Origin of the sequence: Henriciella litoralis, from assembly GCF_002088935.1 — a bacterium.
Lineage (GTDB): Bacteria > Pseudomonadota > Alphaproteobacteria > Caulobacterales > Hyphomonadaceae > Henriciella > Henriciella litoralis.
The window spans coordinates 1,625,073-1,849,581 of sequence record NZ_NCSS01000006.1; the positions used below are offsets into that span (position 1 = coordinate 1,625,073).

Annotated in this window: 223 protein-coding genes and 1 other RNA gene (2 of these 224 only partly in view); 97 read left to right on the forward strand and 127 right to left on the reverse strand. The window is 57.6% G+C overall.

Features of this window, described 5'->3' with window-relative positions; translation table 11 throughout:
* A protein-coding gene (ald, locus tag B8783_RS11335; RefSeq protein WP_084420233.1) for an alanine dehydrogenase crosses the window boundary here: on the forward strand, positions 1 to 182 show its 3' portion. Its footprint begins 940 nt before the window's first position; 182 of the gene's 1,122 nt are visible here — the last part of the coding sequence; its start codon lies beyond the left edge, outside the window; the stop codon is at positions 180 to 182.
* On the opposite strand, the gene B8783_RS11340 is transcribed toward ald, so the two are convergent.
* Positions 179 to 1,192, reverse strand: a complete 1,014-nt coding sequence (locus B8783_RS11340) for an RluA family pseudouridine synthase (protein WP_084420234.1) — start codon at positions 1,190 to 1,192, stop codon at positions 179 to 181. The two genes, ald and B8783_RS11340, sit on opposite strands and share 4 nt — an antisense overlap.
* An 84-nt stretch (positions 1,193 to 1,276) precedes the next feature.
* On the opposite strand from B8783_RS11340, the gene B8783_RS11345 reads away from it, so the two are divergent.
* Complete coding sequence (locus tag B8783_RS11345; protein ID WP_084420235.1) at positions 1,277 to 2,992, forward strand: alkaline phosphatase D family protein; 1,716 nt, start codon at positions 1,277 to 1,279, stop codon at positions 2,990 to 2,992.
* 3 nt (positions 2,993 to 2,995) lie between these two features.
* On the opposite strand, the gene queF is transcribed toward B8783_RS11345, so the two are convergent.
* Positions 2,996 to 3,460 (reverse strand): preQ(1) synthase, encoded by a 465-nt coding sequence (gene queF / locus B8783_RS11350; protein ID WP_084420236.1) that lies wholly within the window; start codon positions 3,458 to 3,460, stop codon positions 2,996 to 2,998.
* 2 nt (positions 3,461 to 3,462) lie between these two features.
* Entirely contained in the window at positions 3,463 to 4,500 is a 1,038-nt protein-coding gene (locus B8783_RS11355) for a calcium/sodium antiporter (RefSeq protein ID WP_084422068.1), read from the reverse strand.
* Between the two features lie 120 nt (positions 4,501 to 4,620).
* Between B8783_RS11355 and B8783_RS11360 the strand changes: the two genes are divergently transcribed.
* From B8783_RS11360 to B8783_RS11375, 4 genes are all read left to right on the forward strand, one after another.
* Positions 4,621 to 5,091, forward strand: coding sequence for a YybH family protein (locus B8783_RS11360; RefSeq protein WP_084420237.1), 471 nt, complete (start codon positions 4,621 to 4,623; stop codon positions 5,089 to 5,091).
* Positions 5,092 to 5,149: 58 nt separating this feature from the next.
* Positions 5,150 to 6,028 (forward strand): ion transporter, encoded by an 879-nt coding sequence (locus B8783_RS11365; RefSeq protein ID WP_084420238.1) that lies wholly within the window; start codon positions 5,150 to 5,152, stop codon positions 6,026 to 6,028.
* 117 nt (positions 6,029 to 6,145) lie between these two features.
* Positions 6,146 to 6,832: a molecular chaperone DjiA gene (locus B8783_RS11370; protein ID WP_084422069.1), complete on the forward strand. Its 687-nt coding sequence runs from the start codon at positions 6,146 to 6,148 to the stop codon at positions 6,830 to 6,832.
* A gap of 70 nt (positions 6,833 to 6,902) precedes the next feature.
* Positions 6,903 to 7,202 (forward strand): hypothetical protein, encoded by a 300-nt coding sequence (locus tag B8783_RS11375; protein ID WP_084420239.1) that lies wholly within the window; start codon positions 6,903 to 6,905, stop codon positions 7,200 to 7,202.
* A gap of 24 nt (positions 7,203 to 7,226) precedes the next feature.
* Here B8783_RS11375 and B8783_RS11380 read toward each other — a convergent pair whose 3' ends face one another.
* Complete coding sequence (locus B8783_RS11380) at positions 7,227 to 8,228, reverse strand: NAD(P)-dependent oxidoreductase (RefSeq protein WP_084420240.1); 1,002 nt, start codon at positions 8,226 to 8,228, stop codon at positions 7,227 to 7,229.
* Here B8783_RS11380 and B8783_RS11385 point away from each other — a divergent pair.
* The gene (locus tag B8783_RS11385) at positions 8,208 to 8,675 is read left to right on the forward strand and encodes a TIGR02301 family protein (RefSeq protein WP_084422070.1); all 468 of its coding nucleotides are present in this window, start codon (positions 8,208 to 8,210) and stop codon (positions 8,673 to 8,675) included. The genes B8783_RS11380 and B8783_RS11385 overlap by 21 nt on opposite strands.
* A 10-nt stretch (positions 8,676 to 8,685) precedes the next feature.
* Here B8783_RS11385 and B8783_RS11390 read toward each other — a convergent pair whose 3' ends face one another.
* Positions 8,686 to 9,411 carry a glutathione S-transferase family protein gene (locus B8783_RS11390; RefSeq protein WP_084420241.1) on the reverse strand — a complete coding sequence of 242 codons (726 nt, stop codon included), beginning with the start codon at positions 9,409 to 9,411 and terminating at the stop codon, positions 8,686 to 8,688.
* 94 nt (positions 9,412 to 9,505) lie between these two features.
* Between B8783_RS11390 and B8783_RS11395 the strand changes: the two genes are divergently transcribed.
* Complete coding sequence (locus tag B8783_RS11395) at positions 9,506 to 10,216, forward strand: helix-turn-helix transcriptional regulator (RefSeq protein ID WP_084420242.1); 711 nt, start codon at positions 9,506 to 9,508, stop codon at positions 10,214 to 10,216.
* A gap of 44 nt (positions 10,217 to 10,260) precedes the next feature.
* Here B8783_RS11395 and B8783_RS11400 read toward each other — a convergent pair whose 3' ends face one another.
* Both B8783_RS11400 and B8783_RS11405 read right to left on the reverse strand, forming a co-directional pair.
* The gene (locus tag B8783_RS11400) at positions 10,261 to 11,010 is read right to left on the reverse strand and encodes an RNA methyltransferase (protein WP_139792343.1); all 750 of its coding nucleotides are present in this window, start codon (positions 11,008 to 11,010) and stop codon (positions 10,261 to 10,263) included.
* Between the two features lie 73 nt (positions 11,011 to 11,083).
* The gene (locus tag B8783_RS11405; protein WP_139792344.1) at positions 11,084 to 12,535 is read right to left on the reverse strand and encodes a hypothetical protein; all 1,452 of its coding nucleotides are present in this window, start codon (positions 12,533 to 12,535) and stop codon (positions 11,084 to 11,086) included.
* A gap of 107 nt (positions 12,536 to 12,642) precedes the next feature.
* Here B8783_RS11405 and B8783_RS11410 point away from each other — a divergent pair, with 107 nt between their 5' ends.
* The 4 genes from B8783_RS11410 to B8783_RS11425 all read left to right on the forward strand — a co-directional run bounded on the left by B8783_RS11410 (position 12,643) and on the right by B8783_RS11425 (position 15,317).
* Entirely contained in the window at positions 12,643 to 13,857 is a 1,215-nt protein-coding gene (locus B8783_RS11410) for an NADP-dependent isocitrate dehydrogenase (protein ID WP_084420244.1), read from the forward strand.
* 125 nt (positions 13,858 to 13,982) lie between these two features.
* Positions 13,983 to 14,381 carry a hypothetical protein gene (locus tag B8783_RS11415; RefSeq protein ID WP_084420245.1) on the forward strand — a complete coding sequence of 133 codons (399 nt, stop codon included), beginning with the start codon at positions 13,983 to 13,985 and terminating at the stop codon, positions 14,379 to 14,381.
* Positions 14,382 to 14,460: 79 nt separating this feature from the next.
* On the forward strand, positions 14,461 to 14,892 hold the full coding sequence (locus B8783_RS11420) for a hypothetical protein (protein WP_139792345.1): 432 nt from the start codon (positions 14,461 to 14,463) through the stop codon (positions 14,890 to 14,892).
* On the forward strand, positions 14,889 to 15,317 hold the full coding sequence (locus tag B8783_RS11425) for a hypothetical protein (protein ID WP_084420247.1): 429 nt from the start codon (positions 14,889 to 14,891) through the stop codon (positions 15,315 to 15,317). Before B8783_RS11420 ends, B8783_RS11425 begins: the two co-directional genes overlap by 4 nt.
* 34 nt (positions 15,318 to 15,351) lie before the next feature.
* On the opposite strand, the gene B8783_RS11430 is transcribed toward B8783_RS11425, so the two are convergent.
* The 3 genes from B8783_RS11430 to purC all read right to left on the reverse strand — a co-directional run bounded on the left by B8783_RS11430 (position 15,352) and on the right by purC (position 16,837).
* Entirely contained in the window at positions 15,352 to 15,693 is a 342-nt protein-coding gene (locus B8783_RS11430; RefSeq protein ID WP_084420248.1) for a hypothetical protein, read from the reverse strand.
* Positions 15,694 to 15,748: 55 nt separating this feature from the next.
* Positions 15,749 to 15,991 carry a phosphoribosylformylglycinamidine synthase subunit PurS gene (purS, locus tag B8783_RS11435; protein ID WP_084420249.1) on the reverse strand — a complete coding sequence of 81 codons (243 nt, stop codon included), beginning with the start codon at positions 15,989 to 15,991 and terminating at the stop codon, positions 15,749 to 15,751.
* A 75-nt stretch (positions 15,992 to 16,066) separates the two neighbouring features.
* A complete protein-coding gene (purC, locus tag B8783_RS11440; RefSeq protein WP_084420250.1) occupies positions 16,067 to 16,837 on the reverse strand; it encodes a phosphoribosylaminoimidazolesuccinocarboxamide synthase in 771 nt (256 codons plus the stop codon).
* Between the two features lie 220 nt (positions 16,838 to 17,057).
* Between purC and B8783_RS11445 the strand changes: the two genes are divergently transcribed.
* On the forward strand, positions 17,058 to 17,387 hold the full coding sequence (locus B8783_RS11445) for a DUF1476 domain-containing protein (RefSeq protein WP_084422072.1): 330 nt from the start codon (positions 17,058 to 17,060) through the stop codon (positions 17,385 to 17,387).
* An 80-nt stretch (positions 17,388 to 17,467) separates the two neighbouring features.
* Positions 17,468 to 17,803, forward strand: a complete 336-nt coding sequence (gene grxD / locus B8783_RS11450; RefSeq protein WP_084420251.1) for a Grx4 family monothiol glutaredoxin — start codon at positions 17,468 to 17,470, stop codon at positions 17,801 to 17,803.
* A gap of 29 nt (positions 17,804 to 17,832) precedes the next feature.
* Here the strand turns inward: grxD and B8783_RS11455 are convergent, their stop codons facing one another.
* On the reverse strand, positions 17,833 to 18,285 hold the full coding sequence (locus tag B8783_RS11455; RefSeq protein WP_084420252.1) for a hypothetical protein: 453 nt from the start codon (positions 18,283 to 18,285) through the stop codon (positions 17,833 to 17,835).
* A 355-nt stretch (positions 18,286 to 18,640) separates the two neighbouring features.
* Between B8783_RS11455 and B8783_RS11460 the strand changes: the two genes are divergently transcribed.
* A complete protein-coding gene (locus tag B8783_RS11460; RefSeq protein ID WP_084420253.1) occupies positions 18,641 to 20,071 on the forward strand; it encodes an amidase in 1,431 nt (476 codons plus the stop codon).
* A 26-nt stretch (positions 20,072 to 20,097) separates the two neighbouring features.
* Here the strand turns inward: B8783_RS11460 and B8783_RS11465 are convergent, their stop codons facing one another.
* Complete coding sequence (locus B8783_RS11465; protein WP_084420254.1) at positions 20,098 to 21,186, reverse strand: hypothetical protein; 1,089 nt, start codon at positions 21,184 to 21,186, stop codon at positions 20,098 to 20,100.
* 230 nt (positions 21,187 to 21,416) lie between these two features.
* On the opposite strand from B8783_RS11465, the gene rimO reads away from it, so the two are divergent.
* Positions 21,417 to 22,772 carry a 30S ribosomal protein S12 methylthiotransferase RimO gene (rimO, locus tag B8783_RS11470; RefSeq protein WP_084420255.1) on the forward strand — a complete coding sequence of 452 codons (1,356 nt, stop codon included), beginning with the start codon at positions 21,417 to 21,419 and terminating at the stop codon, positions 22,770 to 22,772.
* Here rimO and B8783_RS11475 read toward each other — a convergent pair.
* Entirely contained in the window at positions 22,769 to 23,155 is a 387-nt protein-coding gene (locus B8783_RS11475) for a hypothetical protein (protein ID WP_084420256.1), read from the reverse strand. The two genes, rimO and B8783_RS11475, sit on opposite strands and share 4 nt — an antisense overlap.
* Before the next feature lie 85 nt (positions 23,156 to 23,240).
* Here B8783_RS11475 and B8783_RS11480 point away from each other — a divergent pair, with 85 nt between their 5' ends.
* A complete protein-coding gene (locus B8783_RS11480) occupies positions 23,241 to 23,936 on the forward strand; it encodes a head GIN domain-containing protein (RefSeq protein ID WP_139792346.1) in 696 nt (231 codons plus the stop codon).
* Between the two features lie 21 nt (positions 23,937 to 23,957).
* Here B8783_RS11480 and B8783_RS11485 read toward each other — a convergent pair whose 3' ends face one another.
* The 5 genes from B8783_RS11485 to B8783_RS11505 all read right to left on the reverse strand — a co-directional run bounded on the left by B8783_RS11485 (position 23,958) and on the right by B8783_RS11505 (position 28,416).
* Complete coding sequence (locus B8783_RS11485) at positions 23,958 to 24,425, reverse strand: hypothetical protein (RefSeq protein WP_084420258.1); 468 nt, start codon at positions 24,423 to 24,425, stop codon at positions 23,958 to 23,960.
* A gap of 67 nt (positions 24,426 to 24,492) precedes the next feature.
* Positions 24,493 to 25,320 carry a PPK2 family polyphosphate kinase gene (locus B8783_RS11490; protein ID WP_084420259.1) on the reverse strand — a complete coding sequence of 276 codons (828 nt, stop codon included), beginning with the start codon at positions 25,318 to 25,320 and terminating at the stop codon, positions 24,493 to 24,495.
* A 90-nt stretch (positions 25,321 to 25,410) separates the two neighbouring features.
* Entirely contained in the window at positions 25,411 to 26,028 is a 618-nt protein-coding gene (gene rpsD, locus B8783_RS11495) for a 30S ribosomal protein S4 (protein WP_084420260.1), read from the reverse strand.
* A gap of 119 nt (positions 26,029 to 26,147) precedes the next feature.
* Complete coding sequence (locus B8783_RS11500) at positions 26,148 to 27,425, reverse strand: DEAD/DEAH box helicase (RefSeq protein WP_084420261.1); 1,278 nt, start codon at positions 27,423 to 27,425, stop codon at positions 26,148 to 26,150.
* Between the two features lie 259 nt (positions 27,426 to 27,684).
* A complete protein-coding gene (locus tag B8783_RS11505; RefSeq protein WP_233355760.1) occupies positions 27,685 to 28,416 on the reverse strand; it encodes a DUF2270 domain-containing protein in 732 nt (243 codons plus the stop codon).
* A gap of 102 nt (positions 28,417 to 28,518) precedes the next feature.
* On the opposite strand from B8783_RS11505, the gene B8783_RS11510 reads away from it, so the two are divergent.
* Both B8783_RS11510 and B8783_RS11515 read left to right on the forward strand, forming a co-directional pair.
* On the forward strand, positions 28,519 to 28,881 hold the full coding sequence (locus B8783_RS11510) for a BlaI/MecI/CopY family transcriptional regulator (RefSeq protein ID WP_084420262.1): 363 nt from the start codon (positions 28,519 to 28,521) through the stop codon (positions 28,879 to 28,881).
* Positions 28,878 to 30,941: a M56 family metallopeptidase gene (locus B8783_RS11515; RefSeq protein ID WP_084420263.1), complete on the forward strand. Its 2,064-nt coding sequence runs from the start codon at positions 28,878 to 28,880 to the stop codon at positions 30,939 to 30,941. Before B8783_RS11510 ends, B8783_RS11515 begins: the two co-directional genes overlap by 4 nt.
* A 76-nt stretch (positions 30,942 to 31,017) precedes the next feature.
* Here the strand turns inward: B8783_RS11515 and B8783_RS11520 are convergent, their stop codons facing one another.
* Entirely contained in the window at positions 31,018 to 31,701 is a 684-nt protein-coding gene (locus tag B8783_RS11520) for a hypothetical protein (RefSeq protein ID WP_084420264.1), read from the reverse strand.
* Positions 31,702 to 31,725: 24 nt separating this feature from the next.
* Complete coding sequence (locus B8783_RS11525) at positions 31,726 to 32,325, reverse strand: NUDIX domain-containing protein (RefSeq protein WP_084420265.1); 600 nt, start codon at positions 32,323 to 32,325, stop codon at positions 31,726 to 31,728.
* Between the two features lie 71 nt (positions 32,326 to 32,396).
* Here B8783_RS11525 and B8783_RS11530 point away from each other — a divergent pair, with 71 nt between their 5' ends.
* A complete protein-coding gene (locus B8783_RS11530) occupies positions 32,397 to 33,200 on the forward strand; it encodes a TSUP family transporter (protein WP_084422074.1) in 804 nt (267 codons plus the stop codon).
* 64 nt (positions 33,201 to 33,264) lie between these two features.
* Here the strand turns inward: B8783_RS11530 and B8783_RS11535 are convergent, their stop codons facing one another.
* From B8783_RS11535 to tadA, 3 genes are all read right to left on the reverse strand, one after another.
* On the reverse strand, positions 33,265 to 33,906 hold the full coding sequence (locus B8783_RS11535) for a porin family protein (RefSeq protein WP_084420266.1): 642 nt from the start codon (positions 33,904 to 33,906) through the stop codon (positions 33,265 to 33,267).
* A gap of 209 nt (positions 33,907 to 34,115) precedes the next feature.
* Positions 34,116 to 34,433, reverse strand: a complete 318-nt coding sequence (locus B8783_RS11540; RefSeq protein WP_084420267.1) for a hypothetical protein — start codon at positions 34,431 to 34,433, stop codon at positions 34,116 to 34,118.
* 55 nt (positions 34,434 to 34,488) lie between these two features.
* Complete coding sequence (gene tadA, locus B8783_RS11545; protein ID WP_084422075.1) at positions 34,489 to 34,926, reverse strand: tRNA adenosine(34) deaminase TadA; 438 nt, start codon at positions 34,924 to 34,926, stop codon at positions 34,489 to 34,491.
* Positions 34,927 to 35,009: 83 nt separating this feature from the next.
* Between tadA and rsmD the strand changes: the two genes are divergently transcribed.
* Positions 35,010 to 35,579: a 16S rRNA (guanine(966)-N(2))-methyltransferase RsmD gene (gene rsmD, locus B8783_RS11550; RefSeq protein ID WP_084420268.1), complete on the forward strand. Its 570-nt coding sequence runs from the start codon at positions 35,010 to 35,012 to the stop codon at positions 35,577 to 35,579.
* Here rsmD and B8783_RS11555 read toward each other — a convergent pair.
* Positions 35,576 to 36,622 carry a patatin-like phospholipase family protein gene (locus B8783_RS11555; protein WP_084420269.1) on the reverse strand — a complete coding sequence of 349 codons (1,047 nt, stop codon included), beginning with the start codon at positions 36,620 to 36,622 and terminating at the stop codon, positions 35,576 to 35,578. The two genes, rsmD and B8783_RS11555, sit on opposite strands and share 4 nt — an antisense overlap.
* A 39-nt stretch (positions 36,623 to 36,661) precedes the next feature.
* Between B8783_RS11555 and B8783_RS11560 the strand changes: the two genes are divergently transcribed.
* Both B8783_RS11560 and B8783_RS11565 read left to right on the forward strand, forming a co-directional pair.
* Positions 36,662 to 37,147: an NUDIX hydrolase gene (locus tag B8783_RS11560; protein ID WP_084420270.1), complete on the forward strand. Its 486-nt coding sequence runs from the start codon at positions 36,662 to 36,664 to the stop codon at positions 37,145 to 37,147.
* A 127-nt stretch (positions 37,148 to 37,274) separates the two neighbouring features.
* A complete protein-coding gene (locus B8783_RS11565; protein ID WP_084420271.1) occupies positions 37,275 to 38,060 on the forward strand; it encodes an SDR family NAD(P)-dependent oxidoreductase in 786 nt (261 codons plus the stop codon).
* A gap of 6 nt (positions 38,061 to 38,066) precedes the next feature.
* Here B8783_RS11565 and B8783_RS11570 read toward each other — a convergent pair whose 3' ends face one another.
* Positions 38,067 to 38,399, reverse strand: coding sequence for a hypothetical protein (locus tag B8783_RS11570; protein WP_139792347.1), 333 nt, complete (start codon positions 38,397 to 38,399; stop codon positions 38,067 to 38,069).
* Between the two features lie 168 nt (positions 38,400 to 38,567).
* Here B8783_RS11570 and B8783_RS11575 point away from each other — a divergent pair, with 168 nt between their 5' ends.
* Entirely contained in the window at positions 38,568 to 39,551 is a 984-nt protein-coding gene (locus B8783_RS11575; protein ID WP_084420273.1) for an NAD(P)H-dependent flavin oxidoreductase, read from the forward strand.
* Here the strand turns inward: B8783_RS11575 and B8783_RS11580 are convergent.
* The 3 genes from B8783_RS11580 to B8783_RS11590 are packed head-to-tail and all read right to left on the reverse strand — an operon-like array spanning position 39,529 to position 41,679.
* The gene (locus B8783_RS11580; protein ID WP_084420274.1) at positions 39,529 to 40,071 is read right to left on the reverse strand and encodes a CDP-alcohol phosphatidyltransferase family protein; all 543 of its coding nucleotides are present in this window, start codon (positions 40,069 to 40,071) and stop codon (positions 39,529 to 39,531) included. The genes B8783_RS11575 and B8783_RS11580 overlap by 23 nt on opposite strands.
* A gap of 15 nt (positions 40,072 to 40,086) precedes the next feature.
* Positions 40,087 to 40,728: a lysophospholipid acyltransferase family protein gene (locus B8783_RS11585; protein WP_084420275.1), complete on the reverse strand. Its 642-nt coding sequence runs from the start codon at positions 40,726 to 40,728 to the stop codon at positions 40,087 to 40,089.
* A complete protein-coding gene (locus B8783_RS11590; RefSeq protein ID WP_084420276.1) occupies positions 40,729 to 41,679 on the reverse strand; it encodes a phosphatidate cytidylyltransferase in 951 nt (316 codons plus the stop codon).
* 51 nt (positions 41,680 to 41,730) lie between these two features.
* Here B8783_RS11590 and B8783_RS11595 point away from each other — a divergent pair, with 51 nt between their 5' ends.
* The 7 genes from B8783_RS11595 (at position 41,731) to B8783_RS11625 (ending at position 47,362) form a co-directional block, all read left to right on the forward strand.
* Complete coding sequence (locus B8783_RS11595) at positions 41,731 to 42,156, forward strand: hypothetical protein (protein WP_084420277.1); 426 nt, start codon at positions 41,731 to 41,733, stop codon at positions 42,154 to 42,156.
* Positions 42,153 to 42,800, forward strand: a complete 648-nt coding sequence (locus B8783_RS11600; RefSeq protein WP_084420278.1) for a CDP-alcohol phosphatidyltransferase family protein — start codon at positions 42,153 to 42,155, stop codon at positions 42,798 to 42,800. Before B8783_RS11595 ends, B8783_RS11600 begins: the two co-directional genes overlap by 4 nt.
* Positions 42,801 to 43,004: 204 nt before the next feature.
* The gene (locus B8783_RS11605) at positions 43,005 to 43,439 is read left to right on the forward strand and encodes a DM9 repeat-containing protein (RefSeq protein WP_139792348.1); all 435 of its coding nucleotides are present in this window, start codon (positions 43,005 to 43,007) and stop codon (positions 43,437 to 43,439) included.
* 168 nt (positions 43,440 to 43,607) lie between these two features.
* Positions 43,608 to 44,525: an SDR family NAD(P)-dependent oxidoreductase gene (locus B8783_RS11610; protein WP_084420280.1), complete on the forward strand. Its 918-nt coding sequence runs from the start codon at positions 43,608 to 43,610 to the stop codon at positions 44,523 to 44,525.
* Positions 44,526 to 44,537: 12 nt separating this feature from the next.
* On the forward strand, positions 44,538 to 45,995 hold the full coding sequence (locus B8783_RS11615) for a mechanosensitive ion channel family protein (protein WP_084420281.1): 1,458 nt from the start codon (positions 44,538 to 44,540) through the stop codon (positions 45,993 to 45,995).
* A gap of 97 nt (positions 45,996 to 46,092) precedes the next feature.
* The gene (locus B8783_RS11620) at positions 46,093 to 46,788 is read left to right on the forward strand and encodes a pirin family protein (RefSeq protein ID WP_084420282.1); all 696 of its coding nucleotides are present in this window, start codon (positions 46,093 to 46,095) and stop codon (positions 46,786 to 46,788) included.
* Positions 46,789 to 46,888: 100 nt separating this feature from the next.
* Positions 46,889 to 47,362: a hypothetical protein gene (locus tag B8783_RS11625; RefSeq protein ID WP_084420283.1), complete on the forward strand. Its 474-nt coding sequence runs from the start codon at positions 46,889 to 46,891 to the stop codon at positions 47,360 to 47,362.
* 22 nt (positions 47,363 to 47,384) lie between these two features.
* On the opposite strand, the gene B8783_RS11630 is transcribed toward B8783_RS11625, so the two are convergent.
* Genes B8783_RS11630 through queC form a run of 3 tightly spaced genes read right to left on the reverse strand, consistent with a single transcriptional unit; the run spans position 47,385 to position 49,125 of the window.
* Complete coding sequence (locus B8783_RS11630; RefSeq protein ID WP_084420284.1) at positions 47,385 to 47,813, reverse strand: 6-carboxytetrahydropterin synthase; 429 nt, start codon at positions 47,811 to 47,813, stop codon at positions 47,385 to 47,387.
* Complete coding sequence (queE, locus tag B8783_RS11635) at positions 47,768 to 48,421, reverse strand: 7-carboxy-7-deazaguanine synthase (RefSeq protein WP_233355761.1); 654 nt, start codon at positions 48,419 to 48,421, stop codon at positions 47,768 to 47,770. Before queE ends, B8783_RS11630 begins: the two co-directional genes overlap by 46 nt.
* Positions 48,418 to 49,125: a 7-cyano-7-deazaguanine synthase QueC gene (queC, locus tag B8783_RS11640; protein WP_084420286.1), complete on the reverse strand. Its 708-nt coding sequence runs from the start codon at positions 49,123 to 49,125 to the stop codon at positions 48,418 to 48,420. Before queC ends, queE begins: the two co-directional genes overlap by 4 nt.
* A 243-nt stretch (positions 49,126 to 49,368) precedes the next feature.
* On the opposite strand from queC, the gene B8783_RS11645 reads away from it, so the two are divergent.
* The 3 genes from B8783_RS11645 (at position 49,369) to B8783_RS11655 (ending at position 54,251) form a co-directional block, all read left to right on the forward strand.
* Positions 49,369 to 52,275 carry a TonB-dependent receptor gene (locus B8783_RS11645; RefSeq protein ID WP_233355762.1) on the forward strand — a complete coding sequence of 969 codons (2,907 nt, stop codon included), beginning with the start codon at positions 49,369 to 49,371 and terminating at the stop codon, positions 52,273 to 52,275.
* Between the two features lie 122 nt (positions 52,276 to 52,397).
* Positions 52,398 to 53,600, forward strand: a complete 1,203-nt coding sequence (locus tag B8783_RS11650) for a PQQ-dependent sugar dehydrogenase (RefSeq protein ID WP_084420287.1) — start codon at positions 52,398 to 52,400, stop codon at positions 53,598 to 53,600.
* 30 nt (positions 53,601 to 53,630) lie between these two features.
* Entirely contained in the window at positions 53,631 to 54,251 is a 621-nt protein-coding gene (locus tag B8783_RS11655) for a glutathione S-transferase family protein (protein WP_084420288.1), read from the forward strand.
* A 133-nt stretch (positions 54,252 to 54,384) separates the two neighbouring features.
* On the opposite strand, the gene recR is transcribed toward B8783_RS11655, so the two are convergent.
* From recR to B8783_RS11670, 3 genes are read right to left on the reverse strand one after another with little or no spacing between them, the layout of a single operon-like run.
* Complete coding sequence (gene recR, locus B8783_RS11660) at positions 54,385 to 54,984, reverse strand: recombination mediator RecR (RefSeq protein WP_084420289.1); 600 nt, start codon at positions 54,982 to 54,984, stop codon at positions 54,385 to 54,387.
* Between the two features lie 12 nt (positions 54,985 to 54,996).
* A complete protein-coding gene (locus B8783_RS11665) occupies positions 54,997 to 55,320 on the reverse strand; it encodes a YbaB/EbfC family nucleoid-associated protein (protein ID WP_199288173.1) in 324 nt (107 codons plus the stop codon).
* Positions 55,321 to 55,331: 11 nt separating this feature from the next.
* Complete coding sequence (locus B8783_RS11670) at positions 55,332 to 57,071, reverse strand: DNA polymerase III subunit gamma/tau (RefSeq protein WP_084420291.1); 1,740 nt, start codon at positions 57,069 to 57,071, stop codon at positions 55,332 to 55,334.
* Positions 57,072 to 57,172: 101 nt separating this feature from the next.
* Here B8783_RS11670 and B8783_RS11675 point away from each other — a divergent pair, with 101 nt between their 5' ends.
* The 4 genes from B8783_RS11675 (at position 57,173) to B8783_RS11690 (ending at position 61,526) form a co-directional block, all read left to right on the forward strand.
* On the forward strand, positions 57,173 to 58,666 hold the full coding sequence (locus B8783_RS11675; RefSeq protein ID WP_084420292.1) for a cryptochrome/photolyase family protein: 1,494 nt from the start codon (positions 57,173 to 57,175) through the stop codon (positions 58,664 to 58,666).
* 141 nt (positions 58,667 to 58,807) lie between these two features.
* Positions 58,808 to 60,115 (forward strand): dihydrodipicolinate synthase family protein, encoded by a 1,308-nt coding sequence (locus tag B8783_RS11680; RefSeq protein ID WP_233355763.1) that lies wholly within the window; start codon positions 58,808 to 58,810, stop codon positions 60,113 to 60,115.
* A gap of 66 nt (positions 60,116 to 60,181) precedes the next feature.
* A complete protein-coding gene (locus tag B8783_RS11685) occupies positions 60,182 to 60,958 on the forward strand; it encodes a glutathione S-transferase family protein (protein WP_084420293.1) in 777 nt (258 codons plus the stop codon).
* 4 nt (positions 60,959 to 60,962) lie between these two features.
* Complete coding sequence (locus B8783_RS11690; protein WP_084420294.1) at positions 60,963 to 61,526, forward strand: hypothetical protein; 564 nt, start codon at positions 60,963 to 60,965, stop codon at positions 61,524 to 61,526.
* Positions 61,527 to 62,555: 1,029 nt separating this feature from the next.
* On the opposite strand, the gene ffs is transcribed toward B8783_RS11690, so the two are convergent.
* Positions 62,556 to 62,652, reverse strand: an RNA gene (gene ffs, locus B8783_RS11700) — signal recognition particle sRNA small type.
* Positions 62,653 to 62,716: 64 nt separating this feature from the next.
* Here ffs and nudC point away from each other — a divergent pair.
* Positions 62,717 to 63,652 (forward strand): NAD(+) diphosphatase, encoded by a 936-nt coding sequence (gene nudC, locus B8783_RS11705; protein WP_084420296.1) that lies wholly within the window; start codon positions 62,717 to 62,719, stop codon positions 63,650 to 63,652.
* A gap of 147 nt (positions 63,653 to 63,799) precedes the next feature.
* Here the strand turns inward: nudC and B8783_RS11710 are convergent, their stop codons facing one another.
* From B8783_RS11710 to B8783_RS18510, 3 genes are all read right to left on the reverse strand, one after another.
* Positions 63,800 to 64,303, reverse strand: coding sequence for a YHS domain-containing (seleno)protein (locus B8783_RS11710; protein ID WP_084420297.1), 504 nt, complete (start codon positions 64,301 to 64,303; stop codon positions 63,800 to 63,802).
* A 120-nt stretch (positions 64,304 to 64,423) separates the two neighbouring features.
* Positions 64,424 to 64,582: a YqaE/Pmp3 family membrane protein gene (locus B8783_RS11715; protein WP_084420298.1), complete on the reverse strand. Its 159-nt coding sequence runs from the start codon at positions 64,580 to 64,582 to the stop codon at positions 64,424 to 64,426.
* A 16-nt stretch (positions 64,583 to 64,598) separates the two neighbouring features.
* Entirely contained in the window at positions 64,599 to 64,775 is a 177-nt protein-coding gene (locus B8783_RS18510) for a hypothetical protein (protein ID WP_169711783.1), read from the reverse strand.
* A gap of 184 nt (positions 64,776 to 64,959) precedes the next feature.
* Between B8783_RS18510 and B8783_RS11720 the strand changes: the two genes are divergently transcribed.
* Positions 64,960 to 65,874 carry a LysR family transcriptional regulator gene (locus B8783_RS11720; RefSeq protein WP_084420299.1) on the forward strand — a complete coding sequence of 305 codons (915 nt, stop codon included), beginning with the start codon at positions 64,960 to 64,962 and terminating at the stop codon, positions 65,872 to 65,874.
* Positions 65,875 to 65,991: 117 nt separating this feature from the next.
* On the opposite strand, the gene B8783_RS11725 is transcribed toward B8783_RS11720, so the two are convergent.
* A complete protein-coding gene (locus tag B8783_RS11725; protein ID WP_084420300.1) occupies positions 65,992 to 67,953 on the reverse strand; it encodes a DUF885 domain-containing protein in 1,962 nt (653 codons plus the stop codon).
* Positions 67,954 to 68,048: 95 nt separating this feature from the next.
* Positions 68,049 to 69,413: a leucyl aminopeptidase family protein gene (locus B8783_RS11730; protein ID WP_084420301.1), complete on the reverse strand. Its 1,365-nt coding sequence runs from the start codon at positions 69,411 to 69,413 to the stop codon at positions 68,049 to 68,051.
* Positions 69,414 to 69,528: 115 nt separating this feature from the next.
* Here B8783_RS11730 and B8783_RS11735 point away from each other — a divergent pair, with 115 nt between their 5' ends.
* Positions 69,529 to 70,482 (forward strand): tetratricopeptide repeat protein, encoded by a 954-nt coding sequence (locus tag B8783_RS11735; protein WP_084420302.1) that lies wholly within the window; start codon positions 69,529 to 69,531, stop codon positions 70,480 to 70,482.
* Positions 70,483 to 70,570: 88 nt separating this feature from the next.
* On the opposite strand, the gene B8783_RS11740 is transcribed toward B8783_RS11735, so the two are convergent.
* The 9 genes from B8783_RS11740 to B8783_RS11780 form a co-directional block, all read right to left on the reverse strand.
* Positions 70,571 to 71,542, reverse strand: a complete 972-nt coding sequence (locus B8783_RS11740; protein WP_084420303.1) for a type II secretion system F family protein — start codon at positions 71,540 to 71,542, stop codon at positions 70,571 to 70,573.
* A gap of 12 nt (positions 71,543 to 71,554) precedes the next feature.
* On the reverse strand, positions 71,555 to 72,580 hold the full coding sequence (locus B8783_RS11745) for a type II secretion system F family protein (protein WP_233355764.1): 1,026 nt from the start codon (positions 72,578 to 72,580) through the stop codon (positions 71,555 to 71,557).
* Between the two features lie 2 nt (positions 72,581 to 72,582).
* Positions 72,583 to 74,091, reverse strand: coding sequence for a CpaF family protein (locus B8783_RS11750; protein WP_084420305.1), 1,509 nt, complete (start codon positions 74,089 to 74,091; stop codon positions 72,583 to 72,585).
* A 20-nt stretch (positions 74,092 to 74,111) separates the two neighbouring features.
* Positions 74,112 to 75,455: an AAA family ATPase gene (locus tag B8783_RS11755; protein ID WP_084420306.1), complete on the reverse strand. Its 1,344-nt coding sequence runs from the start codon at positions 75,453 to 75,455 to the stop codon at positions 74,112 to 74,114.
* Positions 75,456 to 75,483: 28 nt separating this feature from the next.
* Positions 75,484 to 76,194: a CpaD family pilus assembly protein gene (locus B8783_RS11760; RefSeq protein ID WP_084420307.1), complete on the reverse strand. Its 711-nt coding sequence runs from the start codon at positions 76,192 to 76,194 to the stop codon at positions 75,484 to 75,486.
* Between the two features lie 6 nt (positions 76,195 to 76,200).
* Positions 76,201 to 77,670, reverse strand: coding sequence for a type II and III secretion system protein family protein (locus B8783_RS11765; protein ID WP_084420308.1), 1,470 nt, complete (start codon positions 77,668 to 77,670; stop codon positions 76,201 to 76,203).
* Positions 77,670 to 78,500, reverse strand: coding sequence for a Flp pilus assembly protein CpaB (gene cpaB, locus B8783_RS11770; RefSeq protein WP_084420309.1), 831 nt, complete (start codon positions 78,498 to 78,500; stop codon positions 77,670 to 77,672). The genes B8783_RS11765 and cpaB overlap by 1 nt, the downstream gene beginning before the upstream one ends.
* 99 nt (positions 78,501 to 78,599) lie before the next feature.
* The gene (locus B8783_RS11775) at positions 78,600 to 79,097 is read right to left on the reverse strand and encodes an A24 family peptidase (RefSeq protein ID WP_084420310.1); all 498 of its coding nucleotides are present in this window, start codon (positions 79,095 to 79,097) and stop codon (positions 78,600 to 78,602) included.
* Positions 79,098 to 79,242: 145 nt separating this feature from the next.
* A complete protein-coding gene (locus tag B8783_RS11780; RefSeq protein ID WP_084422078.1) occupies positions 79,243 to 79,401 on the reverse strand; it encodes a Flp family type IVb pilin in 159 nt (52 codons plus the stop codon).
* Positions 79,402 to 79,721: 320 nt separating this feature from the next.
* Here B8783_RS11780 and B8783_RS11785 point away from each other — a divergent pair, with 320 nt between their 5' ends.
* Entirely contained in the window at positions 79,722 to 80,162 is a 441-nt protein-coding gene (locus tag B8783_RS11785; protein WP_084420311.1) for a pilus assembly protein N-terminal domain-containing protein, read from the forward strand.
* 88 nt (positions 80,163 to 80,250) lie between these two features.
* On the opposite strand, the gene B8783_RS11790 is transcribed toward B8783_RS11785, so the two are convergent.
* The 3 genes from B8783_RS11790 to B8783_RS11800 all read right to left on the reverse strand — a co-directional run bounded on the left by B8783_RS11790 (position 80,251) and on the right by B8783_RS11800 (position 84,823).
* Positions 80,251 to 81,189 (reverse strand): helix-turn-helix domain-containing protein, encoded by a 939-nt coding sequence (locus B8783_RS11790; protein WP_084420312.1) that lies wholly within the window; start codon positions 81,187 to 81,189, stop codon positions 80,251 to 80,253.
* Between the two features lie 89 nt (positions 81,190 to 81,278).
* Positions 81,279 to 83,549: a phosphoenolpyruvate--protein phosphotransferase gene (gene ptsP, locus B8783_RS11795; protein WP_084420313.1), complete on the reverse strand. Its 2,271-nt coding sequence runs from the start codon at positions 83,547 to 83,549 to the stop codon at positions 81,279 to 81,281.
* A 26-nt stretch (positions 83,550 to 83,575) separates the two neighbouring features.
* Entirely contained in the window at positions 83,576 to 84,823 is a 1,248-nt protein-coding gene (locus tag B8783_RS11800; RefSeq protein WP_084420314.1) for an aspartate kinase, read from the reverse strand.
* 96 nt (positions 84,824 to 84,919) lie between these two features.
* Here B8783_RS11800 and ubiG point away from each other — a divergent pair, with 96 nt between their 5' ends.
* A complete protein-coding gene (gene ubiG, locus B8783_RS11805; RefSeq protein WP_084420315.1) occupies positions 84,920 to 85,702 on the forward strand; it encodes a bifunctional 2-polyprenyl-6-hydroxyphenol methylase/3-demethylubiquinol 3-O-methyltransferase UbiG in 783 nt (260 codons plus the stop codon).
* Positions 85,699 to 86,310, forward strand: a complete 612-nt coding sequence (locus tag B8783_RS11810; RefSeq protein ID WP_084420316.1) for a DUF924 family protein — start codon at positions 85,699 to 85,701, stop codon at positions 86,308 to 86,310. Before ubiG ends, B8783_RS11810 begins: the two co-directional genes overlap by 4 nt.
* Here the strand turns inward: B8783_RS11810 and B8783_RS11815 are convergent, their stop codons facing one another.
* On the reverse strand, positions 86,311 to 88,062 hold the full coding sequence (locus B8783_RS11815) for an alpha/beta fold hydrolase (protein WP_169711784.1): 1,752 nt from the start codon (positions 88,060 to 88,062) through the stop codon (positions 86,311 to 86,313).
* 256 nt (positions 88,063 to 88,318) lie between these two features.
* Between B8783_RS11815 and B8783_RS11825 the strand changes: the two genes are divergently transcribed.
* The 4 genes from B8783_RS11825 (at position 88,319) to B8783_RS11840 (ending at position 91,981) form a co-directional block, all read left to right on the forward strand.
* Positions 88,319 to 89,587 carry a multidrug effflux MFS transporter gene (locus B8783_RS11825; RefSeq protein WP_084420319.1) on the forward strand — a complete coding sequence of 423 codons (1,269 nt, stop codon included), beginning with the start codon at positions 88,319 to 88,321 and terminating at the stop codon, positions 89,585 to 89,587.
* 141 nt (positions 89,588 to 89,728) lie between these two features.
* Positions 89,729 to 91,111, forward strand: coding sequence for a membrane-bound lytic murein transglycosylase MltF (gene mltF, locus B8783_RS11830; RefSeq protein WP_084420320.1), 1,383 nt, complete (start codon positions 89,729 to 89,731; stop codon positions 91,109 to 91,111).
* 92 nt (positions 91,112 to 91,203) lie between these two features.
* On the forward strand, positions 91,204 to 91,647 hold the full coding sequence (locus tag B8783_RS11835) for an SRPBCC family protein (RefSeq protein WP_084420321.1): 444 nt from the start codon (positions 91,204 to 91,206) through the stop codon (positions 91,645 to 91,647).
* A complete protein-coding gene (locus B8783_RS11840) occupies positions 91,640 to 91,981 on the forward strand; it encodes an ArsR/SmtB family transcription factor (RefSeq protein WP_084420322.1) in 342 nt (113 codons plus the stop codon). Before B8783_RS11835 ends, B8783_RS11840 begins: the two co-directional genes overlap by 8 nt.
* A gap of 38 nt (positions 91,982 to 92,019) precedes the next feature.
* On the opposite strand, the gene B8783_RS11845 is transcribed toward B8783_RS11840, so the two are convergent.
* Positions 92,020 to 94,008: a protein meaA gene (locus tag B8783_RS11845; protein ID WP_084420323.1), complete on the reverse strand. Its 1,989-nt coding sequence runs from the start codon at positions 94,006 to 94,008 to the stop codon at positions 92,020 to 92,022.
* 173 nt (positions 94,009 to 94,181) lie between these two features.
* Between B8783_RS11845 and B8783_RS11850 the strand changes: the two genes are divergently transcribed.
* Entirely contained in the window at positions 94,182 to 94,466 is a 285-nt protein-coding gene (locus B8783_RS11850; RefSeq protein WP_084420324.1) for a SemiSWEET transporter, read from the forward strand.
* On the opposite strand, the gene B8783_RS11855 is transcribed toward B8783_RS11850, so the two are convergent.
* A complete protein-coding gene (locus B8783_RS11855) occupies positions 94,411 to 95,340 on the reverse strand; it encodes an aminotransferase class IV (protein WP_084420325.1) in 930 nt (309 codons plus the stop codon). The genes B8783_RS11850 and B8783_RS11855 overlap by 56 nt on opposite strands.
* A 148-nt stretch (positions 95,341 to 95,488) precedes the next feature.
* Here B8783_RS11855 and ccrA point away from each other — a divergent pair, with 148 nt between their 5' ends.
* A complete protein-coding gene (ccrA, locus tag B8783_RS11860) occupies positions 95,489 to 96,760 on the forward strand; it encodes a crotonyl-CoA carboxylase/reductase (RefSeq protein ID WP_084420326.1) in 1,272 nt (423 codons plus the stop codon).
* A 207-nt stretch (positions 96,761 to 96,967) separates the two neighbouring features.
* Entirely contained in the window at positions 96,968 to 98,464 is a 1,497-nt protein-coding gene (locus B8783_RS11870; RefSeq protein ID WP_084420328.1) for a M20 family peptidase, read from the forward strand.
* Positions 98,465 to 98,471: 7 nt separating this feature from the next.
* Here the strand turns inward: B8783_RS11870 and B8783_RS11875 are convergent, their stop codons facing one another.
* The 6 genes from B8783_RS11875 to rpmI all read right to left on the reverse strand — a co-directional run bounded on the left by B8783_RS11875 (position 98,472) and on the right by rpmI (position 104,211).
* Positions 98,472 to 99,353 (reverse strand): ion transporter, encoded by an 882-nt coding sequence (locus B8783_RS11875; RefSeq protein ID WP_324612779.1) that lies wholly within the window; start codon positions 99,351 to 99,353, stop codon positions 98,472 to 98,474.
* Positions 99,354 to 99,392: 39 nt separating this feature from the next.
* On the reverse strand, positions 99,393 to 101,789 hold the full coding sequence (gene pheT / locus B8783_RS11880) for a phenylalanine--tRNA ligase subunit beta (protein WP_084420329.1): 2,397 nt from the start codon (positions 101,787 to 101,789) through the stop codon (positions 99,393 to 99,395).
* Positions 101,790 to 101,792: 3 nt separating this feature from the next.
* Positions 101,793 to 102,413 (reverse strand): hypothetical protein, encoded by a 621-nt coding sequence (locus tag B8783_RS11885; protein ID WP_084420330.1) that lies wholly within the window; start codon positions 102,411 to 102,413, stop codon positions 101,793 to 101,795.
* Positions 102,414 to 102,425: 12 nt separating this feature from the next.
* Entirely contained in the window at positions 102,426 to 103,499 is a 1,074-nt protein-coding gene (pheS, locus tag B8783_RS11890) for a phenylalanine--tRNA ligase subunit alpha (RefSeq protein WP_084420331.1), read from the reverse strand.
* 94 nt (positions 103,500 to 103,593) lie between these two features.
* The gene (gene rplT / locus B8783_RS11895; RefSeq protein WP_084420332.1) at positions 103,594 to 103,956 is read right to left on the reverse strand and encodes a 50S ribosomal protein L20; all 363 of its coding nucleotides are present in this window, start codon (positions 103,954 to 103,956) and stop codon (positions 103,594 to 103,596) included.
* Positions 103,957 to 104,010: 54 nt separating this feature from the next.
* Positions 104,011 to 104,211 (reverse strand): 50S ribosomal protein L35, encoded by a 201-nt coding sequence (gene rpmI, locus B8783_RS11900; RefSeq protein ID WP_084420333.1) that lies wholly within the window; start codon positions 104,209 to 104,211, stop codon positions 104,011 to 104,013.
* 243 nt (positions 104,212 to 104,454) lie between these two features.
* Between rpmI and B8783_RS11905 the strand changes: the two genes are divergently transcribed.
* On the forward strand, positions 104,455 to 104,787 hold the full coding sequence (locus tag B8783_RS11905) for a hypothetical protein (protein WP_084420334.1): 333 nt from the start codon (positions 104,455 to 104,457) through the stop codon (positions 104,785 to 104,787).
* A 69-nt stretch (positions 104,788 to 104,856) separates the two neighbouring features.
* Here the strand turns inward: B8783_RS11905 and infC are convergent, their stop codons facing one another.
* From infC to B8783_RS11920, 3 genes are all read right to left on the reverse strand, one after another.
* Positions 104,857 to 105,399, reverse strand: a complete 543-nt coding sequence (gene infC, locus B8783_RS11910; RefSeq protein WP_084420335.1) for a translation initiation factor IF-3 — start codon at positions 105,397 to 105,399, stop codon at positions 104,857 to 104,859.
* Between the two features lie 66 nt (positions 105,400 to 105,465).
* Positions 105,466 to 106,494, reverse strand: coding sequence for a glycosyltransferase family 9 protein (locus B8783_RS11915; protein WP_084420336.1), 1,029 nt, complete (start codon positions 106,492 to 106,494; stop codon positions 105,466 to 105,468).
* 1 nt (position 106,495) lies between these two features.
* Positions 106,496 to 107,680, reverse strand: a complete 1,185-nt coding sequence (locus B8783_RS11920; protein ID WP_084420337.1) for a glycosyltransferase family 4 protein — start codon at positions 107,678 to 107,680, stop codon at positions 106,496 to 106,498.
* Positions 107,681 to 107,818: 138 nt separating this feature from the next.
* On the opposite strand from B8783_RS11920, the gene B8783_RS11925 reads away from it, so the two are divergent.
* Positions 107,819 to 108,574 carry an alpha/beta hydrolase gene (locus B8783_RS11925; RefSeq protein ID WP_084420338.1) on the forward strand — a complete coding sequence of 252 codons (756 nt, stop codon included), beginning with the start codon at positions 107,819 to 107,821 and terminating at the stop codon, positions 108,572 to 108,574.
* Here B8783_RS11925 and dnaJ read toward each other — a convergent pair.
* From dnaJ to B8783_RS11940, 3 genes are all read right to left on the reverse strand, one after another.
* Positions 108,571 to 109,737 (reverse strand): molecular chaperone DnaJ, encoded by a 1,167-nt coding sequence (gene dnaJ, locus B8783_RS11930; RefSeq protein WP_084420339.1) that lies wholly within the window; start codon positions 109,735 to 109,737, stop codon positions 108,571 to 108,573. The two genes, B8783_RS11925 and dnaJ, sit on opposite strands and share 4 nt — an antisense overlap.
* Before the next feature lie 98 nt (positions 109,738 to 109,835).
* Positions 109,836 to 114,362: a glutamate synthase large subunit gene (gene gltB, locus B8783_RS11935; protein ID WP_084420340.1), complete on the reverse strand. Its 4,527-nt coding sequence runs from the start codon at positions 114,360 to 114,362 to the stop codon at positions 109,836 to 109,838.
* Positions 114,363 to 114,400: 38 nt separating this feature from the next.
* Positions 114,401 to 115,855, reverse strand: a complete 1,455-nt coding sequence (locus B8783_RS11940) for an NAD(P)-dependent oxidoreductase (protein WP_084420341.1) — start codon at positions 115,853 to 115,855, stop codon at positions 114,401 to 114,403.
* Between the two features lie 242 nt (positions 115,856 to 116,097).
* Here B8783_RS11940 and B8783_RS11945 point away from each other — a divergent pair, with 242 nt between their 5' ends.
* Complete coding sequence (locus B8783_RS11945; protein WP_084420342.1) at positions 116,098 to 116,937, forward strand: undecaprenyl-diphosphate phosphatase; 840 nt, start codon at positions 116,098 to 116,100, stop codon at positions 116,935 to 116,937.
* A 77-nt stretch (positions 116,938 to 117,014) separates the two neighbouring features.
* On the forward strand, positions 117,015 to 117,596 hold the full coding sequence (locus B8783_RS11950; protein ID WP_084420343.1) for a DUF2383 domain-containing protein: 582 nt from the start codon (positions 117,015 to 117,017) through the stop codon (positions 117,594 to 117,596).
* A gap of 79 nt (positions 117,597 to 117,675) precedes the next feature.
* Here B8783_RS11950 and B8783_RS11955 read toward each other — a convergent pair whose 3' ends face one another.
* Positions 117,676 to 118,677, reverse strand: a complete 1,002-nt coding sequence (locus tag B8783_RS11955) for a complex I NDUFA9 subunit family protein (RefSeq protein WP_084420344.1) — start codon at positions 118,675 to 118,677, stop codon at positions 117,676 to 117,678.
* A 237-nt stretch (positions 118,678 to 118,914) separates the two neighbouring features.
* Here B8783_RS11955 and B8783_RS11960 point away from each other — a divergent pair, with 237 nt between their 5' ends.
* Positions 118,915 to 119,982 (forward strand): GGDEF domain-containing protein, encoded by a 1,068-nt coding sequence (locus tag B8783_RS11960; RefSeq protein ID WP_169711785.1) that lies wholly within the window; start codon positions 118,915 to 118,917, stop codon positions 119,980 to 119,982.
* A gap of 4 nt (positions 119,983 to 119,986) precedes the next feature.
* On the opposite strand, the gene B8783_RS11965 is transcribed toward B8783_RS11960, so the two are convergent.
* Genes B8783_RS11965 through B8783_RS12000 form a run of 8 tightly spaced genes read right to left on the reverse strand, consistent with a single transcriptional unit; the run spans position 119,987 to position 125,579 of the window.
* The gene (locus B8783_RS11965) at positions 119,987 to 120,328 is read right to left on the reverse strand and encodes a hypothetical protein (protein WP_084420346.1); all 342 of its coding nucleotides are present in this window, start codon (positions 120,326 to 120,328) and stop codon (positions 119,987 to 119,989) included.
* A 9-nt stretch (positions 120,329 to 120,337) separates the two neighbouring features.
* Positions 120,338 to 121,411: an EscU/YscU/HrcU family type III secretion system export apparatus switch protein gene (locus B8783_RS11970; protein ID WP_084420347.1), complete on the reverse strand. Its 1,074-nt coding sequence runs from the start codon at positions 121,409 to 121,411 to the stop codon at positions 120,338 to 120,340.
* Between the two features lie 9 nt (positions 121,412 to 121,420).
* Positions 121,421 to 122,176 carry a flagellar biosynthetic protein FliR gene (locus B8783_RS11975; protein WP_084420348.1) on the reverse strand — a complete coding sequence of 252 codons (756 nt, stop codon included), beginning with the start codon at positions 122,174 to 122,176 and terminating at the stop codon, positions 121,421 to 121,423.
* Positions 122,176 to 124,251: a flagellar biosynthesis protein FlhA gene (locus tag B8783_RS11980; RefSeq protein WP_084420349.1), complete on the reverse strand. Its 2,076-nt coding sequence runs from the start codon at positions 124,249 to 124,251 to the stop codon at positions 122,176 to 122,178. Before B8783_RS11980 ends, B8783_RS11975 begins: the two co-directional genes overlap by 1 nt.
* Positions 124,252 to 124,258: 7 nt before the next feature.
* Entirely contained in the window at positions 124,259 to 124,522 is a 264-nt protein-coding gene (locus B8783_RS11985) for a flagellar biosynthetic protein FliQ (protein WP_084420350.1), read from the reverse strand.
* 13 nt (positions 124,523 to 124,535) lie between these two features.
* Positions 124,536 to 124,832, reverse strand: a complete 297-nt coding sequence (locus B8783_RS11990; protein ID WP_084420351.1) for a flagellar hook-basal body complex protein FliE — start codon at positions 124,830 to 124,832, stop codon at positions 124,536 to 124,538.
* Between the two features lie 14 nt (positions 124,833 to 124,846).
* Positions 124,847 to 125,221 (reverse strand): flagellar basal body rod C-terminal domain-containing protein, encoded by a 375-nt coding sequence (locus tag B8783_RS11995; RefSeq protein WP_084420352.1) that lies wholly within the window; start codon positions 125,219 to 125,221, stop codon positions 124,847 to 124,849.
* A 7-nt stretch (positions 125,222 to 125,228) separates the two neighbouring features.
* The gene (locus B8783_RS12000) at positions 125,229 to 125,579 is read right to left on the reverse strand and encodes a flagellar biosynthesis protein FlgB (protein WP_233355765.1); all 351 of its coding nucleotides are present in this window, start codon (positions 125,577 to 125,579) and stop codon (positions 125,229 to 125,231) included.
* Positions 125,580 to 125,663: 84 nt separating this feature from the next.
* Here B8783_RS12000 and B8783_RS12005 point away from each other — a divergent pair, with 84 nt between their 5' ends.
* Positions 125,664 to 127,004 carry a FliI/YscN family ATPase gene (locus B8783_RS12005; RefSeq protein WP_084420353.1) on the forward strand — a complete coding sequence of 447 codons (1,341 nt, stop codon included), beginning with the start codon at positions 125,664 to 125,666 and terminating at the stop codon, positions 127,002 to 127,004.
* Here the strand turns inward: B8783_RS12005 and B8783_RS12010 are convergent.
* The 6 genes from B8783_RS12010 to B8783_RS12035 form a co-directional block, all read right to left on the reverse strand.
* Positions 127,001 to 127,816 (reverse strand): DUF1217 domain-containing protein, encoded by an 816-nt coding sequence (locus tag B8783_RS12010; RefSeq protein ID WP_233355766.1) that lies wholly within the window; start codon positions 127,814 to 127,816, stop codon positions 127,001 to 127,003. The two genes, B8783_RS12005 and B8783_RS12010, sit on opposite strands and share 4 nt — an antisense overlap.
* Before the next feature lie 25 nt (positions 127,817 to 127,841).
* Positions 127,842 to 128,276, reverse strand: coding sequence for a flagellar biosynthesis repressor FlbT (locus B8783_RS12015; RefSeq protein WP_084420355.1), 435 nt, complete (start codon positions 128,274 to 128,276; stop codon positions 127,842 to 127,844).
* Positions 128,276 to 128,665 (reverse strand): flagellar biosynthesis regulator FlaF, encoded by a 390-nt coding sequence (flaF, locus tag B8783_RS12020; protein WP_084420356.1) that lies wholly within the window; start codon positions 128,663 to 128,665, stop codon positions 128,276 to 128,278. Before flaF ends, B8783_RS12015 begins: the two co-directional genes overlap by 1 nt.
* A 70-nt stretch (positions 128,666 to 128,735) precedes the next feature.
* Positions 128,736 to 130,298 (reverse strand): flagellin, encoded by a 1,563-nt coding sequence (locus B8783_RS12025; RefSeq protein ID WP_084420357.1) that lies wholly within the window; start codon positions 130,296 to 130,298, stop codon positions 128,736 to 128,738.
* Between the two features lie 146 nt (positions 130,299 to 130,444).
* Positions 130,445 to 130,828 (reverse strand): hypothetical protein, encoded by a 384-nt coding sequence (locus tag B8783_RS12030; protein ID WP_084420358.1) that lies wholly within the window; start codon positions 130,826 to 130,828, stop codon positions 130,445 to 130,447.
* Positions 130,828 to 131,154, reverse strand: a complete 327-nt coding sequence (locus B8783_RS12035; RefSeq protein WP_084420359.1) for a hypothetical protein — start codon at positions 131,152 to 131,154, stop codon at positions 130,828 to 130,830. Before B8783_RS12035 ends, B8783_RS12030 begins: the two co-directional genes overlap by 1 nt.
* 115 nt (positions 131,155 to 131,269) lie before the next feature.
* On the opposite strand from B8783_RS12035, the gene fliK reads away from it, so the two are divergent.
* On the forward strand, positions 131,270 to 132,586 hold the full coding sequence (fliK, locus tag B8783_RS12040; RefSeq protein ID WP_084420360.1) for a flagellar hook-length control protein FliK: 1,317 nt from the start codon (positions 131,270 to 131,272) through the stop codon (positions 132,584 to 132,586).
* 10 nt (positions 132,587 to 132,596) lie between these two features.
* Positions 132,597 to 133,256 (forward strand): flagellar hook assembly protein FlgD, encoded by a 660-nt coding sequence (locus B8783_RS12045; protein WP_084420361.1) that lies wholly within the window; start codon positions 132,597 to 132,599, stop codon positions 133,254 to 133,256.
* Positions 133,257 to 133,306: 50 nt separating this feature from the next.
* Here the strand turns inward: B8783_RS12045 and B8783_RS12050 are convergent, their stop codons facing one another.
* Genes B8783_RS12050 through B8783_RS12085 form a run of 8 tightly spaced genes read right to left on the reverse strand, consistent with a single transcriptional unit; the run spans position 133,307 to position 140,121 of the window.
* The gene (locus tag B8783_RS12050) at positions 133,307 to 133,870 is read right to left on the reverse strand and encodes a flagellar basal body-associated FliL family protein (protein WP_084420362.1); all 564 of its coding nucleotides are present in this window, start codon (positions 133,868 to 133,870) and stop codon (positions 133,307 to 133,309) included.
* 9 nt (positions 133,871 to 133,879) lie between these two features.
* Positions 133,880 to 134,584 carry a flagellar basal body L-ring protein FlgH gene (locus tag B8783_RS12055; RefSeq protein WP_233355767.1) on the reverse strand — a complete coding sequence of 235 codons (705 nt, stop codon included), beginning with the start codon at positions 134,582 to 134,584 and terminating at the stop codon, positions 133,880 to 133,882.
* Positions 134,581 to 134,988: a flagellar basal body P-ring formation chaperone FlgA gene (gene flgA, locus B8783_RS12060; protein WP_084420364.1), complete on the reverse strand. Its 408-nt coding sequence runs from the start codon at positions 134,986 to 134,988 to the stop codon at positions 134,581 to 134,583. Before flgA ends, B8783_RS12055 begins: the two co-directional genes overlap by 4 nt.
* 3 nt (positions 134,989 to 134,991) lie before the next feature.
* A complete protein-coding gene (gene flgG, locus B8783_RS12065) occupies positions 134,992 to 135,777 on the reverse strand; it encodes a flagellar basal-body rod protein FlgG (RefSeq protein WP_084420365.1) in 786 nt (261 codons plus the stop codon).
* A 27-nt stretch (positions 135,778 to 135,804) separates the two neighbouring features.
* Positions 135,805 to 136,518 (reverse strand): flagellar hook-basal body complex protein, encoded by a 714-nt coding sequence (locus tag B8783_RS12070; protein WP_084420366.1) that lies wholly within the window; start codon positions 136,516 to 136,518, stop codon positions 135,805 to 135,807.
* Entirely contained in the window at positions 136,518 to 138,323 is a 1,806-nt protein-coding gene (locus tag B8783_RS12075) for a hypothetical protein (RefSeq protein WP_084420367.1), read from the reverse strand. Before B8783_RS12075 ends, B8783_RS12070 begins: the two co-directional genes overlap by 1 nt.
* Positions 138,320 to 139,186: a flagellar motor stator protein MotA gene (motA, locus tag B8783_RS12080; protein WP_084420368.1), complete on the reverse strand. Its 867-nt coding sequence runs from the start codon at positions 139,184 to 139,186 to the stop codon at positions 138,320 to 138,322. The genes B8783_RS12075 and motA overlap by 4 nt, the downstream gene beginning before the upstream one ends.
* A 44-nt stretch (positions 139,187 to 139,230) precedes the next feature.
* Entirely contained in the window at positions 139,231 to 140,121 is an 891-nt protein-coding gene (locus tag B8783_RS12085; protein ID WP_233355768.1) for a FliM/FliN family flagellar motor switch protein, read from the reverse strand.
* A gap of 201 nt (positions 140,122 to 140,322) precedes the next feature.
* Here B8783_RS12085 and B8783_RS12090 point away from each other — a divergent pair, with 201 nt between their 5' ends.
* The 5 genes from B8783_RS12090 (at position 140,323) to B8783_RS12110 (ending at position 146,095) form a co-directional block, all read left to right on the forward strand.
* The gene (locus B8783_RS12090) at positions 140,323 to 141,144 is read left to right on the forward strand and encodes a flagellar motor protein MotB (RefSeq protein WP_084420370.1); all 822 of its coding nucleotides are present in this window, start codon (positions 140,323 to 140,325) and stop codon (positions 141,142 to 141,144) included.
* Positions 141,145 to 141,210: 66 nt separating this feature from the next.
* Positions 141,211 to 142,518, forward strand: coding sequence for a flagellar hook protein FlgE (locus tag B8783_RS12095; protein WP_084420371.1), 1,308 nt, complete (start codon positions 141,211 to 141,213; stop codon positions 142,516 to 142,518).
* 29 nt (positions 142,519 to 142,547) lie between these two features.
* Positions 142,548 to 143,996, forward strand: coding sequence for a flagellar hook-associated protein FlgK (gene flgK, locus B8783_RS12100; protein WP_084420372.1), 1,449 nt, complete (start codon positions 142,548 to 142,550; stop codon positions 143,994 to 143,996).
* A 1-nt stretch (position 143,997) separates the two neighbouring features.
* Positions 143,998 to 144,978: a flagellin gene (locus B8783_RS12105; protein WP_084420373.1), complete on the forward strand. Its 981-nt coding sequence runs from the start codon at positions 143,998 to 144,000 to the stop codon at positions 144,976 to 144,978.
* A gap of 4 nt (positions 144,979 to 144,982) precedes the next feature.
* Complete coding sequence (locus B8783_RS12110; protein WP_084420374.1) at positions 144,983 to 146,095, forward strand: flagellar basal body P-ring protein FlgI; 1,113 nt, start codon at positions 144,983 to 144,985, stop codon at positions 146,093 to 146,095.
* Positions 146,096 to 146,154: 59 nt separating this feature from the next.
* Here the strand turns inward: B8783_RS12110 and B8783_RS12115 are convergent, their stop codons facing one another.
* From B8783_RS12115 to fliF, 5 genes are read right to left on the reverse strand one after another with little or no spacing between them, the layout of a single operon-like run.
* Positions 146,155 to 147,255, reverse strand: coding sequence for a FliG C-terminal domain-containing protein (locus B8783_RS12115; protein WP_084420375.1), 1,101 nt, complete (start codon positions 147,253 to 147,255; stop codon positions 146,155 to 146,157).
* Positions 147,252 to 148,034 (reverse strand): flagellar type III secretion system pore protein FliP, encoded by a 783-nt coding sequence (gene fliP, locus B8783_RS12120; RefSeq protein WP_084420376.1) that lies wholly within the window; start codon positions 148,032 to 148,034, stop codon positions 147,252 to 147,254. The genes B8783_RS12115 and fliP overlap by 4 nt, the downstream gene beginning before the upstream one ends.
* Positions 148,018 to 148,341: a FliM/FliN family flagellar motor switch protein gene (locus B8783_RS12125; RefSeq protein WP_084420377.1), complete on the reverse strand. Its 324-nt coding sequence runs from the start codon at positions 148,339 to 148,341 to the stop codon at positions 148,018 to 148,020. The genes fliP and B8783_RS12125 overlap by 17 nt, the downstream gene beginning before the upstream one ends.
* Complete coding sequence (locus B8783_RS12130) at positions 148,341 to 148,919, reverse strand: FliH/SctL family protein (protein ID WP_084420378.1); 579 nt, start codon at positions 148,917 to 148,919, stop codon at positions 148,341 to 148,343. The genes B8783_RS12125 and B8783_RS12130 overlap by 1 nt, the downstream gene beginning before the upstream one ends.
* On the reverse strand, positions 148,912 to 150,432 hold the full coding sequence (gene fliF, locus B8783_RS12135) for a flagellar basal-body MS-ring/collar protein FliF (RefSeq protein ID WP_084420379.1): 1,521 nt from the start codon (positions 150,430 to 150,432) through the stop codon (positions 148,912 to 148,914). Before fliF ends, B8783_RS12130 begins: the two co-directional genes overlap by 8 nt.
* A gap of 131 nt (positions 150,433 to 150,563) precedes the next feature.
* On the opposite strand from fliF, the gene B8783_RS12140 reads away from it, so the two are divergent.
* The 11 genes from B8783_RS12140 (at position 150,564) to B8783_RS12190 (ending at position 158,834) form a co-directional block, all read left to right on the forward strand.
* A complete protein-coding gene (locus tag B8783_RS12140) occupies positions 150,564 to 151,070 on the forward strand; it encodes a flagellar basal body-associated FliL family protein (protein WP_084420380.1) in 507 nt (168 codons plus the stop codon).
* 6 nt (positions 151,071 to 151,076) lie between these two features.
* On the forward strand, positions 151,077 to 151,577 hold the full coding sequence (locus tag B8783_RS12145) for a CAMP factor family pore-forming toxin (RefSeq protein ID WP_084420381.1): 501 nt from the start codon (positions 151,077 to 151,079) through the stop codon (positions 151,575 to 151,577).
* Between the two features lie 4 nt (positions 151,578 to 151,581).
* Positions 151,582 to 152,217, forward strand: coding sequence for a MotE family protein (locus tag B8783_RS12150; RefSeq protein ID WP_084420382.1), 636 nt, complete (start codon positions 151,582 to 151,584; stop codon positions 152,215 to 152,217).
* Between the two features lie 59 nt (positions 152,218 to 152,276).
* A complete protein-coding gene (locus tag B8783_RS12155) occupies positions 152,277 to 152,891 on the forward strand; it encodes a ribonuclease D (RefSeq protein WP_084420383.1) in 615 nt (204 codons plus the stop codon).
* 144 nt (positions 152,892 to 153,035) lie between these two features.
* On the forward strand, positions 153,036 to 153,644 hold the full coding sequence (gene lptC / locus B8783_RS12160) for an LPS export ABC transporter periplasmic protein LptC (protein WP_084420384.1): 609 nt from the start codon (positions 153,036 to 153,038) through the stop codon (positions 153,642 to 153,644).
* Entirely contained in the window at positions 153,637 to 154,173 is a 537-nt protein-coding gene (locus B8783_RS12165; RefSeq protein WP_084422081.1) for an LptA/OstA family protein, read from the forward strand. Before lptC ends, B8783_RS12165 begins: the two co-directional genes overlap by 8 nt.
* A 94-nt stretch (positions 154,174 to 154,267) precedes the next feature.
* A complete protein-coding gene (gene lptB, locus B8783_RS12170; protein WP_084420385.1) occupies positions 154,268 to 155,002 on the forward strand; it encodes an LPS export ABC transporter ATP-binding protein in 735 nt (244 codons plus the stop codon).
* A 5-nt stretch (positions 155,003 to 155,007) separates the two neighbouring features.
* Positions 155,008 to 156,519, forward strand: coding sequence for an RNA polymerase factor sigma-54 (gene rpoN / locus B8783_RS12175; protein ID WP_084420386.1), 1,512 nt, complete (start codon positions 155,008 to 155,010; stop codon positions 156,517 to 156,519).
* Between the two features lie 113 nt (positions 156,520 to 156,632).
* Complete coding sequence (gene hpf / locus B8783_RS12180) at positions 156,633 to 157,226, forward strand: ribosome hibernation-promoting factor, HPF/YfiA family (protein WP_084420387.1); 594 nt, start codon at positions 156,633 to 156,635, stop codon at positions 157,224 to 157,226.
* A gap of 17 nt (positions 157,227 to 157,243) precedes the next feature.
* Positions 157,244 to 157,717 (forward strand): PTS sugar transporter subunit IIA, encoded by a 474-nt coding sequence (locus B8783_RS12185; RefSeq protein ID WP_084420388.1) that lies wholly within the window; start codon positions 157,244 to 157,246, stop codon positions 157,715 to 157,717.
* Positions 157,718 to 157,817: 100 nt separating this feature from the next.
* Positions 157,818 to 158,834 (forward strand): MBL fold metallo-hydrolase, encoded by a 1,017-nt coding sequence (locus tag B8783_RS12190; protein WP_084420389.1) that lies wholly within the window; start codon positions 157,818 to 157,820, stop codon positions 158,832 to 158,834.
* Positions 158,835 to 158,845: 11 nt separating this feature from the next.
* On the opposite strand, the gene B8783_RS12195 is transcribed toward B8783_RS12190, so the two are convergent.
* Entirely contained in the window at positions 158,846 to 159,592 is a 747-nt protein-coding gene (locus B8783_RS12195) for a HesA/MoeB/ThiF family protein (RefSeq protein ID WP_084420390.1), read from the reverse strand.
* A 41-nt stretch (positions 159,593 to 159,633) separates the two neighbouring features.
* Between B8783_RS12195 and B8783_RS12200 the strand changes: the two genes are divergently transcribed.
* Positions 159,634 to 160,983: an ATP-dependent DNA helicase gene (locus B8783_RS12200; protein ID WP_084420391.1), complete on the forward strand. Its 1,350-nt coding sequence runs from the start codon at positions 159,634 to 159,636 to the stop codon at positions 160,981 to 160,983.
* On the opposite strand, the gene B8783_RS12205 is transcribed toward B8783_RS12200, so the two are convergent.
* From B8783_RS12205 to ubiB, 6 genes are all read right to left on the reverse strand, one after another.
* Positions 160,980 to 161,219: a hypothetical protein gene (locus B8783_RS12205; protein WP_233355769.1), complete on the reverse strand. Its 240-nt coding sequence runs from the start codon at positions 161,217 to 161,219 to the stop codon at positions 160,980 to 160,982. The genes B8783_RS12200 and B8783_RS12205 overlap by 4 nt on opposite strands.
* A 71-nt stretch (positions 161,220 to 161,290) precedes the next feature.
* Positions 161,291 to 161,746 carry a dUTP diphosphatase gene (gene dut / locus B8783_RS12210; protein ID WP_084420392.1) on the reverse strand — a complete coding sequence of 152 codons (456 nt, stop codon included), beginning with the start codon at positions 161,744 to 161,746 and terminating at the stop codon, positions 161,291 to 161,293.
* Positions 161,747 to 161,815: 69 nt separating this feature from the next.
* Positions 161,816 to 162,007 carry a hypothetical protein gene (locus tag B8783_RS12215; protein ID WP_084420393.1) on the reverse strand — a complete coding sequence of 64 codons (192 nt, stop codon included), beginning with the start codon at positions 162,005 to 162,007 and terminating at the stop codon, positions 161,816 to 161,818.
* 195 nt (positions 162,008 to 162,202) lie between these two features.
* Entirely contained in the window at positions 162,203 to 163,435 is a 1,233-nt protein-coding gene (coaBC, locus tag B8783_RS12220; RefSeq protein ID WP_084420394.1) for a bifunctional phosphopantothenoylcysteine decarboxylase/phosphopantothenate--cysteine ligase CoaBC, read from the reverse strand.
* A 139-nt stretch (positions 163,436 to 163,574) separates the two neighbouring features.
* Complete coding sequence (locus B8783_RS12225) at positions 163,575 to 164,648, reverse strand: hypothetical protein (RefSeq protein WP_084420395.1); 1,074 nt, start codon at positions 164,646 to 164,648, stop codon at positions 163,575 to 163,577.
* Between the two features lie 88 nt (positions 164,649 to 164,736).
* On the reverse strand, positions 164,737 to 166,266 hold the full coding sequence (gene ubiB, locus B8783_RS12230; RefSeq protein ID WP_233355770.1) for a 2-polyprenylphenol 6-hydroxylase: 1,530 nt from the start codon (positions 166,264 to 166,266) through the stop codon (positions 164,737 to 164,739).
* A gap of 74 nt (positions 166,267 to 166,340) precedes the next feature.
* On the opposite strand from ubiB, the gene B8783_RS12235 reads away from it, so the two are divergent.
* The gene (locus B8783_RS12235) at positions 166,341 to 166,529 is read left to right on the forward strand and encodes a hypothetical protein (protein WP_084420397.1); all 189 of its coding nucleotides are present in this window, start codon (positions 166,341 to 166,343) and stop codon (positions 166,527 to 166,529) included.
* A gap of 5 nt (positions 166,530 to 166,534) precedes the next feature.
* Here the strand turns inward: B8783_RS12235 and ubiE are convergent, their stop codons facing one another.
* Positions 166,535 to 167,323, reverse strand: coding sequence for a bifunctional demethylmenaquinone methyltransferase/2-methoxy-6-polyprenyl-1,4-benzoquinol methylase UbiE (ubiE, locus tag B8783_RS12240; protein ID WP_084420398.1), 789 nt, complete (start codon positions 167,321 to 167,323; stop codon positions 166,535 to 166,537).
* Between the two features lie 48 nt (positions 167,324 to 167,371).
* On the opposite strand from ubiE, the gene mutM reads away from it, so the two are divergent.
* Positions 167,372 to 168,220, forward strand: a complete 849-nt coding sequence (gene mutM, locus B8783_RS12245) for a bifunctional DNA-formamidopyrimidine glycosylase/DNA-(apurinic or apyrimidinic site) lyase (protein WP_084420399.1) — start codon at positions 167,372 to 167,374, stop codon at positions 168,218 to 168,220.
* Between the two features lie 6 nt (positions 168,221 to 168,226).
* On the opposite strand, the gene B8783_RS12250 is transcribed toward mutM, so the two are convergent.
* The 4 genes from B8783_RS12250 to B8783_RS12265 form a co-directional block, all read right to left on the reverse strand.
* A complete protein-coding gene (locus B8783_RS12250; protein ID WP_084420400.1) occupies positions 168,227 to 169,624 on the reverse strand; it encodes a DUF2330 domain-containing protein in 1,398 nt (465 codons plus the stop codon).
* Positions 169,566 to 170,309, reverse strand: a complete 744-nt coding sequence (locus B8783_RS12255) for an RnfABCDGE type electron transport complex subunit D (RefSeq protein WP_233355771.1) — start codon at positions 170,307 to 170,309, stop codon at positions 169,566 to 169,568. The genes B8783_RS12250 and B8783_RS12255 overlap by 59 nt, the downstream gene beginning before the upstream one ends.
* Before the next feature lie 377 nt (positions 170,310 to 170,686).
* Positions 170,687 to 172,864 (reverse strand): AGE family epimerase/isomerase, encoded by a 2,178-nt coding sequence (locus tag B8783_RS12260; RefSeq protein WP_084420402.1) that lies wholly within the window; start codon positions 172,862 to 172,864, stop codon positions 170,687 to 170,689.
* 554 nt (positions 172,865 to 173,418) lie between these two features.
* Positions 173,419 to 174,552, reverse strand: a complete 1,134-nt coding sequence (locus B8783_RS12265; RefSeq protein WP_233355772.1) for an iron-containing alcohol dehydrogenase — start codon at positions 174,550 to 174,552, stop codon at positions 173,419 to 173,421.
* Between the two features lie 220 nt (positions 174,553 to 174,772).
* Here B8783_RS12265 and B8783_RS12270 point away from each other — a divergent pair, with 220 nt between their 5' ends.
* Positions 174,773 to 176,629 carry an ABC transporter ATP-binding protein gene (locus tag B8783_RS12270; RefSeq protein WP_084420404.1) on the forward strand — a complete coding sequence of 619 codons (1,857 nt, stop codon included), beginning with the start codon at positions 174,773 to 174,775 and terminating at the stop codon, positions 176,627 to 176,629.
* A 12-nt stretch (positions 176,630 to 176,641) separates the two neighbouring features.
* Here the strand turns inward: B8783_RS12270 and B8783_RS12275 are convergent, their stop codons facing one another.
* The 3 genes from B8783_RS12275 to kdsA form a co-directional block, all read right to left on the reverse strand.
* The gene (locus B8783_RS12275; RefSeq protein ID WP_084420405.1) at positions 176,642 to 179,008 is read right to left on the reverse strand and encodes a bifunctional diguanylate cyclase/phosphodiesterase; all 2,367 of its coding nucleotides are present in this window, start codon (positions 179,006 to 179,008) and stop codon (positions 176,642 to 176,644) included.
* A gap of 98 nt (positions 179,009 to 179,106) precedes the next feature.
* A complete protein-coding gene (locus B8783_RS12280; protein ID WP_139792352.1) occupies positions 179,107 to 179,613 on the reverse strand; it encodes a hypothetical protein in 507 nt (168 codons plus the stop codon).
* A gap of 122 nt (positions 179,614 to 179,735) precedes the next feature.
* Entirely contained in the window at positions 179,736 to 180,590 is an 855-nt protein-coding gene (kdsA, locus tag B8783_RS12285) for a 3-deoxy-8-phosphooctulonate synthase (RefSeq protein WP_084420407.1), read from the reverse strand.
* Positions 180,591 to 180,776: 186 nt separating this feature from the next.
* On the opposite strand from kdsA, the gene B8783_RS12290 reads away from it, so the two are divergent.
* The 3 genes from B8783_RS12290 (at position 180,777) to B8783_RS18515 (ending at position 184,038) form a co-directional block, all read left to right on the forward strand.
* Positions 180,777 to 181,991 (forward strand): threonine ammonia-lyase, encoded by a 1,215-nt coding sequence (locus B8783_RS12290; RefSeq protein WP_139792353.1) that lies wholly within the window; start codon positions 180,777 to 180,779, stop codon positions 181,989 to 181,991.
* Positions 181,992 to 182,089: 98 nt separating this feature from the next.
* Positions 182,090 to 182,953, forward strand: coding sequence for an FKBP-type peptidyl-prolyl cis-trans isomerase (locus B8783_RS12295; protein WP_084420408.1), 864 nt, complete (start codon positions 182,090 to 182,092; stop codon positions 182,951 to 182,953).
* Between the two features lie 44 nt (positions 182,954 to 182,997).
* Positions 182,998 to 184,038 (forward strand): FKBP-type peptidyl-prolyl cis-trans isomerase, encoded by a 1,041-nt coding sequence (locus B8783_RS18515; RefSeq protein WP_084420409.1) that lies wholly within the window; start codon positions 182,998 to 183,000, stop codon positions 184,036 to 184,038.
* Between the two features lie 96 nt (positions 184,039 to 184,134).
* On the opposite strand, the gene B8783_RS12305 is transcribed toward B8783_RS18515, so the two are convergent.
* Positions 184,135 to 186,717 carry a glycosyltransferase family 4 protein gene (locus B8783_RS12305; RefSeq protein ID WP_084420410.1) on the reverse strand — a complete coding sequence of 861 codons (2,583 nt, stop codon included), beginning with the start codon at positions 186,715 to 186,717 and terminating at the stop codon, positions 184,135 to 184,137.
* A gap of 306 nt (positions 186,718 to 187,023) precedes the next feature.
* Between B8783_RS12305 and B8783_RS12310 the strand changes: the two genes are divergently transcribed.
* Positions 187,024 to 188,310 (forward strand): DUF2793 domain-containing protein, encoded by a 1,287-nt coding sequence (locus B8783_RS12310; protein WP_169711787.1) that lies wholly within the window; start codon positions 187,024 to 187,026, stop codon positions 188,308 to 188,310.
* 37 nt (positions 188,311 to 188,347) lie between these two features.
* Here the strand turns inward: B8783_RS12310 and B8783_RS12315 are convergent, their stop codons facing one another.
* The 3 genes from B8783_RS12315 to B8783_RS12325 all read right to left on the reverse strand — a co-directional run bounded on the left by B8783_RS12315 (position 188,348) and on the right by B8783_RS12325 (position 190,848).
* The gene (locus B8783_RS12315) at positions 188,348 to 189,034 is read right to left on the reverse strand and encodes an ABC transporter ATP-binding protein (protein ID WP_233355773.1); all 687 of its coding nucleotides are present in this window, start codon (positions 189,032 to 189,034) and stop codon (positions 188,348 to 188,350) included.
* 102 nt (positions 189,035 to 189,136) lie between these two features.
* A complete protein-coding gene (locus tag B8783_RS12320; RefSeq protein ID WP_084420413.1) occupies positions 189,137 to 190,021 on the reverse strand; it encodes an ABC transporter permease in 885 nt (294 codons plus the stop codon).
* Positions 190,018 to 190,848: a sulfotransferase family 2 domain-containing protein gene (locus tag B8783_RS12325; protein WP_084420414.1), complete on the reverse strand. Its 831-nt coding sequence runs from the start codon at positions 190,846 to 190,848 to the stop codon at positions 190,018 to 190,020. Before B8783_RS12325 ends, B8783_RS12320 begins: the two co-directional genes overlap by 4 nt.
* A 231-nt stretch (positions 190,849 to 191,079) precedes the next feature.
* Between B8783_RS12325 and B8783_RS12330 the strand changes: the two genes are divergently transcribed.
* The 5 genes from B8783_RS12330 (at position 191,080) to B8783_RS12350 (ending at position 199,167) form a co-directional block, all read left to right on the forward strand.
* On the forward strand, positions 191,080 to 193,653 hold the full coding sequence (locus tag B8783_RS12330) for a glycosyltransferase (protein ID WP_084420415.1): 2,574 nt from the start codon (positions 191,080 to 191,082) through the stop codon (positions 193,651 to 193,653).
* Between the two features lie 3 nt (positions 193,654 to 193,656).
* Entirely contained in the window at positions 193,657 to 194,856 is a 1,200-nt protein-coding gene (locus B8783_RS12335; RefSeq protein ID WP_084420416.1) for a glycosyltransferase family 4 protein, read from the forward strand.
* The gene (locus B8783_RS12340) at positions 194,856 to 196,916 is read left to right on the forward strand and encodes an acyltransferase family protein (protein WP_084420417.1); all 2,061 of its coding nucleotides are present in this window, start codon (positions 194,856 to 194,858) and stop codon (positions 196,914 to 196,916) included. The genes B8783_RS12335 and B8783_RS12340 overlap by 1 nt, the downstream gene beginning before the upstream one ends.
* Positions 196,917 to 197,206: 290 nt before the next feature.
* Positions 197,207 to 198,070, forward strand: coding sequence for a hypothetical protein (locus B8783_RS12345; RefSeq protein ID WP_139792354.1), 864 nt, complete (start codon positions 197,207 to 197,209; stop codon positions 198,068 to 198,070).
* Between the two features lie 317 nt (positions 198,071 to 198,387).
* Complete coding sequence (locus tag B8783_RS12350) at positions 198,388 to 199,167, forward strand: FkbM family methyltransferase (protein ID WP_084420419.1); 780 nt, start codon at positions 198,388 to 198,390, stop codon at positions 199,165 to 199,167.
* 267 nt (positions 199,168 to 199,434) lie between these two features.
* On the opposite strand, the gene B8783_RS12355 is transcribed toward B8783_RS12350, so the two are convergent.
* Both B8783_RS12355 and B8783_RS12360 read right to left on the reverse strand, forming a co-directional pair.
* Positions 199,435 to 200,091, reverse strand: coding sequence for a sulfotransferase family protein (locus B8783_RS12355; protein WP_084420420.1), 657 nt, complete (start codon positions 200,089 to 200,091; stop codon positions 199,435 to 199,437).
* A gap of 176 nt (positions 200,092 to 200,267) precedes the next feature.
* Positions 200,268 to 201,452: a glycosyltransferase family protein gene (locus tag B8783_RS12360; protein ID WP_139792355.1), complete on the reverse strand. Its 1,185-nt coding sequence runs from the start codon at positions 201,450 to 201,452 to the stop codon at positions 200,268 to 200,270.
* A gap of 290 nt (positions 201,453 to 201,742) precedes the next feature.
* Here B8783_RS12360 and gmd point away from each other — a divergent pair, with 290 nt between their 5' ends.
* Both gmd and B8783_RS12370 read left to right on the forward strand, forming a co-directional pair.
* Positions 201,743 to 202,777 carry a GDP-mannose 4,6-dehydratase gene (gmd, locus tag B8783_RS12365; RefSeq protein ID WP_084422084.1) on the forward strand — a complete coding sequence of 345 codons (1,035 nt, stop codon included), beginning with the start codon at positions 201,743 to 201,745 and terminating at the stop codon, positions 202,775 to 202,777.
* Positions 202,777 to 203,664: an NAD-dependent epimerase/dehydratase family protein gene (locus tag B8783_RS12370; RefSeq protein ID WP_084420422.1), complete on the forward strand. Its 888-nt coding sequence runs from the start codon at positions 202,777 to 202,779 to the stop codon at positions 203,662 to 203,664. The genes gmd and B8783_RS12370 overlap by 1 nt, the downstream gene beginning before the upstream one ends.
* Here B8783_RS12370 and B8783_RS12375 read toward each other — a convergent pair.
* From B8783_RS12375 to rfbC, 6 genes are all read right to left on the reverse strand, one after another.
* On the reverse strand, positions 203,661 to 204,416 hold the full coding sequence (locus tag B8783_RS12375) for a sulfotransferase family protein (RefSeq protein ID WP_084420423.1): 756 nt from the start codon (positions 204,414 to 204,416) through the stop codon (positions 203,661 to 203,663). The genes B8783_RS12370 and B8783_RS12375 overlap by 4 nt on opposite strands.
* Positions 204,417 to 204,495: 79 nt before the next feature.
* On the reverse strand, positions 204,496 to 205,365 hold the full coding sequence (locus B8783_RS12380) for a sulfotransferase (protein WP_084420424.1): 870 nt from the start codon (positions 205,363 to 205,365) through the stop codon (positions 204,496 to 204,498).
* 14 nt (positions 205,366 to 205,379) lie between these two features.
* A complete protein-coding gene (rfbA, locus tag B8783_RS12385; protein ID WP_084420425.1) occupies positions 205,380 to 206,243 on the reverse strand; it encodes a glucose-1-phosphate thymidylyltransferase RfbA in 864 nt (287 codons plus the stop codon).
* On the reverse strand, positions 206,240 to 207,124 hold the full coding sequence (rfbD, locus tag B8783_RS12390) for a dTDP-4-dehydrorhamnose reductase (protein WP_084420426.1): 885 nt from the start codon (positions 207,122 to 207,124) through the stop codon (positions 206,240 to 206,242). Before rfbD ends, rfbA begins: the two co-directional genes overlap by 4 nt.
* A 27-nt stretch (positions 207,125 to 207,151) precedes the next feature.
* Positions 207,152 to 208,207 carry a dTDP-glucose 4,6-dehydratase gene (gene rfbB, locus B8783_RS12395; protein WP_084420427.1) on the reverse strand — a complete coding sequence of 352 codons (1,056 nt, stop codon included), beginning with the start codon at positions 208,205 to 208,207 and terminating at the stop codon, positions 207,152 to 207,154.
* Positions 208,204 to 208,791 (reverse strand): dTDP-4-dehydrorhamnose 3,5-epimerase, encoded by a 588-nt coding sequence (gene rfbC / locus B8783_RS12400; protein ID WP_084420428.1) that lies wholly within the window; start codon positions 208,789 to 208,791, stop codon positions 208,204 to 208,206. Before rfbC ends, rfbB begins: the two co-directional genes overlap by 4 nt.
* Positions 208,792 to 208,954: 163 nt before the next feature.
* On the opposite strand from rfbC, the gene B8783_RS12405 reads away from it, so the two are divergent.
* Positions 208,955 to 209,953, forward strand: a complete 999-nt coding sequence (locus tag B8783_RS12405; protein ID WP_233355878.1) for a glycosyltransferase family 2 protein — start codon at positions 208,955 to 208,957, stop codon at positions 209,951 to 209,953.
* A 31-nt stretch (positions 209,954 to 209,984) separates the two neighbouring features.
* Here the strand turns inward: B8783_RS12405 and B8783_RS12410 are convergent, their stop codons facing one another.
* Genes B8783_RS12410 through cysD form a run of 3 tightly spaced genes read right to left on the reverse strand, consistent with a single transcriptional unit; the run spans position 209,985 to position 213,427 of the window.
* The gene (locus B8783_RS12410) at positions 209,985 to 210,569 is read right to left on the reverse strand and encodes a hypothetical protein (RefSeq protein WP_084420430.1); all 585 of its coding nucleotides are present in this window, start codon (positions 210,567 to 210,569) and stop codon (positions 209,985 to 209,987) included.
* Between the two features lie 51 nt (positions 210,570 to 210,620).
* Entirely contained in the window at positions 210,621 to 212,525 is a 1,905-nt protein-coding gene (gene cysN / locus B8783_RS12415) for a sulfate adenylyltransferase subunit CysN (protein ID WP_084420431.1), read from the reverse strand.
* Positions 212,525 to 213,427, reverse strand: a complete 903-nt coding sequence (gene cysD / locus B8783_RS12420) for a sulfate adenylyltransferase subunit CysD (protein ID WP_084422085.1) — start codon at positions 213,425 to 213,427, stop codon at positions 212,525 to 212,527. The genes cysN and cysD overlap by 1 nt, the downstream gene beginning before the upstream one ends.
* A 243-nt stretch (positions 213,428 to 213,670) precedes the next feature.
* On the opposite strand from cysD, the gene B8783_RS12425 reads away from it, so the two are divergent.
* Both B8783_RS12425 and cysQ read left to right on the forward strand, forming a co-directional pair.
* Positions 213,671 to 214,633 carry a Gfo/Idh/MocA family protein gene (locus B8783_RS12425; RefSeq protein ID WP_084420432.1) on the forward strand — a complete coding sequence of 321 codons (963 nt, stop codon included), beginning with the start codon at positions 213,671 to 213,673 and terminating at the stop codon, positions 214,631 to 214,633.
* A 44-nt stretch (positions 214,634 to 214,677) separates the two neighbouring features.
* A complete protein-coding gene (gene cysQ, locus B8783_RS12430; RefSeq protein ID WP_084420433.1) occupies positions 214,678 to 215,478 on the forward strand; it encodes a 3'(2'),5'-bisphosphate nucleotidase CysQ in 801 nt (266 codons plus the stop codon).
* A gap of 3 nt (positions 215,479 to 215,481) precedes the next feature.
* On the opposite strand, the gene galE is transcribed toward cysQ, so the two are convergent.
* Both galE and B8783_RS12440 read right to left on the reverse strand, forming a co-directional pair.
* Positions 215,482 to 216,480 carry a UDP-glucose 4-epimerase GalE gene (gene galE / locus B8783_RS12435; RefSeq protein WP_084420434.1) on the reverse strand — a complete coding sequence of 333 codons (999 nt, stop codon included), beginning with the start codon at positions 216,478 to 216,480 and terminating at the stop codon, positions 215,482 to 215,484.
* A 173-nt stretch (positions 216,481 to 216,653) separates the two neighbouring features.
* Positions 216,654 to 219,533, reverse strand: a complete 2,880-nt coding sequence (locus tag B8783_RS12440; RefSeq protein ID WP_084420435.1) for a TonB-dependent receptor domain-containing protein — start codon at positions 219,531 to 219,533, stop codon at positions 216,654 to 216,656.
* A gap of 265 nt (positions 219,534 to 219,798) precedes the next feature.
* Between B8783_RS12440 and B8783_RS12445 the strand changes: the two genes are divergently transcribed.
* From B8783_RS12445 to B8783_RS12460, 4 genes are all read left to right on the forward strand, one after another.
* A complete protein-coding gene (locus tag B8783_RS12445; protein ID WP_084420436.1) occupies positions 219,799 to 221,232 on the forward strand; it encodes a protein adenylyltransferase SelO family protein in 1,434 nt (477 codons plus the stop codon).
* A gap of 107 nt (positions 221,233 to 221,339) precedes the next feature.
* Positions 221,340 to 223,025: an acyl-CoA dehydrogenase family protein gene (locus tag B8783_RS12450; protein WP_084420437.1), complete on the forward strand. Its 1,686-nt coding sequence runs from the start codon at positions 221,340 to 221,342 to the stop codon at positions 223,023 to 223,025.
* Between the two features lie 67 nt (positions 223,026 to 223,092).
* On the forward strand, positions 223,093 to 224,136 hold the full coding sequence (locus B8783_RS12455; RefSeq protein WP_084422086.1) for a type I restriction endonuclease: 1,044 nt from the start codon (positions 223,093 to 223,095) through the stop codon (positions 224,134 to 224,136).
* A 146-nt stretch (positions 224,137 to 224,282) separates the two neighbouring features.
* On the forward strand, positions 224,283 to 224,509 hold the 5' portion of the coding sequence (locus B8783_RS12460) for a hypothetical protein (RefSeq protein WP_139792357.1). The gene runs 16 nt beyond the window's last position; the window shows 227 of its 243 coding nt (coding positions 1–227); it begins with the start codon at positions 224,283 to 224,285; its stop codon lies beyond the right edge, outside the window.

Here is a 224,509-nt window from a genome sequence, read left to right on the forward strand (position 1 = left end):
ACAATGCCACCCTGCCCTTCGTCCTGCAGATTGCGAACAAAGGCACTCATGCCGCGCTGAACACGAATGCCCACCTTGCGAACGGCCTGACCGTCGCAGAGGGCCATATCACGCATGAACAGGTCGCCGACGATCTCGGCATGGCGTTCAAGCTGCCAGACTGGTTCAAGCCGAACGCCTAGGTCGGCATCGCTTTCAAGGCGGCTTTCAGATTTGCCAGGTCTTCCGGCAAAGGCGCTTCGGCGTGGATATCCTCGCCAGTGACCGGATGCACAAAACCGAGGCTCGCCGCGTGAAGGGCCTGACGGTCTAACTGCCGGGCCAGCGTTGTGGCGGCGATGAACTCATCGCCGCTACCATACGCCTTGATACCGCGATGGCGGCCATAGGTCGGGTCGCCGATCAGCGGCGCGTTGATGTGCGCCATGTGAACTCGGATCTGGTGTGTGCGGCCGGTTTCCAACTGGCAGCGGATCAGCGCGGCGGCCGGTAGACCGGTGCCATTCTCAAGCTCACCATAAAGCTCCAGCGCCTTGAAATGCGTGACGGCGTGGCGGCCTTCCTCGCTCTCTTCATCGCGGATAACCGCCATTTTCTTTCGGTCCTGGGTCGAGCGCCCGATCCGGATGTCGACCGTGCCGACCAATGGCCGGGGCGCGCCGCGCGTGAAGGCAAGATAGGTGCGCTCAATATCGTGTTGCTTGAAGAGGGCCGAGAGGCCCGCATGGGCCGCTTCGGTCTTCGCCGCGACCAGCACGCCTGTCGTGCCCTTGTCGATGCGGTGAACGATACCCGGCCGCTCAACGCCGCCAATACCAGACAGCTCACCCCGGCAATGATGCAGCAGCGCGTTGACCAGCGTGCCTTGCCAACTTCCAGGTGCGGGATGAACCGCCATGCCCGACGGCTTGTTGATCATGATGAGGTGTTCGTCCTCGAACAGGACGTCGAGCGGAATGTCCTCCGGCTCAGGTGTGGCTCGCACGGGCGCTGGCTTGTCCAGACTATAGGTCGACCCCGGCACCACGCCAGCGCGCGGATCATCGATGGGTCGGCCATCCACGTCGACCGCCCCCTCCTTGACCAGGGTCTTCGCCCGGGACCGGGAAAGGTCCTCGAACTGTTCGGAGAGGAACCGGTCGAGCCGGGTTCCTCTATCATTCTCGTCGGCAGTCGCTGAAATCTTGCTCATTGAACAGGCTTATAGACCTTGTTTCGCTTAACCGTCATGATGTTGCGGTACTGAGAGGTGCGTTTTTTAAGGAGGGCCTCGGCCGTGAGCACAATTTCGAGACGACATTTTCTGGGGTTTGGGGCTGGCGCGGCAGGACTAGCGGCCTGCGCCACGAGCGGTGATCCGCTTGCTGACAACCGCGCGGCATTTCCCGGTTCGGTGTCTTTCGATCATGGTGTGGCTTCTGGCGACCCTTTGAGCGACCGGGTCATCCTCTGGTCGCGTGTCACGCCTGCGGATGAAGCGACAACCGCGCCCATACCCGTCAGTGTTATTGTTGCACGAGATGAGGCGATGACAGACATCGTCTCGCAGGCAATGACAGAGACTTCGGCCAGCCGCGATTTCACCGTCAAATTTGATATTGACGGTCTGGCGCCAGCGACCACCTATTTCTATCAGTTCACGGCCAAGACGAGCAGCGGCGATGTCACCTCTCCCATCGCCCGCACGAAGACCTCCGCAGCCTCCGGCACCACACCCGTCAAATTCGCAGTGGTGTCCTGCTCGAATTTCCCATTTGGCTATTTCAATGTCTATGAAGCCATCGGCAAGCGCAGCGACCTCGATGCCGTTCTCCACCTTGGCGACTATATCTATGAATACGGCGTGGACGGTTATGGCGGCAGCGAAGGCAAGGCACTGGGCCGAAATCATGAGCCAGTGATGGAGATCGTCACGCTTGGCGACTACCGGATGCGTCACGCCCAGTACAAGCGCGACCCGAAACTGCAGGCGGCTCATGCCGTTGCGCCCTGGATCTGCACCTGGGACGACCATGAGAGTGCGAACAACTCCTACCGCACCGGCGCCGAGAACCACCAGCCGGAGACCGAAGGCAATTGGACCGACCGCAAACAGGCCGCCATTCAGGCCTATATGGAGTGGATGCCGGTTCGTGATCCGGAAGCCGGACGAGCAATGGGCGGCATCTATCGCAAATTCGAATTCGGCGATGTCGCCTCTGTCTTCTGTCTTGAATCGCGGCTGACCGGCCGCTCTGATGAGATCTCCTGGGGGGCAGAACTGGCAGGCGTTCCGGCGGAAGATATCCCCGCAAAAGCCGCTGATGTCATGGGCCGGGTGAGCGACCCTTCGCGCACCATGCTCGGCAAGGTGCAGGAGGCGTGGCTGGACGATGGCCTCAAAGCTTCCAAGGATGCCGGCAAGACGTGGCAGGTGCTCGCCAATCAGGTGATCATGGCCAGTGTGAAACCGCCAAATCTGATGGAGACCCTGACGCCGGAACAGCGCGCCGCGCAGACAGGTTATGTCGCGACGATGATCCCGTTCAGCCAGCTTGGCCTGCCGTTCAATCTCGACGCATGGGATGGCTTCCCCGCAGCGCGAGAACGTCTCTACGCCTCAGCCGAAGCGGCCGGTGCGCGGCTCGTCACACTGACCGGTGACACGCATACCGCCTGGGCCAACACGCTACATGATGCGGGTGGAAACCAGCGCGGCGTCGAGTTCGGCTGCACGTCAATCAGCTCGCCCGGCATGGGCAAATACGTCAACGATGTGCCTGATCTCGGTGAACAGTTCGCGGACGCCAATCGTGATGTCGACTGGTATGATCCGGACGGCCATGGCTACACGCTCGTTACGCTGACCGAGGATGAGGTCGCCTCCGATTACTATAAGGTTTCGACCATCACCGAGCCGACATACACGACGAAGAAGGTTGCGAGCTTCGTGTCAGTGCGACAGGGCGATGGCATGAGTAATCTGGCGCCAAGCGTCCCAAGCGCGGGCTAATCCCTAGCCCCGCCCGCGATAGGACGGCACGCCGGTGTCGGGGACGTACAGTCCCTCCGGCACCGGGCCTGTCTGCCAGAACACGTCGATCGGGATGCCGCCCCGCGGATACCAGTAGCCATAGATGCGCAGCCATTTCGGCTCGAGCAGGTCTGCCAGCCGTTTTCCAATCGCGACCGTGCAGTCCTCATGGAAAGCACCATGATTGCGAAACGAGGTCAGATAGAGCTTGAGGCTCTTGCTCTCGACCAGCCACTCACCCGGCGCATAGTCGATGACGAGGTGGGCAAAGTCGGGCTGGCCCGTGACGGGACAGAGCGATGTAAATTCAGGCGCCGTGAACCGCGCGAGATAAAGCGTGTCGGCATGCGGGTTCTTTACCCGCTCGAGCTTCGCCTCTTCCGGCGAGGCAGGTATGGCATTTAACCCGCCAAGCTGATCCAGTCCTGCATAGATATCTTCTGACATGATCAGACACCTCCAAAACGCGGCAATAGATTAAAACTGAGTGCCATATAGAGCGCGTAACCCGTGAGCAGGACGGCACCTTCCCAGCGCGCCAGCTTGCGGCCCGTATAGGCAAAGAGAAGCAGAAGGAAAACAGACAGGCCCAGCGCAGTCATATCCTGCATCGTCACAAGACTGGTCACCTGATCATAATCCATGGCCTGAACATCCATCGGCTGGGTCCGTTCCGCTTCATTGCCCGTCATGACACTGAACGGGAAGATCGCCGCTGAGACCCCCATAATGCCAAGCAGGTTGAAGATATTCGACCCGATAACATTGCCGAGCGCGACATCTGCCTTGCCTTTCAGCGCCGACATGACCGACGTTACCAACTCCGGCAGGCTGGTCCCGACAGCCACGATCGAAAGCCCGATAACGGTCTCGGAAATGCCGAACATGCGCGCCAGATCAGATCCGCCTGACACCAGCATTTTCGCACCGATCACGACGCCAACAATGCCCCCGACCGCCAACACAAGTGACAGCCAGAGCGGGCCATGCGTTTCAACGATTTCGGCCTCGCCCGTATGGACATCGGCCACCGGATTGCCCTTGCGCCGGTCAAGGACCACGGAAACTCCAAGATAAGCCGCAAGCAGGACGAGAAACATGATGCCCATCAGCCGCGTGAACATGTCGAACCACAACACGGCCGCAAACAGGATGGTCACGGCCAGCATGACAAGCCCGTCTCGGGCAAGCGCGCGGGGATTGGTCACAATCGGCGCGATGACACAGGCGGCCCCGATGACGAGCAATACATTGGCGATATTCGAGCCAATCACATTGCCGACCGATATGCCGACGGCCCCATCCGAGAGCGCCTGAAGGCTGGTCACCATTTCCGGCATGGACGTGCCGAAGCCAACCAGCGTCAGGCCGATCAAGAGCTCGGACATGCCCAGACGCCGCGCAACGCCCACCGATCCGCGAACGAGGATTTCCCCGCCAGCAAACAGCAGAACGAGCCCCCCAATAATCAGCAATGTCATAATCATCGGCATTCAGCTCCCGAATGGCCCTTACCGCCTACTGCCTGACAAATGGCGCGCAATAAAGCGAGTTTTCATTACACGCAGATACCATAAACTCGCCGTGTGAAATGGAAGGAAAATATCATGCGCCTCATCCTCACCTGCATCGCCCTGTCGGCCCTGCCACTGTTGCCAGCCTGTCAGTCGACATCGACAATGCAGGTAGCCGATATCGATGATGCGGCGACGGCCACGCAGATCAAGCAAGTCGTTATGCAACAGTCAGAGGCCTGGAATGAGGGCGACATCGTCGCCTTCATGGATGGCTATTGGCGCTCGGAAAATCTGAGGTTCGCTTCAGGCGGCACGGTGACCCGTGGCTTCGACCAGACGCTCGCGCGCTATCAGCAACGCTATAGCGACAGGTCGGCCATGGGAACGCTGACCTTCGACCAGCTCGAACTCGTCACGCTTTCGCCGGATGCGGCGGTCCTGCATGGCCGGTGGATGCTGACGAGAGCAGATGACGCGCCATCAGGTCTTTTCACGCTCATCTTCCGCAAATTTGACACAGGCTGGAAAATAGTGAGCGACACAACCACGTCGGCTGATTGATCGCTTTCTGATCGACGCTATGACAGTTCCTGGACTGGCTGCGTAAGCTGGAGGGGACATGGCACGCGCAACTCTCGACGAGAGAACGAGCAATTCCGGCTTTGAAGCCGCGATTGAAAGTAGCTGGTTTCGCAATTGCGTCACCACGCTGATCATTATCAATGCCATCGTGCTTGGCGTGCTCACCTATCGGGAAAACATCAACCCGCTCATAGTGACCGTCCTAGAGGTATTGGACCGGGCCATCACCTATGCGTTCGTGTTCGAGATCGCGTTGAAGCTGGTCGTGTTCCGCACACAGTTTTTCCGCTCTGGCTGGAACTGGTTCGACTTCACCGTGGTCGGCATTTCCCTCGTGCCGGGCAGCCAGGCTTTCTCCGTCCTCAGGGCGATGCGCGTCCTGCGTGTTTTGCGTCTTCTGCATGTTGTGCCGATGATGAAGCGCATCACTGAAGCGCTTCTCAAGGCCCTGCCCGGCATGGGCGCAATCGTCGCTGTGCTCGCCCTGCTGACCTATGTCTACGCGGTGATGGCGACAAATATGTACGGCAACACCGAGACTGAGGAAGTTCTTCAGCTGTTTGGAGATTTGCCAAGCTCGGCCTTTTCCCTTTTCCAGGTGATGACCATGGATGGCTGGCGGTTTGAGGTCGTGCAGAAAGTCATCGATGATGGCCATCCATGGGCGTGGCTCTTCTTCATGAGCTTCATCTTCATCGCAAGTTTTGCGGTCTTAAATCTCTTTATTGCACTCGTTGTCGATGCACTGGCGGCTGAGCAGAAAGCCGCGACCGAGGAGTTGATCGAGGATATCGAGGAAGACGCCGAAGCTGCAGAAGAGGAGCGCGATGAAATCATTCGGCTGCTCAGCGATATGAAAAAGGACATTGAGGCCTTGAAACGCGCTGCGGAGGGCCGCTCAGCCAGCACGCCCTGACGCGAATTTTCACGTGCTGAACTATCGCGGAAGCGTCCATTACAGGAAGTTGTACTTTTCAGGCGCTGCTTTTCTTCAGAATTAGTCTATACTTACCCCAAGATGAGCCTTTGGCAGATGCTGATTGATGGCGGAAAACGCCTCTTTGACTCCGATGCGCCGGAAGACCCGGTGAGCGGAGAGTATGGCTGCGCGCCTGATCCACATGATGTTGGCTTCACCGCAGCCGTCATCGGCCTCAGCGCCAAGATGGCCGCTGCAGATGGCCGCGTCAGCGATTCCGAAGTCATGATGTTCTCGCGGATTTTCAGGGCCGCCCCGGAAGACGCCATCAATGTTCGCCGCGTCTTCAACATCGCCCGCCAGACAGTGCGAGGCTATCAGGCCTATGCCCGCAAGATCGGCCGCAAGTATAAGGCCCGGCCCTGCCTTCTGGAGGGCGTCCTGGATGGATTGTTCATGATCGCCGGTGCTGATGGCGTGGTAACCGATGACGAGCTGCAATACCTGCGGACGGTGTCAGACAATTTCGGATTTGATGACGCAACGTTCCGGCGGATCCGCGCCAGCCATCTCGGTCATGAGCGCAACGACCCCTATCACATTCTGGGGGTCGCGCCCGATGCGAACTTTGCCGATATCCGGCGCGCTTACCGCCGCCTGATGGCGGACAATCACCCCGACCGGGTGGTCGGCAATGGCGCCCCGCGCCAGTTTGAGATTGCCGCACATGACAAAGCTGCCGCGATTACGGGCGCATATGCGCGAATTCGGGCCGAACGCGGCATGATCGCGGCAAATTAGCGGCGATTGCGGCTGAGAGATTGATTCTCGATACGCATGACCGCATCTTAAGAGACTGGAGGCCCACACAATGACAGCTGCGCGCACAAATATTTCCCCTGAGATGATCATTTCCCGCCTCGGGAACGGCTTGAGAGGGATTGCCCGCTGGGGCCTGCGCGGCGTGCTCGCGCTCGCGATTGTCTTCATGGCAGGCGTCATTGCGGTTATCACGGCTGCCGTCGGACTGATCGTGGCGGCTGTTGCCGTGATGCTGAGGCTTACAGGCGGGCGCAATAAGCCACAGGTTCGCCCGCAGCATGCCCAAACAGACGAAGGCGGCGTAACACTGGAAGCCCATCGCACTGCGCGCGGTTGGACGGTCGAATAGTCAGGCTGCCACCGGGCGCCGAACCTAGTCGGTTTTAACCGATTGCTCCTGAAATGCCGTGGCATCCACGATGTCCAGCATCGGCTCGTTCGAGAGAAACCGCCCAAGATTGTCCAGAAACTGCTCGTCATTGCGTCTGATCGTTCCGTCGGTCAGCGTTGAGCTGTGCGGCGTTAGCGTGATGCATCGATGAGCCCAGAGCTGGCTTTCCTTTGGCAACGGTTCCTCGCGTGTCACGTCGAGCGTCGCATGCGCAGGCTTGCCGCTCTCAAGCGCCCCCAGCAGCGCACCTTCATCAACGAGCGCCCCGCGACCCACATTCAGGAATAGGCTGTCAGCGCGCATCGCAGCGAAGAAGTCTGCATTCGCCATGCTCTCTGTTTCAGGCGTATGAGGGCAGCAAAGAAGCACAGCGTCCACGCTTCCAAGATCATCGCCGCTCACATCTTTTGGATGGATGATCCGGTCGGCGAAAGGTGACACCGCTGAGGACCGACGAACGCCAGTCACATGTGCCCCGAGCCCTCTCAGGCGCCGGCCAACTGCTTCACCGATATGACCAAATCCGTAAATCAGCCATCTGGTAGACCCGACTTCCCGGAATTCTATTCGGGGCCACGCCCTGGAGGCTTGCGCATCCCTGCGTTCTTGTCCGCAGCCAAAGAAATCAAAGGCTGCCCAGAGGACCCACTCGGCAATGGCTTCGGCCTGCACATGACAGGAGGTGTATATCTCTGCCTTGCGGCCAACTTTCTGCAGAAACGGGTTCTCCAGCCCCGCCGCGACCGACTGGAACCATCTGACACGGTCTGCGCTGTAAATTGACTTCGAGAAACTTCTGGCGGCTGGGCTGAAAAACGCATCCTGACTGCCATAGACCAGCATCGCATCAGTTTCAGCTTTGCCCCATGGCCGCCTGAATTCATCGCTATCAGATAGCACCAGAGGTGATATGTGTTCAGCAAACGGCTTGAGGCGAGGCTCAAGACGGGAGAATGTCTTTTCATGAATCAGAAGATCATACATTTGCTGGTCCTTCCGGCGCTCGCCTGCCTGACTTTAGTGCCAGCCCTGCCGGCGTATGGCCAGTATCAGGCTGAAGGCGATTACTCCGACACGCGCAGCCAGGACTATCTCCGCGATGTGATCGCCTTGTCGTCAACGCTTGGATCGGCCCACGCCATCCGGCTCACCTGCAATGGACGTGATGACCAGTACTGGCGCAGCTATATGCAGGAGCTTCTCGGCATCGAAGCGCCTTATCGTAGCCGTCTGCGCACCTCTATGGTCGACGCTTTCAACAGCGCCTTCTCGGCAGAAAGCTCCCGGCGCTCATCCTGTGATGAAGGGGCGGTCTCAGCCGAGAAAGTCTATGCCTCGACAGGCGAGCGCCTTGCCAATTCGCTGGCGCAGGCCAATTTGCCCAGCGGCGTCCGCGACGACGAGGCCGACGGGACATCTGCTGAGCAGTAAGCCTTCTGGATTAGGCCGCGATGAGCGAGGGCCAGCCCTGATGCTCAAGGTATTTTTCGGACATCCGCTGCATATAGCCCGCCAGATTGCCGTGCTCCTTGACGATCCCGCCCAACGGCGTGTCGAAATATGGCGTTGCGGTCGAGATGAGCATTGCCGATACGGATGCGTCTGCCACAGTTGGCCCATCACCGAAGAGAAAAAGCTGATCGTCAAGCTGGGCGGCGATGGCGGCAATGTCCCAGGCGGCAAGCTGTAGCTGCTCATCGCGCGAATACCGCCCGATGCCCGAGCCATAGCGGCTGGCCCGAATGCCGTCGCGCGTCTCTTTCATGATTTGCTCGCGCATCGCTTCAGGTGCGCCCATGAAGAACATGGCGGGGCCCTTTTTGAAGTTCTCGTCAATCATCCAGCGCTCGCCGGCCATGACGGCGCCGAGATGGCCCTCCGCCATGCGCTCGAAGGCCCAGGACTGTGCCTGTTGCTGTGGGGTAAGGCCATCCATCAGCGACTTGCCGAGCTTTTTCTCAAAGTGCGCGCGGATGAAATTGCTGTCCTGGATGATCTCGCCATCATCCTCGACATAGGGCGCCTTGTGCTTGGAAACGCTGTCGAGATCGGCGATGGCGCGATCAAATTCGATGCCAAGCATTTGCAGCTGGATATCACTCTTCATCACATAGGGGCTGGGCGACGGGCAGTCGAACATCGGGCCCCATCCATAAAGTGTCGTCATCTCTCTTGTCCTTCTCTGTTTGAGATGAAGGCTTGATATCTGCCCCCTGCTGACAGCATTATGTCAGCAGAGTGTCAGGAGGCTTTGATTTACGATGAGACGCACCGAACGGCTCTTCCAGATCATCCAGATCCTTCGCCGGGCGCGCCGCCCGGTAACCGGTCAGCATCTTGCCGAAGAGCTGGAGGTCTCGCTGCGCACGCTCTACCGCGACATGGCCGAACTGATTGCGCAGCGTGTGCCGATCCGGGGTGAGGCGGGCACCGGCTATGTCCTCGAACGCGGCTATGACCTGCCCCCGCTAATGCTCACCGCCGATGAGCTGGAGGCCGCTGTGCTTGGCGCGAAATGGGTGGCCGCACGCGGCGATGACGCGCTGGCGCGGGGCGCCGAAGACCTGATCGCGAAACTCTCGAGTGTCGTCCCACCAGAGCTGGAGCCGGTGATCGTCGATGCGGGGCTGCGACCCATCACACGCACCGATGTCCGCACCCTCGACAGTTTTGACGTCGGGTTGGCTCGCACGGCAATTCGCACTCAGTGTAAGCTCGTCATAGACTATAAGGATGAGCACGGCGGAGAAACGTCGCGCACAATCTGGCCGTTCCTGATTGCTTATTGGGAAACCGTCCGTCTGATCTGTGCCTGGTGTGAGCTTCGCCAAGGGTTCAGGCACTTCCGGACCGACCGGGTGACCCGCGCAGAACTACTCGACGAGAAATACCCCGAACGTCTTGCCGTCCTGCGCTCGCGCTGGGCCGAACATCGCCGCCGCAACGATGCCGAGCGTGGGAGCCAATCATAAAGAGCTTAGGGGGCGGATGCGGTACACGTGGAAACGTGTGTCGCTTAGTCCTCGCGCGTAATCCGCGCCTTACCGCGCCCAAGCGCAAGCGCCTTGATCGCCCCGCGAAAGGTCCGCACTTCCTGCGTCGTCCACTGTCCCCGCACAAAAGCATTGCGCAGATTGCGAGACATGAGCGGGGTCTTGTCCGGCGGGTAGAAGTAGCCAGCGCGATCAAGCTCATATTCGAAATGCTCAAACATGCCGATCAGGTCTTCGCGGCTTGCAGGCTCCCCAACGCCCGCATTGGCGCCTTCAAACCGGCCCGCCTGTCCCTGCATCTCACCCCAGGCATGCGCGAAGACGATGACCGCTTGCGCTAGATTGAGGGACGCGAAGTCCTTGTTGACGGGATAGGTCATGATCGCGTCGCAGAGGGCCACATGATTGTTGGAGAGGCCCTGCGCTTCATTTCCGAACATGACGGCGGTCTTGCGCGCCTGTCCCTGCAACCACTCGACGGCACCTGAGGCATTGGTGACTGGCTTTTCCATGCCACGCGGCCGAGCGGTCGCGGCGACGAGATAGCCGATATCGGCGCAGGCCGCTTCGACGCTCTCGAAGGCCGTCACCTCCACGCCTTCGTCAAAGGCGCCAGCTGCCAGCGGCTCGGCCGCCGGATTGGGCCAGCCATCCCGCGGTGCTGCGATCCGCAGCTCGGTCAGCCCAAAATTGAGCATGGCCCGTGCTGCAGATCCGATATTTTCACCAAGCTGAGGCTCAGCCAGGATGATGACAGGGGCTTGCGCGCTCATGGTCTGGTCTCGCATTTCAAATTTGCGCTTGGGCATTGCGTTGAAGTTTGGATCGTTAAAGCTGTCGTCAGCATCAGCCTGGCTGCAAAGCAGACAAATCGAGCGCTATCAACTTGCCAGACGCATCAAACTTCGGCGACAGCCCTGCAGACGCCAGCATGCGGGTCAGGTTCTGGCGTGGGTTGGACAATTCATCTTCCACAATGGCCCGGACCATGTCCCGTTGGCCCGGCGTTGCGCCAAGCAATTGGAGCGTCGTGAAATACACCGCCTTGTCGATCGTCCGGTCGCCGCTGCGCGCGGCCCATTCGGTTAGCGCATTCCAGAAGCCATACAGATCTCGCCGGCGCAGAAAGCCATCCGTAGCCAGCGCGATCAGGCTGCCGCACGCATAGTCGGCGTCGCTTGCGCCGCGCTGCCAGGCCGTTTCCAGCGGCCCGCTCTGGAGACCATGGGCACATTCCTCAAACGCACCCGCATAAACAGATGTCAGGAACTGGGTCCCAGTGTCCATTTTGCTCGCGACCAGCTGATACGCCATGGTATTGGCGCCGCCTTTGTGGATCCAGCCGCTCGACGGCCCGCCCAGTCTGGCGCCGTTTTCTGTCTGATAAAGCGGCATCAGGGAGCGCGCGATAAACCAGTGAAGATAGGCCAGCGTATCGCTGTTCGGTTGCGATAGCCCTGCCCCACCGAGCTCAAGCATCAAACTCGCACCGCTGGCACTGCTTTCTGCCGAAAGGCCCCGCCCATCACCGCCTTTGTAAGCGGCCATAAGCGTAAGCGGCTCGCTCAGCGCAAAGCCCCACCGCTCGCTTAGCTCCGCCGTGAGGTCTCTAACATCCTTGGCGAGGCGCGCTGCAAGCCAGTCAGGCATCGTGCCATCAATGACGGCGGACAGACCATGCGTCGCCGCGATATCGCCCTTACCGAGATAGATGTAATCGCCATCGCCGGTGATGGGATGCACCGCGACGCCATTCGTCGCTTCGCCGCGCACGATGATCGAATTTTCGGAAGAGACGCGCACCGCCAGCGGCAAGGGAGAACGCTGCGCCGCCAGCAAGTCGCCTTTCAGCCCCTGTACGGCCGATAGAGAGGCAAACGGCACGACACGGAGCTGACCTTCATGCACGGCAATGCCGCCATCCCGAAAGGGCACGAAAGGCGTAGGCTCGCCCTGCAATTTGCTCGTCAGAGGGATGATACTAAAACTGACCTTGGTCGCCGGGCGGTCGAATACGATAACGTCAATGCCATCGACACGCCCGAAACGGGCGTCATTGGTCTGTAATGACCAGGTGGCGGTCCGATAATCATTAGCCGACTGCACAAAAGCCAGCACTGACTGCGGGTTCTTGAACTCATAGGAAACGGTCCAGTTTCCGCTGCCATCCGGCCCGACAGACACGATTGATCGCGCGGGTTCTTCACTGGGCTGCTGGGCGTCCATATGATAACCGGTCAGCCAGAAGCTGCAGGCAATGATTGCCGTTAAAATTGCGCTTCGGACGGAAAAACTCATGGGCCGGGCCTGATTTGCTGCATTGCGATTGAAAGTCGCTTTTGACCAATCCACCCCTTCTGCTATAGCCGCCCGGGTTACAGTGCAACTGAAAGGACTTCCCCACGATGGCAAAGATCAAGGTCGAAAATCCCGTCGTCGAGCTCGATGGCGATGAAATGACCCGCATCATCTGGCAGATGATCAAGGACCGTCTCATCCACCCTTATCTCGATATTGACCTCAAATATTACGATCTCAGCATTGAGAGCCGTGACGCAACCGATGACCAGATCACCATCGATTCTGCAGAAGCGATCAAGAAGTACGGCGTCGGCGTCAAATGCGCGACCATCACGCCGGACGAAGCCCGCGTCGAGGAATTTGGCCTCAAGAAGATGTGGCGCAGCCCGAACGGCACGATCCGCAACATCCTTGGCGGCGTTGTTTTCCGTGAGCCGATCGTGATCTCCAACGTCCCACGCCTGGTGCCGGGCTGGACCCAACCTGTCGTCATTGGCCGCCACGCTTTCGGCGACCAGTATCGCGCCACTGACTTCCTCGTACCGGGTGCCGGCAAGCTGACCATGAAATGGGAAGCGTCTGACGGCTCCGACTCCAAGGAATTCGAAGTGTTCGATTTCCCTGAGGCCGGCATCGCCATGGGCATGTACAACCTCGACGATTCGATCCGCGACTTCGCACGCGCCTCGTTCAATTTCGGCCTGACCCGCAAATGGCCGGTCTACCTGTCGACCAAGAACACGATCCTGAAAGCCTATGATGGCCGCTTCAAGGACCTGTTCCAGGAAGTGTTCGACAATGAGTTCGCCGACGCCTTCAAGGAATTCGGTGGCACCTATGAGCACCGCCTGATCGATGACATGGTCGCAGCGGCCATGAAATGGTCCGGTGGCTATGTCTGGGCCTGTAAGAACTATGATGGTGACGTGCAGTCCGACACGGTTGCGCAGGGCTTCGGCTCGCTCGGCCTGATGACGTCGGTTCTGATGTCACCAGATGGCAAGACGGTTGAAGCCGAAGCCGCCCACGGCACGGTGACCCGTCACTACCGCAACCACCAGAAGGGCGAAGCGACCTCGACCAACTCGATCGCTTCGATCTACGCCTGGACACGTGGCCTGGCGCATCGTGGCCGTCTCGACAACACGCCGGAAGTCACCAAATTCGCTGAAGACCTCGAACAGGTCGTCATCGAGACGGTTGAAAGCGGCAAGATGACCAAGGACCTCGCGCTGCTCATCGGTCCAGATCAGGACTGGCTGACGACCGAAGGCTTCCTCGAAGCGGTTGCCGAGAACCTCGAAAAGAAGATGGCTTAAGCAGCCAGGCCTTCGGGCTAAACCAACTTTAGAGCTCCCGTCCGACGTCCCGGCCTAGAAATAGGTGGACTGTCGGGCGGGAGTTTTTTTATATTCGTGGCTGTAGCGAGGGGACGCGGCGAACAATGAAACCAAGAGGTTCAGGCTGCCTTTGGGGCGTTGGCGCTTTTATCGGTCTGCTCATTGTCGGTTACGTCACGACTCTGATGTTTCAGCCCGAACGACTATCCCGGTCCATGAGCTGCGTCGGCCCTTACGGTGAGACCGGACCGGCCTACCCGAACACGTGTAAGAAAGACATCAATGCCCGCCTCTGCCTGTTTGGCAAAGATGGCAGCGACATTTGCCGGACCGTTGAGCTGGCCCCCGGTGAAGGGTTCGACCGCTACCAGATCGCAGCCGATCTAGCCGACCTGAACGGTCTGCTACGTGTAGAGATAAACGCCTGCGACACCCCCTATCTGCCGGACAAGGTCGTAGATATGAATACCAAGCGTCTGAAGGACGGTTGCACCAGGCCTTGAGGGCCGGCGGGGGTGACAAGTGCCGCGCGAAGCGGCAGTCTCTATGTCTAGCTTTGGGACAGCTTAACCGGGGACGACCGTGAAATCATTTTTCGCAAGAATACCGCACAGCATTCGCGTGATCGGCTTTTTCGTGATCTTCTCTGTTGGTGCCTGGTGGCTGTCGACTTTCACCAATCCGACGGCCCATGCCGACCGAAATCAGTGCCTGAAGCGCGAAGGAAACACCGGTCCTTACACCAATGGCTGCGATTACGACATCAATGCGCGTTACTGCTTCCGCAATGACGGCCAGGAGAAAACCTGCGGTGTTGTTGCTCTCAAGCCGGGTGAAAAGATGTCAGATTTGCGCGAGGAGTTCGATGCGGCGAGCGCGAAACATCTCGTCCTGCGTACAACCGTTCATGCCTGCAAGGCGCCATTTATTCCAGACGACGTCGCCAGCCAGCAGAGCACAATCCGCAAGGTCGATGGCTGCCGAAAGCCTGATAAGAGTGGCGGTGCGCAATGAAGCGCATCTGGTCAGCCCTTCTTGTCGTCGTCCTTGTCGTCGGCGGTTTTTTCGCCTCTCAGATTCTCCAGCCACAGCGGTTCGCGGACCGCTCCAGTTGTCTTTATCTCAGCAAGGACTCGCTCTCGCTTCGAAACACCTGCGATGAGGCACTTTCCGCGCGGCTTTGTCTTGGCCAGCGCGAAACACCTCTTAGCTGTCGGTATCTTAGTCTCGCACCCGGCGAAAAATCACCGGCGGCGATCAATCTTGCTGCAGGTGAGGTCGCGCCGCCGAGCATACGCTATGGCGCTTGCAAAGTGCCCTACGTGCCCTCCACCGTTCGTGATCCGAATAATGTTTCCCTGACCAAGTTCGGATGCAGGAAAGAAGGGAGCGAACAGCAGAAAACTGCGCCCTTTAGTAACTTTCGTGCCCTGCAGTGACCGGGAGGCCCTGCTCGTCACATTCTTAAGCCGATCAGTTTACGATATAGATTTCCTGCCGTTCCGGCTTGGGGTCGGTCGAGGGGCCGTGACAGGTCTCCAGAAGACGCTCTGCCTGCCGGGCTGAAGGTGGCGGGCTGAACTGGCCTTCCATGCCATCGATGACGAGATCGCAATTGCAATCGACGCCTTCGGTTTCAACATCGTTTACGCTCTGGAAGATCAGTTTGCAGCCATCGCGCGCCTGCGTCGAAATACGGGTCTGAAGCTGCTGGCCATCTTCCTGCCAGCTGGACGAGACGGACCGGCAGATCTCGCTCGCCTGAGCGGTCAGGGTGAGGGATGCGGCAAAGAGGAAAATCACGACATGTTTCATGCCTGACCTCAAAGCATATTTCGGGCCAGTTTCAGTCTGACCAGACGCGCCGCTGCTACTCGACCAGCTCATAGCGGTAGGACTCGATCACCGTGTTGGCGAGCAGCTTCTCACACATCTCTTTCACACGGCCATCTGCCTTGTCTGCAGCGACGCCTGTCAGGTCCAGCTCGATCACCTTGCCGATGCGCGCGCCCTGCACTTCATCATAGCCCATACGGCCAAGCGTATCGGCAACCGCCTTGCCCTGAGGGTCAAGAACGCCCGGCTTAAGACCAACATGGACAATGGCTTTCATGGCGCACGCCTTTCGCAAACTTCGAGTCGCCCCCCTCTAGCGCATTTGCGCCGGAGTTGGAACGCATCGAAAGACCTATTTACCAGCGGTATTGAAGTCTACGACTTCGCCGCCCTGAGCGCTTTCCTTGATAATGCCGAGGCGGCGCGCAACTTCAGCGTAGGCTTCGGTCACACCGCCAAGGTCACGGCGAAAGCGGTCCTTGTCGAGCTTTTCATTCGTCTCGATATCCCAGAGCCGGCAGCTATCGGGGCTGATCTCGTCTGCAAGGATCGTGCGGACCATCTCGCCCTCGAAATGGCGGCCAAACTCGAGCTTGAAATCGATGAGGCGAATGCCCGCGCCGGCAAAAAGACCGGACATGAAATCATTCACGCGCAGTGACATGGAAATGATGTCGTCGAGCTCCTGTGGGCTGGCCCAGCCGAACGCAGCGATGTGCTCTTCGGAGACAAGCGGGTCGCCCAGCTCGTCTTTCTTGTAGCAAAATTCGACAATCGCCCGCGGCAACACTTCGCCTTCAGGGATACCAAGACGTTTGGACATGGTGCCAGCCGCAACATTGCGCACGATGACTTCCAGCGGGATGATCTCAACCTTGCGGATCAACTGCTCGCGCATATTGAGACGCTTGATGAAATGGTTGGGGATGCCGACCGCAGCGAGCCGCGTCATGATAAATTCACTGATACGGTTGTTCAGAACGCCCTTGCCATCCAGCACGGCTTTCTTTTCAGCGTTGAAGGCTGTCGCATCGTCCTTGAAGTACTGGATCAGAGTGCCCGGCTCGGGCCCCTCATACAGTATCTTGGCCTTGCCTTCGTAAATCATGCGCCTGCGTGACATAGCCATCTCCTCGTGGAGCCTGACTGGCAGTTGGCCCCACTTCCCCTTGAACAAGCCCGAATTGATACCCCGAAGCTGAAGGTGAAACAAATGCTGATTCAGTGGCCATCACAACGGCCAAGCGCTGTTGACCAGCCAAGATGGTCTTGCGCTAAACCCGTTCGAGCCTCTATATCGCGCCAGACATTCAGAAGCCATGCAAGACAGGAAGGCTTTCTCCATGAGCACATTTGAAGATCGCGAACGCGGTGAAGAAGCAAAATACGCGCACGACGCTGCATTCCAGTTCAAGGTCACGAACCGCCGTAACAAGCTGCTGGGCCTCTGGGCCGCAGACCTGATGAACCTGTCCGGCAACGACGCCGAAGAGTACGCCAAGTCTGTTGTGCGCTCTGATCTGGAAGAGCCGGGCGACGAAGACGTGTTCCGCAAGGTGCGCGGCGACTTCGACGCCAAGGGCGTTGACCGTTCCGATGCCCGCATTCGCGAGCACATGGCCGAGCTGACCGCCGTGGCGCGTGAGCAGGTCATGAAAGAGGTCAAGGAGTAGGCGAACAGCCCCTCCCCTTGAACGTGTCTGCCCTGCGCCTCACATCTGGGGTCGCAGGTGCAAATCTATCGGAGACCGAAATGAGCGACGACGTCCAGACCCAGATCGACCAAGCCGTCAAAGGCAATGATGTGCTGCTCTTCATGAAGGGCACACCAACCTTCCCGCAATGCGGCTTCTCTTCGGTCGTCGTTCAGGTGCTCGACTATCTCGGCGTCGACTATGTCGCGACCAATGTTCTGGAAGACCAGGCCGTGCGCGAAGGCATCAAGACCTATTCAGACTGGCCAACCATCCCTCAGCTCTATGTGAAGGGTGAGTTTGTCGGCGGCTGCGACATCATCAAGGAAATGTTCGAAAGCGGTGAGCTGAAAACGTATATGGCCGATAAGGGCATTGAAATGGAAGCGGCGTAACCGCCTTGCGTTAGAAAAGGCCGCGCCGTCTACCGGGCGCGCTTTCTCTTGCTTCGAACTGACTCCACCAGTGATGCCAGCTCCGCCGCGATGAGGCGGTCATATTCATTCTGGTTCATTTCGATCCCGGCCCGCGGTGTCTCGACCAGTCTTTCACGGTCGGCAAGTAGGCGCTCGAAGACGTCGATATACTCCGGATACGATCTGAGGCTGGCCATGGCAGCGACCTGGATCTGCAGGTTGCTGTAGTGCGATCCGCCTTTCGGACAGAGCGCATCTCCACCCCCTGCCGCTGCAATCATCAACCGGTATGACAGCTCCAGCCGCTTGGTCTCATTTTCTGTCCGCTTGGCCTGGTATTGCGCCCAGGCCGCAACTGCGATCGCGGTTGCTGATAGGAAGAGCGCGATTGCAGTCAGCAGGAATGACGCTGAACCTATGGCATTTGTCAGCGACGCGTTTGTGGCTTCGAAATCAGGCATCGCCCCTCCCCCTGGATCGCACAGTCTTACAAATACGCGTAATTTTCAGAAATTGCGAGGGCACTGTTGATTGATATGCTTCAGGGTTGGTCCTGCGAACAGGCATATGAGCCAACCGCGCCTTCCTGCAAAATTCACCGCATGAGTTACGATTTCGGCATCAGTTTTTCCAGGTATAAAACGCGCTTCCGGCTCTTACCCAAACCGAAGAAGCGAACGGTGGCCCGCGAAGTCTCCGCGCCGAAGGACGTGGACCAGGTTTGGCCACCTCGCCCTTGCCCCTGTCTGTCTGTTCGGCGAAGCTTTCTCTGACAGACCCGCTCCATCGTGAAGAGCGGGCATCCGGAGGACACACATGGCCATCGACAATTACTCAGACCTGGACGCCACCGCGCTCGCAGAGCTGGTCCGCAAGGGCGAGACGACGCCCACCGAAGTGCTGGAAGAGGCGATCAGCCGGGCCGAGCGGCATAATCCCAAACTGAACGCCATCACCTACAAGGCTTTTGACGAAGCACGCGCGGCGGCCAAGGGCGACTTGCCCGACGGCCCATTCAAGGGCGTCCCGTTCCTGATCAAGGACATTGCAAGCCCGGTGAAAGGCTGGCCGCAGACGAGCGGCTCGCGCTTTCTGAGGGACGTCGTCGCGGCTGAAGATGGCGCGCTGACCAGGCGGTTCCGCGAGGCAGGGCTTAACCTCTTCGGCAAGACCAACACGCCTGAATTCGGCATTACCGGCACGACCGAAGGCGCCTTTCATGGCGCCTGCCACAATCCGTGGAACACCGATTACATCACTGGCGGCTCTTCAGGCGGTGCGGCCGCCATGGTTGCCGCCGGTGTTTTGCCCATGGCGCATGCGAGCGACGGGCTCGGCTCGATCCGTATCCCCGCAGCCTGTTGCGGCCTCTTCGGCATGAAGACCACGCGCGATCGCAACCCAAACTCTGCCTATGACGATGCCGCCGCAATCGGCCTCACCGTGGAGCATGCGGTGACGCGCAGCGTGCGCGACAGCGCCGCCCTGCTGGATGCGACGGCCTATCCTGAACCCGGCGCGCCTTTCGCCTATCCCGCCAAGTCGCGCCCCTTCGCTGAAGAGGTTGGCGCGGCGCCCGGCAAGCTGCGCATTGCCTTTCACTCCGAGACGCCAAGCGGCAAGCCCGTCCATCCGGAAATCCGCGCGGCGCTCGAACAGGCCGCAAAGCTGCTGGAGTCGCTTGGTCACCATGTCGAGGAGCATGGGCTCGGCATTGATTACCGCCGGCTCTACACCGCCCAGCGCGCTGTCTCCGGTAGCAATTTTGCCGCGACGGTCGATGCCGCGATCAAGGCGCAGGGCCGCGAACCGCGCGAGGATGAGTTGGAGCCGCTAACCTGGCGCAATTATCGCGGCTCGAAACATCTCACAGGCTCAGAGGCCATGGCAGGCTGGTCGACGCTCCGGAAGATGAGCCGCCAAATTCTTGGTCTGCACGAGACGTATGACATTATCCTGTCGCCGGTCTTGGGCGAGCCGGTCCCAAAGATTGGTGAGATTGACCCGGTCAATATGGACCCGCGCGATGTTGACCGCCGGCAGGCGCAGGTCTTCCCGTTCACCCCGCCGCAGAACATTACCGGCCAGCCGTCCATGTCCGTGCCTATGGGGCGCGACAGCAACGGCCTGCCAATCGGCATGATGTTCTCTGGCCGCTATGGCGACGAGGCGACGCTGTTCAGGCTCGCCGCGCAGCTTGAAGAAACAAGCCCGTGGCAAAACTTGAGGCCGCCGGTCTGGGGGTAGCCCCAGCAGCACATCGAGCGCCCCGCTCAACCACCTGCATTGATTGTCAGGAGCGGTGAAGCCCCATCGCTGGCGGCAGATTGCAGGGCCAGGAGGAACGTGACGAGGTTGAACGTGGTCTTGGAATCCAGATCGCTGTCATCGATCCAGAACCAGTGGTCGCGGTAGAAAATCTTCACCGCTGTGCCTGATGGCTCACTCGCACCCGATCGGACCTTGAAGACACCGCCGAGATAGGTCGGCCAGTCGGGCGTGCGCGAAGAGCTGCTGGTGCTCTGGGTCGTCAGGCCCGCCTGCTTATGCGCGGCAGGCACTTCCACGGCATGCGATAGCGCGTACAGCGCGCCGAGCACGGTGCGGGTCTGGGCGTAGTGAGGGTCTACCTGGCGGCCGGAATCCTTAGCGACAAGGCCGATTTCCACATCGCAGTCGCTCGTCTTGAGAAGCTCGAGCAGCGCGGCGCAGGACCTGCCCTCATCATCGTCTATGACGAGATATGTGCCGACCCCCTCATCCCCCTTCAGTCGGTCGACCCATACGCGCTCCTGCTGTTGCAGGCTACGCAGCAGGCCCGCCAATTGCCGAAACTCGTAATTGTCAGGAATGACGGCAGGCGTCGGTCCTGACACGCTCGCAGCATTGGAGAGCGGGCCGATGCGCTCGATGCAGCAGGAGATGATCCGCTCAACGCTCCAGCCGGAATTGGCAAGCAGGACGATGGTTTCAGGCGTGATCGGGGCGAGCAGGTCCTGCGCGAACTGGCTGCTGTCGAGGGGTTTGTAGACCGTTGTCGGCGTCTCGCTGACACTGGCACCGGGGATCACTGTGGAGCCGCCCTGCGAAACATTCTGAAAGGGAAGAAAATTCTCCGCCGACAGGGCAAACACATATTGGTGCTGCGTCGTGATGCCATCGATATCCATGAAAACGATGGGGTCGCGGTACTTCAGACGGACGAGGTTGAGCAAGAGTTGCTCGCTCTTGGTCGTCGCGATGGCCTCATTATAGGCATAACCGGACGGGCTGATTGTTGTCGCGCCGCGATGGCTGGTGCAGGCGGCGAGCAAGCTCGCGCATGTCAGAATGGACGCCAGAAGGCGCGTTATTTGTCCCACGGTAGTGTCTCCCCAAAGTCCCTTGGGGAAGTTTAGACAATGTCCGCGCAGGGTGCAAAGCACTTCCATTAAGGCGCGCTTGCTCACCCTCGAAGCAATTGCCGTTCTCGCCTGCAAGGCAAGGTGCTGTTATGCCGAGGAGGTCACGCAGTCCCAGCAAGCATACAGCGCGCTTGAGTGGTGAAGCTCACGGCTTCCGTCTGCCCGCGCAATCCTGTAAAGGCCGCCCCATGAGCACACTGATTGAGACCCCGGCAAAAGCGACCACGAAATCCCAGCCAAAGGTGGGCATTGTGTCACTTGGCTGCCCTAAGGCGCTGGTTGATTCCGAGCGGATCATTACGCGGTTGCGCGCTGAGGGCTACGCCATCGCGCCGGACTATCAGGGCGCTGACCTTGTGCTGGTCAATACGTGCGGCTTCATCGACAGCGCGCGCAATGAGAGCCTCGAAGCCATTGGCGAGGCGATTGAGGCAAATGGCAAAGTGATTGTCACCGGGTGCCTTGGCGCAGAGCCGGATGTCATTCAGAAGGCGTACCCCAAAGTGCTCGCCGTGACCGGGCCGCATCAGTATGAGCAGGTGATGGACGCGGTGCACACGCATCTGACGCCGCCGCCGAACGCCTTCACCGATCTTGTTCCGGAAGCGGGCCTGCGCCTGACGCCCCGCCACTATGCCTATTTGAAGATTTCAGAAGGCTGCAACAATCGCTGCAGCTTCTGCATCATCCCGAAACTGCGCGGAGACCTCGTGTCCCGTCCAATCCATCACGTGCTGACCGAAGCCGAACGCCTGGTCAAAGCCGGGGTGAATGAGCTTCTCGTGATCAGCCAGGATACGTCCGCCTACGGTCTCGATGTGAAATACGCCCCGCAGACCTGGCGCGGCGAGGAATATGAGACGCGCTTCCTTGATCTTGCACGCGGGCTCGGCGAACTCGGCGCATGGGTGCGGATGCATTACGTCTATCCCTACCCGCATGTCGACAAGGTCATTCCGCTGATGACGGAGGGAAAAATCCTCCCCTATCTCGACATCCCGTTCCAGCATGCCTCGACCAATGTGCTGAAACAGATGAAGCGCCCGGCCAAACAGGACCGCGTGCTGGAACGCATCCAGCAATGGCGCCGCGATGTGCCGGACATGACCATCCGCTCAACCTTCATTGTCGGCTTTCCGGGCGAGACCGAGGAGGATTTCGAGGTCCTGCTCGACTTTATCCGCGAAGCGAAAATCGACCGGGCCGGCTGTTTCAAATACGAAAATGTCGAGCACGCTGATAGCCGACTGCTGGGCGACCACCTCCCCGAAGAGGTGAAAGAGGAACGCTGGCACCGCTTCATGGCCGTGCAGGCCGCCGTCTCCGCCGAGCGCGCCGAAGCCCAGATCGGCACCGTGCAAGACGTCATTATTGATGGGCCAGGCGAAGCTGATGGCGAAATGCTTGGCCGGTCCAAGGCAGATGCGCCTGAGATTGACGGGGTGGTTTACCTCGCCAATGCAGGGCACTTGAAGCAAGGCGATATCGTCAGCGCCCGTATCGAGGACGCTGACGAATATGACCTCTACGGTGAGCCGGCCTAACCGCCGACGCGATTGCGAACTGAAACGTCCGCCCCGTTCGGAATACCGAGCTCCTCAAAGCTCCAGCTCAGCTCGACTCCGTCGGGCAGATTGGCGCGGCAATAGTCCTGCTTCTCGCGGAAGAAGCCGACCGTGAAGCTGTCGTCACCGGATTTGCGGACGTCTGTACCGATGAAATCCTTCGTTGTGCATCCATTGGACGATACGCGCGCCGTGATCTGATTGGCGGAAACTTCAGCGCCTTTGAGAGATCCATAATCACGGTCGAGATCCCAGCTGGCAGCGGTATGCTCATCTGCATCGACAATGACGCAGGCGCCCAGAACAACGGGTGACGCGGCCATCAAGCCGACAATGGCAAGTTTGGTAAAACGGTGGGTCATAGAGAAATTCCTTATTGACTTACGATAATTGTTGGTATTGTTATTCGATAATCATCTGTCAATCGAATTCTTCATTGGAGCCAAAATGAAACTCAAATCACTCCTCGCCGCAACGACGACACTTGCCGTTTTCGCCGCCCCTGCCATTGCTGAAACGCAGACCTATTCCGTTGCTACTTTCGACGAAATCGACGTGTCGAGCGGCATCAATGTCATCTTTGAAATCGGTGATACGCAATCTGTCGAAGTCGAGAACGACAAAGGCGATTTCAGCGATATCGTGGTCGACGTCGATGAGGGCGCGCTCGTTCTGAAACGCCCGAAAAAGTTCAAGATGGGCTTTGGAAAACGTCGTACGGACTACACTGTGCGCGTCGTCGCCACGTCCTTGAACGGCATTGAAGCCTCATCCGGCGCGAGCGCTGAAGGAAGCGGCCTCACAGGTGACGTCGACGTGGGTGTCTCTTCAGGCGCCTCTGCTGCGATATCTGACATTCGCGCTGACGAACTGGAAGTCGAAGCCTCCAGCGGCTCAGACGTTGAACTGTCCGGCACCTGCGTAGAAATCGACGCAGATGCCAGCTCCGGCGCCGATCTTGATGCCTCAGGCGTACAGTGTGAGCGCCTGACAGCGGACGTGTCCTCTGGCGCCTCAATCCGCGCCTATGCCAGCAAAAGCGTCAATGCAGACGCCTCAAGCGGCGGCAGTGTCCGCGTCTCCGGCGGCGCGACAGACGTTACCATCGACAAGTCCAGTGGCGGTTCTGTAACCGTCAACTAACGAGAACTGAGACAGGCCTGCCTAGTCAGCCTGCAACTGGATAAGGCGGACACCGTAGTAACAGGTGTCCGCCGCACAGTTGTAAAGATTGGCGGTCACCGTGTACGTCGCGGCCTCTTCACTATCGAACAGGATCACTGGCACATCCGACTCCGTTTCGTCAGCGGCAACTGTTTCGCCCGCCGCGTTCGTGATGATGATATCGAGATCCCCGCAATCGGTGTCGCACGCGCCGACCACGGCATAGCTGCTCTCGGCTTCAGTGCTGACCTCATAGCTATGGCCTGTATCGGAGGCCAGCAGGTCTTCAAACGTTTCAAGCGAGATGGCCGTTGCGTCCGCCTCCTCTGCACTCGACTCGAGCTGCGCGAGCATGGCATCGAGTTGGTCGTGCACGACCTCCACATAAGGCTCAGCCGCGCTTGAAACCGGCAATATTAGCGCCAGCGCCGCCGTGCTCGTTGCGATATATTTCAACAGTCGGGCCATTTTGACGTCTCCCCAGATCAAATGAACGTCCAGCCTTAGGCAACAGGCGTCCTCACCGCAATCCCGCCTAGCCGATATCAAAGTCGTCCGGGTGATGTAGCTGGAGGGGCCATTCGAGATCGAGCTCTTCCAGTGCACCGCGCACAATCCGGGCAATGGCAGCATTGCGGCGCTTCCGGCTGTCTGAAGGTATGACGTACCATGGTGCATGCTCGGTTGAGCATCGCTGGACCATGGTTTCATAGGCGGACATGAATTGTGGCCAGAGCTTTCGGTCTTCCAGGTCCTGGGGATTGAACTTCCAGTATTTGTGACCTTCCATCAGGCGCTGACGCAAGCGGATGCCCTGCTCTTCATATCCAACATGCAGCATGAATTTCAGCACCACGGTTCCGTTCTCGACCAGATGCTTCTCGAACTGGTTGATCTGCTCATAGCGCTGCTCGATGTCTTCGGCGGGCGCGAATTCGCGGACCTTCACAACGAGAACATCCTCATAGTGAGAGCGATCAAAGATGCCGATTTTTCCGCGCTTTGGTACGGCCTGATGCACGCGCCATAGATAGTCATGCGCAAGCTCTTCTTTGGACGGAGCTTTGAACGCCTTCACCTGCATGCCGAGCGGCGTGGTGTAGGCAAATACGCTCTTGATCGTGCCGCTTTTGCCGGCCGTATCCATGCCCTGAAGCACAACGAGCACAGACCGCTTGCCATTGGCGTAGAGCAGGTTCTGTAGCTGGTCGATGGCCTTGCCATCCTCTGTCAGCCCATCCTTTGTATCGTCCTTATCCTCAAACAGGGCGCGGTCACCGCTGTCGCGAGCGGAAAGATCGAAGGGCTCGCCCGGCTGCGCAATAAATCGTGCGCGGACCTCGGTAATAGACGGTTGTGACATGAAAAACTCCGGCAGGATTTGATTTGGTCAAAAGAAAAGGCCGCGCCCAATGGAGCGCGGCCTGATCGTAGCTGCAAGTCCGGTAAGAACTTACGAAGAATAGAATTCGACGACTTGGGCCGGTTCCATCTTGACGGCGTAAGGCACGTCAATCAGCTCTGGCACGCGCACATAAGTCGCGGTCATCGCTTTTGGGTCCACTTCGATATATTCTGGAAGGTCACGCTCTGGCGAGCCGAGAGCTTCGAGAACGAGGGCGAGGTTACGCGACTTTTCGCGGATTTCGACAACGTCGCCAGCTTTCAGACGGAAAGAGCCGATATTGGTCTTCACGCCGTTCACTTTGACGTGGCCGTGGTTCACGAACTGACGGGCCGCAAAGATTGTAGGCACGAATTTCGAACGATAGACAAATGCGTCCAGACGGCTTTCGAGCAGGCCGATCAGGTTCTCGGCCGTGTTGCCCTTCATCCGGTTGGCTTCATCGAAGGTCTTGCGGAACTGTTTCTCGGTGATGTCACCGTAGTGAAACTTGAGCTTCTGCTTCGCCATGAGCTGCATGCCATAGTCAGAAACCTTCTGACGACGGCCCTGGCCGTGCTGGCCTGGCTTGGTTGGGCGCTTGTTAACCGGGGACTTCGGGCGACCCCAGATATTCTCACCGACGCGACGGTCGATCTTGTACTTCGTCGAATGACGACGTGACATGGCATACTTCCTTTTACGACGCGGGCCGGTGGAACGCCTTCATGGGTCCCACGATTACAACGGCGGCTCCGCACCACCCGTCCTGAAGCGGCGCTTTCAACAGGAAAAGCGCCAATTGGTCAAGAGGCGTGACTGCGCTGTTTCGGGCGTTTCGGGCTTTGATGCCCACCCGAATTGCCGGCACGGTTTCCAGAGCGCGGTTTGCGGCGCCGCTGGCCATCCTTGGATGGATGGAAATTCTTGCTTTCCTTGTCATTGATCGGCTCTTCAGCCGCGCCAGCCTCGTTGCCGGGCAGTCGATTGCCGATCAGCTTTTCGATGTCGCGAAGCAGCTTGCGTTCCTCGCCATCACAGAGCGTGATCGCGGTACCGCTTTCGCCGGCGCGGGCCGTACGGCCAATCCGGTGGACATAGGATTCCGGCACATTCGGCAGCTCATAGTTCACGACATGGCTGACCTGATCGATATCGATACCGCGTGCAGCAATATCCGTCGCGACCAGCACGGTGAGCTTCTTCGCCTTGAAGAGGTCAAGCGCCTTGGTCCGCTGGTTCTGGCTCTTGTTGCCATGGATCGCAGCAGCGGTGAGGCCAGCCTGTTCCAGATGGCGGCAGACGCGATCAGCGCCGCGCTTGGTGCGCGTGAACACAATGGCGCTATCGACTTTCGGGCCTTTGAGGATCTCGGTCAGCACATCGCGCTTCTGCGCGTGCGGCACAAAGCGGACGCTCTGGTCGATACGCTCAACCGGTTTGGACTCCTGAGAGACAGCAACATTGACCGGGTTCTTGAGGAACTGGTCGGCCAGCTTGCGGATGTCGGTTGGCATTGTTGCCGAAAGCAGGGCTGTCTGGCGCTGCTTTGGAAGCTGGACCAGAACCTTCTTGATCTGAGGCAGGAAGCCCATGTCCATCATGTGGTCGGCCTCATCCAGCACAACCATCTTCACGTCATCAAAGCGGATGGCGCGTTGCTGCGCGAGGTCCAGCAGTCGACCCGGTGTGGCGACAACAATATCAACGCCGCGTTCCATAGCCTTGATCTGCTTGTTGATCTTGAGGCCGCCGACAACCAGCGTCACGGAGATGCGTGAGCCTTCGCCATAGGTGCGAACGCTGTCGACAATCTGCATGGCGAGTTCACGGGTCGGCGCCATGATCAGCGCACGGCATCCTTTTGAGGATACGCGGGTCTTCTCAGTGCTCAATGCATGAAGGATCGGCAGCACGAAGGCTGCGGTTTTGCCGGTACCGGTCTGTGCGGTGCCCAGGACGTCCTTGCCCGCGAGCATGGCCGGAATGACCTGCTGCTGGATTGGCGTCGGGCTGTCATAGCCCTGCGATGAAACGGCACGCAGGATTGGCTCGGCGAGGCCGAGATCAGAAAAATGGGTCAATTATAGTCTTTCAGTTTGCCTGACAGGCGAGCATGTCCCGCACAAAGGCGCTATTGGGCCAGACCGGCAGACCATTCTGCTGGCTGGTTGGTTGCGCGTTCAGGACTTGGTTCGCAAGGCAACGATCGTTTTAGGAAAGTCGCTAGACCGGTTGGGCGTAAACCCGCGCGGATCACTTGATCGATGCCTGAGGCGTCTGGGACTGACATAAGGTTTGCTGCACGAAACGCAAATGGTTTCTGCTGCGCCGCACAAGGGATCACTCGTCCGTCGCCTCTTCCAGATAGTCTGACATCTTCGATTTGTCCTTGCGCTCGACCCACCAGGTCCAGACGGAAATCGAGATAAAGACAAGTAGCAAGCCGGTGCCACCTATGACGGCCAGCCAGCCCGGGATTGCCCCGACATGAGCCCGCTCCAGAGCCTGACTCACTGAACTGGCCTCGATCGGATGAATCCAGATTTTCGCCAGATAGGATGCGTATTGAATAGTGAAGATCCAGAGATAGTTGCGCCGTAAGCGGTGACCGACAGCCCGCATCGCTGAGATACGTTGCCTCGGTCTCAGATAATCATCCGAGAGCGCTGTGCCGCGGTCCAGTGGAATGCTTGCCCCCTCACCCCGCAAAATCGGCACCATGACGGCAAGTTCAAGCAGACGGGCCCGGAACTTCCAGACCGCGAAATAGCGATACCGGCGCGCTTCAAGGAACAGGAACATGACTGAAAGCATGCCGACCAGCGCAATGGGCAGAGGCGAGGCTGTTGCGCTCGCAAAGCTGACAGAAAGGGCGATACCCGTCGACACAACGGCCCAGTTTGTCGTCATGTCGAGGCGCTGGCGCCAGATTGTCGAGCGATACACCTCAGCCCGGTAGAGATGCGCCAATGCGCCGATCTCTTTCGAGCCAGCGACAGGCGCATCGATATCCATGTCACGATCTTCCATAACATGAACATAGGCCGCTTCGGCGCTTCGGTCATGTGCCAATCAGACCTAGCAGAGCCTGCCTCGAAAATTTCACAATTGCGCTATTGACCACAACTGTAATCGGAACTATCGACTACAAACGTAATCACCAGGGACCGGATCATGCAGATCACGCCAGCCGAACTCGAAATCATGAATGTGCTCTGGGAGGAGCCCGGTCTCGGCGCCACCGAAATTGCCGAAGCGCTGAAAGACGATAAAAGCTGGAATATCCGTACCATCAAAACGCTGGTCGGGCGGCTCGTGGAGAAAGGGGCCCTCAGCACCGAGCCGGATGGCCGCCGCTACCTCTACAAGCCAGAAATCAAGCGTGGTGAGTATCAAAAGAAAGAAGCCAAACAGTTCGTAGATCGGATGTTTGGCGGTCGGGCAGCTCCACTGGTTGCACATCTTGCCGATGCCGAGGGGCTGACAGCGCAGGACATTGCCGAACTGGAAGCTCTGTTGGGGAAACTGAAGAAATGAACATCTTGCTCAATGTAAATCCGCTTGTCCTGAACAGCCTCCAGACCAGCCTGGCCGTCGCCGTGCTGTTCGGCATTGTTCTCCTGGTGCGGCGACGCTTTGCCCGCCACTTCGGCGCGAAAGCAGCTTACGCGCTTTGGCTCGTGCCATTGGTCAGGCTATTCATGCCGCCACTTCCAGCGAACATGTCGCTTTTTGGCGCGCTCGCCCCCACCGAAGCGGCGCCAGCGGATCCATTGCCGGTCGCAGAGCCCGTTTTTATTCAAGCACCCGCCGTGACACACGCACCGGCTAGCAGCGTGCCAACGCCTCCAGCTATCGAGTGGACGTCAGCCACGACGGCCGTGTCAGAGCCTTCATTGCTGGATTCCATGCTCGCAAGCGTTCCCAGCCTGCTCATGCCAGTCTGGATTGCAGGCATCGTGCTTATTCTTGGATTTGCCTGGTGGCGCCAATCTGTCTTCCACCGTCTGATCGAAGGCGATTCCGACGACGCCTCCCCTACCGTGCATGAAATGGCGAGCGAGATCGCGCTCAGCCTCAAACTACGCCGTGACTTCGATGTGCGTACCAGCCTTCTGAATGGCAGCCCCCTCGTAACAGGCCTCAAGCGCCCGGTGGTGCTCCTGCCGGCCTGGTTCGAATCTGATTATTCCCCGCGAGAACAGCGTGACGCGCTCACCCATGAGCTCATGCACGTCAAGCGCGGTGACCTCTTTGCCTTGCAACTGGCCCAGCTTGTTCTGGCCCTGCAATGGTTCAACCCACTGGCTCACCTGGCCTTGCGGGCATTCCGCATCGATCAGGAAGCAGCCTGTGACGCTGATGTGCTTCGGGCGGGAACATCATCAGCGTTTGCCTACGGCCAGACCCTCGTCAAGGCAGCACGCCTTGCTGGACCGGCCGACGGTGCCTTTCGCGGCGCCAATCTGACCCTGACGCATCCTATAAAAGAAAGACTAATCCTGATGCAGAACACCGCTCCCACACTCCGCAAGCGCCTTCTTGGCACCACCCTGGCCGTCACGCTTGGCTCCGCTGCCCTGCTGGCAACAGCCTCCTGCGCCGCCTCTGCAACGCCCCGGGATCAAGGCTCCAGCGAACTTGCTGGCGGCGACAGCGTCACGCGTAAGTCGAAAACCACCTATTACCGGATCTCCTCCAGCAATGAGGGCGAAGATCGTCAGTTTGTCCTGCTGAGCGACCCGTTCGAAGCCCTCGAGCCTCGCCTGAAAGAAGTTGAGAACCTGGACCTGTCTGATCTCGAAGAAGAAATGCAGAAACTTTCAATAGAGATTCAACGGGCCGTCGACATTGACGGTTTGGAACTTGGGAATCTTGAAGGTCTGTCAGGACTTGCAGGCCTCGCTGAGCTGGAAGGCCTGTCCGAACTTGAAGGCCTGGCCGCGCTCGGTGACATGAATATCGAATTTGATCTCGATATCGACGGCCTCGAAGATTTCGATGTGCAAACCATCGAAACCGAAAACGGCGTGAAGATCATCTTTCCAGATCAGGAAATCTTCATTTCGAAGTTTGATGAAGACGCTTTTGAAATTGAGATGGAAAAGGTCGAGGCCGCTGCAGAGGCTTATGCGGAGCGTGCCGAAGCTCTGGCTGAAGCTCATGCCGAACGCGCCGAAGCGATGGCAGAAGCCCATGCTGACCGCGCTGAAAAGATGGCTATGATCATTGAAAGCCGCGTCGAAGAAAAAGCGGATAGAATGGAGATGCTGAGCGAGAAGATGGAAGCCCGCATCGAGGCAGCTTTCTCCGATGGTCTCGAAGATGATCTCGAAGACGCGGGCGAAGTCATCGAAGACCTGGCAGACCAGTGCAACGATCGCGATGAGAGCCTGACCACGCCGGTTATTCTCAGCACCCGCGCCAAGGACGGAACGACCCACCGCGCCCTGTGCGTGATCGGCGCTCAAGATCAGCTGGATGCGCCAAACGTCAGAGCCTTCGTGCTCGACAACCCGACCCTGTCGGACGCCGAAAAAGAGCGCTTCGAAGAAAATGCAGACTACGAATACGAGTTTTCCTGGACCGAGGACTAATCCCTTCGAACCGGACTAAACCAAGGTCCACATGGAAAAGCGAAAGTCCCTGCACCGACCCTGCAGGGGCTTTCTGCTATTTCAAAAGTCGGCCCTTCATCGCCCGTTGGATCAAAAGGCCAATGCCAAGCATCACCGATGTAAGCCCCAGAAACGCAGCGATCTTGAGCCACCAGCTATCGAACCGGTCGTCACCAGTGACATCCATGATGTGAAATCGCCAGAGCACATCGAACACCCGCCATTTCGCCGTCCGAACGGCGGTGACCCGCGCCTCCTCAGCGTCCACCCAGAACGTCGCATTGTCTGCGCCCTCAAACTGGACCCGCCAGAGCGGCTTGGTGCTGAAAGCTTCGCGCGGCGGCGAGGTGACCCGCTGGACCGACGCAATATCTCCGTCCCCCGCCCACGCAGACAGTGCAATCTGGCGCACAGCTGCCTCGCCGAGCGGCGATAGCTGCTCGCCTGTCTCCACATTATAAAGGGCTGACCAGCCGTCGCCTTTGACCAGCCAGACGGGACGATCAAGGACTTGCCTGAGCTCCACACGCTGCGCGGCAAGCTCAACGTCAGGCCGCGCGAGAGTCTCCAGCGAGGTGAGATCGACAGGCACTGGTTCACGTCGCAAATGTTCTCCGCGAATTTGTTCGATCGGAAACAGCGTGAAAAACAACCCGCTTGCGGTCCAGAACAGGAGTTGCAGCCCGATAACAAGACCGACAAGTTTGTGGGCGCGGGAGAGCGTTCGAACGTTTAGCATGGCTGCAGCCTGTTACAGCTCCGCTCAGCCCGCGTCGAGCAGCAGTTGAGCGACCTCATCGGGATACGCCCCGGCCTCTGCCTTAGCGCGGGCTGTGAATGCCATCAAACATGTGAAAGCGTCGGTCACCTCACCCGACAGGCACATCGCCAGAAGGTCCGCGAATTTGATCCGCTTGATCGCTAGTTCTTCAGACGATTCAGGCGCCGACTGCCCAGCCGACAGGCCCCAGGCGAGATAGCCGAAGGCCCGCTCATCGGTGACCGAGTTGGAAAGATGCCAATGGCCAATCTCAAGCCAGTTGGCCGCCAGCAGACCGGTTTCCTCTTCCAGCTCACGCGCCGCTGAAATTTGCGGTGACGTATCCTTGCGTCCGCCGCCCTCCGGCAATTCCCAGCTATAGGCATCAAAGGCAAACCGGTGCTGGCCTACCAGCCAGGTGAAGCCCTCTTCATCCAGCGGCAGGACCCCGGTTGCAAAATTTGCGAAACGCACGACGCCATAAATGCCATCCTTACCATCTGGATGAATGACATCACTGGATTCGACCCTGATCCACGGATTGCGAAACGAAGTCTCGGTGGACTTCACGGTCCAAGGGCCATTCCGGGTCTGGTCTGACATTATCAAATCTCTGCGGCGAAAAAGTAAGGGCCATCTGGCTAAACATTTTGATTGCCCTTAAAGCAACCATCATGTCCTGGCTGAGCGCAATAATCATTCTGATCGCGACGCTCGTCACCGCTTTCATATCAGGCATTTTCGGGATGGCGGGCGGCCTCATCCTGATGGGTGTCCTGACGGCGCTCTTGCCGGTGGCATCTGCGATGGTGCTGCACGGGTGCATCCAGCTCGTGTCAAATGGCTGGCGCGCATGGCTGCTTCGAGGTCATGTCGACTGGAAGGTTTTCGGGCGGTATGTACTGGGGACTGTGGTCGCGATTGGCATACTGTTCCTCGTTGCGTGGCGACCCGACAAGACGATGGTTTACCTGATGCTCGGCCTTGTGCCGTTCCTTGTCTGGGTGCCGCGGTCCATGATCGATCTCGATATCCAGAAGCCGTATCAGGCTGAAGGCGCAGCTGTGGCGGTTCAGTGTCTGAACACGCTGGCGGGGGTCTCGGGGCCGCTGCTCGACCTCATGTTCGTCAGGACCGACATGACACGGCAGGCTATCGTGGCGACCAAGTCGGCGACGCAGGTGCTCGCCCATATCGTGAAGATCGCGTTCTGGATCACGCCCATCCTTCTAGCGACGGGCTTCTCGCTCGAGGGGCTGCTTGGCCTTGGAGTGGCCGGCGCGTCGGCGGCGGGCAATGTTGGCAGCTGGCCGCCGCTCGGCCTGCTCGTTTTTGCCATACCGCTGTCGATGACCGGCACATGGCTCGGCGGGCTGGTGCTGGACCGGATGGATGACGTCAATTTCAAACGCTGGATGCGCTGGCTCGTGACGGTGATCGGCGCGGTCTATCTGGCGCGCGCGGCAGGGCTGCTCTAACAACAAAAAGCCGGCACCCCGTTCTGGAGTGCCGGCCTTTTTCCATCCCCTTGTGATGGTCTGGCTAGAACTTGTAGCCAGCCGAAATCATCGCGGCGTGCGTGTCGGTCTCGCCGAAGCCATACCATGTATAGTCGCCGCGAAGCTCCCAGCTCTCGGTCAGGTCATAATTGAGACCGGCGCCCAAAGCTGCACCGTCTTCAGAGTCTTCAACCGTGGCAATCGTTGTGCCGCCCGGCGTCTGAATATCAGCGTCAAGATCGATGAAGGCATAACCGGCGCGGCCAAACACATCGAGCTTGTCAGTGACCGGCATGGAGGCCCGAGCATAAACGCCAACAAGATAGTTCAGGCCAATATCGCCAGAGCCAGCGATAAGGTCATTGAAGTCGCCGTCATTATTGTCATCGAGATCGAAGTCGTCTTCGTCGACATTGTAGTCGAACTCACCATCATCGATGCCGGTCGTGATATCGCCTTCGAGGCTGAAATATGGGTTGAACTGATAGCCTGCGCGCCCGGTGATCGCGTTCGTATCAACGCCGGATTCTGCGCCATCCGGCTGAATGTCGAGATAGCTGTAGCCACCTTGCAGATAGAAGCCGGTGTCTTCTGCTCCATTGCCATAGTCCTGGGCCTGTGCGCTGGCACCAGCGAACGTCAGAGCGCTTGCTGCAGTGGCGCCGATAAGAAAGGTCTTCAACATGGGAGGATTCCTTGATTTGTTGTTACTCTACTCTTCGATCATTACCGAAGATGAGACAGAAACGAGACGGAATCAGACCTCGTTCCAGGCCAGCAGTGCAGCTTGTGCATGTGTGGCTAATCAGCATCACTTTCTGTAATTTAATTTATTAATTACAATAGGTTAACAGCGCCCGATCTGCCCGTGAGCGCTCTGAAAACACAGGGTTTTCAGCCTTCATTGCCATCTACGCAATTCGCTTCGCCTACGGAGAGACCAAACTGCCGCGGTCCTGCCCAGCCAGAGGGGCGCAGGGTTTTGCTGTCGACAATCTCCACAACAACGGAACATGTCCCCGCCGTCACAACATAAACGTCATCACCCTTTGTTGCGACGCTGTCGATCGGGCGTCCATCAAGCGCGTCTTCAACTTCCGGGCTTTCAATGATCTGCGTCAACTCTCGCTGGCGCTGATATTGCGGCGGCAAAGCTGCAGACGCTGCCAGCGGCAAAAGCAGCAAGCCGAGTGTCACGATACCTGTTTTCATGAATGCCCCCCAAAAACGCTGAAGAATCTTATTCAGCCGCCGAAATAGGGCGATTTCAAGTTCGCCGGGCGCGAAAAAAGGCTTTCAGCATCGCGGCCACTTCGTCTTGCCGGCCTTCGTCATGCTCGACGGCCGGCCGCCAGTGGCAAGTTGGCTGCTCGAAGAAGCGAGGCCCATTGATCACAGCCCCGCCTTTCGTGTCGCTCGCGGCAAAGACGAGGCGTGACACGCGCGCCAGCGAAATTGCCCCGGCACACATCGCGCAAGGCTCAAGGGTTACATACATCGTCGTGCCAGACAGACGGTAATTACCCGCCCGGCCCGCCGCGTCCCGAAGCGCCACAATCTCAGCATGGGCTGTCGGGTCATGTGAACCGATCGGCCGGTTATGTCCTTCACCGATAAACTCGCCATCTTGGTTGACGATCACCGCGCCCACTGGCACCTCGCCCAGCTGCTCGGCATGACGCGCCAGTTCGATTGCGCGTGACATGGGATCAATCATCTCACTCATGCAAACGGGACATACACGTTTCGCGTCTTTTCGCCACCAGCAGAGGGTGCTAACGCCTCAACATGCGAATAATATCAGGCAAATTTAAGGGTCAGTCGCTCACCGCGCCTCCGGGAAAGAATACCCGCCCGACCTCTGACCGGGCGCGCGAGAGCCTGTTCAACGTCCTCTCACACGCCAGTTGGGCGCCAGAGCTGGAAGGCGCCCGGGTCATCGACCTGTTTGCAGGCTCCGGCGCGCTGGGCTTTGAGGCAATGTCGCGCGGCGCCAGTTTCTGCCTGTTCGTCGAAACCGATAGCGGCGCGCGCGGTACGATCCGCAACAATATCGAAAGCTTTCAGCTGTTTGGAAACACGCGCATCCACCGGCGCAGCGCCACAGACCTCGGCCCGAAGCCCGCCGGCGTCGGCGCGCCGTTCACGCTCGCCTTCCTCGATCCGCCCTATCACAAGGGCCTGGTTGAGCCGTGTCTGAAAACCCTGCTCGATGGCAACTGGCTGGCCGCTGACGCCATTTGCGTCGTTGAAACGGACGGGTCCGAGACATTCGAACATGATGGATTTGAAGTCGTCGATGAGCGCAGCGCCGGCAAAGCAAAGCTGACGACACTACACCTCGCCGGAGCGAGCTAGTTTCCGAGAAACGCTTCGTGAATATCGAGGCTTGAGGTCTTGCCGATGCTGTCATGGCACTCTTCAAGCCATTTTTCGGCGTGTCCCCTGCCCTTCTCGCGCAGCTCATTCAAAAAGCGCCAACTGGTATCGTACTTGGACTCCAGTCTCAGCCCGCTCAGTACTTCGCCGCCTCGGATCGCGTGAATGTTCAGGTTTCTATAATGACTGCGCACAGCCTTGTTCAGAAGGCCATCATTCAGCAGTTTCTGGACGAAGGCGATTGAACGCAATTCCCCCAGTAGCGACGCATTGAAGGTAATCTCGTTCAGCCTGTCCTGGATTTCGCCAGCACTGCGCGGTGTGCCCTTGCGCTCAATCGGGTTCAGCGTGACCAGAACAATGTCCTTTGGCGCTTCGGAATAGAAGAGCGGGAACAGCGAGGGATTGCCGAGAAATCCGCCATCCCAATAAGGCGTTCCATCAATCTTGACGGCCTTGAAGGTCTGCGGAAGGCAAGCGGATGCCAGGACCGCATCCATCGTGATTTCCTCATCCTTGAAGATCCGCACGCGGCCCGTCTCGACATTGGTCGCGGCGATGAAAAGCTGCACGCTTGATTGGCGCACCGCGTCAAAATCAATCGTGGACTGAACGGCTTCCTTCAAAGGATTGAGATTAAAGGGGTTGAGGTCATACGGGCTTAAAAAAGATGTCATCGCAGTCGCGAAATTGTGCGGTGTCCAGGTCGTGAAAGGGTTCGACGCCATGAAATCGCCGGCGGCACTCGATGCGCCCATCGCATCCATCACACTTCCCTTTCGAGACACGGTTTGCCAGAAGGTCTCCAGCGCCTCTCGGGCGCCGGCCGGGCCACCCGTTTGCAGGCCGCTGAGATAGGCGGCAGCATTCATCGCGCCCGCCGAGGTCGCGGTAATCGCCTGAATGTCCAGCGTTTCGCACTCGCTCAGGCGCTCCAGAACGCCCCAAGTGAAAGCCCCATGTGCCCCTCCGCCTTGAAGGGCAAGGCTGATGGGCTTTGGTTTGGAAGCTGATCGCGCCATAAGGGCTCCTTCTAGAAGACTGGCTACGGGACAGATGGCATGAGCGCAAATGAAGCCAACACGCAAGGCAGGAAAGTGGCTGATGGCCTCAGGCCACAGGCAGCCGCTGGCGTCGTCTGCCTGAAGGAAGGGCACGTCCTGTTGATCCGGCGCGGGACACCGCCCATGACCGGCGAATGGTCCTTGCCCGGCGGCCGGATCGAGCCCGGCGAGCGCGCTATCGACGCGGCAGCACGGGAACTGCGCGAGGAAACAGGCGTCGAGGCTGACATTGTCGGCCTTATCGACGTCGTTGATGCGATTGTCGAAAATCGCGCCGGGACACTGATTACACGTCACTACGTCTTGTGTGATTATGCTGCCATCTGGCGACGCGGCACGCCCATCGCGGGCGACGACGCTGCCGAAGCCCGCTTTTTTGCGAAAGAAGAGCTGCCCTCGCTTCAACTCTGGTCAGAGACCCTGCGAATTATTTCTGCAGGCTTTGATCTTGTGGATCAGATTCCAGGAACGCGCTCTTTGTAAGGGAGCCACTTTGACGATGTTCCGACACGTCTGTAAGGCGTAAAAATCTACTTTCCCCATCGTCACAGTTGATGCGAAGGCCTCACCTGGACTTTATGGGCTCAAACAATGTCTGGAGGACGTCATCATGGCTTACGCACCCTTTGATCTCAGCGGAAAAGTTGCCCTCGTAACGGGCGGCAATCGCGGCATCGGATATGGAATGGCAGAGGCGCTTGCCGCATCCAATGCGCATGTCGCAATCTGGGGCCGCAAGGACGCCGCCAACAAGGAGGCAGTGGAAGCGCTATCGAAGCTTGGGACCGGCGACGTCAAGGCCTGGAGCGTTGACGTGGCAGATGAGAAAGCTGTCGTCGACGGCATGGCCGAGACCATCAAGGCATTTGGCCGCGTCGATTCCTGCTTTGCAAATGCAGGTGTGGGCTTCGGGGCCTCCAGCTTCGCAGAGATGGACACTGAGACCTGGAACAAGAACATGGCCGTCAATCTGGATGGGGCGTTCTGGACGCTTCGCGAAGCGGTCAAGCACATCACTGAACGCGCCAAAGCTGGCGATCCAGGTGGTTCGCTTGTCGGGGTCGCATCACTTGCAGCCATCGAGGGCGCCGCACGTAACCAGGCTTATGCGGCGACGAAAGGCGGCCTCATATCAATGCTGAAAGCCATCGCTGTCGAAACGGCGCGCTATGGTATTCGCGCCAACGCCATTCTTCCCGGCTGGATCGCGACCGACATGACGCAGAACGCACAGGACAATGACGTCTTCCAGACCAAGGTGATTTCCCGTGTGCCTGTGCGTCGATGGGGTGAACCCAAGGATTTTGGCGGGGCGGCAGTTTATCTCGCTTCGGATGCGTCGGCCTACCATACCGGCGGCACGTTCGTCATCGATGGCGGCTACTCGATCTTTTAGGCCAATTTACTGCGGAGAGCTGCCGGACGTGGTGACTTCGGGCATGCCGTCTTCCGGAGTCTGAAGCGTATCGGCAGCCTCTGCACCTGACGCATTGAGATCATTGTCGACATTTCCCTGCTCGACGACGCCCTCATAAGGTTCGCGGGCATCGGTCTCGAGAGTGACAGTTGAGTCCGGCGTCGACACGGTGACATCCGTTCCGCTGTCCTCGGAATTGACGTATGCTGGCGCTGCTGATCCTTCAGGGGCGGTCTGGCTCTTGATATCCTGATCATTGGAGCCGCAGGCCCCCATCATGAGCGCGGATACTGCGAGTAGGACAATCCTGAATTTCATCATCTGCTCCTGCGTAGATGCGCAGTCGATCCTGCGCGTCACATTCGCGTAAACAATTGATGAACGCCCGGTATGGTTCCAAAATATTGCGGATTGCCCCAGCGAGACGGGTTGGCAACTGGCCGATAAACCGAAAGGTTTGCCGAAAGAATTATCAGGAGGAACACCATGGCCATCCACACCCCACTCTGCGATTTTCTCGGCGTGAAATACCCGATCATGCTGGCCGGCATGGGCGGGGTTTCCTATGCCGAGGTCTGCGCCGCAATGTCGAACGCGGGCGGCTATGGCGTGCTCGGGATGGCCGGGACCACGCCGGACTTCATCGAAAGCCAGATGAAGAAAGTCCGCGAGTTAACCGATAAACCCTTTGGTGTGGACCTTCTCGCAGCTTCCCCCGAAAGCCTCGAAGCCTCGGTTGAAGTCATCATCAATAATGGCGCAGACAGCTTCGTTGCAGGTCTCGGCGTACCGATGCCCATCATGGAACGGCTGAAGAAAGCTGGCGTAAAAGTCATGGTCGTCGGGGGCGCGGTCAAACATGCCGTAAAAGCTGAACAGGCCGGCTGTGATGCCGTCATCCTGCAAGGCGGTGAAGGCGGTGGCCATACCGGCCTCGTTGGCACAATGCCGCTCGTGGCGCAGGCTGTCGAAGCTGTCGATATTCCCGTCATCGCGGCAGGCGGCATCTATGATGGGCGCGGTCTGGCCGCCTCCCTTGCTCTTGGCGCCGTCGGCGTCTGGATGGGCACACGCTTTATTGCCTCCGAGGAGGCCCACGCCGCGCAGCTCTATAAGAACACCGTTGTCGGTGCGGGCGACACCGATACGACACGGACCCGCTGCTATTCTGGCAAGCCGATGCGCTGTCGCACCAACGAGTACATCCAGGACTGGGAAAGCCGCCCGGAAGACATCCAACCCTTCCCGCAGCAAGCCATTCACTCAACTCGAACCGGCGTGATCGGCGGCATTGGCGGCATTACCGATGAAGCCAAGCTCAATGAGGACACATCCTGCTTCGCGATGGGGCAATCGGCTGGCGGCGTGAAGTCTGTTGAGCCGGTGGCAACCATCGTCGAACGCATCATGAGCGAAGCCGAGGCCTCGATCGCGCGCATGCAGGGCTTCAGGCAGTCTGTAACGAGTTGACCGTCTGGCGGGTATAGTCGGCAAGGGTCAGCAGGCAGAGCGCGGCTGCAAGCAACAGGAAAACGTAGGCTATCATCGCTTGATCGACGGGCAAGTCGGCCAGGAATTGTGGCGCCATCGCCAGGCTAAGCCCGGCGAAAGACGACGCGATCTTCAAATGTTCAAGCTTTGATGCGGCGAGCCTGTCCGGTCCGCCGAGCGCTTCTCCTGCTGACGCCACGATTGCGCATCTCGCCACAAGGATAATTGCAGCGGATGCCCCAAGTGCTGACAGGCTTTGGCTGGCAAGCAGACCAGCGACCGCCGACAGCGTCAGGAGGCGATCACCGACCAAATCCATCAACCCGCCAAGACGCGAAGTCTGGTTCAGCGCTCGCGCCAGCTTGCCGTCGAGAATATCGAGCAAACCGGCCAGCAGGAACAGACCGAGGGGCCAAATCCCGGGTCCGGACAGCATTAGCATTACGAAAAGTGGCACAGTCAGGCCTGTGCGAAACAGGGTGACGATGTTCGAGATCATGGCTGTTGCTTCCTTTTAAAGCCAGCGAAGCGGCGGGGCATCTGCCCGCAGGGTTTCGATGGTGGCGCGCAACCGGTCCATAAATTCGGCCTTCTGTCCGCACCATTTGAATGGCGCGCCGACGATGGCGCTACAATTAAACGGCACGATGATGCGTTTGCCGCGCGGCAGGACGCGCCCTGCGCCCTGAATGTAAACCGGCACGATGGGCGCTTCGGGAAAGGTTTCAGCGAGGCGGGCAATTCCTGATTTGAATGCGCCCATTTCTTCGGCTTCGCCGCGGCTACCTTCAGGAAAGATCACGAGGATCTCATTATTGGCAAGCGCCGCCTTGCAACCTGCCAGGACGTCTTCGCCCTTCTCGGCACCTTTACGATTGACCGGGATAATGCCGATCACGTTGCGCGAGAACCAGCTTGAAAGCCGCGTCTTGAGGAAATGATCAGCCGCCGCCACCGGACGGACCTGCTTGAGGCTGCGCGATGGGAAGAGGCAGAGCAGAAGCAGCGTGTCGATATGGCTGTTGTGATTGGCAGCAATGATCGCGGGACCTTTGGTCGGCAGGTTCTGCCGTCCGCGAACATCAAGGCCAATAACAAGCATGGCATATGGCTTGGCGATGAAGACGAGAATGAACCGTCGGATGAGCTGCCACATTTAAAAACGCTCCAGTGAGAAATAGGCCAGCGCATGCAAGAAGAGCGGCGCGGTGAACATCAGGCTGTCGAGGCGATCAAGCGCGCCGCCATGCCCAGGCAAGAGGCCGCTTGTGTCTTTGACCCCAAGGTCGCGCTTTATTGCCGACATGGTGATATCGCCGAAGAAGCCAGCCACTGGCAGCAAAAGTCCAACCAAGACGCTCGGCCAGAAAGTGAGCGGTGTGAAGTATGGCGCGAGCAGCACGAAGATCACAGTCGTCGTCAGGAAGCCGCCAATCGCGCCCTCCCATGTCTTGTTGGGCGAGACCTTGGGGCTGATCTTGTGGCGCCCGAAAAGCTTGCCCCAGCAATACTGGGCGACATCGTTGAACTGGGTCACAAAGATCAGGAAGAAGACAAGGCCAGCCGGGCCGGCCTCAGGCACTTCCGCGAGCGGGGTGCGCATCAGAAAAGCGACGTGGCCGAGATTGAAGACGCAGACGATGACGCCCCACTGCATGATTCCGGCTGTCGCGAGGAAGCCGTCGGTGCGACCAACAAAGGCCATCAGCATGGCCGTCGCGATGAAGACGTAGACCGGCGGAATGACCAGAAAATAGGCGAAATTGTCGATCCAGACGGCCCAATAGACAATCAGCACGCTGAAATAGACAAAAAGGACGACCAGACGGTCTTCCTTCCGTGTCGGCGCGAGCGTCAGGAATTCGCGTAGCGCGATGAAGCTGATGAAGGCGAAGAGGATGGTGAACGCCTGCCAGCCGAGCAGGAGCGCGCCGCCAACCAGGCCGCAAATGATCCACCAGCTTTTCATGCGTGGGCCGAGATCGTCGGCCACACCCGGCTTCAGCTTTGGCAGGACTAGCGCCGCGAGCGAGCCCAACACCAGCAGGCCAAGCAGGCCCGCAAATCCGAAAACTAGCGGAAGAGGTTGCGCAGATATCCATTCCATGGTTTAAGCCTCAATAGTTTGTGAGCGTTTACTCACGTTGGAGGCCTTCTTATGCAGAAGCGTTCTGGTGTCAACAAATTTCTCAATCACAGCGCGGCGCATGTCGCGGGAGCTTTCCTTGCCATGGGAAGCTGGGCGGTGTTCGCCAATAGCGGCCACCCCCTTCCCGACATGCTTCTGGCTGGACTTGTCCAGGGCACGCTGTCGGGATTGATCACGCTCGTCATGAAGAAGTGTCTGGAGGCACTGTCGGCGCAGTTTGCAGGTGGGCCCGCACCCGTTTCGATCATGGCGCCGCCGCTAATGGTCTGCTCGGTTTCGACTGCGGTGCTGGTCGGCGTGCATGCCCTCGCGGGCACACCCGAAATCCTTGCGACCATTGCCGTTCCGGCCAGCGTCGCTCTCACTTATGCCATCATTTATTCCTATAGCCTCTGGCATCAGAGAAAGGGATCTGAGGGAAAGGTTCCAGCATGACCAACGAGCTTCTCGACATCCGTCGCCCGATTAAATCACGCAATTCCGGCTGGGCCGTGCAGGCCGCCAAGTGGCTGGCCGCTAGACGCGTGACGCCAAACCAGATTTCGGTGGCAAGCATGGGCTTCGCTGCGCTCGGCGGTCTCGCCTTCTGCCTGGTGCCGCACATTGACGGTGCGCTACGCGTCTTTCTCCTCCTGGTTGCAATCGCCGGTGTTCAGGGGCGGCTTCTTTGCAACCTCTTCGATGGCATGGTCGCTGTTGAGCATGGCGCAGGCGGCAAGGACGGTCCGTTCTGGAACGAATTTCCGGACCGGGTGTCGGATTTCCTTCTGCTCACCGGCGCAGGGATCGCCTGCGGTCTGCCCTGGCTTGGCCTGGTAGCGGCAGCACTTGCGATCTTCGTGGCCTATGTCCGCGAGCTTGGCCGCGCCAACGCCCTGCCCGCCGACTTTGGCGGGCCGATGGCCAAGCAACACCGGATGGGTGTCCTGACCGGAGCCTGCGCCCTCGCGATCTTCGAACCGCTCTGGTCAAGCCACGACATTCTACTTCCCGCCGCGCTTGGCGTGATCAGTCTCGGCGCCGTGCTGACCATCTTCCTACGCTCCAGACGCCTCGTCGCCGGGCTGAAATCGCAATAGGTCGGCAAAGGCAAGTGTTTGATCCCGCCAGTTGACCTCAGCTAGCGTTCGGTAAAAGAATGCGTCATTCGCAATGTCTTTTACAGTGAGGACGCAGGCGCGGCCACTGCCGCGCAAGTGAGGTGAGGGCGCGCAATGGGTTTGTTCGGGCATAAATTGATCGTCTTGGGCGCGTTTGCCGCCGCGATAGTCTCGGCGGCGGCCATGGCTGACGCGGGCTGGACTGACTTCGAGGGCACGATCCCGGACGACGCCATTTCGGGCGGCCTGGAAAATGAACATGCACTTCCCGTCTGCCGGGTTGAAATCGAAGGCAAGATGCATCCTGGAAAAGTGCACGTCTTCATGTGTCACTTTGCTTTTGACGGCGCGGAATATCTGTCGGACGAATTTGAGGTTCTGACCAAGGCCGAGAGCGACATCGAAGTCTGGTCAGCGCTTGCGGTGACCGACGAAGCTGATGTCGTACGAAGCGACAACAATACGGACGAGACGCTACAGTTTCCCGTGTGCCGCGCCGCCTGGAAGGACGGCTTGCATCCCGGCAAGCTCGAAGGCGCAAAATGCCACTTCGGCTATGGCGGCCGTGAACTGGTGGCCGAAACCTACGAGGTGCTCCAGCTGGTCGCCTCTGAATAGCAATTGAGCTGGCATTCAAGAGGCGCTAGCCCGCACACCGGTCTGATCTGCCGCGTCAGACGTTTTTTTGACCGGACATTAGGAAAGCTACTCGCGACTGCACTTGCCTTTCGGCGTGCAACGGTGTTGGAAATAGCCCGGTACAATCAAGTCAATCTGGAGGATAATATGGGCGTACTCGACGGAAAAGTGGTGCTTGTCACAGGCGGCGGCAACGGGATCGGCAAGGAATGCGCGCTACTGGCCGCGCGTCAGGGCGCAAAGGTTGTCGTCAACGATCTCGGCGGCAGCCTGACCGGCGCTGACGAAGGTGACGCAGGCCCGGCCGAAAAAGTCGCCGCCGAAATTCGCGCCGCTGGCGGCGAGGCGGTCTCGAACTCCGATAGCGTGACAGACTACAAGGCCGTCGAAGGCATGGTCGAGCAGGCCAAGGATGAGTTTGGCGGCCTTCATGCCATCATGAACCCAGCCGGTATCCTGCGGGACGGCATGTTCCACAAAATGTCGGAAGCCGACTGGAAAGCCGTCATCGATGTGCATCTGCACGGCACGTTCAACGTCACCCGCGCCTCGATCAACGAGTTCCGCGATCAGGAGGACGGCTCCTACGTTCTGTTCACGTCCACGACGGGCCTGATCGGCAATATCGGTCAGGCGAACTATGGCGCCGCCAAGCTTGGTATCGCCAGCCTGTCCCACATCATCGCCATGGAAGGCGAGCGCAAGAACGTTCGCTCCAACGTCATTGCACCGTTTGCCTGGACGCGCATGATTGCCTCCATCCCGGTCAAGGATGAAGCGGGCGCAGAGCGCGTCGAGCGGATGAAAAACGGCATGCGGGCCGATCAGGTCGCCAACTTCGCGGTCGCCCTCTGCGCTGATGGCGCAAAGGATGTATCGGGCCAGATTTTCTCGGTTCGTGGCAATGAAGTCATCCTGTTCAGCCAGCCGCGGCCGGTCAAATCCGTCGCCCGGATCGAAGGCTGGACCCCGGAATCCCTGATCGAGCAAGGTCTGCCAAGTATGCAGGGGAGCTTTACGGATCTCGGTCCAACGACCACAGTGTTCCCGTACGAACCAATCTAGGGGACTGACCACATGCAGGGGGAGGCATCGTCTGGCGACGGCAACGCAATCCTGAAGGAATGCGTTGTCCGTGACGGGACCGAATATTGCCGAACGGTACCAGCCGATGGCATTGCCTCCCCCGATGTGTCGCCCGTGGTCCAGACCGACTATCTGGCCTGGGCGCGCCCATTTCTGGATGACCCGGTCGGCTGGTCGAAGACTTATGTCCTGAACGTCGACATTCTCATTCCGATCCTGTCGCAAGTCGGCTTGATCCTAGCAGCCATTTTCTTCGGTATCATTCTGGCCCCGGCCGCACGCAAACAAGTGTCTTCGCTTGTCCAGCGCCTGCCCGTAGCCATCGCCCGAAACATTGACGAAACGACGCCGCGACTGGTGCGTCCGGCGCTGTGGGCGACGGCCCTCTATATCGGCCTTATCGCGTTCAATGCCATTGGTCTTGAAAGCACGCTCGTTCGCATCGCCGCATCACTTGGCCTCGCCTGGCTGCTGATCCGGCTCGTCACGACCTTTCTCCCGGATTTCGTCCGCAAGCCGCTGGCCTGGACCATCTGGGGGCTCGCCATCTTTTACGCGTTTGGCGTGCTTGATGATCTTATTGCCTGGCTTTCGAATATCGGGCCGCCCTTTGCCGGCGGCAGGATCAGCCCGATCTTTGTCTTGCAGGCGATCGCGACAGCGGCCTTCTTCCTGTTTGTCGCGAGCTGGCTTTCGAAACGACTGAAAACGCGGGTTCATGCGCTGCCGAAGGTTGAACCCTCGCTTCGCATTCTAATGTCGAACGCGCTCCAGATCGGCCTGTTCTTCGGGGCGGCCATTCTGACCCTCGCAGGTCTGGGCATTCCCCTGTCCGGCCTCGCTGTCATCGGCGGCGCGGTTGGTGTTGGCCTCGGTTTTGGCATGCAGCAAATCGTCGCCAATTTTGTCTCCGGCGTCATCCTGCTGACCGACCGCTCCATCAAGCCAAATGACGTGATCGAGGTCGATGATACCTATGGCGTGGTGAAATCCCTCGGTCTGCGCTACGCGTCGGTCATCACGCGCGATGGCAAGGAGCACCTCATCCCGAATGAGATGCTGATCACCGACAAGGTCGTGAACTGGAGCTATACGAACAAGGAAGTGCGCGTAAAGAAACGCCTGCGCGTCGAATACGAGTCGGATTTGCGCCAGGCGGTCGAACTTGTTGTTGAAGGCGCCAAGGCGACCGCCCGCGTCCTGCATTCGCCGGCGCCCAAGTGTCTCGTCATGGAGTTTGGCGACGAGGCGATTGAACTGGAAGTGCGTTTCTGGATCGATGACCCTGAAAACGGGGTCTCGAATATCGCGTCCGAGGTGCTGCTTAATATCTGGGACAAATTCAAGGAAGCGGGCATCGATATCCCACTGCGCCATGAAGACATTCTCATCAGCCCCGGTTCCACGCTGCAGGTCGAGATGGTGCGCGCCAAGAAAACAACCGATTGATGCGCTCCACGCATAAGTGATCTTTGCCCATCGCTCTTGGAGCAAAGACCTCTCCTGTCCATTTCTCTGACAGACAAATGCTTTCAGGAGACTGGACATGATTGATATCAGACGATTTGAAAACCTTGGCACCTTCGAGAATGAATGGCTCGACGCCCATTATCACTTCTCATTCTCCCACTATTTTGACCCTGCCCGCATGGGACACGGCAAATTGCGCGTCTGGAATGATGACCGCATCCGCGCGCAAACCGGCTTTCCGCCACATGGTCACCGCGACATGGAAATCATCACCTATGTCCGCAGCGGCGCGATCACGCACCGCGACTCACTTGGCAATGAGGGCCGGACGGAAGCGGGCGACGTGCAGGTGATGAGCGCAGGAAACGGCGTGCAACATTCAGAGTGGAATGCCGAAAACCAGGACACGACCCTGTTCCAGATCTGGATTGAACCCTCCGAAGCAGGCGGCCAGCCGGGTTGGGGCGCGCGTAAATTCCCGAAAGCCGACCGGTCTGGCCAATGGGCTGTCCTGGCGAGCGGCAATGAGGAGGACGGCGCCCTTCCCATCCGACAGGATGCACGCATTCTGGGCGCAACGCTGAAGGAAGGTGAAGACCTGGAATACGTCGTCCCGGCCAGCCGCTATGGCTATTTCGTTGTCGCGGACGGCTCGGTGAGCCTTAATGGCGAGACGCTGAACGCACGAGACGGTGCAGCCGTCACAGGTGCGGAGACGCTTGTTTTTAAAGGCGTGAAAGCGGCTGAGATCGTCTTCGTGGACACAGTCTGACCCTTGCCTCGCCTTTGCAATCAACAGCCATAGAGCAGCAACCGGCTTTGTTATCGAGCGTTGCATACATTATATTTACTGCATCCGCAGGAGAACCATCATGAAAATTGCACTTGTATCCTTGTTCGCACTCGCAACCGCACCAGCAGCCCTGGCAGCGACAATTGACGTCAACTACTCACCTGAGTTCCAGGAAAAACTGCAAGATGATTATGGCGTCAAAGAAGGTGATCGCCTCGCCGATGATATCCGGGGCGACATCGAGCGTGAGCTGAAGAAAGCCAATGTAGACGCTGATCGTGTTGCCGTGACTATTCTCGACGCAACACCCAACCGGCCGACGATGAAACAGCTGTCAGACCGTCCCGGCCTCGACATGCTTCGTTCAAAATCGCTTGGCGGGATGGACCTGAAAGGAACCGTGTTCGACGCCTCCGGAACGCCGGTCGCTGAACTCGAATATGACTGGTATGAAACCAGCATCGAGAATGTGGTCACAGCAAGCGTTTGGAGCGATGCCAACCGGGCATCTTCAAAGTTTGCTCGCAAACTGGCTGAAGAGCTGACCGACTAGGCCGCCAAACCTGTTTCGCCGATCAATCAGGCGACAGAACCAGCCTGCAGCTTTCATTGAGTGATGGCCGCGACAGACAAACGGCCGAAACACTCGGCAAGGTCGTCTTGAGGTCCCGCGCCACCCAGAGGCAGATCCGTTCCAGGGTCGGGACCGAAAGGCCATCGATCTCGTTGAGAAGTCTGTGGTCAAGTTTTGCAGCAACCTCGTTGAGGGCTTCCGTCAGCAGACTGAAGTCCTCAACCCATTCCTCGCCAGGCTTGACCCGGCCGCGTACGGTCGCTTCCAGCCGGAAGGAGTGGCCATGCATATTTCTGTAAGGATGGCCTTCAGGCTTGCCGCCCATGAAATGCGCAGCCTCGAAGGTCACCGCCTTCGAGATTTCGAACACTTCGCCGGACGGGCTCAGGGCAGCCCGATCAGTTTGTGGGTTTGTAAGCTCAGTCGCCATTTTGGATGCTTCATGCAGTAGGCCGCCGCAGCGGCAATGTTTTCGGACTGCCTGCTATCATCTTTGGGCTGCAGGAAAAAGTGTTTGAACTGCAGCATTGCAAACTGTTCGGGCTGCGCTTCTGGCTCATCCTGGGGAAAGACGAGCTTCAGCTCGTCGCCTTTTGTCTGAACAATCGGGGCATTTGCTTTCGGCGAAACGCAAACCCAGTCCAGCGACGGCGGCGCAACTTGCGTCCCGTTCGTCTCTACGCCGACCTCAAATCCGGCAGTTTGCAGCGCCTCAATCAGCCTCTCATCCAGTTGCAAAAGCGGCTCGCCACCCGTGCAGACAATGTAGGCATCCTTGCTCATTGATCGGCCGTCGGCCTGCCATAGGCCCACAGCGTGTTCGACGAGCGCCGCTATGCCACGAAACTTTCCACCATTCTCACCGTCGGTGCCAACGAAATTGGTATCGCAGAAGCTGCAGACGGCCAAAGCACGATCGCGCTCAAGTCCCGTCCAGAGATTGCAGCCGGCAAAGCGTAGAAACAATGCCGCACGGCCCGCTTGGGCGCCCTCGCCTTGCAGCGTGACGTAAGCCTCTTTGACGGAATAGGTTTTCACCCTTGGCGCTCCTGCCACTTGCGATAGCCAGAGGCGCGCAATTCGCAGGCCGGACATTTGCCACAGCCATATCCCCAGTCATGCTTGCGGCCCCGCTCACCGAGATAGCATGTGTGCGTCGCATCAACGATGATCTGGACCAGCGCCGGTCCGCCGAGATCATAGGCCAGCTGCCAGGTCTCGGCCTTGTCGAGCCACATCAGCGGCGTCTCGAGCGTGAAGTTGCGATCCATGCCCAGCGACATGGCTTTCTGCTGGGCGTCGATCGTTTCACGACGGCAATCGGGATAACCGGAATAATCGGTTTCGCACATGCCGCCGACAATCACGTTGATCCCACGACGCCACGCGAGGGCGCCCGCCAGCGTCAGAAAGATAAGGTTTCGCCCCGGCACAAACGTCGATGGCAGACCACCCTCGGGTGTTTCGATATCAACGTCCCGCGTCAACGCGGTCTCGCTGATCTCTCCCAGCACGCTGAGGTCGACAAGATGATCCTCGCCAAGCCTATCGGACCATTGCGGGAACGTCGCGCGCATCGCCGCAAACACGTTCTTTCGACAATCCAGTTCCACACGGTGACGCTGCCCATAGTCGAACCCGAGGGTCTCGACGTGCCGGAAACGCTTGAGCGCCGACGCAAGACAGGTCGTGGAGTCCTGTCCACCAGAAAAAAGAACAAGGGCTGAAGTCGGCTTGGACATAAGCGCGCCATTAGCAGAGCTACACAACGCGTCCAAGCTAAACGTTCCGTTAGGGGAAGTATCCGTGCCCAAAAAAACACGCCGCGACGACAAGTAAACGAAAGCGCAGGAACAGGTTGACAAAATGTCACACAAGGCCCTGAGATGAGAGTCGAGGCACTTCCACACATAAAGGAAGGCCCGTGAGGAAACGCAAGTATTGAGCACATGCCAAAGGCTGGCTCATCAGGGAGGAGTAATTCAATGACTCAAAAAACACTCGGAAAGTATCTGATGTTGACGGGTGCGTCAGCGATCGCGCTCGGATGGCTAACGCCAGCCGCCATCGCTCAGGAAGATACGGACGTGCAGCGCAAACTCGGCACGGTTCTCGTCACCACGCAGAAAACAGAAGAATCAATTCAGGACGTTCCTATTGCCGTCTCGGCCTTTGACGAGGACGCGCTGGAAAAGCTGCAATTGGCCGGCGGGCCGGACCTGGTCAAATCGATCCCGAACGTAAACTTCACCAAGGGCAACTTCTCCGGATACAACTTCCGGATCCGCGGTATCGGCGTTGACGCCGTTTCAACGTCCGCCGACGCTGGCGTCGGTGTACACCAGAACGATGTGCCGCTGACCTCCAACGCGCTGTTCGAAGCAGAGTTCTATGATGTCGAGCGGGTCGAAGTCCTGCGCGGCCCACAAGGTACACTTTACGGCCGGAACGCCACGGGCGGCGTGTTCAACCTGATCACAGCCAAGCCAGTGCTCGAAGAATTCCAGGCCGACGCGAAACTGACCTATGGCAACTACAATACGGTCAAGGCCAAGGGCATGATCAACGTGCCGCTGGGTGACAAGGCCGCCTTCCGTCTTGCAGGCTCCATGCTTCAGCGCGATGGCTATGTCGACAACGTCACGACCGGTAATGATGTCGACGACCGCGATCTCTATTCAATCCGAGCATCGCTTGCATTTGAACCGACCGACCGTCTTCGGACCTTCCTGAGCTATGAGCACTTCGAAGAAGACGATAACCGCATCCGGTCCGGTAAGCAGTTCTGCGCCAAGGACCCGAACAAAACGAGCTTTGCTGGCATTTCGATCTCGGCATTTGACCAGCTGATCACCTCACAGGGTTGCGTCGAGGCCCGCCTCAGCGATCCGGCTTCACTTGGCGGCGTCAATACAGCCGGTACGCTTGGTGGCCAGTATGGCTTTATCTCTGGCACGGTAGGCGGCATCGATCCGCTGACCGGCAATGCCATCAATATTGATGCCAATACGAGCGGCATCATTCCCGACCTGAGAAAGACCGAAAGCTATTTCGACCCGACCTATGAAGGCTCGCAGGACCTGTTCACCTGGAAGGCCGAATTCGATATCACTGACAGCCTGCTGCTGACCTATCTTGGCAGCTATAATGAGAACGAGGTCATCTCCCAGGAAGACTATAACGAGTACGCCGCTGACGTGCCGTTCAACACGACGGTCGGCCCATTCATCGGGCTTGTGGATCCGGCGCTCGCGCCGCTCTATGGGCTGCTATTCCCCGGCGGCGTGGTGCAAGACCCGCAGCTCGGCGCCTTCAACTTCCCGGTCGCAGCCGACCTTTCCGGTGCGTATTCAGAGCAGACGACCCACGAAATTCGCCTTCAGTCGGATTTTGACGGGCCATTCAACTTCAATCTCGGTGCGATTTCCGTCGATTTCGAGACCAATACCGGTCCGAAGATCCAGGAGAGCTATTACGTCTTCTTCAACGCTTCGTCCGCTTTCAACCAGATCCTGAACGCGGCACAGGGTGCTGAAGTCTTCCCGATTGAAGATATCAATGGGGCTGGTGCGACGCCGATCGAGAATCTGGATGGCGTGTCGCGTCAATACTTCCGCTCCCTGACGCCATACTGGCTGGAGAGCTTCGCTGTGTTTGGCGAAGGCTATTATGACATCAATGACGATCTCAAAGCGACGCTCGGCCTTCGTTACACCAAGGATGACAAGGAAGTTCTGCGTGTTCCAACCTTCCTGTCGGAATCGATTGCCGACATTCCAGACCCACTCGCCGGCACAGGCAAAGCCCAGGCCAGCTTCGAAGAAGTCACTGGCCGCGTTGGTCTGGACTGGTCACCGGAGCTGAGCTGGTCGGAAGACTCATTGTTCTACGCCTTCTACTCGCGCGGCTATAAGGGCGGCGGCATCAACCCGCCACAACCTGCCGGGTCAGTGAGCGCCTTCCCTGAACTCTTCGACCCGGAATTCATCAACTCCTACGAAGTCGGGACAAAGAACACGCTGGCGGGCGGTGCCCTTCAGCTCAACGCGACCGGTTTCTACTATGACTATACCGGCTATCAGATCACCCAGATCATCAACCGTACCTCGGCGAACTTCAACGTCGACGCAGAGATCAAGGGTCTCGAAATCGAGACGATCTGGAACCCGGCCTCTACCTTCATCATCAACGCCAATCTCGGCCTTCTCGACGCACAGGTGAAGGATACATACGGCGTTGACGTCCTCGACCGCACCAACGGCCGCAGTGACCTGGTGGTGCTCAAACAGTTCCCTGGGGCGGCCAACTGCGTGGTGTCTGCCGAGGGGTATGCAACCATTCTCGGTGCGATCCAGGCCGGAACCGTGCCGGGCGTCGGCCCTGGTGCAACGCTCGGTCTCTGCTCCGGCGCATTTGCCGGCGCTGAAACAGCTTTCGGTGTAGGCACTGTGACCTACACGGACAGCAGTGGTCAGACCCAGACGATTGGTGGTCTCACACCATTCGAGGGCGATGCGAAGGACCTGGATGGCAACAACCTGCCAGGCACGCCTGACACCACGCTGAACATTGGCGCAGAGTACACGTTCGAAGCCCTTGGCGGCGGCAGCTGGGACATGCGTCTACGTGGCGACTACTACTACCAGGCCGACGCTTTCAGCCGCGTCTGGAACACGGGCCGCGACGAGCTGGAGAGCTGGGACAACCTCAACCTGTCCATTCAGTTCATCAACAATGATAACGGCCTCGAATTCGAGATCTTCGGCAAGAACATCACGGATGAGGAAGTCATCACCGGGTCTTACCTGACCGATGACTCGTCAGGCCTGTTCTCCAACGTGTTCCTGAACGAGCCTGCCCTTTACGGCGTCTCGGTCACCAAGCGCTGGTAACCACCAGGATAACGACTGGAACGGGGCGGCCTTCGCGGGCCGCCCTTTTTCTTTGGCCGCCACACACGTTTGCGCCATCTACTATTATCATTACAGTCAGCGATTATCTTACAGGAGTTCACATGAGACACGCGATCGCCCTCGCCTCCCTTCTCGCGCTCACGGTCGCCTGCTCAGGCGCCACCGATGAACCCGCCGCCGATAAGTCGAATGGATCGCAAGCCGCTGACACCCAGGATGCGGCTGCCGAAACCGCCGAGAATGTGCTCGTCAGCAAGGATGGTTTTCAGCTGACCCCTGTCGCAGAGGGGCTGGACTTTCCATGGGACATGATATTCCTGCCGAGCGGCGATATGCTGGTAACCGAACGTGGCGGCCAGATCCGCATCATTCGTGATGGCCAATTGCTGCCTTCGCCCGTCGCCGGAACACCTGACACGCTGGTCAACGGCCAGGGCGGCTATTTCGGCATGGCACTCGATCCCGATTTTGCCTCCAATCGACGGCTCTATCTCTCCTTCGCGAAGGGCACGCCGGAACAGAATACGACAACCGTCATTTCCGGCACTCTGTCAGAAGACGCCTCGCAACTGACCGAGGTTCAGGAAATCTTCTCCGGCACGCCGCGCGAAACCTCGCACCATTTTGGCGGCCGTCTCGTCTTTATCGATGATGGCACCCTCATCGTGAGTATGGGTGAAGGCTTCCGCTATATGGACGAAGCCCAGAACCCGATGAATTATCACGGCACCATCGCCCGTATTAACAGCGATGGCTCTACACCAGAAGACAACCCGTTCGCCGATGGCTCCGACGGTGCGCCAGCTGTCTGGACCTATGGCCACCGCAATGTGCAGGGCCTTGTCTGGGATGAGGCCCGCGGCATTCTCTGGGCACATGAACATGGCCCCAAAGGCGGCGATGAACTCAACATCATCGAGCCGGGCAATAATTATGGCTGGCCGGCCATCACCTATGGCGTCAATTATGACGGCACGATCATCACCGAGGAGACTAGCGCACCCGGTATGGAACAGCCCGTTACGAAATGGGTCCCCTCCATCGCCCCATCCGGTATGGCGCTGGTCTCCGGCGATGAATTCAGCGACTGGTCTGGTGATCTCCTCATTGGCGCGATGAACGGCCCCAAAGGCCAGAAGATCGTCCATGTCGACCTTGATGAAGCCGGGCAAGTCCTCGGAACCACAGACCTGATGGCCGATCTCAAAATCCCATTCCGCGATGTCGCCATGGGGCCAGACGGCGAGCTCTTTGTCGCGACCGCAAATGCCGATGGCGTGATTTACCGCGTCACAAAACAATAGAGCCGACGAAACGGCCTCGGAGGAAACACAATGATTACGCTTCACCACCTGCGCGTCGGGCGCTCGATCTTTACGGTCTGGCTATTGGAAGAGATGGAGCTGGACTACGAGCTGAAGGTCTATCACCGCCATCCGGAAACCTTCCGCTCACAGGATGATATCAAGAAGGCAACGCCGCTCGGCAAGTCACCTACCCTCGAGGATGGCGACATCATGCTCACCGAATCCGGTGCGATTGCGGCCTATCTCGTGGATCGCTACGATACTGATGGCAAATTCGCGCCAGCCCGTACAGATTATGCGGCTCACGCTGAATATCTGCGCTGGCTACACTATCCTGAAGGGTCAGCCTTCCTGCCGCTTTTCCTCAAGATGCTGCTCGCCCGCGAAGGTGACACTCCATCGGCCGTGTTCAGCGCGTTTGCGGCAGGTGAAGTGCCGCTACACCTCGGCATCCTGAATGACAGACTGGCCGACCGCGAATTCATCCTAGGCGATAAGTTTCAGGCGCCGGACATTGGCGTCAGCTATATCGGGAATATGGCCGAGCGTCTGGGCGAGCTTGCCCCTTACGAACATCTCAAAGCCTATCTTGAAAGGAACATGCAGCGCCCGGCCTGGAAGCGGGCGAAAGAGCGGGCTGTAGAGTAGATTGCGCCTCGGTCGCCCCGTTTCTCAACAAAGCGCTTGCCGAACCACATTGAAGATGAGCGCTTGAATGAAAGCTCTCGGAAGGCCTCATCCTGAGCGAAGTCGAAGGGCGAGGCCGTCAGAGGCCGGAGGTCTAACGCCGGGAGCGCATGGCGGCAGCGAGCGTACCTTCATCGAGATGGTCCAGCTCACCGCCATGCGGAACGCCCTGCGCAAGCCGGGTGGTCTGCACGTCGATGCCTTCAAGCTGGTCACGCACATAATCGACCGTGATCTGCCCATCGAGCGTGGCGCTCAATGCAAAGATCACTTCCTTGACCTCGCCCCCTTTAAGCCTGTCGACCAGCATGCCAATTGTCAGGTCTTCAGGCTCAATCCCGTCCAGCGGTGACAGCACGCCGCCAAGCACATGGTAGCGCCCGCGAAACGCGCTTGCCCGTTCCAGCGCCCAGAGATCGGGCACATCCTCAACGACGCAGATGACACTGTCATCGCGACCGGGCGACTGGCAAACCGCGCAGGGCTGTAGCGTATCGAAATTGCCGCAAATATTGCACCGCTCGATCCGGTTGCCAGCTTCGGCCAAGGCTTCGGCGAGCGGGAGAAGCAGCTGGTCCTTGCGCTTTAGCAAATGGAGCGCGGCGCGGCGCGCAGAGCGCGGCCCAAGACCGGGAAGCTTCCCGATCAATTCGATCATTTTCAGAATTTCAGGGCCGGCGCTTTTCTGGCTCATGAGGCGGGCAGCCTAAAACGGCATCTTGAAGCCGGGCATCATGCCGCTCATGCCGGAGGTCGCTTCCTTCATCGCCTTTTCCATCGCCTCTTCAAGGCGCTTGCGGGCATCCGAATGGGCCGCCTTCACAAGGTCCTCGATGATTTCGGCATCATCTTCGAGCAGGGACGGATCGATTTCAAGGCCGATCATCTCGCCCTTGCCCTTCAGGCGCACTTTCACCAGTCCGGCCCCGGCAATGCCGTCAGCTTCGGTGGCTTCGACCTTTTCCTGTGCTTCCTGCATCTTGGCCTGCATCTGCTGGGCCTGCTGCATGATCTTTGAGAGATCCTTCATCCCCATTGGGACTACCCTTTCTTCTGATTTGCGACGCGCAAAGGCACCACATTGTCCCCGGCGGGGCTCTGTTCAAGGGCTGGTGCGACCGTTACGTCAATAACTTCCAGTCCGTCTATGGCGGCGAGCGCTGCCTTAATATCAGGGTGCGCCTTCACAGCTTCAATGCGCTCGGCCTTTACACGTTCCTCGCGCTCATTGATCGTCTCGCGGCTGGTGCGCGCGCGCTGCACGTCCCATTCATGGCCTGTCGAGATTTCCAGGAAGTCTGTGAGGCGGCGCAGCAGGTCGACAGGGGCGCCGTCTTTCAGGTCGCAGCTGATGGTACCTTCAGCGAACAGGGCTGGACGGATATAGGATTTCGCCTCGCCCCAGAGGCGCGGTTCACGCTCTTTCTCCAGCAGGTCCAGCACATCCTCGAACTTCGAAAGACGCGCGCTCGGCTCGCCGCCGACCGGCACGACATTCGGGTCAGACTTGCCGCCCCTGCCCTGCTGATTAGATGGGCCGCCACCGCCCGCAATCATTCTGGCTGCGTCCTCTGGCGAAGGCAGACCCGCCGCCGACACCAGGCGCAGCATCACCATACGCAGCGCGACGTCACCTTCGGGCGCGCTTTGGGTGTCACGATAGCCTGAGAGCAGGATTTGCCAGTTGCGCTGCGCCTGTGCCGGCGAAATGCTTTCGGCGATCTGGCGCGTACGCTTGGTCCAGTCGGCCGGGCCCGGCAGCGTGTAATTATCCCCCATCGCCTGAACCGTGGCGACATCGGCGGCAATCTCTAGCAGATCCTTCATCAGCACCAGCGGATCTGCGCCAATCTGGACCTGCTCGGTGATCTCATTGACCGCTTCACGCGCCTTGCCCGTGACAGCGTATTCGAACGCATCCAGCAGGCGTAGCCGGTCACCAAGGCCGAGCATGTCGCGGATGCCCTCTCCGGAGATCTCGCCGCCATCAAGGCCCTGCACAATCGCCTGATCGAGAATGGACAGCCCATCGCGCACTGAGCCTTCAGCGGCGCGGGCAATCAGCGTGATGCCTTCTTCTGAGATGTTGGCGCCCTCACGTCCGGCAATACGGGCGAGGTGTCCGGCCAGCTCCGCCGTGTCGAGCCGCTTCAGGTCAAAGCGCTGACAGCGCGACAGCACTGTCACCGGCACTTTGCGGATTTCCGTGGTGGCGAAGATAAACTTCACATGCGGCGGCGGCTCTTCCAGCGTTTTCAGCAACGCATTGAAGGATGCGGTCGACAGCATGTGCACTTCGTCGATGATGTAGACTTTGTAGCGGGCCGACTGGGGCGAATAGCGCACCCCGTCGAGCAGGTCCCGCATATCCGCAACGCCCGTACGAGAGGCTGCATCGAGCTCCAGCACATCGGGGTGCCGGCTTTCCATGATCGCCTTGCAATGCTCTCCTGGCGGGTCGAGCTTGAGGCTCGGGCCGGGATGGTCACCCTCATAATTGAAGGCGCGCGCAAGAAGGCGGGCCGTGGTCGTCTTGCCGACACCGCGCACGCCGGTCAGCATGAATGCATGAGCGATACGGTTCAGCTCAAACGCATTGCGCAGTGTGCGCACCATCGCTTCCTGGCCAATCAGATCAGAGAAAAGTTTCGGGCGGTATTTGCGGGCGAGGACCTGATAGGACGCCTTTGCATCGGGCGCGGCCATTTCTTCTTCTCCGAACATAGAGAAGGTGGCGTCATCGCGCTCGGTTTCTTCGGGGGGGCTGGTCTCGTCAGTCATTGCGAATTTATTAATGGCAGGGACTCGGGGGGCTCCGCAATGGCCCGCACGCGGTTTTGCAGTCTTTGCCTGTGGGCGCGGCGGCCCTAGCTCATCCTGTTATGACCAAGACGCTGATCATCTTCCCGCACCAGTTGTTCGATCACCATCCCGGTCTCGACAAGCGACCTGACCGGATCGTGCTGATTGAGGACAATCTGTTCTTTGGCGATCGGCAGTACCCGATGCGCTTCCACAAGCAGAAACTTTGGCTGCACCGGGCGAGCATGGCGCGGTATATGAAAAAGCTGGAGCCGCTCAAGCCGGAGGTTGAGCTTGTTCGCTACCAGAAGGGGGAGGCACTGCTGCGCCCGACGATTGAGCGGCTCGCGAAAGATGGCGCCAAGGAGATCATCTGCTGTGATCCTGTCGATTTTATCCTTGAAAGGCGCCTTAAAAAATACTGCGAAGACAATGGCCTGACGTTGACGCTCCTCAATACGCCCATGTTTCTCAACACGCCGGGCGAGAACAAGGCCTGGCGGGAAGACAATAAGTCCTGGTTCATGGCAGAATTTTACAAACGCCAGCGCCGGCAGCTGGACGTGATGATGGACGGGGAAAACCCGGTTGGCGGCCAATGGAGCTTTGATGAGGACAATCGCAAGAAAGTCCCCAAGAAACTGAGAGATAGCGTCCCGCAGCTTCGCCCCATTGGGCCTGATGAAATCGAGGAAGAGGCCCGCAGATCGGTTGAGGCTGATTTCCCGGACAATTATGGCTCCCTAAAAAACCTTTATTGGCCAACGAGTCATGAGGCTGCGGAGAGCTGGCTCGGGCAGTTTCTGCGCGAGCGGTTTGAGCTTTTCGGGCCTTACGAAGACGCCCTTCTGGAGGGGGAAAGTCTGTTGTGGCATTCGGCGATCACGCCGATGCTGAATATCGGCCTGCTGACCCCGAAGCTGGTCATAGATGCCGCGCAGGCCTTCATAGAAAACAAGGACATACCGCTGAATTCAGTTGAAGGCTTCATCCGCCAGATCATCGGCTGGCGCGAATTTATGCGGGCAACTTATGAGGATCTTGGTGTGGATATGCGCACCACGAACCATTGGGGCCACACACGGGCTTTGCCCAAAAGCTTCTGGACGGGCGAGACCGGGATTGCGCCCATAGACGACACGATAAAACGTGTCCTCGATACCGGATATTGCCACCATATCGAGCGGCTGATGGTGCTTGGCGGGTTCATGTTCATCTGCGAGATCGACCCGGATGACATATATCTATGGTTTATGGAAATGTTCGCCGATAGTTATGACTGGGTGATGGTGACGAATGCCTATGCGATGAGCCAGAACGCCGATGGTGGGCGCATCACGACAAAGCCCTACTTCTCTGGCTCTGCCTATGTCCGCAAGATGGGAAATCACCCTAAAGGCGAATGGTGCGATATCTGGGATGGGCTCTACTGGCGCTGGATCTGGCAGAACCGGGAAAAACTTTCCGGCAATGCCCGCTGGGCGATGATGGTGTCGATGGCCGAAAAAATGGACGAGGAAAAACGGGAAAACCATCTCAAGACGGCCGCGAATTTTCTAAAGAAAATGGCCTGAATCACGGTGTCGTAGCGGTGTTCTCTATAGAGGGTGTCGTAGCAGGGTTTTTCTGGGCGGTGCGACGACGATTTTGACCCGAAACGCTCAACCCTTGGCAGAACAAGCCTCCCCCTCTCCACGCTTGCAAATTTGCCTCGCATGCTTGATGACAATCGCACCAATTCCACAAATGAGGTGCGAGACATGAATCAGGATGCGCAGACGACCGGACAGGCCCAAAGCGGACCCGCCGCACTCAGTCGGCGCCGCCTCATGCAACTCGCCTCCGTCGCGAGCGCCGCGCCCCTGATGGCCGCGAGCGCACATGCGCACAGCGAACCTGCCGCTACCCCTGCCCAATCCGCGCCAAAAGCGCCAAGCCTTTCCTCGCCGCAGCGCGAATGGGCAGCAACGCACCTTCGCGGGCTCGCCAACCTCTTCCTGCCAAGCTTTCAGCCCGATCTTGAAACCCTGGACGAGGACGGCCTTCGCCATGATGTCCGCCACGCGATCGATCTCAGCTTTTGCGGCACCATGCCGATGGTCAACTGGACCCCGCCCGGCAACCCGCAATGGGAACCCTATTATCGCACGCTGATCGAGGAATCCGCGGGTCGTCTGCCAATCCATGGCATCATGTTTACGAACAAGGCCGAGCAGGACATTGCGCTGCTGCGCCAGCAGGAGAAATTTGGCGTCGATGCGGTGCTGCTCGCCGCGCGCTACCGGCCCGACATTTCGGCTGACGAGCTTTATGATGAAATGCGCAAACGGATCGAGGCAACCGAGCTTCCGGTGATCCTCTATGCCGCGCTGAATGAAGGCCGCGCTTTCCCGCACCTTGGGCCGGCCGGACAGCCGCTGGACGTCTATGACCGGATTGCGGACCTGCCAAATGTCGTCGCGCTGAAAGTGTCCCAGCCGATCTCGCTGACATCGACGATGCAGCTTTGCGATGCGGTGGCTGACCGGCTGCTGGTTGCGCCAGTGAACCTTGATTTCGTGCCGCTGCTGGCGCGCCACTATCACATGCAATGGTCCGGCCAGTGGAATGGCGAGGCGGTGCAGACGCCGGACAATCAGCTCGGCAATCAGCTGCTCGCGGCCACGGCGGCCGGTGATGTCGAGGCGGCCAATGAAGCGGCCATCGCGATCCAGCCGGTGCATGACGCCTTCTTCCAGCTACAGTCAGAAGTGATCCGCGCAGGCGCCCACCCCTGGCAGCATAACAAGTATTATTCCTGGCTCGGCGGCGGCAATGGCGGCCTGCTCCTGCCCCCAGCCAGCGAGGCCGACCATGTGCCCGTGCTGACGCCTGAGGCCCGCGCCGAGATCCGCACCGCCTTCGAGGCTTCGGGCCTCACGCCAACTGATGCGCCGGAGGAAAGCTTCGTCACCGGCCGCGCCGCCTATGACCGCGGTGTGCGGATGAGCGACCTCAAACAAGTGCCTCGCTACGAGGCCTGACGCCAAGACAGGCTGGCCGGATCGACCGGGCCCAGCGATATATATAAAAACCGGAGGAACACCAGAATGAAGCGTATGATGATAGCGGGCCTTGGGCTCGCCATGGCGAGCGCTTGCGCCGCCACACCCGTCACAACCAGCACAGAGAGCATAGTCATGACTGAGGCGATGGAGATGCCTGAACTGACAATCTATCACCTTGAAGGGCGCCGCTCGGAGCGGATTGTCTGGCTGATGGAAGAGCTGGAGATGCCGTACAAGCTCGAATATGTGCGCGGCGATCTTGGAGCTTCGATGGCGAAGGTTCGCGCGCTTGGCCATGAGATGCCGCAAGTGCCGACCGTGACGCTGGGCGATGAAATCCTTGTCGAGAGCGGCGCGATCATCGAGACGATCATCAACCGCTATGCGCCGGGCGAACTAACCCCGGATATCGCAAGCCCTGACTATGCAAAGCATCTGATGTGGCTGCACTATGCCGAAGGTTCACTGGCCGCGCGCCTGTTCAGCGATTACCGCGCCTGGCGCACGAACCCGCCAGAAGCACGTTCGCGCATGGTCGATAGTGAGGCGGTCGTCCAGTACTCGGAGAACTATCTGAAGGACCACGACTATTTTGGCGGTGCAGATTTCTCATCCGCCGACATCATGATGTGGTTCCCGCTGAACGTCGCGACCAAGCTGAACCTCGTCGATGAAGCGAAATTCCCGAAGATCGCTGAATGGAAGACGCGCGTTGAAGCGCGGCCGGCCTATCAGCGCATGCTGGCAGCGGCCCGCCCTGATGGCATTCCCGGCAATCTGCCACCTGTGAAAGTGCGCCCACCGAGCGAACGAGGCTAGACGCTTGGGGGCACGCATTTCTGCTCTGGTGATGGCCTGCTGCCTCTCGGCATGCGGGCTGTCACCGGTGTCCCAAAAGGCGAGTGAGACGGCGGGACTGACCGCTGATGAGGCGGCACGGGCGCTGATTGAAGAGCTCGGGCCCCAGCAAACCTTTGCGCGGCTCGGCTGGCAGCAGAACCCGGATTACAAACCGGCAGAGCCATGTTTCGAGTATTGGAACACGCCCGATACATCCGCCCTCGACGCGGCGGAGAAGCGCGATTGCGACGCGCATGCCGAAGATCTCTCGCGGCTCTATGCGTCCTATGGGACGGACGCCGCGCCGCTGGTTTTCAAATCTAGGTATTACTGGGCCGAGCATGAAAAGTTCGACCTTGAGTTTCCGAGCCTCGTGGCGGCCTGGCAAGCCAATGGCGGCAGCGAAGACGATCCGAGTTTTCTGGACCATCCGGTTTGCGCCGGCCCGCTCCAGACCGGGTGGACAGGGTCTGACTATTTCTATGACGGGGCCGAACACCCGCTCTGCCGGCTCTTCAAGCTGGACCCTGTTGCGGCGACGCAATGATGGGGTTTGGGGTTGAAATGTAACGCGCATCTCTCGTCCGCTCACCCCCGCGTAGGCGGGGATCGTGTGAGACGGGCGCCGCATATCGACTGCCTGAGGCCCCCGCCTGCGCGGGGGAGATCGGGGTTTGTGTGCAGACGTGCGGGGCGGCCGCAGATACCTGCGGAGGCAGGTATCCATAGTGCTACCGATCGGGTGAAGCCACAGATGTAAAGCCATGGACACCTGCCTGCGCAGGTGTCTGCGGATGTTGGGCTTTGAGGTGTGTGGGGTGGAAAAGTGATCGCCCCGTTTCAGCCCCTCATGGCCTAATCCTGAGCCCGTCGAAGAACGCGGCGCCTGCGACAGCCTTGACCGTCTGAGACCGGCCGGGCGTTTGCTGACTATGGCCGAATTGCGAGGTCCGCCATGTCGACCAAGAAATCACAATTCAGCATTTTTAACGCGGAAAGTTCAAACGCTATGCGTTTGCCACATTTATTCTGTTTTTACAAGTCTGTATTTACTTAGGATTATTAGCCCTATGGACGCACCGCGTTAGTCTGTAACGTCCAACTCATGAACGATGCAAAGTACTATCGACAAAAGATCGCCGAGGTGGACAGGCAAATCTCTGAATTGCAGAGATACAAGCGCTTTCTGTCTGAATTGAGCAGAGACACAAAGCTTCTGAATGATCGAAATCAGCGGGAACTCATCACGGCGAAAAATGCCGGTAAGTTCGCGACATTGCGCTCGGTCATCGAGCTTCTTGCACACGGACGCCCAAAACAAACAAAGGAAATTCTGAGGTTTTTGAGCAAGAGCCTAAACGACCGCAGAAATGAACGCACTTTGCGCAGCCATCTCACGAGACTGAAAAACGAAGGTCATCTTGTTTGCGACGACCAGTCTGGACTGTGGACCCTACCCAAGCGAAATTCGATTCCATTCCAACCGGGATCGTCTTAGCCGGCTATGCCGGACAGCAAGCGCCGCTGGGCTTGGCTTCCAAACCCAAGTTTCCAGCGGCCTCAAATTTAATGAAGAAGCGGAGACTGGACAGTGACCCGAAGCGAAACTCGTTAGGGCTGCTTCGTTCCCGACCTGACCCGGTTAGCGAGGACTTCGTCCACCGCCAGCCTCCTGAGGGGTATATCGCGAATCGAAAGCGGGGTGACAAGGGGCGTCATGCTGCTAGGTCTGGTGACATGACGAGTCACAATAATAATTCCGAATTTATCCCCCTCGGCTCACGTCCGATTGACCGGGCGGGCCATCACCGTAGCGATGAGGCATGGCTATCGGCTGCCTATCAACGCGACGATGTGCTGATCCTGGTGGTTCAGAAGGGTTTGCCGCTGATTACGGCGAAGGGCGGCCTTGTCTGGCTGGGGCCGGAGGCGGCGAAGGCGGCGCCGGATGCGCGGCGCCTGTTCATGGGCCTCGACAAGAACGGCACACCGGTTTTCGCGATTGATGTCGGCGACGGGTTCGATCTTGAAACTTCGCTAATTGCGGGCCTTGGCGAGTTTGCCGATTTCCGGATGGCGATGTCGCGCATGTCCGAGCTGGAGCTGAACCTCGCCTCGACGGCGCGCTCGATCTTTGAGTGGCACAAGTCGCATCGGTTCTGCGCCAAGTGCGGCACCGAAAGCGAGATGCAGGAAGCTGGCTGGAAGCGGGTTTGCCCATCATGTGAGACCCAGCATTTTCCGCGCACCGACCCGGTCGCCATCATGCTGGCAACGCGGGGCGACAAATGCCTGTTGGGGCGTCAGTCTTTCTGGCCAGCGGGCATGTGGAGCTGTCTGGCGGGCTTTATCGAGCCGGGCGAGACGCTGGAACAAGGCGCGGCGCGTGAGATCCATGAGGAATCAGGTGTCATCTGCCGCGCGGACAAGGCCGAGTATCTGTTCTGTCAGCCCTGGCCGTTTCCATCCTCTCTGATGATCGGGATGCTGCTGCCCGCCGAAAGCGACGAGATAACGATTGATGAGACTGAGCTGGAAGCGGCGCGCTGGATCACACGGGCTGAAGCGCGCGACGTGCTGGCCGGAAAGCACCCGGAGATCATGGCGCCGATGAGCTTTGCGGTGGCCCATCACATCCTGAAGGAATGGGCCGAGCGGCCTGATGGCAGCTAGGGCGCCGCTTCGCCTGAACCCCAAACTGTCCTGCCAGAAAACCTGATCACCAGACGTAAAAAGACCCTGCACTGAGGGGGGAGTGCAGGGTCTTCAAGCCGGTCTGGAATAATAAGGCGGGGTGAGGGGGAGGAGGGAATTGCCTTGCTATTTCAGGACGACCGGCCAGTTGGTGTTCGCTTGATCAATGAACTCAGCTTTGTTTTGTTCCCACTCATTCTGAATTTTTTTATTGTAGTTGAGATAGAGCTTCCCATCGACAATTGACCAATGGTCGGCATCGCCTTTTGCGGTGCTGCCTTGAGCCACGGCCCAGGCGCAGTAGCCGCCGTATTGCGGCGCGTATTTTTCGGGGTCTGCCTTGAAGGTGGCGAGGTTCTCAGCTGAGGCGAAACGGAATTCCGCGCCCATATACTCCGTGCTGAATGCCTTGCTGCCTTTCACCGGTTTGCCGTCGGTAAAATAGGCCACAGGGTCATGGCCCTGGACGGCGGTGTTGGAGGCAAAGCCGGTATAGACTGGCGCTTTATCGGCATGCGCCGGGGCGACGACAGACAGGCTTAGCGCGCCCAATGCGAGCGCGGCGAAAATGCCCCGGGCCGCGGTGCGGGGCACCAGGTCTGGCTTCGATCGGAAAGGACTGTCGGACATGACGTGTCTCCTGTTGTGAGACAGCTAATCTAGCAATGCCGCAGCTTTGTTGCATCTCATGACCGGGTGAGCGGCCATCACAACCGCGTGCGCCCGATGTGAGATGCAGGACAGGAGGGCCTAGTTGCGGGCGATGATCCAGACGGCGTGGATGATGCCTGGAATATAGCCGAGGATCGTCAGAACGATGTTGATCCAGAACTGAAGGCCGAAGCCGACCTGCAGGAAAACGCCAACAGGCGGAAGCAGGATGGCGATGATGATGCGGAAAAGATCCATTGGGGTGCCCCTTTTGTTAAAAATAACCCTCCGGTCCTGTTTGGCGGACCAGAGGGATCACTGAATCAAGCGGGCGAACGGGCTGAACGTTCCGATCATCGCTGAAAAAGCGTGAGGACCCAGCCTGACGGGCCGGGACGAGCGAGATGATCACGGCGATGATGTGCGCCGGCCAGGTCTTGAGACGGGTCATGGCATGGGTCCGACGTCTGTTTTGAAATCCCCCGCGACGTCAGGCCAGCCGAGCCCCGAAGGCGAATGACAGGCGCGCAATCGCCCTCACAAAGAGGTGAGGCGCGCCTGAACAGCGCGAGAGGGTCGCGGGGCGCAGATTACTGCCTATATTGGGATGGAAGGGTTTTGAGGGAGATGAGGCGATGGACCGGCTGGATGCAATGCGGCTATTCCTGAGGGTGGCCGACACGGGTAGCTTTTCCAAAGCGGCGGCTGACCTCAATGTCGGCCAACCGACCGTTTCGCGGCGGATACAGGACCTTGAGGCGCAGCTTGGCGCAGACCTTTTCCTGCGCACCACGCGGGCGCTCAGCCTGACTGAAGCCGGCGAGAAATTCTATGCCCGCGCGAAGGTGATCCTGCAGGACTTTGAAGCCGCTGAAGCCGAAGTACGCGGCCTCGACCAGGAGGCGGTTGGCCAACTGCGGATAACGGTGCCGCACTCTCTGTCCCGCATGGTAATCGCACCCGCGCTGGCGAGCTTCATGCGCCAGTATCCGGACGTGTCGCTGGATGTGATTTCAGATGATACGTATACGGACATTGTGCAGGAGGGTATCGACCTTGCCTTCCGTCTGGGGGACCTTTCGGACTCCAGCCTGATGGCGAAACGTATTGCGCTTAGCCAGCGCCGACTCTGGGCGTCTGTCGGGTATGCCGAGCAGGTGGCCGGACTGGACAATCCCGGCGAGCTCAACCCGAAAGAGGCGCTGCATCTTCGCCACAAGACCGGCACGCAAATCTGGGCGCTGACGCATTCGGGCACCGGCCAACGCGTAGAGCTGCGCGTTGATGGACGGTTCCGCGCCTCATCCGGCGACATGCTGATACAGGGCGCGCAGGATGGCCTTGGCTATATCCTCGCGCCGGACTGGCTTGTCTGCGAGAAAGTGCGCGAAGGCACGCTGGTGCGGCTCTTCCCCGACTGGGAAGCCGACGCCCTGCCCCTGCATTGCGTCTGGTCTGGCGGCAAGCTGAAAGGCAAGGCCAAGCTGCTCGCCGACCACATCACCGAAGCGATGAAAGCCGGAGAGTTGAGTGAGCGTGAGGCGGTTTAGCCCCTGAAGGATGCCGCGATAACGGAATGTGTCCGTATCGCTTGCTCTGCATCGAACAAAAGAAAGGCCCCGAAGCTTTCGCCTCGGGGCCTATTCGGTCTGAGTTGGCGTTAAGCCTTACTCTTCGATGGTGACTTCTGTCTCAGTCGTCTCTTCTTCGACGACCGGCGCGGTTTCAGTGGCCGGCGCTGCGGTTACGACGCCATTCTGAACGTCGGAGATCCACTGGTCGACACGGCGTTCCAGGATCGTCAGTGGCAGCGCGCCGCCGCCAAGGATCGTGTCATGGAAGGCGCGGATGTCGAACTTGTCGCCAAGCTCTGTTTCGGCTTTCTCGCGGAGGCCCTGGATCTTCAACATGCCGATCTTGTAGGCGGTCGCCTGACCCGGCATCACGAGGTAACGCTGGATTTCAGAGCGGGCCTGTTGTTCGGTGATCGCCGCATTCTCGATGAAGTAGTTGAACGCCTCTTCTTCAGTCCAGCCCTTGGAGTGAAGGCCGGTATCGACAACCAGACGGATGGCGCGCCAGATCTCTGAGCCGAGACGGCCGAATTCCGACATCGGGTTGTCATAGGTCCCCGGCATTTCCTTGGCGAGCGCCTCTGAATAGAGACCCCACCCTTCGGTATAGGCGGTGAAGCCAGCCTGGGTGCGGAATTGCGGGATGTCCTGCAGCTCCTGCGCGATCGAGATCTGCATGTGGTGGCCCGGAAGGCCCTCATGATAGGCGATCACTTCAAGCTCACGCTTCGGCATGGATTCCATGTCGGAGAGGTGCGCGTAATAGATGCCCGGGCGCGAGCCATCCGGCGTACCAGGATAGTAGTGCTGGGCGGCGCCATCCTGCTCACGGAAAGGCTCAACGCGCTTCACCTGAAGATCGGCTTTCGGAAGGATGCCGAAATAGTCAGGCAGCAGGGTCTTGATATTGTCGATCGCGGCCGTTGCATCGGCGATATAGGCGTCAGCGCCTGCATCGGTGTTCTCGTAATAGAGGTCGCGATTGTCCTTGCTGTCACGCAGGAAGACAAAGAACTCCTGCAGCGTGCCGTCAAAGCCGTACTCTTCCTTGATGGCTTCCATTTCGCCGTGGAGACGATCAACTTCATCGAGGCCGATCTGGTGGATTTCGTCGGCTGTCAGGTCCGTCGTGGTGGAGGCCTTGAGGCGGTAGTTGTAATAGGCCTGACCGTTTGGCTGCGTCGTGCCGACACCGGTCGGGTTGGACGGTGCGTTTGGCAGCTCGGCCTCGGCCCAGTCGATGATGTTCTGATAGCCGGGCTCGAAGTCTTCGATGAGCGCGGTCTCAGCGTCGGCGAGCAGTTTTTCGGCCTGAGCGTCATCAATGGTGCCGGCATCTTTCAGCTTGGTGACTTCGGAATTGATGTCGGCCCAGATGTCTGATGGCTCACCCTCTGTGAATGGCGCGCCTGTGATGATCTTCTTCGACTGGTCGATTACGCCTTCGAGCGCGAAATCAGGCGTCTGGACGCCCTTTTCAGCGGCCGTCTTGGCGTGCTCAAGCAGCTGACCCCCGGCCCGGCCCGCTTCCTTGATACGGGAAATGTAGGCTTCCATGTCCTCAAGCGTATCGACGCGGTGGAACTGGATGAGGAAGGTCGCGATGAAAGCCTGAGGGCCGTTCATCTGGTCAAAGGTGTAACCGTTGTAGAAATACTGCATGCCCTCTTTCTGGAGATCATACTGGTATTCCCAGATGTCCCAGGAGTTCTTGGCTTCCGGCGTCAGCTTGTCATAGTCGAAGTTCGCCTTCATCTCCTCGACGGTTTCTGCCTTCCAGGCGAGGTCTGCTTCGGCGGCTTCCTTCGACATGTCGTCGATCTCGCCATAGCGTTCCTTGCGACCGATGAAGGTCAGCCCGATCGGGCTTCTCATCAGCTGCTCTTCATACTTCTCGTCGAACCATTCGTTCAGGCGGGCTGTTTCAGCCTGCATGTCGGCTTCGGTGATTTCTACAGTCGCAGTTTCCTGCGCTGGCTGATTGGCCGGTTCTGTGGGGGTTTGCTGGCCGCAGGCGGCGAGGACGAAGGCAAGGGCTGTCAGGCTGACACGCATATGGGAGGACTCCTGTGATATCGATTTTCGCTAAAAAGCAGGAAATTCGACATCACGCAAGCCACACGTAAAAACGTGCCTGTTTTCAGGCCCCATCAGGCATATCGTGTCCGAACCATCGTCCAGATCGAACGAAGTCCGCACGCGGCGGCGCCTTCAGGGCGTCCATATTTGCTTTTCCGCCAGGCCCAGACGTCAAGGTGAACCCAACGGCGCGCATCAACGAACTGCTTGAGGAAGACAGCGGCTGTGATCGACCCAGCCATACCGCCGCCGCCAGAATTCTGGATATCGGCGATGGAGCTGCTCAGCATGGATTTGTACGGATCCCAGAGCGGCATGCGCCAGACCGGGTCCCCTGAGACGGTGCCGGCCGCCCAGATCGCGTCAGCAAGATCGCCGTCATCGGTATAGAACGGGGCAAGATCAGGTCCGAGCGCGACGCGGGCCGCACCGGTAAGGGTTGCAAAATCGATGAGCAGGTCCGGGTCGCTCTCGCTGGCGCGTGTCAGGGCGTCGCCGAGGATGAGGCGGCCTTCGGCGTCGGTATTATCGATCTCGACGGTGAGGCCCTTGCGGGTCGAAAGGATGTCGCTAGGGCGGAAGGCATCTCGGCCAATCGAGTTTTCGACCGCTGGCACATAGAGCTTGAGACGGACGGGCAGTTTCGAACTCATCACCAGCTTTGCAAGCGCGATGACGTGGGCGGAGCCGCCCATATCCTTTTTCATCAGCTTCATGCCACTACCGGTTTTGAGGTTGAGGCCGCCTGTATCGAAAGCGACGCCCTTCCCGACCAGGGCGAGCTCAGGGTGATCTTCATTGCCCCATGACAGCTCTATGAAGCGGGGCGCTTCGGGCGCCGCGCGGCCGACCGCATGGACCATCGGATAGTTTGCCTTCAAGAGGTCGTCGCCCGTGATGACGCTGAGATCAGCGCCATGATCCTCGGCGAGCGTGCGCACGGCCGTTTCGATACCGGCAGGCCCCATATGTTGCGCCGGCGTGTTGACCAGATCCCGCAGAAGCGCGACGGCCTCTGCTTCGCGGTCCAGGGCAGCCGCATCGTCGCCATCGCCGATGACCAGGCGCGGAGGGGTGGCCTTCTTTTTGAGGTAACGGTCAAACCTGTAAGCGCCATCGGCCCAGCCGGCCGCGATATGGGCTAGCGAAAGGCCAGCATCGCGCGCAACTTCATAGTCGCCTTCCGGCAGCTTTGCAGAGAGCGCAGCAACCGCGAGCGCGTCCTGCGCCGAGCCGAGACCAAAGAGGACATCGGTAATCGCGCCGTCCTCGCCCGCGACAATCGCCATCTCGCCTGATGCGCCTTCGAAGGCGGTCGCCTTGGCCTGCGCCAGGACGGGACCTTGCAAGCTGTCGCCCGCCTCTTCCCAGTCAGCTGGACGGAAGAAATGAAGGCGAGCCGGAGTGTCGGCGCTGGCGGTGAAGGCTTTGTACATGGGCGGCGGGGTCCTCTGTAGTGCAATTGGTTAAGCGGCAGGGCTTTCCTGTTAACTGATCCTTGATGCTTGCCACGGCAAGGTGCTGGCTGAATCACCTACCGGAGCTGACCTTATGTCCAGAGCCAAAACCTGCCTGCCTGCCGTCTCATTGACGGCGCTTTTGATTGTATCGGCCTGCGCCAGCACGGGCGCAAGCCAGGAGCTGTCCGCCGAAGCAAAAATCGAGGCAGCCATGGCAGAAGAGCTGGCCCCTGCGACGCCCGAACAGATCGCCGAAGTCGACAATGCTGACCCGCTGACACAGGCCAATTTCTGGGCAGGTGAATTCCGCAAGGATCCAACACGGCTGGATGTCACCATCCGCTTCACGCAGGCGCTGCGCGCGATTGGAAGCCATGAGCGCGCGATCGAAGTGTTGTCGAAGACAATTCCCGCGCATCCGCAGTCAGCCGAGCTTCACATGATCATGGGCCGGGCGCTGCTCAGCGAGAACCGACCGGATGAGGCCGCCGAAGCGTTCTACAAGGCCAGCTATTTGAACCCGAAGGACCCGGCTGCCCATGCCGCCTTTGGCCTCGCCATGGACCGGCTGGAACGTCATTATGATGCGCAGAAGGCCTATCAGGAAGCGCTGGATATCGATCCCTCACGTGTCTCGACGCTGACAAATTTCGGGCTATCCCTCGCTTTGTCTGGCGATCTCGATCGGTCGGAGAGCCTGCTTCGCCAGGCTGCCAGCCTTCCCCAAGCCGATAGCCGGGTTCGCCAGAACCTCGCATTGGTCCTTGGGCTTCAGGGGCGGTTCGACGAAATGCGCGAGGTCGACCCGCACGCGCCACAACGCACAGTCGATGCAAACCTTGATGCTTTGCGCGCCATGATTGCCCCCGCCCGAGACTATGGCGCCTTGCGTGACGACGCTCAGCCCGCTGAAGCCATGCCGGTGAGCCGGTTCGTTGAGCCGCCAGCGAGCGAGCCAGCGGTTGAGCAGCCCAAGGTCACGCCAACCAAAGCCGAACAGAAACCACGCCCACGGCCGCTGCTTCGCGGCTCGCTTGGCGACTAGAGAAAACCCACAATAGACACATCAACGAAAAAGGCCCCGCCAGACGGCGAGGCCTTTATTTTTGAGGGTCTGTCCTGCGGCGCGCCCGCTACTGGCCAGCCTTCATCTCGGTGTACTTGATGTAGGCCGGGCCGAGGACGACCAGGAACAGGACCGGCAGGAAGAACAGGATCATTGGCACGGTCAGCTTGGCTGGAAGAGCGGCGGCCTTCTTCTCGGCATCAGCCATCCGCATGTCGCGGTTTTCCTTGGCCATGACGCGTAGCGCATCGCCCAGAGGCGTACCGTAACGCTCAGCCTGCATCAGCGCCATACAGACGGATTTCACGCCTTCATGGCCTGTGCGTTTGGCGAGGTTTTCATAGGCCGTGCGCCGTTCCTGAAGATAGGCAAGCTCAGCGGTCGTCAGCTGAAATTCCTCGGCCAGTTCTGTCGAGGCCGACCCGATCTCTGCGCCGACTTTTGCAAAACCGATTTCGATCGACATGCCGGATTCCACGCAGATCAGCAGCATGTCCAGCGCATCTGGAAAAGCACGCATGATCGATTGCTGGCGTTTGGCCGCGAGATTGGAAATGTAAAGGTTGGGCGCATAGAAGCCCGCGGCGGCCCCGAAGATCACGGCGCCGATCTTCATCTGCGGGTTCAGCCCCAGATCATTGACGAGGAAGATATAGACGAAGGTCAGCAGGGCCCCGGCAAATGGCAGGATGAAGCGGCAGAAATAGAAAATCGCCAGTGGACGCGGACCGCGCAGACCCGCCTGCGTCAGCTTTTGCTGGACGTTCGGATCTTCCAGCATTTTCTGAAGGTTCAGCTTGCTGGAAATCTTGCCGATCTTGCCATTGTCCTCGCGCTTGAGGCTCTTGCGCTCGAGCGCTTCGCGACTGGCGCGGCGCAGTTTTTCACGCTGGCTGGTCACCTGCTTCAGACGGGTTTCGAGCTTGTCGCCCTTAAGGACCGGCAACATGACCGAGGTAATGGTGGCGAACATGGCGACGGCGGCCAGGATCGATGCAATGGCGGCGGGGTCAGCGAGGACGCTAGAAATCCAGTTCATTATGCCCTCCCCCTAGATATCAAAGCTGATCATGCGCTTCATCACCGTCACACCTGTGAACATGAGAGCCGCGCCCATGAACAGGATCATATGGCCGGTTGGCTTAATGAAGAGTTCCATGATGTAGGCTGGCGTTGTGAGGAACACCATGACGCCCACGGCGAATGGAAGCGTGGCGATAATACCGGCGGACGCCTTGGCTTCCGACGACATCGCCTTGATCTTTTCACGCATCATCTTGCGCTCACGGATCACCTTGGAAAGGTTGCCGAGCGCTTCGGAGAGGTTACCGCCCGACTTGGCCTGGATCGTCAGCACAATGACGAAGAAGTTGACCTCTGGTAGCGGCACACGCTTGTAGAAATTCTGCAGGGCGCGCTCAACCGTCGTGCCCATCTGGATATTGTCGGTCAGGGTCTGGAACTCAGCGCCGAGTGGCGCGGGGCTTTCGCGGGCGATGATGCGCAGACACTCTGTCAGGGGCAGACCGGATTTTACACCGCGCACGATGATATCGATCGCGTCGGCAAACTGGGCCGTGAGCTTTTTGTAGCGCCGCTTGGTCAACATGCCCAGCAGCCAGCGCGGCACACCAAGGAAGCCGGCAACCGCCGCGGCAAAGATCATGGCAGGACGGGATTTGATCTCAAACCCGGCGATCGGGGGCGGGCCTTCTGCACCTGACATGAAGGTGATCAGCGCAAAGCCAATGCCAAGAACGGCGGAGAACATCCAGAAGGCTTCTGGCGGAAAGTCGAGCCCGGCCTGACGAAGCTTGGCCTTGATGTCCTGAGGAACGATGGATTTGCGGCGCGCTTCGTCCTGCTGACGCAGCTTTTTCAGCATTTGCTGCGTCTGACGGCGGCGCTGCGTATTCGAGTCGGGATTTGAGCGGTTTTTCTTCGCTGTCCCTTCCTTCATTTGACGCACGCGCTTGTTGGCCGCGTCCCCGGCGCCGCCTGTCAGGGCGATGCCCGCGCCAGCCACCGCCAAAAAGGCCAGAACGCCGACGACAATGAAGATAAGGTCCGAACTCATGATCAGGTGTCCAGCGCGTCGATGGCTTTGGCGAGATCTCGCTCAAGGCTGTAATAGGAGGCGCGCTCCCAGAAGCGTGGACGGCCGATGCCTGTCCCGCGATGTTTGCCGGTGACGCGACCGTCTTCGTCTTCGCCGTCGATCTCGAATTTCAGGACATCCTGAAGGATGATTGTATCGCCTTCGAGACCCATGACTTCAGTGATCTGCATGATCCGGCGTGAGCCATCACGTAGACGCGACGCCTGAACAACAACATCGATCGAGCCGACGATCATTTCGCGGATGGTTCTGGCCGGCAGAGAAAAGCCGCCCATTGTAATCATCGATTCAACGCGGCTCAGGGCCTCACGAGGGCTGTTGGCGTGCAGCGTGCCCATCGAGCCGTCATGGCCTGTGTTCATGGCCTGCAAAAGGTCAAACGCTTCAGGGCCACGAACCTCGCCGACGATGATCCGCTCAGGACGCATCCGCAGACAGTTCTTCACCAGATCGCGCATCGAGATCTCGCCGGAGCCCTCAATGTTCGGGGGGCGAGTTTCGAGACGCACGACGTGGGGCTGCTGAAGCTGAAGTTCGGCAGAGTCTTCGCAGGTGATGACGCGCTCTGTCGGATCGATAAATCCGGTCAGACAGTTGAGCAGCGTCGTCTTACCCGAACCGGTACCGCCAGAGATCAACACGTTACAGCGCGAATGGCCGATAATCCGAAGGATTTCAGCGCCCGCTTCGGAGATCGAGCCGAACTTTACGAGGTCGGCGAGGCGCAGCTTGTCCTTTTTAAACTTACGAATGGTAAGCGTCGGGCCATCAATCGCCAGAGGCGGCGCGATGACGTTCACACGCGAGCCGTCCAGAAGACGTGCGTCACAGATCGGCGAACTTTCATCGACGCGGCGGCCGACCTGGCTGACGATGCGCTGACAGATATTCATCAGCTGGGAGTTGTCACGGAAGCGAATATTCGTCCGTTCGATCTTGCCGTTGACCTCGATATATGTCGTATCGGCGCCGTTCACCATGATATCGGCAATGTCGTCGCGCGCCAGAAGCGGCTCGAGCGGGCCATAGCCGAGAACATCGTTACAGATATCGTCGAGCAGGTGCTCCTGCTCTGAAATCGACATCACAACATTCTTGATGCTGATGATCTCAACAACGATGTCGCGAATTTCCTCGCGCGCACTTTCAGCATCGAGCTGGGCAAGCTGACCGAGATCGATCGTATCGATCAGTGCGTTGAAGATGGTCGTCTTCGTTGCGTAATATTCTTCGGACCGGGTATCGACGCGGTGAACGCGCTCAGAGCTCATGTCCGGCGGGGGTTTCAGGGACACCGGCTTGGCGCCGCCACCCACGCCCGGAAGGCCGCCCAAAGGCGAACCGTCGGCCGGTTTAGGCTGTGCAGCTTTCGGCGCTTCGGAGGCGGCCGGGCGGGCAACGGCCGGCTTTGGCGGCTGCGGCTTTACCGCCGTCTGTACTCCACTACCTGAACGTTTGCCGAAAGCCATCTAGCCTTACCAATCCTTGTTTACTTGCCGAGCAATTTCTTGAGCAGGGACTTCGTTGGCTGGACGGTTTCTCGTCCTGAAAGCATTGAAGCGAGCTGATCAATGGCTTGTGCGGCCTTTGAGTCAGGGTCCGTTTCCGAAATCATCTGTCCTTTGTTCGACGCATTGCCGAAAAGCTGCGGATCAAACGGGAGAATAATTTCCGGCTCGACCTCGATCGCGGCGGCGAAATCCTTCACAGGAATCTCCGGGCGCTTGGGCACGCCAGCCATATTGATGACGAGGCGTGGCGGATTATCGTTCGGGCGCTGTGATTTCAGCTGATCGATGATGTTCTTGCCGTTGCGCAGGGAAGCGAGATCCGGCTGACAGACGACGATAACTTCGTCTGACTTCATCAGTGTGCTGTAGATCCATTCAGACCAGCCATGCGGCATATCAAGCACCACATAAGGCATCAGGCGGCGAACGCTCTCGATGACCGATGTGTAGGCAGCTGCGTCGATATCCATGATGCGGCTGACATTGGCCGGCGCGGTAAAGAGCGAAAGCCGATCCGTGGCCTTTGCCAGAAGCCTGGAAATAACGGTGTCGTCTGCCCGGTCTGGCGCCAGAAGGGCGTCTGCGACCGTCTGCGGTGTCTCGTGGTTAAAATCCAGCGACGTTGTGCCGAAGGACAGGTCGAGGTCGACGAGCGAGGTGTTGACCCGCGCATTCTCGGCCAGTGACCATGCCAGATTGTGAGCGATAGTCGATGCACCAACGCCGCCCTTTGCGCCAACGACGGAGATCGATTTTCCGACGAAAGGCGAGTCCGGGTCGGTGAAAAGATTGCTGATCGAGCGGACCATCTGCACAGGCTCAATCGGCGGAACGAGATATTCGCTCACGCCGCGCGAGACGAGCTGACGGTAGAGCGCGACATCATTGGTCGCCCCGATGACCATGACCTGGACACCTTCCTCGCAATTGCTGGCAAGATCGTCGATCTGCTGCAGCATGACGCTGGCCGGCGCCGAGGATTCGACAATCAACAAATTGGGCGTCGCATTGTGGGCGAGATGGTCGATGGCGGCCGGAATGCCGCCACGCGCGACCTGAACGCTGGCATTGGCCATGCGGCGATCATTCTGCACACGATTAATTGTCTTGCACACGCGGTCGGTCTCGCAGAATGCAAGCACGGAGATTGCAGGAATGGCCCGGTCGCCGCCCTCATAGGCATTCATCGGCGGCAGCTCGACACCCTGCGTAACGTCCTTATACGGCGCATCGACAGGACCCGTCAGCTGATCGAGCAGGTTGCTCGGGTCGTTGTCGTCGAGATCGAACTCGTCATCGAAAAGTGCGTTTTCGTTGCTCATTCCCTGTTTCCTTCGACCTTCCCTAAACTCAGTTAACTGCGGTCGAGACCGTGCCGGTCTCCTGATCGCTGCGCTGAGCCGTTGTGGTTTCGCCGTCGCGATAAAGCTGTAGCTGGTTGGTGCGGCGTTGCGCGTCGCCCGGATCGAGCGGACGGTCGCCGAAGACATCAGCCGGATCGGCAATCATCGCAGCCATGTTGGTGCGAACCGAACAGCCGAGCGATGGCATGTCATTGTTGCTGACGGCATTTGCAAAATCATAAGCGGACTTTTGCAGGCAGACCGGTGCAATGGCCTCGTAAGCCCGAAATGTCAGCAGCATGGGCGCATCTGTGCGCCCCTGTGGATCATAGGCGTTGCCGCGAATGTCGGCATAGTCGACGCCCTGACTCCAGGCGATATCGCTGGCCTCAGACACTGCATTCGTACCGACGCGGCCGCTCGGATCAATTGCCGGGACCGACACCACAAGGGGGCCATGGCCGCGGCGGCGATATTCACTGACGAAGGTTTCAATGCGTCCGCGTTCAGCCGCGCTGAGCCGGCCGCCGCGTGGGTCGATGAAAACTTCAAGCGACTGGGTCTGTTCCGCGACGCCAATTGCATTGCGGTCAAGCGTGGTGCCGGTGAGGTATTCAGCAGGGATTGGCCCGTGCCTTCCCCCGGCCTGACAGCCCGAAATTGCAAGGACAGCGCCAAAGCCGCCGGTTACAAGTGCTAGTTTCACGACACGCATCATGATCGTCTACTCCTCAATGAAGCCGACAGGGGCGTTGTAATTATCAGGCGTCAGCCCGTCGCCGCGATTGGCATAGACGGCGTTCAACTTGCCGAAAAAGAGCGTCCGCGGATCAACTGCGTTGACGTAGCCATCAGCAGGCGTGCGCAGATATCCCTTCTGGGTTGGATCCACGAGATAAGGGGTCACGATCACGACCAGCTCGGTTTCTTCATTCAGGAAGTCACGTGACTGGAAGAGCGCGCCTAGAACGGGCAGCTTCTTGAGGCCTGGCAGCTGGTCCAGCGACTGGCGTGTCTTGCTCTGGATCAGACCGGCCATCATCATTGATCCGCCCGAAGGCAGCTCGACCGTGCTTTCGGCGCGCCGGACCGTGAGGGCCGGGATCGTCAGCGTTTGCTGAGTGATGATGTTGCCATCACCGTCCACGCCCGCCGCGCTCTGGCCCTGGAAGGCGCCCTGATTGGTCAATTCGGACACTTCGGTCGAAATCTTTAGCGAAATGCGTCCTTCGGACAGGACAACCGGTGTGAAGGCGAGGCCCACACCATAAGGTTTGAATTCGATGGTGATGCGGCCTGCATCATCCTGGCCCACCGGGACCGGGAACTCGCCGCCTGCAAGGAATTTTGCCGCCTCGCCCGAGACCGCAGAGATATTTGGCTCTGCGAGGGTGCGGACGATGCCGATACGCTCAAGCGCCTCGATATCGGTGTCGACAGAAGACTGCCGACCATTGGCGTCAATCGTATCGTAGTCACCCCTGATCGACAGACCACCGAGAGACTGGCCCTGAACATTAAAGGCTGTTGTTGAAGCCAGGCTAAAATTGAGAACATCTTCAAGGCTGCCCAGCGTCCGACCGACAAGGTCGATACCGAGCTGTTTGACGACCGAGCGCTGCATCTCAACGATGCGAACCTCGAGCATTACCTGATCTTTTGCTGCAATGGACAGCATGTTGACCGGCTCAAGCTCTGGATCGGCCGAATAGGCCTTGATCAGTTTGATGACCTGATCGGATTGCAGGACATTATCGACATGGCCGCTGACGAGCATATTGCCGCCAACACTTTCGATATTGACGCGGGCGCCCGGCACGTAGCGCGAGACAAGGTTCTCGAGCGCTGCGGTGTCGGCGTCGACCACAATTTCAAGATTGAGCAATGGAAGACCATCACGGTCAAACAGGAAGGCATTTGTCTCGCCAACTGTCACGCCGCGGAAAATGAGACGGCGCGCGGTCTGCACGACGGCATCTGCAATGGCAGGGTTGGTGATGACGACATCGGCGACCGGGCGATCAAGCTCGATCACGGTCGATTTGTTGAGGCCGAGCTTGATGCTGCGCGACACATTTGTATCGCCGGGCTCCATGATGGAGACCCCCGTCGCATATTGCGCGCTGGCCATGTGCGGCGCGAAGAAAGCGCCGACGGCAAGCGCGCCGGTAAGGATGTGCTTCAGACCGCTCATCAACTTCTCCCGCTGGCAACGCCATTTTTGATGATTTTCACGCCCTGCCCTGAGCCTGCAGGGCCGTCGAGAAGACTTGTATTGGCTGTCGGGTCGCCATCATTGTCGCCGGCATCTGCGGAGCTGCGCAGTGACAGCGCAATCGTTCCGAGGCGGCTGGCATGAGCCATCAGTTCGGCCTGACGCGGATGAAGCTCCAGCGTGGCCGTCGAGCCCGTCATCGCGGTTTCGCCTTCCATGTCGCCGAAGATCTGGTCAATCGCGAGAACGCGGGCATTCTGGATAACCGTCTTGGTCATTGTTTCTTCGCTGACGCCGCGCTCATTCACGATCTCGACCTCATAGGTGAGGATCACATCGACGCGGTCATCCGGCAGGATAAAGCCGGCCGAGGCGGTTTCAGGTGAAATTTCAACGGATATGGCGCGCATGCCTGGCTGCAGAAGCGCGGCCATGAAGCCGGTCTCGCCTTTTTTTACGATCTTCTGGGCGATAATCGGATCGCCTTCGACCAGGGCCGTTTTTACGACACTGCCGGACAGCTCTTCCACGGCATCAGGATTGGACTCCTGGGTGAAATAAACGGCGTTCACAGATTTTTCCGGCCAGTCGGCCCATTCAAAGTCTTCCGGGGTCAACAAGGTGCCGACGCGCTTCTCGCTATTGGCGACGAGAACTTTTGTCGAAGAAACCTCGACCTCTTTCTCAATGACGACCGGATCGGAGACAACCTGCTGTGCAGGCGAGGAGGACATGCCCCTGACAAGAAATGCGGCGCCGATAGCGGCGCCCGCCGCTACGAGCAAAATAATCAATCGCATGGGTGACATGGAGCGCCCCTCTGGCTTTGAAGTCCCAGCTGTGCCGGGACCGAACTTTCGCAATTTTGCATTTACTGACTAAGGCAAGGTTAATCTGATGAGCGGCGCTCAGAAGTTGAGCGAGGCAAGTAATGGGGAGTATGGCGCGGCATAGATCACGCCCCCGGCGATCGCGACGCCGTAGGGGACACCGTTACCGGCCGACATGGTTTCGCGGGCAAAGCCCGGCGCGGCGCCCGCCGGCACCAGCCGACGCGCCAGAATGACAGTGATGGCCAGTCCGCCGCCGATGACGGCCATCGCGGTCAGGAAAGGCATTGTAGCGCCCGGGCCCAGCCAGAGCATAACGGCCGGGATCATCTTGGCATCCCCGCCGCCGAATACTCCGAATACAAAAAGTAGAACCGATATGGCGAAAGCAATCGCACCTGCCAGCAGATGTCCGCCGGTCACGTCCCAGCCTGGCGCGACAACAATCGCCGCCGGAATAAACAGAAAGGCGATCGTCGCATTTAGACCATTTGTAATCGTGAGCGTCTCGACGTCACGCATGGCCGCGTAGAGGCATAGGGCGACGAAAACGAAAGCGAATATCCCTGCGATCATTATGACCGTCTCCCTGATCGAACTTGATGGGGAGAGTAGCGGTAAAGTCTAAAGACTTGATTGCCTCAAACGAAAGGAGCCGCCGGACGTATCCGGCGGCTCCAAATCATCTGGCCCTTGTGGGGCCTTTCACTGGCGTTTTCGCTTACAGAGCGTTCGCAACAGTGTTGAAGGTCGATGCGGTGCTGGTACCGAGAGCGGAGACAGCGCCGATGATCGCAACGGCGATAAGGGCAGCGATCAGGCCATACTCAATAGCGGTGGCACCGGATTCATTCTTGAAAAAACGTACAAGCTTTTGCATTGGAGACTCCATCATCATGCATTTAACAACGTTCCGATTAATTCGGTTGTTTGCGGAACAGTTCGGGTTCTAACCCACAGCGCTGAATATCAAGTAAATCGATCAATAAAATTCCTGAACGCCGATACGTAATTCATTAACTTTGGTGATCGGTATAATTAACAGGAAACGGCGAGGCGCGCCGCACCTCACGCGATCGCACGGACATCTTGTACGACCGGCCTTGCTATCTTGTCGCCGCGGCAGGCCCGTTAGGCTTCGTGTAACCTTCTTGAGCGAAATTCAGGGTTATAGAGCCACATCACACCAAGGAGCGGCGCATGACATTTTCCGTCAAGTACATCGCAATGGCGGCCACTGCTGTTGCCTTGAGTGCAGCTGCCCATGCCGAGCAAATCACCGTAGAGACAGGGACTTCCAAGCCTCTGAGACTGTCGCGCGATGCATCAAGTGTGGTCATCGGCAATCAGAATATTGCCGATGTGTCGGTGACAGACCCACGGATGATCTTCCTGACAGGCAAATCGTTTGGCACGACCAATCTCGTCGTCCTGGACGCCAATAGCGACATTATATTCTCCGGCGATGTGGTGGTCACAACCAATGCCACCAATCTGGTTACGGTAAACCGCGCAGGCAGTTCATTCACCTACGACTGTGCGGGCGAGTGCCGCGATGCGCCCGTTATCGGTGATGAGCAAGGCCACTTCGCCCGATCAATTGAACAGGCGCAGCAACTACAACGTATGAATGAGAACTAGAGCGACGCTTTAAAATCTCATTATACTTGGAACCCGGCCACCAAGCCGGGTTTTTTATTGCGAGATATCTATCTGGACTGGGAAGTCTCTAGCGGCTGGGTCGGCTATTGTTCGCCGCGGCGAGCGTCGGCTCTGTTTCATCAAGCGCAACTGATGCGGCTTCGTCGACACTGACCGAATAAACCGGCTCTTCCAGCTCAGCGAATCTGCCGACGGGGATATCATCCACGCGCCATTCAAACGCAGCACCATTTTTGACGGTGACGGTCCAGCCGCCTCCGACGCGCGGATAATAGACTTCTTCGCGCGCCATTGTCCGGCTGCGGAAAATCGTACCATCCGGGCCGCGAACTTCGATCCAGGCCGGCTTTAGAGCGACGATGGAGAGGTTTATCCGGTCTGCACTCGCGGTGGTTAGCGGCTCGCGCGCGAAAAGTGATTGTTTGGCGGTATTCACTGCCACGACACGCTCTGCCACTGACGGCACGGCGCGGCCTTCCTGGCTTTTGCCGGGGGTCAGCATGAAGGCAGCAATCCCCATGGTCACGACCATGCCGCCCATAACGGCAGCCGGGATCGCAAAACGTCGGCGGCTGCGCGCGCTTTGCGTCACAGAGGACCGGGGAATGGCCGTCGCCATTGTCGGACGCGAATCCATCGGGAAGTCGGCCAGAACCGGGTCTGAGGAAATACCAAGATACTTGGCATAGCTCTTGGCGGCGATACGGGTCCGGCGCATATCGAAGCCGGGCGGTTGTATCGTCTGTTCGAGGGCTTCAATCACGCGCCGGTTGAGCATCAATGTGCGCGAAACGGCATCAACGCTGAGCTCCTGAGCCTCACGGGCGGCTTTCAGCAGGCCGCCAGCCGTGTAGGCGCCAACGATGCCAGAGCTATCAATAATTTTTGGGGTGACGTGATCTTCAGAGTGCGCATCTGGCGCAGAGTCGGCCGCACCGCCGGAGCCCGGCGCTTCTGCCTCTGTGGAGGAGGGATTTTCTTCCCTGTATCGCTCGTCGTCTGTCATGACGCGATTTTCCAATGATGAACGGCCAATTTCTGCCGTTGGACCTGCACGGTTCGTGCCATGCGACTGACTGGCCTATACCGTAAGCGTCAGTTATCTTTCAAGGCTATTCGCTGTAACTCTGCGATAGCTAACACTTCGTTACGGAACGAGCCGTTCGACGAATGAATTGCAGCCTGGAACGCCGGTGAGAAATCTTCAAGATTCAACGACCGAAGCATGCGCTTGACCGGCCCTATGCCCGCGGCCGGCATGGAAAGCGAGCGAAAGCCGAGACCGATCAGGCACAGGGCCTCAAGCGGATGGGACGCCACTTCGCCGCAAATGGAGACAGGAATCTGCAATTCCTCGCAGCTAGTACGAATGAACTCCAGAAACCGCATGGCCGGACGGCTGACCAGATCGTACCGCTCTGAAACAGTTGGAACCATACGGTCGGCCGCATGGAAGAATTGCAACAGATCGTTCGTTCCGATGGAAATGAAATCGACTTCGCCGGCCACGTCCTTGAGGCCATAGGCAAAGGCCGGGGCTTCCAGCATCGCACCGACTTTCACCTCGCAGGGGCGTGCAAAGCCGCGAGAGGCACTCCATTCGATTTCATCCAGCAGCAGCGCCTTGGCCTCGAAAAACTCCTCGGCAATCGTAACCATCGGGAACATGACCGAGAGCGGGCCACCGTCTGCTGCCCGCACAAGCGCGCGTAGCTGACGCCGGAACAGGCCCGGGCGGTCGAGCGCAAACCGTATGGACCGCCAGCCCAGCGCCGGATTTTCCTCAGCCTGCTGATCGCTATTGGGCAACATCTTGTCACCGCCAAGATCAAGCGTGCGGAAGTGAACCGGCCGGTTGCCTGCAAAATCCAGAACCCGCCTGTAAAAGTCGATCTGCGCATCCATCTTGGGAAGCGTATCGGAGACGAGGAACTGAAACTCGGTGCGGAACAAGCCAATGCCCTCTGCCCCGGTCTTGTCCATGGTCTCAAGATCGAGCGCGAGGCCAGCGTTCAGCAACAGCGTGATATCAACACCGTCGCGCGTTCTGGACGGCTGGTCGCGCAGCGCCTGAAACGATGCCTGTCTTTCGGTCCGCAACAGGCGGCGGGTCGCATAGGCATCCAGCAGCGACGCATCAGGGCGCACGTGCAGGGTGCCTTCCTCGGCATCCACGATCACCTGGTCACCAGAGGAGATGGCGCCCGAGAGGCCGCTCACGCCGCCCAGCGTCGGGATCCCCATGGCCCGCGCGACGATGGCGGCGTGGCTGGAGGGGGCGACTTCTTCGAGCACAATCGCGGCGAGGCCAGAGTGGCGATATTCCAGCAATTCGGCTGGACCGAGGCGACGGGCAATCAGAACCTCGTTTGGCTCGCCCTCTTCTGCTGTTGCGTTGGCGGCAACATCCGCGCCTGCCAGCATCCGAAGGAGGCGGTTGTCGAGATCTTCAAGGTCGTTGAGGCGCTCGCGGAGATACGGATCCTGCGCATTCTCAAGCTTGCTGCGGTGCTCGCGGCGTGACCGGTCAACGGCCGCCTCAGCCGAGAGGCCTGAGCGGACGGCTTCCTCCAGCCGGCCGGCCCAGAGCGGATCAGACGCCAACATCTTGAAGGCCTCGAGAACTTCGCGGGGTTCGCCGAAGATCGCACTCACATCACTGGACAGCATCCGATCAAGCGAAGCCTGCAGCCGGGCCAGCGCATCGCGCAGGCGGGCAACCTCGGCGCGCGGGTCCTCTGCGAAATATCTTGCCGGTGAAACGACCGGGTCATGCAGACGCGCCGCGCCAAGGCCGAGACCATCGCAGAGGATACGGCCCCTCAGATTGACCGAACGGGTGTCTCTCGGGACGCCATTCGATGTCAGGGTCGGCGCTTCAGCGGCAACGACTTCAGCCAGGACCATCGCGATCGTCTGGAGGCTGTCGACCTCGTCTTCTTCATAAGTACGTTCAGCGCGGTTCTGCACCGTCAGGATACCGATAACCCGTCCACCGCGCAGGATCGGCACGCCGAGAAACGCGTGATACGGGTCTTCGCCCGTCTCAGGCCGATAGGAGAAGGCCGGATGGTTCGGCGCGTCCTGAATGGACAGCGGCTCACCCGAAAGCGCGATCTGCCCGACGAGCCCCTCATCGAATCCCATACGTGTCTGGTGCACGGCGGTAGCGCTGAGACCCTCGGTGGCGACGAGTTCAAGCTCATCGGAATCGGTACGTTTATAGATCGAGCAAACGTCAGCCACCATCGTCCCTGCGATGAGGGTCACCACCTGCTGAAGGCGGGTGTCTGCTTCCATATCGCCTGCCATCACATTGCGAAGGCGATTGATCAGGAGCCGGGGAACTGAGAACGTCTGGGGCATATCGTGCCCGCAATTGGCCGCTCAGCCTACGTGGCGTCAAGTCCGAAAGCAGTGTGCAGTGCACGCACGGCAAGCTCGGTGTAGGCCGCTTCGATCAGAACCGAAATCTTGATTTCGGACGTCGAAATGACATCAATATTGATGCCTTTCCTGTAAAGCGCATCGAACATTGTGCCGGCTACACCGGTATGACTTTTCATGCCGACGCCAATAACTGACACCTTGGCGACATCACGCGAGACTGACAAATTCTCAAAACCGATGTCTGTCTTGCGATCAAGCAGCAACTGCTCAGCCTTCGTGCTGTCGGCGCTGGTGCAGGTAAACACCATGTTGGCGCGCTCTGGCCCGCGGGCATTGGCCTGGACGATCATGTCGACATTGACCCCCGCCTCGGCCAGCATGGAGAAAATACGGGCCGAAACGCCGGGTTTATCCTCGACGCCGTAAAGCGTGACCTTCGCCTCGTCGCGTGAATAGGTCACGCCGTTCACAACCTGCTTTTCCACTATCTCTTCCTCACTGCAGACATAGGTGCCTGGATTATCCTCACCGGGGGCGGCAAAACTGGACAGCACGCGCACACGGACATGATGGTTCATGGCCATCTCGACAGAGCGCGTCTGCAGCACCTTGGCCCCAAGCGACGCCATTTCGAGCATTTCTTCGTACGATATCTTGTCGAGGCGACGCGCCTGCGGGACGATCCGCGGGTCGGTCGTGTAAACGCCGTCCACATCGGTGTAGATATCGCAGCTGTCGGCTTCCAGCGCGGCGGCTACTGCGACGGCGCTCGTATCAGACCCACCGCGGCCAAGCGTCGACACCCGTCCCTCATCCGTCACGCCCTGAAACCCTGCGATCACGGCAATCTCACCGCTATCGACCGCATCGGCGAGACCGGAGTTTTCAAAGCCCATGATGCGGGCCGAGCCATGGGCGGCGCTGGTCTTCATCGCCAATTGCCAGCCGAGCCAACTGCGGGCCTTGAGGCCGCGCTTGCGGAGCGCCAGGGCCAGAAGCCCGCTCGTCACCTGCTCGCCGGACGAAACCACGACATCGTATTCATCGTCAAAACTGGAGCCGGTAATCTCATCACCGGCCGCGCCGCGCGCGAAGCCGACAAGCTTGTTCGTCTCACCGGCCATCGCCGAAACGATCACGGCGAGTTTCTCGCCCTGACCGGCTCGCCATGCGACAAGATCGGCCACGTGGGCGATTCGTTCGAGGTCGGCTACAGAGGTGCCGCCAAATTTCAGGACTGTGCGCTGCATTGCCTCGCTGCCAAGCCTTCCCATCTATTGCATCAGGACGTTCGCGCGCCTCTTTAGTCGCGTCAGAGCCATAGCGCAAACAGGTTTGACAAGATAATGAGTGAAAATACAGAAACCCGGCAAAATTTACCCCGAACACCCAGCATTGATGCCGATGAAGTGGCAAAATTTTCGGCGATGGCCGCAGACTGGTGGGACCCGAAGGGAAAGTTCAAGCCACTTCACAAGTTCAATCCTGTGCGGCTGAACTTTATTCGAGAGACAGCCGTGAACCGGTTTGGCCTCGATGCCAGCCAGAGAAAGCCGCTCAGCGGCCTGCGGATTCTGGACATTGGGTGCGGCGGTGGTCTCGTTTGCGAGCCGATGGCGCGGCTGGGCGCGAGCGTCACGGGCGTCGATGCGAGTGAGGCCAACATCAAGACGGCGATCACCCATGCGCGTGAGGGCGGCCTCGACATCGACTATAGGGCCGGCACCGCTGAAGGCCTGCTGGATGGCGGGACGGAGCCGTTTGACATCGTTCTCAATCTGGAAGTGGTCGAGCATGTCGCTGATCCGGCGCAATTCCTGAAGGACACGGCCGCGCTTGTAAAACCGGGCGGACTGATGATTGCGGCGACGCTGAACCGGACACCCAAGGCCTTCGCGCTCGCCATCGTCGGCGCAGAATATGTTCTGCGCTGGCTGCCGCGCGGGACACATGACTTCTCGAAATTCCTGAGACCTGATGAGGTTTGCCAACCGCTGAAGCAGGCTGGTCTGGACACCCGCCCACCCCAGGGCGTCTCGTTCAACCCGCTCGCCGATAGCTGGCGCCTTTCCGATGACACGAATGTGAACTATATGGTTGTGGCTGACAGACCAGAGGTTGCTGCATGAGTGAACTGGCAACGCCAGATGAAATCCTGGAATTCTGGTTCGGCGACGCGCCGGATAATCCGGACGCACTCCCGGCAAAATCAAAACACTGGTTTGCCAAGGATTTTGACTTCGATCGCGAAATCGCAGACCGGTTCGTCGAGACCGTCGCGGCGCTTGCAGGCGGGGTTTGCTACGAGTGGGCCGCACGCGGCACTCGTGAGCGGCTGGCTGCGATTGTGGCGCTCGATCAGTTCAGCCGAAACATCTTTCGAGATCATCGCTTCGCGTTTGCCCATGACCCACTTTCGCGTGAATTGATGCGGGAGGGTCTCGAGGCTGGCGCCGACAAGCATCTCAGCGAGGTGGAACGGGTTTTCTTTTACCTGCCCGCAGAACACTCAGAAGATATCCGCGATCAGGACCTGTCGGTGAAACTGTTTATTGATCTGGTGGGGTCCGCGCGCGAACCCTATCGAGCCTTTTGCGAAAGCACGCTCGACTATGCGCGCAAGCATCGTGATGTCATCGAACGGTTTGGGCGTTTTCCCCATCGCAATGCCGCCCTGCGCCGCGCCTCTACCCCTGAAGAGAAAGACTATCTCAGCCAGCCGGGCGCCGGTTTCTGATCAATTGTCCGGCCGCGATGTCTCACGCCAGAGCTTTTCCATCTGGGCGATGACCAGAGGCCAGTGCGAATAGAGAAGATACTGTCCGGCATCCTCCACGGGGACGAGCTCAACGCCCGGCACGGTGGAGGCGAACGTCTCGAACATCTCCGGTTTGTACACCTTGTCCTGCAGGCCATGAATGATGCGGAACGGGGCTTTTACCTGCCGCGCGATATGCCGCCGATCTGTCATCGACATGCGGATTTCAGACACGAAAGCCTGGGTGCCCTGCGAGACGACGTGCTTCAGACCATCAACGATCACCTGACGTACTTCAGGGCGCCGGGCCACTCTCGCTTCGAGCGGCGTCTCACGGTGAAGCGCGCGCAGCAGATACTCTTCGCGACCATTGTCAATGAAGGCGACCGTGGCGCGGGCCAGAAACCCGATCGCAGCCGGGGCCCGCAGCAAAGTGGTAGCGATCACCCTGTGTTGCCATGGAAAGTCTGACGCCATGCCGTCTTCCCAGCTGGTCTCACCGCCGACCGAGAGAAGCGCTCGCACAAGATCGGGTCTCGAAGCGGCGAAAGCCTGGGCATGGATGATGCCACTGGCATGACCGATCACAATGACAGGACCTGTTTTCAGCCGTTCAACCAGCTGCGCAAAAGCTGCCACGTTCTGTCGAACGCGGTCGTCGAGGCCAGATGTGTCTATGCCACCTGAGTCTCCAAAACCGGCGCGCGAGGGCGCAATGACCCGCCATCCTTGATGGGCGAGCGCCTGAATGGCCGGCTCAGTCCAGCTTGGCCCATGATAGAGATGGTGAAAGAACAGAACAGGTCGGCCTGCCGGATCGCCCTGCTCTAGCCAGCTCAAGGTGCGCCCGTCCGGCAATGTCATCTGCGCCTTGCGGCGTTGCCGGTCCAGCTCGGTGATGGCTGGCGCATTTTCAGTGACAAACCGGGCGGCACTGACCGCCGCACCATAACCCGACAGCACACGGATAGCCTCGGTGACGCTCGGAACATCGAGTTTTGCGAGAATGCCGCGGATTTGTGTGCGGACGGTCGCCATTTTGGCGTTTCGATCATTGGCAATCTTCTCGGGCGTGTCGCCTTTCGCAAGACGTATGGCGACATCCGTTTCAGCCTCAGACAGACCGTGATTGTCCTGCAGGAGTGTACGCTCAACCGGCCCGATGTGAACATCCAGATGGGCGAGCAGGATGGCATCTTCAGGTGTCGCATCAGGTTGCGCGCGCAAAGCGGCCCGCGTCATCAGCGCGCGGACGGGGCGGTCGGAATTTCCAAGGCGCGTCCGCAGAAAGATGTAATCGTCTGACCGGTCGGGTCCGGCGTTGCGGCGAGCCCAGCTCCAGAAGCGCGCCTCGGCCGATTTGTCGAGTTTGAGGTCTTCGAGCCTTTGCGGCATTGACGCCCCAAAAAGTGAAGCGCAGGCTTGGTTTGCGCTCAGGACTTTACCCCCAGTCGACAAAAGAACGGCAGCGGCGGGCATATGATCAACCATCAGACGCGCCGCATCACCTTGCGCCTTCACGCGCCCCATTCGGTCGAGGATCGCCAAAGCGCGCTCGAAATGCGTGTTGATATCATCATCAATGCCAGAGCCGGATGAGGCCGCCTCGTCGGACTGACTGACATAGTCCAGCCACGCCGCGAGCAGATCTTCATAGCGCAGCGGATCAAGCGTCGCCGCATAGGTTTCGTCGACGAGCCTGCGGACTTTTTCAGATTTCGACGTGGCCACAGCGATGCTCCATAGGTCTTCGGACGATCTATCAAAGTATTGACCAGAATAGGAAAATATCTGCCCGATCATCAATATTGATGATGCGGCCAGAGCGAAGTCACCGCAATACTGAACGCTCCATTTTCGATGGACTGTACGCGGGACGCATGCGTGAGATGCAGGCAGTGATGGTTATTACCGTCACTGCCTGTTGCTTTTTCGCCAATGCCCGCCAGATATTGCCTTTGCTCTTCAAGCCAGTGGCGGCATTTCAATGAAACGCGAACCTTCCTTGGCGGCCCCGGCGGTGTCTCGCCCGGCCCTTCCCCTTCCCATTTGGGAATTCGTCGGCATGATTGCCGCGATGATGGCGCTGAATGCGCTGGCCATCGATACGATGCTGCCAGCGCTGCATGAAATTGCGACCTCCTATTCGCTTGAATCCCAGAACGACCAGCAATTGGTGATCTTTGCCTACGTGCTGGGGTTCGGCGCGCCACAGCTAGTTTTCGGCCCCGTCTCGGACAGCTTCGGCCGCAAGAAAGTCGTGCTCGGCTGCATCGTCGGCTACACGATCATGGGATTTGCCTGCATGGCAGCGACCAGCTTTACGATGTTGCTGGTCACGCGCTTCCTTCAGGGCATTGCTGCGTCCGGAATCCGCGTGATTGCTGTCTCGGTGGTAAGGGACCTGATGGGCGGGCGAGCGATGGCGCGCCTGATGTCGCTTGTCATGACGGTCTTCATGGTTGTCCCGATCCTCGCGCCCGTCATCGGACAAGGCGTGATGCTTTTTGCGCCCTGGCAGTGGACGTTCGGGATATTGGGGCTTGCCGGTCTGATCATGTTTGCCTGGATCTCGATCCGCCTGCCTGAGACATTGCCCGCTGATAATCGACCGAAGCTCAATTTCGCCGGATCGATGCGGGCCTATAAGCAAGTCATCATGACGCCTGTCACGCTCGGCTATATGTGCGCGAGCGGCGTCATCTTCGGCGCGCTCTTTTCATATGTCGCTTCATCCGAACAGGTCTTCCGCGATGTCTTTCACAAGGCAGACACCTTTGTGCTGTGGTTTGCCGGCATTGCGGCAGCACTTTCGGTTTCCAACTTCATGAATTCACGTGTGGTCGAGAAAATCGGCATGCGGCGAGTTAGCCACACCGTCCTTCTGGGGTTCATCGCGCTGGCCATTCTGAACACGGTTCTGATGTCGGTCTTCGGCGAGCACTTGTTGATATTTTACCCGCTCTTTGCGCTCACCTTTGCGTGCTTCGGCATGATAGGGGCCAACTTTTCCGCCCTCGCCATGGAGCCGCTGGCCAAGATCGCAGGAACCGGCAGCGCCGCGTACGGGTTTATGACGACCACAGTCGCGAGCTTTTTTGGCTGGCTGGTCGCGAGCCGCTTTGATGGGTCCGTCGTGCCGATCCTGGAAGGGTATGTCGGGCTGGGCATCGCATGTCTGGTCATTGTTCTGATAACCGAGCGAGGCAAGCTGTTCGGGACGGGTGACGAGGCGGACGCCGACGAAGGAATCTAACCGCTATGCACATATGGGACGGGAATTTCAAAACCCGTCCCATATGAGTCGCCCAGACACGCTGAGGTTGGCGCAGCCGGACCGCAGTATCGCTTTGCGTGCTTTATTTGAACGAATTGCTGCGCTATCCATTAGTCCATTATGAATCATACAGTCCGCAACGGCATGATTGCCAGCGTGACGATCCTCGCGGGACTGGGACTAACCCAGTGCTCTAACCGCACAGATACAGCAAATGTCTCAAAGGCAACGTCTGTTGAAGCCATACAGAATGATGGCGATCTGATCGTACTTACACTTGAAGGCCCAACAACCTATCGCGGTACCCGCGACGGCCCTGTCGGGTACGAAGCCGAGCTTGTTCAGCAATTTGCTGATACGCTTGGGGTCACCCCAAAATTCATCAAGATGAATAGCATCGACGAGTTGTTGAAAGCTATGGAGAAGGGCCGCGGCCACATTGCTGCGGCAGGTCTTACGATCACCGAAATGAGAGGATCACGCCTGACCTTTGGTCCGGCCTATAAGGAAGTTTCGGAAATAGTCGTCTGCGGACCGGGCGTTATCGCCCCTAAAACGGCAGAGGACCTGCTGGACGTAGATCTGACTATTCTTGCCAGTTCGTCCTATCAGGAAACGCTGGAGACGCTTCGCATCGACTATCCGCAGCTGGAATGGTCAACTCAGAATGCAGGTTCAGCCATGCCGATCATACGGCGCGTCGAGACCGGCGCTATCGATTGCACCGTCGCCGATTCCCATCTCGCCGAATATGCCCGTCGGCTATTCCCTGACCTCAAGGTCTCGATGTCGCTGACCAAGCCGAGACCGCTCGGCTGGGTCTACAACGAAAAGATAAATGGGATGGACCAGGCCCTCGCCGGTTGGTTCATCGAAGCCCACGCGAGCGGTTATCTCGCTGAGCTTGACGAGAGCTGGTTCGGCCATCTGGATGAGTTCGACTATATTGAGGTTCTACGCTTTGTAGAACGCGTCAATGAGCGCCTTCCGGAATTCAGGACCTACTTCGAAACCGCCGCCAGCGAGACAGAGTTCGATTGGCACCTACTTGCCGCGCAAGCCTATCAGGAATCCCATTGGGACCCTGATGCACGAAGCCCGACAGGCGTACGTGGTCTGATGATGCTGACGAACCGGACGGCCAGCGAAGTTGGCGTCACCAACAGGCTGGACCCTGCCCAGAGCGTCAAAGGCGGAGCAGAATATCTGCAGCGCATATATGATCGCCTGCCGGAGGATATCACAGGCAAGGACAGGACATGGTTTGCGCTCGCAGCCTATAATATCGGGCTTGGACACGTTTACGACGCGCGTAAGCTAGCCGTTCGCCAGGGCCTTGATCCTTCAAGCTGGGATGACATCGAACGGATGCTGCCTCTGCTCACGCGCGCCAAGTATTATCAGACCGTGAAGCACGGCTATGCGCGCGGCTATGAGCCAGTGCGCTACGTCGAACGCATCCGTGACTATTATGGCATGCTGCGGGCGAATGTGCCGGTCTGAGCGTCGAAAATCCTAAACCCTTTCAATGAGCGCAACTTTTCAGTTGCGTTTATTTTTCGGCCGATTAAAAATGCAACCAAGGAGTTGCGCATATGACCAACCAAATCGAAAAGACGGCTGAGTTCAAAGCATCCGTCGAAACTGTCTGGGACGCCATCACCGATCACGAGAAGTTTGGTGACTGGTTCAAGGTGAAACTGTACGACCCCTTTGTCGAAGGGGCAGTGACACGTGGGCAGATAACCTATCCAGGCTATGAGCACTTCAAATGGGAAAGCCGCACAACGGTCATCCGGCCAAAGGTGTATTTCGCGTTCATCTGGTATCACGATAACATCGAAGCCGAGCCGGGTGATGTCCGGCTTGAAACCCTCGTGGAATTCAAGCTGAAACCAACTGGGACGGGAACGCATCTGACTATCGTGGAGTCGGGCTTTGACAGCTTCCCGCCCGGCAAGGGCGAGCAAGCCCGGCTCAGCAATGAAGGCGGATGGGAAGAGCAGATGCACAATATCGGCGCGTTTGTTGATGGGTAACGCAACGCGTAAAATTCACACTGCTGAGGTGTTTGGCGCGTTGGGTGACGAGACGCGTTTGAAACTTGTGAGCACGCTTAGCGATGGACAAGGCAGATCGATTTCGGACCTCGCCTCAGGCTTTGGCATGTCCCGGCAGGCCGTGACCAAGCATCTCAAAGTACTCGAATCAGCCGGCCTCGTCTCGAATGACCGCGTCGGCCGGGAAAGCCGGTATCGACTCGATCCGCGCGCACTTGGAGACGCGCAACATTATCTGGACGCGATTTCGCGCCATTGGGATGAGGCGATTGAGCGGCTCAAGGCGTTTCTGGGCGAGGATCAGGCCCCGTGACGGTCGCCTCTGCCTTCATTGAAAGCCAGCGTTGAGCGTCAGACCTTCTCGAGCCAAGCGCCTTCGACGACATCGACCACATCTCCCATGATGTCGGTGATCTTGAAGTCTTTCGGCGTGTAGACGCGGCGAACGCCCATCTGTTTCAGGGCGCGCTCATCCTCAGGTGGGATAATCCCGCCGACGACGAGAGGGACGCCCTCCATGCCCGCCTTGCGGATCTCGGCGATCGTGTCCCGGACGAGGTCCAGATGGCTGCCCGACAGGATAGAAAGGCCGATGACGTGCGCGTCGGCCTCCTTGGCTTGCGCGACGATCTCGGACGGGGTGAACCGGATGCCCTCATAGATAACATCCATGCCGCACGCGCGGGCCCGGCTGGCGATCTGTTCGGCGCCGTTTGAATGGCCGTCGAGGCCGGGCTTGCCGAGGACATAGGTGAGGCGGCGGCCAAGGGCTTCCGAGACCTGATCGACACGTGCTTTGGTGGCTTCGATGTTTTCATCACCGCCAGAATCGACCACCACCGCAACGCCGGTCGGGCCGCGATACTCGCCGAACACTTCGCGCAGGGCCGTGCCCCACTCGCCGGTGGTTACGCCGGCTTTTGCGGCGGCGATGGATGGCTCCATGATATTCTCGCCCGAGCTTGCGGCCGCCTTCAGCGCAGCGATTGCCGCTTCTGCCGCAGCATTATCGCGCTTGGCGCGCCAGTCCCGAAGGGCGCGGACCTGCTCTGCCTCCAGCAGCGGATCGACCGTCTCGATAGTCTTCTCGCCTGCGCTGAGCGGGCTGTCAGCGCTTTCGAGGTACGCATTGACGCCAACGACCTTCTGCTCCCCGCGCTCAATGGCCTGGATGCGCTCTACATGCGCGCCAACGAGGCTTTCCTTCATATAGCCGACACTATCGACCGCCCCGCCCATATCGTCGATGCGGGCGAGCTCTTCACGAGCACCGGTTTTGAGCTCTTCGGTCTTCTTTTCGATGACGTGGCTACCATCGAACAGGTCTTCGTATTCGAGCAGGTCGGTCTCGTAGGCGAGGATCTGCTGCAGGCGTAGCGACCATTGCTGGTCCCACGGCCGGGGCAGCCCCATTGCCTCATTCCAGGCTGGAAGCTGGAGTGCACGGCACCGGGCGCGTTTCGACAGCGTGACGGCGAGCGCTTCAAGCAGGATACGGTAGACATTGTTTTCAGGCTGCTGCTCTGTCAGCCCCAGCGAGTTAACCTGAACGCCATATCGGAAGCGGAGGGATTTCGGGTCATCGACGCCATAGCGCTCGCGTCCGATCTCTTCCCAAAGGTCCACAAAGGCGCGCATCTTACAAAGTTCCGTAACGAAACGGACGCCGGCATTTACGAAGAAAGAAATACGGCCGAAAACGGTCGAGAAGTCCTCATCAGGGACCTGTCCGCCAGCTTTGACCGCGTCGAGAACCGCGCAGGCCGTCGCCAGCGCATAGGCGAGTTCCTGTTGGGGTGTCGCTCCAGCTTCCTGCAAATGGTAAGAGCAGACATTCAGCGGGTTCCATTTTGGAACCTCAGTGTAGCACCAGCTGACCATATCGGCGATCAGACGCATGCTGGGCTCTGGCGGGAAGACATAGGTGCCGCGCGACAGATATTCCTTGATGATGTCGTTCTGCGTCGTGCCGCGAAGTTTGGCGCGATCATCGCCGCGCTCATCGGCAAGCGCGACGTAGAGCGCCAGCATCCACGCGGCGGGCGCATTGATTGTCATCGAGGTGTTCATGTCCTCAAGCGGCAGCCCGTCAAACAGGGTGCGCATATCGCCGAGATGGCTGACTGGCACGCCGACTTTGCCGACTTCGCCCTTGGACAGGATATGGTCGCTGTCATAGGCGGTCTGGGTTGGCAGGTCGAAAGCGATGGAGAGGCCTGTCTGGCCGCGCGCAAGGTTCGAACGATAGAGGGCGTTCGACTTTTCCGCCGTGGAATGCCCCGCATAGGTGCGGAAAATCCACGGGCGATCCGCGTCATGCTGATAAGGCTTCTTTGTCATTATGCGACCTCCGTTGTTATTGCGCTGCAACATGGACTGAACCCTGGGGAAGGGCAAGTTTCCCCGCACGTCAGGCTGATACGAGCGCGTCAGCGCAATATCATTGCTTCAGTTTAGGCATGACGGAATGCGTTGCCTCATGTTAGGCGACGAGATCAGCCTGGAGACGCCTCATGCAAGACCTGATCGGCTCAATTGCGGCCATTCTGACCACGGCCTCCTTCCTGCCGCAGGCCATCCTCGTCTTGCGCACCCGCAACACCGAAAGCCTGTCGCTGATCATGTACGCGATGTTTACGGCGGGCGTTCTATGCTGGCTGATCTATGGGTTGATGATTTCAAGCACGCCGATGATCATTGCAAATTTAATCACGATTGTGCTGGCGACCATTATCCTCAGCATCAAGATCCACAATACGCTTCGCCGATATCGCGCCGGGAAGCCGCCGATCCTTTGAGCCACGGCGCCGCGGTTGGGAGATCAGCGCCTATCGCCTCGTAATAAAGCGCTTGGACACGCCGTGTCACGGGGCCCGGCTGGCCGTTGGAGATGTCGGTGCCGTCGAGACGTATGATGGGCAGGACAAGCGACGTTGCGGCCGTGGTGAATATTTCCGCTGCCGTGCGGGCCTCTTCGAGGGAGGCGGCCCGCTCTTCCACTTTCAGGCCGGCTTGCGACAGCTGTTTCAGGACCGACTGGCGCGTGACACCTGGCAGTATCTGATGGCCAAGATTTCGCGTGATGAGCGTGCCATCGGGCGTGACAATCCAGAGATTCGCGGAGGCAGCCTCAGTAATCCAGCCATCCTCATGCAAGATCGCCGAGGTGGCGCCCTCTTTCGCAGCCTGGCGATAGGCCAGTGTCTGGGACAAGAGCTGGGTCGTCTTGTAGTCACGCCGCTTCCAGCGCTGGTCTTCCACGGTGATGGAAACGACGCCATCACGCGCCTTCTCAGAAATGAGTTCACGTGCCTCACAAAACATGAAGAGGCCGGGGCTCAATACGTCGGGGCCCACGAAATCGCGCCCACCATAGGCCCCGCCGGTGACCTGCAGGTACACGAAGCCTTCGGTCACCTTGTTGCGTGACAGCAAGTCCAGATGCAGGCTTTCCAGAGCCTGCGCATCAATCGCTTCGGGAATGTCGATTCCGGCAAGCGTGCGTTGCAGGCGCGCCACGTGACCTTCGAAGTCAATCAGCTTGCCATTGTAGACAGCCGTCACTTCATAAGCGGCGTGCGCAAACAGAAAGCCCCGGTCAAAAGGCGACACGGCCGCGTCAGCCGCGGGGATGATTGCCCCGTTCAAATACACAAGATCAGCCGGTCCCAAGGTGATAAACCCCTCTAATTATGTTGCGCCGCAGCAAATTTTTACTTGCCTTGAGGTCAATGATTTGGTCAGTGTCCCGCCTAACAGGAGAGTTGTGAAGCAGAAGAATAATCTTGCTCACAATTGGCATTATCGGAGGCTCTGAAGAATGACGACGGCAACAAAGACGCGTGAGACGAAAGATATTTACGAAATGGGCGAGATCCCGCCCGAGTTTCACGTCCCGAAAATGATGTATGCGTGGGCGATTCGCCGCGAACGCCACGGCCGCCCCGCAACAGCGATGCAGATTGAGCAAGTCCCGGTGCCGGAAATCGATTCCGACGAGGTGCTGGTGCTCGTCATGGCTGCCGGCGTGAACTATAACGGCATCTGGGCCGGTCTCGGCGAACCGATCTCCCCTTTTGACATCCACAAGGCAGATTTTCATATCGCCGGGTCTGACGCAGCCGGCATTGTCTGGGCCGTTGGCCGGAAGGTCACCCGCGTTAAACCAGGCGACGAGGTTGTCATCCACTGTAACCAGGATGATGGCGACGACGAGGAATGTAATGGCGGCGACCCTATGAACTCGCCGAGCCAGCGCATCTGGGGCTATGAGACGCCGGATGGCAGCTTCGCGCAATTCTGCCGCGTTCAGGCGCGCCAGTGTATGCCGCGTCCAAAACACCTCACCTGGGAAGAAAGCGCCTGCTACACGCTGACGCTCGCGACCGCCTACCGCATGCTGTTCGGCCACCGCCCGCACATCGTGAAGCCGGGCAATAACGTCCTTGTCTGGGGCGCGTCTGGCGGCCTTGGCAGCTTTGGCGTCCAACTGTGCGCCGTCACCGGTGCCCATGCCATCGGTGTGGTCTCGGACCCGGAGAAGTTCGACTTCGTCTATTCGATGGGCGCCAAGGGCGTGCTCAACCGGAAAGACTTCAATTGCTGGGGTCAGCTGCCAAAAGTGAACGGGCCGGAATTCTCCGACTATATGCGTGAGAACCGCAAGTTCGGTAAGGCGATCTGGGAGATCACGGGCAAGAAGGATGTCGATATCGTCTTCGAACATCCGGGCGAAAGCACGTTCCCGGTTTCCGTCTTCGTCGTGAAACGCGGCGGCATGGTCGTCATCTGCGCCGGCACGACAGGCTTCAATCTGACTATGGATGCCCGCTTCCTCTGGATGCGCCAGAAACGCGTCCAGGGTTCGCACTTTGCAAACCTTGCGCAGGCATCTGCCGCAAACCAGCTGGTTATCGATCGACGCATTGATCCATGCATGTCGGAAGTCTTCTCATGGGAGGATATTCCAGCTGCACACGAGAAGATGCTCGATAACAAGCACCTTCCGGGCAACATGGCCGTGCTGGTGACCTCACCAAAGCCAGGCCTTCGCACGGTTGAAGATGTGCTGGCGGTCAGCGGACAAAGCTGATCCGCGAACCTACCAAGACAAGACTAAAGAAAAGCCCCGCGGCGCGAAGCTGTGGGGCTTTTTTTATGGAGCGGATCGAATCAAGAGCGATGAGCTCCTTTCATCTGGTCCTTCGCCATCATACTCGCGCGCATCAGGCATGGACCTCTTGCCCCGCACGACTGCGCGCCGCACAGTGGGTGATGAGAATTTTGAGGGAGATTCGCCATGAAAAAAGTACTGGGCGCAATTGGGGTATTGTTTCTTGGTCTTGTCGCCGTGCTGGTTGTCCGCGCGCTGAATTATGGCGGCACGCCGAGCGATGTTCAGACGGTTGAGCTGCCGGATGCACCGGACATTTCGGTCGAGCGGGCTGCAGAGCACCTTTCTGAAGCGATCAAGTTCCGCACGATTACCCTGCAAGGCGGTGACCCTCGCCCCGGTCAGGAAGGCCCCTGGCTCGAGCTTCAGGCGTGGCTCGAAACCACCTACCCAGCCTTTCATGCCGCCGCGAACAAGGAAACCGTCCCTGGCGGTTACACGCTTCTCTATACGTGGGAAGGCTCTGACCCCTCGCTCGACCCGATCCTGCTCATGGCGCACCAGGACGTTGTGCCCGTCAACATAGGCACTGAAGGTGACTGGACCGGCGCGCCCTTCGCTGGCGAGATTGTCGATGGCTACATCTATGGCCGCGGCGCGATGGACGACAAAGGCTCGCTCGTGGCGCTAATGGAAGCGCTCGATGCACTCGCGCGGGATGGATTTCAGCCGCGCAGGACAGTCCTGCTCCAGCTTGGTCATGATGAAGAAGTTTCAGGCTCAGGCGCAGAAGCCGGCATCGCCCTGCTCAAATCACGGGGCGTGACGCCCGTCATGGCGCTCGACGAAGGCTTTATGGTGATTGAGGATAATCCCGTCACCGGTGGCACGCTGGGTCTGATTGGCATTGCCGAGAAAGGCTATCTGACGGCGCGCATCACCGCCATCGCCGATGGAGGGCATTCCTCAGCGCCGCCTCGCGACAGTGCAACCGTTCGTCTCTCGCGGGCGCTGATTGCTCTCGATGAAAACCAGATGCCGGCAGACCTCGCCAAGGCGCCGACATCTGACATGATGAAGGTCATCTCCGCAGATCTTGGCTTTCCGGCGCGCCTCGCCATGGGCAATCAATGGTTACTCGGCGGATTGGTAGAGAGCCAGTTTTCAAGCTCGCCACAAGGCAATGCGATGATCCGCACAACCACAGCGCCGACCATGCTGTCCGGGTCTGCCAAGGAGAATGTGTTGGCACAGCGCGCGACGGCGATTGTAAATTTCCGTATCCATCCGAACAATACGGTCGATGAGGTGATGCAGCATATTCGCGATGTCACCGCGGATATTGAAGGGATCGAGGTCGCGCCGGTTGCGGACGGGATCGCGAGTGAAGCCTCTCCCGTCAGCGCTACCGATAATCGTGCCTTTGGTGTGCTTTACGCGGTGGCGAAGGAAGTTGGCGACGGCGCGCCGGTCGCGCCGGGTCTTGTGATTGGAGCAACGGATGCCCGGTATGCCAGCGCGATCACCAAGGATGTCTACCGGTTTGCGCCGTCATTGGTCGGCCCGGCAGATCTTGCTGGCTTTCATGGGACGAATGAGCGTCTCAGTGTTGAAAATATGGGACGGCTAGCGAGAGGCTACGCACAAATCGTGCTCGCCATGGATGCGCCTGAAACGGACTAGGTCCGGATCAGGCCGAGTGGTTTTCCTCAGCGTCTTGCTTGGCTTCAACTGCATCCATACGCTCCTCGAGCAGTTCCTCGCGTCGCTCAAGCTTGGCGTTCTCGCGCTCACGCAGCTCATCGGAGAAAGCGCTGGCGAAAACGCCCGCTGGCAGGGCGACCATGCCGATGCCTGCGATCGCAATCACCGACGCAAAGAAGCGCCCCAGCGGGGTAACCGGATAGACGTCGCCATAGCCGACCGTCGTCAGTGTTGCGATTGCCCACCAGATGGCGCGGGGAATGGACGCAAAGCTTTCCTGCTGCTGGCCGCCCACGCCCTCTACGAAATAAAGAACGACGGCGGAGATGTAGACGAGCGCCATTGCCATCGCGAGCGTGGTGAAAAGCTGCTGGCCCGCCCGGCTTAGCGTTGCGCCAAGCACATCGAAGGCCGGGATGAAGCGCGCGATCTTGGCGAGGCGCGCGAGACGAAGAACCCGCAGCACCATGATAACCTGCTGGCTGGCATGCTCTGGCGCAAAAACAAGCCAAAGAAGCTCTGGCAGGAAGGCGATAAGATCGGCCAACGCATAGCCGGAAAAAATGTAGCGGATGCGCCCGCGCACACCCCTATATTCGGGATTTTCGCCCGCGACCCATAACCGAAGCAGGTATTCAAAGGCGAAGATGATAATGATGGCGACGTTGAAGACCGCGATGGCCTCCATCCAGTCGGCATTCATCGTTGGCTCAGTTTCCAGCGCAAGCGCCAGGAAGCTAAGCAGGACCAAAATCACGATGAAGAGATTGAAGGGCGATAGACCCGACTTTTCCCGCGCATGCGGCTCCATCTGCCGATAGAGCCGATAGCGTAACCCCATCTGGGTCATCAATTGCTGAATAGCCATGCCCCTCCCCCCAAGCTGAGCCCTAGCTGGATACCCCGGCTAGCCGCGTAGCACACCTCCGGTGGCCTTGGCGACATTGTCAACGATAGACCCGGCGATCGCATCGATCTCCTTGTCTTTGAGCGTTTCGTTCGCCGGCTGGATCGTCACCTCAATGGCGATCGACTTCTGACCCGGCTCGATGCCCTTGCCCTGGTATACATCAAAGACCTGCACGTCGCTGATCAGCTTCTTGTCGGCCGCCATGGCCTGTTTGACAATATCTGCAGCCGGCACGCCTTCGTCCACGACGAAAGAAAAGTCGCGCCGGATGGGCGTCAGATCAGAGCGCTCAAGCACCGGTTTGGTCTTGTTGGCCCGCGCCTTCATCATCGGCAGCGCGTTGAGATTAAGCTCGAAGCCATAGACCGGCCCGTCAACATCGAGCGCTTTCAGAACGCGCGGATGAAGCGCACCGAAATGAGCAATCGTGACTTTCGGGCCGAGCTTCAGGCAGGCGGCCTGTCCTGGGTGCCAGTGGGTCTGACGTGGGGCCTCGACCTGGAAACGCGCTGGCGGCTGCTCCAGCTCTGCGAGCAGGGCGAACAGGTCAGCTTTGGCCGACATCGCATCATAAGGTGCAATCGCGCCGCTCCAATGGCGCTCCTGTGCCGGGCGCACGAGAGCTGCGACGACGTTGCGTTGATCCTTAGGCCCATCGCCAAGATAGACCGGACCGGCCTCAAAGAGGCGAAGGCCTTGCTCGCCGCGATCTGCGCCTTTCTGGGCGGCCTGAGCGAGGTTGGCGAGGATGCTGGGACGCATCTGGTTCAATTCGCTGGCCACAGGATTGGCGATCGTCAGCGCTGGCTGTCCGCCGCCAAACATCTCGGCAAACGCCTTTGGCATGAAGGACCATGTGACAGTCTCGAGGAAGCCACGCGATGCCATCACGCGCCGCGCCTTGCGGATCCGCGCCTGCGCCGGAGTAACGACCGTCTTGCGTCCCCCCTCGGGCATTGGAAGCGAGGTTGTGGGCAGCTGATCAAAGCCGACAAGGCGGGCGATCTCCTCAACGAGGTCAGCCGATTGCTCAATATCGAAACGCCAGCTCGGCACCTTGAGATACCAGCCTTCACCGGCGTCCTCGATTGAGAAGCCAAGATCCTTCAGCATCTTCTTCAGTTCGGCCGGTTTGATTTCGAGGCCTGTCAGGCGAGCAACGTCACGTCGGTCGAAGACAACTTTCTCACGCTGGGCCGGAGGCGCGCCAGCGACGCGCGCAACGGAAACCTCGCCGCCGCCATATTCCTTGATCAGGGCGAGCGCGAAATTCAGGCCATCGAGGCAGCTTTCTGGGTCCACACCGCGCTCAAAGCGGTAACGCGCATCGGAGATGATGCCGGTGGACCGGCCCGTGCGCGCGGTGCGCAGCGGCTCAAACCAGGCACTTTCGATGAAGACGTCCACAGTGTCTGCGCTGACGGCGGTGGACTGACCGCCCATAACGCCGCCGAGACCAATTGGCCCGCTATCATCTGCGATGACGCACATGTCTTCGGAGATTTCATAGGTCTTGCCATCAATGGCTTCGAGCTTCTCACCGGCAGCCCCAAGCCGAGCAACCACGGCGCCTTTCAGCTTGCCAGCGTCATAGGCATGCAGCGGGCGAGCACGGTCAAACGAGATGTAGTTCGTAATATCGACGAGTAGCGAGCGCGGGGTGATCCCAATGGCTTTCAGACGCGCCTGCATCCAGTCCGGTGACGGACCATTCTCGACACCGCGCACAAGCGCACCGGCGAACACCGGACAGGCCTCAGGCGCGTCCAGACGAATATCGACCGGGCATTCGAAGCTGCCTTCAACCTTGCGGATCGGGTTTTCGAGGAAGCGGCCTGTACCTGCGGCAGCTATGTCGCGCGCAATGCCCTGCACGCCGAGCCAGTCTGGCCGGTTGGGGGTCACCTCGAAGTCGATCACCTTGTCCGTCAGGCCAAGCGCCTCGGCGGCAGGCGTGCCGACTTTCCAGTCGCCCTCAAGGTCTGCGATGCCGTCACTGTCCTCGCCAGCTTCAATCTCCTTGGTGGAGCAAAGCATGCCGTAGCTTTCGATGCCGCGGATCTTGCGCGGCTTCTTGTCGAGCGCGAAATCAAGGCCGGGGATGTAGGTGCCGAGTGGTGCATAGATGGCGGTCATGCCCGCACGTGCATTCGGGGCGCCGCAGACGATCTGCTTGGTGCCATCCTTGGTCTCCACCGTGCAGACACGCAGGCGGTCAGCGTCCGGGTGCGGCTCGGCCGCGGTCACATGCGCGACGGTGAACTCGGCGAGTTTCGCGGCCGGGTCTTCGACATGCTCGACCTCAAGACCGGCCTTCAGCATCGTCGCGAGAATGTCTTCCAGCGGCGCCTTTGTGGCGAGGTAATCCTGCAGCCATGAGAGTGTGAACTTCATTGTCTATTCCACTTCCGGGGTCGGTTCGGGTTGAGGCGCGCGCACATCATTTGCGAGGTCCTCAAAGATATCTTTTTCGCTTCGTTCGCAGCGTTTGACCGGTTCTGCACGGCTCATACTGACGCCCATACCGAGGCCGCGGGCCGTCCAGCACCGGTTGAAGACAGAGCAGTAGCAAATCTCTACATCCAGCTCGCTCCAGGCTGCGGCGGCAACATTGCGCTGTTCGAGCGTGACTTCGCCCCGCGGCCAGTCGACACGCAGCGGGGTGATGGTATCGCCTGGCGCAACGGCTCGTCCGATCAGGCTTGACCAGGATTGCTGATAGCCGGGTGGAAACGCCGCCGCATATGGCGCAAGAGTTTCAACCGGCTCTCCGTCCTTGAGCATGTCGACCCGCTCGATCAATGCCGGCCCGACGCCGCTATTGGTGAGCCTGATGCCCATTGAAGACGTCTCTGCGGTCGCGGAAACAAAACCTTCGATCTGGACGACCGGAAAGACGGCACCATGCTGCTGGGCACGCATGACACGGCCCTGGTCCCAGGCAATGAAGACTGCAATCGCGCTGGTGAGCACCGCGCAAACCGCAATCAACATTTCGGCTTTGTTGCCGTTTCCCATGTCGTTGGCTCCCTAGCTCAGGCCACCAGAGACGCTGGGCGAAAGCCAGGGCCGGAAGCCATAATGACGGGTCCAGCCCGCATCGGCTTCGAAATAGGGGCGCAGGTCCGGCATGCCATATTTCAGCATGGCGAGACGGTCGATGCCCATACCGAAAGCGAAGCCCTGATACTCGTCGGGGTCGATCCCGCAATTACGCAGGACGTTCGGGTGCACCATGCCGGAGCCGAGGATTTCCATCCAGCTGTCACCTGCCCCGATCTCGATCGAGTCGCCAACCTTGGTGTATTTCACATCCATTTCGGCCGATGGCTCGGTGAACGGGAAGAAGTGCGGACGGAAGCGCGCCTCGACATTGTCGACCTCGAAGAAGTCGCGCACGAAATCGATGAGACAGCCTTTCAGGTGCCCCATATGGATGTTCTTCTCGATGACGAGGCCTTCGACCTGATGGAACATCGGGGTGTGGGTGGCGTCCCAGTCATTACGATAGACGCGGCCTGGCACCAGAATGCGGATTGGCGGCTTCTGGCTCTCCATGACACGCACCTGCACCGGGCTGGTATGCGTGCGCAGCACTTTAGGCAAAGCGCCCTGCTGAGGATTGAAGAAGAAGGTGTCGTGGGTCTCGCGCGCCGGGTGCCCCTCAGGGAAGTTCAGCGCGGTGAAATTGTGCCAGTCATCTTCGATGTCAGGGCCTTCAGCGACGGTGAAGCCCATATCTCCGAAGATCGATGCGACTTCCTCAAAAACCTGCATGACGGGGTGCAGACGGCCTTCAGGCGTCATGCGCGGGGGAAGCGACATGTCTATGCGCTCAGTCTGCAGCTGCTGCTCGAGCGCGGCTTCTTCCAGCTCCGCCTTGCGAGCGTCGACGGCGTCCTGCACGCGGTTGCGAAGGCCGTTGAGCGCGGGGCCCATGGTCTGACGCTCTTCCGGGCTCATGCCGCCCAGCGTCTTCATCAGACCGGATACGCGGCCTTTCTTGCCAAGCTCGGCCACACGAACCGCATCGAGCGCGGCAAGATCACCTGCCTGCTCGATCGCGCCTAGCGCCTCAGCTTCGATTTTTTCAATATCAGACATGCAAAAGCCCCGTTGGGGTTAGACCAAACGGGGCTCATCCGCCCCGCCTTGGCGGTCGGAATAGCGGAGAAAAGCGAAAAGCGATACGTGGCGTTTAAGCCAGCGCGCCTTTGGCCTTCTCCACCAGGGCGCCAAAAGCTTCTGGTTCGCGCACGGCGAGGTCAGCCATGACCTTACGGTCAACCTCGATGCCAGCCTTGTTCAGGCCATCGATGAAGCGCGAATAGGTGAGCTCTTCGTCATGGATGCGCACAGCCGCGTTGATCCGCTGGATCCAGAGCGAACGGAAGGTCCGCTTTTTCTGCTTACGGCCGATATAGGCATAAGTGCCTGCTTTCCACATCGCAGCATGCGCGGTGCGGAAGGTATTTTTCCGGCGGCCATAATAGCCTTTGGTCGCCTTGATAACTTTCTTGTGACGGGCGTGAGCCGGCGTCGAATTACGTGAACGGGGCATTTAGGCCTCCTGCAAAATAGGGTCGGTTCGAGTTCGTGTCAGATGCCAGGCAGCCTAGAGGCCGTAGGGCAGATACTTCTTCACGCGGGCCACATCGGCATCAGCAACGGGCTTGGTGCCGCGGTTCTGACGGATGTATTTCGCATTGTGACTCATCAGGCGGTGACGCTTGCCGGCAACGCCGTGCTTGAGCTTACCAGTCGCCGTGAACTTGAACCGCTTCGCAGCAGCCTTCTTGGTCTTCATCTTCGGCATTTCGATCTCCTGTCGGGGCCTCGAAGGACCCACTGTCTAGTCGTTCATGAGCCTGCAGGCATGCCGTTTTCGGCCCGCAGTACTCGAAAGAGGGCGCTTATGACGGAAAGGCGGGGTGAAATCAAGACCGCGAAGTGAGTCAGGATGCCGTAAATAGGCCTATCATTGCCGCACCGAAACACGCCTCTTCAACAGGCCTGCGAATGCTGCTCTAAATCGGTACGCCAATCGGGAGGTTTCACCATGCGTTTTTACGTGCGCCCCGTCCTGCTCGCGAGTCTTCTCTTAGCGGCCTGCAGCGAGCCCCTGACAAAAACAGAGCAGCTCGCCGAGGCCTGCTTCATGGACCAGATGGGCACACGGAAGATGTGCAACTGTATGGCCAGCGCCGCAAATCAACGCCTCGATCCGGAGGTGTTTGACATGTTCGTCACCATGGGCACCCACGCCCCGGACGACGACAGCGAAGAGATGCGCGAGGCTCGCGAAACGGCAGCAAGCATGACACCCGCACAGGAACAGCAGATGCAGGCCTTTATGGCTGCTGCTATCGATCTGTGCGGACTGCGCATGTGATCGCGCCAAGAGACCGTGCCGAATGGTGAGGCTTTCACCAAACATACGACGCTCTAAGGTCGCGAGACCTTAGCGAGGTGCCATCACCATGGTCATCTGGCGGCCTTCGAGTTTTGGCTCGAGCTCGACCTTCGCGACCTCGTCAAACTCTTCTTTCACCTTCTGAAGCAGTTCCATGCCGAGGTGTTGGTGGGCCATTTCGCGGCCGCGGAAGCGGAGCGTGACTTTGACCTTGTCGCCATCCTCAAAGAAGCGCGACATCGAGCGAGTTTTCACTTCATAATCGTGAACGTCGATGTTTGGCCGCATCTTGATCTCTTTGAGCTCAGACGTCTTCTGCTTCTTTTTAGCAGCGGCCTTCTTCTTCTGCTCTTCGTAACGAAGCTTGCCATAGTCAATGATCTTACAGACCGGGACTTCCTGGTTAGGCGAGACTTCGACAAGATCCAGTCCGGCTTCGGCAGCAGCATCCAGTGCTGCCATAAGGGGCATAACGCCCTGTTTTTCGCCTTCTGCATCGATCAGCAGAACCTTGTCTGCCTTGATGTCCCTGTTCAGGCGCGGCCCCTGATCTTTTTTGGATGGCGGTGCCGCATGCGGTCTACGTGCTATGGCTCTTCTCCTTTGAGCAATTAAATCAAGCGGTATATATGCCGTTTTCCGGCATGAAATTCAAGTTTATCCCGCTGCCGTGGCCCCGGGAATGACACCCAGCATGCGCACAGCCTGCCAGACATCGCGTACGCCGAGCTGATCGAGCGTGTCTGCCTGGCAGATAATAACCTGGGCGCCGCGCGGGGCGGCCCGGGCTGGATCACTCTCACTCGTTGCGAAAAGGGCAACGCCCGGACAGCCGGAAAGTGCCGCCATATGCATTGGACCGGTGTCGTTGCCAACGGCAAACAGCGCTTGCTCTGCCAGTGTAATGATCTGGAATAGGCTGGTGCGGGTCACGAGATTGCGGACACGCGGCTCCATCCGCAAAATCTCCGCAGCGAGCGACGACTCCGCCTTGCTGCCGATGATCACCGGAGTAACACCAGCATCCGCAATGTGACGCGCCAGCTCTCCATAACAATCGACCGGCCAGCGTTTGGCTTCGCGGTGGGCCGACGCGCCGGGAATGATGAGGCCGTAAGGGCCGTTGATGCTAAAGAATTGCGGGGTGAAGGAAGGTTTGTCGCCCTGTGAACGGCGTACGAACGACATATCAGCCATTGGCGGCCATGGCCCTTCAATGTCCTCTGGACCGATGCCAGCGACCTGCAATTGCTCAGCCAGCCGATCAATACTGTGCATCTCGCCGCGGGAGGGATTGTCATGGAAATAGGCCGAGCCCTGCGCATGTCCCGACCAGAGCGGAGGCTTGCGGAAAGGCAGGTTCAGCGCCTTGAAGTAATTGGCTGTGCGACCGGACGTCTGCAAATCATAGACGATATCGTATTTGGCCTCGCGGATGCGCTTGAGCAATTCGCGGGTGGCTTTCATGCCTTCCGGGCGCCCGTCGGTCTCAATCGCCTGAAACAGGCTGGTCGCCTTGGCCAGCTCAGCATAAGGCGGGGTCGTCAACAGGGTGATGGCGGCCTTGGGATGCTTGGCGCGGATCGCCTGCATTGCGCCGAGCGCCAACACAAAGTCGCCCAGGGCGCTCAGCTTGATGACGAGAACGCGTTGCGCGTTTTCACCGGGGTTTTCGGGGCGTGACATTTCAGCTGTCCTCGCGCTTTTCTAGAAGTTGATTGTAAACGTTGAGCGTTGCGGCTTGAAGGCCCTCTTTGGAAAACCGCGCGCGGACCCATTCTTGCCCCGCCTTGCCCATGCTTGCCCGGCCATCAGGGCCTAGTTGCAGCATGGCGCGAATGGCGCCGGCAAGTTCTGCCGCATTGCCGGGCGCAACTCTTGCGCCTGTTTCACCCTCAACGACGATCTCTCGCTGTCCGCCGTGATCTGCAACAATGACGGGCTTACCCATCGCAGACGCCTCAGCGGCGACACGGCCGAACGCTTCAGGGCGAGAGGATGGTGCAAGCACGATATCTGACGCAAGATACGCAGCCGGCATATCCTCGCAATGACCGACAATGCTAACCTGCTCGCCTAAGCCCTCAGCGTCGATCAGGGCTTCGAGGTCTTCGACATAGCTGGTGCGGCCTTGCGCATCTCCCGGGAGAACCAGGTGCAGCCCCTCGCGCTCTGGTCCAGTCAGTCTGGCGAGCGCTTCGATTGCTACGCGCTGACCTTTCCAGGCCGTCAGCCGCCCAGGAAGCGTCATGGTAAGACGCTTGTCATCTGCTGGAATGTTCCAACTGTCTCGCATAGCTTTTACACGCTCAGCGCTCACTCTTTCAGGGTCAAATTGTGCAAAATCCACGCCGCGCGGAATAGTGACGATCCGCTCGTTCGCAATTTCGTGTACGGATCTGACATGCGCGGCGGTCCACTCTGAGTTGGCGATCACGAGCTCGCCGCGCGCCATCACAGAGTTGTAGAATTTCTTCAAACCCGAAACACCCGAATAGGCGCCGTGATAGGTCGTTACGAATGGTGTTTGGGTGCGGCGGGCCGCCCAATAAGCGCTCCAGGCTGGCGCACGTGAGCGCGCATGGACCAAGTCGACTCCGCGCTGCTCGATGATTTTTGCGATCTTTCCGGCATTGGATAGAACCTTGAACGGGTTCTTGGTGCTCACGTTGAGCCTGATATTCTCGCCGCCGGCCGCTTCCAGCGCGTCCAGCATGCGTCCACCCTCGCTAATGACAAGCGCTGTGCCGCCCGCAGCAACAATTGCTTCGGCCATTTCCAGAGTCGTGCGTTCAGCGCCGCCGGCCGACAGGTCTGGGATGATCTGCAGGATCGTCTTGCCGCCAAGATCTGGCTGCGCGGGCTCACTCATACCTGGGTAATGTCCTTCATCGTCTAATGATCCGCTGGCGGACCGTTGGCCCTTCAGCATTGGCTGTAATGCCAGTCGGGCCGGTTCGCCAAGTCACTGGCTTGACATGGACTGCGTCCCGCGCGAGCGATTGCCCGCATGAGCATACAAGAATTCACCACACCGCAAGGGCGGACGATTGCGCACCGCGCCCATCAGGGACAGTCAGGCCTTACCTATGTCTGGCTGTCAGGTTTCAAGTCCGACATGAGCGGCACGAAAGTGACCGAGCTGGAAAGTTGGGCCAAGGAAGCCGGACATGGCTTCATGGCGTTTGATTATTCCGGGCACGGGGTTTCAGGCGGGCGGTTCGAGGATGGTACGATCAGCGCCTGGCGTGAGGATGCCCTGGCCGCGATTGAGACCTGCACGACCGGCGATCTTGTGCTGGTCGGCTCAAGCATGGGCGGCTGGATGGCGCTGCTCTCGATGCTTGCGCTGAAGCAACACGTAAAGGGCATGGTGCTGATCGCGCCTGCGCCGGACTTTACCGAGAAGCTGATGTGGCCGGAATTCGATGAGGCCGCGAAAAAGGAAATCATGGAAGACGGCGTGCATCTTCGCCCGTCAGACTATGGTGACCCCTACCCCATTACGCGCGCGCTCATCGAGGACGGCAAGAGATGGTCCATTCTCGATGGGCCTATCGTGTTCGACGGCCCGGTGCGCATTTTGCAGGGGATGGAGGATGCAGATGTGCCGTGGCAACATGCGGAGCGGCTGGTGTCAGCGATGACCACATCTGATCTGGTTTTCCAGCTGATCAAGGATGGTGACCACAGGCTGTCACGCCCTCAGGATATCGCGCGGCTTAAAGAGACCTGCGCTGAGATTTCGCTGGCAATTCAGGCCTAGTTCGGGCGGTGGGCGTCGTCGCCCGTCATCCCGTCCCAGAACTTCTTCACGCGGCCAAGAAAGCCCTCGCTTTCCGGGTTGCAGTCAGCGCAGGAGAGCTCGCAGAACTCTCTCAATAGCTCTTTCTGCCGGGCGGAAAGGTTGCGCGGGGTTTCCACGATCATCTCAACGAAGAGGTCACCTGACTGGTTGGACCCGCGCAAGGACGGCATGCCCTTGCCGCGCAGACGCAGCTTGCGGCCTGTCTGAGCGCCTTCCGGCACAGTGACCTTGGCCCGGCCGCCATCAATGGTCGGAATTTCGATTTCACCGCCAAGCGCTGCTGTGACCATGGGCACCGGTGCTGGGCAATAGAGGTTTGGTCCATCGCGTTCGAAAATATCGTGCTCGGCGACGGAGACGAAGATATAGAGGTCACCCTTCGGGCCACCATTCATGCCCGGCTCGCCCTCACCTGAGAGGCGAATGCGCATGCCGCTTTCAACGCCTGCCGGAATCTTGACCTGAAGATTGCGCTCTTCGCGCACCTGGCCAGCGCCATGACAGTTTTTACAAGGCTTTGAGATGACCGTGCCACGGCCTGAGCAACGCGTGCAGGTGCGCTCCATGGTGAAGAAACCCTGCGAGGCGCGTACGCGCCCAGCGCCTGAACAGGTCGGGCATGTTTCAGGGGACGTGCCTGGCTCAGCGCCAGAGCCGTCACAGACCTCGCACTCAACGGCTGTTGGCAGGGAAATCGCCATATCCTTGCCGCTGAAAGCTTCTTCCAGCGAAATTTCAAGATCGTAGCGAAGATCATTGCCGCGAGCCGGGCCATTGCGCCGACGGCCGCCAGCGAAACCGGCGCCGCCGCCGAAGACCTGGCTGAAAATATTCTCAAAGATGTCGCCCGGATCCATATTGCCGAACGGGCTGCCGCCGCCCTGACCGCCGCCGCCTTCAAAGGCTGCATGACCGAACCGGTCATAGGCTGCGCGCTTGTCCGGATCTGACAAGACCGCATAAGCCTCGCCAACTTCCTTGAACTTGGCCTCAGCGGCTTCGTCGCCGGGGTTACGGTCGGGGTGAAATTTAAGGGCAAGCTTGCGATAGGCGCTCTTTAGCGTCTTCGCATCGGCGTCCTTGGCGACGCCCAGCAGCTCATAATAGTCCTGTTTGCTCATGGCAGTGGTTTTTAGCTTCCAGCTGTTTGGCAGTTAGCCGTCAATTGGGGAGCGACGCCCCCGGTTGCAAGGGCATCGCTACAGGCGCAACCTGCAACTTAGACGGCCTTGGCCACCGGCTCTTCCCCGAGAATAGAGGCGGCAACCTCCTTCGGAACGATGAACAGCGTTTCTGCGAGCGTCTGATCCCACTCCTCAAGCAGCTTACGGGCGCGTTTCGAACCAGTCCGCTCTGCATGCATTTCAAGCATCAGCTGGAACCGGTTGACGTGATCTTCGCGCATATCGGCCAGCGGGTACCAGTCGATGGAGTCCGGGTTGGCGACGCGCGAGAAGATTTTCTCAGGGTCCCAGACCCAGGCCATGCCGCCAGTCATGCCAGCGCCGAAATTGTCGCCGACAGGTCCGAGGATCGCGACGCGGCCACCGGTCATGTACTCGCAACCGTTCGCGCCGCAGCCTTCGACAACGGCCTCTGCACCGGAATTGCGAACACCGAAGCGCACGCCTGCCTGACCGGCTGCATAGAGCCGGCCATTGGTGGCGCCGTAGAGGCAGGTATTGCCGATGATCGTGTTTTCGGACGCTTCGATCTGCGCATCGCGCGCAGGCCGCAACTGAATAGTCGCGCCGGAAAGACCTTTGCCGACATAGTCGTTCGCGTCGCCATGCACGTCGAGCAGCAGACCTTGCACCGCAAATGCACCGAGCGACTGACCGGCACTGCCCGTCAGGCGGATATGCAGCCGGCCTTCCGGAAGCGCGCGTTCGCCGAACTTGCGGACGATGGCAGAGCTTGAGCGCGCACCGATGGAGCGCTGGACGTTCTGGACGTCGTATTCCAGCTGCATCTTCTCGCCGCGTGTGAAGAAAGGTTCGCCATCGCGCAGGATCTGTGCATCGAGCGTGTCGACAACTTCCGTGCGATGGGTTGGGCGATAGACAACCGGCTTGGTGGTCTCGACCCGGACCAGAAGCGGGTTGAGGTCGAGGTCATCAAGGTGCGAGGCCCCGCGGCTGACCTGGCTTAGCAGATCTGTGCGGCCGATGGCTTCGTCGAGCGAGGAAAGGCCGAGCGTTGCGAGAATACGGCGCACATCCTCTGCCAGGAAGGACATGAGGTTCACGACCTTTTCAGCTGTACCGGTGAACTTCTTGCGCAGCTCTTCGTCCTGAACGCAAACGCCGACCGGACAGGTGTTCGAGTGGCACTGACGCACCATGATACAGCCCATGGCGACCAGCGAGGCGGTGCCGATGCCATACTCTTCAGCGCCGAGCATTGCGGCGATGACAATGTCACGGCCGGTACGGAGACCGCCATCGGTCCGCAGGGTTACCTTGTCACGAAGATTGTTGAGCGACAGGACCTGATGGGCCTCTGCGAGCCCCATTTCCCATGGCAGACCGGCATATTTGATGGACGTCTGCGGGCTTGCACCCGTGCCGCCGACGCCGCCAGCGATCAGGATAACGTCGGCTTTGGCCTTGGCGACACCCGCAGCCACTGTTCCGACACCCGATTGGGCGACAAGCTTCACGCAGACGCGGCAATCAGGATTGATCTGCTTCAGGTCATAGATGAGCTGGGCAAGGTCTTCGATCGAGTAGATGTCGTGGTGCGGCGGCGGCGAGATCAACGTCACGCCCGGCGTCGCATGCCGGTTCTTGGCGATCAGCTCTGTAACCTTGAAGCCGGGCAGTTGCCCCCCCTCGCCGGGCTTGGCACCCTGGGCGATCTTAATTTCAACTTCGCGGCACTCATTGAGATATTCCGCCGTCACACCGAAGCGCCCGGAAGCCACCTGTTTGACGGCGGAGTTCATATTGTCGCCATTGGGCAGCGGGCGATACCGCTCACGGATTTCGCCGCCTTCGCCGGAGACAGACTTTGCGCCGATCCGGTTCATCGCGACATTGAGCGTGCCATGAGCTTCGGGTGACAGCGCGCCAAGTGACATGCCCGGCGTGACGAAACGCTTGCGAATTTCGTTGACCGACTGGACCTGCTGCAGCGGGATCGAAACCTGCTGAAGGGATTTGAAGTCGATCAGGTCACGCAACTGGATTGGTGGCCGATTGCTCAGCGCCTGCACGTATTTTTCATAGAGCGCGAAGTCGCCCCGGTCACAGGCTGCCTGCAACATGTGGATGATGTTGCCATCGAGCGCATGCGGTTCACCTGACGCCCGCAAGCGGTAGAAACCGCCCACTGGAAGCGAGATGACCTCTTCGTCAAAAGCAATCTCATGACGCTCGACCGCATTATCTTCCAGGCCGGCGAGACCGATGCCGGAAATGCGGCTCGTCATGCCCGGGAAATAGTCAGCGACAAGCGCGCGCGACAGGCCAAGCGCCTCGAAATTATAGCCGCCGCGATAGGAGGAGATGACCGAGATGCCCATCTTGGACATGATCTTGAGAAGCCCTGCCTCGATCGCCTTCTTATAGTTCTGGACGTAATGGCTGAGCGGCTGGTCGCCGAGCAGGCCGCGATCATGGCGGTCGGCAATGGCTTCCTGCGCGAGATAGGCATTGACGCAGGTCGCGCCGACACCGACCAGTACAGCGAAATAGTGCGTGTCGAGGCATTCTGCTGAACGCACCGTAAGCGAGCAGAAGGTGCGGAGCCCCTGCGCGACGAGGTGCGAGTGCACAGCGCCCGTCGCGAGGATCATCGGAATCGCGACCGTATCCGGGTCCTGATTCTCATCGGTCAGAACGATGTGCTCACGTCCCGCGCGAACAGCCTCTTCGGCTTCAGACTGGATGCGGGCAAGCGCGTCCTTCAGGGCAGAGCCGTCACGCTGCACGGCATCGAGTTTGAACGTACAATCAATGTGCTCGACCCCAGCCCCGAGCGTCTTCATGAGGCGCTGATACATGCCAGTCGACAAGAATGGGCTTTCCAGCACGAACACGTTCTGCTGGGTCTCGTCCGTCGTCAGGATGTTGCCGAGGTTCTTGAAGCGCGTCTTCAGCGACATCACCCGGTCCTCGCGGAGCGGGTCGACGGGCGGGTTGGTCACCTGGCTGAAATTCTGGCGGAAGAAGTGCGAAAGCGGGCGGCATTCGCGCGAGAGAACGGCAACAGGCGTATCGTCCCCCATGGAGCCAATCGCTTCTTTTCCGTCCTCCGCCATCGGCGCAAGGATGAGTTCGGTAGTTTCGAGCGTGAACCCGGCGACCGTCTGGCGACGCAGCAGTTTCTCCTTGTCGAAAAGACGCGGCTCTTCGCCCTTGATGATGTCCGTTTCCAGCTCTTTGACGTTTTTCAGCCACTTGTCATAGGGGTGCTCGCTCGCCAGCTCGGCGATAATCTCGTCATGCTCGTAGAACCGGCCTTCTTCGAGATTGGCCGCAATCATGCCGCCCGCGCGAACATGGCCGCGGCGAACAACCTGATGCCCCGAAAGTGGGCACATCCCGGTTTCCGAGCCAACGGCGAGAACACCGTCAGCCGTCAATGCATAGCGAAGAGGACGCAGACCATTGCGGTCCAGGCCGGCAATTGCCCAGCGTCCGTCATAGGCACAGATCGCGGCCGGGCCGTCCCATGGCTCCATGACCGAGTTGCAATAGGCGTAAAGCGCAGCGTGCTCGTCCGGAATGATAGAGGCGCGCTTGGACCAGGCCTCAGGGATCAGGAGCGCCTTTGTCATTGGCGCGGTACGGCCGGCCTTGCAGAGAATTTCGAACACAGCATCAAGCGCGCCAGAGTCTGACAAGCCCTTCGGCACGACAGGTTTGACGTCTTCCACATCATCCCCGAATGCGCCTGAGACCATCTTGATCTCATGGCTTTTCATCCAGTTGAGGTTGCCGCGCAGCGTGTTGATCTCACCATTGTGGGCGAGCATGCGGAAGGGCTGCGCGAGCTCCCAACGCGGGAAGGTGTTGGTTGAATAACGCTGGTGATAGATCGCGATTGGCGAGACGAAGCGCTCATCCTTCAGGTCGAGATAGAAATTGTCGATGTCCTGGGCGAGGAACATGCCCTTGTAGATCAGCGATTTGTGGCTGAGCGAGCAGATATAGAAACTCGGAATGCCAGCCTCACGGGCTTTGCGTTCGATCCGGCGGCGACAGAGATAGAGTGCGCGTTCCAGCTCATCCGGCGTGCGGTCGCGGCTATCACGGAACATGACCTGCTCGATCTCCGGACGGGTATCGGCGGCCTTCTGACCGATCACCGAAATGTCGACCGGCGGCTGACGCCAGCCATAGATGTAGAAACCAAAGTGCAGGATTTCTGTCTCGACGATCGCGCGGGCCGCTTCCTGCGCGCCGAGATCTGTGCGTGGTAGGAAGATCTGGCCAACGCAGATCGGGTCGCTGGTCGGATTGTGGCCGGTACGCTCAGCCTGCTCACGGAAGAAATCCTGCGGCACTTCAATACGGATACCAGCGCCGTCGCCCGTCTTGCCGTCGGCATCCACAGCGCCGCGATGCCAGACATTCTTGAGGGCCTTGATGCCCATTTCGACGATTTCACGACGCGGCTTGCCATCCAGCGCGACCACGAGGCCGACGCCGCAGGCATCTTTTTCGTGCTCTGGGTCATAGGCGTGCGCATCAATCAGTTTCTGGCGCTCGACGAGGTATTTTGCGATCGTATCGGTCATCTGTTCAGGCCCTTCGGGAATTGGAGGTCAGCGCGCGCTTATTGCGCGGCGACCGGCGCTGCTGCGCGACTGCGTTCGAGTTTTTTCATGTGGCGATGCATGCTTTCAGCTGCGTCACGTCCGTCCTTGATGGCCCAGACGACGAGCGAAGCGCCGCGCACGATATCACCCGCCGCATAGACGCCAGGGATGCTTGTTTCGAGGGTAGCAAAATCGACCTTTACCGCGCCCCAGCGGTTCACGGTGAGCGCCGACTCGCCGAAGAGTTGCGGCAGGTCTTCCGGGTCAAAACCGAGCGCCTTGATGACCATGTCGGCCTCAAGGTCGAACGTCTCACCCGTCTTTTCAGGCGACTGGCGACCGGACGGGTCTGGCGCGCCGAGCTTCATGCGGGCGGCGCGAACCGCCTTCAGATTTCCGGCCTCATCATCGACGAGCGCTTCTGGCGAGGCCAGCCATTCGAAGATCACCCCTTCTTCTTCGGCGTTTGCAACTTCGCGCTGCGAACCGGGCATGTTGGCGCGGTCACGGCGGTAGACACAGCGCACGGATTTTGCGCCCTGCCGGACCGCAGTCCGCACGCAATCCATCGCCGTATCGCCGCCGCCAATGACAACCACATTCTTGTCCTTGGCATTGTGCGTCCCGTCATCAAAGGTCGGCACTGTGTCGCCGAGCCCCTTGCGATTGGACGTTGTCAGGAAGTCGAGCGCGGCGTGGACGCCCGTGCAGCCAGCGCCGGGCACCATCAGGTCACGCGCCTTGTATACGCCGGTTGCGATCAGCAGGGTGTCGTGCTTGTCGCGCAGATCCGTGAGCTTCACGTCTTCGCCAATTGACGTATTAAACTCAAAACGGATGCCGCTGTCTTCCAGCCGCTTGATGCGGCGTTCGACAACGTACTTTTCCAGCTTGAAGCCCGGGATCCCGTAGATCAGCAAGCCGCCGCCGCGGTCATAGCGATCATAGACAGTCACCTGATAGCCCTTGCGGCGGAGCTGCTCTGCGGCGGCGAGGCCACCCGGGCCCGCACCAATGATGCCGGCAGACTGCTCACGCTCACGCGGTGGCTTTACCGGTTTAACCCAGCCCTCTTCCCACGCCGTGTCGGTGATATAGCGTTCAACCGAGCCGATTGTGACAGTGCCGTGCCCGGATTGCTCGATCGTACAGATCCCTTCGCAAAGCCGGTCTTGCGGGCAGATGCGGCCGCAGATTTCCGGCATATTATTGGTCGCCATGGAGACTTCATACGCCTCTTCGAGACGGTCCTCGGCGACCAGTTTCAGCCAGTCAGGGATATTGTTCGATAGCGGGCAGCCCTGCTGACAGAACGGCACACCGCATTGCGAACAACGCGCGGCCTGATCTTCCGCGACCTCACGGGCATAGTCAGCATAAATTTCATCGAAGTCGCCTGTGCGTTGGCCGGCATCGCGCTTGTCCGGCATAGACCGATCAATCTTGGTGAACTTCAACATGCGGCTGGCCATGGCAAATTTCCTGTTACGAGCAAGTTTGTGCCTTAATAAAGGGCCTTTCAAAGCCCGCAAGGCAAAAGCACCCACCAAATATCGTTTTGATATGTAATTTGTGCAGTTTATTTGAATATATGCCGTGCCAAATTATTAGGCAAGCCTATTGGGTATCGTTTCGATACGTATACAGTCTGATGCGTTCGCGGACGAACCGTGTCAGAACGCTCACCTGTCCTTTCTGAAAAAGGGTTATCAGGATGTCCCTTCTACAGCTTTTTGTCATATCGATCGTCCAGGGCATCTCCGAATGGCTGCCAATCTCGTCGTCTGCCCACGTATTGCTCACTGCGCACCTCTTCGGGATTGGCGGGGAAGACGAGTTGATGGTCAACGCGATGGCCCATCTAGGGACGCTGTTCGCGCTCTTTGCCTATTTCTGGCGCGACACTGGGCGCGCGATTGCTGGAGGCTTCGAGCTTATCGGGGTCGGCCGCAAACCCGGCCGCCTGAGCGCGAACGCCAAACTTGCCTTGCTTATTCTGGTCGCGACGCCGCCCGCAGTTCTTGCCGGTCTGGTTTATGAGCTGTCGCCGGGCCTTGAGATTCTGCGCAGTGCTTACGTCATCGCCGCCGCCACCATCATTTTCGCCCTGGCGCTCTGGTGGGCAGACGTCAAAGGCCCGACCCATCGCAAGGAAGAAGACATGACCGTCAAGGACGGCATTCTGATCGGTCTTGCCCAGGCGCTTGCCTTTATTCCCGGCGTTAGCCGGTCAGGCATCACCATGACAGCCGCACGCGGCCTTGGCCTCTCACGGATCGAAGCGGCCCGCTTTGGTATGTTGTGCGGGGTGCCCGTCCTCCTGATGGCGGGGAGCTATGCCTGCCTCAAGCTGGCGACCGCCGATGCAGGCGAGATCACCGTCCCACTATCAGATGGGTTGATCGTCGCGGGCCTCAGCTTTGTGACGGCATTCGCATCAATCTGGGCCCTGATGGCGGTTCTGAACCGGATGAGCTTTCTGCCCTTCGTGATTTACCGGCTCATCCTCGGTGTCGCGATCCTGGCATTCATTCCGTTTCTCTCAGGATCGTAACCTTCCAGCTGGTGCTCTTACGGAACGGCGCATGCAACCGTCCGTTTAAGGAGCAATCCAAATGGAAGGAAATAACAATGAAGACGACCCTACTCGCAACCGTCGCACTTGCTCTGCCGCTCACCTTTTCTGCCTGCAGCAGTGCGGGTCTGTCCGGCCCGGAAGCCGCGATGGCCGAACAGAATGAGGCCATGGCGAAACAGAACATCGAACTGCCAGAGGCTACGCAGACTGAAATTGTAGAGCTGAATGACCTGACGCGCGTCTACATCGATGCTGCAGCCCTCTACAAACAGGCCGCAGACCTGCCAGACCAGCAAAACGGTCTGAAACCAGCGCTGCTGGAGCTCGCAAAGGAACGCAACATGCAGCGCGAAAAGCTGCAGGAACGCGTATTGATGCTAGGCGGTGAACCAGCCGAGATGGGCGAAGCCCTTGGCACAGCGCATAGGTCGTTCACGTCCCTGCGCACGCTCGTCGACAATGATAGTGAAGTTGCCGTCGCAGAAGTTCTGCGCGGTGAGCGCTACATTCGCGATGAAATCGACGAGCTGAGCGGGACGCCCATGACGGCAGAGACAGCCGCGTTGCTCACGTCACTTCGCGCGGAAGCTGCCGAGAACATCAAGATGCTTCAAGACCTGAAAATGGCAACCTGACATAGGTCGCAACTAAAACGAAAAGCCCGCCAGATTGGCGGGCTTTTCTATGACTGCGACGCAGAAACTTCCGAGCGCGTTACGCTTCGCCCTTCTGGTGGAACTCACCATAGGCGCGGTATCGCCAGAGATAGGTCGGCACGATCGACTCAACGCTTTCGAGCTCAGTCACGCCCAAGTCTTTCAGCGTGAGCGCATCATCGGCGACCACATTGTCGCTTTTCAACATTTCCACCTGATCGCCAGTAATCGGAGGCGCCCCAAATATACCGCTCGACATCGGCCAGACACGCCACAAGGCGCCAAAGGCGAGCCCCATCGGCTTGGCGATAAAGAATGGCAGAGTGGCAGCATAGCGTTTGCGGTCAACAATCTTGCCAATGACGTCATAGATTTCGCGGAACGAATAAGTGCGCGGCCCGCCCAGCTCATAGGTCTTGCCGGCCGTGTCATCGCGCGCGACGGCAGCCGCAATCGCGTCTGCGACATCACCCGCATATACTGGCTGCAAGAGCGTCTTGCCGCCGCCGATCGCCGGCAGAAACGGCGCAACAGTCGAAATTGGATGGGCCGTCATTGCCCCAAACTTGTTGAAGAAGTCGTCTTCAGGACCGAACACGATGGATGGCCGAAGAATTGTCGCGCTGGGGAACGCCTCGCGCACGGCGTCCTCTGCTTCGGCTTTTGTACGCGCATAGTCGGACCCGGAGTCAGTATCGGCGCCGATGGCAGACACATGGACCAGCTTTTTCACGCCAGCCTTCGCGGCAGCTTCGGCAATGTTTACGGCACCATCAAACTGGGCTGCCTCAAAGCTCTGCTTGCCCTTTTCATAAAGGATGCCGACGAGGTTCACGACATAGTCAGCGCCTTCAATTGCCCGCTCAACGGACATCTTGTTGCGAACATTGGCCTGCGCGATGTCGATCCACCCTGGCGGACCGGCAAGGCGAACATCGCCAGCGAGGTGTGGACGTCGAACGGCGATCCGCACGCGATAGCCAGCCTCGACCAGCGTGCGCGCCGCATAGCGGCCGATAAAACCTGAGCCGCCAAAAACTGTTACAAGACCGGTGGACATGAAAGGATACCCTCGCTTGTGGGTCTACTGATTCCAAATGTCGGTTTTCAACATGACTGGCTACGATTGTCCATGCGGCGAATTGCAATTGGCCATCGAACCAGAACCCGCATGAGGCCCATTAAAGCGGGCAATTCAAGTAGTTCACACGAAGCCTTTAACCAAATATGCAGCTTCTCGTCGTATTCACCAAGTAGAGGAAGACTGCTGCAAAGCCGTGGCAATTGGGGACCTGCAATGACCGCTACAGCGAAACTGGCGCCTGCCAGCCGTTCAGATGTGCCAGCCAGGCCCGACGATGCTGAGGCGTTCGAAACCGCTGCTCAAGTCAACCAATTGATGGCGAAACACAATACGCCGCCCTATCCTGAAACCTATTCATTCTGGTACGCCTATCTCCGCCGGGATTGTGATGAGCTCGTTTCGACGATCGATGCGATGATCGGATCGGACGATCCGATCACACAATTCGATATCCGGTCGGTCTGCGAGACATATCTTGAGACAAGCTCGCTTGAGCTTGCCAGCAACCGTATCGGCCTAGCTATCGAAAAAGAGATGAATGGCGTTTCCGCCCTCATCAAGGACGGCCTGGAGGGCAATGACAACTTCGCGCAAAAGCTCTGTCAGATCGGCGCCGGACTGCCCGATGCGTGTACAGGCGAAGGTCTTGGTCAGCTTATTGCTCAACTCGTTGCTGAAAACGACCGGATGGCCAAAAAGAGCCGCGAGCTGACCTCCGGCCTGAAGGCGTCGCAGGAACAGATCACGACGCTCAGCAAGGAACTGGAAGCTGCCCGCCAGCAGAGCAATATCGACCCACTCACTGGTGTGTCGAACCGACGGGCGCTCACCGCGCAGCTTGAGCATGAAGTCACCGCGTTTGAGCATATGGAGCAACCGCTCTGTCTGGTCATGGGCGACATCGATAACTTCAAGCAAGTGAATGATACGTTTGGCCATGTCGTTGGCGACGAAGTTCTGAAAATTTTTGCAAATACAATGCGCACGAATGTGAAAGGTCGTGACCTGGTGGCCCGCTTCGGTGGCGAGGAGTTCGCAATCATCCTGCCTCAGACCTCCATGGAATATGCGATCAAACTGGTCGAGAGCATTCGTGAGCAGTTCAGCATGAAGCGTCTTGTCCTGCGCCAGTCGCGTCAACAGATCGGTCAGGTCACCGCATCTTTCGGCATTGCAGAGCTTATGGCTGGAGAGACCTCCTCAGACCTGCTTGAGCGGGCTGATGAGCAACTGTATCGCGCCAAGAATAACGGCCGGAACCGCGTTTGCGCGGGCTGCTAACCGGCTATTTTCGACCGGCGCGGATATCCTTGACGCGCTGCTCAGCTCCAAATGCCAGCTTCAGGGTTTCTCGGCGTGCGTCCGCTTCTGCCCGGCATGCGAGGATTGCCTCTTTCTGCGCACCGACCAAACCAGCGAGGCGTCTGGAATTTCCATTTTTCTCAGCCAGGCTCACCGCCTCAAAACTCATTCCCACCGGAACATCGCGGGTCATTTCTTCCTGAAGCCGGACGAGGCGCTTCTCAGCTTCGGTGAGCGCTGACTTGGCGCTGGCATAAGCCTGTTCAGCCTTGCTGCGCTTTAGCGCGACGAGCTTTGATAGCGTTTCCCAATCGTCCTTTGGCATTCCACTATCCTAAAGATGCTGGCGCAGGCGCTCAACAAAGCCGATCGCAGCGGCCACGGCGGCAAAGTGTTCAGCGTGAATTTCCTCATCGATCTCGACCAGGCGGTAGATCGAACGGGTCGATGGCGGGTCCCGGTAAATCGGCACATCATGCGCAATGGCGGTTTCGCGAATGCGCGCCGCGAGGTGATCGACGCCTTTCGCGACCACAACAGGCGCCTTGGAGGAGTCCGGATCCCATTTCAGCGCGACGGCGTAGTGCTCCGGGTTGACCATCACGACAGTCGCCGTCTTCACATTCTGCATCATCTGACCGCGGGAAATTTTGGAGGCTTTCTCCCGGCGGGACTGTTTGACGTGCGGGTCACCCTCGCTCTGCTTGACTTCCTTTTTGATGTCCTCGCGGGTCATCTTCAGCTGGTTGGCATGCATCTGTCGCTGGATCGGAAGGTCTATGGCGGCGAGCACGAATTGGAACAGGCAGTAGAGCAGGATCAGTCCCATCACCTGGGCAAAGGTGAACTGGAAAAATTGTCCAAAGCGAATGGCGCTACTGGCATAATACTGGTCCACGAAGGTGTAGAGAAAATACGAGGCAATCAGCCCGGCAAACAGCATCTTGGCTGTGTCCTTGGCAAAATCGATCAACCCCTTTGGGCCGTATTTTTTCTTCAGATTGTCGGGGGGCGAAATCTTCTTGATGTCCGGCTTGATTTTCTTGGCTGAGAAAGCGACCGAGCCCTGCAAGACAAGAGCGCCGAGGACCAGCACCACCAGGACGAGGAAAACCGGCAGGATACCAAAGAGTATGGATATCAGCCAGTCTCTGGATTGCTGACCGCCGCCAGCGAAGATGTCGTCTGCATAGCTGTCTGCGTGATAGAAGAGCGACTGCATCTGAGCGAAAATGCCGCCCGCAAGCACACTGACGAATAGCGCAGCGGCCAGCGCCATTCCGGCCATCAACGCAAACGCATTCACTTCCTTTGACTGGGCAACATTACCTTCGCGGCGCGCTTCGCGTTTTCGCTGCTCAGTGGCCTCGAATTCCTTTTCACCGCCACCATTCTGGTCTTCAGCCATTGCGCGCCCCTATAGCCAGCCAATGATCGACGGAATGCGTTCCGACCAGACCATCAGTATTGTGGTGATAGAGACCGTCAGCAAAAGCAAGCCAGCGCCGATCATGAAAGGCGCGCCGACGAAAGCCACCATCAGCGATGGGAGCGCCTTGTTAATGAAGCCGAGCGAAATGTTGTAGAGAAGGTTCACCGCAACAAACGGCCAGGCCAGCAGGACCGCGAAGCCAAAAGCTCCAAAGCCGCTGCGCACGACATACATCGGATCAATATTGCTGATGAGGCCGACCGGCATTTCGCTGTAGAGCGTCGTCATGCGGACAAATACGCTGACATGATAATCCATCGACAGGAGCAGAGCGGCCCCGGCCATGGTCAACATGTTGGCGGTTATCGTCTGGGCCTGCGTTTCCAGCGCAATACCGAGCAATTGCGACAGCCCGATCACCTGCGCGATGAGGGTGCCTGTAATGGCCAGCAGCCAGATTGATATGCGCAGCAATATGCCGAGAAAGAGCCCGATCAGTCCTTCTGCCAGCATCAGGCCGACAAAGCCTGAGAGTGAATTGATCGGGGGAAGCTGAACGATACCAGACGCTGCAACCGCCAGCGAAAACGCAATGAGCACAGTGAGGCGGACACGGACGGGGACGGTCTGCTCGCCAATCCCCGGCATAAAGAAAATGACAAAGGACAGTCGCGCAAAGATCAGCATGAGCAGCATGATCCAGCCGGCCAGCTCAAGCGTGAGCGGCAACCCGGCCGGCATCAGACGACGCCGACGATGTACGGCTTGCTCTTGGACCCGATTTCCTCATAGGCGAGGACCGAATTGCGGATGCCCTTGCTGGCAAGAACCGTCTGAAGGAAGCGCCGGCGGCGCGAGGATGTCGCGATCGAAGCTGTGACGCCTTTCTGCGCATACTCATTGAGCTTGGACTGAACAGAATTGGTGAGATCGCCGAACATCTCCGGCGGCAGGGCGATGTCCGATCCGCCGTCTTCCTTGGTGATTTCGTGGGCGGAGAATTTCTCTTCCCAGTTTGGTGATAGTTGAAGCAGCGGCAGACGGCCGTCGGTGTCCTGAAGCCGGTCGACAATCTGGAAACCTAGCCGCTGGCGAACAAGCTCAACCAGCCGGGTCGTGCTCGCGCCCTGCGATTTGGCTTCACCAATCGTCTCGACGATGAGGAACAGATTGCGAATCGAGACGCGCTCTTCGAGCAGCATACGCAGCACAGCGAGAAGCTGTTCGGGCGTGACCTTGCCGGGGATGTATTCGTCGAGGAAACGCTGATTGGCGGCCGCCCGTTCGCTGTCGCTGATGCGGGTGAGCGCATCGAGCGTGTCCATCATCACCATACGCGTGAAGACCAGCGAGAAGTTGGACTGGATCGTCTCCAGCATATGGGTCGCGAGCACTTCGGTCGGGTCAATTGCGGGGATGCCAGCGGCAGCCAGCTCCTGCTTCTTGCCATTCGGCAGCCAGCGCGCCGACGCCTTGTAGACCGGCTCTTTCACCCGCTCGCCCTGGAGGTGCGGCATCTGATTGTCTTCCATCAGCGCAAGCACTGAACCGGGCCGCAATGTGCCGCCATCAACCTTCACGCCCTGAATGCGGATACGGTAGGCATTCTTGGCCAGCGTGGGATTGTCGGTCATGCGAATGGACGGCAGCACGAAGCCGTATTCTTCGGCAATATAACGGCGGATCTTGTCGATGCGGCTCTCGAAGCCTTCGGCGCCCTGCAGGACGAGGCTGACCAGATCGGTCGCGACTTCGAGGTGGATTTCATCGGAGTGGATGGAGTCCCCGATGACAGCCGCTTTCGGCGCCTCGAACTCGCTCGCTTCCTCTTTGGCGGCCGCGGCTTTTTCGTGCTTGTGGGTGAAGTAGGCAGCGGCTCCGAACCCCGCTGCGGCGAGCATGAACGGGATAAGCGGCAGGCCCGGCAGCACACCGAAGACGGCCAGGATGCCTGAGACGATGGCCAGAGCAGAAGAGTTGGCACCAAGCTGGGCGAGCAGGGCAATGTCGATCGCGCCATCATCCTTGCCCTTGGAGAGGAGAAGTGCGGCCGAGACGGACACGATCACGGACGGGATTTGGGAAACGAGGCCGTCGCCAACCGTCAGAATCGAGTAATTGCTGAGCGCTTCGCCAAGGCTCAGACCGTGGACGGCCAGCCCGAACCCAATCCCCGCAATGAGGTTAAGCGCCGTGATCAGGAGACCGGCAATTGCGTCGCCCTTCACGAATTTTGAGGCACCATCCAATGAGCCGAGGAAGGATGCTTCTTCCTGTTCTTTTTGGCGGCGTATGCGCGCTTCTTCATGGCTGATCGCGCCAACGGCAAGATCAGAGTCGATGGCAAGCTGTTTGCCGGGCATCGCATCGAGGGCAAAGCGCGCGCCGACTTCTGCCATCCGGCCAGCACCCTTGGTTATGACCATGAAGTTGACGATGACCAGAACGGCAAAAACGACGAGGCCGACAAAGAGATTGCCGCCCATGATGAACATCGCAAAGCCTTCGATCACGCCGCCGGCGGCGTCCGTGCCGGTGTGACCTTCGCTGATGATCAGCTTGGTCGACGACACGTTGAGCGCCAGCCGCATGACAAGCGAGGCCAGCAGCACGCTCGGAAAGGACGAGAAGTCCAAGGGCTTTTCGATGAAGATCGCTGTCGTGAAAATGAGGATAGCGAAGGCAAAGGAGAGCGTCAGGCCAACATCCATCACCCAGGCCGGCACAGGCAGGACCATGACCAGAATGATCACCATCAGGCCGATGGCGAGCAGTGCGGTTGGTTTTGCCATGCTCAGCAGGTTGGTGGTTGGCATCTGATGTCTATCCCGCGACTAGCGGCAGAACGGAGTTGTTGAAAAAGTCGAGACAGACGCGCGTCATGTATCCGAGCGTCAGAAAGAATACGACGACGACCATCATGATCTTCGGCACGAAGGTGAGCGTCATTTCCTGAATGGAGGTCAGAGCCTGAAGCAGGCCGATCACGAAGCCGAGAATGAGCGTTACTGCCAGGATTGGCAGGCTCATCAGGACGGCCGTCCAGAAGGCGCCGCGCAGAACTTCAAAGATGGCGAGCTCAGTCATGGCAGATCGCCGCCTAGACCGGCATCCGCAGAAGTTCCTGATAGGCTTCGACCACCTTGTCGCGGATCGTTACCGCTGCATCGAGAACCAGTTCTGCGTTGGCGAGGGCTTCGACCATGGCGTGCGGATCAGCTCCGCTCACAGCGGTCTGCATCGCCGTCTGCTCCGCAGCTTCCATGGACTGCTTGAAAGCCGAGAACCCGTCGGAGACAGCATTGCCGTCGGATTCAGGTTTGATGGGCGATTTGGCCTGCTCTGCGGGTTTGACGCCGCTAAGTGTCGAATAGGCCGCGAAATTGATACCTGACATGTCGGTTTACCCCTTTAGCGCCGCAGGACTTCCAGCAGTGACTTGTACATCGTACGCGCTTGCTGGAATGAGTTGAGATTGGCTTCATGGCTGCGATTGGCCTCACGCATGTCGGCCATCTCTGTCATTAGAGAGACGTTGGACATGGTGACATAGCCCTGCTCATCAGCCATTGGATGCGCCGGATCAAAGCGGCGCTCCCCTTCAGTCTGGTCGAGTGCGATGCGCGTTGCCTTGAACGCGTCCGCGCCGCTTTCGACCATCAGCATCTTGCGCTTGTAGCCCGGCGTGTCCGCATTGGAGATATTCTGGGAGGTTACATCAATGCGCTGGGTCTGCACCTGCATACCGCGCATCGCCTGGATCATGGTTGCCTTGAGCGAGTTCATCTATTTATCACCTCCCCTTGCCGATTGCTGTTCTGAGCAGATCAAGCGATTTGGTGTAGACCGTGAGCGCCATCTGGTGCTGGCCCATGGCTTCCGCAGACTTGTAAAGTTCGTGTTCCAGATTAACCGAATTGCCGTTTGGCGAGGTTGGCGTATTGGCCAGCTCGACCTTGAAGTCCGTCTGCATCGTGCCCTGCGTCATCGCCCGGCCGAGAAAGGCTTCAAAGGATTCAACCTCGCTCGCTTTGTAGCCAGGATCGTTGGCGTGCGCGATATTTGTGGCTGACACTTTCTGGTTTTCAGCGGCGTGGCGAGCCATCGCGCTGTAGACCTTGAGAACGTCCATATTCGAGAACATGACAGATTCGCCTTGGTTAACTCTTTGGCAAAACTGCACCGGTACGTTGAATAAAAGGTTAATAGAAACGCAGGTTCTGTTTACATGTTGCAGCCCGCCCGCCCTCTCCCCGACCGGCTATGCCAGTTATGGGGCACCGTCACAGATGTCAGCCCCGGCGTCGTTCAGATCGCTGGCGTGAGCGAACATGCCGGGCTGGGCAATGAAATCACGATTGAAACTGCCGAGGGGGTCGTCTCTGGCGAGATCCTGAAGATTTCGACTGACAGGGTTATCGCGCTTCTATTTGGCGACTCCGACATCGTCCGGATCGGCGACCGGGCGACGATTGAACGCGAAGCGCTGGTCGCGCCTGGCGATCACTGGATCGGCCAGGTCATCAATTATCGCGGTGAGATTCTGGGCGACGACCAAAACAATAGCGTTGCTACGCCAGGCCCGAAGCGCAAGCTGATCACAAAAGCCCCGCCCAGCCATGCGCGCAAGAGCCTTGGGCCACGGCTCAAGACCGGGCTGATGATCACCGATACCATTCTACCGCTTTGCCATGGCCAGCGCCTTGGCCTGTTTGCCGGGTCTGGGATCGGCAAGTCCACCTTGCTGGGCACATTGGCCAATGGGGTCGAAGCCGACAGAATTGTCATTGCCCTGATTGGTGAGCGTAGCCGCGAGGTGAATGATTTTGCCAACCATACCTTGCCGAAAGCCGCGCGTGACAAGGCGGTGATTGTGACCGCGACCTCCAGTGAGCCACCCGGCGCGAAGAAACGCGCTGCATATTGCGCCATGGCGGCGGCCGAGCATTTCCGGGATCAGGGCCATCATGTCCTGCTGCTGTTCGACTCCATTACGAGGTTTGCCGAGGCGCATCGCGAAGTGGCTTTGACCGGCGGCGAAACACCGGCGCTCAATGCATTTCCTCCGTCTACGGTGCGTGTCATTGCCGAACTGGCTGAACGCGCCGGCCCGGGCACGCAAGATCAGGGCGACATTACCGCTATCTTCTCAGTTCTCGTGGCCGGATCCGATATGGAAGAGCCGGTGGCCGATATGATCCGGGGGATTCTTGATGGACACATCATTCTCTCGCGCGAGATTGCCGAACGCGGCCGGTATCCGGCGATCGATGTGTTGCGGAGTGTGTCACGTGCACTGCCGCGAGCAGCGTCTGAGCCGGAAAACAAGCTGATCAAGGATTATCTGCGCACAGTTTCACTCTATGAAGAACTGGCCCCGATGCTGCGCGCCAATCTCTATGAACGCGGGATCGACAAAGCCGGCGACTTTGCCATTGACCGTTTTCCTGAGCTCGACGCGTTTGTCTCGCAATCTAATGAAGGCGATATCGCGTCCGCGTTCGAGCAGCTGCAGTCAGTACTGGCCCCCGAAACAGCCGCCAAGGCTGACAAAAAGCCCGCGACCTAGAACTGGCTCAGGAAGAGATTCTGGCTCGCGACCGCGCCGAAGCCCGACGTGTTTCCTGACAGAATCGAGAGCGCCACCGATTGCGGCGAATAGTTCGCTGAGCCGGTATTGATCGTATCCATCACATGAAACCGCTGAATCGCCTTCTCAACATTATCCAGTGAAGCAAGGTCGGCCACATTGGTAATGCCAAGCTTGCTCTGCAGCTTGTCTTTCAGGATGTCCGCCTGACGGTCGATGTCGAGTTTCGTCAGGTCGCTTGGCAGGCCAAGCGCCGTTTGCAGAACCGTTCGTACAGGCACACTACCCAGCAGGCGATACAGGATCGTCTTTTCGCTGCTGCCGCTAGCGGCAATATCAACGATCTTGGACTGGTAGTTCAGGCTGAGACGCATATTCTCGTCAACATTGCCCACCGCTGCGCGGAAGGACGCTGTCTCGAAATTCTCGCCAATTGTTTCCAGCTTGTCGGCATCCAGCGACAGCTTGCCATCGGTGAATTTGAAGGTTTCCGCGAAACTCGTATAGGCCGGGTTGTTCAGCCGCTTCAGGAAAGAGCTGTCGGGTGTGACCGCTTCTTCCAGAACCTTGCGGATGAAGCCACCCTTCCATTCCTCACCGCCGAGATCGAACGCCGTCATCGAGACGCGCATCAGGCGGCGATCCGACATGAAGTCGTCCAGTGTGATCGGCTTGGACAGCTTTTCGGTCAGATATTCGCGGTCATTCTTGATGCTGGCCGAGTCAGAAAAACTCTCCAGCTGATTTGAGTATGTGGACTGGAGGAATTTCCAGCCCCCGTAACCAGACAAGGGTATGGCCGGCTGAAACATCTGATCAGGCGACCTTGGCTTCCGGCACGAATTGCTGACGCAGCCGCGCATGTGTCAGCAGCTCTGCTTCAACGTCCATCACGTGGCGCAGATGACAGAGAGCGGAGTAATGATTGCCGCGGCGCATCATGTCACGCAGCTGGACCATCAGCGTCGGATCCACCGTTTCGAAAACATCGGCCACACGGTCAATTTCCTTCGTGATCGCTGGCAGGACATTGTCCTCCTGCAGATCACCGGTGATGAGTAGCTGGATCGCGTAGTAAATCTGCTTGACCGGGGTATCGATCTCATCAGGCTTCAGCGCATCCCGGCAGCGCAGGACCCGGGCGTTCGGATCAGCGACACGCAAGCTCGATGGCTTGTCACCGTTTTCCAGCATCGCGCCGTTGATGATGACGCGCTCACCTGGCGCCAGTTTCAGAATAAGTCCTGACATTACTGCGTTACCTCCGACAATTGGCTTCCCGTATCACCTGACAGGCCACGCATGACCATTTCGTTTATCTCGATGACATCGGTCAGTTCTTCTTCGCCGGCGAGCACGCGGTAGCTGAGCTTTCGAACCATTTCGGCGAGCGTCAGCAATCCTATGCGCAATTGCGGGTCCATCTCGTTATTCTGATCAAGAAGATCAATTGAGAGGGTGAGCCAGAGTTGCATGTTCCGGTCGATAGCATCGACCCAAACGGCAGGAAGCGGCACATCCTGCGCCGCCACATCCTTGAGAGCATCTGTGATCTGCTGGAACACGGCATATTCGATGTGCTTGTCAGACGCGGTGCGACTGGTGACGTCGGTGTATGCCTTGTGTGCAAGTTGATGCATATGCCCTCACTTCTAATCAAAAGGTGGTCCGGGCGCCCAATTGGAGCGCCCGGACCGGTAATTCATCGGCCTATCGGAAGAGGGCCAGAAGCTGCTGCGGTGCGCTGTTGGCGATCGAGAGCGCCTGAACACCGAGCTGTTGTTGGACCTGAAGGGCCTGCAGTCTTGCGGAAGCCGCTTCGATGTCTGCGTCGACCATCGTACCGATACCAGCCGTCATCGAGCCGATCAGCGTCTGGACGAACTCAGCCTGACCTTCGATCTGCTTCTGAGCAGAACCGAAAGATGTGGCGGCCGAGATAGCCGTGTCGAGCAGGGATTCAACCGTGTTCAGCGCGGTGGTCGCATCAGCCGACGTTGAGACGCTAAGGTCAGCAATTGCGCCAAGGCCGCCGGCTGCTACTGCAACGTTCGTCGAACCGAGATCAGCAAGACTAAAGACTGCATCGCCACCAGTAGCGGTTAGCGTAATCGTTGCGCTGCCAGTAGCTGGATCTTCAGCTGCGGTATACTCAACAACGAGGTTCTCGACTTCTTCGGCTTCGAGGTCATCTGCCAGGCGTTCGACAACGTCATTAATCGTCTCACCTTCTGCAGCAGTAACAGTAACGCCGCCCAAGGTGAATGTGTCGCCCGTGGAGATCGTTCCGCCGCTGAAGCTGACTTCAATTGAGTCGTCTTCATCAATCTGCGATTGTTCAAAGGTCGTCACGATGTCAGCTTGATCGAATGTGACGGCACCGGTGGCTGTCAGCTCGATGGTTGCATCATCCGTAAGCGGATCAGCAGCGTCGTCACCGGCTGCCGCCGCGAGGTTGAGACCAGCATCGTCGATTTCCGTGCGAAGCTTGGCTGCGACGTCGTTGATCGTGTCGCCAGCCGCAGCAGTGTAAGTGATCTCTGTGCCGTTCAGGTCAAACGTGAACTTGTCACCAGCAGAGATGGCGCCGCCTTTGATGGTAAGTGTCTTAGTATCCGTGTCTGCCATGTCGCCATCGGCAGAAGCGGTGATCGTACCAGCAGCACCGGCTTCCTTGGCAACATCAGTAACCGTCGCAGTGTCTTCAGTGGACGCATAGCCAGCGTCCGTTGCTTCCTTGGCAGCCGCAGGAACAGCACCGGTCGTTTGCAGGTCGTTGCGGGAAACCGTGATAGATGTAGCGGAAACAGAACCGTCGGCGCCGCGATCAAGCGATGCAAGAACGCTGACTGAAGCGCTTCCTTTAAGAAGGTTCTGACCATTGAACTGGGCAGCGTTGACAATGTTACCGATTGAGGTGCGGATCGCATCAACGTCGGCCTGGATCTTGGAGCGGTCATCAGCGTTCAGGTCTTGCTGGGCGTCAACGATCAGGTTTTTCATGTCCTGAAGCAGGCCCGTGATCTGTTCGGAAGCAGCACGTGCCACACCAACAGTCGAAGAACCCTTGTTCAGGCTGTCGGAAATCTGCTTGAAGCTCTCAACGTCGGTCGACATGACCGTCGAGATGGCCCAGATGGCCGAGTTATCTTTTGCGGAAGAGACTTTCTTACCGGTTGAGATTTCCGATTGAACGGATTCAAGATTGCGGTTGATGTTGCGCAGAGTTTCCAGCGCAACCATCGAGCTATTGTTCGTAAGAATACTGGACATCAGTAACCCCTCATCATGTCAGATCGATATTTTTATACTCGACCATACTTGTTTAAACTGGTGTCATCCTGACAGCGGGTTGCCCCGGACCAATCTTGGTTATCCAACTATTTACCTCGTACAGATGGATAATTTGTTAAAAGCCATCAGACTTTTTTCTCGTAGCCACCAACGGCCTTGGAAAACGCTGTTTTTCCGCCGTCCGCCCCATAGGCGCCGACATAGGCGGTCGTGGACATCGTGCTCATACGACTGATCACACTATTCACACCGTTTCGGACCGCCGCGAAGTGCGCGGCATTCTCTTTTGATAGCGTGACAATCTCGCCCAGACGTTCGCGGAATCCTGGCGTTTTCCGGATCAATTCCTGATTGGACGTCACTTCATCGAATACTTCCATCGCCTTCATCTTGGCAGGCAGGAGTGCTGACGCAGTCCCTGCCCGCCCGGCGAGCAAGGCATCGTGTTCCTCGCGAAGGATATCGCGCAGTGTTTCAAGGGCGTCTTCGGCGCGTTGGATGTCAGTCATTATATCTGTCCTTCAGCCAGAAGCGTTTCGTAAGCGGCGCTCGCTTGCGGAATTGGGTCGAGGCCGAGCGGATGGCGCTCGGCAAGATCGCCGGCGATCGATTCGATAACGAATTGGGAGAACGCCGATGCAGCCTGACCGCCGGATTTGGTCAACGCATCTTCGAGACCAGTATGACGAAGCATCTCCGCCCAGAGCATTTGCTCAAAGCGCTGACGCAGATCGTTGGCTTCTTCGGTCCCGCCTTGCTGCGGCTGCGGCGTCAATTGCGTTTGCGCTGTCTGCACCTGTGGCAAAGTCGGTCTGAAGTCGATCGGTGCGGTCATTGTCTCGTCCTTGCCTCTCATGAGGGCCGGCATCAAATTTTAGCGGGCTCGTTAAAGCGCGGTTTACCGAATTTGACTTAGGGCTGGTTAAGAGAGCCCTAACCAAGGACCTTCAATGACGAGTTACTTCCCACAGGATCTGTCAGGTGTGAGCGCGCCCAAGGGCCAACGCCCTCGCGTGCAAGACGTCGAGCAAGGCAAGCCAGACAATTCAGTGGGCGGCTTTGCAACCGTTCTGAAAGACGCGCAGCGTAGAGCAGACGGTTCGGAGGGCGCGGCTTCAAAGAACCAGTCGACATCAAGCAATCGCAAGCCGGATGACGAACCTGCGCAGGACGTGGCCCTCGGGTGGACACAATCGACCGCTGCCCCGGATCAGGATCAAGCAGGAACTGCCGACGCGGTTCAAACGCAGCCTGACGAAGCATCCCCGGTCGCAGCAAAGTCAGCTGAAGTGACCAATCTTCCCGAAGAAATCAAACTGCCCGAAACTGATCTGACGACCAAAGGTTCAGAAAGTCAGGCTGCGGCCGACGCGGCATCCGTGGATGCAGCCGCCAAACTGGCAAATGATCAAACCATAGGCGCCGGGACAAAATCCGAAGCGACCAAGGTTGAGGTTGTGGCGGCCCATACAGCGGTTTCGCAAGATACAAGGGTGATTGCCGGTCAGCCGATGTTCGCTGCCAATTCAAATATGCGCGGTGAGACGGCTCGCGATCTTGCGGGACGTCTTGATGCGTCCGGCAAGGCTCAGGCGGTCGATGCGTCGGACGATGATCTCAGAAAACTGGCCCATACGACAACTGCACCTGCGAGCGTCCTTTGGCTGTCTGGCGAAACCGGACAGGCCGGCGCGGCAACGCTAGATACAATGCTCGAGGCCAGCGGCGGCAGCCTTGATGCGCCGCTTTCAGTGAGCGCCGCGACAGGCCAGGCAACCGGAGCGTCCGCGCAGCCCGTCGTCACCGCTGCTGCGGTCGACACAAGCGCGATGAAACCGCAAGCCAATGTCATCGCCGCGCCAGAAGACATCGTCGATATCTTGTCGAGCAAGCTTTCGGGCGGCGACAAACCGGACCGGATTACAGTTCAGCTCGATCCGCCGGAGCTTGGGCGGGTGTCGATCGAATTCAAATTTGATTCAAACGGCCTGCAACAGGTCGCTGTCGTGGGCGAGACGCCTGAAGCGATGAAGCGCCTCCGCCTCATGCACTTTGATCTTGTCCAGTCGCTCGCTGACAATGGCCTCACCGCGCGCGACATGACTTTCAGTCAGAACAGTCACTCGCAACGCGATGCGTATGTTCCGCCGCAGTTTTCTGGCGCGCTTTCGGTCGCAGAAGACACAATTTCGCCTGCCCTCCTGTCCCAACAGCCGAGCCCGCGTCAGCTGGCCAGTCTGTCTGGCGGGCTGAACCTCAAACTCTGAAAGAGCTTTTATGAGCACGGTCAATCCGGTATCAACAAACACGGCGGCATCGTCCCAATCGCTGGCCAGCACGGCTGGAACGGGCGAGGAGTTCAACAACTTCCTGAAGCTGCTGACCGCGCAGGTGCGGAACCAGGATCCGCTTTCGCCGCTCGATTCGACGCAGTTCGTGGAACAGCTCGCGACCTTCTCCTCGCTTGAGCAACAGGTCCGCAGCAATTCGAGCCTCGACAATATCGCAGGTCTGATCGGCGACCTTCATGCCATGTTTGCCAGTGAATGGCTGGGCGAGTCCGTGACGGTAGAGTCTTCCTGGGTGCCTTATTCCGGCAATGATATCGAGTTTGCGGTGAACGCGCCGGACGATGCTGATAGCGCCCTCCTCAACATCAAGGATTCAAATGGCGAGGTCATCTGGACTGAAGCGCTGAATCTCTCAGACGACCTTTATAAATGGGACGGACGGACACTGTCCGGCATTCCAGCGACTGCAGAGAGCCTGTTTGAGTTCGGGATAGATCTCTACTCAGGCACCAACTATATGGGCACAGCCGCGCCACGGATCGTGACCAAAGTCACCGACGTCGCCAGCGAAAATGGCTCCCTGCGTGTCGGCACCTCATCCGGTCTAACCGCCGATATGGGGCAGGTTCAGAAGCTGGACGACTAGGACACAGCCCGCTTCAAGCTTTTACGCTAACGCCTCTAGCGCGCGGAAATCTACAGATCCTGGCGCGCCATATCCTGTATCAGGATATTATTGATGCCTTCCGGAACAGCCTCTTGCAGGTTCGCAAGGACGCGCGAGCGGATGGCCTCATAATTCTTCACGCTCGTCATCGTGTAGAGCGTGTCACCATCATTCGCGAGCTGGATCAGAGTCGTCATGATGTTGTCGCGAAGCTTTGGCTCCATCGAAAACAGTTTCTGCGAGGCATCGCCGTCGATTTCCAGATTGATGTTAAGGATAACAAGGCTCTCAACCCGCTCATTCTGGATCAGTGGAACGATAAATTCGCGCGAAAACTTGAAGTAGGCAACGTCAGACGAACCGCCAGAGGCGCTCGCGCCATGACCGCCGCCTGAGGCCTTCTTCTCGCCGTGGCCGTCATCCTTCTTGCCATGACTGTCAGCTTTTGCGTCATGCCCGCCCTCGTCAGATCCGCCGTGGTCTGCCGATACCGTCGCGTCCGCCGATCCTGTTCCACCTTTGAGGAAAAAACCGCCGACGCCGCCGACGAGTATGAACACGCCGACTATAAGGGCTGGAATGAGCTGTTTCATGGCGATCCCCTAGAACGGCACGACTGCATCAAGAATTTTCGGGACGAACCCTCGCTGGACGGGCGCGGTTGCTTCACCAGAACTGACATAGGACAGGCGCGCATCGGCGATCTTGTCATAGGTCACTGTATTCATGCGCGTAATGTCCTGAGCGCGGATGACGCCGGTTACTGTCAGCACACGGACTTCATTGCTGACGCGCGTCTGCTGATACCCCTGAACGACGAGGTTGCCGTTCGATTCAAGTCCAATCACGCGTGCGGCCAGTGTGAACGTGACCTTCTCCGCCCGGTTGATTGCGCCGCTGCCATCAAGGGCGGACTGCCGGTCGTAATCAATGCCAGGCGAAAGTGAGGCACCGCCGGGAAGCACGCCGTTCGCCCACTCTGGCAAGCCAAAGAGCGCGTCCAGATTGAACTCTTGATTCGTGCCGCGCGTCCGCTGAAGCGAGTTCTTCATGCTCGCACGATCATCCATTTCAACGATAACCGTGAGAAGGTCTCCGACAGCCTTGGCCCGTCGCATGCTGAGGAGCGACGTTGCTGATGTCGTCCAGAGCGAGTTGTTCTCATTGACCAGAGGCGCAGGCGGGGCAGCCGCATAGGTTGGCGTCGGAGCCGGCGGCTCCGGCAACTCTACTTGTTGCATCTGTGGCATCGACGAGCAGGCTGCAAGTGTGAGGGCGAACAGGGAAGCGGGGATCAAGTATTTCATTGTGCCAGCACCCATCCATCAGCCTGCACCGTACCCGTAACCAGTTTTCGTGATTCAACGTTCAGTACAGAGATCGTTTCGTTCAGGGCGCCCTCGCCCATGGCGCGGCCTGTCGTCGAGATTTCGAGGCCGCCCTTGATGTATTTGAGCGTCACGACCTGATTGCGGGAGACGAGACGCGCGGGGCGCGTGTTCTCCATCGACACCGGTTGACCGGTATAGATCGTCCGGCGGGCTTCGCGTCCAATAATCGGGTCGCTCATGCCTGGTCCATCGCCTGCTTCGGTTGCGATCATCGCCGGTGTGACGACTTCGCCAGACCGAATGACATCGATGGCCAGCATTTCCGGCCCACCAGCAGCGGCGAGGATGAGGTTTGCAGCGATTGAGGAGATGATTGTCATGATCTACCTCACCCGCGTTGTGGCAGCGAGCATTTCGTCGGCCGCCGTGATGACTTTGGAGTTCAGCTCGTAACCGCGCTGAGCTTCGATCAGCTCGGAGATTTCCTGCACCACGTCGACACCGGAATCCTCGAGATAGCGTTGCCGTATGATGCCGACACCCTCGGTCGCGGGGACCAGTCGGTTCGGTGAACCTGACGCCTCGGTTTCGCGGAACATGTTGTCCCCCATAGCCTCGAGGCCCTTTTCATTGACGAAACGAACAAGTGAGATGTTGCCAATGGACTGACCGGCAGTTTCGCTTTCGAAATAGGCAACGACTTCGCCGTCGCCACTTATGGAAATGCTCCGCGCATCTTCAGGTATCGTGATGCTATCGGTGAGCGGAAAACCATCCTTGGAGACGATCTGCCCATCGGAACTGCGGTTCAGTTTACCATCGCGCGTATAGGCGGACTCGCCAGACGGCAGCGTGATCTCCAGGAAGCCTGTCCCGTCAATCGCGATGTCGAGTTCGGACCCGGTCGGCCGAAGTGACCCTTGCGTGATTTCCATGGAAACCGTCGATGGCTTCACCCCTGTCCCAAGCTGGATACCTGCCGGAACGATCGTACCGACCTGCGAGGTAATCGTGCCCGGTGTTAGGTATTGCTGGTACATAAGGTCCGAAAACTCGGCCGTCCGCGGCCTGTACGCCGCGGTACTCATGTTGGCGATGTTGTTCGATATGACATCGACGCGCAATTGTTGCGCGGCCATGCCCGTGGCTGCGATCTGCAGTGATTTCATAGGGTCCTCCCTCGATCCACGTTGGCATTAAAACTGGCGTAAAGTGCTGATAAACTTGTTAATTCGTTCGTCTTCCCGCTCGAGGAGCGACTGTCCGGCTTCGTAAGCGCGCTGCACCTCGATCATCCGAGCGATTTCAAGAACTGGCGTCACATTCGACTGTTCGAGCGCGCCCTGGAGGACGCGTGGTTCCTCGGCCGCCTGAAAGCCTTCGGTCGCGTCAAAAAGGGTGTTGCTGTCACGGCTCAGCTCGCCATTCGGCACAACGACACCAACCTGACCGACCAGCTCGCCATCAGCCGATATCGAGCCGTCACCGGCGATGGAGATCTTTCGTGCATCTTCCGGTATTGTGATACCGCCGCCACCCGAGGTCAGAACGGCGTTGCCCGTTCCATCGATCAACTGTCCGTCCTGTGAAATCTGGAAATGCCCGGCGCGCGAGAGGCGCTGCCCTTGCGGTGTGTCGAGCAGGAAAAAGCCCTCGCCCTGAATGGCAAGGTCGAACTGGCCATTGGTAAAGCGCAGACCACCCTGCTCCATGTCGAAGGAGTGGCCCGCAAGACCGCCCATCGAAAGCGTCGGCTTTCCAACACCGGTTCCGGCGAGAAATTCAGCAAAGATCGCGCGGTCGGTCTTGTAACCCGTCGTGCTGGAGTTTGCGATATTGTTCGCAACGACCTGCATCTCGTTCATCAGGCCCGTCTGGCGCGCAAGCGCGGCATAGATCGCATTAGACATCAGTTGACCTCGTGCGTTGCGGGTTGGATGGACTGGCCGAGTTCATCAAGGCTGCCCGACACATCAGCCAGCGCGACCGGCTTTAGCGGTTGGCCGCCTAACCGAGCGCTCTTTTTAAGAGCGATGATACGTGCGGCTTTAGACGCGATTTCTTCGTCCTCGAATTTCGCTGCAGCATCGTAGAACCGGCCAGTGACAACCCAGTTTCCACTGGCGGCATCCGCTGTGATGAGTTCGAGAACAGCCTCGGGGGCGAGCGATAATTTGTTCTGGACCTTCGAAAAGGCGTCAGCGTCATTGGTGCGGATAGCGTCGAGCGCTGCAAGCTGCGCGATATCGGGGTTGGTGGCGTGGAGGCGAGCAAGGAAGGCGAGCCCTTCATGATCCATCAGCCTGTAGGCAAGCTGGGCGCGCGCAAGCGCTAGTGCGTCGTCATTGCCGACGCGCGCAGCGAGCTTGTCCGACATACTTTGCAGGCCCATATGCGCGGCCAGCGCCGCAGCTTGGCCGAACTTGCTTTCATAGTCCTCGCGCCCCTCAAGCAGGTCGCCAGACTTCAAAAGCGCATCCATCATCTTGAGATTGTCGATCGCAACGTCGCTCTTGAGATCGGCCTCGATCAGGTTCGAGAAATGCTCGCCGAGCCGCTGGCGGGCTTCGGGCCGCTGCGCTGCGGGAAGAGAGGCGAGTTTCAGCGTCAGATCATAATCGGCCGCATCGTTGAGATCGCGCAAAAGGCTGTCGAGTTTGGTGTCGACCTGCGCTTCTGCCGGGAGCCGGCTGTAGTTGCCGACCATTTTGTCCACGAGTTGGGCCTCAAACCCCTTATCGATCGACAAACCATGGCGACGCAGGACTGTGGCCGCAGCATCACGAAGGTCTATGCGGTGATAGAACTGACGCAGTTTGGCCTCTGCACCTGGCCGGCCGGAGACAAGATCCTTTACTGCGGTCAGAAACTGCAGGCGCGCCGAAGCCTCAATCTCGTCAGACGAGAAGGTCGCGAGCAGCTTCTCGCTCAGCAGGACCTGGTTTTCGTCTGACAACGCAGGGATAATTTTCATGGCCACAGCGATGCGCAAGCGCAGCGGAAGGTCATGGAAAACCTCAATCTGCTCAGTCAGGATACGAACGCCATCGGGATGTCCCGCCCCGATTTTCGCGACACCCAGCCAGATTTTCTGCGCCGGGTAACAGGCTGCGATGTCGGTGAAATATGGAACGTTGTAGCCGGATCGGCCATCCATAAGAATGGCGAGCTGGCGCAGTGCGTCTTCGGGCAATTCAGTCTTGCCCTGAAGCTGCATGCGCGCTTCCTCAGTCAGGCCGAGCGCGATGTAAGCCTTGGCAAGCAATGTGTCCGCAGCGGGGGTCTGCTCCGTCTCCAGAACGCCGCGCCAGGACATGAAGTCGCTATAGGTGGACATCGAGGCGAGTTCCGAGAAATCGTAAGGGTCGTCAGCCGCACAATCGATTCCGGGCGACAGGGAATGGGGGCTGTTTTCAACGAGCGCTTCTGTCGGCCGAGTTTCGTCTGGCTGCGCATGATCTGCAAATGTCGCCGCCGGCTGATCTTCGGGCGTATCCGGAAGCAGAGACCGGGCCCCGCCCTGGGTCTCTTTCGATGTGCCCGCCTTTGTCAGCAAACCCTGATCAATCGCGGTCTGGACAAAATCGTCCAGCTTTTCAGGAAGACGCTCCATCTCATCGCCGCGCGCCGCATCGTTTGCAGCTTCTTCAGCAGAAACAGCAGGACTGGCCACGAGGGCCAGCAACACAGAGCAGATGAGCGACCTGTAGATCACGCGGCCTTCTTCAGCCCCCTTATGGCTTCCTCAATTTCATTGAAGGTCGGGCGGACACGTGCTGGCGCGTGGCGCCGAGCCACTTCAACACATATATTGACCGGGTTCTTATGAAGGTTCGACACGAGGACTTCGCCGATCATCGAGTAGAAGAAGTGTTCTTCCATACGGATGGCTTTGACGCGCGAGGCGAATGGGCCGACGACCCCATAGGCCAGGAACACGCCGAGGAACGTACCGACGAGCGCGCCGCCGATCATGCCACCAAGAATTTCCGGCGGTTTGTCGATCGACGCCATCGTCTTGATGACGCCAAGCACAGCGGCAACGATCCCGAGAGCCGGAAGAGCGTCAGCCATGTTCTGCAGGGCGTGAGAGCCGTGAAGCTTCTCTTCCATCAGACTGTCGAGATGCTTCTCCAGCAATTCTTCAACCTGATGAACATTGTCGAAGTTCATCAGCATTGAACGGATCGTGTCGCAGATCATCTCGATCGCATCATGGTCCTTGAGGATTTTCGGGTAGCGCTGGAAGATTTCCGACTGCTGCGGATCTTCAATATGAGCTTCGATATCAACGGGATTCTGTTTCAGGACGCTGAGCAACTCTGACATCATGCAGAGCAGGTCTGAGTAGTCCGACTTTTTCCATTTTGGTCCGGTGAAGGCTGCAACCACGTCGCCGGCGGTGTGCTTGATGGTGGTGAAGTCATTAGCCGCGAGAAGCGCGCCAATGGCCGCGCCGCCAATCATCATGCCCTCAAACGGCAGTGCGTGGGTGATGATTTCCATGTGCCCGCCAGCCAATATATAGCCGCCGAACACCATGATGACTGTTACCAGAATGCCTAGGATTGCGTTCACTTCGTATCTCCTCTGAGCCCGGCGCGATGCGGGCTCTCCCCCAGTCAGATCTCTGAAATTTCCTGGACGAAACTCTCAAGCAATGACGATTTCAGCTTTAAGGCACGTTGGCCTTTCCAAGTGCCTAACTCGCCTGAACATATCGGGACGCTGCCATTCATGGTGTCGGCACAAAGCGACAGCACGCCCGGCTCTGCCCCTGGCAGCTCGATCACCTGTCCCACCTGCAGTCGCGAGCAATCAGCGATGGTCATTTGCAGACGATCCAGCACTGCATCGAGACCGATTGTCGAACGTCGCAGATTTTTGCGCATGTGTTCGCGTTGACCATTATTGCCCGCCTTCAGGCGCGCGGCAGCACTAGCCTCAATGGCGTTCGCATAGGCTTTGAGCGACTCGATCTCGAAATAGAGCTGAATCTCAGGCGGCACTTCGCCGCCCTCGAGGAGCCAACCCTCTTCATCATCTTCCGCGACGAAACTGACGACCACTTTGAGGAGGCGAGCATCTGCCTCGATGGCATCTGGCACGCCTGCAGGGTCAACAACGGAAAAGTCCTCAGGCAGCGGTGCGCTGATCGCGATCGTGTCAGTAATAAGTTTCCAGAGCTCGCGCGCCGGCCGGTCCGCCATCAAGCGAAGGAACAGATCGGGTGATCCCTCAAGGCTGTCAGCTGGCTGTTTCAGGCGCAAGGACGCGTAGCGTGTGACGGCAAAACGGTCGAACGTAATGGCGCGCAACCCAACCGCGCTGTGTGGTAAACAAATATAGCCAAAACGTTCACTAAATTGCTCTGTCACGCCCTTCCCGGCGATGAGCGAGCGGTCAGAGAAAGAGGCTGGAAGCTCGTCTCCGAAGGTCTGTTTCGCCCATGTTTCGAGGAGGCCGCGCAGCCCCTCCCATAGCGGCTGGCACTGCAGCAACTGCGGGGGCACACCCCCTACTGAACCTATTTTTTTGCGCAATGCTGACGACACGTTGGACCTGTGGCTGAATTAACCATGTTCACCGTTAATCTTTGGATAGATTTCATGAATTAATCGTTACCGTTAATGGCGAGATACCACTGGTCGGTTACAACGTCGCTTCACTTCCGTCTGCTATAGACCGTGTCAGGCTTTGAAAGCGGATACATTATGGCAGAACAGCCAGAACAGATAAATCACGTGACGATCATCAAGCGTAAGAAGGTGATCAAGGCGGACGGTCACCACGGCGGCGCTTGGAAAGTGGCGTATGCCGACTTTGTGACCGCGATGATGGCCTTCTTTCTTCTGATGTGGCTGCTGAATGCGACGACCGAGCAACAACGCAAGGGCATCGCTGACTATTTCAATCCGACGATTCCGATCAGCCGAATTTCCGGCGGTGGGTCTGATGGGCTCAATGGTAGCTCCATCTTCACCGAGGAAACCTATGCGCAAATGGGCACCGGCGCCTCTCGCGAGAAAAGCGTAGAGGGCGAGCGCAATCCAGAAGACGGCGAGAAGATCGCCAAGGACCTTCAGGATCTGCGCGAGCAGCTGAGCAAGGATCCGCAACAGCTGTCTGAGCACCTCATGGTTAAAATGACGGCTGAAGGTATCGTTCTGGAAATCATCGATTCCGAGAGCCGCCCTCTATTTGAAGTCGGCCAGAGCGAGCCTACAGACCTGCTCGTTAACCTGCTGGGACTGATCTCTGGATCTCTCAACTCATTCGACAATGACATCAAGATCGTTGGCCATACCGACAATCGCCAGTTCCGCAATGCTGGCGGCTATGACAACTGGAACCTGTCAGCAGACCGCGCCAACACAGCACGTAAACTGTTGCTGGGTGATGGCCTTCCAGGCGAGCGCATGCGTGAAGTTTCCGGCCGCGCAGATACAGACCCGCTGATCGCCGACAACCCGTCCGCTGCGCAAAACCGGCGCATCTCAATTACCATCGTTACGACGGGCGATCCGGCGGCCTGAACAGGGTTATCTGCTTATTAAGATTTCAGCTCCAAATTCAGAGAATATCTGACAAAGGAGTTGTCAATGAGTATATCTTCGTCCCTCAATGCGGGCGTGATGGGGCTAAATTCGAACGCCAGCCGCCTTTCCACTATTTCCGATAACATCGCAAACTCGTCGACCTACGGGTACAAACGTAGCGTCGCTGACTTTTCCAGCATGGTTATTCAGCAGCGCTCCTCGGCCTATTCGGCTGGCGGCGTGCGCGTGGACACCTTCAAGGACATCGCAGCAAACGGGCCGCTGGTAACAACCGGCAATTCCACTGACATCGCAGTAGCCGGACGTGGACTTTTTCCCGTCACCGATAGCGCGGGCCTTGATGCGCTGGCTTCTGAGCGCGCCCTCAAGCTGACCCCGACCGGATCATTCTTTGCCGATGAAGACGGCAACCTCAGAACGCAAAGCGGCCACTTCCTGCTGGGTTGGGCCGCCGGCCCTGACGGAACCGTTGGCAATGTCTCCCGCAGCAGCGGCGCCAGCCTCGTGCCGGTGAACATCGCCGCGTCACAATATCTCGCTTCGCCGACAACGAAGATTGACCTCGGCATTAACCTTCCGGCAGACGCAACCCTCTCGACCGGCACTGGCGAGCCTTATAGCCTGCCCGTCGAGTATTTCGATAACCTCGGCCGCGCGCAGACCCTGACGCTTCAATTCTCGCCAAACGTCCCGGCAACAGGCTCCAGTAACGCCTGGAACGTCGAGATATTCGATACCGCAAGCGGCGACGGCACAGCTTCGATCGGCAACTTTGCGGTCAGCTTCTCCGATGAAGTTGAAACTGGCGGACGTATTGCGTCTCTCACCGCCACAGGCGGCGCAAGCTATGACGCGGAAACAGGTAACATCTCCTTGGCCTTGCCGCACGGCAATGTGGATATCTTTGCCGGCAAGATCGGTGGAACGTCCGGTATCAGCCAGCTCTCGGCCCCGTTCTCCCCAGCCGATGTGATCAAGGATGGCGCGCCGATTGGTGACCTGCAGTCCGTCGAAATTGACGAGAAGGGTTTCCTTCAGGCCGTTTACAGCACCGGCTTCCGCCGGACGCTCTTTCAAATTCCGGTCGGCGATGTGCCTAATATGAACGGCTTGCAGGCGCTTGATGCCCAGGCCTTTGCCGTTTCAGCCGATAGCGGCAATCTCTATCTCTGGGACGCAGGGACCGGGCCGGTTGCCGAAGTGGCGGGTTACTCGCTGATGGAATCAGCCACCGATATCGCAGCCGAACTGACGGATCTCATCGAGACGCAACGGGCCTATTCTTCCAATGCGAAGATCGTTCAAACTGTCGATGAGATGCTTCAGGAAACGACCAACCTCAAACGGTAGTCCAGTCCAAATGAGAGGCGGCTAATCCATTGAGCCTGTCTAATGCCATCAATGTCGCGCGTACCGGTCTTCAGGCTTCTGGCCTGAGGGCCGATATCGTCGCCACCAACGTCGCAAATGCGTCGACGCCGGGCTATGTCCGGCGTTCGGTGCTTTTGAGCGAATCTGTTGCTGGCGGCTCGACGACAGGCGTTGGGTCAGACGGGATTGCCCGCTCCAATGACGCAGCCCTCACCGCACAGCGCCAGGGGCTGACGAGCGATCTGGCCCAAGCCAGTCTCATCGCATCAACCTGGCAATCACTGTCAGCGCGGCTTGGAGATACCGTCGACGGAACCGGCCTTTTCAATCTGATGTCCGGTTTTGAATCCGCCTTGTCTGCCGCGGCAGCGTCCCCGGAATCTTCGGTGAATGCGAACGGCGTCATTGATGCGGCAAAAGCCATCGTCAATGAGTTTCGGGGCCTGTCGCAATACATCACCAGCGAGCGCGCAGAAGCTGATCTTGAGATTGCCAGCGGTGTTGAAACCGTCAACGCTGCGCTGAAGCAGATCGAAGCGCTTAACGCCAAGATTGCCAGCACGGACAAGAGTTCTTCAAAAGCTGCGGCCTTGTTCGATGAACGACAACGCGTCGTCGACACGATTTCAGAATACCTTCCCGTCGAAACCATCGAACGGCAGAACGGCGCGGTCGATGTCATGACCAAGGAAGGCGTCTTTCTTGTTTCAGGTAGCGCACGTCAGATCGAGTTCAGCGCGTCAAACACGTTTGGCCCTTCTGCGACATTGGAGAATGGTCAGCTGTCCGGTCTCAGCGTTGATGGGCTCGACCTGACACCCGGAGCCTCGGCCTATTCAGCGATTTCCAGCGGCCTGTTTGGCGCGCTCTTCACGTTGCGGGATAATGAGCTGCCCAACTTTAGCGATCAGCTTGATACGGTTGCTGCAGATCTCGTCTCGCGCCTTTCAGCAGACGATGTCGATCCCACGAAACCTGCTGGCGGATTTGGCCTGTTCGTCGACCCAGCCCCTACGGCCGGCGCCGGACTTGCCGGGCGGATCAGTATCAATGCAGCTGTAGACCCAGCCCAGAATGGAAGTCTCTCGCGGCTTCGCGATGGTCTTGGCGCGAGCACGCCCGGTGCTGTCGGGAACAATTCGATCCTGTCGGCCATGCTGAACGCCGTCACAGATGCCCGTTCGATCAATTCAGAAGGCCTTCAGGGCTCATTTTCGATCGCCGAACTTACAGCTGCACTTGCCTCACGGGCCGGGCAGAACCGGGTGGGCAGTGAATCCATCCTGGCGTCCACGTCCGCTCAGCACGCAATCGCTTCCGAAGCCGAACAGTCCCAGACAGGCGTCGACGTCGACCAGCAGATGCAGGACTTATTGCTCATCGAGCAAGCCTACGCGGCCAACGCCCGCGTCATCGAAATCGCAAACCAGATGCTGCAGCGTCTGATGGAGATCTGACATGATTAAGAACATGATCCCCATGAGCCTGACGACAGGCAAACTCAGCCAGAATGTCAGCACCCTGCGCGAGCAGATCAAGATCACCTCCAGCGAAGCGGTGACCGGGCGCCAGTCGGACGTGACGAGCCACCTTTCCGGACGGATCGGCCAGGCTATGCTCGGTCAGAAAGCGCTCACCGATATTGCGAACGATACCGGACTGCTCGATTTGCGCGGAAGCCGTCTCGATATCATGCAGCAGACACTTACACACGTGCAGGAAAATATCGGCGACCTGTCGACGCGCATGCAAGAAGCCATCGGGTTTGGCGACGAAATGAACAAGGGCACTGTGGCTCGCGACGCGCGTCTGGAACTCCAGTCCAGTCTTTCTGCGCTCAATGCCCGCCATGGTCAGCGGTTTCTGTTCTCGGGCGATGCCACATCTACACCCCCCTTCGCTGGCGCCGAACAATTGCTGGGTGACCTTCAAATTCTTGCGGCAGGTTCGGCCGATAGTGCTGACTTTGACCAGCAGCTGGACGCCTATTTCAATTCTCCGGATGGTGGCTGGCAAAGCACCATCTATCAGGGCACGGCTTCAGCTTCGGACTCAGAAGCGGTGCTGGCAATCGATCCAGCGGTCACGCAGGTGATCCGCAGTCTTGCCGTTCTATCGCTGTCTGAACCCGGCGGGGCGCTCGAAGGTTTGGCCGATCCCGATACGGCCCGGCAGAACGCTGCCACGAGCCTGCTCTCAGGCGAAACAAGGCTTACCAATCTACGTGCCGAAGTCGGTATTGATCAAAAACGGGTTGCTGACCAAAAGCTGAACCTGGAGGCCGAGAAGACAATCCTGACCGAAGCCCTCGATTCCATGACTGCCCGTGATCAGTACGAGGCCGCTGCAGAGCTCAAAGTTCTCGAGCAGAACCTTGAAGCGTCCTACCTTCTCACAGCACGCCTGTCCGGCCTGTCACTCCTGAACTTCCTGAGGTAATCCGATGAAACAGTTCCTCTCGATTCTTGCTCTGCTCGGGGTGTCATTGCTTGTCGCACCAGCGCCTGATGCGAGCAGTCAGTCCCGCATTCGGGACATTGTGGACGTTGAAGGTGTCCGCCAGAATGATCTCATCGGCTATGGTATTGTCGTTGGCCTGAACGGGACGGGTGACACGGTCCGGAACTCACCGTTCACTGAAGACTCCCTCACCTACATGCTTGAGCGGCTGGGCGTGAACGTCCAGGGCGAGGACATCAAACCGGACAATGTCGCCGCTGTGCTTGTGACAGCAACCCTGCCCTCTTTTGCCCGCAACGGCTCAACGCTCGACGTCTCGGTCTCATCCATCGGTGATGCTGAAAGCCTTGAAGGCGGCACGCTGATCCTTACCCCGCTCAAAGGGGCAGACAACGAGGTTTATGCGGTCGCTCAGGGCAGCATCATCGTATCCGGCCTCAACGTGAAAGCGCAGGGCGCAAGTGAACGTCGCGGGACGCCAACCACGGGCGCCATCCCAAATGGCGGGAGAGTCGAACGCGAGATTGCCTATGATTTCAACGGACGGCAATCTCTGACTCTGGCACTTCGCCAGCCTGACTTCACCACGGCCGCACGGATCGAAGACACCATCAATGGAGCCTTTGGTAGCCCTGTCGCTTTCATGCGGGACCCGGGCACAGTGGATCTGGACCTGCGCACGCTTTCAGGGTCTCCAGCGCGGATCCTCGCCAATATCGAAAACCTGCCCGTTGAAGTCGCGGTTCCTGCACGCATCGTCATCGATGAGCAATCAGGCACAATCGTCCTCGGTGAGGACGTGACGATCTCGAAAGTCGCGATTGCCCAAGGCAATATATCGATCAAGGTCACAGAGACCCCGGTCGTGTCTCAACCCAACCCGTTTGGGAGGGGGGATTCTATCGTCCTGCCTCGCTCACAGATATCAATCGAGGAGACAGGCACGGACAGTATCGCCATGCTGAACTCAAATGTGACACTGTCAGAGCTTATTTCCGGCCTCAACGCGCTTGGCGTCTCCCCACAGGAAATGGCCGATATCATCCGCACGATGAAAACGGCAGGCGCGCTGCATGCGGATCTGATTGTCAGATAGAAAGCGCTTTGCCGGTCAATTCAGGACCGGGTTAGTTTCGACAAATCAGGCTTTCAGCATCAGGCCTTAGGCGCTTTTTCCATCACGATCAGCCCACGGCGCTTAAGCGCCATAAGACTGGTCAGGAATTCGCGCTGCGTCGCTTCCTCGTCTTCGACAGGCTTGCGATTGGGGTCATTCAACTGATCGCGGAACTGATCAGCCAGGCGCGAGGAAATATTGCCCAGAAGGTAGTCTGACACAGCAGATGATGGTCCATGCAGCGTCGACAGGAGCGGCACCATCTTTGTCTCGCCAAGCTCCCTGAAAACGACCGGCACGGAACTGCGCGCCAACATGTCTGGTAGACCCTCAATCGTGAAGAGAACTTTCTCGATGCTCTCGAGCTTAGTCTCGTGTTCAGACTTCAGATACGAGAGAACCCGCTCGCGCCGGTCGCTCGGAATGAGGCTCAGCATTTCGCCGATGCTTTCCAGATGCGAGGTATCTTCTTCCTCATGAACGTCGGCATTGTTGAGAAATTCAATCTCAATCATGCGCGCCATGACGTTATCGATTTCGGGATCGGCGCTATCGGCTTCGATCAGATGCCCCATCGTGGCATCGAGCTTGCTCTCATCGAGATGCCCGACGACTTCGGAGGCAACACCTGTGTCGAGCTTTCGCAGGATCATGGCGACAATATTGGGCGTCATGCGGTCAAGATATGCAGCGATCGCCGCTGGCGGTTTTTGCTGAAGCCTGTCCCAGACGCCGTCTGAGGTATTGACGGGTTTATCAGATTTGTCTTCGCCGCCGCCGAACACTGTGCTCAACCGGCTCTCGTCCAGAAGCTTTTCGACAATCTCTCTTGAACGGGTTTTGCCGCCTCTGAAGGCGCCGCTCGTCTGACGAAGGTGGCTCAGGAAATCCATCACGATATCCGCGAGGTCTTCTCTCGGCAGATAGGAAATGTTCTCCAGCTCTGCTGCGATTTGCGCGAGCGCCCTGTCGTCGAGTTTTTCCACGATCGGGCGGGCTGCCGTCTCGCCGAGCACGGCAATGACAACGGCCGCGCGTTGCGCCGGCGTGATCGTCGCAAGGCTGGGGCCTTTGAACGTGTCACCTTTCGGTCTCAACGGCGTGACCTTTGGCGAACCCGTTTTCGCGCTCGAACTCATCCAGAATATCCTCTGATCAGGGCCTCGGTTATTTTTAGCCAGCCATCGGCAAGGACGAAAAACCCGACCTTGAAGGGCAGCGAAACGACCGTCGGCGGCACCATCATCATGCCGACAGCCATCAGGACCGAAGCTACAACCAGATCAATAACAAGAAATGGAAGGAAGATAACAAAACCGATCTGAAAGGCATGCTTGATCTCTGACAGCATGAAAGATGTCGCCAGAAGGGAAAAAGGCGGCGCCTCGCCTTCGGCAACAGGGCGATTGATCGCTTCGCCAAGGACGGGCACCGTTTCAGGGTCAACGCGGGCATTCATGAACTCGCGGAAGGGCGCAGTTGTCGCCTGCCAGGCGGCCTCCTCAGTGATCGTGCCATCTGTGTAAGGCGCGATCCCGGAGTTCCAGGCTTCGGTGAAGGTTGGCTCCATGATGAAGAAAGTCAGGAACATGGCGAGCGCCATAAGCATCATGTTTGGCGGGGCCTGCTGAACGCCAAGCGCTTGTCTCACAAACGAAAATACGATGATCAGGAAAGGGAGGCACGTGACCATCATGGCCAGGCCAGGCACCAGGCTGAGCACCGTCACCAGGACGAACAGGATGATGACGGATCCGCTCAGGCCGCCTTCGCCGTCCCCGCCGAGCAGTCCGCCTAGCGCGTCAGGTATTGGATTGGCAGCATCTTGCGCAACGGCGCCAAAACTGAAGATCAGGGCCGCACCCAGAAGACATAGCGCGCGCAGATACGCAGACTGACCTCTAAGCAGAATTGCCATCTGCATCTTCCGCGATCTCGGTAATTTTGACACCGAGTCCGCCATCCTCATTCTCGATCAGCTCGCCCCGTGCGATCAGCTTGTCATCCACCATCAGGCTGACCGGATCCTCGATCCGCGACGTCAGCGCGATGACCGAGTCCGGTGTCAGTGCGAGCACTTCGGAAACGCTAAGGCGCTTTTGTCCGATGGAGACCGTGACAGTCACTGGGACGCCATAAATTGAGCGGCGGAACTGATTGACCGGGCTCTGGTCGCGGCGATCTTCGGTTTCGTTCGGTTTTGGTGCGGCTTCAGGATTCGCCATCAGGACTTATCCCCCATTGCTGAATGCGTTGTTCTGAGATGGCCAATGCAGGCTTCAAGCAGACCATCAAAATCAAAAGTCAGGCCGCCAGACTTCCACGAGACATCGACGCGCGCGCCGCGGGCGGCTTCATCAGGCGTGACGGTGCAGCGGCCAGCAAGACCAGCGGACTGATCGAGCAAATCTTCCAGTTGTTCACTGAGCGCCGGATTTGCGCTGATCTCAACATGCGCAGCGGTTTCCGGCAGCATGATTTCCAGATGAGCCTCGATCTCGCTCGCCAGAAAACGGCGCGACAGCTTTGGAAACAACTGCTCGGAAATGGCAACGATAGCTGTCTTCGCTTGCCTGTCAGCGTCGGCGCGAACAGTCTCGATCGCCTTGTTGAGCGATCCGAGCAGAACCTCAACGTCCGACATTTTCGCAGCAAGTTCGGCTTTGGCTTTGGAGACTTCGTTCTGCTCAGCCGCTTCCGGCTCAACCAGAACCGGACCTTTTGGCTTGGCAGATCGAAGCCCGCCTGCATTCCCGGCAGGCAGGTCAAACCTTGGTAGCCTCGCAAAGACGGCTTCACTCATTTACAGCCACCTTCCTGTCCTCATCGAGCCAGGACTGCAGCAATGCCGCGGTCTCATCCTGACGCTCCCGTGTGTAATCGGAAAGATAAGCGAATGGGTCAGCTGCTTCGGCCGAATTTGCAACCTCATTGCCGATAAGCTTTTGCTCTGAGAGCATGTCTGCAGCATCCGGCCCTTTGCTCATCATTGGCCGCACAACAAACAGTCCCAGAACGATGATCACAACGCCAAGCAGAAGCGCCTGGATCGCGGGCCATGAGTATTGTTGCACCAGCGTAGAGACCATGCCGGGGGCTTCAACCATCTCCTGGGCGGGCATTTCCTGGAAGGGCATCAGCTCCACCGTCAGCGAGTCGCCGCGCGCTGTATCGAGGCCAGCGCCTGAAAGAATAAGCTGCTGGAAGTTATCTATAATTTGCTGCGCTTCCGCTGCGGTTTCTTCCGGCGTACCTTGAAGGCCGAGCACCTGTTCATTCAGGAGAACGGCGACAGAAATACGCTGGATCTTGCCGGGCATCATTTCCGTTTCGACGCGGCGTTCATTGAACTCGTAGGACACGCTCTCGGTCGAGTTTTTCATGTTGCGGGAATCGCCGCCGCTGTTTGCCCCGCCCTGCGGCAAGTTGCTGGCAGCTGACAGTTCGCCGGCACCGCCTGTGTTTGTTTCACTGACATCATTGCTGGTGCGGTTGCGGACGACGCGGGATTGGGGGTCGATCGTCTTTTCGAAGATCGTCTGGCGCTGCCGGTTAACGTCAACGCTGACCGACACTCTCGCATTTCCCGGCCCGACGCGCGCATCCAGCAGGCGCCGAATCTTCTGTTCGATCATTGCTGATTGTGAATCGGCCACCTGGTCGGGCTCGTCAGTCTTGTCGACATTTGGCCCCGCAATCAGGCCCTTGGCTGGGTCGATCACCGCAACATCCTCAGGCGCAAGGCCGGAGATCGCCAATGCCACCAGATACTGGATGGCTTCGGCCTGCTTCCCGGAAATATCGTGGGTTGTGGCGAGCGTCACAGAGGCCGTCTGGGCCGGTGAGCTGCGCGAGAAACCAGAGCGCAAGCTGGCGCCGATATGTACGCGGGCCGACTGAACGCCTGGAATGGCCAGGATTGTCCGCGTCAGCTCACCTTCCTTGGCGCGCCAATAGGCAGCATTGTACATTTCGGAGGTCACCGAGAACCCGTTCACATCATCGAGCAGTTCATAGCCTTGAACCGACTGTTGCGGCAGGCCCTGGCGGGCGAGTGCGAAGCGGGTCTCGTCGCGTTTGCTCGCTGCAATGAAAATCGCGTCACCGCGAATTTCATAATCGATGCCGCGCTTGTCGAGCTCTTCAATGATTTCGCCGGAGTGTGACGCATCAAGGCCGGAGTATAGCAGCGCCTTCGGCTCGCTCATCGCACCGCGCACCATGAAGCTCATCGCCAGGATGACGGCGACCACTGCACCTGCAAGTGCAATCTGCCGAGGAAGGGAGAGCGACCTCAGCGTGTCCAAAAATTTCATGACAAAGTCCGCCCCAAATCAACTCAGCATTTCCGAATTGATTAATTTTTCAGGCAAAATTGTTAACGCTTCCTTTACCCAGCATTCACTACAGCAGTGGGTAAGTTGGCGGACCAGCAACTGAGGGGCTCATGGCCAAGGAAACTGACACCTCGAATGACCAGGCGGAGAAAAAGCCAGGCGGGAGCCTTGTAAACTGGGCGATTCTCGCAGTGGTATCGGCTGCGTGTTCCTTTGCGGTCGTTTTCTTTCTATTCCCGTCCGCAAATACCGAATCAGCCGCTTGCCCGGCGCCGGAACAGGTCGCGAGCACAAAGGTCGAACCCTTGGCGCGCGAAGAGCTTTCCTACGTCCAACTCGACGAATTGCTGGTCACAATCGGCAATGAGCCTGCCACACGTTTTGTGAAGCTCAACACGTCGATCGTCACCGAAAAGGGCAATGAAAAGAAAATCACTGAAGCCCAGCCCATGCTATCAGACGCCTTCATTTCGTATTTACGCTCCGTTGAGCTCTCCGACTTTGAGACGGCCGGGTTTTACCCTCGCATGCGTGAGCAGCTGGGCCGCCGGGCAGAACTCGTTCTGGGGTCTGACACCTCCCAAGGCGTCCTGATCACTGAATTCCTGTTGAGGTAATCGAGCATGTTTTCCACGATCCAACCCACAGACATCGCGCTCTTCCTCGTCTCGGCGGCAGCCTGCGCATACTGTTTCGTACTGAGCCGGCGCCTGAAAGCGCTGCAGGATACGCGCGACGGACTTGGCGCGACGATCATGGCAATGACCAAGTCGGTCTCGGCGGTATCCTCTGCGACCAGCGAGACACGCAGCCAGACCAACGAAATCGCGTCCCGGTTAACCAATCTGATCGCCGAGGCGGAAGCTGCAAGCACACGTGCTCAAGGCCTCACGGAAAAGATGGAAGCCTCACATGCCGCTGCCAGCGGCAGCATTTCCGCAGCGCAGGCTGAACTGAATGGCACACTGACAAACCTGTTGCGGGAAACCGAAGCGAGCACGCGCGAACTGAAATTCATCCTTCGGCAGGTCAAAGACTATCGTCAGATGGCGGCGGTAAAGCCTGCTGACCCGGACGCCCTGTTCGACGGCGAAGCGCGCCCTGACCTGAAGAAGGCGAGCTAACGCGATGGCCGTTTCGACCAAACGTTCTCATGTTCTCGTCACGCTTGGCGTTCTGTTCACGGTGGGCGGTATCACGCGCATTCTGCCGACGACGCAAGCCTCTGCAGAAGACAAGGCGGCCAAAGTTGAAATGGCATCGCTGAGCGCCAGTGAAACACCGACGGCTACGCCAGCAGCTCTTGAGGTGACGAGCAAAAAACCGGCTCGCTCTGACGAAGTTTGCTTTACGGGCGAGGCTGCTGCAGCCCTCGCCAGCGACCAGAAAAGCCTGCAAAATCGGGCAGATGCATTGCAGGCACAGGAATTGGCCCTGCAAGCGCGCGAACAGGAAATCAATCGTAAAGCCGAGGAGCTTGCCGCGCTCCAGCTAACGATTGATGAGCGCTGGAAAACCATGACAACCAGCGCCGATGAGGACATCACCCATCTGGCGCAAATGTACAGCGCCATGAAGCCCGATCAGGCCGCCTCTATTTTCAATCAGATGGACCCGGCTTTTGCAGCCGGCTTCCTGCGCCTGATGCCCAGCGATCAGGCCGGGTTGATCCTCGCCGGCATGCAGGCTGAGAAGGCCTATGTCGTTAGCGTCAAGTTGGCGAGCCGGAACGGCGACATTCGCTCTGCTGCACCGCCGCGATAGACTGAATGCGCGCCTCCTGGGCGATTGCCTAATCACACAGATTGTTTATGGGGTGGCGCATGAAAAATATCACGCTGCACAAGGGCGATCTGCCCGCTGACATCGATCTTGGTAAGGTTATCGCCGTTGATACCGAAGCCATGGGCCTCAATCCTTTCAGGGACGCTTTGTGCGTCGTCCAGCTATCCTCGGGGGACGGCACGGCGCACGTCGTTCAACTATCGCGCGACTTTGACTGCCCCAATCTGAAAGCCGTTCTGGCTGACCAGTCCCGCCTCAAGATCTTTCACTTCGCCCGCTTCGATGTTGCGATGATGAAACAATGGCTGGGCATCGAGTGCGGCCCCATCTGGTGCACCAAGATCGCTTCGAAACTCTGCCGCACCTACACGGATCGGCATGGCCTGAAAGATGTCGCCCGCGAGATCGCCGGTGTCGATATGTCGAAGGCGCAGCAGTCTTCAGACTGGGGCGCTGAGACGCTGACTGATGCGCAACTTCATTATTGCGCGAGCGATGTGCTTCACCTGCATGCGATCAAGGATGGGTTGGAAGCCATGCTTGCGCGTGAAGGACGACTGGAGCTGGCGCAGGCCTGTTTCGACTTCCTGCCTGTTCGCGCAGAGCTCGACCTGGAAGGCTGGGGCGAGACCGACATTTTCTCCCATAGCTGATGCGCCGGGAAACAGCCTCATTTGGTCACGAAATGACCACGGCGTCTGATCTATCATATTCCTTCAAACCGTCGTAAATTCCGCCTGATGACTGTTTCAACCAACACAAAGAGCGCCTTAAGCCTGTGGGAACCTCGCCGCCAGATGACACTGGCGCAGGCCCGCAAGCGTTCAAACCGCGTTTCGCTCATGCGTCTGGGGTTTACAGCGGCCGCGGCCATATCGGCCGGTGTCATGGTCGGCCATCTTGCGGCAAATGCCGTCTCCGCATCGCCGGGATCAATCGAAAAGCTGTCCAGTGACGAAGTCGTGACGATGGTCAATCCGCGCTTCACCGGACGCGATGTTGCAGGGCAGGCCTTCGTCATTACGGCGGACACAGCCCAGCGCCGACAGGGGGGCGGTGAAAAGATCGATCTGACGAACCCCAAAATGGTGATCGAGGATGGAACCGAGATTGAGGCTCCCTCGGGGCTTTATGATCAGGATGAACAAACCCTATCGCTGTTTGAAGACGTCCGGCTTGTCGATTCTAAAGGCTACAAGTTTCGGTCAACATCAGCCAAGATGTTTGTTGAAGAGAGCCGGGTGCAGGGTATTGATCCGCTTTCCGGCTCAGGCCCACTGGGCGATGTGCGCTGTGATAATTTTGAAATCGTAGATGATGGTGACAGAGTACGTTGCAGTGGCAATGTACAGATGACCATATTCCCGGGTGGCCGGGACAATGAGGAGATAGATGCTGATGAATAGGTTTTTGGTTGCGTGCGCAGCACTGACAGTCGCCGGAACGCCAACCGCCCTAGCACAGGTGTCTGGTCAGGGTGGTCCTATCCGGGTCAATGCCGACAGAAGTGAAGTCCTCGAGCGCCAGCGGCAGGTCATCCTCATCAAGGACGTCGACATCATGCAGGGCGATGCCCGGCTCCGCGCCGACAAGGTCACGATCAATTATGCGGCCAGCGGCGACAGCGAAACGACTGGCGCGAGCGGCGCCGGCGGGTTCGGCGACATTGAGACGATGACAGCCGAAGGCAGCGTTTTCTACGTCACCCCGGACCTCAAAGCGACGGGAACACGCGGCGTTTACGATGCCAAGGCCGACACGATCACACTGACAGGTGAAGTCGTTCTGGTCCGTGGCGAAGATGTTGCCACTGGAGAGAAACTTGTCATGCGCCTGGCAGAAGGCCGCACGACACTTGATGGCGGCCCAGGCCGCGTCCAGATGAATATCAATCCCGGTCAAGGCACGCCTGCGCCGGACGAACCATCGAATTAGGACGCCCGCGCTAAGCGGATATTAAGTCTGATAGACTAGGTAAAACACCGGGCGGCAACCATACCGCGCAAGAGTATCAAGAGGAAATTTCCTGATGACGGATGCGGCCAGCGGCCTCGTAGCTAACGGACTTGCCAAGGCATTTGGCAAGCGCACTGTCGTGAAAGACGTTTCCCTGTCTCTTCAGCGCGGCGAAGTTGTCGGTCTTCTGGGGCCTAATGGCGCCGGCAAGACCACCTGCTTCTATATGATCATGGGACTGATAAGTGCCGACGCCGGCAGCATCGAGATCGATGGCGCCGACGTCACGTCACTCCCCATGTATCAGCGGGCCCGCCTGGGCGTCGGATACCTTCCACAGGAAGCCTCCATTTTCCGCGGTATGAGCGTTGAGGAGAATATCCTCGCGGTCGTCGAACTCGTGGAGAAAGATAAAACTGCCCGAAAACGGGAAGTCGATGCCCTGCTGGACGAGCTGCACATCACGCATTTGCGTGATCAGTCTGCGACCTCTTTATCGGGCGGTGAACGCCGCCGGGTCGAGATTGCCCGTGCCCTCGCCTCCAGACCGAGTTTCATGCTTCTGGACGAACCGTTTACCGGTATCGACCCTCTCGCCGTATCGGATATTTCTGATCTGGTTGGTTATCTGAAACAGCGCGGCCTTGGCGTGCTGATTACCGACCACCAGGTACGCGAGACGCTGCAGATCGTGGATCGGGCATCTATCATCTATGATGGAGGCGTGCTGTTCGAAGGCTCGCCTGAAGATGTCCTGACGAACGAAGATGTACGCCGGGTCTATCTGGGCGAACGGTTCGCAGCGTAGCGCCCATGGCCATTTCACAACGGTTGGACATGCGCCAGGGTCAGTCCCTGGTGATGACGCCGCAATTGCAGCAGGCGATCAAACTGCTGCAACTCTCAAATATGGAACTTGCCGAGTTCGTTGAAGCGGAGATTGAGCGAAACCCGCTGCTCGAACGCGGCGAAAACGGTGATCACGATGAGCCCGAGCGAGAAGAAATAGAGCGCAAATCCAAGCGCGATGAACTTGACCTCGATGACCGCTCAGGTCTGAACGAGGCCCGCGAGGCGATGGATGCGCCGCGCGAAGATCTCTATGAAAGCGGCACCAATTCGGACACCGGCCAGACGGCCAATGAAATGTCAGGCCCTTCTGCCAAGACCGATTGGTCGCAAGCTGGCAGCGGCGGAAGCTTCTCAGGCGACGACTACGATTTTGAGGGCTCGCTAAGCTCCGAGAAGTCGCTGCACGAACATCTTCACGATCAGCTTTCCATGTCAGGTCTTTCCCAGGCTGACAGGCTGATCGGGGCCCGCCTCGTCGATGAGACCGACGACGCTGGCTACTGCAAGGTCGACCTGGAAGAAGTTGCGGCTGCCCTGGGCGCTGACCCGGCAAATGTTGAGGCGGTTCTGCATGTCTGTCAGGGCTTTGAGCCGACCGGCGTGATGGCGCGCACAATTGGCGAATGTCTTGCGCTACAACTCAAAGAACGCGACAGGCTTGACCCGGCCATGCAGGCGCTGCTCGATAATCTCGATATGGTCGCCAAGCACGACGTTAAAGGCCTTTCGGATGTTTGCGGCGTCGACAAGGAGGACGTGCTCGACATGATGTCGGAGCTTCGTCTTTTGACGCCTCGTCCCGGCTCTGCCTTTGCAAGCGGCACGACCATCGCTGTGGCGCCAGATGTTTTTGTTCGCGAGATGCCGAATGGCATGTTTGCGGTTGAGCTGAACGCCGAAACCCTGCCCCGCGTCCTGATGGACAAGGCGTATTATGCAGAGGTCAGCACCCTTCCGATGCGGGAGAAGGAAAAGGAATTCATCACTGATTGCGCGCAAAACGCCTCATGGCTGATCAAGTCACTCGATCAGCGCGCGCGTACGATCCTGAAAGTCGCCAGCGAGATTGTCCGACAGCAGGACGCGTTTTTCGCGCACGGGGTAGCGCACCTTCGCCCGCTGAACCTAAAACAGGTCGCAGACGCGATTGAAATGCACGAATCCACGGTCAGCCGCGTTACATCAAATAAATATATGGGCACGCCGCGCGGTCTGTTTGAGCTGAAATACTTTTTCTCTGCCTCAATTCCGGGGACAGGCGGCGGAGACGCACATTCGGCAGAAGCGGTTCGTTACCGGATCAAACAGCTGGTCGACGATGAAGGCGACAACGTACTTTCCGACGACAAGATCGTTGAAATACTTACAGAATTTGGCATAGAGATTGCCCGGCGCACCGTCGCCAAGTATCGTGAGAGCCTGAATATTCCATCTAGTGTCCAGCGACGGCGTCGTCTGAAAGCCAGCGCTTGATCCATCGGACCTGCGCACAGCTTATTGACTCAAAACACCGTAATAATAAGGAGGCGACGCCTCGATTTCCCTGATCAAGGCGTTATAGTAGGACCTCGTAATCGGAGAGTTCCGTGCAGATACAAATCGCAGGACGGAAGATGGACCTTGGCGATGCGCTCCGCGAGCGCATCGAAACTGGTCTTGAAGCAGCCGTCACAAAATATTTCGACCGGGATTTTGACGGACACGTCACTGTCAGCCCGAATGGCCATGAAACCGAAATCGACTGCAATATACATTTGCCGTCAGGCATCATCCTGCAGTCGACCGGCAAAGCGACCGATCCCTATGCCGCGCTGGACGAAGCGCTGGCGAAGATCGAGAAGCGAGTCCGGCGCTACAAACGCCGGCTGAAAGATCACCACAAGGACAATCGCAGCCCGTTTCCGAGTGAACCGGCCGCCGCCTTTGTGCTGAAAGGCGCGCCGGAAGAAGAAGATCCGGCAGAGACCGGTGAGAATGGTGAAGCGCCCGTTATTGTAGCAGAGAGTGCTTCAGCCATTCGCACGATGACAGTTTCGGAAGCTGTTTTGCAGCTTGAACTTGCCGATTCACCAGCCCTCATGTTCCGTAATGCGAAACATTCGGGGCTCAATATGGTGTATCGTCGAAGTGACGGAAATATTGGCTGGGTCGATCCGGCGAACAACAGCAAAACCTCCTAGTAGAAGCGCGAAGAGTCATGGCAAATGATCTCACAAGCCTTCTTGGTGAAGGCGCTATTCTCGATCCTATTCACGTCGAAAACCGCAAGCAGGCGCTGACCGCGCTTGCTCAGGCGTTGGCCGAGACGACCAAACTCGATGCCCGCGACATTTTCGATGCCGTGATGGAACGAGAGCGGCTTGGCTCAACCGGCGTCGGCGAAGGCGTTGCGATTCCGCATGCGCGCATCGAGAAGCTGTCTCACCCCGTAGGTGGATTTGTGCGGCTTGACCAAGGCGTGGATTTCGATGCGGTCGATGATCGTCCGTGTGATCTGATCTTCATGCTGATCGCGCCGGTTGGCTCCGGGGCGGACCATTTGCGCGCGCTGGCACAGGTGAGCCGGACACTGCGTCAGGCTGAGCTGCGCGAAGCCCTGCGGAAAGCCGGGTCAGCGTCGGCGATCAAGGCGATTCTTTGCCCGGAAGCGGCCAAAGCGCCAGCGGCTTGAGCTCTCTGCCGAACGGCACTTCACAACATCGTTAAAGCCGCAAGCTGGCTTCAACCTGCGCGCGCTCTATCCTTGAATTATATTCAAGGGAGAGTTCCATATGTTTCGATCAACCATCAGCCTCGCCGTTCTCGGCCTGGCGCTTAGCCCGGCCGCATTTGCGCATGGCGACGGCACGCATACTGCGCAGGCGGCGAGCCCGACACCTGTTACAACCAATGATCTCGGCAATGGCATCTACATGCTCGTCGGACGCGGCGGGAATGTCGGCGTTCTGACCGGCGAAGACGGTACCTTTGTGATCGATAGCCAGTATGCAGAAATGGCGCCTGGACTGCTTTCGGCAATCAATGACATTGCTGGCACATCCGATGTGCGGTTCCTGTTGAACACGCACTGGCACGGCGATCATGCGGGCGGCAATGTGCCGATGGCGGACGCTGGCGCCACGATCATCGGACACGACAATGTACGCGCCCGCCTATCGACGCAAAATTCCCGCGCGCTCGGCGGCGAAACGCAGATCATCCCCCCGGCCGATGAAGCCGCGTGGCCTGTGCTGACCTATTCAGATGAGATGACCCTGTATCTCAATGGACAGACGATCCACGTCCACCATTTACCGAACGCCCACACCGACACCGATTCCGCGATCTATTTTGAAGAAGCGAATGTGATCCACACGGGCGACGTCATGTTCAACGGAAGCTTTCCGTTCGTCGATGTCTTCAGCGGCGGCAGTTTTGATGGCTATCTGTCTGGCCTCGATACAATCTACAGCCTCGCCGACGAGACTACGAAAATCATTCCCGGACATGGGCCAGAGGCAACACGTGACGATGTCATGGCGCTTCGTGACGTCGTCGCCGGTAGCGTTGAGGCCGTTCAGGCAGAGATCGATGCTGGGAAGACACCTGAAGAAATCCAGGCCGCCAACCCGCTTGCGGAGTGGAGCGACGACTGGGGCAGCGGCTTTATCAATGCTGATCGTTTCGTCAGCCTGATTTACGCCGACCTCACCGCGCCTGCGCAAAACTCGCACTCAGACAAGGATCATTCGATGGACCATTCCGGACATGACGGCGACCACGCTGCCGATCATGGGGATCACCACTAGCGAAGAACTGATCAGCCGGCCTGCCCGCACACCGGGCAGGCTGGATCTTTCCGCAGGCGCACATTGCGGATAGCGCCGCTGAGGCCGTCGATCACATTGATCTGGCCCGTCAGGCTCTTTCCCGCACCGGTGATCAGTTTGATCGTTTCCAGCGCCATTTGCGTTGCGACCATGCCAGTAACCGGTCCGACCACACCAACGTCATCGCAAGCTTCCGCATCCGGCGGCATTTGCGGCACCAGACATTGATAACAAGGCAGCTCGGCATCGAGCCCGGACGCAAAGATAGAAACCTGCCCGGCCCAGCGCGTCGCCGCGCCTGAGACCAGCACGCGCTGGCTTTCATGGGCCACCCGGTTCAGCGCGAACCGTGTCTCGAAGTTGTCTGTCGCATCAATCAGGATAGTGCCGCCCAGTGCGTCAGCCTTTTTCCAGCGCGCCTTGTTGATGGTCACTTCGCAATCTGGTGCGCTCGCTTTCAGGCGCGCGGCAAGCTGCGTCGCCTTCGACTGGCCAATATCATCCTCGGTGAACTGAATTTGCCGCTGTAGATTGGACCGCTCAACAAGGTCATCATCCCAGAGATCAATATGACCAACGCCCCCGGCCGCCAGATACATTGCGCAAGGTCCGCCGAGCGCCCCTGCCCCGACAATCGAGACATGCGCGGCCAGTAGTTTCTGCACACCCGGTCCGCCAATCTCCTTCAGGAGAATGTGACGTTTGTGCCGTTCGAGCTGTGTTCCACTTAATGCCATGCCCTCGCTTAGCAGGGCGGATACGGTTAAGGCTACTCAATATGAATCGCACCGAACCTTCCAACCTGCCAGATCGCATCTATGCCGCACCCGCCGACTGGGTCGCGCGCGGTGCCGGTGCGCAGGGCAATCTTTTCCTGACGGGGCGCGCAGGCACCGGCAAGACGACCATGCTGCGCCGCTTCCTGGCAGAGGCTGGCGAGAACACAGTCGTCCTCGCGCCGACGGGGGTTGCGGCGATGAATGCGGGTGGACAGACGATCCACTCCTTCTTCAAATTCCCGCCGCGTCTCATTGAGCAGGCGGACATCAAGCGTTTGCGCGGTGTGCGCCTCATCAAGGCGGTCGAGACGATGATCATTGATGAGATCTCGATGGTGCGCGCCGATATGCTGGATGCGATCGACAAAAGTCTTCAGCTCAACCGTGGTTCAAAGAGACCATTCGGCGGCGTCCGTATGATCCTGTCGGGTGATCTGCATCAATTGCCGCCCGTGGCCCGCGGCGCGGAAGCCGAAATCCTGAATGAGCGCTATGGCGGCCATTATTTCTTCAATGCGCCCGGCTTCAAGAATGCAGAATTCGCCCTTCTGGCCCTCAAACACGTGTTCCGGCAAGAAGACCCACGCTTTCTCGCGCTTCTCGGCGCCATGCGTCAGGGTCGTCTTACGCCAACTGATGAGCGGCTTGTCGGATCAGTGGTCAGCCAGCGCTCTGCCGTTGAGGCGAGCGAAACGCATGTCGTGCTGACGCCCAACAATGCCAATGCCTTCCGAATCAATCAGGCACGTCTGGCAGACCTTCCAGGAAAGCCACAGTCCTTCGAAGCGAAGGTGCAGGGCACATTCGATGAGAAGTCATATCCAACGGAGGCCGACCTTGAGCTGAAAGAAGGCGCGCGGGTCATGCTGATCAAGAATGATCCTGAAGGTCGCTGGGTCAACGGATCGCTAGCGACGGTTGATGGTTTCAAGGGTGATAATGTCTTCGTTGAACTGGACGGGCACATCTACGAGATCGAGCCGGCCGCGTGGGAAAAGTATAAGTACGAACTGGACCCGGAAACCAAGAAGGTTTCACGCGAGGTCGTTGGCACGTTCAAGCAGGTGCCATTGCGTCTGGCCTATGCTGTCACCATTCACAAGGCGCAAGGGCTGACGCTCGACAAAGTCTTCATCGACTTCGATCGGGGCATGTTCGCGCACGGCCAAGCCTATGTGGCTTTTTCACGTGCGCGCTCATTGGAAGGGTTAGAGATCTCCCGCGCCTTGCGGTCGAGAGACCTCGTCATGGACCGCAACGCGTTTGCGTTCGGCAAGCTTGAGCCGATCGAGGAAACAGACGCTTATCTTCTGGCCAAATTTGCCAAGGACGAAAACGCTCTGCTCTAGGCTAGGCGCCGAATATCATCGCGTAAACGGGCTTCGGAGTCAGTGGCAATCGTCTCAAGGACACGCACGCGCTCTGTCAGGCGCTCAACATCCTTGCGAAGCCGGAACACTTCTTCTTCAGTGTCGACATCGTCCTTACGGCTGGCCTTCATCTTGATGTAATTGTTGATGACGCCAGCTCCGACCGCGATCAGAACGATGATAACAACCATGGTGAATGGGCTGTTGATTTCCATGATATCGAACCTTTTTTATCGTAATTCGATAATAAGCATTGATATCGGAGAATGCAAGGATTTCCGCGAATTTAGCGGCCAGTAGATCCGAACCCGCCTTCGCCGCGCTGGGTCTCAGGCAAGGACTCAACTGTTTCCCATGCCAGGCGGGTAACCGGAGAGAGCACCATCTGACCAATGCGTTCTCCGCGCGAAATGGTGAACGTCTCATGGCCATGATTGATAAGGATGACCTTCAATTCGCCGCGATAATCGCTATCGATCGTGCCCGGGCTATTCAGACAGGTCAGACCGTGCTTGGCGGCGAGGCCTGAGCGTGGCCGCATCTGGATTTCGTAGCCTTCGGGGATGGCGACAGACAATCCTGTCGGCACCATCGTACGCTCTCCCGGCTTGAGCTCGAAAGACTCACCGTCAGCATAAGCAGCACGGATATCCATACCGGCAGCGCCGTCGGTCTCATAGGAAGGAAGGGACAGCCCCTCAAAATGGGGCAAGGATTTCACAGCAACAGTTACATTGGTCATAGAATGCAAAGCGCCGGAGTCGCTGTGACTTGTCAACTCGTGACAATCAACGCTGAGCATTGGCTTATATCAGATAACGAAGGTCCGACCCGTGATTTCGGTTTCGTCTTCCATGTTGGTATCAGACGATGTTGCCTGAATAGTCGCTTTCGAGGCTGGTTCTTCGGCGCCCGTCTCAGCATCGGCCTTCTGATTGGCAAAGATGGACAAGCTAGTCAGCAGAAGGCCAATCGCGACGAAATACCCAATAATCAGTTTCATGTCTCGTTCCAGTTCGGGGTCTGTCAATCTTAGTTACCGAATGACAAACAAAGTCTTATCACTTGCCGGAACAACAGATTTTTCCGGCCATGGTTCCGAACAATCTGCGATCATCCGGACACAGACTATCATATGGAACAAACGTGCCTGGAGGTCGTTTTTAGTGCCGTTTTTCAATCGCCTAGGCTAAGTTGCCTATTCCGCAGCCAGTTGTGAGGCATCTGCTGCGCCAATCTTGTCCACGATCCGTGTCGCTAGTCGGCGCGCGACAGATTCCTTGTCCATAAGCGGCCAGCGTTCAACGCCATCCCCGGTCACGAGGGCGACTTCATTATTCGCGCCGCCCATCACGTCGCCAGACACATCGTTCGCCACGATCCAGTCACAGCCCTTGCGCTTCATCTTGGCCACAGCATGGTCTTCGACATCATGCGTTTCGGCAGCAAAGCCTATTACTAGCTCTGGCCGTTTCTTTCGCTTGTGCGAAATTGTCGCCAGAATGTCAGGGTTTTCGGAGAGGCTCAGTGTGGGCAGTGTTTTGCCCTCGTCCTTGAATTTGAGTTTCTGGCTAGCCGATATGGCTGGCCGCCAGTCCGCGACAGCGGCCACCGATATGAAGACATCTGCGGGAAGAGCCTCCTCGCAAGCTTTCAGCATATCTCGCGCCGTCTCAACGGAGACAAGATCACATCCGCGCGGTACCGGAATCGCCACCGGCCCCGATACGAGGCTGACGCGGGCTCCTAGCGCGGCCAGCGCGCCGGCAATCGCATAGCCCTGCTTGCCCGACGAATGATTGGATAGATAACGCACGGGGTCGAGCGGCTCGCGAGTCGGTCCAGCCGTGATCAGGACGTGTTTACCTTCGAGCGGCTTCGGTCCGGACTTTGCCGAAAGCTGGTGCTCGATTTCATCAGCGATCGTCAGGACCTCGGGCAAGCGGCCAGGTCCGAATTCGCCGCACGCCATTGCCCCCTCGTCCGGGTCCATCACGGTGACCCCGTCATTGCGGAGCGTTTCGACATTTCTCTGGGTCGCTGCATGCTGCCACATGCGCACATTCATCGCTGGCACCATGAGGACAGGCTTGTCCGTCGCCATCAGCGTCGTGGACGCCAGATCATTTGCGTGTCCGCCTGCGGCCTTGGCGAGCAGGTCGGCTGTAGCCGGACAGACAACGACAAGGTCTGTCGACCGCGATAGCTGGATGTGCCCCATCTCGGCTTCGTCATCGAGGCTGAACAGATCGGTGAAACATTTCTCGCCCGATAGCGCCGAAACAGAGAGTGGTGTGACGAATTCCTGGCCAGCCCGGGTCACGATGCAACGCGAGCGAATGCCACGCCGGGATAACTCCCGAATGAGTTCAAGCGATTTGTAGGCCGCGATACCGCCACCAATAATCAGGAGAATGCTTTTGCTGCTCATGCGAACGAACTTCCGGTTTGCCGCACTCTGTTACACAAAAAAGATTTAGAAATCGACGCCACACTGACATTTGGGCCACAAAGTGTGCCGGGCGCACACCAATTGATGCGCGCCCGGCCCCCTCGATGGCAGCTGCCGCCTAGTAGCGGCGCAGCGGGCCAACAGTCACGCGGGGACGCCCGCGTCCTGTACGGATGTTGTGATAGCGCTGAAGCGAGGCGATACCTGTATCATAGACCGCGCGGTCTACGGCCTGGTCTTCACAGTCGTTGCGACGGCTGAACATTGCATAGCCACTATTATCGCGGCAGGCGCGGTCGGCTGCCCGTTCAATACGGTCATACAATTCCTCAACGGCAGGCCCCTCGACAGGACGCAGGTCCGCATAGCAGACCTCATATTGTTGGCGGCCTTTGCGGTCTTTGCCGATGCGCGTAATTTCGCGCTTACAGAAGCCGCGATGACGCGCCTGGACGGGCGCATAGTCGTACGCGTAATCATATTCAGGCGCAGGATCGACATAGACAGGTGGCGAATAGGTCGGCGCTGGAGCCACATAGGTCGGTGCCGGGCTGACATAGGTCGTCACCGTATTTGACGAGTACTGACCGGCATAAGGGCAAGGCGTATGTGTTGCAGGCGCGCTGTAATAGCTGCATGGCCGGGTTGCACCGCCATGCGAGACGACGGGCGCTGGTGTTGTGGTTGACCCACGATAAATCGTCACCTCGCGGCTGCTCGGCGCTTGGTCGTGATAAGAATAGTGAGCGGAAGGGCGTGTTTGACCATAATAGGGGTCTGAAGCCCACCACTCGAAGCCATAGCTGGTCGCCGCATCGTTCCGGCCGTCCTGATGGGCGGTGTAACCCGTATGTGGATGCGAACCGGTCGAATAGCCGCTGTTATAGTGACTTTCAGCGCCAGGGTGACGGCGCGGCGTATTCTGAATCTGGCTGCGTTGATACTCTTCGACATAGGTGGAAGATGCAGAGCGCGTTGTTGTGACAGCCGGGCCATTAGGGCCGTATGGCACGCGTCCTTCTGCAATCATCTGCTGACGCTGCACGTCGATAATCCGATCAGCCGGATCGGGCTGGGCCTGATAGACGGGGCCGCCACTCAGTTCGCTTGTGCCATAACGAACGGGTTCTGCGTCAGCTACCCAGAATGCCGACACTGCAATCGAGGCGACCAAAACGGGAAAATATCTCATGGGTGACTCCGCAAATTCAGATCGGGATGCTCTGTTAAACTATCATTAACCTAGCACGAATTGAGGCGGAGATAAGACGGTTCTCGTTTTAGGCGAGTTGGGCGACGAGGACTCCAGTGAGGGCAGAAACAAGAATAGTCCCGGCCAGCCATTGAAACCACGGGAATTTTGGGCCCTGGCTAGCAGCAGTCTGCTGAACTCGTGCGTCGCGCAGAAAGCGCTCAAACTCGTCCATCACATCTGGCAGACGTTTCAGTCGATCTGCCACGTCACGCACGCCGTCGGCCGCAAGCTTCGCGGCGCCTGCCGGTCCGAGATTTTTCGCGATCCATCCCTTCACGACCGGCTCGGCTGCTTTCCAGATGTCATGTCCCGGGTCAATTGAACGCGCCACGCCCTCAACCTGCACCATGGTTTTCTGGAGAAGCACCAGTTCAGGGCGCAGGCGCATCCCGAAGGTTCGCGTATAATCCATAAGCTGCAACAGGATACGGCCCATATAGACCTCTTCGGCCGGCTTGCCGTGGATCGGTTCGCCTATCGACCGCAGAGCCTGCGCAAATTCGCCGACGGACTGATGGGCGGGCACATAACCGGCTTCGAAATGGACTTCAGCAACGCGTTGATAATCGCGCTGGATAAATCCCCAGAGAATCTGCGCGAGAAACCGGCGTTCATTCAACCCAATGCGCCCGATCAGACCGAAATCGACAAGTGACACGCGGTTGTTCGGCGAGATCAGGATATTTCCTTCATGCATGTCCGCGTGAAAGACGCCGTGCCCGATCGCGTGCGAGAGAAAACCGCGCGTAATCGCGTTGGCAAGTTCCGGCCTCGAAATCCCAGCCTGTTCGAGAGACCGCGGATCGGTGAGGGATATACCATCGACCCATTCCGTCGTCAGCACGCGCTGGCCGGTGCGGTCCCAGTCGACGGCTGGGACGTCAAACCAGTCATCCTCGAGCGCGAGCGCGCGCATCTGATCGGCGCCCCCTGCCTCAAGCCGAAGATCGAGTTCCTTTTCCATCGCGACGGCGACGGTCTCTGTGAACGCGACAGGCTCCAGCCGTCGGCTTTCGACAGAGGTTCGTTCAACCGTCCGCGCCGCGCGCCGTATGGCTCGCAGCTCCTGTGAAATCATGCGCTCGACGCCCGGTCGCAGGATCTTGACCGCTTTTGTGCCGCTGGCCGTTTCCATCTTGTGGACCTGCGCCAGTGACGCCGCCGCAACCGGATCCCCAAGAGAAGGAAAAAGCCGTTCGGCGTCGGCTTCGCCAAACTCCTGAATAAGCGCCTTGCGGGCTTCCTCATTGGAGAATGGCGGTATCTTGTCTTTCAGGCGCGACAGATCCGTCGCCACTTCGCTTCCGAAGACGTCAGGCCGCGTTGCGAGAAACTGACCAAGCTTGATATAAGCCGGACCGAGCTTCTCAAGCGCTTTGGCCATGCGTTCGCCCTGACGACCTTTGGCGCGGCCACCGATGATCCGCATGATCCGCCCGGCCAAGCGCGCCGGAAGGGGTAAACGCGAGAGATATTCTCCCGGCAGAATGACGTCATACCGGACAAGCGCCGTACCCGCGCGGAGCAATCGCCCATAATCTGCGAGAACGTTCAACAAGATACACCTACTGCTTTTCGGAACCGCCCCGATAGCCCGGCGTTATGAGCGTCACAACAAGGAGAAATCTTATGGCTGATAGTACACAATCGAACAATAGTGCGCTCTACTTCATCGTCGGCGCACTTCTTGTTGCCGTAATCGGCTTTGGAATCTGGTTCTTTGCTGGCCAACCAAGTGCAAATGGCGGCGATAACGGCGCGGATCTGTCCATCTCCGTGGACGAAAACGGGATGAGCGTCGATACGCCTGACGAATAGATTTCTCAAACCGCCCATCCTGAATGTAGGGCGGCTATTCCACCTGAGAAATTGGTAATGGAGACGCCGGAGAACCCGGCGTCTTTTACCTCATCCCGGAACGCATCCTGCTTCGGGAACTTCCTGATCGATTCAACAAGGTACTGGTAGCTGTCGCGATCAGACGCGACCAGTTCGCCAAGCTTGGGAATGACATTGAAGCTGTAGGTGTCATACATCTTCTGGAGCATCGGCACCGTCATATGGCTGAACTCGAGAACTGCCAGCCGGCCACCCGGTTTCAGCACACGGCGAAATTCTGAGAGGGCCGCCTGTCTATCGGCAACATTGCGGATACCAAAAGCGATGGTGAGCGCGTTGAAAGACCGGTCTTCGAAGGGCAGTGCCTGCGCATCCCCGCAGACCCAGCTAATGCGTCCCTCATATGGCTCCATGTCGCTGCGAGCGCGGCCAGCGTCCAGCATCGCGTCATTGATATCGCAAACAGTTGCACGTGTGTCCGCGACAACGCCGCGCCGGTGAGCAACCTTGTCTGCGCGATCAATGAAGGCTTTGGCCAGATCTCCAGTTCCGCCGGCGACATCGAGCAATGCCTCGCCGGGCTGCGGATTTACCTTGGCCATCGTGTCATGCTTCCAGAGCCGATGAACGCCTGCCGACATCAGATCATTCATGACGTCATAGCGGCTCGCGACCGAGCGGAACACGCCTTTGACACGGCTCACCTTTTCTTCAGGCGAGACATCCTCAAAGCCGAAGCTGACGGTTTTTTCTGTTTCAGTTTCATTTGTCATGCGCGTCGACCATAGTGGCACCCAAAGCGAAACGCTATATCCGGAACCATGCCAGAATTACCTGAAGTCGAGACAGTTCGCCGCGGTCTTTCGCCCATCATGGACGGGAAGCGGATTTTGTCAGTTCAATTGAACCGCGCGAACCTCAGATTCCCGTTCGCGGAAGGCTTCGCTGAACGCCTGACAGGGGCGCGCATTGAGCGCCTTGGGCGTCGCGCCAAATTCCTTGTGGCAGAGCTGGAAACTGGCGAAGCGCTGATTATGCATCTCGGCATGTCGGGCCGGTTTACCATCACAGGACAAGGCACACCGGGCGAGTTTCACCACGAGATCGCGCCCAACTCCAAACATGACCACGTCATCCTGAACATGGAGGGCGGACACATTGTCACTTATAATGATCCGCGCAGGTTCGGCTTCATGGAACTTTGGCCCCTGGCGGAGATGGAGACCTATCCGAGACTTGCGGGCTTTGGCCCTGAACCACTTACAAATGGCTTTTCCCATGCCTGGCTGAATGACGCTCTGAGAGACAAAAGCGGTCCTATCAAATCTGTTCTTCTGGATCAGCGCACGATTGCCGGGCTTGGAAATATCTATGTCTGCGAAGCGCTATACCGCGCCGGTATCAGCCCGCGCCGCCGCGCGTCTACCGTGCCCGGCTCCCGCGCAGCAAGGCTCGCACCGGCCATAAATGACGTGATCGCTGAAGCCATTCAGGCAGGCGGCTCATCGATCAGCGACTTCAAGGCTGCATCAGGTGAACTTGGCTACTTCCAGCACAGTTTTGCGGTGTACGACCGCGAGGGCGAGCCGTGCAAAAAATGTGGCGCCCCGATCAAACGTATCGTCCAATCGGGGCGCTCGAGTTTCTATTGTGGCAATTGCCAGCGCTAGCCGCGCTTAGCCATTCCCCCAAAGCTTCTTCCACCAAGGAGCCTTCGGCTTTGGCTCGACATTGATCGCTGAAGCCGAATAGCCGCCATCGGCCATCTTTTTCTTGATGTCGGCTTCGTCCCAGCCGGTCAGCTTGGCGAGATTGTCAGCCTCCTTGTCCCAGCGGCTGACGAGTGTATCTGCATATTCGCGGGCAGCTTCGCATTGATTGAAGTCGCCACGCCATGGGTGGCGAAGTACATAGCGACCCTGATAGTTCTCGCGATCACCAGTCACCTGAAAGGTCAGATCCTGCGGGAAGGTTTTGCCATCATAGCGAAGGTGCATGCGTGTCACGAAAACATCGACGGGCTGTGGACCCGGCATAGGGCCGGGGCGGATCGAACCTTGTGGTTCGTTTTCAACACCGCCTTCGTCCAGCCACATCACACCAAGCTCCTGAAGCTCTGACCGTGTCAGAGGCTCGGCCGCGCACGGGTCGCACCAGCTCATATCCCAGGCATATTCCATGAAGACGGCCTTGCCGTTCTGCTTCTCGACCTGATGAGCGAACATGTCCCGGTAGAAGTCGCCAAACTCATCCTTGATATAGATCGGCACATCCATGTCGGACGGCAGTTTGACCGTCTTGTAATTGGTCGTCTCGACGCGGCCCTTGCGGGTCATCGCAAAGACGAAAAGCTCCTGCTTGCCCTCAGCGTTCACAGTGCCAAGCCGGATGGGCAGCATGAAATCCTCGTCTTCGTAGGCGACCTGTATCGGCCGCAGGAAGGAAGAGCCGTCATGGCGCTCTAGGTTTACCTTGGCGACGAAGAATTTCATGCCCTGCTTGAGGTAAGACCCGACCACCTCCTCTGCCCCATCCGGAATGCGGTACTCATTCTGATTGAGCCATTTGATCAGGCCTGAGGACTCTTCTGCCGAGAGGATCAGAATGTCGTACTCACCAACCTCGTATTCGGCTTCGATCGTAACGCCAAGATCCTCGACCTCTACGCTTTCCAATGCCATCGGGGCTGGCGGCGGAACTGACGACATCATCACCTCATCTCGATAGCGCATCCGCTCACACGGGTTTTCATCGTGGTACTCGACCAGACGCGGCGCTGTATATTCATCGAGATGATCGATCAGACCCGGATTGGCGACGTTTATCTGCTCGCGCTCAGGGATATCGACGACTGGGATCACCATCGCAAACTCCGACGCGTCCCCGCGATAGTCTGAGGCCATGGTGATGACGGTGCGTTCCCCGTCGCGCACGAGCGCCACTTTCGACGCGTCATTGAACAAATCCGTATCCGCCTTGGCGACGTAGAAGCCGCAAAAGGCCGAGGCTGGCGCGCTAAGAGCGAGCGAGCCGAGGCTGAGGGCTGCGGCCCCCAAGAGGTGTCTCAGTTTCATGTGTGCGTCCCTCCTTGGACAATCTGGTAGATCCCCAGCTAAAGCGACCGGCTGGTAACAGACGGTCGAGTATCGGTGTTGTGATGGATAGGGCCGCAAGCGCGACCAGGGGCGCCGCACGCTGGTTCGGCCCGATGATGAACCAGGCGGCAAGCGCCGCGACGCTCATCGCAAAGAGAATGCGACCCGCGCGAGAATTCGGCGTCGAACGCGGGTCTGTGATCATGAAGAAGGTGAAGACAAGCAGCGTTCCCGATGAGAGCTGATGCATCGGGATCGTCATCGGATCGCCGAGCCACAAGGCTCTGCCGATCATGATAGCAGCAAACGTGCCCAGAAATGAAAGGGCAATATCAAGTCGCTTCACGCTGGATAAAACGAGCGCCGCCAAACCGATCGCATAGGCGGCAAAGAGCGGCGCCTGCCCCCACTGCCCGGGGCTCACCCAGACGTCTCGGCCTAGAATGAGCAGCATGGCGACGATGCCGATACAGGCCGGATTGAAGATATGCTTGCCGCGATAGCGAACGGCGAATTTCAGTCCGATGCCGATCAGACCCGCCGCAAACCACATCCACGGCGCTACCGCCCGCATCAGGATGGATATCGAAAGCGATGTGATCGCGGCGGACTTCCACTCAAATCGGCACCCAGTAATTAATGTGCCGATGAGCTGAGCCGACATTGCGCCTGTGAAAGCGGCAATGAGATGGACAGGTCGCGCGCCGAAATCAGTTGTCAAAACCGAGATCAGGAAAAGTCCGGACAGGGCCAAAATCTGCCAATGGCGCGCGTCCTTATTGACGGCGCGAAACAGGCGGAAAGAGATCGACCCAACATCCATGCATTACAGAGAATACACGAAAAGCGAGCAAATTTGGGCAGGGATTTGATTTTTCGAGGCGGCTCTAACGCTCACTCTCAATCGCAACCTTTTCCAGACAGGAGCCGTATTGCGTGTTTTTCAGACGGCTGGACTGCTCCAGAAGCTGCTCAATTTGATATAGCCAAGCCGAAAGCCAATCTCTTCAAGGCAGGCGATCTTCATGCCAAGAGCGTGCATCACGCTTTCAGAAAAGGCGCGAACGCAGTCACCATATGATAGAGCATACTTGCAGGCACAGGCTTATCGAGTGGCTGCCCCTCTTCACCGACCTCGTCGATCAGAAGGCCGCGGCCCGCCGGATCAAGATAGGTCTCCTTGATTTTCCGGAACAGCTCAGCAACCGCTTCCGGCGGCACAGCATCGGGATGAAGCGAATAAGCCCTCAGCTTCTCGAGCTGCGGCCACAAGCGCTTCTTCGCGTCAACAATTGCGCCAGTCGACAGAGCAACATTCACACAGAAGTCCGCCGGGCCACCTTTCTGAATGCTCCCGGCTTTCGAGATCAAACGGCGAGCCCAGCTGGCAAGATCGCGGCCACTGATATTTTCAAACTGCGTGAGCAGTGTGGCCCACTCATAGTGGTGACCAGGCTCAAAAAGCTGTCCGCGCTCACCCTCGGCTGGCGTCCAGTCGCATTGATAGAATTCCCGCAGGATGTTTTTCCGCGCATCAAAAAAGGTGGTTTCGAATAATACTACGATATTCTCGGCCAGTTTCAGATGAGCCGGATTGCTTGTCGCCGCATGCAAGGCAAGAAGCGCTTCAAGCAAGTGCATGTGAGGGTTAGCGCGCCGCTCATCTGTCTGCGCGCTCCCTTCCATATAGCCGCCATGAACGGGGTCGGCCCAGTTTTCCTCAATGTGTGAAAGCGCAGCAAGTGCAAGCTCAAGCCCCCGCTCATCAGAAAGAACGCGATACGCTGTCGCCCCGGCGAGAATTATGAATGCGTGGTCGTATAGGTCTTCAGAAGGGTCCGTTACTTTCCCGTCTGCCCCCGTCTTGTGAGCCCAGCCGCCAGATGGATTGCGAACATCACCAAGCAGATAGTCCAGACCTTTACTCACCAGATCCTCCGCCACAGCCCGGTCGCTCCAGCCCAGCTCGATGGAGCTGGCAAAGCTGAAAATCTGTCGCGCCGCAACGCGCACGCGCCTCTCCGCGCCTTCGACTGGCCTGCCGTTCGCGTCCAGACATTCATAGAAACCACCCACATCCGTATCCCAGGCGTTCTCGCCCCACATTTGAAACTGGTCCCACAGAATCGTGCGGGCTTGTTCTGCCAGTCCCGGCGCGGCCGCGGCGCTTTTCTTCGACAACTGGGCCAGCTTTTTGACATCCTGCGCGTTCTCGATTGGGCAGATCATGATGTGCTTGTCATTCGCGACAACAATCATGTCCTTCCCGCCGGTCATATAAATCGGCAGATGTTCGGACCTTACATAGCAGTTTTCGGTATCGAGCAGCTCAACCGGGCCAATCTGGGCATTGCCAGCACCATCCCGCACCGACAGTTCCCACAAAGCTTTGTAATCGCCGACATCGCTCCAGCCCATTTCAAGTGGAACGCCAAAAATCGGGCTTAGCTTTTCCATGATCGCATAGTCGACAGATATGCTGGGCGAGGCCGCGAACGCATCGCGGTCCAGCGACACAATCTGCTTTTCTGCATCCATGCGCGGACGCTCAGGCAGCGCAGCCTTCACGGCCGTCAGAATGTCCGGCGCAAGTCGCTGGAAGGCCTCAATCATGGCGCTGGCCCTGAATAGGAATATCCCCGCATTCCAGACATACCGGCCAGTTTCGATATACGCTGCCGCCGTGTCCCGATCCGGCTTCTCAACGAAGCGGCGGGCTTGCCTCACCCGGGCATCTCCGTCTTCGAGTTCGATATAACCGTAGCCGGTGCTGGCAAATGTTGGCTCAATGCCGAAAGTAACCACGTGTCCGTCAGAAGCCTTGGATAATCCAGCGGCGATCGCCTCATGAAACCTGTCCGGAAAAGCAATATGATGATCCGCTGGCAGGATAAGCAGTATGTCATCGGGATCGCTGACCAGCGCTGCGGCAACCACGGCGGCGGCCGAGTTTCTCCCGAAAGGCTCCAATAGCAATCTGGCATCCGGCAGATGCTGCCGCAGCAGGGCTTCATGGCGCGCCGCGCCTATTGCAAGCACATCCCCGAATGAAAGCCCGGCGACCTCGGTGTTTTTTACTCGTTCTGCCGTTTGGGTCAGCATCGACATGTCGCCGCCAAGCTTCAGAAACTGCTTTGGCGTGGCGCTATTTGAAAGGGGCCACAACCGTGTCCCACCGCCGCCGCATAATATAACCGGCGTTACAACATGCTCTTGCAAACCCTACTCCTTTTCCCGAAAGACTTCGGATAGCGGCTCGGCCTATAGCCCAATTGCCGCCATTTAAAAACTCAACGGGCGAAACTCTCAAGAATTGTGCAATATCCCCCAACTCCTAGTGTTGCCCCTGTTTGGCGCATAAGAAAATACGGTTGTTGATAATCGGACCTGCCGCCAAGCAATTTGAGTGAATTCTGCACGTCCAGCATTTCACGACCAGCGGCCCTTTGCCACTCGAAACGCCCGATAACCTACGCGCCCGGTGCAGAGAGGGACCTGCTATCGAGCGACACAGCACGGCAACTGGCACGGACTTCAACTGAGCTTGCGCGGCAAATGACTGCGACGGGCGGCCACTTGTTCACTCAGGCACAACTCACCCGCGCAATTCCACTGCTCCAAATATCCCCAGCCATGGTTTTCGAAGAAGCGCGGCATTCAGAACGCCAAACATCAACATTGGTGCCCGTCACGACGGAAGCCTTCAGCTCACCCGACAAGATACCGGACTTGCGTCCGGCATCTCGGGCGGTCGTGGAACGGGTGGTCAGCGCCTAGCCTAGCGCAGCTTCGTAGATTTTTTCGTAGTCTTCCTTCGTGGCCGGTTTGGCATTTCCCATGTGAGCAAGATCAGCCAGCGCGAACTCCACAACACCCGGACCGTCAGAAGACTCAAGCCCGATCTCTTTCAGCGTGCTTGGAATTCCAATATCTTCGTTCAGCTTCTCGATCGCTTCTGCCAGATCGGCGCCTGGCTCAAGGCCCATCGCAAAACGAAGGCGCTCATATTTCGCGTCGGCTGCGCCGTCATTGAAGCGCAGAAGGTGCGGCAGGAAAATCGCATTCAGCGTGCCATGGTGCAGTTTTTTCTCATGAAGCCGGCCAGCCGCATGCGAGAGCGCATGGACGCTGCCGAGACCTTTCACGAAGGCCAGCGCGCCCTCATAGGACGCCATCATCATGTTCCAGCGAGCTTCCTTGTCCGAACCATCAGCGACGGCACGGCGTAGCCAGCCATCGCGCACTGCGCGTGTCAGCCCATCATATCCAATGCCTTCAGCCGGAGGATTGGAGGACGGCACAAGAATCGCTTCGATGCAGTGGGTTACCGCGTCCATGCCCGTTGCCGCAGTCATCATTTTCGGCAGACCCATGGTCAGGTCAGGGTCACAGATCGCCGTTGGCGGGATCAGGTTTGGCGAGGCGAACGTTTCCTTGCGGCCATTGGTCATCGTTGTGATCATGCCAACAGACACTTCTGAGCCGGTGCCAGCCGTTGTTGGAATGGCAACAAGCGGTGGCAGCTTCCCGATATGCTTTGAGCCGCCAACCATCGCGGCGTATTTTTCAAGCGGTCCGCCATGGCTTGCCAGCAGGCCAACGGCCTTTGAAAGGTCCATGCTGGAGCCACCGCCAAGCGCAATGATGCCGTCCGCGCCAGCGCTCTTGTAAAGTTCAGCCACCTCAATGGCCTGCGCTTCGGTCGGGTTTGCGACGGTATCAGAAAACACGCCGCCTGGTTCACTGCCCAGCGCTTCCAGAACCTTATCAAGAATGCCAACCGCCTTGATGCCCGGATCGGTAATGATAAACGGCTTACTGACACCATGCCCTGCCATCACCTTTGGCAAACGGCCAAGGGCACCATGGTCAAAGATGCAGGTATTCATGAAGGTCATTACGGGCATGGCAGTCTCGCTTGTTGGCAGTGATGTTAGATAACTATCGGCACGTAAGACGACAGCGTTAGACCATGCAAGACCAATCGCCGCGTCATTCTGACTTGCTGATACATGTGATCACCCGCAGTGCCAACTCGTAGCAGATCACTGGAAAGCCTTGTTGACTTCCTGTGCCCTGTTGGTCCCGATAGACGTGAACTGACAAAATCAGACGAGGTGCTGTTCAGTGAGTGACCCAATTCTTTCCGTTCGGGATCTGAAGATTGATTTTGATACGCCGGATGGCACTGTCCACGCGGTGAAAGGTACGAGCTTTGACGTGGCCCCGGGCGAGTGTCTGGGCATCGTTGGTGAGTCCGGTTCAGGCAAGAGCCAGTCGGCGCTCGCCGCCATGGGACTGATCGCTGATAACGGGACAGTGACGGGATCGATCACGTTTAACGGCACAGAACTCGTCGGCGCCAAGACAAGCACGTTGCGGAAGATCCGCGGCGCGCAAATGTCGATGATTTTTCAGGACCCGCTAACGTCGCTAACCCCGCACCTCACCGTTGGCGCGCAGATGCGCGAAGTCCTTGCCCTGCACAAGAATATGAAGGGCGAAGAGGCGATCAAGCGATGTGTGGACTGGCTCGAGCAGGTCCGCATCCCCGAAGCGCGTCGTCGTCTCGATCAGTTCCCGCACGAACTTTCCGGCGGCATGCGCCAACGTGTGATGGTTGCGATCGCCATGCTATGCGGGCCGAAGCTGTTGCTGGCCGATGAGCCGACAACTGCTCTCGACGTCACCGTACAGGCGCAAGTTCTTGACCTGATGGACGACCTGAAGCGCGACACTGGTACAGGCATTGTGCTGATCACCCACGATATGGGCGTCGTCGCCCGCATGTGTGACCGCGTTGTTGTCATGCGTCATGGCGAAATCGTCGAGACAGGCACCAATGACGACATTTTCTACAATCCGCAGCACGCCTACACAAAAATGCTGCTCAACGCCGTGCCCCGCATTGACCAGCCAAACCGTGAAGGTCGCCCACAACTGGGCAATCCGCCTGCGCAAAGCGAGACACCGATCGTCGAAGCGCGCGATGTAAAAGTGCAGTTTCCGGTCAATGTCGATGGCGGCCTGTTCGGAAAAACAAAAATGTTGAAAGCGGTCGACGGGGTTTCCTTCGATCTGCGCGCCGGTGAGACGCTGGGCGTCGTCGGCGAGTCGGGGTGCGGTAAGTCCACCCTCGCCCGCGCGGTTCTGAAACTTGTGCCGCAATCGGCTGGCACGGTTGCCTGGATGGGACGCGACATCACGAACGCAAACCGCAAAGAGATGAACGGTCTGCGCGATGATCTGCAGATCGTATTCCAGGATCCGCTTGCGTCGCTGGACCCCCGGATGACAATTGGCCAATCAATCGCAGAGCCCCTCACTGTCCACAAACCGGACATGTCGAAAGCTGAACGCGAGAGGCTGGTGCGCGAATTCATGCCACGGGTTGATCTCGATCCAGCGATGATCAACCGCTATCCGCACGAGCTTTCAGGCGGCCAGAACCAGCGCGTCGGCATTGCACGCGCCATGATCCTGCGCCCTAAACTGTTGATCTGCGATGAGGCGGTGTCAGCGCTTGATGTGTCGGTCCAGGCACAAGTCGTCGATCTGTTGATCGACCTCCAGAAAGAGTTCGGGCTGGCGATGATCTTTATCAGCCACGATCTCTCGGTGGTCCGAGAGATCAGCCACCGCGTCATGGTGCTCTATCTTGGCAAAGTCGTTGAAATCGCAGACCGCACAGCGATCTATGAGGATGCCCGTCATCCTTACACAAAGGCGCTGATTTCTGCTGTTCCAACGCCTGACCCGAAGTTTGAGCGCACGAAAGAGCGGGTCAAACTGCGTGGTGACCTCCCCTCACCGCTTGATAGCCGTGCGCCGCTCCGCTTCATGAAATCCGTCGTTATAGATGATCCGGATGCCGAGCAGTACAGCCCCAAATTGATCGAGGTAGCGCCCGGTCATCTCGTGGCCGAGCATGACGCCTATGAGGGCGTTGAAGGGTTGAAGCTGAAAGAGACAGAACCGGCCTGAGCCATTTCTTTGTCAGGCAATACCGCGTTCATCCTGATCAAGGCCAGACTCGTCAGGCTCCTCGATGGGCTTTGGCCGACTGATCAGATAGCCCTGCAGCTCTCCGCAGTTTGCCTGCAGCAATTGCAACGCTTGCTCTTCGGTCTCTACGCCTTCGGCGACCACCGGAATTGACAGGCTCTGGCCCAGCTTCAAGATCGCATCGACAACCGCCAGCGACTTGGAATCCGTCCCCATTGAAGAGATAAATGACCGGTCGATCTTGATACGGTCAAACGGCAATTGCTGGATAAAACGCATCGACGAATAGCCCGTGCCGAAATCATCGAATGCAATCATTACGCCCAGTTTTTTGAGCTTTTCAAGCAGATTGGCGGCCGCCTCGATGTTCTGTATAAGCGCTGTCTCTGTGATTTCCAGTTCAAGTCGTTCCGGTGCCAGCTTCGACACGCGTAGCGCGTTACGAATATCGCCGTAGAGTTTCGGATCCAGAAACTGGCGGGCCGACAGGTTGATCGAAACACTGTAATCATTCGGCCAGCTGGCCGCAGCCCTGCAGGCTTCCATCATACACCAGCGGCCGATGTCATTGATCAGCATGCTCTGTTCTGCAATGTCGATAAAATCTGCAGGCATGAGCAAGCCGTGGCCGGGCCTTTTCCAGCGGATCAGCGCTTCATAGCCGAGAATGGCTCGCGTGCGCGAAGAGACCTTGGGTTGGTAGTGAAGTACGAACTCATTGCGTTCAACTGCCTGGGACAATGCGGTTTCGATGTCGCGGCGCGCCTCATAAATTTCATGCAATTGGGCGTCATAGATGCGGGAACGGCCACGCCCCTCGGACTTGGCGGCGTAAAGAGCCCTGTCCGCCGATTTCAGCATTTGCCCGCCATCAAGACCGCGTTCTTCAATTAGAAATATGCCGGCGCTTGCCCCTGTGCGGATAAAGATACCTTCATGTCGAACAGGCTGGCAGAGTTCAGCGACGCAGGTTTTTCCAATTTTTTCAACGTCAGCCTGTTTCAGGCCGGGGCCGGTCAGGATGGCAAATTCGTCTCCACCAAGGCGAGCGATCACGCTACCTTCTGGCGTGATCGCCTCCAGACGCCTTGAAGTTTCGATGATGACGGCATCGCCAGCCGCATGTCCGAACTGGTCATTCACATCCTTGAATTCGTCCAGATCGATCAGGATGAGCGCCGAATGCCGGACTGGTCCGGTTTCTGTGACAAGCGCCAGTTCCCGCTGGAAGGCCTCACGATTTGCCAGCCCGCTTAGCTGGTCCTGGAAAGCCAGGACGCGGATCTCCGCCTCGTATCGCAAGCGCTCGCGCAAATCGGTAATGGTGAGCACTGTGAAATTGCCGTCTTCACCAGCCAGCTTGCGACCACGTAGCTCAACAGGAATTTCCTCTCCATTGGCAGAGCGGATGGTCGTTTCAAGGCGTCTCATGCCCGCAACATCTTCAGCGCTCAGCCCGGCGACACAGGAGACGGGCGTTCGTAAGAGTGCATCGCGCGTCCTCCCAAGAAGCTCGGCTGCGACCTTGTTCACCTCGACACATTCGCCCTTGGCATTCGCGATTATGATGCCTTCAGACGCCGAGTCGGCCAGCATGGCGATCCGTCTATTTCCCTGAGTGCGAATACGGCTGACGAATGCATCAAAGCTGGCTGCGGCGAAGGCGGCCAGCAGAATGATGACCACACCGGCGATAATCCAGTGCCCAAGATCTGAAGGCTCCAGAACCCAGGAAATGTCTGCCAGCCCGGATAACGGAAAAACGGTCATAGCCGCTGTGCCAACAAAATGGATGCCGGCAACACCCAGAAGCGTGGCTACCAACGTAATGCCACGACGCCAGTGACCTGCAGAAGCCCGGAAGTTGGCATAGGCCAGCAGGAAAAATGCCCAGCACACGCCAATCGCAGCGAGTACATAGCCGGCATCATACTCGATCAGCGCAGACGATTTCAGCGCCCCCTGCCCGTAAAAATGCATCGCCGCCAGCGTCATCGTCGCCAGGGTCCCTACCAGGAGCCGGCGCACCAGGGATGGCCGGCCGACCATAAGCTGCGACGCCAAAACGAAGCCGGCTATGGCCAGCAAAGCAGAGTTGGCTGTTGTCCAGCCATCAAAAGCCACGCTGAATCCCGGCTCGTAACCGAGCATGGCAACGAAATGTGTCCCCCAAACACTAAGACCCGCCGCGACACCCGAAACAGCGGCCCAGACCCGCATCCCCGTAACTGTCCGGCTCGCATGGCTCCGGTCAAAGACCACCAGCGAACAAGTTGTCCCCAAGGCGCACACGACCATTGCCAGCATCACGTAGATGGCAGCATGTTCGTCCTGAACGCAGGAAATTACTCTGTACATTGCATCACCGCATTTTTTGTTACGGTGACGATTAGCCAGAAAGTCCTAAATTATAGTGCATTCAAAAGTTTACTATTCTGCCGGCAGCTCGGGCCCGGCTATTCCACGTCAGCCAGCCGGGTCAGGTTGAGCGCGATACATCCGGTGGCGGTTGCACCCCGACCCGCTGGTTTGCCGCGAATGACCTTATCGTCGGCATCATACGCCCCGTCGATCTCTGCCGCGCCATAATTTGATGGCTGCTCAATCCAGTCTGTCGGCAGGAGCTGCAACTGGCCATATTCGTCCAGCGTGCCCTCCATGTGGAACGCGCCCTTCGGAGCATCCGGGTTTGACATCAAAGGATAAAACCAGAGCGTCGCGGAAACCGGATAGGCACCGGCCGTCATGTCTGTGCCGTCCAGTGCTTCAACTGTCAGCGTCAGTCCGTGCGCGCCTGTATTCCGACAGAAATAGTCCCCCGCATAGGTGCCGGGAAGAGTCTTGAGACCTTCCACGAAAGGATCGGGCTCTGCTGGCGTTTCAGTTTGCTCGCTTTGCGCCCAGGCCGACGTTACGCCAACCAGAGACAACATCAGGGCCGCAGCCCAAGGTCTGTAAGTCATTTTATTCTCCCACCCGATGGCGACTTTGCCATCGCTTCAATAATCGCCAGAAGTGCGGCGCTTTGACAAGAGCGCAGCCGGGCGAAACGAGTGAGAGCTAGATGTCCCGGAGAGAAGCCGGATCAGCCGTTGACGACGTCATGGATTGACTTCAGGCGAGCCAACAGCGCCTCAGCCCCATCGAGCGGCAGGCAGCTAGGACCGTCACACAGGGCCTTGTCGGGCTCGGGGTGAAACTCAAGGAAGACCCCGTCAGCGCCCGCTGCGATGGCAGACTGCGCAATAATGGGCACGCCTTCGCGCCGCCCGCCTGTGGAGCCACCGGAGGTACGCGGGTCTGCGCCCGGCAACTGTACGGCGTGCGTCGCGTCGATCGTGACTGGCACGCCCAGGGCTTTCATGGCCGGAATACCAAGCATGTCGACGACCAGATTATTGTACCCGAAGCTGGAGCCGCGCTCACACAGAATGACGGGTGATTTCTCACCGACGACTTCACCAACCTTGGTGACGATGTTCTTGCAATCCCAAGGCGCCAGGAACTGGGCTTTCTTGACGTGCAGCCAGCCACCGCGGTCATGCACTGCCTTGGCGCCAGCGACGATCAAATCAGTCTGTCGGCACAGAAACGCCGGCACTTGCACAACTTCGGCAATTTCGGCGACCGGCTCTGCTTGCTCAGGCGTGTGATAGTCTGTGACGATCGGAACACCGAATTCGGATTTCACGTCTTCCAGAATCTTCAGGCCGTCATCGAGACCGGGCCCGCGATAGGACTTTATCGAAGACCGGTTCGCCTTGTCGAAGCTGGCTTTGAAAATGAAGGAGACATCGAGACGGGCGCAAACCTTTTGCAAATGATCGCAGATGCTCATGGCGAGATCCCGGCTCTCAAGCACGTTCATGCCGGCCATGACGGTCAGTTTCTGGCCGTCGCCGATTGAGATGCCATAGGCCGGAAGAGAAAGAGTGCTCATGAGATTTCCTGTAAGCTGCCTTCGTTCGCGCTTAGACATGTGCCGTCTCACCAGCAAGTCTGCAAGCACTCCGCGTTAGCGCCGCAGCTATTCAAGTGCACAGGGCTGTCCTGCAAGGCGTCACTGCCGCTTGCCCCACAGCAAAAACCAAATAGGGTGCGCCGCGTTCGCTGGAGTACCACAATCATGACTGAAAAACTGCCGATCAGCCTCGAAGATGTGCAAGATGCCGCCCGGATTCTGGACGGCCAGATTGAGCGCACACCCATGCGGCTGTCGCGCACCCTTTCAGCGATTACCGGCGCGACTGTCTGGATCAAGTTTGAGAACCAGCAATTCACCGCAGCCTTCAAGGAGCGCGGCGCCCTCAATAAGCTCGCTCGTCTGACCGACGAAGAAAAATCTGCTGGTGTCATTGCAGCGTCGGCTGGCAATCATGCACAGGGCGTTGCCTATCACGGGCGTCGTCTTGGGATTCCTGTGACCATCGCCATGCCGGTGACAACGCCGTTCAACAAGGTTGAACACACGCGCGCGTTTGGCGCACGTGTTCTGCTTGAAGGCACAACATTTGATGAAGCCAAGGCCTACGCCCAGACGATCCGCGAGGAGGAAGGGCTGACCTGGATCCATCCCTTCGATGACCCGCTCATCATGGCCGGTCAGGGAACCGCTGCGATCGAGATGTTTGAAGATGGACCAGAGCTTGATGTGCTCGTCGTCCCGATTGGCGGAGGCGGCCTCATCTCAGGCATGGCAACGGTCTCCAAAGCCCTCTCGCCCAAAACCAAGGTCATCGGCGTTCAGGCGGCGATGTACCCCAGCATGTTCGCCGCCATCAAGGGGCAGGACAGCAAGTCTGGCGGCGCATCGATCGCCGAAGGGATCTCGGTCAAGGAGCCGGGACAGCTCACCCGCAAGGTCGTCGAGGAATTGGTCGATGAAATCGTGCTGGTCGAAGAAGAGCACCTGGAACGGGCGATCACGCTTTTTGCTGATGTTGAAAAGACAATTGCTGAAGGCGCCGGCGCTGCTGGTCTGGCCGCTCTTCTCGCGCATCCTGAAAAGTTTGCGGGCAAGACCGTGGGCCTCATTCTATGCGGCGGCAATATCGACACAAGGCTACTGGCGTCCGTGCTGACCCGCGCACTGGTACGAGAAAAGCGGCTCGCCAATATCCGCATCATCGGGGATGACCGGCCCGGCCTGCTTGCGCTGGTCTCGAAAATCATCGGTGATAATGGCGCCAACATCATGGAAGTTGCCCACAACCGGATCGCCCTTGATGTTCCTGCAAAGGGCGCCGAATTCGACATCCTGATGGAGACACGGGATGCCCAGCATACCCAGGATATCATCGACGCCCTTGCCAGTGCCGGATATCCACCACGTCAGAACTAGTGCCTGCCAGGATGGTCAACTGATCTGGCAGAGGTGACTTGGTAATAAAGCTTTTCTAGAGTCCCCGGCATAGCCCGATGACTGGAAGAATACGCCTTATGATCAAGTCTCTCACTGGAATCCTCGCAGTATCAGCACTGGCCGCGTGCGGTGCACCGAAGCCTAAATTCGACGAGTTTTTTCCCTGGAACCCTGATCGTCCAGGCGTTGAGACAACTGAGAACGGGCTTCAATACGTCGTCATAGAGGAAGGCCCCGAAGACGGCGCTTCCCCCCAGATCGATTCGACCGTTCAGGTCTTTTACGAAGGCCGTTTGACAGACGGCACAGTGTTCGATGGCAACTTTGACGGAGCTCGTCCCGCCATGTTCGGTGTGGGCCAGGTCATCCCCGGATGGACGCAAGGCCTTCAGCTCATGTCAGAAGGCGACGAGTATGTTTTCTATATTCCGTCAGAGCTGGGCTATGGGCAAACGCCGCGCCCCGGCGGCGTCATCAAGCCGGGCGACGACCTCATTTTCCGGGTGCATCTGGAAAAAGTGTTCAAGCCAGAAGCGGCCGATGAAGCCGCCTGGTCGAAATACACGCCATGGGATTCCAGCAATCCGGATATCGAAGCGACCGATAGCGGGCTGGAATATGTCGTTCTGGAAAGCGGCAATGATGCCGGAAAAAGCCCTGCCCCAAGCGATACTGTCGTCGTACTTTATGAAGGCCGGTTCGCTGAAACTGGTGAGGTCTTTGACAGCGCCTATATGCGGGGCGAACCGATCATGTTCCCTGTCAATGGCGTTATTCCGGGCTGGCAGGAAGCGTTGCAATTGATGAAGCCCGGCGATCACTGGCTCATCCACGTCCCCTCGCAGATCGCTTATGGCGAAAAAGGGTATCCGGGCGCGATCCCCCCGAATTCGGACCTCAATTTCGAAGTAGAGTTGATTGATGTGCTCGCAACGGAATAGATTTTGCTAGGAGATGATGACATCTTTGTTTCGAGGGGTTTGGGATGGCTCAATCAATTAGCTCGCTGAAACGTTTCAGCACAGCTTTCGCCAGCATGACTGTATCGGCTCTGATACTGTCCGCATGCCAGACTACACAACAACCACCGGCATATGAGACCAGTGCTGATGAGGCAGCTGTCGCTGCGATTAATGTCGACGAAAAGCAAGCTGCAAAGCGTGGATCGGCCTGTCCCGAATTCGCACGCGGTCCCGGCAAGCTCGCCCCCCTCTTTCCTGCAACATGTGCCTCGATGCAGGAAACCGATAGCGGACTTCGCTGGATTGAGCTGGCCCAAGGCCCGGCTGATCGTGAGCCTCCACTCGACGGCGCGACTGTGATCGTCGCCTACGAAGGCTACCTCGCAGATACCGGCGCCCGGTTCGACAGTTCCTATGAACGCGGCGAGGCATCTGTGTTTGTCATCGATCAGGTCATCCGCGGATGGACCGAAACCCTGAAGATGATGACGCCAGGTGATGAGTGGCTGGTCTACATTCCGGCCGATCTCGCTTATGGCGCGACCTCTCCGAGCGCCTCGATCCCTGCCAATTCCGACCTGGTCTTCAAGATTCGGCTGGATGGCTTCCTCAATGCCGAGGAAGTTGCTGAGCTTCCACCAATTGGCGGCGTTTCCCCAAAGGTCTGGGAAAGCTTCCTGCCATGGGACACATCGCGCGAGGGCGTGCGAACCGAAGACTCCGGCCTCTCCTACGCAATCCTTGAGTCAGGCGACACGTCTGGCGCCAAGGTCTTCGCAGACGATTTCATCGCTCTGGATTACGAAGCGCGTTTGGCTGATACCGGCGAACTGATCTCGACGACATGGACCAGAGATGCCCCGCTCGTGGTTCGGGCTGGCGATCTTATTCCTGGCTTTGCGCAAATGGTCAGCATGATGCGCCCCGGCGATATCTGGATTGGACACCTGCCTGCGGCAATCGCTTACGGCAAGACCGGACTGAGCGGCGTTGTGCCGCCAAATTCTGACCTTGCCTATGTCGTCAATCTGATTGCCATTAATCCACCCGTTACAACCGAGTAACGACACGTCTCACTATTTTCCGGCCCACAAAATTTGCACCATACGGCGCAGAGACGCTTGTTACCAAAGCCAACATATACCGACCCGGTATATGTTTTAGCTGTTGGATTTCTGGTCGCCGTCAAAAGTGTCCTGAAAATGCTCGGCCTGAATGCGCTCGTAATGAGCTTGAACGATGCTAGCGACCGCAGCTGACGACAACTTCGTCTCCACGGCTTTTTTGCCACTCGCCCCTTTTTCGGAGGCTTCACCCGGATTTGCAACGATAGCCTTTAGCAACTCAGCGGCATGCTCGACACTTGGGTCGGCCCATACCTGTCCGGCGGACTGCGGATATTCGCCGGGCCGCACTGGAACCAGAGTGAATTCTACCGGATAGCCGTTACTCGAATTAAGGTAGTCTGTACTTCCAGAATAATCAGTCGCGACAACAGGCTTTCCAAGCTGCAAAGCTTCAGCGATATTCATACCAAAGCCCTCGGACCGATGCAGCGAAATGTAGGCGTCGCAATTTCTCTGAAGAGCGCTATACCGCTGCTGGCTTAGCGGCATGTCGATCACAATTATCCGGTCATCCCTGATAAATGTCTGCATGAGATTGCGATGTTCTTCAGCATGGCGGGCGTTGCCATGAAATTTCATGATGAGTTGAGGCCCTTCCGGATTGGAGCCCTTTGGAAAAGCGAGGTTGAAGGCCTGGTAAATAGCCAGTGGGTTTTTCCGCGCGGCAAACGAGTTCAAGTCCAGAGAGCAGAGAAACAAGAACCGATTCTCAGGCAATCCCAGTTCGGTCCGCGTTTCGCCGGAATCTACGCGTTCAAATACCGGATGAGGGATGACATATACCGGCTTGTCAGTTTTACCCATCACGGCCTTTTGCACGAAGGTCGAAGGCACCCAGATCTCATCGAGATAATCTATTGCATTCACCCATTCATCGGGAAAGTGCGATAGTTCCCACGCCCAATAACCGATGCGATAGCGGCCTTTTGTCTCTTCGGCTTTCAAGCTGTCCAGAACGGCGGGCGTGTTGTCTGCGTTCACATGAAACAACAGGCAGTTGTAGGGAGAGGCGCTCGAACGGGTATTATCCAAAACAGGCAGGATTTCCGGCGCATTACCATTCGTCGTCAGGACGTGATTGCTGTGGTTGATGCCCGCGGCAGTCACCACCTTTGCCATGCGGCGCGCGCCTTCGCCAACTCCACTCACAGCGGTGAAGTTTCCATATATTCCGATACCCGGAACCAAGGATGCATCAAGCTTTCTGCCTAAACTGATGCGGGCCCCACTACTGCTATGTCCCGCAGACTTACGTACCAGAAACTCTCTTATTGAAAGGCGCAGCGATGCGGGAAGAAACTTGTAAATGCCTCTGAAGTTAGCCGCACTTGCCATGGCTTTGCTGGCAAGCCAACGGACTGAAAAAACCGCCGCACCGCCGTTTCGGTCGACCGTCAGATTGAGCGCCTCGGCGATAGGATCAACCGCTTCAGGCGGCAACTTGTATTCCCTTGATGCAGAGTGAACAAACCATGTTGCGAAAGACCGGCGGCCTTCCGGGCTCGTCAGAGGGAATGACCCCTGCACATCGGGTCGCTCATGCCAAATCCGAAGCATCAGTGCTGTAATGGGTACGTTGCGATCGGAAAACCCTCTGGCGGGGTTCATCAGAAGGTTCACATCATACTCGAATGCCTTGTCGCGAGACTTTGCAGACGGCTGGTGCTCCTGCGCATACAGGCGTCGATAGACATCGGGAATCGGTTCGCCGTCTTTGAAAACCGAGAACGCGTACGGAATCGAAGCGAACTGGGAATGACCGTGACCTTTCAGCTTTCCAAGATATTCGTCCAGAAGCTGTCTCAAATGCCCGATGTCGGATGCGGTGAACCTGTTTTGGTGCTTTGAAAAAATATCTGGCTTTCCAGGCACAACGCCACTGAAATGGAAGAAATACAGAGGCCTTCCATCAGCCAGCCACTCTCCGTCCGAAAAGACTACCGGTCGAGATGCAAGATTCCAGTAGGCGGCATTGTATCCCTTGTGTCGAAGTATTTCGACATCCGCCAAGTAGCTTGGGGCGAGATCCATGAATTTTTGATCCACGAACAAACCATTTTGAAGGTCGACGCGGCAATCACCAAGCATTTTACGATTCCACCAGGCCATGAAGCCGCGGACGTCGTTGCGATTGGCCGCAGCCAGAAACCCTAAATTAAAGGCGCCTGTCCGAAGTAGCCGGATGTCATCCGGGTCCAATCCATCTTCAAGCGGCTCCGTTGAGTGCGGCGTCATAACCAGCGACGCGCCATCAGCCAGAGCCTGATGGACGTGCTCGAGTGGCCGCAGCACCATAATATCCGGGTCAAGGAAGATGACGTTATCGCCAGCCATTTCAAAAAAATGAAGGAAAGCTGCAGGCTTTACCGCCGTATTCATTTCCATGACTGAATACCGCATCGCCATATCCCAGAAATTGGGAATGCCCAGATTCTCGGCATACACAATTTCAAACGGCAAGCTATCAGCGACAGACGCATCGAGTTTGCCGTCCACCAGAACGACCTTGAAGTCTTGAGCGGCAGCTGGATCTGCGACAGCCAGCGAACCATACAGGGTTCTGGCGTAAGCGAGATAATTCGCTGAACATATAGTAAAATATACAGGTCTGGTCATGCGAGGTGTATTCTCTATCTGCCCTGCTCAGTATGTCTATACGCAAGGCTTTTTGGGTAGCAGTTCCAGCAAGAAATACGTTCAATCTTCGGCACAGCTTTTCTACATTAAAAGTTCGATCAAGCCCGGACTATCGGCGTCTGTGAGCAAAACCCGCGAGACAAAAGCGGACAGCTCCAATTTGTCCGACCGGATCGCTTTCCACGTCATTGTGTCGTCAAGACAGGTATCAGACAAGGAAAATCCATGACCAAATCAGTTCGGCTTAATCTACCATATTTGGCGTCCAACCAGGCGCAAAAGCATGTGACGCTGAATGACAGCCTGAAACGTCTTGATCTGCTCGTTCACCTCTCTGTCAAATCTGCCACATTGAGCGAAGAGCCGGGCGACCCGCAGAACGGTGACGCCTACATTCTTCCGTCAGAACCTACCGGCCCTAACTGGAGTGGGCGCGCACAAAACACCGTTGCAGCGTTTCAGGATAGTTCGTGGACTTTTGTCGAGCCCGGCATCGGCTGGCAAGCCTACATAGAAGACGAGATGCATCAGGCAACAAATGACGGTACGAATTGGGCCAGGCCGGTCGACGTCGGCAGTCTGACCGAGTTAGGCGTCAACACGCAGCCCGACACGGTCAACAGATTCGCCGTGAAGGCGGATGCCGAACTGCTTAGTCACGATGATGTCACGCCCGGAACGGGTGATGTCAGGAAAATTCTCAACAAAGCCGGCACCGCCCAAACCAGTGCTATTCTGTTTCAATCAGACTGGTCTGCGTGCGGCGAAATCGGGCTTATTGGAAACGACGAATTGAGCATCAGGGTCAGTCCAGACGGTTCAGCTTTCTCAACGGCAGCTCGATTTGACAGCGCGACAGGGTCTGTAAGTTTTCCGCGAGGTCAGGTACATCCTGGCAGCGGCGCAAGGACAAGGTCGATAATTCCACTATCGGGCGAAGACTCCGTTTGCTCGATCTTCCGGCTCGACCCGGCACGGCTGCGAAATCCACGAGAATACACGCTGGCCGAGGTTTCAGGGACGACACTGAGGCTCAATGAAATGACGGCCAACACACTGTTTGACGAGGCCCGGATGGCTGGCGTGTCAATGGTGCGAATTTGGAATACCAGCAAGTCTCCTGCCCAGCCGGCCTGGGTTTGCGCCGCACCAACTGGCGACTGTGTCGAGGTCTACGACGCTACGTCAATCTCGGGCTGGGGCGCGGGAGACATTATCCAGCTTGGGGATCCAGATACCATAACGTCGGGAAGGGTCATCGCGGTGGATGTGAGCCCGATGATGGAGGCGCTCTTTGGTCAGTCATTTCCTCAGTCGGGCGTTCTGATAAAGCTCGCCGCTGCGGCCGGCCCCACGGGCGAATCCGGTCTTCAGGTCACACCAGACGGTCGGCCGGGCACTTTTTTAGGCGTCCGTGGATATGCCGGAGCGGAATCCATCACAGGTCAGTATGTGATGAACACCCAAACCCCCTCTCCGATCTCTTCCGCAAACCTCATTTTCGTGCGCGAAATGGATTTTGGCGGCGGGGTCGGCGTTTCAATTGCAAGTTTGACCGGGCTGCTGGTTTGACTGAAACAGCAGCATTCCAGGACGCATCTGTCCCAACTCAAAAATCTGCGCCGAACTCCGGCATGGGCTTGCTGCCCTGCTGGATCACAGCATTGAACTCTTCGAACACGGAATCGAGGTCGCCCATCCTGACAATCTTGCCTTGCTCAAGCCATAAAGCCTTGTTGCAGTTTCGTTTTATGAGGCGCGCAGAATGCGATGCGATCACCAAAATACCCGCCTTTTCGACATGAGACGTCATGCGTTCGGCGGCCTTGGCGCGAAATTGAGCATCACCTGCAGATACCCATTCATCCAACAATACAATTTCCGGATCGAAGGCGGTCGCAAGGGAAAACAGCAATCGCATCCGCATGCCGGCAGAATATGTACTCATCGGCAAATGCAGAAAATCGCCGAGTTCACTGAATTCAGCGATACCGGGAACCTTGGCTTCGATTTCGTCGCGGGTAAAGCCGCGCATCAGGCCGCCTAGCATGATGTTCTGATAGCCTGTTGCGGCGGGGCGGGTGCCCGTCGCCAGCTCAAACAGCGCATCTGTCATTCCGACGGTTTCAATGGTTCCGGAGTCCGGTGTGAAGACACTGTGGAGCACTCTCAACAGCGTCGACTTCCCGGATCCGTTGCGCCCGATCAGCGCCAGGCGATCTCCCTCTTCGAGCTTGAAGGAAATATCTTCCAGAACCTGGAAGCCTTTCACCCGGCCATTCTTGCTGCGCAACACCCGAGGGTCCGATGGCTGATCATCAGACTTGAGGCGCCCGCCCATGGACAAGCGGATAGGGAAAGAGAAACAAACGTTTTCGAGGTGTATATGCGCCAAAATTTAGACCCAAGCTGACAGGCGGGGCCTGGCGTAATTAAAGACGATGAGAGCTGCGCACCAGCCGACAATCATGAAACCGAGGACAACGAACCAGTGTCTGGCATCTGGAACATTTCCCATCAGGGGCTCTCTCAGAATTGCGACGAAATGTGAGAAAGGATTGAATTCGGCAAGCAGGACACGCCTACCCTGTTGGGTCTGATAGTCCCAGAAAATAGGTGTCGCGAAGAAAACGATCCGCATCAATGAAGGTACCAGTTGTTGAAAATCAGAAGACCAGGCCCCGATCGATCCGAACAATAACGTGCACCAAAGCGAATTGATGATGTAGCAGACGATCGCACCAAATATGCAAAGCATCAGCAAGGGCGAAGGAATTCCTGCAAAGATGAAAACGAACGGGATCACGATCACACCGATGATCATCATTTCCATCAGGCAATTCATCAGCAGGCTGAGCGAAAGAACACCCAATGGAACTCTGGAGGACTTTATCCACCCTCCATTTGAGGCAAAAATTGCGGTCCCGCGGATGACCGATGTCTGAAGAAAAGCAAACCCCCACAGGCCAGTGCCAAGATAGATCGTATATTCAAGTTCGGTTCTAACCGCAGAGCTACGGCCGAAGATGACGACAAAAATGAAAACCATGAGGACGTAGGAAATGACGATCCAGCCGACCCCCAGGGAGGCTCGTCGGTAACGCTGGATCAAATCTTCCCATGCCAGTGCGCGCCAGAGCTGATGGAGCTGCAATGACGCATACAGATCATGTAAAGTCGACCGGTCCCTCCGCATGAGGCGAACGCGCCTCAAATAGGCTTTTTCGGCGGCCGCCTGCTCAGCAGGATTTGTCGTCACAGACCGCTCTTCAGACATAGTCATATTTCGTACCCGTACGCCTGAAAGTCACGGCGATACACATGTCGAAGTGTCGCCCCTGCAGGCGATGCTGCAATGATATGCGGACTGATGTCTGGAACCTGAAAATCCCGCTCGCGCTTTAAAGGCATCCCCAGCGTCAAGAGACCTGTTGCCTCTTCATCGGTTATGTTTTTCCGCTTGTGATGGTGTGATGAGTGGTGGATCGACATATTATTCTCAGTCGAGGGTAAGCCGTACTCGGTTTCGATTTCAAGAAATACGTCAGTTGCACCATCTATTTTGAGCGTGCGGACTTCCAGATTGTTCTCGACCCGTTCATGTTGAGGCGCGATGTGCGGATCCAGTCCGCTTTCTGGTTGGCCGCCAAGCCAGTCACAATATTGAAGAAACGAATATGCAAGCTCCATATCTTGTGGCTGGCCTGTTAGTTTTTCGAGAATTTCCGCGCGTGCATGGCTTGACCAATGCTTTTTGTCCGTCAGTACACGGCGATTGCAGGTCTCCAGATAACCGCTATAGGCCCGAGCATACGGATTTCTGACCAGCTTGACGACGGGTTTGCCAGACGAAATGGCGCGGCGACATTCCTTGAGGTATCCTGCTCTGGCTTTGAACACCTCATTCTCATAGTTGTGAATCCAGCGATGGTGGCTGAGCGCTTCCTCCAGCAGCCCAATGTGATGAAAGAACCATTTCACCGCCACCGTACATGCGGCCTTTTGCGACCACATTACGACCACCGGAAAGTCGGCATGGTAGAGAGGCGTGCGAAAAGAATCTGCTGATTTCCTCCAGAATCCGAATTTCAGTTTTTGTTGCTCAAACACGCATTATGCCTTCCGCTCCCCGCAGGCCCAGAGAATTAAAATCAGCCGATGCTTTACCTCAATTTCGTCGCCAATATAGTCACCAATGCTCAATTTTAACACAACGTCGAAAGTTTGAAGGCCATACAGGGAAAGTACTTGCATCCATAATCTCGTGAGGTATGGGATGCAGGTGAAACGGGAGGGGACGCCCTATGTCGCAAATGGCTGTTTTTGTGTTTAGGCAACAGATTGATTGACCTGATGAAAAACGAACAAAACACCCGCTTGTCGGAACTGATTGCCGCGATTAGCGAGCACTTTGATGAAGCATACTATCTGAATGTCAATCAAGATGTGGCCGCTTCCGGCGTAGATGCATTTGGACATTATCTGATGTCTGGAATGACCGAAGGTCGAGCGCCGAATGCACAAATTTCCGGCAGCGACATGATATCGATTGTTTCAACTAAACTGGGCCGGTTGCCTGAGCGCTCAGAACTCAACGAGGCTTACAAGCTTCATTCCAGCACATCGACGCTCAAGGGACGGCTCAAAAGTATCGCCAGGAAATCACTGAAGGGTTTCAGGACAAGTAAGGATCATCAAACCAAGACATCGCCAAATGTCGATGTCGAAAATGACGCAGACAGCCGGGGGTGGGCTAATACGATGTTATTGGAAGAAGAGACGCACTTAAAGGAAGTCGAGGAGGCACCGGCGCCGGCAAAAATATCGAAACCGATCGATCCCAAATTTACTGCGGTCGCCGGACTTATGAATCTTGCCGCGTTCAACATGCTTGGCAAGAAAAGGTGCTACTTTCAGACCAAGTCCGACGCGCTGACCTACTTGCTTCATGACGGCGCCGATCAACTGCACCCACTTGATTTCCATTTGGTGCCGGATCCCGATTTCTATAGAAGCCTGTATCCAGATACAGAAACCATGTCCGATGTAAGTCTGTACAAGGACTGGCTGCACTCAGGTATAGGCGGGGGTCGCTTCATCAGCGAAGCTCACATGCTGCGCCACTTTGGCATTCAGGCCAGCACCGCGATTGATGATTTTGATCATGATGGGTACCTGGAGTCCTACACAGATTTGCCGGCGACCTGGAATGCAGCTCAGAGCCTGCTTCATTTTCTGCGGTCCGGACTTGCGGAAGGGCGGTTCGATTTTGAAATCTCCGATCAGTTCTTTCGTTCGATTGAAGATGCGATCGTTCAACTGAATCGCCAGGACCCGGCGAAGGCCTTGGCCGTCATAGAGAAGCTTGAGCTTCTGGGGCGCTCGAGCCTGCAGCTCAATCTGATTATGGCTGAGCACTACAAGAACCTCGGCCGGTACTTTGGCGCAAATCGTCTACTCGACAGAAAATCGAGCGAGATTCCGATTGAACAGTTCTGGCTGGAATATCACAGGTCCGATATTCTGAAGCGGTCAGGCATGCTTGACGAGGCGACAATTCATCTTGAGCGGGCGGCCTTTTTGGAGGACGACAGCATCTGGGTGGAGGGTGAAGTAGAAAAATTGCTTCAATCACGCTTCGACAACTGTCGCCACAAGGCCAAGCGCCTTGCGGACACCGGCCGGGTCGACCAAGGTCGCGAGATACTCGATGCGATCATCCAGGATACCTACCAAGCGCTCAAACCTTATGGTTGGAACGAGTCCGACGGAGCGACCTATCAGCCTAAGCCGGCACTCGGCAAGCGCCCACTCAGAATAGGTTTTCTGGCTGATTTGTTTCTGCCTCAGTGTCGTTTGTACCGGGTCGACCAGAAGATCGAACAATTGGAAGAAGCCGGTTTCGAGGTCGAGCTGTTCGACTTCCGCAAAGATTGCGGAAAAGCTTATGAGCAAGTTGGCCTGTTTGACATCTGGCTCGTCTATCGGGCACCAGCCTTCTTTGATGTTCTGAAGGTAATCCGCGCGGCAAATGATCTTGGTCGTCCGACAGTGTACGAAATTGACGATCTCTTGATTGACCCGGCTCATTTTCCCGAGCCGCTCAGTGCTTACGACAAGTCCCTGTCAAAAGAAGAACATGCCGGTCTGGCCTTGGCGACCTCGTACAACGGCGGCGTGGCGCGGCTTTGTCAATTCGGGCTCGCCTCCACCCCGTGTCTGGCGCGCGAGTTGGCGAAACTGGTACGTAGCGGAAAAGCATTTACACATCGGAACGCACTCGGATCTGCGCACATGCAGGGCATTAAGACTGCTGATGCGCGCGAAGCTTCTCGCCCAAGGCGCAAATCAGTTCGCATTTTCTATGGTTCTGGCACAAAAGCGCACAAAGATTTCCTTCAGGACACTTTTTTCTCTGCCGTCCAGGAAGTGATGGAGCGCCACAAGAACGTGGAGTTTGTTGCTCTGGGGCATGTCGATGCGCCTGCATTGCAGGCGAAGTTTGACAAACGGTGTATATTGGCGGCGCCCGAATGGGACATCCAGAAGTATTGGGAAATGCTTTCGGAAGCTGACATCAATGTTGCTGTATTGAAGAAGAGCCTGCTCACTGATTGCAAAAGCGAAATTAAGTGGCTGGAAGCAGCTATGCTGGGAATTCCCTCCGTTGTAAGCAAGACGAGCACAATGGAAGGTGTCGTTGTAGACGGCGAAACGGGCCTCCTGGCCGAGACCCATCAGGATTGGGTCGATAAACTGTCCTCGCTCGTGGAGAGCGAAAAGACACGAAAACAGATTTCGCATCAGGCTCGAGAAACCGTGCTGTATCGGTACAGCCTGCCAGTCATGGCAAGTTCACTGAAAGAGATTTTCGACAACATTATCACTTTCACCGAACAATCAGTGGGTAGTTGAGTTATGCGCCTTTTGGTAGTGAATGTATTTTATGCGCCTCAAATGATCGGTGGCGCCACACGGGTCGTTGCGGACAATATTCGCGATTTCCATGCGACTGGAAAATTTGAGGAAATTGCGGTCTTTTGCTCTCTGCAAGGTGGCCCTGTTGCTCATATGATGCGGTCGTTTCCGACGCCCCAAGGCCCGGTCTACGCAGTAGCGGCGCAACTGCGTGCGGATTCGGACTTTCTCGTGTCCGACCCCGAGATGAAGAAACGCTTTGAGTCTGTGCTTGATTATTTCCAGCCAGACGTGATTCATTTTCATTGCATACAGAGGCTAACCAGCGACGTTGTTCTCGCCGCAAAGGAAAGGCAGATTCCGTACTTCATCACCATGCATGATGGTTGGTGGGTCTCTGATCGCCAGTTCCTCGTTGATGAAACCGGTGAGATTGGCATGTATGACTATCGCAACCGCAATCATGCCTATTCAATTTTCGGACGCAACGCCGCCAACCGGCAGGATGCGCTGAAGCCTGCATTGGATGGCGCTGCCGGATTGCTGGCTGTGTCAGATTCCTTCCGGGATCTGATCCGGGATCGCGCCGGTCTTGAAGACATCGTCTCTGTTCCGAATGGCAGCGAGCCCATCAAGAAACTGAAGAAGCTTGCATCGACCAATGTGACAATTGGATACTTGGCCGGGATCGCCCACTATAAAGGCTATCACGCGATGCGCGCGGCGATAACCTTAGGCAATTTCGACCGCCTTAAACTGATAATTGTTGATCATTCTCTCCGCGAGAATGAGACTGAACATGAAGTCTGGGGAGCAACTGAGGTGGAACGGATCGGTTTTGTTCCCCAGGATCAGGTCGCCAATCTATACAAGCGCCTCAACGCCGTAATCGTCCCCTCAATCTGGCCGGAGAGCTTTGGACTCGTGGCGCGTGAGGCTCTGTCGACAGGTAGCTGGCTACTTGCCTCTAACAGGGGCGCGGCGGCAGAGGATGTAATTGAGGGCGAGAATGGACATGTTTTCGATCCAGGAACGCCGGGAGACATTTCCCGGGTGCTTGATATCGTTAACAGTTCTCCTGAAACGTATATGGCATCTCCAAAAGCCACAAAAATTCGAAAGCCCGTCGAGCAAGCCAGAGAGCTTATCAAATTGTACGAAAAGGCTTTGTCGTCGAAAGTCGTAGAAACGGTAGCGTAATGGCTCTGAAATATCGGCGCGAAATCGATGGCTTACGCGCCATCGCGGTAATTGCTGTTCTCGTTTACCACGCAGAGCTGAACTTTGGTGGCTCAATTCTCCTTAGTGGAGGATTTATTGGCGTTGATATTTTCTTCGTGATTTCCGGGTTTCTGATCACCGCAATCATTCTGCGGGAACAGCAAGGCGAGGGATTTAGCTACCTGCGCTTCTATGAACGGCGGGCACGGCGCATCTTGCCTGTTCTGTTTGCGGTTTTGTTGGCCTCTGCCATCGCAGGCTGGTTCCTGATGATGCCTCAGGCACTGAAGGAATTCGCTGCATCCGGACTTTCCTCCGTATTTTTCAGCTCGAACATCTTTTTCTGGATGGAGGACAGCTATACGGCTCAAGCGAGTGCTCTCAAGCCTCTGCTCCATACATGGACGCTCTCACTGGAAGAGCAGTTTTACATATTCTTTCCAATCCTTCTCGGAATCGTCTACCGGTTTGCGCGGCGATTTGTTTTGCATTTCCTGGTCGCGACACTGCTCCTGTCTCTTCTGGTGGCTCATGCTACGAGTGCTATCTGGCCCGATGCTGCGTTTTACCTCCTTCCAGCGCGCGGCTGGGAGCTTCTAGCGGGCTCTGTGCTGGCTAAGCTCGAGCTCGACTACGGTCGATCGCCCGGCAAGCTAACCAGTGCGGTTTTCCCGCCCCTCGGACTGGCGATGATATGTTTTGCAATCATCGCTTTCCACGACGACATGCGTCACCCCTCGTTCATCACTGCAATTCCGATCGTCGGAACCATGCTGATTATCTGGTTTGCGCGCCCAGGCGAGCTTATTACACGGCTTCTCAGTTCCGGCATTATGGTCGGTATAGGTCTGATATCTTACTCGGTTTATCTTTGGCATTTTCCACTTTTTGCGTTTGCGCGGATCCATTACGGAGAACTGGATCACACCTTTGCCGTCGCAATTATGGGGGCCTCTATCCTTCTGGGGGTCGCCTCCTTTTACCTTATAGAAAAAACCACGAGGCGTTCGACGGCGCTGGGTCGAAAGACTTTCTTTTCAGGGCTGCTCATGGTCTCGATCATGACCGTGGGAATTTATGGGTATTTCTATCAAAGCGGAGGCGCGCAGCAGAGGACCGGCGATGCATCACAACTGTTCGAGGGATTGAGGGCAGGCAACCTTGCAAAACTCGACGGTATGGTTTGCGATCGAGCGGCGAAACTTCCACTTTGCAAAGCGCTAATACCCGGCGCCACAGAAAATCTCGTCGTCGTTGGCGACAGTCATGCGCAAGCTATTGCACCTGCGTTTCTGGAACTGGCGCAGGCGAACAATTTGAACTTTTACGTTCTCGCGACCGCTGGCTGCCCACATGTCGTGGGCACATACTCGGTTATTAACGGCAAGAAAACGAAGCCGGGCTGCGATGCGGAATACAGCATTGCGCGTCAAAAATTCCTGACCGATCTGAAGCCTTCGACGATCGTTTATTCCAATAATTTTCCGTACTACATGGAGCGCGAAAATTACGACAATCAAGAGGGCGGCCATTATGTAACCGACAGGTCGATTACATCCGAAGTTTCCGATCTTCCCGAGTTTCAGAATCAGACCTGGGATGAGTTGCTAAAAGCCACCCTGAATACGCTTCTGGAAAACCAGCACCGAGTGGTGCTCGTTTATCCCATACCGGAAGCGGGCTGGAACGTTCCAGATGAGGTCGCCGCTCGGTTGAACTCAAAGGACAATGACGAGAAGCTTGCTGCATTCGACGCGATGGAACTGACGACCAGCTATCGATCCTTTCTGAACCGCGCAGGCTCAGCCAGGCGCCTGCTGAACGAAATTCAAGATCAGCCAAATTTGCTCCGAATAATGCCGGACAGACTTTTGTGTTCTCGAAAATCTGGACGGTGCGCGAACGTGTCCGACAAACATATTCTTTATTTTGATCACAATCATTTGTCGGTTTTCGGTGCTCGTTTGCTCGCAAATTATGTTGCTGAGGAAATGAACCTGAAGAGGTTGGATATTGGCAAGGAACGCGTTCGAAACTAGTCTGCACACACTCTTCTCAAGCTCTCTCGCCCTGATGTGGAACACAGTGCGAATTGAGCCAGCGCTAAAAGAAAAGCAGCTAGCAAGAATATGGCCGAATTTGCTCAAATACTTTGACCTTTCAACGCGAAACTGTCAAAAATAGCATTGTTTTGTGGCTGTTGAATCCAGCAGTCCTTTCATCGACGAGATGAGTGTAAGGCGACGTCCAACGAACACTTGGGCCAGTTGCCCGCTACAAATTTCTGATCGGTGAATACAGTTTGGCTGCAGGTAGAACGGGGCAGATAATGGCGAAAAGTGTGGCGGGCCAACAGTGCCTCAATCAGTACGAAGTTATGGTCAATGCGCTTCAGCGAAGCGGGCATCACGCTTTCATTGAGTGGGTTTGCAGCAATGTGCCTGGACACCTGTTTCTCAACTGCGTTGCCGATGCCCGTATGATCCGGCCGCGATATATCCGCTCAAATCCACAGGACCGCTTCAAGAATGATCTGAATATCGATATTGAGGCTGACGACTATGGCAGCGCGACGCCCAAAAACCTGCTTCTCTACAATACCGAGAGCTATACCACGCAGCAGGCTCTGGACATCTTTGACGACCCGTCGAAAGAGAGCAGGGTTGGAGACAGCAAAACACGAAGATACGTGATCTGGATCCGGGACCCGTTCAATAATCTCGCCAGTCAGTTCCAATACGCTCAAAAGGCGCTCAAGAGTTTTGAGCCGACCTCTGATGAGTATCAGGCAGCGATCAATAAACTTAAATCATCTCGCGAGATCTGGTGTGATCATTGGCGTGCCTACAAGGCTTTGCCGAAAGAGAGAAGTGACGTAATCGGCATTATTTACAACGACTGGCTCGATAATAAGGACTTACGGAAGTCGTTTTTGGCTCTGTTTGATCGTGAAGATAGCTCCGACGTAAATTACACTGTGCAATGGGGCGGCGGCAGCTCATTTGCGGCCTATAAGCCAGGCCAGGCGGCGCCGCAGAAGTCTTCGCTTGAAACAAGATATCTCGAACATGCGAGCCATCCTGAATATCGGGCTCTTTTTGAAGACGCGACTTTCGTCGAGCACGTTCGCGAATTTCTAGAACATTATTCGTCGGCTGAACTCAATACCGCCGCAAAAGAATTATTAGGCTGAGTTCGTCACTCGCTGGAGCGAGGAATTGATTTGCTTCAATTCAAGTCAGTTTTTTCGCCAAGACGCGAGTATGGATGCAACCGCGATAGAATCGGGCCGAATTGACGTGGTCAGGATGACTTGTACTGGACGGTGCTCCCGATTGATTATAAACTCAATTTCTAAATGGCTGCGCAAGCTCTGCTTCGATTTTTAGAAAGCATAGGTCTGTGGGGGATGATGGTGCAGCTTGAAAACCATTGCAAAATTTTGCTTAGGCTCGATTGGCAGACGCCAATGATCAGTATGCTGACTAATAACCTTACGGAGATACGTAAATGAACAGCCATGAGATGATGAGTGCCATACAGGCTGACATCTTGAGTTCGTCAAGCCGCAGCCGGGACAAGATCGGTCAGCAGCTGCGGTTCATTTTTGATAAGGTAATCGAAAGCGCGAATGTTACCCGGGCGCTGGAAGTCGGTGCATATGACGCCGGTTTTTCGAAGTCGTTCAAGCGCAAATACCCAGATTCAAGCGTTATCGCATTTGAAGCCAATCCTCACGTCTACGAGCGTTTTTCCAAGAACGTGCAAGCACAAGGCGTTGATTACAGGCACCTTTGCATCGGACCGGAAAACGGCGAGCTCAAAATTCGCATTCCACGCGATTTCAAAGGAACCGAGCGGCCCGCTGAAAACCAGATGGCAAGCCTCATGTCGAATCTTCATACCGATAATACCGAGGAGGTGAAGGTCGCTTGCGAGACGCTAGATAGCTATGCGACGTCGTCCGCGGATGACAGGTTTGCGCTCTGGATTGATGTTGAGGGCGCGACATCACAGGTATTCGGTGCGGCCAAGCGTATTCTCGAACAGACAGCCACGCTGTTCATCGAGGTCGAAACAAAAGCGATCTGGGACGGGCAGTGGCTTGCCAAGGATGTCGATGAATTTCTCGTGTCTCAGGGCTTTATCGCAATAGCTCGCGACGTTCAGCGGATTAACCAGTTCAACTTCATCTATGCCAAACCTGACATGATTGATCTCAAGGCAATATCCAGACTGGTATCCCGCTATTTGATGGGCACCCATACATTTGAGGTGAAGGAAGAATAGCTTCGGCCAGCCTGATGCGGGGCGGCGTTTTTGCGCGATCGTCCCGCGCGCCCGATCCTTTCGGCGTGGCAAGGCATTTTGACGAAGATGCGAGCCGCGGAATGTAAGGGCCCAGCATTGCGCTGAAGCATCTACATGAGGTCATGGAGATACTCTAAGCGCAGCAATCATGCTGAGGCACATCGCCTTTAGAACGGACAGCTAGCGGGCTGGCAAATGTATAGCCCGCAATGCACAGCCGTCGTGATGGCCGATAAAGGTTTCGTCTCAGACGCCTGTGGTTGGAACGGGCTTGTACCTGCCCGGCTGCATGTAATCGCGAGCCTCTTCCATATCTACGTTGTTTTCGGTGCCGATAAAGTCGCACAAGCCCTGTACCAGACCTTCCGGATTCGACACTGCCTTCTCATAGCTTACGAGGAGGGTTGGCACATCCCAGTCTGAAATCAGATCCACATTATGATTTTGCATGGCTGTGAAACGCTTCAGCGCTTCCACCGCATCCATACCCCGGACCACACGACGAGTTGAAATGGCCACAGCATCTCTGAAGACCACAATAAGGTGAGGGTTGACCAGATCGGACTTGATGTCGCGTAAGTATCGGAATGCCGTTGGAAACTTCCAACCCCAGATCGATTTCTCTTTACTCAGCTGCTGAACATTGCTCCTGATTTGCTCCAGGGCCTGGTCCTGATCGCCAAGCTCGCGTTTGATGACGTCGAGGCTGAACAGCGAATCCTCACAGTTGTCAGGTAAGTTGCTGCCGATATCCAGACCGCACATCCTGGCCACCCCTGCGACCATCGTTGTTCCGCCACGGGGGACACCGAAGATGACGTAAGTTCTCTTTTCGTCGTTCGTCCTCGGCAGGACCTCAATGGTCGGTAGGTCCTTTTTCTGTAGAGGCCGGGCTTCATTCATCTTTCGGGAATCCTTAGTCAAAATACTGAGTGTTGCTTCACTACCAACCCAACCCGGCTGGAACAACAAATATATGAGAATACGCCAATCTTGGTTGCGGCCGACTGACTCAAGCGCTGCGAATTGCGAACTTGGCCAATAAACAAGGCAATACTCAGCTCGATCAAAATGCTAATCTATCGGAACCAGCGTCTGCGAGGTTTTTCGGCTTCAGCTGTGGCATCGACCCGGTCCTTATGGACTAGACCATGGTCTGCCAAGACACGCTCAATGACCTCGCGATTGTGCTTGTTCGAAATTTCTCGGATCTTCAGTCCCCGCTGCCGGCGGTCACGTAAAGTTGCCGGCGACAAATCTGCTTTGGAGATGTCAAAGGGGCGATCTGTGGGCAGATTGATCGGTTCGAAACCATAGGCTTCTCCAACTTCGGGCGGACATATCATCGGACGTGCCGCCCCTAGCCCGGCCAATACTCCGGAGGTCACTTTGCTCTTCAGATAATCGATCCTGCTGGCCGGCAGGAGGGGCATGATTGCCTGGCAACTGCCAAGTGCTTCCAGGTAAAGACTGTGTGGGACCCTGCCACTTAAAGGATCAAGCGGAAGGAGCTCAAAATACTTCTCAAGTCCGTATTTTGAAATGTCCTCCTCAAGCCGCTTTCGGTCGGGCCCACCTGCAATGATGGAAAACTTAACGGGCCTTTCGAGTGCAGAGCCTGTTTCTTTGAGGGTATCAATCAAGCCATCAAAACCACGATTCAGATAATTAACCGAACCGGGTATCACAATGTTCAGGACATCCGCATCGGCGTCATATTCGTCCGGACCAGGCGGCAATACTTCATAAGCATAGTGTACGTGAACCCGTCCTTCGAGCTCGGGGACACGCTTCAGCAAGCTTTTCTGTACGTGCTCGGCCAGACAGAAAACTGTTAATCGGCCGGAGCGTGCCCACCGCATACATACTTCTGAGTCTGCAAATTTTCCTGGATTGTGAACAATTGCAATCACGGGGCGATCAAACTGTTCTGCCCACCCGGCAATACCGTCTTTCTGGAACGTATTGAAAAACAGGAGTTCAGGTGATTCCGTAATAATCCGATCTGCGAGCGCTTGCCAGCAATGGCGGCCCACAAGTACCGGATAGTCGACGTGCACGCCCGCATAGCTGAGATGGTTAAACAAGTCGCCGTTCAGCTGCAGAATACGGCGATTGAAATGGCCATTACACGTTACACCGAGCTCACTAAACACTTTAAAGAACCCAGCGGTGATATGCTCGTGCACCGCCTCCATCTGCATGCACGAGATATCCGCTTTAGCGTTGTCTGGTGCAGATACTGGGCGGAAAGATTGTGACAAGTGATTATCCCCTGCTTGCTTCCAAGTTTGCCTACGTCTTACCAAACAATGGTAGCGGGTCCCACCTGAATTAAAAGTTCGGCCGCGCTTAGAGGCCCAATTTCATTCAATTGCCAAGCCTTCTGCCCAGTGCGAATACAATTAAGGCCAAATTAGATTTTAATCCGATAGCTTTTTCTTGAATAACATAGTTCGAGCAGCTATTGCCAGACTTCGTCAGCGGACCCCAAGCCAGCTTTTGCTGCTCAGGAAAGCGGAATTATTGAATATTTGGACATACGTTGGGGCTTATGAAAAGAGCTATTATCACCGGAATTTCCGGACAAGATGGGGCATATCTGACGCGCAGCCTGCTCGATAAAGGGTACAAGGTATTCGGCACGTTCAGACGCACAAGCTCCACTAATTTCTGGCGGCTAGAGCACCTCGACTGCATTGGGCATCCAAACCTGGAGCTGGTCGAATACGATCTCACCGATCCCGGTAACGCCATTTCATTGATTGCACATTGCAAACCTGACGAAATTTATAATTTGGCCGCCCAGAGTTTTGTCGGCGTTTCGTTTATGCAGCCCGTCTCCACGGCTCACGCAACCGGGCTTGGCGCGCTCCATTTGTTGGAGGCGATCCGTCTCTGCGACAAATCGATAAAATTTTACCAGGCGTCGACATCAGAAATGTTTGGCAAGGTCCGGGAAATTCCTCAGACTGAGGACACCCCGTTCCACCCGCGTAGCCCATATGGCTTCGCAAAGCTGTTTGCTCATTGGGCCGTCGTGAACTATCGCGAGTCCTACGACATGTTCGCTTGCAGCGGCATCCTCTTCAATCACGAGTCGCCCCTTCGCGGGCTCGAATTTGTGACCCGCAAAATCACGGACGGCGTCGCCAGGGTTGCACTCGGGAAATCAGAATCAATCTCGCTTGGAAATATTGATGCCAAACGCGATTGGGGCTTTGCGGCCGACTATGTCGAAGGCATGTGGCGAATGATGCAGCAAGATACCTCAGATACCTTTGTTCTTGCCACGAACCGGACTGAGACCGTCCGAGATTTTGCGACGCTTGCTTTCAAGAGTGCCGGAATTGAGGTCGAGTGGAGCGGATCAGATGTCAACGAGATCGCAACCGACAAGAAGTCTGGGAAAACGGTGGTCAAAATCGACCCAAAATTCTATCGTCCTGCTGAAGTGGACTTGTTGATTGGCGATGCCTCGCGTGCAAATCGCGAGCTGGGCTGGGTCCCCGAAACAACGCTTGAGGACCTGTGCGCGATGATGGTCAAAGCTGACCTCACCAGAAATCAGACAGGATTTCGATTTTAATGACGACGGTCCTGGTCACAGGGGGCGACAGCTTCACTGGCCACTACCTGCAAAAGGTTCTGGCCCGTGAAGGGTACGATTTTGCAGGCACCACGATGTCAAATCGAGAGGCCTCAAATCTTTTTCAATGCGATCTTACGGACCAGCATCAAGTCGACGCTATGGTGCGGAAGGTTTCGCCCTCGTATGTGATCCATCTCGCCGGCATCAGTTTTGCCGCACATCCAGACCCTCTGGAGCTGTATAAAGTAAATCTCATTGGCACCGAAAATCTGCTGAAGTCATTGTCAGCGAACGCCTCTGGACTTCGGAAAGTCATTCTCGCTAGCACTGCCAATGTCTACGGTAACCCCAACATTGAATGTATCGATGAAACCGTATGCCCCCACCCCGTAAACCATTATGCGGGAAGCAAACTTGCGATGGAGCATATGGCCGGCAATTGGCGCGCCAAATTGCCTTTGCTTGTAACTCGTCCGTTCAATTACACCGGCGTCGGGCAGCATGAGAAATTTCTGATCCCCAAGATTGTTTCACATTTCCGGAGGGCCGCGCCGAATATCCTTCTTGGCAACACAAATGTCGCGCGAGACTTCTCTGATGTGAGAGATGTTGCTGAGTCTTATTGCAGACTTCTGACCAGCGACACCGATCACGAGGTGGTAAATATCTGCTCCGGTCGGCTCATATCGCTCTCTTCGATAATTGAGCACTGTCGTGAAATATCGGGCAACACGCTGCAAGTAGAGGTCAATCCTGAGTTCGTGAGGCCGAACGAGATTGAAAAACTGCGCGGAGACAACGGTCGCTTGATGTCGGCCGTCGGCGACATCGCCTTCAGACCGATTGAAGAAACGCTGAGCTGGATGCTCAATTCTGACGCCTAGTCGTAGAACCAGTCGTCAAATTCGGCAAAATCCGTCTCGATGCGCTTGAGATCGCTTTTGGAAAAGCCTTTGCGATATTCGAGCACGATATCTGCCGAAACGAATTTGGCGCGCGTATTCTTATAACGCAGGTTTTCAAGCAGCAGGTATGTCAGGTCAAATTTCAGACCGATGTGCTTGAAAATACCCTCGCACGTGTCCCGGGACGCAAAGCAAAGGTCTTCCAGCGCGATTGAATGAACGCGCGAAGGATTGGCCTTACCTGCTTCATAACCTGCGTAGCACCTGCGCATGTAACGACGCTTGCCCCTGGAGTATTTGTCAAACCATTTATCGAAACCTTTGCCGCCGGCGCGCTTGTAATCGGAAAAGACTGCAGCGCGTGGATCTTTATGGATCAGCAGAATTGGGGCGTCTGTATTCTGCATTACCTTGGTCAGCTCAGCGACATATCTCGGTGTCTTATCGAACAGCTCCATTGATTCAGGCGTAATGGCTGATGCGGCTTTGAGGCGCTTGTAAAATTCGTCGAACGAATCGGTATTGCAGCACTCGACGAGGTCCTTTTTGCTTATGCTCCAGCCCTCTTCCATAAAGCCGTAGAACGGATCAAGCTCGGGGAACTCACGGGGCGAATCGGTCATGAGCACACCGCACTCAAATCCGGATTCCAGCGTTCCAGACTGCCGCAGAAGGTCGCTCAGTAGAGTGGTTCCGGAATGCTCCATTCCGCAGATAACCGCTTTTAGCATGTTTTTATTCCTAATATATGCGCCCGATAAAGCCGATTAATTCAGATATATGAAGGTCTGGGCTGCGACAAATCCTAAGTCAGCTTTTGTCATCTGCCACTGTGGAATCCCAGCTATTAGGCACTGACACGCCCATGCCTTGCAAGCGTCGAACCTGATCTTCGTGCAGCGGTCGAGCGTACTCGAGAAACGAAGCGGGCATTGGGCGAGGCGGTGTTGCATTCACTTTCTTTGACACGCGTTCGTGTCTGTATCGGCGCGCCTCAATTCCAAGAAAATTCTCTACGTTATTGAGCGACTCTATGGGTGTTTCGCGAACCAGCTCAAAAAACTGCAACATAAGCTCGTCGGGTTCGAGAACCGACCTCAGGCGCTCCAGATTTGTAGCGTAGTCACCGTGCACATCCTGCCGGCCAGCAACAAAAAACCGTTCGAAGTCCTCAACCGTCCACGCCGAAAGATCTGTTTCGCTTCCCGCGAAGGTATGATGAAAGACTGCGTGGGACCACATCCGCTTCAATGGATGGCGCAAGGTGTAGACAACCTTGATTTCCTCGGCGACGGACCGAATGAGCTTCCAGTCTTCGGCGTCAAGAAGACAATAGAGGTTGGAAAAATCCGCGCACCATTGGCCTGGCTCGCGCCCGGCGAACAATCTTTGATACCATTGCGGGCTGGTCTTCATTGCCAGATAATGGCGCGTGTACCAGATCAGGTTTGCTTTCACCCGTGGATTAAAGTTCTCCGGCGTGATGTTCGAGACGACCCGTTGGAACCGTCTCACACGATCTTCAATGCGCATCGGGTGGGATTCCCCGTCAGGCGCGGCGAAGTAGTGGATTTCTTTTTCCGGTGTGAAATACACTTTTGGATGGCTTGTCAGCTGCTGCTGAAGCCAGGTGGTGCCCGCCTTCATGGCACCTACACTCAAGAATAGTTTTTCAATCATCGGATCCGCGGCGTCTAGTGCTTAAGCAAGCCGCGTAGATAGGACTTGTAGTCATTATTGTATTTTCCGGCCAGCTTATCGAGCTGCTCCGGTCCGATGAAGCCTTGGCGCCAGGCAACTTCTTCAAGACACGCGATCTTGAACTTCTGCCTTTTCTCGAGCGTTTGCACGAAATGAGAGGCCTCCAGCAGGCTGTCGAAGGTGCCCGCGTCGAGCCAGGCCGTCCCACGTGGCAGGCGGTTCACCTTCAAGGACCCCTGTTGGAGATAGGCTTCATTTACGGACGTAATCTCCAGCTCGCCGCGCTCAGATGGCTGGACCGCCTTAGCAATATCAACAACGTTGTTATCGTAGAAATAAAGCCCCGTAACAGCCCAGTCGCTGCGTGGGGTTTTGGGCTTCTCTTCGATTGAAAGAGCCCGCCCATCTTCGGAGATTTCTACAATTCCGAAGCGGTGCGGATCGTTGACCTTGTATGAAAATACGCAGGCGCCCTCTGTCAGCATTCCAGCCGTACGGAGTTGCTGGCCAAGCCCGGCGCCAAAAAATATGTTGTCGCCCAGCCCCAACGCGCAAGGCGAGCCATCAACAAACTTCTCACCAATGAGAAATGCTTGCGCAAGACCTTCCGGCTTTGGCTGAACGGCATACTCGAAATTCATACCGATCTGACTGCCGTCACCCAGAAGAGCCTGGAAAAGAGGGGCTGAATCCGGTGTTGTGATAATGAGAATATCCCGGATGCCGGCCAGCATCAGCGTACTGACTGGATAATAGATCAACGGCTTGTCGTAGACTGGCAGAAGTTGCTTGGAGACAACCGACGTCAAAGGGTGCAGACGTGTCCCCGAACCTCCAGCGAGAATAATGCCCTTCACGGCGCACTCCTTTCATTGAGTATTCTGCGAACGCAGGCGCGCGTACTGGCGCGCCAGTCCGGTAGTTGCACACCGTATTCATTCAGCAGCTTCGCAGAGTTCAGCCGCGAATTTTTCGGTCTCTTGGCAGGCGTAGGAAATTGCGAGGATGGAATGGGCTCGACTTTTGCCGACGGGCCACCGAACTCTTCTGATGCCTCAAATATGGCCTTCGCGAATCCATACCAGTTCGTGTCGTTCTGGCCGCACATATGATAAATGCCCGGTTTGATATTCCCGCCCACCATCTGCCTTGCGACTTCAAGTGTTGCATCCGCAATATCGAGCGCTGACGTCGGGCATCCGAACTGGTCTTCCACCACTGAGATAACATCGCGGTCAGATGCAAGACGCAGCATCGTTTTCACAAAATTGTTTCCGAACGGACTGTACACCCACGCCGTACGAAAGACGACGTGATTTTCCAAACGATCCGCTACGGCCTTTTCGCCAGCCAGCTTCGATCGTCCGTACACGCCCAGTGGCTGGGGCGCCGCATCTTCAGCGTAAGCGTTTTGCGCTGTGCCGTCGAATACATAGTCGGTTGAATAATGCACAAGCGGAATGCTCAGGGAATTGCACAGTTCCGCCAGAACGGCGGGGCCGTCCTGGTTGACCAGATAAGCTGCGTCTTCGTCAGATTCTGCCTTATCGACGGCCGTATATGCAGCAGCGTTGACGATAATGTCCGGCCGGACCTTATTCACCGCCGACACAACGGACGCTTTTTTCGTCAAGTCCAGCTCAGGCCGCCCAAGTGCAGTGACATTGTCACGATCGCTCGCGCGCTCAACGAGGGCGCGAGCGACCTGCCCGGTTTCTCCAATCACAAGAATGTTCATCACGAATTTTTCGGTCGTCGGTTTGAATCAGGCATGTTTCAGTAGCCCGAGACGCTGGCCGTCATATTTTGCTTCGCGCAATGGCTTCCACCATCGCTCATTTGCAAGATACCAGGCGACAGTCTTGGCGAGGCCGCTTTCGAAATTCTCTTCCGGTTTCCAGCCAAGCTCGCTTTGAAGCCGCGTGGAGTCGATCGCATAGCGGGCATCGTGGCCCGGCCGGTCCGTCACGAACTCGATCAAGCTTCTTCGCGAACGGTCAGCCGGTTTCATCTCATCAAGCGTATCACATATGGCGTGCACAACCTGCAAATTCGTACGCTCATTGTTTCCGCCAACATTGTATTTTTCGCCCAATGCGCCTTTCTGCAGAATCAGGAGCAGTGCGCGCGCGTGATCGCGGACATAAAGCCAGTCGCGCACATTTGACCCATCACCATACACGGGCAGAGGCTTCATTTGCATCGCATTAAGCGTGACCAGCGGAATGAGCTTTTCGGGGAAGTGGTACGGGCCATAATTATTCGAGCAGTTCGATATCAGCCCGGGAAATCCATATGTTCTGTGCCACGCCGTCAGGAGGTGGTCAGAGGCAGCCTTCGAGGCAGAATATGGCGAGCTCGGATCATATGCCGTCTTCTCAGTGAAGAGGCCTTCCGCGCCAAGCGAGCCATAAACCTCGTCGGTCGATACATGCAGGAACCGGAATTGGTCTTTTCGACCAGACGGCAATTTGTCCCAATAAGCCCGCGCTGCCTCAAGCAATACGAACGATCCAACTATGTTGGTTTGGATAAAATCTGCCGCGCCCGTGATGGACCGGTCAACATGGCTCTCGGCCGCGAGATGCATAACGGCATCTGGCGCATGGCGCGCAAAAATATCCGCCATCGCATCAGCGTCAGCGATATCCGCCCGTTCAAAGGCGTAACGTTCATCAGAGGCAATGCTCGAAACCGAGTCCAAATTCGCCGCATAGGTCAACTTGTCGACATTTACGACGCTATGGTCTGTTTCTTCGATGACATATCTGCACAATGCCGACCCGATGAAGCCGGCACCGCCAGTGATGAGTAATTTCATTGTCCAGCGCCCCCAGACGCATGCTCACTTTCATACGTGAAAACCAGATCCACCTTGGAAAGCAGCGGCGCGTTCGTGTCTTTGTCAGACAACGTTATTAACTCTGGATCGATTGGCCATTCGATTGCGATGTCTGGATCGTTCCAGGCAATATTCCGGTCGCATTCTTTCGAATAATAATTGGTAACCTTGTACTGAACTTCGCAGCCATCTTCCAGCGTAATAAATCCGTGCGCAAACCCCTTCGGCACCAGTATTTGCGTCCAATTTTCCTCACTCAGTTCGGCGCCTACATACTGCCCAAATGTCGGTGAACCTTTTCTGATATCGACGGCGACATCGTAGATCCTCCCCTTAGTGCAGCGCACCAGCTTGTCCTGAGCAAATGGCGGCGCCTGATAGTGCAGTCCCCGGAGCACGCCTTTAGCAGCAGAATAGGAATGATTGTCTTGAACAAAATTGAGATCAACACCCGATTCGACCAATGAAGCCTGATTGAAAGTTTCGGAGAAAAAACCTCGGTCATCACCAATTTTTTTTGGCGTGATAAGCTTCACCTCAGGAATGTCGAGCGGTTGTATCAATTGAATTTCTCACTAGCTTTTACCGGGTCAAGCTATAGTGGACTAATCCGACAATATCTACCCATATGTTGGGATCGGTGTAGCCAAATTTCGCGCCTGACCGCGTACAAAGCAGCTCTGCGAGGAAACCAAATTGTCATCTGTAAGCTGCGGCAAGATCAGCGTGATTATTGTCAACTATAATGGTGGGCAATTTATCGGCGCTGCGATTGATCACCTGTGTCTACAGAGCCGTCCCCCGGACGAAGTTATCATCGTCGACAACGCATCTACAGACGGTTCAGCCGACGCTCTGGACCTCTCTCGGCTGCCAGGTGCGCGGCTGGTTCGAATGGATGAGAATTGCGGCTTTGCGCGCGCAAACAATCTGGCGGCAAACATGGCATCGGGTGACTGGTTGGCGCTCCTGAATCCGGACACTGAACCGCAACGGGACTGGCTGGAGCAATTGGAAAAGGGGGTCGCGCGCCACCCCAATGTGCGGATGTTTGCAAGCGCTCAGATCGACGCAAATGATACGGACATAATTGATGGCGCAGGCGACTGCTACTTTATCCTTGGAGTGCCGTGGCGAGGCGGATTTGGCCGCTCATTGGCAGAGCTTCCCGCCGAAGGTGAGTGTTTCTCACCCTGCGGCGCCAGCTCGCTCATTGACCGCGCGACTTTTCTTGAGGTGGGCGGTTTTGAAGAGTCTTTTTTCTGTTATTGTGAGGATGTGGACCTCGGCTTCCGGCTGCGCCTACAGGGACAGCGCTGCGTTTTCCTGCCTGAGGCTATTGTCCACCATCATGCCAGCGCCATTACCGGCCGTCACAGCGCCTTCACCATAAGGCTGGGGACCAGAAATCGCCTCTCGACATATCTGGCAAACATGCCCGCCGCTGCACTCATCGCAACGTTACCTGGCCACATTCTTGCGACGCTTTACCTTTATGTCCGGGCATTCGGGAAACCGTACGCGAAAGCCATGCGGCACGGTGTCTTGGAAGGTTTGAAAAACTTTCCTGCAGCTATGCGCCGCAGGAAAGTCATTCAGAAAGCCAGAACAGCATCAACTCTGGAAATAATCAGCGCCATGAGCTGGAATCCCCTACAATTACACGGACGAAAAGTTCATGTCTGGCCGATCAAGCGATCAGACAAGATTGCAGGGAAGCCATAATAGATGCCGTCGTAGGGGGGGCGAATTCCAATTACTTCGGCGAAACAGTTATTTCCCCCAACGTAACAGGGCCGTTCACCGGCATTATGCCGATAAAATCGCGCCCAGCATTGGCGTCGCCGAGTTTATAGTCGAACGAATATTCTGACATGGTATCAGTCAGGTCGAAAGACTGCCATCCACTGTTGCCTGAACCGGCGGTGGAGTATGCTACCCGCATAGAAGAGCCAGCTTCGCCCATTGCGCGCCAGGATATCGTTACGTTCTGGCCCGCCATGTCACGAACATAGCCTGGTGGAATGATGAAGGCCGCGCCAGACGTTCTTCCGCCGGACTTATCGCCCTCTGCCGTGCCAGACACCGTGATTGTGGAATCCTCATTCAGAGCCACGCTCAAAGTATCAGGCACAAGCATCCCATCGATGCGGTCCTGATCATAGGTGATCGTGAAAGGCTTGGCGGCAGTTTCGACTTCGACGGTTTCAGCGGAAGTCGAGACCTCTGGCTCGACTTTCGGCGAGGCCTCCTGTTTGGTCGACTTGTCACCACCGAGGCCAATCTGATCACATGAGGCTAGGCCCAGGACCAGAACTCCCGTCAAAATTGCAATTCTCATACTGCATATCCTCTCAATTGATTGATCCGCCTAAGCCTTAGGTACGAATTGCTAGTGATCGATAAATCCGGCTATTTCTAGACGCTGGATGATCAAATCTGCGGCAGCTTCGGCCGTCAGCTTATCCGTTTCGATATGCAACTCTGGATCAACCGGTGCTTCATAGGGACTATCGATACCCGTGAAGTTCTTGATCTTGCCTTCACGCGCCTTCTTGTAGAGCCCCTTCACATCGCGTTTCTCGGCGAGTTCAAGTGGCGCATCGACGTGAACTTCCCAGAACTCCGTTTCATCAACCATTTGCCGAACAATACGTCGCTCGGCCCGGAAGGGTGAGATGAAGGATACCAGAACGATCAGACCTGCATCAAGCATCAGCTTGGAGACCTCACCAACGCGGCGGATATTTTCCACCCGGTCAGCATCGGTAAAGCCAAGGTCATTGTTCAGACCATGACGAACATTGTCACCGTCCAGCGAATAAGTGTGCTTGCCCATCGCCGTCAGTCGCTTTTCGACAAGGTTGGCAATCGTCGACTTGCCGGCACCAGACAGACCCGTAAACCAGAGGATCAACGGCTTCTGGCCTTTCATCGAAGCCCGCACGGCCTTGGAAACGTCCATCGATTGACGATGGATGTTGGAGGCGCGGCGCAGTGCGAAGTTCAGCAGCCCCATACCAACGGTTTCGTTGGTCATACGGTCGATCACGATGAAACCACCCATACGGCGGTTATCGTCATACGGATCAAATGCAATCTCGCGGTCAAGCGCGATGTTGCAGACACCGATTTCGTTCAACTCAAGCGTCTTGGCTGCTTCGTGGGCTCGCGTATTCACATCGATCTTGTAGCGCTGTTCCGTGATCTGGATCTGGCACTCACGGCCGCCCACTTTCATCACATAAGAGCGCCCGGGCAGCATCGCATTATCGGACATCCACAGAAGCGTGGCCTGAAACTGGTCAGACACTTCGGCAGGAGACTGGTCTGCACACAGGACGTCGCCACGTGAGATGTCGATCTCATCTTCAAGCGTCAGCGTAACGGAGTGGCCTTCAACGGCCTCTTCCATATCCCCGCCCATCGAGACAATACGGGCAACCTTGCTCGACTTTCCTGAGGGCAGCGCGCGCAGTTTGTCACCCGGCTTCACACGGCCCGACAGAATCTGACCGGCAAAACCGCGGAAATCGAGGTTCGGACGGTTGACCCACTGAACCGGCATACGGAATGCCTTATCCTGGGCGTCCGACTGGATCTCAACCGTATCCAGATATCGCATGAGCGGCGGACCATCATACCAGGGGGTACGGTCGCTTGGTTCGACGATATTGTCGCCCGCCAGAGCGGAAACCGGAATGGCCTGAACCTTGTCGAACCCAAGCGGCTCAGCAAATTCAGTATAGTCCGCGAGGATCTGGTCGTAGACCTCTTGCTTGTAGTCAACGAGATCCATCTTGTTGATACAAAGCACGACATTCTTGATGCCGAGAAGCGAAACAATGAAGCTGTGGCGCCGGGTCTGCGTCAGGATGCCCTTGCGCGCATCAATCATCACGATCGCCAGATCGGCCGTTGAGGCCCCGGTTGCCATATTGCGGGTATATTGTTCATGACCAGGAGTATCGGCCACAATATACTTACGCAGATCAGTCGAGAAGAAGCGGTAGGCAACGTCAATTGTAATGCCCTGCTCGCGCTCGGCCGCAAGACCGTCAACGAGAAGCGCAAAGTCAATCTCTTCGCCCTGCGTGCCGAACTTCTTTGACTCATTCTTCAGCGACGCAAGCTGGTCGTCGAAGATCATCTTTGACTCATAGAGCAAACGCCCGATGAGTGTTGACTTGCCATCATCGACAGAGCCGCAGGTAATAAACCGCAATAGCGACTTGTTCAGCTGGCTCTCGAGATATTCTTCAATATCGGTGAATTCTGGTGCAGCATATGCGGCCATTAGAAATAGCCCTCTTGCTTCTTCATTTCCATTGAGGCCGGGGCATCCTTATCGATCGCACGACCCTCGCGTTCGGACGTTGTGGTCCGCAGCATTTCTTCAATGATCTCGGTGACCGTCGCTGCTGAAGATTCCACGGCGCCGGTTAGCGGGTAGCAGCCGAGGGTACGGAACCGCACCTTCTTCATCATCGGCTCTTCGCCCGGCTCCAGCGGAAGTCGGTCATCATCAACCATCACCAGAATGCCGTCACGCTCAACCACCGGCCGCTCTTTTGCGAAGTAGAGCGGAACAAGTTCGATTTCTTCCTGGTAGATGTACTGCCAGATATCGAGCTCGGTCCAGTTCGATAGAGGGAATACCCGAACGCTCTCGCCCGGCTTGATCCGGGTATTATAGAGAGACCAGAGTTCAGGGCGCTGGTTCTTCGGGTCCCAGCGATGCTGCGCAGAGCGGAAGGAGAAGATGCGCTCCTTGGCGCGTGACTTTTCCTCGTCACGCCGCGCGCCGCCAATGGCTGCGTCAAACTTGTACTCGTTGAGCGCCTGCTTCAGGCCCTGCGTCTTCATGATGTCCGTGTGAACGGCCGACCCGTGCGTAAATGGTCCGACACCTTGTTCAACACCTTCCTGATTAATGTGAACCAGGAGATTCGTTTGCGGGTCGTCCTTAAGCCGATCGCGGAACTCGATCATCTGGCTGAACTTCCAGGTCGTATCGACGTGAAGCAGCGGGAAAGGGATTGGACCGGGATAAAAAGCCTTGCGGGCGAGATGCAACATGACAGAGCTGTCTTTGCCAATCGAATACATCATCACGGGGTTTTGAGCTGACGCTGCAACCTCGCGCAATATATGGATACTCTCGGCCTCTAGCCGGTCAAGATGAGTCAGTTTTGTCATAGGTGTTCCAGGATCATTTGCGCCCGCGGTCTTGGTGTCAATCGGCGTAATGGCGATCAACGTCTCTATCGTCAACAGACAGAAGGCAATTTCTTCGAGATTGCAGGGTCTTGAAGCAACAGTATTCAAAACTGGCTGCTTATGCATCACAAATAACTCAACGCCAAGCAGTTGCAGGTGTTGCGGCCAATCCTTGAACCAGATACGCGACGTCATCTTGGACAAACAGAGAGTGACCGCGGAATGACCGCTTTGCGTTTCGCCGTTTTCGGAGATAGTCGGCTGTGCGCATCGCGCTGCGAGGCGATCCGTCGGCATCCCAATGCAGAGCTCGGGCCGGTGTTTTCGGTCAGCGATGTCGAGACGGCCGGAACACGTGGCGGGAGGGACCTGATCAAACCGGACGAGGTTGACGGCGTCATTGTCGCCCTGCCCGCACATCTGGCCTATTCTGCTTCGCTTGGCTTGCTTGAAAGCGGGCTTCACGTGCTGACAGAACTGCCGGGCGCCCGCTCTGTCGAAGACATCGTGAACCTCCGCGCCGCCGAGCGCTCCAGCCGCGCCATTCTGAAATTTGGCAGCACGCTGCGCTATCATGCAAGCGTCAAAAAAGCGTCTCAGCTGGCCAGTTCAGGCGAGCTCGGCAAGTTGCTGACGGCCCGGGCGATTTACGGTCACGCCGGTCTTCCCGGTATCGATGCACGCAGTGAAGGCATACTGATCGGCCATGGCATTCACATGCTTGACCTCCTTCATCACTTTTGCGGCCCGTTCGAGACCGTTAAAGCCATGAGCGACGCCGACGCCCCGCATGATCAGAACCTTTTTGCGCTTCTGAGAACAGGCGCCAACACGATCGCGCAACTCCATTGCTCATCGACATCCTGGCGACAGACCTTCCGGCTCGAACTAGGGTTTGAAAAGGGCTATCTGTGGCTTGATGGACACCTCCCCGGCCTGCCGGGCTATGGCCCCGAAGTGCTGGTCAGCGCGAAGGCGGTGAGCGGAGAAGATGGCTCAAAGCTGCCCAATCCGGATGAAACGGTCGAAACGTTCGAAAAAGCCCTGACAGCCGAGAGTGAAATCGCTGAAATGCTCGATACGATGGAAGGTCGGCGACAAATTGAGCACGGAACCAGTCATCAGGCCTTCGACGCAATGAATATCGCCCAGCGGATTTGCGCCGCCACCGAAAGGTGGGCATAAGCTCCACCCGGACACACCGCTCCAGCTAATATTCAGGGGATAATATGAGCCTTACGCCCGAACAACTTGCCCGTATTGCGATAGACGCTGGCGCCCTCATCATGGAGATTTACTCCACAGACTTCGAAGTAGATCGCAAGGATGATGCATCGCCGGTAACCGAAGCAGATCAGAAGGCTGAAACGCTGATCCTTAAAATGCTCGCAGAGGCCGATCCAGAGCTTGATGTGATTGCCGAGGAAGCCGCCGCGTCTGGCCAAGTTCCGGAACACGGCCAACGGTTCGCGCTCGTTGATCCGCTCGACGGCACGAAAGAATTCGTCAACAAGAACGGCCAGTTCACTGTGAACATCGCGATCATCGAGCACGGAAAACCGGTCATGGGCGTCGTCTTTGCGCCTGCCCTTAATCGTATATTCATGGCGGAGTCGCCCAGCAGCGCCTGGCAGGCGGAGGTGAAGCCGGGTGAAGCGGTTCCCGCAAGTGACGCTCGACTTCCAATGCAAATTCGCAAAGCCCCAGAGGCTGGTCTGACCGCAATCGCCTCGAAATCACACCGGTCTCCGGAAACCGATGAGTTCCTTGAGAAATTCAACGTGGCCGAAATTATTTCTGCCGGCTCATCCCTGAAGCTTTGTCTGGTAGGCGCCGGCGAAGCGGACATTTATCCGCGCATGGGCCGGACAATGGAATGGGACACGGCGGCAGGCCAGGCGGTTGCAGAAGCCTCTGGCGCCCGGGTACTGACCGAAGACGGCGTGCCGCTTCGCTATGGCAAGCGCGAGCGTGGCTACGACAATCCCCACTTCATCGTCTACGGCGATGTGACACCGCTCAGCGCCTGAGCCCTAGCCATTGTCAGGCGTCGAGCGATGATTGTCGCGGCGATGCCAGTCCCAGGCGGTCTCGACGATCGTGTCGATATCGGAATTCAAGGGCTTCCAGCCCAGAATGCGCTCTGCCTTCTCCGCCGAAGCGACAAGCGATGGCGGATCACCGGGACGACGCGGGCCAGGCTGGCGTGGGACAGGCTTACCTGCAACCCGTTCGACCGCATCGGCAAGCTCAGATACAGAAACCCCCCGTCCAGTACCAAGATTGAAGACGTCGCTAGCGCCACCTGCCGCGAGATAGTCGAGCGCCCGCCAGTGCGCATCGGCCAGGTCGCTGACATGCACATAATCACGCACGGGCGTGCCGTCCCGCGTGTCGAAATCCGTGCCATTAATGGTGAATGTGAACGTTCCATCCATCGCGCCCATAATGGCGAGTGGTATGACATGCGGCTCGGGATCGTGCCGCTCGCCGATTTCACCGTGGGGGTCAGCGCCGCCAGCATTGAAGTAGCGCAGGATCACAGAGCGGATGCCATGTGCCATGCCGAAATCCTGTATCACCCGCTCCGCCATTTGTTTCGAGGCACCGTACGGATTGATCGGCTGCTGGACTGTCTCTTCAGTGATCAACTGCGGATGAATGCCATAGGTCGCGCAGGAGGACGAGAAGATGAGGTTTTGCGTTCCAGCCGCTTTCATTGCCTTCAGCAGGTTCAATGTGCCGGAAACATTGTTGTGATAGTAGAGCCCCGGATCCTTCATCGACTCTGAGATGTAGGCAAAGGCCGCAAAATGAGCCACCGCATCGGGCTTGACCCGAGCCATGACCTCGCTCAACCGGGCCTTGTCATGCAGGTCGCCCTCGATCAGCTCGCCCCAGCGCACGAAATCGCGCCAGCCGCGTGAGAGATTGTCATAGACGACAACGTCCCATCCCGCCTCTGAAAACGCCTTGCAACTATGGCTGCCGACATAGCCTGCGCCGCCGGTGACCAATACGGTTTTGCTCATCACGCCCTGCCTAGTGCTGAGGGGCCTTCCCTTCATCGGGAAGAGCCCCGGATTCCTTGTCGTCCGGCATAGAGACTTTTTCCCCAAGGTCCAAAGATCTCATGCGGCACAGAATTGAAAAAGGGCGATGCCGAAGCACCGCCCTTTCATATCTGGTCTGTTAAGGCGACAGACTAGTTGCCACCAAACCGCTTGGTCACGCTGATCTTGAACGTACGGCCGAACGGATTGTGCGTGTACGGATCATAGTTCAGGTCGAACGCGGCTGCTGGCGGATCTTCGTCCATGATATTGACCACGGAGAGGCCTAGATCTAGGCCCAGCGAGTCACTTGAATAGGTGTAGTACCCATCAAGCGTCGTCTGGCTGTCAATCGAACCATAGACACCGCCGCGGTCCGCCGCCGGACGCTCATCATCGTAAGAGTTGATGTAGCGCACCACGCCGCGCACATTGTGCGCACCGAGGCTGTAGTTGACAAAGGCGTTAGCTTTGAACTGCGGCATGGACCGGGTGAAGTTGGACCGGTTGAACTGCCCAGCATAGTCGCCGCCGCCGATCGGAACACCTTCGACGAAGTACGGGTCGACATCGTATTCAATAACGTATGTTGAATCCGCGCCGATCGTGAGCTCAGCACCATTGCCGAAATTATCCCAGACATTCTGAATCCGGAAGTCGAGACCGGACGTCTTGATGTCAGGCCCGTTGACCACGTTCACGCGGATACGGGAAATTTCGTTGGCCTGGTTGATGCCGTCGCCATTGTTGTCGGTGAACGAAATCCGGTTGAGGATATCATCGTCATCTGTCGTTGGCGTGCCAAGAGCCGCAATTGCTGCAGCGACAATGTTCGACTGCTCCTCGACAATGATTGGGTCCGAGAAGTCGAAATTGTAATAATCGACCGAAGCGGAGAAATTGCCACGTTCGAAAAGGGCACCAAGGTTGAAGCTGAAAGCACTTTCAGGTGCCAATCCGGAGTTACCGAATTGGTCAACCGCCTTGAAGGCAGAGGTTGGAGCGACGAACTGAAGTGTCGTTCCCACACCGCCGAGTTGGTTGAGCGTCGGACCTTTGAACGAGGTCTGAGCAGACCCGCGAAGCGCGAAGTAGTCATTGATCTGCCACTTGGCCGCAACTTTCGGGTCAAAGGTTGAACCAACATCGCCGCCATAGTCTTCGAACCGCGTCGCAAGCTGGATATCGAGGTTTTCGAATAGCGGAATCTGAACTTCGCCGAAGATCGCATAGATCGTCTGATCCCGATCGGTTGGCACCGTGCCCGCGAGGAATGAGAACGCGCCCGTTCCGCCCGGTCCCGGAGTGATGTTCAAATTCGTAAGAGGCGTTGGTTCACCCGTACGGGTTTCATGGCGGAGCTGGAAGCCAGCGGCCCAGCCAACAGACCCTCCAGCGGCCTGAACGCCGCTCTGTCCGGAAAAGACGGCGTCGAAGACGGTCAGTTCATTGGTGGTCGTGCCTTCAACACCGCCATCCGTCATCCAGTCAGCTAGCGTCAGAGAGTTCTCAAGCGCCGGATTGTATTGCGGGTTGGCATTGCCATTGATTGCCCCTGCCGGAATGGCATTGGAGAATGGGTTGTAGTATTCGCATGCGCCTGTACCCGCAGTGAGCGACCCTGTGTAGCCAGCCGCGAATGGCTGGGTGCCAGTTGCCGGATCCGTCCCGTCAATTGGATTGGTACAGACGCCAAAGCCTTGAAGGGCCGCCGTCAGACCTACGATGTATGTATCGTTGGTTTTCGAGTCGAGTTCAGAAGTCGAATAGCCAAGACCGAAATCATAGCTGATTCCATTGCTCCACTCGCCCTGCAGGGAACTCGCCACCCGCCAGGTTTTGTGCTTGCGGAAGCCTTCCTGTGCCCCGTAATCGGTGCCAGGAAAGCCGCCCCAACCATAGACCCGGCCAATGAACAGAGCCTGGATGGCCGTATCCAGCGCAGTACCCGGATTATCGGCGATATATTGCTGCCAGCCCGGATGGCTCGGGAACACGACCTGGTTCGTCAGAGCCTGTGGCGGATAGGATGGTGATGTCTTCCACTCCGGCACATCTGACTCGCCGTAGAGCACTTCCAGGTGGAAGTCGCCGATCGACATATCGCGATTGTACTCGGAGAAGATCTGGAACCGCTCTTCCTTCTCGATCAGATTGTCAAACTGAGTGAACTGGAAGCGGCATTGGCCGTCTGAAGCGATTTGTCCGCCAAGCGGCACACAGCCCTCATCACGAACGTTGCCAGTCACTCCAAAACCGCCACCGGGGAGCGCACCGATCGTCACGAACCGGCCCGGGTTCGACAAAGACGAATAGCCGGCCACCGGGTTTTCATCGAGCAATGGCGTCGCCCAATCTTTCTCGATCAGCCCCACTTCGGAGCGCATCTGGTAACCCGCCGACGTGACCCAGTTCCAGTTGTTGCCCTTAAGACCATAAGCAGCAGATACGGTGTAATTGCCGTCCGAGCCGTCAAACGTCTCAAACGATCCACCAACCTCAAAGCCTTCGAAATCGTCGCGCGTAATGAAGTTCACAACGCCGGCGATGGCATCGGAGCCATAAATTGCCGCCGCGCCGTCCTTCAGAACTTCGATCCGGCTGATCGCCGCGGACGGGATCATGTTGGTATCAACAAAGAGCTGCGCTTGCTCGCCAATGGCTGGCGGCGAGAAAACCTGACGCCGACCGTTGATAAGAACCAGCGTGCGAGCCGGGCCAAGGCCGCGCAGGTTGACGTTCGATGTGCCTTCCAGACCGTTTGAGGCGAACTGGTTGGTCTGACCGTCCACACCGGAAGAGACGCCGAGATTCCGGATCAGCTCCGTAACACTCGGAGACCCTTCAAGCTTCAGATCGGCGGCCGTCAGGACGTCCACGGGCAGCGCTGCATCTTCAGGTGTGCCCGCGATTGCAGACCCCGTAACCGTAACTGTTTTCTGGCGTAGTGTGGCGTCTTGCGCATGCGCAACACCAGCCGCCAGCAAGGCAACTGAAGATGTTGCGAATAGCAATCTGTTGAATGACCTCATGAATATTTCCTCCGCAGGGTTTGCCGATCCGCCTTCTTTTTTGGGACGGATTCCCTGCGCACACTGCCGTTAAGCAGTGCGAAATCAACAAACAAACAGTGCTGCATCGCAACAGATTCTTGCGAAGACTTGGAACAATATTTCAATATTGAATGTACTTTACTACATTGTTCTAGTGGTGCTTGGACCTGTGTTTCTGGCGGGGAATGGAATTTTACATGCACAATGTCTTGTTGGAGCGGGTCAAAGCTGCCATCGAACCCTTATGATCTATTCTGCAGCCCCTGAATTCCTGCCCCTGGCCGATGCCTTCGCAGACGCAGCATCGCCTGCGCATTTTCGCATGGCCGTGTTGCGTTTTCGCAACACGCGGTGGGCAAGCCGTGTAGGACTGGAAAAATTGGGCGATGAGGCGTGGTTAAATAGCTTTGCGCGCTTCGAGCCATTGAGTGAGAATCTCCCGCATCCTCTCGCCATGCGGTATCACGGCCACCAGTTCGGCGTTTACAACCCTGAACTCGGCGACGGGCGCGGCTTCCTCTTTGCCCAGCTACGTGATGACACAGGCCGCGTTCTCGACCTCGGCACAAAAGGCTCAGGCCAGACCCGGTGGTCACGAAGTGGAGATGGCCGGCTCACACTAAAAGGCGGCGTGCGTGAAGTATTGGCAGCACAATATCTTGAAGCGCATGGCGTCAAAACTTCAAAACCTTTCAGCCTGGTCGAAACGGGCGACGAATTGCAGCGCAATGATGAGCCCTCGCCCACTCGGTCTGCCGTCCTGGTTCGGCTGTCGCACAGCCATATCCGGTTCGGCACGTTCCAGCGGTCCGCCTATCTCGGCGAAACCGAGAACCTCGCCCGGCTGATCCGCCACTGCGCGGAGACGTACTACCCCGAAACGCTCGACACAGACATCACCGTCATGGCTCCGGCTCTTCTGGAGCGGATCACCGGCGAAACCGCGCGTATGATCGCCCAGTGGATGGCGACGGGCTTTGTGCATGGCGTCATGAACACCGATAATTTCAACATAACCGGCGAGAGCTTTGACTATGGGCCCTGGCGCTTTCTGCCCCATTCGGACCCGAACTTCACCGCGGCCTATTTCGACCAACAGGGCCTCTACCGTTTCGGGCGTCAGCCGACCCAAGGCCTCTGGGCGCTCCAGCAGCTGGCCTCGACCTTCACGCTGGTTTGCGACGCTGACCCGCTGACCGCCGCACTCGAAACGTATGAGACCGCTTATCAACACGCGCTCGCCGATCACAATCTGAAGCTGTTCGGCCTCAAAAGCGCAGGGGGCCTCAAATCCGATCTTATTTTCCTGCAAAGCCTCTACAACTGGATGTCAGAAACGCAGGTGCCCTGGGCGCAAGTCTTCTTTGACTGGTTCTGCGGGACTAAAAGCGCTGAACGGGCCGCCCGCAGTCCGATCGCCTCGCAGTATGAAACGCCCGGCTTTGCCCCCGTGCGCGAGGCGCTTGAGGCCCGCACGCCGGACCGTCCCGAGCGTCTCATCCACGCCTACTGGCAGCGAGAAACCCCGGTCACCCTCCTCGTCGATGACGTTGAAGGCCTCTGGGATCCGATTGCGGACAAAGACGACTGGTCAGTTTTCGAGCATACGCTCGCTGACATAGAGGCCGCGCGTCAGGCGCTCGACATCCCATTTGAAGCCCCACCAAAAGAGGCATAAGCTTCCCCTGCGACACTATTTTCCGCTGCACTGCAGCAAAAATTGTGTCAAACACCGCTCATCAATCTAGATGAAAGTGCGTGAAAAACGCCTCGGAGGGAAAAATTATGGACGGTACGGCAAGCGGTAAGGTTTCCGCAGTCATGGACAATCTGCTGGAAACGATGAACGAGGCAGTGATCAGCCTCGAAGCCTATGGTGAGGATGCCAAGGCCTCGATGAAGGCGCGTCTCGCCCCGGCCGGCAAGCCTGATCGCAAACTGCTCGACGTTCATCAGCATTCCGCCCATGGCCTCTCCTGGGTTATCACCTATGTCGAAACCCTGCGCGAAACCGCCCATTGGGCCAACCGCATGCAGGACGAAGGCAAGTTCGGCGAGATCGAACAGCTTCTCTCGCAAATCCTCTTCTCCGAATACTGCGCCCAGCTGATCGGTGGCATTCCGATGAACCAGGGCGAAATCATCCGTCCGGCCGATCTTGGCGTCACCAAGGACGGCATGGCGCGCCTGTTCGAACCGGCGGTTCAGCGCTTCCTCACCGAGGGCAAAACTTCTGAAGCCATGTCAGCGGCCGCCAGCCATCTGCCCGATGCCCTTGGCCGCGCCACCGTCGAAGAGACCGGCCTCGACGAAACGCTGACCATGATCCGCGACCAGTTCCGCCGCTTTGCGACCGAGCGCATCATGCCGCACGCCCATGAGTGGCACCTCAAGAATGAATACATCCCGATGCCTGTGGTCGAGGAGATGGCAGAACTCGGCGTGTTCGGCCTCACCATTCCGGAAGAGTTTGGCGGCCTCGGCCTGGGCAAGACTTCCATGTGCGTCGTCTCCGAAGAGCTTAGCCGCGGCTATATTGGCACCGGCTCTCTCGGCACCCGTTCCGAGATCGCCGCAGAGCTGATCCTGATTGGCGGCACCGATGCGCAGAAGGAAAAATACCTTCCCGCCATCGCCAGCGGTGAAATTCTGCCAACCGCCGTCTTCACGGAGCCGAACACCGGCTCAGACCTTGGCGCGCTGAAAACCCGCGCCGTGAAAGATGGCGACACCTACAAGATCACCGGCAACAAGACCTGGATCACCCACCCGGTCCGCGCCGACATGATGACGGTGCTCGCCCGCACTGATCCGGCCACGAACAATTTCTCTGGCCTCTCCATGTTCCTGGCTGAAAAGCCTCGCGGCACGGACGAGAACCCCTTCCCCGCTGACGGCATGACCGGCGGCGAGATTGAAGTGCTCGGCTATCGCGGCATGAAGGAATACGAGATCGGCTTCGATGCGTTCGAAGTCCCGGCTTCAAACCTTCTCGGCGAGACCGAAGGCATGGGTTTCCGCCACCTGATGGCGACCTTTGAAAGCGCCCGCATCCAGACCGCTGCCCGCGCCATTGGCGTTGGCCAGAACGCGCTGGAGCTCGGCCTCAGATACGCCCTCGACCGCCAACAATTCGGCCGCGCGATCTTTGAGTTCCCGCGCGTTTCCAACAAGCTCGTCATGATGGCGGCAGAACTGCTCGGCGTGCGCCAGCTCACCTATTATTCGGCCCGCCAGAAGGACCAGGACAAACGCTGTGACCTCGAAGCTGGCATGGCCAAACTCCTCGGCGCCCGCGTCGCATGGGCCGCGGCTGACAATGCCGTCCAGATCCATGGCGGCAACGGCTTCGCGCTGGAATACCCGGTCTCCCGCGTTCTGCAGGACGCCCGCATCCTCAACATCTTCGAAGGCGCCGGCGAAGTGCAGGCGATGGTCATCGCGCGGCGTCTGGTTGAAGGCGGGAATTAATACTCCATTCCAAGTTCTCAAAAATCAATTTATGGCTAACCTCCAACAAAAAGAGGGGAACGCCGAAATGTCTTTTGATGAACAGTTAAGCGCCTTGGTGGAAGCCGCCAAAAAACAACGTGAGCATTTGGCTACTGAAGAAGCTGTCAAAACGGCTGTCGTTTTGCGACTTTTGCAAGCGCTCCAATACAATCCCTTTGACCCTAAGGAGGTGGTCCCCGAGTTCACCGCTGATGTCGGCATTAAAAAAGGCGAAAAAGTCGACTACGCGATTTGCGTAGATGGCCAAGTGTCCATTTTGATAGAATGCAAGTCTCCGCACCTGGATCTAGATATTAAACACGCATCCCAGCTGTTTCGATATTTTGCCGTTACAGATGCGCGCTTCGCCATACTTACGAACGGGTTTCAGTGGCAGATTTTCACCGACCTGGACCAGCCCAATAAAATGGACCAGCGCCCCTTCTTACAGTTTGATATTGAACGTATCGACTCCGCTCTTTCGATGGAGCTGGGCAAGTTTCAAAAATCCAAATTCAACGTCGATAACATCCTGCGCACAGCCTCGGACTTGAAATACATATCAGCTCTAAAGAGCCAGTTCTTGGATGAGCTCGACACCCCATCCGACGAACTCGTGTCGATGCTTGGAAAAAGAGTCTATGACGGCCGTTTTACCGGAGCCGTTCATGACCAATTCAAAGGGCTAATCAAACGTAGTATCAATGAAGTCATTCAGTCCCGCGTAAAAGACCGTATTCGGAGTGCTCTGGATTTTAGCAACGACTCTGGGGCCGATGAAGACGAGGCTACGGAATCAGACGTTGTCACAACCCCTGAAGAGATGGATGGCTTCCGCACCGCTGTTGCGATCGCTGCGGCGGTTATCGATCCCGATCGAATTTTCATGCGCGATCAAAAGTCTTATTGTGGCGTATTGGTCGATGACAACAATCGAAAGCCATTAGTCAGACTGTGGTTCAACAGCGACACGACAAAGTACTTGGGTTTGTTCGATGGCGAGGCCGAAGAAAAAGTGCGGATCGACCGCGTGGTTGATATCTACAATTTTGCAGACCGAATTCGAGCATCAGCCAAAAAGTATGCCTGATTAGTTGGGTCGAGTCGTGGTGCGTCCTGGTACTGAGCCGCCGTTCTGGATCCGTACACCTGAGTTTATTTCAAAAAAAATCCCTTATTATCTGACCTCCGTCGGCATACTGACCTTTCCTCAATAGCTGCACTGGAGGGAGGTCCATGCACACTCTAAAGACAATGGCGGCGCTCACGCTGCTGGCAACAACCGCCATCGCCGCGCCAATGGCGACAGCTCAATCGCTAACCTCGCAAGAGCGGCAATACGTCAATCTGCTGGATGATGAGGAGTTCGAGAAAGCGAATTTCTACGTCAGCCAGGGACTGGTAAACCCGGCCAGTTTGTCGACGGGCAAGTCGCTGCTCTATTATCTTTTCCCTGCAAATTA

Excerpts from the sequence above, each read along its gene's own strand:
- B8783_RS11340 (WP_084420234.1), bottom strand. The coding sequence starts at position 1,192 with ATGAGCAAGATTTCAGCGACTGCCGACGAGAATGATAGAGGAACCCGG.
- queF (WP_084420236.1), bottom strand. The coding sequence starts at position 3,460 with ATGTCAGAAGATATCTATGCAGGACTGGATCAGCTTGGCGGGTTAAAT.
- B8783_RS11355 (WP_084422068.1), bottom strand. The coding sequence starts at position 4,500 with ATGATTATGACATTGCTGATTATTGGGGGGCTCGTTCTGCTGTTTGCT.
- B8783_RS11360 (WP_084420237.1), top strand. The coding sequence starts at position 4,621 with ATGCGCCTCATCCTCACCTGCATCGCCCTGTCGGCCCTGCCACTGTTG.
- B8783_RS11365 (WP_084420238.1), top strand. The coding sequence starts at position 5,150 with ATGGCACGCGCAACTCTCGACGAGAGAACGAGCAATTCCGGCTTTGAA.
- B8783_RS11370 (WP_084422069.1), top strand. The coding sequence starts at position 6,146 with ATGCTGATTGATGGCGGAAAACGCCTCTTTGACTCCGATGCGCCGGAA.
- B8783_RS11375 (WP_084420239.1), top strand. The coding sequence starts at position 6,903 with ATGACAGCTGCGCGCACAAATATTTCCCCTGAGATGATCATTTCCCGC.
- B8783_RS11385 (WP_084422070.1), top strand. The coding sequence starts at position 8,208 with ATGAATCAGAAGATCATACATTTGCTGGTCCTTCCGGCGCTCGCCTGC.
- B8783_RS11380 (WP_084420240.1), bottom strand. The coding sequence starts at position 8,228 with ATGTATGATCTTCTGATTCATGAAAAGACATTCTCCCGTCTTGAGCCT.
- B8783_RS11390 (WP_084420241.1), bottom strand. The coding sequence starts at position 9,411 with ATGACGACACTTTATGGATGGGGCCCGATGTTCGACTGCCCGTCGCCC.
- B8783_RS11395 (WP_084420242.1), top strand. The coding sequence starts at position 9,506 with ATGAGACGCACCGAACGGCTCTTCCAGATCATCCAGATCCTTCGCCGG.
- B8783_RS11400 (WP_139792343.1), bottom strand. The coding sequence starts at position 11,010 with ATGAGCGCGCAAGCCCCTGTCATCATCCTGGCTGAGCCTCAGCTTGGT.
- B8783_RS11405 (WP_139792344.1), bottom strand. The coding sequence starts at position 12,535 with ATGAGTTTTTCCGTCCGAAGCGCAATTTTAACGGCAATCATTGCCTGC.
- B8783_RS11410 (WP_084420244.1), top strand. The coding sequence starts at position 12,643 with ATGGCAAAGATCAAGGTCGAAAATCCCGTCGTCGAGCTCGATGGCGAT.
- B8783_RS11415 (WP_084420245.1), top strand. The coding sequence starts at position 13,983 with ATGAAACCAAGAGGTTCAGGCTGCCTTTGGGGCGTTGGCGCTTTTATC.
- B8783_RS11425 (WP_084420247.1), top strand. The coding sequence starts at position 14,889 with ATGAAGCGCATCTGGTCAGCCCTTCTTGTCGTCGTCCTTGTCGTCGGC.
- B8783_RS11430 (WP_084420248.1), bottom strand. The coding sequence starts at position 15,693 with ATGAAACATGTCGTGATTTTCCTCTTTGCCGCATCCCTCACCCTGACC.
- purS (WP_084420249.1), bottom strand. The coding sequence starts at position 15,991 with ATGAAAGCCATTGTCCATGTTGGTCTTAAGCCGGGCGTTCTTGACCCT.
- purC (WP_084420250.1), bottom strand. The coding sequence starts at position 16,837 with ATGTCACGCAGGCGCATGATTTACGAAGGCAAGGCCAAGATACTGTAT.
- B8783_RS11445 (WP_084422072.1), top strand. The coding sequence starts at position 17,058 with ATGAGCACATTTGAAGATCGCGAACGCGGTGAAGAAGCAAAATACGCG.
- grxD (WP_084420251.1), top strand. The coding sequence starts at position 17,468 with ATGAGCGACGACGTCCAGACCCAGATCGACCAAGCCGTCAAAGGCAAT.
- B8783_RS11455 (WP_084420252.1), bottom strand. The coding sequence starts at position 18,285 with ATGCCTGATTTCGAAGCCACAAACGCGTCGCTGACAAATGCCATAGGT.
- B8783_RS11460 (WP_084420253.1), top strand. The coding sequence starts at position 18,641 with ATGGCCATCGACAATTACTCAGACCTGGACGCCACCGCGCTCGCAGAG.
- rimO (WP_084420255.1), top strand. The coding sequence starts at position 21,417 with ATGAGCACACTGATTGAGACCCCGGCAAAAGCGACCACGAAATCCCAG.
- B8783_RS11475 (WP_084420256.1), bottom strand. The coding sequence starts at position 23,155 with ATGACCCACCGTTTTACCAAACTTGCCATTGTCGGCTTGATGGCCGCG.
- B8783_RS11480 (WP_139792346.1), top strand. The coding sequence starts at position 23,241 with ATGAAACTCAAATCACTCCTCGCCGCAACGACGACACTTGCCGTTTTC.
- B8783_RS11485 (WP_084420258.1), bottom strand. The coding sequence starts at position 24,425 with ATGGCCCGACTGTTGAAATATATCGCAACGAGCACGGCGGCGCTGGCG.
- B8783_RS11490 (WP_084420259.1), bottom strand. The coding sequence starts at position 25,320 with ATGTCACAACCGTCTATTACCGAGGTCCGCGCACGATTTATTGCGCAG.
- rpsD (WP_084420260.1), bottom strand. The coding sequence starts at position 26,028 with ATGTCACGTCGTCATTCGACGAAGTACAAGATCGACCGTCGCGTCGGT.
- B8783_RS11510 (WP_084420262.1), top strand. The coding sequence starts at position 28,519 with ATGCAGATCACGCCAGCCGAACTCGAAATCATGAATGTGCTCTGGGAG.
- B8783_RS11515 (WP_084420263.1), top strand. The coding sequence starts at position 28,878 with ATGAACATCTTGCTCAATGTAAATCCGCTTGTCCTGAACAGCCTCCAG.
- B8783_RS11520 (WP_084420264.1), bottom strand. The coding sequence starts at position 31,701 with ATGCTAAACGTTCGAACGCTCTCCCGCGCCCACAAACTTGTCGGTCTT.
- B8783_RS11525 (WP_084420265.1), bottom strand. The coding sequence starts at position 32,325 with ATGTCAGACCAGACCCGGAATGGCCCTTGGACCGTGAAGTCCACCGAG.
- B8783_RS11530 (WP_084422074.1), top strand. The coding sequence starts at position 32,397 with ATGTCCTGGCTGAGCGCAATAATCATTCTGATCGCGACGCTCGTCACC.
- B8783_RS11535 (WP_084420266.1), bottom strand. The coding sequence starts at position 33,906 with ATGTTGAAGACCTTTCTTATCGGCGCCACTGCAGCAAGCGCTCTGACG.
- B8783_RS11540 (WP_084420267.1), bottom strand. The coding sequence starts at position 34,433 with ATGAAAACAGGTATCGTGACACTCGGCTTGCTGCTTTTGCCGCTGGCA.
- tadA (WP_084422075.1), bottom strand. The coding sequence starts at position 34,926 with ATGTCACGCGCAATCGAACTGGCGCGTCATGCCGAGCAGCTGGGCGAG.
- rsmD (WP_084420268.1), top strand. The coding sequence starts at position 35,010 with ATGCGAATAATATCAGGCAAATTTAAGGGTCAGTCGCTCACCGCGCCT.
- B8783_RS11555 (WP_084420269.1), bottom strand. The coding sequence starts at position 36,622 with ATGGCGCGATCAGCTTCCAAACCAAAGCCCATCAGCCTTGCCCTTCAA.
- B8783_RS11560 (WP_084420270.1), top strand. The coding sequence starts at position 36,662 with ATGAGCGCAAATGAAGCCAACACGCAAGGCAGGAAAGTGGCTGATGGC.
- B8783_RS11565 (WP_084420271.1), top strand. The coding sequence starts at position 37,275 with ATGGCTTACGCACCCTTTGATCTCAGCGGAAAAGTTGCCCTCGTAACG.
- B8783_RS11570 (WP_139792347.1), bottom strand. The coding sequence starts at position 38,399 with ATGAAATTCAGGATTGTCCTACTCGCAGTATCCGCGCTCATGATGGGG.
- B8783_RS11575 (WP_084420273.1), top strand. The coding sequence starts at position 38,568 with ATGGCCATCCACACCCCACTCTGCGATTTTCTCGGCGTGAAATACCCG.
- B8783_RS11580 (WP_084420274.1), bottom strand. The coding sequence starts at position 40,071 with ATGATCTCGAACATCGTCACCCTGTTTCGCACAGGCCTGACTGTGCCA.
- B8783_RS11585 (WP_084420275.1), bottom strand. The coding sequence starts at position 40,728 with ATGTGGCAGCTCATCCGACGGTTCATTCTCGTCTTCATCGCCAAGCCA.
- B8783_RS11590 (WP_084420276.1), bottom strand. The coding sequence starts at position 41,679 with ATGGAATGGATATCTGCGCAACCTCTTCCGCTAGTTTTCGGATTTGCG.
- B8783_RS11595 (WP_084420277.1), top strand. The coding sequence starts at position 41,731 with ATGCAGAAGCGTTCTGGTGTCAACAAATTTCTCAATCACAGCGCGGCG.
- B8783_RS11600 (WP_084420278.1), top strand. The coding sequence starts at position 42,153 with ATGACCAACGAGCTTCTCGACATCCGTCGCCCGATTAAATCACGCAAT.
- B8783_RS11605 (WP_139792348.1), top strand. The coding sequence starts at position 43,005 with ATGGCTGACGCGGGCTGGACTGACTTCGAGGGCACGATCCCGGACGAC.
- B8783_RS11610 (WP_084420280.1), top strand. The coding sequence starts at position 43,608 with ATGGGCGTACTCGACGGAAAAGTGGTGCTTGTCACAGGCGGCGGCAAC.
- B8783_RS11615 (WP_084420281.1), top strand. The coding sequence starts at position 44,538 with ATGCAGGGGGAGGCATCGTCTGGCGACGGCAACGCAATCCTGAAGGAA.
- B8783_RS11620 (WP_084420282.1), top strand. The coding sequence starts at position 46,093 with ATGATTGATATCAGACGATTTGAAAACCTTGGCACCTTCGAGAATGAA.
- B8783_RS11625 (WP_084420283.1), top strand. The coding sequence starts at position 46,889 with ATGAAAATTGCACTTGTATCCTTGTTCGCACTCGCAACCGCACCAGCA.
- B8783_RS11630 (WP_084420284.1), bottom strand. The coding sequence starts at position 47,813 with ATGGCGACTGAGCTTACAAACCCACAAACTGATCGGGCTGCCCTGAGC.
- queC (WP_084420286.1), bottom strand. The coding sequence starts at position 49,125 with ATGTCCAAGCCGACTTCAGCCCTTGTTCTTTTTTCTGGTGGACAGGAC.
- B8783_RS11645 (WP_233355762.1), top strand. The coding sequence starts at position 49,369 with ATGACTCAAAAAACACTCGGAAAGTATCTGATGTTGACGGGTGCGTCA.
- B8783_RS11650 (WP_084420287.1), top strand. The coding sequence starts at position 52,398 with ATGAGACACGCGATCGCCCTCGCCTCCCTTCTCGCGCTCACGGTCGCC.
- B8783_RS11655 (WP_084420288.1), top strand. The coding sequence starts at position 53,631 with ATGATTACGCTTCACCACCTGCGCGTCGGGCGCTCGATCTTTACGGTC.
- recR (WP_084420289.1), bottom strand. The coding sequence starts at position 54,984 with ATGAGCCAGAAAAGCGCCGGCCCTGAAATTCTGAAAATGATCGAATTG.
- B8783_RS11665 (WP_199288173.1), bottom strand. The coding sequence starts at position 55,320 with ATGAAGGATCTCTCAAAGATCATGCAGCAGGCCCAGCAGATGCAGGCC.
- B8783_RS11670 (WP_084420291.1), bottom strand. The coding sequence starts at position 57,071 with ATGACTGACGAGACCAGCCCCCCCGAAGAAACCGAGCGCGATGACGCC.
- B8783_RS11675 (WP_084420292.1), top strand. The coding sequence starts at position 57,173 with ATGACCAAGACGCTGATCATCTTCCCGCACCAGTTGTTCGATCACCAT.
- B8783_RS11680 (WP_233355763.1), top strand. The coding sequence starts at position 58,808 with ATGCTTGATGACAATCGCACCAATTCCACAAATGAGGTGCGAGACATG.
- B8783_RS11685 (WP_084420293.1), top strand. The coding sequence starts at position 60,182 with ATGAAGCGTATGATGATAGCGGGCCTTGGGCTCGCCATGGCGAGCGCT.
- nudC (WP_084420296.1), top strand. The coding sequence starts at position 62,717 with ATGACGAGTCACAATAATAATTCCGAATTTATCCCCCTCGGCTCACGT.
- B8783_RS11710 (WP_084420297.1), bottom strand. The coding sequence starts at position 64,303 with ATGTCCGACAGTCCTTTCCGATCGAAGCCAGACCTGGTGCCCCGCACC.
- B8783_RS11715 (WP_084420298.1), bottom strand. The coding sequence starts at position 64,582 with ATGGATCTTTTCCGCATCATCATCGCCATCCTGCTTCCGCCTGTTGGC.
- B8783_RS18510 (WP_169711783.1), bottom strand. The coding sequence starts at position 64,775 with ATGACCCGTCTCAAGACCTGGCCGGCGCACATCATCGCCGTGATCATC.
- B8783_RS11720 (WP_084420299.1), top strand. The coding sequence starts at position 64,960 with ATGGACCGGCTGGATGCAATGCGGCTATTCCTGAGGGTGGCCGACACG.
- B8783_RS11725 (WP_084420300.1), bottom strand. The coding sequence starts at position 67,953 with ATGCGTGTCAGCCTGACAGCCCTTGCCTTCGTCCTCGCCGCCTGCGGC.
- B8783_RS11730 (WP_084420301.1), bottom strand. The coding sequence starts at position 69,413 with ATGTACAAAGCCTTCACCGCCAGCGCCGACACTCCGGCTCGCCTTCAT.
- B8783_RS11735 (WP_084420302.1), top strand. The coding sequence starts at position 69,529 with ATGTCCAGAGCCAAAACCTGCCTGCCTGCCGTCTCATTGACGGCGCTT.
- B8783_RS11740 (WP_084420303.1), bottom strand. The coding sequence starts at position 71,542 with ATGAACTGGATTTCTAGCGTCCTCGCTGACCCCGCCGCCATTGCATCG.
- B8783_RS11745 (WP_233355764.1), bottom strand. The coding sequence starts at position 72,580 with ATGAGTTCGGACCTTATCTTCATTGTCGTCGGCGTTCTGGCCTTTTTG.
- B8783_RS11750 (WP_084420305.1), bottom strand. The coding sequence starts at position 74,091 with ATGGCTTTCGGCAAACGTTCAGGTAGTGGAGTACAGACGGCGGTAAAG.
- B8783_RS11755 (WP_084420306.1), bottom strand. The coding sequence starts at position 75,455 with ATGAGCAACGAAAACGCACTTTTCGATGACGAGTTCGATCTCGACGAC.
- B8783_RS11760 (WP_084420307.1), bottom strand. The coding sequence starts at position 76,194 with ATGATGCGTGTCGTGAAACTAGCACTTGTAACCGGCGGCTTTGGCGCT.
- B8783_RS11765 (WP_084420308.1), bottom strand. The coding sequence starts at position 77,670 with ATGAGCGGTCTGAAGCACATCCTTACCGGCGCGCTTGCCGTCGGCGCT.
- cpaB (WP_084420309.1), bottom strand. The coding sequence starts at position 78,500 with ATGTCACCCATGCGATTGATTATTTTGCTCGTAGCGGCGGGCGCCGCT.
- B8783_RS11775 (WP_084420310.1), bottom strand. The coding sequence starts at position 79,097 with ATGATCGCAGGGATATTCGCTTTCGTTTTCGTCGCCCTATGCCTCTAC.
- B8783_RS11780 (WP_084422078.1), bottom strand. The coding sequence starts at position 79,401 with ATGCAAAAGCTTGTACGTTTTTTCAAGAATGAATCCGGTGCCACCGCT.
- B8783_RS11785 (WP_084420311.1), top strand. The coding sequence starts at position 79,722 with ATGACATTTTCCGTCAAGTACATCGCAATGGCGGCCACTGCTGTTGCC.
- B8783_RS11790 (WP_084420312.1), bottom strand. The coding sequence starts at position 81,189 with ATGACAGACGACGAGCGATACAGGGAAGAAAATCCCTCCTCCACAGAG.
- ptsP (WP_084420313.1), bottom strand. The coding sequence starts at position 83,549 with ATGCCCCAGACGTTCTCAGTTCCCCGGCTCCTGATCAATCGCCTTCGC.
- B8783_RS11800 (WP_084420314.1), bottom strand. The coding sequence starts at position 84,823 with ATGCAGCGCACAGTCCTGAAATTTGGCGGCACCTCTGTAGCCGACCTC.
- ubiG (WP_084420315.1), top strand. The coding sequence starts at position 84,920 with ATGAGTGAAAATACAGAAACCCGGCAAAATTTACCCCGAACACCCAGC.
- B8783_RS11810 (WP_084420316.1), top strand. The coding sequence starts at position 85,699 with ATGAGTGAACTGGCAACGCCAGATGAAATCCTGGAATTCTGGTTCGGC.
- B8783_RS11825 (WP_084420319.1), top strand. The coding sequence starts at position 88,319 with ATGAAACGCGAACCTTCCTTGGCGGCCCCGGCGGTGTCTCGCCCGGCC.
- mltF (WP_084420320.1), top strand. The coding sequence starts at position 89,729 with ATGAATCATACAGTCCGCAACGGCATGATTGCCAGCGTGACGATCCTC.
- B8783_RS11835 (WP_084420321.1), top strand. The coding sequence starts at position 91,204 with ATGACCAACCAAATCGAAAAGACGGCTGAGTTCAAAGCATCCGTCGAA.
- B8783_RS11840 (WP_084420322.1), top strand. The coding sequence starts at position 91,640 with ATGGGTAACGCAACGCGTAAAATTCACACTGCTGAGGTGTTTGGCGCG.
- B8783_RS11845 (WP_084420323.1), bottom strand. The coding sequence starts at position 94,008 with ATGACAAAGAAGCCTTATCAGCATGACGCGGATCGCCCGTGGATTTTC.
- B8783_RS11850 (WP_084420324.1), top strand. The coding sequence starts at position 94,182 with ATGCAAGACCTGATCGGCTCAATTGCGGCCATTCTGACCACGGCCTCC.
- ccrA (WP_084420326.1), top strand. The coding sequence starts at position 95,489 with ATGACGACGGCAACAAAGACGCGTGAGACGAAAGATATTTACGAAATG.
- B8783_RS11870 (WP_084420328.1), top strand. The coding sequence starts at position 96,968 with ATGAAAAAAGTACTGGGCGCAATTGGGGTATTGTTTCTTGGTCTTGTC.
- B8783_RS11875 (WP_324612779.1), bottom strand. The coding sequence starts at position 99,353 with ATGGCTATTCAGCAATTGATGACCCAGATGGGGTTACGCTATCGGCTC.
- pheT (WP_084420329.1), bottom strand. The coding sequence starts at position 101,789 with ATGAAGTTCACACTCTCATGGCTGCAGGATTACCTCGCCACAAAGGCG.
- B8783_RS11885 (WP_084420330.1), bottom strand. The coding sequence starts at position 102,413 with ATGGGAAACGGCAACAAAGCCGAAATGTTGATTGCGGTTTGCGCGGTG.
- pheS (WP_084420331.1), bottom strand. The coding sequence starts at position 103,499 with ATGTCTGATATTGAAAAAATCGAAGCTGAGGCGCTAGGCGCGATCGAG.
- rplT (WP_084420332.1), bottom strand. The coding sequence starts at position 103,956 with ATGCCCCGTTCACGTAATTCGACGCCGGCTCACGCCCGTCACAAGAAA.
- rpmI (WP_084420333.1), bottom strand. The coding sequence starts at position 104,211 with ATGCCGAAGATGAAGACCAAGAAGGCTGCTGCGAAGCGGTTCAAGTTC.
- B8783_RS11905 (WP_084420334.1), top strand. The coding sequence starts at position 104,455 with ATGCGTTTTTACGTGCGCCCCGTCCTGCTCGCGAGTCTTCTCTTAGCG.
- B8783_RS11915 (WP_084420336.1), bottom strand. The coding sequence starts at position 106,494 with ATGTCACGCCCCGAAAACCCCGGTGAAAACGCGCAACGCGTTCTCGTC.
- B8783_RS11920 (WP_084420337.1), bottom strand. The coding sequence starts at position 107,680 with ATGAGTGAGCCCGCGCAGCCAGATCTTGGCGGCAAGACGATCCTGCAG.
- B8783_RS11925 (WP_084420338.1), top strand. The coding sequence starts at position 107,819 with ATGAGCATACAAGAATTCACCACACCGCAAGGGCGGACGATTGCGCAC.
- dnaJ (WP_084420339.1), bottom strand. The coding sequence starts at position 109,737 with ATGAGCAAACAGGACTATTATGAGCTGCTGGGCGTCGCCAAGGACGCC.
- gltB (WP_084420340.1), bottom strand. The coding sequence starts at position 114,362 with ATGACCGATACGATCGCAAAATACCTCGTCGAGCGCCAGAAACTGATT.
- B8783_RS11940 (WP_084420341.1), bottom strand. The coding sequence starts at position 115,855 with ATGGCCAGCCGCATGTTGAAGTTCACCAAGATTGATCGGTCTATGCCG.
- B8783_RS11945 (WP_084420342.1), top strand. The coding sequence starts at position 116,098 with ATGTCCCTTCTACAGCTTTTTGTCATATCGATCGTCCAGGGCATCTCC.
- B8783_RS11950 (WP_084420343.1), top strand. The coding sequence starts at position 117,015 with ATGAAGACGACCCTACTCGCAACCGTCGCACTTGCTCTGCCGCTCACC.
- B8783_RS11955 (WP_084420344.1), bottom strand. The coding sequence starts at position 118,677 with ATGTCCACCGGTCTTGTAACAGTTTTTGGCGGCTCAGGTTTTATCGGC.
- B8783_RS11960 (WP_169711785.1), top strand. The coding sequence starts at position 118,915 with ATGACCGCTACAGCGAAACTGGCGCCTGCCAGCCGTTCAGATGTGCCA.
- B8783_RS11965 (WP_084420346.1), bottom strand. The coding sequence starts at position 120,328 with ATGCCAAAGGACGATTGGGAAACGCTATCAAAGCTCGTCGCGCTAAAG.
- B8783_RS11970 (WP_084420347.1), bottom strand. The coding sequence starts at position 121,411 with ATGGCTGAAGACCAGAATGGTGGCGGTGAAAAGGAATTCGAGGCCACT.
- B8783_RS11975 (WP_084420348.1), bottom strand. The coding sequence starts at position 122,176 with ATGCCGGCCGGGTTGCCGCTCACGCTTGAGCTGGCCGGCTGGATCATG.
- B8783_RS11980 (WP_084420349.1), bottom strand. The coding sequence starts at position 124,251 with ATGCCAACCACCAACCTGCTGAGCATGGCAAAACCAACCGCACTGCTC.
- B8783_RS11985 (WP_084420350.1), bottom strand. The coding sequence starts at position 124,522 with ATGACTGAGCTCGCCATCTTTGAAGTTCTGCGCGGCGCCTTCTGGACG.
- B8783_RS11990 (WP_084420351.1), bottom strand. The coding sequence starts at position 124,832 with ATGTCAGGTATCAATTTCGCGGCCTATTCGACACTTAGCGGCGTCAAA.
- B8783_RS11995 (WP_084420352.1), bottom strand. The coding sequence starts at position 125,221 with ATGAACTCGCTCAAGGCAACCATGATCCAGGCGATGCGCGGTATGCAG.
- B8783_RS12000 (WP_233355765.1), bottom strand. The coding sequence starts at position 125,579 with ATGTTCTCGAATATGGACGTTCTCAAGGTCTACAGCGCGATGGCTCGC.
- B8783_RS12005 (WP_084420353.1), top strand. The coding sequence starts at position 125,664 with ATGTTGCAGCCCGCCCGCCCTCTCCCCGACCGGCTATGCCAGTTATGG.
- B8783_RS12015 (WP_084420355.1), bottom strand. The coding sequence starts at position 128,276 with ATGTCAGGACTTATTCTGAAACTGGCGCCAGGTGAGCGCGTCATCATC.
- flaF (WP_084420356.1), bottom strand. The coding sequence starts at position 128,665 with ATGCATCAACTTGCACACAAGGCATACACCGACGTCACCAGTCGCACC.
- B8783_RS12025 (WP_084420357.1), bottom strand. The coding sequence starts at position 130,298 with ATGTCCAGTATTCTTACGAACAATAGCTCGATGGTTGCGCTGGAAACT.
- B8783_RS12030 (WP_084420358.1), bottom strand. The coding sequence starts at position 130,828 with ATGACTGACATCCAACGCGCCGAAGACGCCCTTGAAACACTGCGCGAT.
- B8783_RS12035 (WP_084420359.1), bottom strand. The coding sequence starts at position 131,154 with ATGACCGCACCGATCGACTTCAGACCGACTTTGCCACAGGTGCAGACA.
- fliK (WP_084420360.1), top strand. The coding sequence starts at position 131,270 with ATGACGAGTTACTTCCCACAGGATCTGTCAGGTGTGAGCGCGCCCAAG.
- B8783_RS12045 (WP_084420361.1), top strand. The coding sequence starts at position 132,597 with ATGAGCACGGTCAATCCGGTATCAACAAACACGGCGGCATCGTCCCAA.
- B8783_RS12050 (WP_084420362.1), bottom strand. The coding sequence starts at position 133,870 with ATGAAACAGCTCATTCCAGCCCTTATAGTCGGCGTGTTCATACTCGTC.
- B8783_RS12055 (WP_233355767.1), bottom strand. The coding sequence starts at position 134,584 with ATGAAATACTTGATCCCCGCTTCCCTGTTCGCCCTCACACTTGCAGCC.
- flgA (WP_084420364.1), bottom strand. The coding sequence starts at position 134,988 with ATGACAATCATCTCCTCAATCGCTGCAAACCTCATCCTCGCCGCTGCT.
- flgG (WP_084420365.1), bottom strand. The coding sequence starts at position 135,777 with ATGAAATCACTGCAGATCGCAGCCACGGGCATGGCCGCGCAACAATTG.
- B8783_RS12070 (WP_084420366.1), bottom strand. The coding sequence starts at position 136,518 with ATGTCTAATGCGATCTATGCCGCGCTTGCGCGCCAGACGGGCCTGATG.
- B8783_RS12090 (WP_084420370.1), top strand. The coding sequence starts at position 140,323 with ATGGCAGAACAGCCAGAACAGATAAATCACGTGACGATCATCAAGCGT.
- B8783_RS12095 (WP_084420371.1), top strand. The coding sequence starts at position 141,211 with ATGAGTATATCTTCGTCCCTCAATGCGGGCGTGATGGGGCTAAATTCG.
- B8783_RS12105 (WP_084420373.1), top strand. The coding sequence starts at position 143,998 with ATGATTAAGAACATGATCCCCATGAGCCTGACGACAGGCAAACTCAGC.
- B8783_RS12110 (WP_084420374.1), top strand. The coding sequence starts at position 144,983 with ATGAAACAGTTCCTCTCGATTCTTGCTCTGCTCGGGGTGTCATTGCTT.
- B8783_RS12115 (WP_084420375.1), bottom strand. The coding sequence starts at position 147,255 with ATGAGTTCGAGCGCGAAAACGGGTTCGCCAAAGGTCACGCCGTTGAGA.
- fliP (WP_084420376.1), bottom strand. The coding sequence starts at position 148,034 with ATGGCAATTCTGCTTAGAGGTCAGTCTGCGTATCTGCGCGCGCTATGT.
- B8783_RS12125 (WP_084420377.1), bottom strand. The coding sequence starts at position 148,341 with ATGGCGAATCCTGAAGCCGCACCAAAACCGAACGAAACCGAAGATCGC.
- B8783_RS12130 (WP_084420378.1), bottom strand. The coding sequence starts at position 148,919 with ATGAGTGAAGCCGTCTTTGCGAGGCTACCAAGGTTTGACCTGCCTGCC.
- fliF (WP_084420379.1), bottom strand. The coding sequence starts at position 150,432 with ATGAAATTTTTGGACACGCTGAGGTCGCTCTCCCTTCCTCGGCAGATT.
- B8783_RS12140 (WP_084420380.1), top strand. The coding sequence starts at position 150,564 with ATGGCCAAGGAAACTGACACCTCGAATGACCAGGCGGAGAAAAAGCCA.
- B8783_RS12145 (WP_084420381.1), top strand. The coding sequence starts at position 151,077 with ATGTTTTCCACGATCCAACCCACAGACATCGCGCTCTTCCTCGTCTCG.
- B8783_RS12150 (WP_084420382.1), top strand. The coding sequence starts at position 151,582 with ATGGCCGTTTCGACCAAACGTTCTCATGTTCTCGTCACGCTTGGCGTT.
- B8783_RS12155 (WP_084420383.1), top strand. The coding sequence starts at position 152,277 with ATGAAAAATATCACGCTGCACAAGGGCGATCTGCCCGCTGACATCGAT.
- lptC (WP_084420384.1), top strand. The coding sequence starts at position 153,036 with ATGACACTGGCGCAGGCCCGCAAGCGTTCAAACCGCGTTTCGCTCATG.
- B8783_RS12165 (WP_084422081.1), top strand. The coding sequence starts at position 153,637 with ATGAATAGGTTTTTGGTTGCGTGCGCAGCACTGACAGTCGCCGGAACG.
- lptB (WP_084420385.1), top strand. The coding sequence starts at position 154,268 with ATGACGGATGCGGCCAGCGGCCTCGTAGCTAACGGACTTGCCAAGGCA.
- rpoN (WP_084420386.1), top strand. The coding sequence starts at position 155,008 with ATGGCCATTTCACAACGGTTGGACATGCGCCAGGGTCAGTCCCTGGTG.
- B8783_RS12185 (WP_084420388.1), top strand. The coding sequence starts at position 157,244 with ATGGCAAATGATCTCACAAGCCTTCTTGGTGAAGGCGCTATTCTCGAT.
- B8783_RS12190 (WP_084420389.1), top strand. The coding sequence starts at position 157,818 with ATGTTTCGATCAACCATCAGCCTCGCCGTTCTCGGCCTGGCGCTTAGC.
- B8783_RS12195 (WP_084420390.1), bottom strand. The coding sequence starts at position 159,592 with ATGGCATTAAGTGGAACACAGCTCGAACGGCACAAACGTCACATTCTC.
- B8783_RS12200 (WP_084420391.1), top strand. The coding sequence starts at position 159,634 with ATGAATCGCACCGAACCTTCCAACCTGCCAGATCGCATCTATGCCGCA.
- B8783_RS12205 (WP_233355769.1), bottom strand. The coding sequence starts at position 161,219 with ATGGAAATCAACAGCCCATTCACCATGGTTGTTATCATCGTTCTGATC.
- dut (WP_084420392.1), bottom strand. The coding sequence starts at position 161,746 with ATGACCAATGTAACTGTTGCTGTGAAATCCTTGCCCCATTTTGAGGGG.
- B8783_RS12215 (WP_084420393.1), bottom strand. The coding sequence starts at position 162,007 with ATGAAACTGATTATTGGGTATTTCGTCGCGATTGGCCTTCTGCTGACT.
- coaBC (WP_084420394.1), bottom strand. The coding sequence starts at position 163,435 with ATGAGCAGCAAAAGCATTCTCCTGATTATTGGTGGCGGTATCGCGGCC.
- B8783_RS12225 (WP_084420395.1), bottom strand. The coding sequence starts at position 164,648 with ATGAGATATTTTCCCGTTTTGGTCGCCTCGATTGCAGTGTCGGCATTC.
- B8783_RS12235 (WP_084420397.1), top strand. The coding sequence starts at position 166,341 with ATGGCTGATAGTACACAATCGAACAATAGTGCGCTCTACTTCATCGTC.
- ubiE (WP_084420398.1), bottom strand. The coding sequence starts at position 167,323 with ATGACAAATGAAACTGAAACAGAAAAAACCGTCAGCTTCGGCTTTGAG.
- mutM (WP_084420399.1), top strand. The coding sequence starts at position 167,372 with ATGCCAGAATTACCTGAAGTCGAGACAGTTCGCCGCGGTCTTTCGCCC.
- B8783_RS12250 (WP_084420400.1), bottom strand. The coding sequence starts at position 169,624 with ATGAAACTGAGACACCTCTTGGGGGCCGCAGCCCTCAGCCTCGGCTCG.
- B8783_RS12255 (WP_233355771.1), bottom strand. The coding sequence starts at position 170,309 with ATGTCGGCTCAGCTCATCGGCACATTAATTACTGGGTGCCGATTTGAG.
- B8783_RS12265 (WP_233355772.1), bottom strand. The coding sequence starts at position 174,552 with ATGCCCGTAATGACCTTCATGAATACCTGCATCTTTGACCATGGTGCC.
- B8783_RS12275 (WP_084420405.1), bottom strand. The coding sequence starts at position 179,008 with ATGTACAGAGTAATTTCCTGCGTTCAGGACGAACATGCTGCCATCTAC.
- B8783_RS12280 (WP_139792352.1), bottom strand. The coding sequence starts at position 179,613 with ATGACTTACAGACCTTGGGCTGCGGCCCTGATGTTGTCTCTGGTTGGC.
- kdsA (WP_084420407.1), bottom strand. The coding sequence starts at position 180,590 with ATGAGCACTCTTTCTCTTCCGGCCTATGGCATCTCAATCGGCGACGGC.
- B8783_RS12290 (WP_139792353.1), top strand. The coding sequence starts at position 180,777 with ATGACTGAAAAACTGCCGATCAGCCTCGAAGATGTGCAAGATGCCGCC.
- B8783_RS12295 (WP_084420408.1), top strand. The coding sequence starts at position 182,090 with ATGATCAAGTCTCTCACTGGAATCCTCGCAGTATCAGCACTGGCCGCG.
- B8783_RS18515 (WP_084420409.1), top strand. The coding sequence starts at position 182,998 with ATGGCTCAATCAATTAGCTCGCTGAAACGTTTCAGCACAGCTTTCGCC.
- B8783_RS12305 (WP_084420410.1), bottom strand. The coding sequence starts at position 186,717 with ATGACCAGACCTGTATATTTTACTATATGTTCAGCGAATTATCTCGCT.
- B8783_RS12320 (WP_084420413.1), bottom strand. The coding sequence starts at position 190,021 with ATGACTATGTCTGAAGAGCGGTCTGTGACGACAAATCCTGCTGAGCAG.
- B8783_RS12335 (WP_084420416.1), top strand. The coding sequence starts at position 193,657 with ATGCGCCTTTTGGTAGTGAATGTATTTTATGCGCCTCAAATGATCGGT.
- B8783_RS12340 (WP_084420417.1), top strand. The coding sequence starts at position 194,856 with ATGGCTCTGAAATATCGGCGCGAAATCGATGGCTTACGCGCCATCGCG.
- B8783_RS12345 (WP_139792354.1), top strand. The coding sequence starts at position 197,207 with ATGGCGAAAAGTGTGGCGGGCCAACAGTGCCTCAATCAGTACGAAGTT.
- B8783_RS12350 (WP_084420419.1), top strand. The coding sequence starts at position 198,388 with ATGAACAGCCATGAGATGATGAGTGCCATACAGGCTGACATCTTGAGT.
- B8783_RS12355 (WP_084420420.1), bottom strand. The coding sequence starts at position 200,091 with ATGAATGAAGCCCGGCCTCTACAGAAAAAGGACCTACCGACCATTGAG.
- gmd (WP_084422084.1), top strand. The coding sequence starts at position 201,743 with ATGAAAAGAGCTATTATCACCGGAATTTCCGGACAAGATGGGGCATAT.
- B8783_RS12370 (WP_084420422.1), top strand. The coding sequence starts at position 202,777 with ATGACGACGGTCCTGGTCACAGGGGGCGACAGCTTCACTGGCCACTAC.
- B8783_RS12375 (WP_084420423.1), bottom strand. The coding sequence starts at position 204,416 with ATGCTAAAAGCGGTTATCTGCGGAATGGAGCATTCCGGAACCACTCTA.
- B8783_RS12380 (WP_084420424.1), bottom strand. The coding sequence starts at position 205,365 with ATGATTGAAAAACTATTCTTGAGTGTAGGTGCCATGAAGGCGGGCACC.
- rfbD (WP_084420426.1), bottom strand. The coding sequence starts at position 207,124 with ATGAACATTCTTGTGATTGGAGAAACCGGGCAGGTCGCTCGCGCCCTC.
- rfbB (WP_084420427.1), bottom strand. The coding sequence starts at position 208,207 with ATGAAATTACTCATCACTGGCGGTGCCGGCTTCATCGGGTCGGCATTG.
- B8783_RS12410 (WP_084420430.1), bottom strand. The coding sequence starts at position 210,569 with ATGAGAATTGCAATTTTGACGGGAGTTCTGGTCCTGGGCCTAGCCTCA.
- cysN (WP_084420431.1), bottom strand. The coding sequence starts at position 212,525 with ATGGCCGCATATGCTGCACCAGAATTCACCGATATTGAAGAATATCTC.
- cysD (WP_084422085.1), bottom strand. The coding sequence starts at position 213,427 with ATGACAAAACTGACTCATCTTGACCGGCTAGAGGCCGAGAGTATCCAT.
- B8783_RS12425 (WP_084420432.1), top strand. The coding sequence starts at position 213,671 with ATGACCGCTTTGCGTTTCGCCGTTTTCGGAGATAGTCGGCTGTGCGCA.
- cysQ (WP_084420433.1), top strand. The coding sequence starts at position 214,678 with ATGAGCCTTACGCCCGAACAACTTGCCCGTATTGCGATAGACGCTGGC.
- galE (WP_084420434.1), bottom strand. The coding sequence starts at position 216,480 with ATGAGCAAAACCGTATTGGTCACCGGCGGCGCAGGCTATGTCGGCAGC.
- B8783_RS12440 (WP_084420435.1), bottom strand. The coding sequence starts at position 219,533 with ATGAGGTCATTCAACAGATTGCTATTCGCAACATCTTCAGTTGCCTTG.
- B8783_RS12445 (WP_084420436.1), top strand. The coding sequence starts at position 219,799 with ATGATCTATTCTGCAGCCCCTGAATTCCTGCCCCTGGCCGATGCCTTC.
- B8783_RS12450 (WP_084420437.1), top strand. The coding sequence starts at position 221,340 with ATGGACGGTACGGCAAGCGGTAAGGTTTCCGCAGTCATGGACAATCTG.
- B8783_RS12455 (WP_084422086.1), top strand. The coding sequence starts at position 223,093 with ATGTCTTTTGATGAACAGTTAAGCGCCTTGGTGGAAGCCGCCAAAAAA.